The 230686-nt window shown below is 69.4% G+C and carries 220 protein-coding genes and 1 riboswitch (2 of these 221 running past the window's edge); of the genes, 90 read left to right on the top strand and 130 right to left on the bottom strand.

The genetic code is table 11. From position 1 onward, the window contains the following. On the bottom strand, positions 1-374 hold the 5' portion of the coding sequence (locus LCL87_RS12275) for a potassium channel family protein (protein WP_225019876.1). 694 nt of this gene lie to the left of the window's left edge; 374 of the gene's 1068 nt are visible here — the first part of the coding sequence; the start codon lies at positions 372-374; its stop codon lies off the left edge, out of view. A gap of 144 nt (positions 375-518) precedes the next feature. On the opposite strand from LCL87_RS12275, the gene LCL87_RS12270 reads away from it, so the two are divergent. Beyond that, entirely contained in the window at positions 519-914 is a 396-nt protein-coding gene (locus LCL87_RS12270; protein WP_225019874.1) for a DoxX-related protein, read from the top strand. Positions 915-924: 10 nt separating this feature from the next. Here LCL87_RS12270 and LCL87_RS12265 read toward each other — a convergent pair whose 3' ends face one another. Then, positions 925-4302 carry an ATP-dependent helicase gene (locus LCL87_RS12265; RefSeq protein WP_225019872.1) on the bottom strand — a complete coding sequence of 1126 codons (3378 nt, stop codon included), beginning with the start codon at positions 4300-4302 and terminating at the stop codon, positions 925-927. Next, entirely contained in the window at positions 4299-7616 is a 3318-nt protein-coding gene (locus LCL87_RS12260; protein ID WP_225019869.1) for an ATP-dependent DNA helicase, read from the bottom strand. Before LCL87_RS12260 ends, LCL87_RS12265 begins: the two co-directional genes overlap by 4 nt. A gap of 56 nt (positions 7617-7672) precedes the next feature. On the opposite strand from LCL87_RS12260, the gene LCL87_RS12255 reads away from it, so the two are divergent. The 3 genes from LCL87_RS12255 to LCL87_RS12245 are packed head-to-tail and all read left to right on the top strand — an operon-like array spanning position 7673 to position 10545. Then, a complete protein-coding gene (locus tag LCL87_RS12255; RefSeq protein ID WP_225019867.1) occupies positions 7673-8449 on the top strand; it encodes an alpha/beta fold hydrolase in 777 nt (258 codons plus the stop codon). A 9-nt stretch (positions 8450-8458) separates the two neighbouring features. Further along, positions 8459-8755, top strand: a complete 297-nt coding sequence (locus LCL87_RS12250; protein WP_225019865.1) for an MGMT family protein — start codon at positions 8459-8461, stop codon at positions 8753-8755. A 44-nt stretch (positions 8756-8799) separates the two neighbouring features. Further along, positions 8800-10545, top strand: a complete 1746-nt coding sequence (locus LCL87_RS12245; protein ID WP_225019863.1) for an NTP transferase domain-containing protein — start codon at positions 8800-8802, stop codon at positions 10543-10545. 7 nt (positions 10546-10552) lie between these two features. Here the strand turns inward: LCL87_RS12245 and LCL87_RS12240 are convergent, their stop codons facing one another. Next, positions 10553-10903 carry a PLD nuclease N-terminal domain-containing protein gene (locus LCL87_RS12240; protein ID WP_225019861.1) on the bottom strand — a complete coding sequence of 117 codons (351 nt, stop codon included), beginning with the start codon at positions 10901-10903 and terminating at the stop codon, positions 10553-10555. Between the two features lie 138 nt (positions 10904-11041). Next, positions 11042-12091, bottom strand: coding sequence for an alpha/beta hydrolase (locus tag LCL87_RS12235; RefSeq protein ID WP_225019859.1), 1050 nt, complete (start codon positions 12089-12091; stop codon positions 11042-11044). 395 nt (positions 12092-12486) lie between these two features. Here LCL87_RS12235 and rsgA (LCL87_RS12230) point away from each other — a divergent pair, with 395 nt between their 5' ends. Both rsgA (LCL87_RS12230) and LCL87_RS12225 read left to right on the top strand, forming a co-directional pair. After that, on the top strand, positions 12487-13575 hold the full coding sequence (gene rsgA / locus LCL87_RS12230) for a ribosome small subunit-dependent GTPase A (protein ID WP_225019857.1): 1089 nt from the start codon (positions 12487-12489) through the stop codon (positions 13573-13575). A gap of 51 nt (positions 13576-13626) precedes the next feature. Further along, the gene (locus LCL87_RS12225) at positions 13627-14142 is read left to right on the top strand and encodes a GNAT family N-acetyltransferase (protein ID WP_225019855.1); all 516 of its coding nucleotides are present in this window, start codon (positions 13627-13629) and stop codon (positions 14140-14142) included. On the opposite strand, the gene LCL87_RS12220 is transcribed toward LCL87_RS12225, so the two are convergent. Together LCL87_RS12220 and LCL87_RS12215 are read right to left on the bottom strand one after the other, a co-directional pair. Then, positions 14115-15167, bottom strand: coding sequence for a YhgE/Pip domain-containing protein (locus LCL87_RS12220; RefSeq protein ID WP_225019853.1), 1053 nt, complete (start codon positions 15165-15167; stop codon positions 14115-14117). The genes LCL87_RS12225 and LCL87_RS12220 overlap by 28 nt on opposite strands. 55 nt (positions 15168-15222) lie before the next feature. Beyond that, a complete protein-coding gene (locus tag LCL87_RS12215) occupies positions 15223-16194 on the bottom strand; it encodes a R2-like ligand-binding oxidase (RefSeq protein ID WP_225019850.1) in 972 nt (323 codons plus the stop codon). Between the two features lie 248 nt (positions 16195-16442). Between LCL87_RS12215 and LCL87_RS12210 the strand changes: the two genes are divergently transcribed. Continuing rightward, entirely contained in the window at positions 16443-17246 is an 804-nt protein-coding gene (locus LCL87_RS12210) for an acyl-CoA thioesterase domain-containing protein (protein ID WP_225019848.1), read from the top strand. Here LCL87_RS12210 and LCL87_RS12205 read toward each other — a convergent pair. From LCL87_RS12205 to LCL87_RS12170, 8 genes are all read right to left on the bottom strand, one after another. Continuing rightward, the gene (locus tag LCL87_RS12205) at positions 17200-17931 is read right to left on the bottom strand and encodes a sirohydrochlorin chelatase (protein WP_225019846.1); all 732 of its coding nucleotides are present in this window, start codon (positions 17929-17931) and stop codon (positions 17200-17202) included. The two genes, LCL87_RS12210 and LCL87_RS12205, sit on opposite strands and share 47 nt — an antisense overlap. Next, positions 17928-19100, bottom strand: coding sequence for a uroporphyrinogen-III synthase (locus tag LCL87_RS12200; RefSeq protein ID WP_225019844.1), 1173 nt, complete (start codon positions 19098-19100; stop codon positions 17928-17930). The genes LCL87_RS12205 and LCL87_RS12200 overlap by 4 nt, the downstream gene beginning before the upstream one ends. Further along, entirely contained in the window at positions 19097-19534 is a 438-nt protein-coding gene (nirD, locus tag LCL87_RS12195; RefSeq protein ID WP_225019842.1) for a nitrite reductase small subunit NirD, read from the bottom strand. The genes LCL87_RS12200 and nirD overlap by 4 nt, the downstream gene beginning before the upstream one ends. A gap of 63 nt (positions 19535-19597) precedes the next feature. Further along, the gene (gene nirB / locus LCL87_RS12190; RefSeq protein ID WP_225019840.1) at positions 19598-22123 is read right to left on the bottom strand and encodes a nitrite reductase large subunit NirB; all 2526 of its coding nucleotides are present in this window, start codon (positions 22121-22123) and stop codon (positions 19598-19600) included. Continuing rightward, on the bottom strand, positions 22120-23607 hold the full coding sequence (locus LCL87_RS12185) for an FAD-dependent oxidoreductase (protein WP_225019838.1): 1488 nt from the start codon (positions 23605-23607) through the stop codon (positions 22120-22122). The genes nirB and LCL87_RS12185 overlap by 4 nt, the downstream gene beginning before the upstream one ends. Beyond that, on the bottom strand, positions 23604-25724 hold the full coding sequence (locus LCL87_RS12180) for a molybdopterin oxidoreductase family protein (protein ID WP_225019836.1): 2121 nt from the start codon (positions 25722-25724) through the stop codon (positions 23604-23606). Before LCL87_RS12180 ends, LCL87_RS12185 begins: the two co-directional genes overlap by 4 nt. Next, positions 25721-27169 carry a nitrate/nitrite transporter gene (locus LCL87_RS12175; protein WP_510850746.1) on the bottom strand — a complete coding sequence of 483 codons (1449 nt, stop codon included), beginning with the start codon at positions 27167-27169 and terminating at the stop codon, positions 25721-25723. The genes LCL87_RS12180 and LCL87_RS12175 overlap by 4 nt, the downstream gene beginning before the upstream one ends. Before the next feature lie 132 nt (positions 27170-27301). Further along, positions 27302-28468 (bottom strand): CynX/NimT family MFS transporter, encoded by a 1167-nt coding sequence (locus LCL87_RS12170; RefSeq protein ID WP_225020027.1) that lies wholly within the window; start codon positions 28466-28468, stop codon positions 27302-27304. A gap of 259 nt (positions 28469-28727) precedes the next feature. On the opposite strand from LCL87_RS12170, the gene LCL87_RS12165 reads away from it, so the two are divergent. Next, positions 28728-29393: a FadR/GntR family transcriptional regulator gene (locus LCL87_RS12165; protein ID WP_225019834.1), complete on the top strand. Its 666-nt coding sequence runs from the start codon at positions 28728-28730 to the stop codon at positions 29391-29393. A 10-nt stretch (positions 29394-29403) separates the two neighbouring features. Here the strand turns inward: LCL87_RS12165 and LCL87_RS12160 are convergent, their stop codons facing one another. The 4 genes from LCL87_RS12160 to LCL87_RS12145 are packed head-to-tail and all read right to left on the bottom strand — an operon-like array spanning position 29404 to position 33389. Then, positions 29404-30258 (bottom strand): TIGR02569 family protein, encoded by an 855-nt coding sequence (locus LCL87_RS12160; protein ID WP_225019832.1) that lies wholly within the window; start codon positions 30256-30258, stop codon positions 29404-29406. Positions 30259-30315: 57 nt separating this feature from the next. Further along, entirely contained in the window at positions 30316-31494 is a 1179-nt protein-coding gene (gene moeZ / locus LCL87_RS12155; protein WP_225019830.1) for an adenylyltransferase/sulfurtransferase MoeZ, read from the bottom strand. A gap of 41 nt (positions 31495-31535) precedes the next feature. Further along, positions 31536-32291 (bottom strand): beta-phosphoglucomutase family hydrolase, encoded by a 756-nt coding sequence (locus LCL87_RS12150; protein WP_225019828.1) that lies wholly within the window; start codon positions 32289-32291, stop codon positions 31536-31538. 9 nt (positions 32292-32300) lie between these two features. Continuing rightward, positions 32301-33389: a DUF3152 domain-containing protein gene (locus LCL87_RS12145; RefSeq protein ID WP_225019825.1), complete on the bottom strand. Its 1089-nt coding sequence runs from the start codon at positions 33387-33389 to the stop codon at positions 32301-32303. 360 nt (positions 33390-33749) lie between these two features. On the opposite strand from LCL87_RS12145, the gene fasR reads away from it, so the two are divergent. Further along, on the top strand, positions 33750-34421 hold the full coding sequence (gene fasR, locus LCL87_RS12140; RefSeq protein WP_013416717.1) for an HTH-type transcriptional activator FasR: 672 nt from the start codon (positions 33750-33752) through the stop codon (positions 34419-34421). A gap of 95 nt (positions 34422-34516) precedes the next feature. Here the strand turns inward: fasR and LCL87_RS12135 are convergent, their stop codons facing one another. Together LCL87_RS12135 and LCL87_RS12130 are read right to left on the bottom strand one after the other, a co-directional pair. Beyond that, a complete protein-coding gene (locus LCL87_RS12135; protein WP_225020026.1) occupies positions 34517-34747 on the bottom strand; it encodes a DUF3107 domain-containing protein in 231 nt (76 codons plus the stop codon). 106 nt (positions 34748-34853) lie between these two features. Continuing rightward, on the bottom strand, positions 34854-35534 hold the full coding sequence (locus LCL87_RS12130; RefSeq protein ID WP_225019823.1) for a ferritin-like fold-containing protein: 681 nt from the start codon (positions 35532-35534) through the stop codon (positions 34854-34856). A 368-nt stretch (positions 35535-35902) separates the two neighbouring features. Between LCL87_RS12130 and LCL87_RS12125 the strand changes: the two genes are divergently transcribed. Both LCL87_RS12125 and LCL87_RS12120 read left to right on the top strand, forming a co-directional pair. Continuing rightward, the gene (locus tag LCL87_RS12125) at positions 35903-37552 is read left to right on the top strand and encodes a DEAD/DEAH box helicase (protein ID WP_225019821.1); all 1650 of its coding nucleotides are present in this window, start codon (positions 35903-35905) and stop codon (positions 37550-37552) included. Between the two features lie 20 nt (positions 37553-37572). Continuing rightward, positions 37573-38787 (top strand): Rv3212 family protein, encoded by a 1215-nt coding sequence (locus LCL87_RS12120; protein WP_225019819.1) that lies wholly within the window; start codon positions 37573-37575, stop codon positions 38785-38787. Positions 38788-38802: 15 nt separating this feature from the next. Here LCL87_RS12120 and LCL87_RS12115 read toward each other — a convergent pair whose 3' ends face one another. Further along, entirely contained in the window at positions 38803-39606 is an 804-nt protein-coding gene (locus LCL87_RS12115) for an AAA family ATPase (RefSeq protein ID WP_225019817.1), read from the bottom strand. Between the two features lie 55 nt (positions 39607-39661). On the opposite strand from LCL87_RS12115, the gene LCL87_RS12110 reads away from it, so the two are divergent. Further along, positions 39662-40276 (top strand): acid phosphatase, encoded by a 615-nt coding sequence (locus LCL87_RS12110; protein ID WP_225019816.1) that lies wholly within the window; start codon positions 39662-39664, stop codon positions 40274-40276. A 23-nt stretch (positions 40277-40299) separates the two neighbouring features. Continuing rightward, positions 40300-40788, top strand: a complete 489-nt coding sequence (locus LCL87_RS12105) for a GNAT family N-acetyltransferase (RefSeq protein ID WP_225020025.1) — start codon at positions 40300-40302, stop codon at positions 40786-40788. A 13-nt stretch (positions 40789-40801) separates the two neighbouring features. Here the strand turns inward: LCL87_RS12105 and LCL87_RS12100 are convergent, their stop codons facing one another. Next, a complete protein-coding gene (locus LCL87_RS12100; RefSeq protein WP_225019813.1) occupies positions 40802-41224 on the bottom strand; it encodes a hypothetical protein in 423 nt (140 codons plus the stop codon). A 45-nt stretch (positions 41225-41269) separates the two neighbouring features. Here LCL87_RS12100 and LCL87_RS12095 point away from each other — a divergent pair, with 45 nt between their 5' ends. Continuing rightward, positions 41270-42226: a diacylglycerol kinase family protein gene (locus LCL87_RS12095; RefSeq protein ID WP_225019811.1), complete on the top strand. Its 957-nt coding sequence runs from the start codon at positions 41270-41272 to the stop codon at positions 42224-42226. Positions 42227-42555: 329 nt separating this feature from the next. Continuing rightward, positions 42556-42810 carry a WhiB family transcriptional regulator gene (locus LCL87_RS12090; RefSeq protein ID WP_005518766.1) on the top strand — a complete coding sequence of 85 codons (255 nt, stop codon included), beginning with the start codon at positions 42556-42558 and terminating at the stop codon, positions 42808-42810. A 128-nt stretch (positions 42811-42938) separates the two neighbouring features. On the opposite strand, the gene LCL87_RS12085 is transcribed toward LCL87_RS12090, so the two are convergent. Then, the gene (locus tag LCL87_RS12085; RefSeq protein ID WP_225019809.1) at positions 42939-44450 is read right to left on the bottom strand and encodes a histidine kinase N-terminal domain-containing protein; all 1512 of its coding nucleotides are present in this window, start codon (positions 44448-44450) and stop codon (positions 42939-42941) included. Between the two features lie 28 nt (positions 44451-44478). Next, entirely contained in the window at positions 44479-44730 is a 252-nt protein-coding gene (locus tag LCL87_RS12080) for a biotin/lipoyl-binding carrier protein (RefSeq protein WP_139812799.1), read from the bottom strand. A 72-nt stretch (positions 44731-44802) separates the two neighbouring features. Between LCL87_RS12080 and LCL87_RS25860 the strand changes: the two genes are divergently transcribed. After that, entirely contained in the window at positions 44803-44877 is a 75-nt protein-coding gene (locus tag LCL87_RS25860) for a 50S ribosomal protein bL37 (RefSeq protein WP_022597109.1), read from the top strand. Positions 44878-44975: 98 nt separating this feature from the next. Here LCL87_RS25860 and rsrA read toward each other — a convergent pair whose 3' ends face one another. Both rsrA and LCL87_RS12070 read right to left on the bottom strand, forming a co-directional pair. Beyond that, positions 44976-45275 (bottom strand): mycothiol system anti-sigma-R factor, encoded by a 300-nt coding sequence (rsrA, locus tag LCL87_RS12075; RefSeq protein ID WP_225019807.1) that lies wholly within the window; start codon positions 45273-45275, stop codon positions 44976-44978. Continuing rightward, on the bottom strand, positions 45272-46072 hold the full coding sequence (locus tag LCL87_RS12070; protein WP_510850745.1) for a sigma-70 family RNA polymerase sigma factor: 801 nt from the start codon (positions 46070-46072) through the stop codon (positions 45272-45274). The genes rsrA and LCL87_RS12070 overlap by 4 nt, the downstream gene beginning before the upstream one ends. A gap of 91 nt (positions 46073-46163) precedes the next feature. Between LCL87_RS12070 and ybaK the strand changes: the two genes are divergently transcribed. Together ybaK and LCL87_RS12060 are read left to right on the top strand one after the other, a co-directional pair. Further along, complete coding sequence (ybaK, locus tag LCL87_RS12065; RefSeq protein ID WP_225019805.1) at positions 46164-46658, top strand: Cys-tRNA(Pro) deacylase; 495 nt, start codon at positions 46164-46166, stop codon at positions 46656-46658. 82 nt (positions 46659-46740) lie between these two features. Further along, entirely contained in the window at positions 46741-47766 is a 1026-nt protein-coding gene (locus tag LCL87_RS12060) for an LLM class flavin-dependent oxidoreductase (RefSeq protein ID WP_225019803.1), read from the top strand. On the opposite strand, the gene LCL87_RS12055 is transcribed toward LCL87_RS12060, so the two are convergent. Beyond that, positions 47753-48508 carry an SOS response-associated peptidase gene (locus tag LCL87_RS12055; RefSeq protein ID WP_225019801.1) on the bottom strand — a complete coding sequence of 252 codons (756 nt, stop codon included), beginning with the start codon at positions 48506-48508 and terminating at the stop codon, positions 47753-47755. The genes LCL87_RS12060 and LCL87_RS12055 overlap by 14 nt on opposite strands. Positions 48509-48545: 37 nt before the next feature. Between LCL87_RS12055 and aroA the strand changes: the two genes are divergently transcribed. Beyond that, the gene (gene aroA / locus LCL87_RS12050) at positions 48546-49883 is read left to right on the top strand and encodes a 3-phosphoshikimate 1-carboxyvinyltransferase (RefSeq protein ID WP_225019799.1); all 1338 of its coding nucleotides are present in this window, start codon (positions 48546-48548) and stop codon (positions 49881-49883) included. Next, positions 49829-50872, top strand: a complete 1044-nt coding sequence (rsgA, locus tag LCL87_RS12045; protein WP_225019797.1) for a ribosome small subunit-dependent GTPase A — start codon at positions 49829-49831, stop codon at positions 50870-50872. The genes aroA and rsgA (LCL87_RS12045) overlap by 55 nt, the downstream gene beginning before the upstream one ends. A 105-nt stretch (positions 50873-50977) precedes the next feature. Here rsgA (LCL87_RS12045) and LCL87_RS12040 read toward each other — a convergent pair whose 3' ends face one another. The 8 genes from LCL87_RS12040 to LCL87_RS12005 form a co-directional block, all read right to left on the bottom strand. Next, positions 50978-52258: an NADH:flavin oxidoreductase gene (locus LCL87_RS12040; protein WP_225019796.1), complete on the bottom strand. Its 1281-nt coding sequence runs from the start codon at positions 52256-52258 to the stop codon at positions 50978-50980. 112 nt (positions 52259-52370) lie between these two features. Beyond that, complete coding sequence (locus LCL87_RS12035) at positions 52371-52754, bottom strand: PLDc N-terminal domain-containing protein (RefSeq protein ID WP_225019795.1); 384 nt, start codon at positions 52752-52754, stop codon at positions 52371-52373. Positions 52755-52900: 146 nt separating this feature from the next. Beyond that, a complete protein-coding gene (locus tag LCL87_RS12030) occupies positions 52901-54139 on the bottom strand; it encodes a fatty acid desaturase family protein (protein WP_225019794.1) in 1239 nt (412 codons plus the stop codon). 70 nt (positions 54140-54209) lie between these two features. Beyond that, positions 54210-55469 (bottom strand): acyl-CoA desaturase, encoded by a 1260-nt coding sequence (locus LCL87_RS12025; RefSeq protein ID WP_225019793.1) that lies wholly within the window; start codon positions 55467-55469, stop codon positions 54210-54212. Positions 55470-55590: 121 nt separating this feature from the next. Next, entirely contained in the window at positions 55591-56706 is a 1116-nt protein-coding gene (locus LCL87_RS12020) for a ferredoxin reductase (protein WP_225019792.1), read from the bottom strand. Positions 56707-56824: 118 nt separating this feature from the next. Further along, positions 56825-57346 (bottom strand): DUF6912 family protein, encoded by a 522-nt coding sequence (locus tag LCL87_RS12015; protein WP_510850744.1) that lies wholly within the window; start codon positions 57344-57346, stop codon positions 56825-56827. A 21-nt stretch (positions 57347-57367) separates the two neighbouring features. Further along, positions 57368-58804: a WS/DGAT/MGAT family O-acyltransferase gene (locus tag LCL87_RS12010; protein WP_225019791.1), complete on the bottom strand. Its 1437-nt coding sequence runs from the start codon at positions 58802-58804 to the stop codon at positions 57368-57370. Continuing rightward, positions 58804-59244, bottom strand: coding sequence for an HAD-IA family hydrolase (locus tag LCL87_RS12005; protein WP_225019790.1), 441 nt, complete (start codon positions 59242-59244; stop codon positions 58804-58806). The genes LCL87_RS12010 and LCL87_RS12005 overlap by 1 nt, the downstream gene beginning before the upstream one ends. 206 nt (positions 59245-59450) lie before the next feature. Here LCL87_RS12005 and LCL87_RS12000 point away from each other — a divergent pair, with 206 nt between their 5' ends. Beyond that, positions 59451-59963 (top strand): Rv3235 family protein, encoded by a 513-nt coding sequence (locus tag LCL87_RS12000; RefSeq protein ID WP_225019788.1) that lies wholly within the window; start codon positions 59451-59453, stop codon positions 59961-59963. A gap of 10 nt (positions 59964-59973) precedes the next feature. Here LCL87_RS12000 and secA read toward each other — a convergent pair whose 3' ends face one another. From secA to LCL87_RS11910, 18 genes are all read right to left on the bottom strand, one after another. Continuing rightward, positions 59974-62811, bottom strand: coding sequence for a preprotein translocase subunit SecA (secA, locus tag LCL87_RS11995; protein WP_225019786.1), 2838 nt, complete (start codon positions 62809-62811; stop codon positions 59974-59976). A gap of 155 nt (positions 62812-62966) precedes the next feature. Then, entirely contained in the window at positions 62967-63644 is a 678-nt protein-coding gene (hpf, locus tag LCL87_RS11990) for a ribosome hibernation-promoting factor, HPF/YfiA family (RefSeq protein WP_225020019.1), read from the bottom strand. A 241-nt stretch (positions 63645-63885) separates the two neighbouring features. Next, a complete protein-coding gene (locus tag LCL87_RS11985) occupies positions 63886-64560 on the bottom strand; it encodes a ComF family protein (RefSeq protein WP_225019784.1) in 675 nt (224 codons plus the stop codon). Positions 64561-64635: 75 nt separating this feature from the next. Further along, a complete protein-coding gene (lpqB, locus tag LCL87_RS11980; protein WP_225019781.1) occupies positions 64636-66408 on the bottom strand; it encodes an MtrAB system accessory lipoprotein LpqB in 1773 nt (590 codons plus the stop codon). Beyond that, positions 66405-68201, bottom strand: a complete 1797-nt coding sequence (mtrB, locus tag LCL87_RS11975) for an MtrAB system histidine kinase MtrB (protein WP_225019779.1) — start codon at positions 68199-68201, stop codon at positions 66405-66407. Before mtrB ends, lpqB begins: the two co-directional genes overlap by 4 nt. Further along, a complete protein-coding gene (mtrA, locus tag LCL87_RS11970; RefSeq protein WP_005518730.1) occupies positions 68198-68875 on the bottom strand; it encodes an MtrAB system response regulator MtrA in 678 nt (225 codons plus the stop codon). Before mtrA ends, mtrB begins: the two co-directional genes overlap by 4 nt. A gap of 66 nt (positions 68876-68941) precedes the next feature. After that, positions 68942-69610 (bottom strand): dTMP kinase, encoded by a 669-nt coding sequence (locus tag LCL87_RS11965; protein ID WP_225019778.1) that lies wholly within the window; start codon positions 69608-69610, stop codon positions 68942-68944. Between the two features lie 59 nt (positions 69611-69669). Continuing rightward, positions 69670-70947 (bottom strand): metal-dependent hydrolase family protein, encoded by a 1278-nt coding sequence (locus tag LCL87_RS11960; protein WP_225019777.1) that lies wholly within the window; start codon positions 70945-70947, stop codon positions 69670-69672. Positions 70948-71066: 119 nt separating this feature from the next. After that, positions 71067-72545: an adenosylhomocysteinase gene (gene ahcY / locus LCL87_RS11955; protein WP_225019776.1), complete on the bottom strand. Its 1479-nt coding sequence runs from the start codon at positions 72543-72545 to the stop codon at positions 71067-71069. A gap of 75 nt (positions 72546-72620) precedes the next feature. Beyond that, positions 72621-73229, bottom strand: a complete 609-nt coding sequence (locus tag LCL87_RS11950) for a TetR/AcrR family transcriptional regulator (RefSeq protein WP_225019775.1) — start codon at positions 73227-73229, stop codon at positions 72621-72623. A 33-nt stretch (positions 73230-73262) separates the two neighbouring features. Next, positions 73263-73445, bottom strand: coding sequence for a rubredoxin (locus LCL87_RS11945; protein WP_225019774.1), 183 nt, complete (start codon positions 73443-73445; stop codon positions 73263-73265). Positions 73446-73464: 19 nt separating this feature from the next. Further along, the gene (locus LCL87_RS11940) at positions 73465-73626 is read right to left on the bottom strand and encodes a rubredoxin (RefSeq protein WP_225019773.1); all 162 of its coding nucleotides are present in this window, start codon (positions 73624-73626) and stop codon (positions 73465-73467) included. Next, positions 73623-74840, bottom strand: coding sequence for an alkane 1-monooxygenase (locus LCL87_RS11935; RefSeq protein ID WP_225019772.1), 1218 nt, complete (start codon positions 74838-74840; stop codon positions 73623-73625). The genes LCL87_RS11940 and LCL87_RS11935 overlap by 4 nt, the downstream gene beginning before the upstream one ends. A 106-nt stretch (positions 74841-74946) precedes the next feature. Further along, positions 74947-76470 carry an amino acid permease gene (locus LCL87_RS11930; RefSeq protein WP_225019770.1) on the bottom strand — a complete coding sequence of 508 codons (1524 nt, stop codon included), beginning with the start codon at positions 76468-76470 and terminating at the stop codon, positions 74947-74949. 155 nt (positions 76471-76625) lie between these two features. Then, complete coding sequence (manA, locus tag LCL87_RS11925; protein ID WP_225019768.1) at positions 76626-77864, bottom strand: mannose-6-phosphate isomerase, class I; 1239 nt, start codon at positions 77862-77864, stop codon at positions 76626-76628. Beyond that, positions 77864-78988, bottom strand: coding sequence for a tobH protein (locus tag LCL87_RS11920; RefSeq protein WP_225019766.1), 1125 nt, complete (start codon positions 78986-78988; stop codon positions 77864-77866). The genes manA and LCL87_RS11920 overlap by 1 nt, the downstream gene beginning before the upstream one ends. A gap of 84 nt (positions 78989-79072) precedes the next feature. Then, positions 79073-80455: a phosphomannomutase/phosphoglucomutase gene (locus LCL87_RS11915; RefSeq protein WP_225019764.1), complete on the bottom strand. Its 1383-nt coding sequence runs from the start codon at positions 80453-80455 to the stop codon at positions 79073-79075. Between the two features lie 192 nt (positions 80456-80647). Further along, positions 80648-81046, bottom strand: a complete 399-nt coding sequence (locus LCL87_RS11910) for a DUF3499 domain-containing protein (RefSeq protein ID WP_225019762.1) — start codon at positions 81044-81046, stop codon at positions 80648-80650. A 153-nt stretch (positions 81047-81199) separates the two neighbouring features. Between LCL87_RS11910 and LCL87_RS11905 the strand changes: the two genes are divergently transcribed. Then, complete coding sequence (locus tag LCL87_RS11905) at positions 81200-81691, top strand: metallopeptidase family protein (protein ID WP_225019760.1); 492 nt, start codon at positions 81200-81202, stop codon at positions 81689-81691. Positions 81692-81698: 7 nt separating this feature from the next. Here the strand turns inward: LCL87_RS11905 and LCL87_RS11900 are convergent, their stop codons facing one another. Then, the gene (locus LCL87_RS11900) at positions 81699-81932 is read right to left on the bottom strand and encodes a WhiB family transcriptional regulator (protein ID WP_225020017.1); all 234 of its coding nucleotides are present in this window, start codon (positions 81930-81932) and stop codon (positions 81699-81701) included. A 480-nt stretch (positions 81933-82412) separates the two neighbouring features. On the opposite strand from LCL87_RS11900, the gene cofD reads away from it, so the two are divergent. The 3 genes from cofD to LCL87_RS11885 are packed head-to-tail and all read left to right on the top strand — an operon-like array spanning position 82413 to position 85369. Further along, positions 82413-83417 carry a 2-phospho-L-lactate transferase gene (cofD, locus tag LCL87_RS11895; protein WP_225019758.1) on the top strand — a complete coding sequence of 335 codons (1005 nt, stop codon included), beginning with the start codon at positions 82413-82415 and terminating at the stop codon, positions 83415-83417. 56 nt (positions 83418-83473) lie between these two features. Next, positions 83474-84820 (top strand): coenzyme F420-0:L-glutamate ligase, encoded by a 1347-nt coding sequence (locus tag LCL87_RS11890; protein WP_225019756.1) that lies wholly within the window; start codon positions 83474-83476, stop codon positions 84818-84820. Then, positions 84821-85369: an NUDIX domain-containing protein gene (locus LCL87_RS11885; protein WP_225019754.1), complete on the top strand. Its 549-nt coding sequence runs from the start codon at positions 84821-84823 to the stop codon at positions 85367-85369. An 85-nt stretch (positions 85370-85454) separates the two neighbouring features. On the opposite strand, the gene LCL87_RS11880 is transcribed toward LCL87_RS11885, so the two are convergent. The 5 genes from LCL87_RS11880 to rfbD form a co-directional block, all read right to left on the bottom strand. Continuing rightward, the gene (locus LCL87_RS11880) at positions 85455-86372 is read right to left on the bottom strand and encodes an NAD-dependent epimerase/dehydratase family protein (RefSeq protein ID WP_225019753.1); all 918 of its coding nucleotides are present in this window, start codon (positions 86370-86372) and stop codon (positions 85455-85457) included. Positions 86373-86480: 108 nt separating this feature from the next. Then, on the bottom strand, positions 86481-87257 hold the full coding sequence (locus tag LCL87_RS11875) for an SGNH/GDSL hydrolase family protein (protein ID WP_225019751.1): 777 nt from the start codon (positions 87255-87257) through the stop codon (positions 86481-86483). Between the two features lie 49 nt (positions 87258-87306). Continuing rightward, positions 87307-88386: a mannose-1-phosphate guanylyltransferase ManB gene (gene manB / locus LCL87_RS11870; protein ID WP_225019749.1), complete on the bottom strand. Its 1080-nt coding sequence runs from the start codon at positions 88384-88386 to the stop codon at positions 87307-87309. Further along, the gene (locus LCL87_RS11865) at positions 88383-89285 is read right to left on the bottom strand and encodes a glycosyltransferase family 2 protein (protein ID WP_225019747.1); all 903 of its coding nucleotides are present in this window, start codon (positions 89283-89285) and stop codon (positions 88383-88385) included. The genes manB and LCL87_RS11865 overlap by 4 nt, the downstream gene beginning before the upstream one ends. A gap of 34 nt (positions 89286-89319) precedes the next feature. Beyond that, the gene (rfbD, locus tag LCL87_RS11860) at positions 89320-90213 is read right to left on the bottom strand and encodes a dTDP-4-dehydrorhamnose reductase (protein WP_225020015.1); all 894 of its coding nucleotides are present in this window, start codon (positions 90211-90213) and stop codon (positions 89320-89322) included. A gap of 40 nt (positions 90214-90253) precedes the next feature. Between rfbD and LCL87_RS11855 the strand changes: the two genes are divergently transcribed. Beyond that, positions 90254-91795 (top strand): LCP family protein, encoded by a 1542-nt coding sequence (locus LCL87_RS11855; RefSeq protein ID WP_510850743.1) that lies wholly within the window; start codon positions 90254-90256, stop codon positions 91793-91795. 22 nt (positions 91796-91817) lie between these two features. Next, positions 91818-92537, top strand: coding sequence for a TIGR03089 family protein (locus LCL87_RS11850; RefSeq protein ID WP_225019745.1), 720 nt, complete (start codon positions 91818-91820; stop codon positions 92535-92537). Positions 92538-92543: 6 nt separating this feature from the next. On the opposite strand, the gene LCL87_RS11845 is transcribed toward LCL87_RS11850, so the two are convergent. From LCL87_RS11845 to LCL87_RS11820, 6 genes are all read right to left on the bottom strand, one after another. Further along, positions 92544-94985, bottom strand: coding sequence for an ABC transporter permease (locus tag LCL87_RS11845; protein WP_225019743.1), 2442 nt, complete (start codon positions 94983-94985; stop codon positions 92544-92546). Beyond that, a complete protein-coding gene (locus LCL87_RS11840; protein ID WP_225019741.1) occupies positions 94985-95740 on the bottom strand; it encodes an ABC transporter ATP-binding protein in 756 nt (251 codons plus the stop codon). The genes LCL87_RS11845 and LCL87_RS11840 overlap by 1 nt, the downstream gene beginning before the upstream one ends. Positions 95741-95846: 106 nt before the next feature. Beyond that, on the bottom strand, positions 95847-96515 hold the full coding sequence (locus tag LCL87_RS11835; RefSeq protein WP_225019738.1) for a response regulator transcription factor: 669 nt from the start codon (positions 96513-96515) through the stop codon (positions 95847-95849). A 10-nt stretch (positions 96516-96525) separates the two neighbouring features. Then, a complete protein-coding gene (locus LCL87_RS11830) occupies positions 96526-97707 on the bottom strand; it encodes a DUF7134 domain-containing protein (protein ID WP_225019737.1) in 1182 nt (393 codons plus the stop codon). Positions 97708-97737: 30 nt separating this feature from the next. Then, positions 97738-98274, bottom strand: coding sequence for a 5-(carboxyamino)imidazole ribonucleotide mutase (gene purE, locus LCL87_RS11825; RefSeq protein ID WP_225019735.1), 537 nt, complete (start codon positions 98272-98274; stop codon positions 97738-97740). After that, complete coding sequence (locus tag LCL87_RS11820) at positions 98244-99533, bottom strand: 5-(carboxyamino)imidazole ribonucleotide synthase (RefSeq protein ID WP_237692026.1); 1290 nt, start codon at positions 99531-99533, stop codon at positions 98244-98246. Before LCL87_RS11820 ends, purE begins: the two co-directional genes overlap by 31 nt. Before the next feature lie 113 nt (positions 99534-99646). On the opposite strand from LCL87_RS11820, the gene LCL87_RS11815 reads away from it, so the two are divergent. Beyond that, complete coding sequence (locus LCL87_RS11815; protein ID WP_225019731.1) at positions 99647-100195, top strand: GtrA family protein; 549 nt, start codon at positions 99647-99649, stop codon at positions 100193-100195. Here the strand turns inward: LCL87_RS11815 and LCL87_RS11810 are convergent. From LCL87_RS11810 to LCL87_RS11795, 4 genes are read right to left on the bottom strand one after another with little or no spacing between them, the layout of a single operon-like run. Further along, positions 100192-101517 carry a sensor histidine kinase gene (locus tag LCL87_RS11810; RefSeq protein ID WP_225019729.1) on the bottom strand — a complete coding sequence of 442 codons (1326 nt, stop codon included), beginning with the start codon at positions 101515-101517 and terminating at the stop codon, positions 100192-100194. The two genes, LCL87_RS11815 and LCL87_RS11810, sit on opposite strands and share 4 nt — an antisense overlap. Positions 101518-101528: 11 nt before the next feature. Continuing rightward, a complete protein-coding gene (locus LCL87_RS11805; protein ID WP_005518651.1) occupies positions 101529-102209 on the bottom strand; it encodes a response regulator transcription factor in 681 nt (226 codons plus the stop codon). 38 nt (positions 102210-102247) lie between these two features. Continuing rightward, positions 102248-102832 (bottom strand): PH domain-containing protein, encoded by a 585-nt coding sequence (locus LCL87_RS11800; protein WP_225019727.1) that lies wholly within the window; start codon positions 102830-102832, stop codon positions 102248-102250. A 36-nt stretch (positions 102833-102868) separates the two neighbouring features. Further along, positions 102869-103444, bottom strand: coding sequence for a DUF308 domain-containing protein (locus tag LCL87_RS11795; protein WP_225019725.1), 576 nt, complete (start codon positions 103442-103444; stop codon positions 102869-102871). Positions 103445-103661: 217 nt separating this feature from the next. Here LCL87_RS11795 and LCL87_RS11790 point away from each other — a divergent pair, with 217 nt between their 5' ends. Further along, entirely contained in the window at positions 103662-104084 is a 423-nt protein-coding gene (locus LCL87_RS11790) for a DUF7144 family membrane protein (RefSeq protein ID WP_225019723.1), read from the top strand. Between the two features lie 3 nt (positions 104085-104087). Here the strand turns inward: LCL87_RS11790 and LCL87_RS11785 are convergent, their stop codons facing one another. Further along, positions 104088-104921, bottom strand: coding sequence for a biotin--[acetyl-CoA-carboxylase] ligase (locus LCL87_RS11785; RefSeq protein WP_225019721.1), 834 nt, complete (start codon positions 104919-104921; stop codon positions 104088-104090). Between the two features lie 116 nt (positions 104922-105037). Here LCL87_RS11785 and LCL87_RS11780 point away from each other — a divergent pair, with 116 nt between their 5' ends. Genes LCL87_RS11780 through LCL87_RS11770 form a run of 3 tightly spaced genes read left to right on the top strand, consistent with a single transcriptional unit; the run spans position 105038 to position 107692 of the window. After that, a complete protein-coding gene (locus LCL87_RS11780; RefSeq protein ID WP_225019719.1) occupies positions 105038-106678 on the top strand; it encodes an acyl-CoA carboxylase subunit beta in 1641 nt (546 codons plus the stop codon). Next, on the top strand, positions 106675-107019 hold the full coding sequence (locus tag LCL87_RS11775) for an acyl-CoA carboxylase subunit epsilon (protein WP_225019717.1): 345 nt from the start codon (positions 106675-106677) through the stop codon (positions 107017-107019). Before LCL87_RS11780 ends, LCL87_RS11775 begins: the two co-directional genes overlap by 4 nt. A gap of 28 nt (positions 107020-107047) precedes the next feature. After that, positions 107048-107692, top strand: coding sequence for a Maf family protein (locus tag LCL87_RS11770; protein WP_225019715.1), 645 nt, complete (start codon positions 107048-107050; stop codon positions 107690-107692). 9 nt (positions 107693-107701) lie between these two features. On the opposite strand, the gene LCL87_RS11765 is transcribed toward LCL87_RS11770, so the two are convergent. Further along, positions 107702-108088, bottom strand: a complete 387-nt coding sequence (locus LCL87_RS11765; protein WP_225019713.1) for a group III truncated hemoglobin — start codon at positions 108086-108088, stop codon at positions 107702-107704. A gap of 117 nt (positions 108089-108205) precedes the next feature. Here LCL87_RS11765 and LCL87_RS11760 point away from each other — a divergent pair, with 117 nt between their 5' ends. The 7 genes from LCL87_RS11760 to LCL87_RS11730 all read left to right on the top strand — a co-directional run bounded on the left by LCL87_RS11760 (position 108206) and on the right by LCL87_RS11730 (position 114217). After that, positions 108206-109129 carry a sulfurtransferase gene (locus tag LCL87_RS11760; RefSeq protein WP_225019711.1) on the top strand — a complete coding sequence of 308 codons (924 nt, stop codon included), beginning with the start codon at positions 108206-108208 and terminating at the stop codon, positions 109127-109129. Further along, entirely contained in the window at positions 109126-109539 is a 414-nt protein-coding gene (locus LCL87_RS11755) for a SufE family protein (protein WP_225019710.1), read from the top strand. Before LCL87_RS11760 ends, LCL87_RS11755 begins: the two co-directional genes overlap by 4 nt. Positions 109540-109650: 111 nt before the next feature. Next, positions 109651-111078 (top strand): condensation domain-containing protein, encoded by a 1428-nt coding sequence (locus tag LCL87_RS11750; RefSeq protein ID WP_225019709.1) that lies wholly within the window; start codon positions 109651-109653, stop codon positions 111076-111078. A 157-nt stretch (positions 111079-111235) separates the two neighbouring features. Then, positions 111236-113026 carry an acetyl/propionyl/methylcrotonyl-CoA carboxylase subunit alpha gene (locus tag LCL87_RS11745; RefSeq protein WP_225019708.1) on the top strand — a complete coding sequence of 597 codons (1791 nt, stop codon included), beginning with the start codon at positions 111236-111238 and terminating at the stop codon, positions 113024-113026. A gap of 92 nt (positions 113027-113118) precedes the next feature. Further along, the gene (locus LCL87_RS11740) at positions 113119-113517 is read left to right on the top strand and encodes a DUF1707 SHOCT-like domain-containing protein (protein WP_225019707.1); all 399 of its coding nucleotides are present in this window, start codon (positions 113119-113121) and stop codon (positions 113515-113517) included. Then, positions 113517-113858, top strand: a complete 342-nt coding sequence (locus tag LCL87_RS11735; protein ID WP_225019706.1) for a hypothetical protein — start codon at positions 113517-113519, stop codon at positions 113856-113858. The genes LCL87_RS11740 and LCL87_RS11735 overlap by 1 nt, the downstream gene beginning before the upstream one ends. 5 nt (positions 113859-113863) lie before the next feature. Further along, positions 113864-114217 carry a VanZ family protein gene (locus LCL87_RS11730; protein ID WP_225019705.1) on the top strand — a complete coding sequence of 118 codons (354 nt, stop codon included), beginning with the start codon at positions 113864-113866 and terminating at the stop codon, positions 114215-114217. A 24-nt stretch (positions 114218-114241) separates the two neighbouring features. Here LCL87_RS11730 and LCL87_RS11725 read toward each other — a convergent pair whose 3' ends face one another. The 3 genes from LCL87_RS11725 to lat form a co-directional block, all read right to left on the bottom strand. Continuing rightward, the gene (locus LCL87_RS11725) at positions 114242-115045 is read right to left on the bottom strand and encodes a tyrosine-protein phosphatase (RefSeq protein ID WP_225019704.1); all 804 of its coding nucleotides are present in this window, start codon (positions 115043-115045) and stop codon (positions 114242-114244) included. An 80-nt stretch (positions 115046-115125) separates the two neighbouring features. Then, a complete protein-coding gene (locus tag LCL87_RS11720) occupies positions 115126-116676 on the bottom strand; it encodes an MBL fold metallo-hydrolase (protein WP_225019703.1) in 1551 nt (516 codons plus the stop codon). Between the two features lie 109 nt (positions 116677-116785). Continuing rightward, positions 116786-118126 (bottom strand): L-lysine 6-transaminase, encoded by a 1341-nt coding sequence (lat, locus tag LCL87_RS11715; RefSeq protein ID WP_225019702.1) that lies wholly within the window; start codon positions 118124-118126, stop codon positions 116786-116788. Between the two features lie 65 nt (positions 118127-118191). On the opposite strand from lat, the gene hglS reads away from it, so the two are divergent. Together hglS and amaB are read left to right on the top strand one after the other, a co-directional pair. Further along, positions 118192-119442: a 2-oxoadipate dioxygenase/decarboxylase gene (gene hglS, locus LCL87_RS11710; protein WP_225019701.1), complete on the top strand. Its 1251-nt coding sequence runs from the start codon at positions 118192-118194 to the stop codon at positions 119440-119442. Continuing rightward, a complete protein-coding gene (gene amaB / locus LCL87_RS11705) occupies positions 119439-120968 on the top strand; it encodes an L-piperidine-6-carboxylate dehydrogenase (RefSeq protein ID WP_225019700.1) in 1530 nt (509 codons plus the stop codon). Before hglS ends, amaB begins: the two co-directional genes overlap by 4 nt. On the opposite strand, the gene LCL87_RS11700 is transcribed toward amaB, so the two are convergent. From LCL87_RS11700 to LCL87_RS11685, 4 genes are read right to left on the bottom strand one after another with little or no spacing between them, the layout of a single operon-like run. Next, the gene (locus tag LCL87_RS11700; protein WP_225019699.1) at positions 120923-121729 is read right to left on the bottom strand and encodes a 2-phosphosulfolactate phosphatase; all 807 of its coding nucleotides are present in this window, start codon (positions 121727-121729) and stop codon (positions 120923-120925) included. The genes amaB and LCL87_RS11700 overlap by 46 nt on opposite strands. Positions 121730-121750: 21 nt before the next feature. After that, complete coding sequence (locus tag LCL87_RS11695) at positions 121751-122578, bottom strand: SDR family oxidoreductase (RefSeq protein ID WP_225019698.1); 828 nt, start codon at positions 122576-122578, stop codon at positions 121751-121753. Continuing rightward, on the bottom strand, positions 122575-124041 hold the full coding sequence (locus LCL87_RS11690) for a flavin-containing monooxygenase (protein ID WP_225019697.1): 1467 nt from the start codon (positions 124039-124041) through the stop codon (positions 122575-122577). The genes LCL87_RS11695 and LCL87_RS11690 overlap by 4 nt, the downstream gene beginning before the upstream one ends. Next, positions 124038-124985: a patatin-like phospholipase family protein gene (locus LCL87_RS11685; RefSeq protein WP_225019696.1), complete on the bottom strand. Its 948-nt coding sequence runs from the start codon at positions 124983-124985 to the stop codon at positions 124038-124040. The genes LCL87_RS11690 and LCL87_RS11685 overlap by 4 nt, the downstream gene beginning before the upstream one ends. A 61-nt stretch (positions 124986-125046) precedes the next feature. Between LCL87_RS11685 and LCL87_RS11680 the strand changes: the two genes are divergently transcribed. Further along, the gene (locus LCL87_RS11680) at positions 125047-125673 is read left to right on the top strand and encodes a TetR/AcrR family transcriptional regulator (RefSeq protein WP_225019695.1); all 627 of its coding nucleotides are present in this window, start codon (positions 125047-125049) and stop codon (positions 125671-125673) included. 13 nt (positions 125674-125686) lie between these two features. Here LCL87_RS11680 and LCL87_RS11675 read toward each other — a convergent pair whose 3' ends face one another. After that, entirely contained in the window at positions 125687-126286 is a 600-nt protein-coding gene (locus LCL87_RS11675) for a DUF8020 domain-containing protein (RefSeq protein WP_225019694.1), read from the bottom strand. Between the two features lie 231 nt (positions 126287-126517). Between LCL87_RS11675 and LCL87_RS11670 the strand changes: the two genes are divergently transcribed. Further along, positions 126518-127612 carry an N-formylglutamate amidohydrolase gene (locus tag LCL87_RS11670; protein ID WP_225019693.1) on the top strand — a complete coding sequence of 365 codons (1095 nt, stop codon included), beginning with the start codon at positions 126518-126520 and terminating at the stop codon, positions 127610-127612. A 24-nt stretch (positions 127613-127636) separates the two neighbouring features. Here LCL87_RS11670 and LCL87_RS11665 read toward each other — a convergent pair whose 3' ends face one another. Together LCL87_RS11665 and LCL87_RS11660 are read right to left on the bottom strand one after the other, a co-directional pair. Next, entirely contained in the window at positions 127637-128188 is a 552-nt protein-coding gene (locus LCL87_RS11665; RefSeq protein WP_225019692.1) for a hypothetical protein, read from the bottom strand. 14 nt (positions 128189-128202) lie between these two features. Beyond that, on the bottom strand, positions 128203-129540 hold the full coding sequence (locus LCL87_RS11660; RefSeq protein WP_225019691.1) for an anaerobic C4-dicarboxylate transporter family protein: 1338 nt from the start codon (positions 129538-129540) through the stop codon (positions 128203-128205). Positions 129541-129663: 123 nt separating this feature from the next. Between LCL87_RS11660 and LCL87_RS11655 the strand changes: the two genes are divergently transcribed. Together LCL87_RS11655 and LCL87_RS11650 are read left to right on the top strand one after the other, a co-directional pair. After that, entirely contained in the window at positions 129664-134193 is a 4530-nt protein-coding gene (locus LCL87_RS11655; RefSeq protein WP_225020010.1) for an ATP-dependent helicase, read from the top strand. Between the two features lie 4 nt (positions 134194-134197). Continuing rightward, entirely contained in the window at positions 134198-134995 is a 798-nt protein-coding gene (locus tag LCL87_RS11650) for a DNA-formamidopyrimidine glycosylase family protein (RefSeq protein ID WP_225019690.1), read from the top strand. On the opposite strand, the gene LCL87_RS11645 is transcribed toward LCL87_RS11650, so the two are convergent. Continuing rightward, the gene (locus tag LCL87_RS11645; RefSeq protein ID WP_225019689.1) at positions 134968-135585 is read right to left on the bottom strand and encodes a TetR family transcriptional regulator; all 618 of its coding nucleotides are present in this window, start codon (positions 135583-135585) and stop codon (positions 134968-134970) included. The genes LCL87_RS11650 and LCL87_RS11645 overlap by 28 nt on opposite strands. 82 nt (positions 135586-135667) lie before the next feature. Here LCL87_RS11645 and LCL87_RS11640 point away from each other — a divergent pair, with 82 nt between their 5' ends. Next, on the top strand, positions 135668-136606 hold the full coding sequence (locus LCL87_RS11640) for an oxygenase MpaB family protein (RefSeq protein ID WP_225019687.1): 939 nt from the start codon (positions 135668-135670) through the stop codon (positions 136604-136606). Positions 136607-136625: 19 nt separating this feature from the next. Next, positions 136626-137165: a hypothetical protein gene (locus LCL87_RS11635; RefSeq protein WP_225019685.1), complete on the top strand. Its 540-nt coding sequence runs from the start codon at positions 136626-136628 to the stop codon at positions 137163-137165. On the opposite strand, the gene LCL87_RS11630 is transcribed toward LCL87_RS11635, so the two are convergent. Then, positions 137143-138897, bottom strand: coding sequence for a glycerol-3-phosphate dehydrogenase/oxidase (locus tag LCL87_RS11630; RefSeq protein ID WP_225019684.1), 1755 nt, complete (start codon positions 138895-138897; stop codon positions 137143-137145). The genes LCL87_RS11635 and LCL87_RS11630 overlap by 23 nt on opposite strands. Positions 138898-138972: 75 nt before the next feature. On the opposite strand from LCL87_RS11630, the gene glpK reads away from it, so the two are divergent. Beyond that, positions 138973-140487, top strand: coding sequence for a glycerol kinase GlpK (gene glpK, locus LCL87_RS11625; protein ID WP_225019682.1), 1515 nt, complete (start codon positions 138973-138975; stop codon positions 140485-140487). Here glpK and LCL87_RS11620 read toward each other — a convergent pair. From LCL87_RS11620 to LCL87_RS11610, 3 genes are all read right to left on the bottom strand, one after another. Further along, complete coding sequence (locus LCL87_RS11620) at positions 140451-141029, bottom strand: type II toxin-antitoxin system prevent-host-death family antitoxin (RefSeq protein WP_225019680.1); 579 nt, start codon at positions 141027-141029, stop codon at positions 140451-140453. The two genes, glpK and LCL87_RS11620, sit on opposite strands and share 37 nt — an antisense overlap. A 104-nt stretch (positions 141030-141133) precedes the next feature. Further along, positions 141134-142330 (bottom strand): aminotransferase-like domain-containing protein, encoded by a 1197-nt coding sequence (locus LCL87_RS11615; RefSeq protein WP_225019678.1) that lies wholly within the window; start codon positions 142328-142330, stop codon positions 141134-141136. Between the two features lie 167 nt (positions 142331-142497). After that, positions 142498-143904, bottom strand: coding sequence for an NAD(P)H-quinone dehydrogenase (locus LCL87_RS11610; protein ID WP_225019676.1), 1407 nt, complete (start codon positions 143902-143904; stop codon positions 142498-142500). A 178-nt stretch (positions 143905-144082) separates the two neighbouring features. Here LCL87_RS11610 and LCL87_RS11605 point away from each other — a divergent pair, with 178 nt between their 5' ends. Continuing rightward, positions 144083-144553 (top strand): gamma-glutamylcyclotransferase family protein, encoded by a 471-nt coding sequence (locus tag LCL87_RS11605; RefSeq protein WP_225019674.1) that lies wholly within the window; start codon positions 144083-144085, stop codon positions 144551-144553. 22 nt (positions 144554-144575) lie between these two features. On the opposite strand, the gene LCL87_RS11600 is transcribed toward LCL87_RS11605, so the two are convergent. The 3 genes from LCL87_RS11600 to LCL87_RS11590 all read right to left on the bottom strand — a co-directional run bounded on the left by LCL87_RS11600 (position 144576) and on the right by LCL87_RS11590 (position 147629). After that, positions 144576-145727: a M20 family metallopeptidase gene (locus LCL87_RS11600; protein ID WP_225019672.1), complete on the bottom strand. Its 1152-nt coding sequence runs from the start codon at positions 145725-145727 to the stop codon at positions 144576-144578. Beyond that, complete coding sequence (locus tag LCL87_RS11595; RefSeq protein WP_225019670.1) at positions 145724-146860, bottom strand: M20 family metallopeptidase; 1137 nt, start codon at positions 146858-146860, stop codon at positions 145724-145726. Before LCL87_RS11595 ends, LCL87_RS11600 begins: the two co-directional genes overlap by 4 nt. Positions 146861-146930: 70 nt before the next feature. After that, on the bottom strand, positions 146931-147629 hold the full coding sequence (locus LCL87_RS11590) for an enoyl-CoA hydratase/isomerase family protein (protein WP_225019668.1): 699 nt from the start codon (positions 147627-147629) through the stop codon (positions 146931-146933). Between the two features lie 54 nt (positions 147630-147683). On the opposite strand from LCL87_RS11590, the gene LCL87_RS11585 reads away from it, so the two are divergent. The 4 genes from LCL87_RS11585 to LCL87_RS11570 all read left to right on the top strand — a co-directional run bounded on the left by LCL87_RS11585 (position 147684) and on the right by LCL87_RS11570 (position 151414). Continuing rightward, positions 147684-148469, top strand: a complete 786-nt coding sequence (locus tag LCL87_RS11585) for a purine-nucleoside phosphorylase (protein ID WP_225019666.1) — start codon at positions 147684-147686, stop codon at positions 148467-148469. Further along, the gene (locus LCL87_RS11580; RefSeq protein WP_225019665.1) at positions 148466-149962 is read left to right on the top strand and encodes a phospho-sugar mutase; all 1497 of its coding nucleotides are present in this window, start codon (positions 148466-148468) and stop codon (positions 149960-149962) included. The genes LCL87_RS11585 and LCL87_RS11580 overlap by 4 nt, the downstream gene beginning before the upstream one ends. Before the next feature lie 46 nt (positions 149963-150008). Beyond that, the gene (locus tag LCL87_RS11575; RefSeq protein WP_225019664.1) at positions 150009-150653 is read left to right on the top strand and encodes a PepSY domain-containing protein; all 645 of its coding nucleotides are present in this window, start codon (positions 150009-150011) and stop codon (positions 150651-150653) included. 95 nt (positions 150654-150748) lie between these two features. Further along, the gene (locus LCL87_RS11570) at positions 150749-151414 is read left to right on the top strand and encodes a PepSY domain-containing protein (RefSeq protein WP_225019663.1); all 666 of its coding nucleotides are present in this window, start codon (positions 150749-150751) and stop codon (positions 151412-151414) included. On the opposite strand, the gene upp is transcribed toward LCL87_RS11570, so the two are convergent. Then, positions 151415-152038 (bottom strand): uracil phosphoribosyltransferase, encoded by a 624-nt coding sequence (gene upp, locus LCL87_RS11565; RefSeq protein WP_225019662.1) that lies wholly within the window; start codon positions 152036-152038, stop codon positions 151415-151417. 109 nt (positions 152039-152147) lie between these two features. Between upp and LCL87_RS11560 the strand changes: the two genes are divergently transcribed. Genes LCL87_RS11560 through LCL87_RS11540 form a run of 5 tightly spaced genes read left to right on the top strand, consistent with a single transcriptional unit; the run spans position 152148 to position 155599 of the window. Then, on the top strand, positions 152148-152468 hold the full coding sequence (locus LCL87_RS11560; protein WP_225019661.1) for a type VII secretion target: 321 nt from the start codon (positions 152148-152150) through the stop codon (positions 152466-152468). Beyond that, positions 152465-153616: a C40 family peptidase gene (locus LCL87_RS11555; protein WP_225019660.1), complete on the top strand. Its 1152-nt coding sequence runs from the start codon at positions 152465-152467 to the stop codon at positions 153614-153616. The genes LCL87_RS11560 and LCL87_RS11555 overlap by 4 nt, the downstream gene beginning before the upstream one ends. 26 nt (positions 153617-153642) lie before the next feature. Next, a complete protein-coding gene (locus LCL87_RS11550) occupies positions 153643-153987 on the top strand; it encodes a hypothetical protein (RefSeq protein WP_225019659.1) in 345 nt (114 codons plus the stop codon). Positions 153988-153998: 11 nt separating this feature from the next. Then, a complete protein-coding gene (locus LCL87_RS11545) occupies positions 153999-154319 on the top strand; it encodes a YbaB/EbfC family nucleoid-associated protein (protein ID WP_225019656.1) in 321 nt (106 codons plus the stop codon). 47 nt (positions 154320-154366) lie between these two features. Further along, the gene (locus tag LCL87_RS11540; protein WP_225019655.1) at positions 154367-155599 is read left to right on the top strand and encodes a SatS C-terminal domain-containing protein; all 1233 of its coding nucleotides are present in this window, start codon (positions 154367-154369) and stop codon (positions 155597-155599) included. A gap of 27 nt (positions 155600-155626) precedes the next feature. Here the strand turns inward: LCL87_RS11540 and LCL87_RS11535 are convergent, their stop codons facing one another. Continuing rightward, positions 155627-156715: an adenosine deaminase gene (locus tag LCL87_RS11535; protein WP_225019654.1), complete on the bottom strand. Its 1089-nt coding sequence runs from the start codon at positions 156713-156715 to the stop codon at positions 155627-155629. Positions 156716-157304: 589 nt separating this feature from the next. Between LCL87_RS11535 and sdhC the strand changes: the two genes are divergently transcribed. The 5 genes from sdhC to LCL87_RS11510 all read left to right on the top strand — a co-directional run bounded on the left by sdhC (position 157305) and on the right by LCL87_RS11510 (position 162148). After that, complete coding sequence (gene sdhC / locus LCL87_RS11530; RefSeq protein WP_107983715.1) at positions 157305-157709, top strand: succinate dehydrogenase, cytochrome b556 subunit; 405 nt, start codon at positions 157305-157307, stop codon at positions 157707-157709. Between the two features lies 1 nt (position 157710). Further along, positions 157711-158154: a succinate dehydrogenase hydrophobic membrane anchor subunit gene (locus LCL87_RS11525; protein WP_225019653.1), complete on the top strand. Its 444-nt coding sequence runs from the start codon at positions 157711-157713 to the stop codon at positions 158152-158154. Positions 158155-158169: 15 nt separating this feature from the next. After that, positions 158170-159921 (top strand): succinate dehydrogenase flavoprotein subunit, encoded by a 1752-nt coding sequence (gene sdhA / locus LCL87_RS11520; protein WP_225019652.1) that lies wholly within the window; start codon positions 158170-158172, stop codon positions 159919-159921. Continuing rightward, positions 159921-160697, top strand: coding sequence for a succinate dehydrogenase iron-sulfur subunit (locus LCL87_RS11515; RefSeq protein ID WP_225019651.1), 777 nt, complete (start codon positions 159921-159923; stop codon positions 160695-160697). Before sdhA ends, LCL87_RS11515 begins: the two co-directional genes overlap by 1 nt. Positions 160698-160813: 116 nt before the next feature. Then, positions 160814-162148, top strand: a complete 1335-nt coding sequence (locus LCL87_RS11510; RefSeq protein WP_225019650.1) for a D-alanyl-D-alanine carboxypeptidase family protein — start codon at positions 160814-160816, stop codon at positions 162146-162148. A 15-nt stretch (positions 162149-162163) separates the two neighbouring features. Here LCL87_RS11510 and yhjD read toward each other — a convergent pair whose 3' ends face one another. From yhjD to LCL87_RS11475, 7 genes are all read right to left on the bottom strand, one after another. Continuing rightward, the gene (gene yhjD, locus LCL87_RS11505; RefSeq protein WP_225019649.1) at positions 162164-163189 is read right to left on the bottom strand and encodes an inner membrane protein YhjD; all 1026 of its coding nucleotides are present in this window, start codon (positions 163187-163189) and stop codon (positions 162164-162166) included. Positions 163190-163196: 7 nt separating this feature from the next. Further along, positions 163197-164240, bottom strand: coding sequence for a tryptophan--tRNA ligase (gene trpS, locus LCL87_RS11500; protein WP_225019648.1), 1044 nt, complete (start codon positions 164238-164240; stop codon positions 163197-163199). A 14-nt stretch (positions 164241-164254) separates the two neighbouring features. Continuing rightward, entirely contained in the window at positions 164255-164698 is a 444-nt protein-coding gene (locus LCL87_RS11495; protein WP_225019647.1) for a barstar family protein, read from the bottom strand. Continuing rightward, the gene (locus tag LCL87_RS11490; protein WP_225019646.1) at positions 164698-165174 is read right to left on the bottom strand and encodes a ribonuclease domain-containing protein; all 477 of its coding nucleotides are present in this window, start codon (positions 165172-165174) and stop codon (positions 164698-164700) included. Before LCL87_RS11490 ends, LCL87_RS11495 begins: the two co-directional genes overlap by 1 nt. Then, positions 165174-165977, bottom strand: coding sequence for an exodeoxyribonuclease III (locus LCL87_RS11485; RefSeq protein ID WP_225019645.1), 804 nt, complete (start codon positions 165975-165977; stop codon positions 165174-165176). Before LCL87_RS11485 ends, LCL87_RS11490 begins: the two co-directional genes overlap by 1 nt. A gap of 20 nt (positions 165978-165997) precedes the next feature. Then, positions 165998-167197, bottom strand: coding sequence for an MFS transporter (locus LCL87_RS11480; RefSeq protein WP_510850742.1), 1200 nt, complete (start codon positions 167195-167197; stop codon positions 165998-166000). Positions 167198-167308: 111 nt separating this feature from the next. Continuing rightward, positions 167309-168526: an NADP-dependent isocitrate dehydrogenase gene (locus LCL87_RS11475; RefSeq protein WP_225019644.1), complete on the bottom strand. Its 1218-nt coding sequence runs from the start codon at positions 168524-168526 to the stop codon at positions 167309-167311. A gap of 301 nt (positions 168527-168827) precedes the next feature. Then, a riboswitch (SAM riboswitch) is annotated at positions 168828-168943 on the top strand. 142 nt (positions 168944-169085) lie between these two features. Between LCL87_RS11475 and LCL87_RS11470 the strand changes: the two genes are divergently transcribed. After that, positions 169086-170396, top strand: coding sequence for a bifunctional o-acetylhomoserine/o-acetylserine sulfhydrylase (locus tag LCL87_RS11470; protein ID WP_225019643.1), 1311 nt, complete (start codon positions 169086-169088; stop codon positions 170394-170396). Continuing rightward, positions 170393-171538 (top strand): homoserine O-acetyltransferase MetX, encoded by a 1146-nt coding sequence (metX, locus tag LCL87_RS11465; protein ID WP_225019642.1) that lies wholly within the window; start codon positions 170393-170395, stop codon positions 171536-171538. The genes LCL87_RS11470 and metX overlap by 4 nt, the downstream gene beginning before the upstream one ends. Positions 171539-171568: 30 nt before the next feature. Here metX and LCL87_RS11460 read toward each other — a convergent pair whose 3' ends face one another. Together LCL87_RS11460 and LCL87_RS11455 are read right to left on the bottom strand one after the other, a co-directional pair. Further along, positions 171569-171844: a DUF3017 domain-containing protein gene (locus LCL87_RS11460; protein ID WP_225019641.1), complete on the bottom strand. Its 276-nt coding sequence runs from the start codon at positions 171842-171844 to the stop codon at positions 171569-171571. 9 nt (positions 171845-171853) lie between these two features. Further along, positions 171854-172714 carry a bifunctional methylenetetrahydrofolate dehydrogenase/methenyltetrahydrofolate cyclohydrolase gene (locus LCL87_RS11455; RefSeq protein WP_225019640.1) on the bottom strand — a complete coding sequence of 287 codons (861 nt, stop codon included), beginning with the start codon at positions 172712-172714 and terminating at the stop codon, positions 171854-171856. Positions 172715-172745: 31 nt separating this feature from the next. Between LCL87_RS11455 and LCL87_RS11450 the strand changes: the two genes are divergently transcribed. Beyond that, entirely contained in the window at positions 172746-173252 is a 507-nt protein-coding gene (locus tag LCL87_RS11450) for a GNAT family N-acetyltransferase (protein ID WP_225019639.1), read from the top strand. Between the two features lie 9 nt (positions 173253-173261). Here the strand turns inward: LCL87_RS11450 and LCL87_RS11445 are convergent, their stop codons facing one another. Beyond that, positions 173262-173879: a pentapeptide repeat-containing protein gene (locus LCL87_RS11445; RefSeq protein WP_225019638.1), complete on the bottom strand. Its 618-nt coding sequence runs from the start codon at positions 173877-173879 to the stop codon at positions 173262-173264. A gap of 79 nt (positions 173880-173958) precedes the next feature. Between LCL87_RS11445 and LCL87_RS11440 the strand changes: the two genes are divergently transcribed. Continuing rightward, positions 173959-174423, top strand: a complete 465-nt coding sequence (locus tag LCL87_RS11440; protein WP_225020006.1) for a tRNA (cytidine(34)-2'-O)-methyltransferase — start codon at positions 173959-173961, stop codon at positions 174421-174423. 11 nt (positions 174424-174434) lie between these two features. On the opposite strand, the gene LCL87_RS11435 is transcribed toward LCL87_RS11440, so the two are convergent. Beyond that, positions 174435-175337, bottom strand: coding sequence for a LysR family transcriptional regulator (locus tag LCL87_RS11435; protein ID WP_225019636.1), 903 nt, complete (start codon positions 175335-175337; stop codon positions 174435-174437). A 102-nt stretch (positions 175338-175439) separates the two neighbouring features. Between LCL87_RS11435 and LCL87_RS11430 the strand changes: the two genes are divergently transcribed. After that, positions 175440-176477, top strand: coding sequence for a putative sulfate exporter family transporter (locus LCL87_RS11430; protein ID WP_225019634.1), 1038 nt, complete (start codon positions 175440-175442; stop codon positions 176475-176477). Between the two features lie 14 nt (positions 176478-176491). On the opposite strand, the gene LCL87_RS11425 is transcribed toward LCL87_RS11430, so the two are convergent. Then, positions 176492-177382 (bottom strand): LysR family transcriptional regulator, encoded by an 891-nt coding sequence (locus LCL87_RS11425; protein ID WP_225019632.1) that lies wholly within the window; start codon positions 177380-177382, stop codon positions 176492-176494. A gap of 91 nt (positions 177383-177473) precedes the next feature. On the opposite strand from LCL87_RS11425, the gene LCL87_RS11420 reads away from it, so the two are divergent. After that, entirely contained in the window at positions 177474-178538 is a 1065-nt protein-coding gene (locus LCL87_RS11420) for a TDT family transporter (RefSeq protein WP_225019630.1), read from the top strand. A gap of 34 nt (positions 178539-178572) precedes the next feature. Here LCL87_RS11420 and LCL87_RS11415 read toward each other — a convergent pair whose 3' ends face one another. From LCL87_RS11415 to LCL87_RS11390, 6 genes are all read right to left on the bottom strand, one after another. Further along, the gene (locus LCL87_RS11415) at positions 178573-178959 is read right to left on the bottom strand and encodes a DUF302 domain-containing protein (protein ID WP_225019628.1); all 387 of its coding nucleotides are present in this window, start codon (positions 178957-178959) and stop codon (positions 178573-178575) included. Between the two features lie 22 nt (positions 178960-178981). After that, a complete protein-coding gene (locus tag LCL87_RS11410; RefSeq protein ID WP_225019626.1) occupies positions 178982-179248 on the bottom strand; it encodes a metal-sensitive transcriptional regulator in 267 nt (88 codons plus the stop codon). A gap of 94 nt (positions 179249-179342) precedes the next feature. Further along, the gene (locus LCL87_RS11405) at positions 179343-181508 is read right to left on the bottom strand and encodes an MMPL family transporter (protein WP_225019624.1); all 2166 of its coding nucleotides are present in this window, start codon (positions 181506-181508) and stop codon (positions 179343-179345) included. Between the two features lie 204 nt (positions 181509-181712). After that, positions 181713-182021: a rhodanese-like domain-containing protein gene (locus LCL87_RS11400; protein ID WP_225019622.1), complete on the bottom strand. Its 309-nt coding sequence runs from the start codon at positions 182019-182021 to the stop codon at positions 181713-181715. Between the two features lie 28 nt (positions 182022-182049). Continuing rightward, positions 182050-183693: an FAD-dependent oxidoreductase gene (locus LCL87_RS11395; protein ID WP_225020004.1), complete on the bottom strand. Its 1644-nt coding sequence runs from the start codon at positions 183691-183693 to the stop codon at positions 182050-182052. 64 nt (positions 183694-183757) lie between these two features. Then, a complete protein-coding gene (locus LCL87_RS11390; RefSeq protein ID WP_225019620.1) occupies positions 183758-187039 on the bottom strand; it encodes an error-prone DNA polymerase in 3282 nt (1093 codons plus the stop codon). A 528-nt stretch (positions 187040-187567) separates the two neighbouring features. Here LCL87_RS11390 and LCL87_RS11385 point away from each other — a divergent pair. The 3 genes from LCL87_RS11385 (at position 187568) to LCL87_RS11375 (ending at position 190201) form a co-directional block, all read left to right on the top strand. Then, positions 187568-188101, top strand: coding sequence for a MaoC family dehydratase (locus tag LCL87_RS11385; RefSeq protein WP_225019618.1), 534 nt, complete (start codon positions 187568-187570; stop codon positions 188099-188101). Then, positions 188091-189773 carry an alpha/beta fold hydrolase gene (locus LCL87_RS11380; RefSeq protein ID WP_225019616.1) on the top strand — a complete coding sequence of 561 codons (1683 nt, stop codon included), beginning with the start codon at positions 188091-188093 and terminating at the stop codon, positions 189771-189773. The genes LCL87_RS11385 and LCL87_RS11380 overlap by 11 nt, the downstream gene beginning before the upstream one ends. Positions 189774-189853: 80 nt before the next feature. Beyond that, complete coding sequence (locus LCL87_RS11375; RefSeq protein WP_225019614.1) at positions 189854-190201, top strand: hypothetical protein; 348 nt, start codon at positions 189854-189856, stop codon at positions 190199-190201. 41 nt (positions 190202-190242) lie between these two features. Here the strand turns inward: LCL87_RS11375 and LCL87_RS11370 are convergent, their stop codons facing one another. Further along, positions 190243-190617, bottom strand: a complete 375-nt coding sequence (locus tag LCL87_RS11370) for a helix-turn-helix domain-containing protein (protein WP_084846760.1) — start codon at positions 190615-190617, stop codon at positions 190243-190245. A gap of 178 nt (positions 190618-190795) precedes the next feature. Here LCL87_RS11370 and wrbA point away from each other — a divergent pair, with 178 nt between their 5' ends. The 11 genes from wrbA (at position 190796) to LCL87_RS11315 (ending at position 204338) form a co-directional block, all read left to right on the top strand. After that, a complete protein-coding gene (gene wrbA, locus LCL87_RS11365; protein WP_225019612.1) occupies positions 190796-191410 on the top strand; it encodes an NAD(P)H:quinone oxidoreductase in 615 nt (204 codons plus the stop codon). A gap of 37 nt (positions 191411-191447) precedes the next feature. After that, the gene (locus LCL87_RS11360) at positions 191448-192353 is read left to right on the top strand and encodes a MurR/RpiR family transcriptional regulator (protein ID WP_225019611.1); all 906 of its coding nucleotides are present in this window, start codon (positions 191448-191450) and stop codon (positions 192351-192353) included. A 128-nt stretch (positions 192354-192481) separates the two neighbouring features. Beyond that, a complete protein-coding gene (locus LCL87_RS11355; RefSeq protein WP_225019609.1) occupies positions 192482-193615 on the top strand; it encodes an ABC transporter ATP-binding protein in 1134 nt (377 codons plus the stop codon). After that, entirely contained in the window at positions 193608-194966 is a 1359-nt protein-coding gene (locus tag LCL87_RS11350; protein WP_225019607.1) for an ABC transporter substrate-binding protein, read from the top strand. Before LCL87_RS11355 ends, LCL87_RS11350 begins: the two co-directional genes overlap by 8 nt. Positions 194967-194972: 6 nt before the next feature. Continuing rightward, positions 194973-195731, top strand: coding sequence for a tyrosine-protein phosphatase (locus LCL87_RS11345; RefSeq protein ID WP_225019604.1), 759 nt, complete (start codon positions 194973-194975; stop codon positions 195729-195731). Between the two features lie 36 nt (positions 195732-195767). Continuing rightward, positions 195768-196667 carry a phosphodiesterase gene (locus tag LCL87_RS11340; protein WP_225019602.1) on the top strand — a complete coding sequence of 300 codons (900 nt, stop codon included), beginning with the start codon at positions 195768-195770 and terminating at the stop codon, positions 196665-196667. Positions 196668-196697: 30 nt separating this feature from the next. Further along, a complete protein-coding gene (locus LCL87_RS11335; RefSeq protein WP_225019600.1) occupies positions 196698-197663 on the top strand; it encodes a carbohydrate ABC transporter permease in 966 nt (321 codons plus the stop codon). Positions 197664-197672: 9 nt separating this feature from the next. Continuing rightward, a complete protein-coding gene (locus LCL87_RS11330; protein ID WP_084846794.1) occupies positions 197673-198554 on the top strand; it encodes a carbohydrate ABC transporter permease in 882 nt (293 codons plus the stop codon). Between the two features lie 30 nt (positions 198555-198584). Further along, positions 198585-200705 (top strand): MMPL family transporter, encoded by a 2121-nt coding sequence (locus LCL87_RS11325; RefSeq protein ID WP_225019598.1) that lies wholly within the window; start codon positions 198585-198587, stop codon positions 200703-200705. 51 nt (positions 200706-200756) lie between these two features. Next, complete coding sequence (locus tag LCL87_RS11320; RefSeq protein ID WP_225019596.1) at positions 200757-202751, top strand: SDR family oxidoreductase; 1995 nt, start codon at positions 200757-200759, stop codon at positions 202749-202751. Positions 202752-202880: 129 nt separating this feature from the next. Beyond that, on the top strand, positions 202881-204338 hold the full coding sequence (locus LCL87_RS11315) for a trimethylamine monooxygenase (RefSeq protein ID WP_225020002.1): 1458 nt from the start codon (positions 202881-202883) through the stop codon (positions 204336-204338). A gap of 7 nt (positions 204339-204345) precedes the next feature. On the opposite strand, the gene LCL87_RS11310 is transcribed toward LCL87_RS11315, so the two are convergent. The 9 genes from LCL87_RS11310 to imuA' all read right to left on the bottom strand — a co-directional run bounded on the left by LCL87_RS11310 (position 204346) and on the right by imuA' (position 213793). Beyond that, complete coding sequence (locus LCL87_RS11310; RefSeq protein WP_225019594.1) at positions 204346-205263, bottom strand: sucrase ferredoxin; 918 nt, start codon at positions 205261-205263, stop codon at positions 204346-204348. A 4-nt stretch (positions 205264-205267) separates the two neighbouring features. Next, positions 205268-206353: a nitronate monooxygenase gene (locus tag LCL87_RS11305; protein ID WP_225019592.1), complete on the bottom strand. Its 1086-nt coding sequence runs from the start codon at positions 206351-206353 to the stop codon at positions 205268-205270. An 83-nt stretch (positions 206354-206436) separates the two neighbouring features. Continuing rightward, positions 206437-207429 (bottom strand): hypothetical protein, encoded by a 993-nt coding sequence (locus LCL87_RS11300; RefSeq protein WP_225019590.1) that lies wholly within the window; start codon positions 207427-207429, stop codon positions 206437-206439. Beyond that, complete coding sequence (locus tag LCL87_RS11295; RefSeq protein ID WP_225019587.1) at positions 207426-208001, bottom strand: YdeI/OmpD-associated family protein; 576 nt, start codon at positions 207999-208001, stop codon at positions 207426-207428. The genes LCL87_RS11300 and LCL87_RS11295 overlap by 4 nt, the downstream gene beginning before the upstream one ends. Position 208002: 1 nt before the next feature. Further along, on the bottom strand, positions 208003-208524 hold the full coding sequence (locus LCL87_RS11290; protein WP_225019585.1) for a hypothetical protein: 522 nt from the start codon (positions 208522-208524) through the stop codon (positions 208003-208005). 37 nt (positions 208525-208561) lie between these two features. After that, on the bottom strand, positions 208562-209329 hold the full coding sequence (locus tag LCL87_RS11285; protein ID WP_225019583.1) for an alpha/beta hydrolase: 768 nt from the start codon (positions 209327-209329) through the stop codon (positions 208562-208564). Further along, complete coding sequence (locus tag LCL87_RS11280; RefSeq protein WP_225019581.1) at positions 209326-211416, bottom strand: heavy metal translocating P-type ATPase; 2091 nt, start codon at positions 211414-211416, stop codon at positions 209326-209328. Before LCL87_RS11280 ends, LCL87_RS11285 begins: the two co-directional genes overlap by 4 nt. A 41-nt stretch (positions 211417-211457) precedes the next feature. Next, positions 211458-213014: a Y-family DNA polymerase gene (locus LCL87_RS11275; protein ID WP_225019579.1), complete on the bottom strand. Its 1557-nt coding sequence runs from the start codon at positions 213012-213014 to the stop codon at positions 211458-211460. Further along, positions 213011-213793, bottom strand: coding sequence for a DnaE2-dependent mutagenesis accessory factor ImuA' (gene imuA', locus LCL87_RS11270; RefSeq protein ID WP_225019577.1), 783 nt, complete (start codon positions 213791-213793; stop codon positions 213011-213013). Before imuA' ends, LCL87_RS11275 begins: the two co-directional genes overlap by 4 nt. A gap of 166 nt (positions 213794-213959) precedes the next feature. Here imuA' and LCL87_RS11265 point away from each other — a divergent pair, with 166 nt between their 5' ends. After that, on the top strand, positions 213960-215189 hold the full coding sequence (locus tag LCL87_RS11265; RefSeq protein WP_225019575.1) for a serine/threonine-protein kinase: 1230 nt from the start codon (positions 213960-213962) through the stop codon (positions 215187-215189). A gap of 13 nt (positions 215190-215202) precedes the next feature. On the opposite strand, the gene LCL87_RS11260 is transcribed toward LCL87_RS11265, so the two are convergent. Next, positions 215203-215877 (bottom strand): response regulator, encoded by a 675-nt coding sequence (locus LCL87_RS11260; protein ID WP_005518505.1) that lies wholly within the window; start codon positions 215875-215877, stop codon positions 215203-215205. Between the two features lie 9 nt (positions 215878-215886). Then, the gene (locus LCL87_RS11255; protein ID WP_225020000.1) at positions 215887-217137 is read right to left on the bottom strand and encodes a PspC domain-containing protein; all 1251 of its coding nucleotides are present in this window, start codon (positions 217135-217137) and stop codon (positions 215887-215889) included. Between the two features lie 208 nt (positions 217138-217345). Between LCL87_RS11255 and LCL87_RS11250 the strand changes: the two genes are divergently transcribed. Beyond that, positions 217346-218635 carry a PspC domain-containing protein gene (locus tag LCL87_RS11250; protein ID WP_225019573.1) on the top strand — a complete coding sequence of 430 codons (1290 nt, stop codon included), beginning with the start codon at positions 217346-217348 and terminating at the stop codon, positions 218633-218635. A 34-nt stretch (positions 218636-218669) separates the two neighbouring features. After that, on the top strand, positions 218670-218894 hold the full coding sequence (locus tag LCL87_RS11245; protein WP_225019997.1) for a hypothetical protein: 225 nt from the start codon (positions 218670-218672) through the stop codon (positions 218892-218894). Here LCL87_RS11245 and LCL87_RS11240 read toward each other — a convergent pair. From LCL87_RS11240 to guaB, 5 genes are all read right to left on the bottom strand, one after another. Further along, positions 218851-219492 (bottom strand): hypothetical protein, encoded by a 642-nt coding sequence (locus LCL87_RS11240; RefSeq protein WP_225019571.1) that lies wholly within the window; start codon positions 219490-219492, stop codon positions 218851-218853. The genes LCL87_RS11245 and LCL87_RS11240 overlap by 44 nt on opposite strands. 85 nt (positions 219493-219577) lie before the next feature. Beyond that, positions 219578-221149: a glutamine-hydrolyzing GMP synthase gene (gene guaA, locus LCL87_RS11235; protein WP_225019570.1), complete on the bottom strand. Its 1572-nt coding sequence runs from the start codon at positions 221147-221149 to the stop codon at positions 219578-219580. A gap of 41 nt (positions 221150-221190) precedes the next feature. Next, positions 221191-222942, bottom strand: coding sequence for a GMC family oxidoreductase (locus tag LCL87_RS11230; RefSeq protein ID WP_225019569.1), 1752 nt, complete (start codon positions 222940-222942; stop codon positions 221191-221193). A gap of 201 nt (positions 222943-223143) precedes the next feature. Beyond that, positions 223144-224283, bottom strand: coding sequence for a GuaB3 family IMP dehydrogenase-related protein (locus LCL87_RS11225; RefSeq protein ID WP_225019568.1), 1140 nt, complete (start codon positions 224281-224283; stop codon positions 223144-223146). Between the two features lie 30 nt (positions 224284-224313). Then, positions 224314-225837 carry an IMP dehydrogenase gene (guaB, locus tag LCL87_RS11220; RefSeq protein ID WP_225019567.1) on the bottom strand — a complete coding sequence of 508 codons (1524 nt, stop codon included), beginning with the start codon at positions 225835-225837 and terminating at the stop codon, positions 224314-224316. Positions 225838-226029: 192 nt separating this feature from the next. Here guaB and LCL87_RS11215 point away from each other — a divergent pair, with 192 nt between their 5' ends. After that, entirely contained in the window at positions 226030-226434 is a 405-nt protein-coding gene (locus LCL87_RS11215) for a DUF5319 domain-containing protein (RefSeq protein WP_225019566.1), read from the top strand. An 89-nt stretch (positions 226435-226523) separates the two neighbouring features. Here LCL87_RS11215 and LCL87_RS11210 read toward each other — a convergent pair whose 3' ends face one another. The 3 genes from LCL87_RS11210 to LCL87_RS11200 all read right to left on the bottom strand — a co-directional run bounded on the left by LCL87_RS11210 (position 226524) and on the right by LCL87_RS11200 (position 229004). Further along, positions 226524-227501 carry an anti-sigma-D factor RsdA gene (locus LCL87_RS11210; RefSeq protein ID WP_225019565.1) on the bottom strand — a complete coding sequence of 326 codons (978 nt, stop codon included), beginning with the start codon at positions 227499-227501 and terminating at the stop codon, positions 226524-226526. Then, positions 227494-228072, bottom strand: coding sequence for a sigma-70 family RNA polymerase sigma factor (locus LCL87_RS11205; RefSeq protein ID WP_005518491.1), 579 nt, complete (start codon positions 228070-228072; stop codon positions 227494-227496). Before LCL87_RS11205 ends, LCL87_RS11210 begins: the two co-directional genes overlap by 8 nt. Positions 228073-228200: 128 nt before the next feature. Then, complete coding sequence (locus tag LCL87_RS11200; protein WP_225019563.1) at positions 228201-229004, bottom strand: hypothetical protein; 804 nt, start codon at positions 229002-229004, stop codon at positions 228201-228203. A 504-nt stretch (positions 229005-229508) separates the two neighbouring features. Between LCL87_RS11200 and LCL87_RS11195 the strand changes: the two genes are divergently transcribed. The 3 genes from LCL87_RS11195 to LCL87_RS11185 form a co-directional block, all read left to right on the top strand. Further along, positions 229509-229799 (top strand): WhiB family transcriptional regulator, encoded by a 291-nt coding sequence (locus tag LCL87_RS11195; protein ID WP_225019561.1) that lies wholly within the window; start codon positions 229509-229511, stop codon positions 229797-229799. A gap of 162 nt (positions 229800-229961) precedes the next feature. Then, complete coding sequence (locus LCL87_RS11190) at positions 229962-230630, top strand: fasciclin domain-containing protein (protein ID WP_225019559.1); 669 nt, start codon at positions 229962-229964, stop codon at positions 230628-230630. A 50-nt stretch (positions 230631-230680) separates the two neighbouring features. Continuing rightward, positions 230681-230686: the beginning of a sigma-70 family RNA polymerase sigma factor gene (locus tag LCL87_RS11185; protein ID WP_225019556.1), read on the top strand. 660 nt of this gene lie beyond the right edge of the window; 6 of the gene's 666 nt are visible here — the first part of the coding sequence; its start codon is at positions 230681-230683; its stop codon lies off the right edge, out of view.

Below are 230686 nucleotides of genomic sequence, written 5' to 3'. Positions count from 1 at the left end.
AGGGTCGTACCGACCAGGACGATGAGGAAGAAGATCCGGAGCGGCGTGATGACCAGGACGTTGATCAGGCGCGCTTCCGGGGTGATCGGGGTGATGTCGCCGTAGCCCGTGGTCGACAGCGAGACGGTCGCGTAGTAGATGCAGTCCAGCAGCGACAGCTGGTTCTCCTGCGCGTCCTTGTAGCCGTCGCGGTCGATGTAGACGACCAGCACGGCGAGCGCGAGTGCGGCGAGCGCGTACGACACCCGGCGCGCGATGGCGCGCGCGGGGCTGGTCTGCATCTCGGGCACCTTGAGCACGCCGACGAGCGCGAAATCCGGCCGATCCGTCAGCGTGTCCGAGTTCCCGAACCGCGCTCTCAACCTACCGGGCATCCACTGGTCCCCATCTCCTCTGCTCCGACTGGCCGTTCGCACAGCCGGTTCGCAGCCTAACCGCGGATCCGGTAATCACGGAACGGCACAGGAAAACCGGGGTGAACGGTGGCGGAACCACCGGATGTCGGGCAGGGTGGCCGCATGTCGTCGTCTTCGGGCCGCCCGAGCCAGGTCCCCGCCCTCCGCCTCGCCGCGCTGCTGTTCGGTGCCGGAACCCTGCACTTCGTCCGGCCGCGGCCGTTCGACGCGATCGTGCCCCGTTCGCTTCCGGGGACCGCGCGGACCTACACGTACGTGTCCGGCGCCGCCGAACTCGCGACCGCCGCGACGCTCGCCGTGCCCCGCACCCGGCGTCTCGGGGGCACGCTCGCGGCCGCACTGTTCGTCGCGGTGTTCCCGGCCAACGTGCAGATGACGGTCGACTGGTTCCGGTCGAGCCGCACATCGACGCCCGCGAAGGCGCTCGCCGCCGCGCGCCTGCCGTTGCAGGTCCCCCTCGTCACCGAGGCGTTGAAGGCCCGACGGAACGCGGCCTGACGGCGCCGCTTCAGCCGACCGGTTCCTCCTCCGCCCCGGCGGTCGTGATGAGCCGGGCCAGCCGGTCCGCGTCGGGCAGGTTCTCCGGCGCGATGGTCCGTCCGGTGCGCACGTAGTGGAACGCGGCCCGCACCTTGTCGAGTTGCGGCTCCACCGGACGTCCGGTGAGCCGGGACTGACGCGCCGCCATCAGTTCGGCCCACGCGATCCGGTAGGCGGCCAACTGCATCACGACGGCCCGCTCGTTCGCGGCGGACGGCTCGGCGCCGGTCTTCCAGTCGATGACAGTCCAGCCGCCGTCCGGGTCGGCGAACACCGCGTCGATGCGGCCGCGCAGCACGGTCCCGGCGACCGACGTCTCGAACGGCACCTCCACCTCGACGGGGCTGCGGTCGGCCCACGTCGAGCGGAGGAACGCGTCCTGCAGCAGCGCCAACTCGGTCTCGGTGCCCACGCCGGTGTCCGCCGCGCCGGGCAGCTCGTCGAAGTCGAGTAGCCGGGTGGCACCGAACCGCTGCTCCACCCAGGCGTGGAACGCGGTTCCTCGGCGCGCCAGCGGATTCGGCGGGAACGGCAACGGCCGCCGCAGCCGTGCCGCGAGCGCGTCGGGATCAGCGGCCAGGTCGACGAGCTGACTCACCGACAGTTGCGCCGGCATCTCGACGTCGGTGCCTCCGCGTCCACGTTCCCTGCGTTCGGCCAGCAGCGCGTCCACGTCCGCCGCCCAGTTGTCCGGGTCGTCCTCGGAATCCTCGGGACCCGACGTGTCCGTCCCCAGTCCGTCCAGCGCGCCGCGCACCAGTTCAGCGCCGCGCTCGACGTCGGGACGTCTGCGCCCCAAAGGATCCCGCGGCCACCAAGCCGACCGCGGCGTGGCCGTGAGCGGATTCTCCGCGCCTTCGTCGGGGGCGGGAGCCCACACGTCGATCACACCGAGCCGCTCACCCTCCCACGCCGACACCAGTTCCTCGAGTTCCAGCAGGAACGGCGACGGCCCCTTGGGGTCCGACCCCGATTCGGCCCAGTGGTGGCCCGACACGAACAGGGCCCGCTCGGTGCGGGTGAGCGCGACGTAGAACAGCCGCCGGTCCTCGTCGAGCCGACGCGTCGAGAGCGCATCCTTGTGCGACTTGATCGCGTCCTCGAGGTCCTTGCGGTGGTACAGATCCTCGAGGTCGAGAACCGGCACACCGTCGGCGGATTCACCGGGGAACGCCCGGTCGCCGCGCAACGTGGGCGGCAGTTCGGACACCGACCCCAGCCACGTGGCCGACGCCTGGCTGGACGGGAAGACTCCGGCCGTCAGGTGCGGCACGGCCACGACCTCCCACTCCAGGCCCTTCGCGGAGTGCACCGTGAGTATCTGCACGCGATCGGGCGCCACCTCGACCTCGCCGGGGGCGAGCCCGTTCTCGACGTGCTCGGCCGCGGCGAGGAACGCCAGCAATCCGGTCAGGGTCGCCGACGTGCGGTTCGCGTAGCCGGACACGACGTCCGCGAACGCGTCGAGATGCTCACGGCCGGCGCCGCCCACCTCCGACTGCCGGGTCCGCGCCTGCGCCTCGATCCCGATGCCGATCACGCGCTCCACCTCGGCCACCAGTTCGGTGAGCGGCTGCCCCAGCCGCTCGCGCAGCGACGCCAACTCGGCGGCGATCGCGCAGATCCGCACGTAGCCGGCCTCCGAGTACCGATGGGCCGGACCGGGATCGGCGAGAGCATCGGCCAGGCCGGCCTGCTCGGACTGCTCCCCCGGCATCGCGTCGCCGAGCGCGTCGTCCAGCGCGGCCGCGTCGGTGACCGCGCCCGTCGTTCCGTAGCCGGAGCGGATCCCGAGTTCGCCCGCGCGCTTCCACAGAGCTCGGATGTCGGCGGCGCCGATCTGCCACCGGGCGCCGGTCAGCACACGCACGGCGGCGCTGCCCGACATCGGGTCGGCGACCAGGCGCAGCATCGCGACGACGTCGGCCACCTCGGGGGTGTGGAGTAGTCCGCCGAGCCCGACGACCTCCACCGCGAGACCGCGGGCGCGCAGTTCCTCGGCGATCGGGGCGGCGTCGGCGTTGCGTCGTACCAGCACCGCGGCGGTGGGCGGCTTCGCGCCGTCGACGCGGGCCGCCTCGTACTGTTCCGCGATCCGGTCCGCCACCCACGACCGCTCCGTTTCGACGGTGTCGAGCAACGCCAGGCGCACGTCGCCGGGCACCGCGGCCGGCCGAGCCCGCAGCCTGCTGACCTCGACGCCCCTGTCCCGCAACGGCTCCGACACCATGTTGGCGAGCTCGAGCGCCTCCGGCGGATTCCGCCAGCTCGTGAGCAACTCCAGCTTGGGCGCCGGGGTGCCGTCGGCGAGCGGGAAGTCGGTGGCGAAGCGCGGCAGGTTCGCCGCGGACGCCCCGCGCCAGCCGTAGATCGACTGCATGGGGTCGCCGACCGCCGTCAACGCCAGGCCGGCGTCCTCGCCGCCGCCGAACAGCGACGACAGCAGCACCCGCTGTGCGTGCCCGGTGTCCTGGTACTCGTCGAGCAGCACCACCCGGAACCGACCGCGCTCGCTGCGGCCCACCTCCGGGTGCTCGGACGCGACCCGCGCCGCGAGCGACATCTGACTGCCGAAGTCCAGCGCGCCCTCCCGGCGCAGGGTGTCGGCCAGCCGCTGTACGAGCGGCAGCAGTTCGAGCCGCTGGTGCTGCACCTCGAGCAGGTCCAGCAGCGTCTTCGACGGTCCGCCACGCTGTTTCGGTCCGGCCGGGAGCGTGTGGATCAGCTTGTCGAGTTCGGTGTGCGCCTCGCGCAGATCGGCGGGCTCGACGAGATGCTCGGCGAGCTGACCCGACAGCGCGAGCACCGACTCGGTGATCGAGGCCGGGTTGCGGTCGGTGTCGAGGTCGCCGTCCCACGCGCTGACCACGCGGTACGCGAGCTGCCACAACTCGGTCTCGGACAGCAGCGTCGCGGACGGCTCGATCGGCAGCAGCAGCCCGTGCTCGGACAGCAGCCGTCCCGCGTACGCGTGATAGGTGCTGACCTCCGGTTCACTCGCCAGAATCCGCGACCGCAGTGAGCCACTGGGGTCGAGGTCGCGGACCAGCACCGAGCCGGCCAGCTTCGCCAGACGTTTCCGAATGCGTGCGGTGAGCTGCTGCGCCGCCTTGCGGGTGAACGTCAGACCCAGGACCTGTTCGGGATCGACCAGCCCGTTCGCGACGAGCCACACGACGCGCGCCGCCATCGTCTCGGTCTTGCCCGCGCCGGCGCCGGCGACGACGAGGGTGGGCCCGAGCGGCGCCTCGATGACCGCAGCCTGCTCGGGCGTCGGTGGGAACTGCCCCAGCACCTCGGCCAGTTCTGCCGGGCCCACGCGGCGCCCGCTCTGCACGGTGCTCACTCGGAGGTCACCTGCCGTCCTTCGTCGTGTGCCGGGCAGCTCGAGAGCACCGGGCAGTGTCTGCAGCCGTCGTTGATCCGCGCGAGGAAGGTCGGCCCCCGGGTGGCCGCGGCGGCGTCGTGGATCACGTTCTCCCACAGCGCGAGACTCTCGTCGTCGAGTGCCGGCTGGATCCGCTGCGTGGCACCTTCCTTCTTGTGCGGCTTGGCCACGAACACCAGCCGCGCGCCGCCGGGCTGCGACGCCGGTTCCCCCTCGATGAGGCCGCGGGCCGCCGCCACCTGATAGGCCGCCAACTGCGCGTGCTGCTCCGCCTGGTCCTTGGTGACCGCGGCCTTCGCGGTCTTGACGTCGATGACGACGGGGCGCCCGTCCGGGTCGCGTTCGAGCCGGTCGATCCGACCGCGGATCCGGACGGTGGCGCCGCCCTCCACCCGCGGCTCGAGTACGCCGTCGACCGCGACCTCGACGCCCACCTCGGTGAGTTCGGATCGGGTGCCCCGCAGCCAGTCGGCGAAGTTGTCGAGCATGCCCCGGGTGCGCTCGAGTTCCCGCCGCGAGAACCACTCCGATCCCAGATCGACCGAGTCCCAAGCGGTTTCCAGGGCGCGGTCGACCTGTTCCGGCGGAATGTGCCCGGCGAGAGCCTGCACGAGCGTGTGCACGAGCGTGCCGGCGATCGCGTGCGTGTTGTCGCCGTCGCTGCCACCGTGCCGTTCGAGCATCCACCGCAGTGGACAGTTGGCGATCAGTTCGATCGTCGACGGCGACAGCGGAACCGGACCGTCCTGCGGATCCCACAGCCCCACAGCCGAACTCGGCTCCGACGTTCCGTACCACTGGTCGGGGTGCGCGCCGCGGACGCCGGCCTCCGCGAGCCGGGCCAACTGGTGTGCCGCCCGCTGCTGCCGCTCCGGATCGTCGGCGGCGACACCGGGATCGCACACGACGCTGCGCAACTCGGCGACGAGGGCCGGCAGGGCCAGGACGCGGGGGCTGTCGTCGGTGACGGGCGCGACGTCGTCGACGTCCAGGTCGTCGTCGCCGCGCAGCAGGTCGTCCACGAACCGCGACCGCACCAGTTCGGTGTCGCCGCCCGACGAATCGACCGCGGTCACGAGCAGCGAGTCACGGGCGCGGCTGCACGCCACCAGGAACAGTCGCCGCTCCTCCGCGAGCAGCGGCGCGGTCCGCGAGAGCGTCTTGTCGACCTCGCCGATCCCGCTGGTGAGCTCGATCAGTTCCTCGGTGCCGAGCAGCGTGCCGCGCGCGCCGAGGCTGGGCCACAGCCCCTCCTGGACGCCGAGGACGACGACCACCCGCCACTGCCGGCCCGCCGCCGAGTGCGCGCTGAGTACCGTCACGGTCTCCTGCGACGCCACCGCGCGCATCCGGGCGGGACCCGGGATCGCCTGCTCGACGAGGTAGTCGACGAAGCCGGAGAGCTGTGCCCGCGGCAGGCGGTCGACGTAGTTCGCGGCCGCGTCGAACAGCGCGACCACCGCATCGAGATCACGGTCGGCCTGGGCGCCGATCGGACCGCCGAACGCGGACGCCGCCGCCCAGCGCCGCTCGAGCCCGGTCGCCTGCCACGCCGCCCACAGCACCTCCTCGATGCCGCGGCCGCGCTGCAGCGGTACCCGGGCCCGCCGCAACACCTTGAGAACTCTTCGCAGCGAGAGCGATTCGACGTCGGTGAGCCCGGGAAGCAGGTGGGCCACCCCGTCCGCGTCCGGTCCGTCGACGATGAGCGTCCGCAACAGTTCGGCCGAGTCGCGGTCGCCGCCCGATGTCAGCTCCACCCGCCGCAGGCCGCGACGCAACCGCCGCAGGCTCACCGGTTCGGCACCGCCGATGGGACCCGACAGCAGCGCGATCGCGTCCTCACCCGTGAACTCGCCGCCGACGAGGGCACGCATGACGGACAGCAGCCCGGCCACACCGTGCTGCTTCGCGAGCGGCAGCTCGCTCGCGGCGGTGGTAACCGGCACGCCCGCCGCCAGCAGTGCGCGACGCAGCGGCGGCAGCACCCGCGGCACCGACCGCGCGACGATCGCCATCTCCGACCACGGCACGCCGTCGATCAGGTGCGCGCGCCGCAGGGTGTCCGCGACGAGGGCTGCCTCCTTGGCGGGCGTCGACAACACCCGGACCACCGCGCGCCCGTCGGTGTCGTCGTCGGTGACTGGCACCGCCGCACCCCGATGCGGCGGGTTGCCGGGCAGCCGGCCCGCGACCTGCCCCGCCACCCGCGCGACGGCCGGCGCCGACCGGAAGTTGGTGTCGAGGATCACCTGCGCGGGCTCGCCGCGGTCGGCGAGGCCCGTGAGGAACTGCGGATCCGCGCCGCGGAACCCGAAGATCGACTGATCCGGGTCGCCGGCGATCGCGGTGCTCGCGGTCCCGGTTCCGATCAGGCGCACCAACTGCGCGGCCTGCGGATCGAGGTGCTGGGCGTCGTCGACGAGGAGGTGCCGCACCCTGGCCCGCTCGCGGTGCAACAGGTCCCGGTCGGTCGCGAACGCGGTGAGCGCCGCACTGATCAGCTCGGCCGCGTCGAGCGCGGGCGCGGTCGCCTCCGGCGCCTCCATGCCGACCGCTCCACGCAGCAGCATCCCCTGCTCGTAGTGCGCGGCGAAGCGTCCCGCCGCGACCCATTCGGCCTTGTCGTGCGCATGACCGAGATCGATCAGATCCTCGGGCCCCAGGCCTCGTTCGTTGGCGCGCAGCATCAGGTTTCGCAGTTCGACGGCGAATCCGGTCATGCCCAGCGCGGGACGCAACCGCTCCGGCCACATCTCCCCGCCGTCCGCGATGTCGCCGCGCAGCAGCTCACGCAGCACCGCGTCCTGCTCCGAACCGGTGATCAGCCGCGGCGGCGGATTGCCGTGCGCGGCGGCCTGCAACCGGAGCACCGCGAACGCGTACGAGTGAACCGTCCGGACGAGGGGCTCCCGGGTGGCCCGGGGCTGTACCCCGGAGATCTCCGGGTCGTGCTCGGCCTCGAGCAGTCGCTCGGTGATCTGCTCCCGGATCGCGGTGGCCGCGCGCCGCGACTGGGCGAGCACGAGCACTGACTCGGGATCCTCCCCACCGACGATCCGGGCCACCGCGGCGTCGACCAGCAGGGTCGTCTTCCCGGTCCCGGGGCCACCGAGGATCTGCCAGGGATGCCAGCCGCGGCCGGGCGGCGCGCCGGTCAGGACCCGGGCGGGATCGGCCGCCCAGGTGCGCAGCGACGGCGCCGACCCGCGCCGACCGACGAGCCGCGCAGCGGGCGCCGACGGTCTGGTGCGTGCGCCCGTTTCGCTCATACGGGGAATCTCACCAGACGGGTCCGACATCGACCGCATCCGGCATAGTGGACGCCATGCGCGGTCTCCACACGTACCTGTTCGGCACCCCCGGAGCACCCGAGGTGCTCGCCCTGCACGGACTCACCGGGCACGGCCGCAGGTGGGAGTCGCTCGGTGCGGACCAGCTGAGCGACACCCGGATCATCGCGCCCGATCTGCGCGGCCACGGCCGCTCCCCGTGGACGCCGCCGTGGGGCCTCGACACCCACGTCGGCGACCTCGTCCGAGTGCTCGACGAGCACGCCACCGGCCCGGTCGTCGTGGTCGCCCACTCGTACGGCGGTGCGATCGCGCTGCACCTCGCGCAATCCGTGCCGGATCGGATCCGCGGGATCGTCCTGCTCGATCCCGCCCTCGGACTCGACCCGGAGAACATGAGCCGGATCGCCGGACTGGTCGCCGCGTACCCCGACTACACCGACGCCGCCGAGGCCCGCTCGGAGAAGGTGCACGGCGCGTGGGCGGACGTGCCCTCCGACGTCCTCGACGCCGACCTGGCCGAGCACCTGATCGACCTCGACAGCGGCCGCGTCGGCTGGCGCATGTCGGTCCCGGCGGTCGTCGCGTCGTGGGGCGAGATGGCCCGCGACTTCGTCCTTCCACCCAAGGGCATCCCGACGGTGCTGGTGCAGGCGCTGCGCGTGCAACCGCCGTACGTGACGCCCGAGTTCCGCGCCGCGCTCGCCGAGCATCTCGGGGCCGACCTGACGATCGCCGACCTGGACTGCGACCACATGGTCGCGCACGCCAAGCCCGACGACGTCGCAGCCCTCGTCCGCAAGCTCCTGTAGGCACCGAGCGTGGCCGCCACCACCGAGGAACAGATCGAACGCGTCCGCGAACTGGTCGCGTCGATCCCACCCGGCAGCGTCGCCACCTACGGTGACATCGCCTCGGCGGCAGGGCTTTCCAGCCCCCGCACCGTCGGATGGATCATGCGCGCCGACTCCGCCGACCTGCCGTGGCACCGGGTGCTGGGCGCGTCGGGCCGGCCCGCCGCGCATTTGGCACACCGACAGTTGGCGAAGCTGGAAATCGAGGGCGTGCCGATCCGCGACGGGCGGGTGGATCTCGCCGCGGCACGCCACCGGTTCTGACCGGCCGCACCGCACGCGTGCACCCGATGCGGCAGCATTGGGCCATGAACACCGACGCGATCGTGCTCGCCGGCGGACGCGCGACCCGGATGGGCGGCATCGACAAGCCCGCCCTCGTCGTCGCGGGTCGGCGCATGCTCGACACCGCGCTGGACGCCGTCGCCGACTGCGATCGGGTCGTCGTCGTGGGCCCGCACCGCGACGACCTGCCGCCCGCGATCTTGCAGACGCAGGAGTCCCCCGCCGGTACGGGCCCGGTCGCCGCGCTGGCCGCCGGCCTGTCCGCGCTCGACGAATCACCCGGCGACGTCGTGATCCTCCTTGCCGCCGACCTCCCGAGTCTCGACGCCGCGACGGTCTCGGAACTCGTGGCGAGCCTGCGCGCCGACCCCGACGCGGGGGCCGCGTTCGCGGCGGACGAGGCGGGCCGGTTGCAGTTCCTTCTGTCGGCGTGGCGGCGCACCGCCCTGGCCGCACGTCTCGCCGCACTGCCAGGGCTCGAGAACCTGCCCATGAAGGCACTCGTCCCGGACCGGCACGTCACGCTCGTCTGCGCGGGCGTCGCCGACTGCGACACGACGGCCGACGTCGAACGAGCCCGCGCCGCACACGTCCCGGGGCCGATGGACATCGCGGAGGCGAGAGCCGCGATTCGGAACACCCTCGCCCCCTTGCCGATCCGCGAGATCGTCCTCGTCGGCGCGCTGGGTGCCACGCTCGCCGCTCCCCTGGTCGCGACGGAGGCGCTGCCGCGCTTCGACGTCTCCGCGATGGACGGCTATGCCGTCGCGGGTCCGGGACCGTGGCGACTGCACACCGAGATCCGGTACGCCGGCTCGTCCACCGACCTCACGCTCGGCGACGGGGACGCCGTGCGGATCGCGACCGGCGCCCAGGTCCCGAACGGCTCGACGTCGGTGATCCGCGACGAATTCGTGGACGTGGCTCCCGATTCGGTCGGCAGGCTCGTGGTGCGGCGCCCCGACACCCCGGAGCGCGACGACACACGCCGCCGCGGCGAGGACTGGCAGCCCGGACACCACCTCGCCGAGGCGGGAACGGCGGTGACTCCGATGCTCGCGTCGGCGGCCGCCAGCGCGGAGGTGACGACGGCCGCGGTGCGCGGACCGGTGCGTGCGCACGTCGTGGTGACGGGCGACGAGATTCGACGGGACGGCCCGCTACGGGACGGTCAGACGCGCGACTCGCTCGGCCCGGTCCTGCCGGACATGCTGCGACACTGCGGGGTTCGGACCGTGACCGACACCCACCTGCGGGACACCGCGGACGGGTTCGACGCACTGCTCGAGGGTGCGCGGGACACCGATGTGATCGTGGTCGTCGGCGCGACGGGCGGCGGCGCCGCCGATCAACTGCGCAGCGCGCTCCTGCGCGCCGGTGCCCGGATCGTCGTCGGGCGGGTGCGCTGCCGCCCCGGAGGGTCGCAGGTCACCGCGATGCTGCCGGACGGCCGGGTGGTCCTGGGACTGCCCGGGAATCCTGTCGCGGCGGTGGCGACCCTGCTGATGATGCTGCCGACGATCGTCGCCGGACTGACGGCGCGCGCGCCCGCTGTCGCGATGAGCGGCGCGGTGTCGAACGCGTCGGAGGCGGGCGCGTCGGTCGCCCGGATCGTGCCCGTCACACGGCAGGTGGACGGGTACTGGCGCGCCGACACGATGGTTCGCACCGCGCACCTGGCGGGACTGATCGGGCGGGAGGCGCTCGCTCTCCTGCCGCCCGATCCGGTCGACGGTCAGACCGTGGAGCTTCTTTCCCTGCCTGACTGATTCACGATCAGTCGGACTGAGCCCGCCGCTGCTCCCGGCCGATTCGACGCTGCTCCTCGGCGCGTTCCCGGCAACGTCGCAGGAACTCCTCGTCGGTCGCCGAATCCTGCGCGAGCTGGCGTCCCGGACGGTCGTACTCCGGGAACGCCGACGGGGGTCCGGACCGACGCGGCGCGCCGTATCCACCCGCCGGGCGCCCCGCGACCAGCCACAGCACCGAGCCCAACAGCGGCACCAGCACGACGATGACGGCCCAACCGATCTTCGGGATGTTCCGCACGGCGTGCTCGTCGGCGACGATCACGTCGACCAGACAGAACACCCACAGGACCATCACGATCAAACCCAGAAACGGCATGAACGCCGAACCTCCCCAATTCCGCCCCGACCACAGTGATTTCCCCGACCACACGTGCACGTCGATGAAACCAACCCGAAGGTACGTAGCGCAACTACCAATCTCGCCGGATCGGGCGGGGGCGTGCGGCGTGCGCGGTCAGATCCCCATCGACCGCGCGATCATCGGCCAGGAGTTGTGCAGGTCGTCCTGCCAGTAGCCCCACGAGTGGGTGCCGCCCGGCTTGAAGTCGAACGTCGCCGGAATCTGCAACTGGGCCAGACGATTGGCGAGGTTGTGGGTGCAGTAGTTGGTCGCGGCCTCGATGATGCCGCCGACGATCGCCTGGTTGGCGAGCGCGAACGGCCGGCCCTCGATCCCGAGTCCGTCGAGCGTCTCGTGAGGACCCGGCAGACCGGACCCGGTGGTGATGTAGAGCTCGGTGCCGCGGAGACGCTCGGCGTTGGCCACGGGATCGTTCTGCCCCCAGCCGGGTCCGTCGAGCGGCCCCCACATGTTGGTGACGTCCACGCCGCCACGGAGGCCGACGACGGTCTGGATGAAACTCTGGCCGGCCGGAGTCGCGGTCTCGGCACAGCCGCTGAACGAGCCGACGCTCTTGTAGAAGCCGGGCTTGGCGATCGCGTAGTTGAGCACCGAGGTGCCGGTCATCGAGATCGCGGCGATCGACTGCACCTTGTTGGTGCCGAACTCGGCGTCGATCACGGGCGGCAGTTCCTCGAGCATGAAGGTCTGCCACTTCTGGCGGCCCAGCTTCTCGTCGTCCTTCTGCCAATCCGTGTAGTAGCTGAACGCGCCCTGCAGCGGGGTAACGACGTTGACGTTCTTGTCCTGGAAGAACTGGTTGATGTCGGTGTTCCGCTGCCACGTGGCCCGGTCCTCACCGCCGCCGGCACCGTTGAGGAGGTACAGCGTGGGGCGCGGTTGGCTGCGATCCGCGGGGAGGATGACCTCGAGCGGAATGTTGCGGTCCATCGACGGGGAATAGACCGAGATGGTGACCTTGCGGTCGGAGACCTTGGTGGACTTCACAAGGTAGGCGCCGGACGCTTTCGACACTTTCGCCGCCGCACCGCCGGAGGTGTCGCCGCCGGCGGACGCCGTTGCCGGGACGGCGACGAGCGGAACCACCGCTGCGACGGCCGCGGCCACGAGCAGACGCTTCGACGGAATCCTCGAATGCCTCATGTGAAACCCTCTCCCCCAGAACATGAACGAGCCGGACCTCGCCGGACCGCAGAATCACGCCAGACCCTACCCAGCGAATCGCCCCGAGTGTCCCGATCAGAGATTTCGGCCGAAGTTCACCCGCCCATTCGCCCCACGAGCGCCGCGACGATCGGAAATCACATTGCGCGGCGACGACGACGGCCGCTAGGGTCGTCACCGGACATTCGAGTGCGACCAGGAGGTGAGTTGATGATTGCAGTGACGGCCACTGCCGTGGGCACTGCCCGGACCATCCTCACGTCCCGGGCCTCGGTCTGAGTCGAATCCACCACAATTCTCGACGGTTCGCGCTGCGCGCCTGCCGGGGTTGAAGTGATTCTTCGGACGGGGCCCGCACCCCGAAGGGTCTCACCTTGTCTTACTCACAATCCTCCAACTCCCCCGTCGACCACCTCGCCTCACTCGGCTGGGACGGCTCGTTCGCCGAACTGTTCACGGAGTACGTCCCACAAGGGCTGATCCCCGCCCGCGTCACGCGGGTCGATCGCGGTCTCTGCGACGTCGTGACCGCGACGGGCGCAACACGCGCCGACAGCACCCCGGTCACCACACGGGACCCCGAGCACACGGTGTGCGTGGGCGACTGGGCCGCGCTCCGCCCAGGCCCGCACCCCGAACTGGTGGCGCTACTGCCCCGGCGCAGCACGATCGCGCGCGCGTCGGTGGATCGCACATCACGCCGCCAAGTTCTCGCCGCCAACGTCGACACCGTCGGCGTCGTCGCCTCGCTCGCTGCGCCGATCAAGCCCGGCCGGATCGAGCGCTTGCTGGTCCTCGCCTGGGACGCCGGCACCACGCCGGTGATCGTCCTGACGAAAGCCGATGTCGCCGAACGCGATCCGCAAGCGGTGGCCGCAGAAGTGTCCGCCGTGGCACCGGGCGTCGACGTCGTCACCGTCAGCGCCCGCACCGGCACGGGCCTCGACGAACTCGCCCGGCGCCTACCCGGAACCACCGTGTTGCTCGGGCCGTCCGGCGCCGGGAAGTCCTCGCTCACCAATGCGCTGCTCGGCAACGACCGGATGGACACGAACGACGTCCGCGCCACCGACGGCAAGGGACGGCACACCACGGTGCATCGGGAACTGTTCCCACTCCCGGGCGGTGGCGTACTGATCGACACCCCGGGGCTGCGGGGCATCGGCCTGCACGACGTCGGCGACGGCATCGAGCACGTCTTCGGCGACATCGAGGAGCTCGCCCAGACTTGCGGATTCCGGGACTGCGAGCACCGCAGCGAACCGAGATGCGCGGTCCAGGACGCGGTGACCGACGGTCGACTCGACCTCGATCGACTCGACCGTTACCGCAGAATGGTGCGCGAGAGCGAATGGGCGGCGTCCCGCGGCGACGCCCGACAGGCCGGCAAGCGCACCGCGACGGACAAGGCCATCTCCCGCGACATCAAGGCCCTCTATCGGCTCCGCGGCCGCCGCGACTGATACCCGACCGAACCACGTACCCGACCGAACCACAGAGAACGGAAGAACCACGTGAACACCCACACTCACTGGACCACCCGCCCCGAGACCACAACCGACATCGAGTCCGTCCGCCGGATCAACGTCGCGGCCTTCGAGACCGCGGAGGAGGCCGACCTGGTCGACGCCCTGCGGCAGGATCCGGCCTGGATCGACGGATTGTCGATGCTCACTCTCGACGACGACGGCGCACCCGTCGGGCACGCGCTGCTCACCCGCTGCCACATCGGCGACACCCCCGCGCTGTGCCTGGCGCCGTGCGCGGTGTACCCGGAGTATCAGCGGACCGGCGCGGGCTCGGCTGCGATCCGCGCGGTCCTCGACGCCGCGAGGCAGCGCGGGGAGCACTTCGTGACCGTGCTCGGGCACCCGGACTACTACCCGCGGTTCGGGTTCACCCGGGCGTCCGAGCACGGTGTCCGCATGAACGTCGAGGTGCCCGACGACGCCCTGATGGTGCTCGCCCTCGACGGGCGTCCGATCCCGAGTGGCGCGATCCGCTACGCCGCGGCGTTCGGCGACATCTGACGGCGGCCCAGCACGAAGGACCCGTACGCGACCGCCGCCACGACCAGTAGCAGCGCGAGCGCACCGGCGACGTAGACCCACGTCGGAGTCCGGTCCGCGTCGGCGTCCGGGGCGGCCTGCAATGCAGCGTCCGCCCCGGGCGCCGGCGCCTTCGTCTGCGCTGACGGCAGCGCCTTCGACGCGTCCGTCACGTTCGTCGAAAGACCCTGCACCACACCGGTGATCGGTCCGGTGCCGTCGAGGAGCTGGCCGGTCCCGTCGGCGAGCGCCTTGCCGCCGTCGTCGAGGAGCACCAGCCCGTCGCTCAGCTGCCGGGCACCGTCGGCGACCTGGCGGACACCCCCGACGAACTGGGCGGACGGGTCGCTCAGCTCGTACGACAGCTGCCGGGCCCCGTCCTTCAGCATCGTGAGCTGGGCCAGGGTGTCGGGGCCGAGTCCCTCGGTGTCGAGCTGCGCGACCAGGTCGTTCACGCGACCGGCCGCCGCCTGCGCCACCGGATCCGCGGACGCCGACAGGGCCGCCGCCACCTGACGCAGCGATCCGGTGACCTGCCCCTGCATGTCCCCCAGCCCGGTGAGCCGGTCCACCACCTCGTCGACGCCCGCGCTGATCTGCTGCGCACCGTCGCCGAGTTGGCCGACGCCGCCGTCGAGTTCGGTGAGGCCGTCGGACAGTTGACGCGCACCGTCACGCGCCTGGCCGATCCCGGCCGAGAGTTGGTTGGCCCCGTCGTCGAGCTGGCGTCCCCCGTCGACCAGCTGGTTCACCCCGCCGTTCAGCAGCGACAGCGGCAGGCTCGTCTGCTGCAGGCTGCGCCGGGCCTGTGCGAGGGCGTCGGCGTTCGGGTCGGTCGGTGGACCGGCCTCGAGCGACGTGTCGGGATCGGCTCCCGCCCGAGTGTCGTCGGCGAACACGGTGAAGTACGACACCACCCCGACGACGGCGACGACGAGCAGGCCGAAGAGAGCGACGACCTGTCGGGTGGAGAATCTGCGGCGGCGGGGGATCTCGTGTTCGCTCATAGGTCCGCGAACGGTAGCCGCGGCGATTAAGCGATCTCTGAGATGGAGACACCCCTCACATCGACGCCGCCTCCGCCGCGACCTCGGCGATGACCGCCGCGTCCTCCTCGCCGAACGTGTCCTCGAGCGCCTCGGGTGAGTAGTCGAGGTCGATCTCCTCGACCGGACGTCCCCGAGCCGACTCGATCGCGCCGAGCCGCCGCTGCGCGCGGTCCGCGGCGTACTCGAGGAACACCTCCGGTTCGATGCCGAACGGCGGCTCCTCGAACTGGTCGTTGACCCACTGGATCATGTTGAGCGCGTGCGGGAGAAGCTCCCCCATCCGCTGCTGGACGAGATCCCAATTGCTGTCGTCCGCGGCGACGTGCCGACGGCACGTGAAGGTGCCCCACGCCATGTGCCGGCGTTCGTCGTCGCCGATGCGTTTGATCAACTCCTGCATGCCCGGGAAGATCCCGCGCTCGGTGCACACCCGCTGCCACGCGTAGTAGCCGGTGAGCGCGAGGCTGCCCTCGATGACGTGGTTGTAGGTGACGCTCGCGCGAATCTGGTTGGCCGGGCTGGGATCGGTCTCGAGGACTCGCAGCGAGCGCGGCAGCTCCTCGTAGAAGAGGGTGCGGTAGTGCGGGTTCTCGGCAACGTACTCGTGCAGATCGCCGTCGAGGCCCACCGCGTCCATCCACCGCCGGAACACCTGGACGTGCTTGGCTTCCTCGAAACAGAACTGCGTCAGGTACATCTCGTCGTTGAACCGGCCCTCGGCGGCCATCGCCTTCATGAACGGCTGGATGTCCTCGGTGACCGCCTCCTCACCGGCGATGAACTGCGTGCACAGGAACGTGGAGCTGCGCTTCTCCTCACTGGTGAGCGCGGCCCAGTCCTCGGCGTCCTGCGTGAAGTCGATGTCCGCCGGATTCCAGAACTTGGCGTTGCCCTTCACGAACAGCCTGAGCGGGAACGCGTCCCAATTGAGCCCGCCTTTCCGGAGCGAGCTGAAGCCCTGCCTGTCGACTGATGTCGCGGTCATCCGAAGAACCTTCTTCCCGGCCTGCGCCGACGTCCGCCTCGCACGCTCCGGTCCCGGACCTGGACGTATCGATGGGCCGAGCGTGCCCGGTCGCTTCTCACGGTAGTCCGGTTCGGACCCGGTCGGGAGTGTTTCTTGCACACGGATGCGCAAAGAGAGTCCGCCACTCGACGGGTCGCCTGTGCCGCCGGTCACCTTCGATGTCGTATGTTCCGATAACGAATCGCGACGAAGGAGTAGTTGTGGACATGACCGAGATCGGATTCCTGCGCCGGGACGGCGACGGCTTCGCCCCGCTCGACATGGGCATCAGCAAGTGGTCGCCCGACATGATCAACGGTCCGGCGATCACCGGCATCCTCGCGCGAGCCATCGAGAACGAGCACGGTGCAGAGGGATTCGTTCCCGCGCGCCTGACCGTCGATCTGTTCCGCCCGGCGCGCGCCGAGCAGCTCCACGTGGTCACCCGCAGCGTGCGCGACGGCAACCGGATCCGGGTGGCCGACGCCGAAGTGATCCAGCAGGGCGAGGCCGTCGCCCGCGCCTCGGTCGTGTTCCTGCGCCGCTCCACCCAGCCGCCGGGCGAGCTCTGGACCCGCCCGGATGCCCCGCAGCCGCCGCCGCTGAGCCTCCTCGAACCGCTGCAGGCCCCGTCGCATCCCTGGATCGGCAGCGACGGTCACCCGGCGGGATGGTCGCCGTCGCTGCGCGATCACGAGGGTTCGAGCCGAAAGCGCATGTGGCAGTATCAAATCCCGGTGGTTGCCGGGGAGGAGCCGTCACCGTTCGTGCGCGCCGCGATGGTCGGCGAGACCACCAGCCTCATGACCAACTGGGGCACCGCCGGCATCGGGTTCATCAACGCCGACCTGACGCTCGCGCTGTCCCGGCTGCCGGAGGGTCCCGAGATCGGCATCGAAGCCGACAATCACATCAGCGTGGACGGCATCTCCGTCGGCAGCACCACGATGTTCGACCGCCGCGGACCGATCGGCACGTGCATCGTCAGCGCACTGTCGAACGCCGAGCGGCAACTGGGCTTCCGCCGCTGATCCGCGCCACTCGCGGACTCGCCAGGAGGAACCGCTCGGCGACCAGATCCGCGATCGCATCGTGGGTGCCGAGTGGATCCGCGACCCCGTCGGCCCCGGCCTGACCGAGCCGGGTGTGGAACAGACCGGGCGCCAAGAGGTACGACGCGACGAACACCCTGCGCTCCCCCGCCGCCCGGAGCCCTGTGACGACCTCCGGCACCGTGGGCGTCCCGGTCGCGATGTAGGCGACCGGGACGTCGCGCCGCACCCGCGCCGACAGCATGGCGGCGGCGCGGCGGACGTCGTGTCGGGCCCGAGGATCCGACGATCCTGCCGCGGCCAGGACCACGGCATCACCGGGCCGCCAACCGGATTCACGCAGCCGCTGCTCGAGCACCCGGGCCAGGACCGGATGCGGTCCGAGCGCCCGGGTGACGGTCACCCGCGGGTGCCCACTGTCCACGACGGCGCGGGGCACGTCGGTGTGGACGTGATACCCGGACGCCAGGAACGCCGGCACCAGCACCGCCGGGCCCCGGACATCGCGCAGCACCTCGGTCGGCGACGGCCCCAGCACGTCGACGAACGCGGTGCGCACCGTTCCGACCCGCTCGGCCACCGCGTCGGCCAACGCCGCAACGGTTTCGACGCCGACGGCGCTACGCGTGCCGTGTGCGACGAGCACCAACTCCGCGCCGGTCACGATCGGCTCGCCTCGAGCAGACGGTCGTACTCCGCCGGGTCCAGCGCCAGCCGGTAGCCGCGCTTGACGACGGTCTGCACCGCCTTGGGCGCGCCCAGGTGGCTGCGCAGCCGCGCGATCGCGGTTTCGACCGCGTGCGGATCGCCGCTCCCACCCGGCAACGACGCCAGCAGGTCCGCGCGGGAGACGACCATGCCGGGCCGCTCCGCCAGGCGCCGCACGAGCGCCATGCCGGCGGGCGAGAGCGCCTTCACTTCGCCGTCGACGACGACGCACGTGCCGCGCACGCTCAACTCGTGGCCACCTGCCCGCACCTGGGCGTCCCGCCGCGGCAACTCGTCCGCGATGTGCCGGGCCAGCGATCCGAGCCGTGAACGTTCGGGGGCGGTCGTGGGCACCCCGAGCGCGGTCAGCGGCGCCGCGGTGACGGGTCCGACGCACGCCGCGAGGACCCTCCCGTCCAAGGCCCGGAGCAGCGGTTCGAGACCACCGATATCCTTGGCCCGACCCAGGATCGAGGCCACCGCGGGTGCGCTGGTGAAGCTCAGCGCGTCCAGCCCGCCGCACCCGACGGACTCGATCAGCCGGTCCATCGCGCCGCAGTCGTCGGGCGGCGTCCACCGGTACACGGGCACCGCGATCACGTCGGCGCCGGCAGCGCGCAGCGCGGCGCAGAAGTCGGGGATCGGTTCCCATTCCGTGGTCGCGCCGTGCAGTTGCACCGCGATCCGTCGGCCCGCGACGCCCTCGCCCAGCAGGTGTTCGAGTACCTCTGCCGACGACTCCGAATCCGGCGACCACTCCTCGCGCAGACCTGCCGCACGGACCGCCCCGGTCGCCTTGGGGCCGCGGGCCAGGATGCGGCTCGCGCCCAGCGCCGTCAGCAGTTGCTCGCCGACGCCCCACCCCTCGGCCGCGCCCATCCAGCCCCGGAAGCCGATTCCGGTGGTCGCGACGATGACCTCCGGCGGGTCCGCGACGATCGTCTCGGTCACCCGGGACAGTTCGGTGTCGTCGGCGAGCGGGATGATCCGGATGGCCGGCGCGTGCACGACGTCAGCACCCCGCCGGACGAGCAGCGTCGCCAACTCGTCCGCCCGGCGCGACGCCGTGATCCCCACCGTGAACCCCCGCAGTTCGTCGCCGCTCGGCCGCCCCCCAGCCGTCACGTCGACCCGACCCGACTCGACCCGACCGGAATCACGCACACCTGCACGACGTCGCCGCTGCGACCTTCGACGACCCGGACCGGGTACACCGGCAGCCGCACCGACTCGTCGTCGAGGCAGCGACCGTCGACGAGCGAATACACCTGCTTGAGTAGCGGCGAGGCGACCGTCGGTTCGCCGTACCGGTCCCCGACCAGCCCCCGGGACATCACCGCGGCCCGCCCGAGCGGGTCGATGTTGCCGACCGCGCGCAGGCTGCCGTCGGCCAGCCGGAACAGCGCCGCCTGGGCCCCGCCGCGCAGGAGCACGGCCACGCCGCGCCCCGGGATCAGATGGCTCCGCGTGCATGCGGACGTCCAGAGCCGACCCTCCGCCTCGAAGGGCGTCTCATGGGTGCCGACCTCGCCGGACACCCAGCTCTCCATCACCGTCATCGCAGACCTCCCTGTGCTGTGCTCATTCAAAAGTCGGGTTGTTTCGGCGGCGTTACTCCGCGATTACCGGCTCGAGGAGAGTTCCGAACGCTGTTCCGGAACGTCCGGTATGCCCATCAACACGGGCGTCTTGCGGGGTCCGGAGTCGTCGAACACCACCGTCGGGTCGGGCACGTCGGGGGCATTGACGAACGAGACGAACCGCGAGAGCTTCTCCGGATCCTCGAGCACACCGGCCCACTCGTCGCGGTAGCCGGCGACGTGCCGGGCCATCGCCGCCTCCAGGTCGGCGGCGATGCCGAGGCTGTCCTCGCACACGACGGATTTCAGGTGATCGAGCCCGCCGTCCAGCGATTCCACCCACGGCGCGGTGCGCTGCAGCCGGTCGGCGGTGCGCACGTAGAACATGAGGTACCGGTCGATGAACCGGATCAGGGTCTCGTCGTCGAGGCCGCCCGCGAGCAGTTGCGCGTGCCGGGGCGACTGACCGCCGTTACCGCCGACGTACAGGTTCCAGCCGTTCTCGGTGGCGATGACGCCGACGTCCTTGCCGCGCGCCTCGGCGCACTCGCGTGCACACCCCGACACTCCGAACTTGATCTTGTGCGGTGCCCGCAGACCGCGGTACCGGTTCTCGAGCCGCACCGCCATGCCCACCGAGTCCTGCACGCCGTACCGGCACCACGTGGACCCGACGCAGCTCTTCACAGTGCGCAGCGACTTCCCGTACGCCTGACCGGATTCCATGCCGACGTCGACCAGCCGCCGCCAGATCTCCGGCAACTGTTCTACGCGGGCCCCGAACAGGTCGATCCGCTGCCCACCGGTCAGCTTGAGGTAGAGGCCGTAGTCGCGGGCGATCTCGCCGATCGTGATGAGCTGCTCGGGCGTGCACTCGCCGCCGGGCATCCGCGGCACCACCGAGTAGGTTCCGTTGCGCTGGATGTTGGCGAGGAAGTGGTCGTTGGTGTCCTGCAGCGACGCCTGCTCGCCTCCCAGCACGTGGTCCGACGACGTGGAGGCGAGAATCGACGCGACGACGGGCTTGCAGATGTCGCAGCCGGTTCCGGTGCCGTACTGCGCGATCAGGCCCGAGAAGGTGCGGGTGCCGGTGGCCCGCACGATCTCGAACAGCTCGGCGCGGGACTGAGTGAAGTGCTCGCACAGCGCCTTCGACAGCTCCACGCCCGACGACGCGAGCAGCGCCTTGACCGTCGGCAGGCAGCCGCCGCACGTGGTGCCCGCGTTGGTGCACGACTTCACCGAGGCGAGATCGCACGCGCCGTCGGCGATGGCCGCGCAGATCTCGCCCTTGGTGACGGCGTTGCACGAACACACCTGGGCGTCGTCGGGAAGCGTTCCGGCGCCGGGCTTCTCGCCGGCCGGGGAGATCAGTGCCGCCGGATCGCCGGGCAGTTCCCGTCCCACGAGTGGGCGCAGCGACCCGTACGCGGTGGCGTCGCCGACCAGGATGCCGCCGAGCAGTGTCATCGCGTCGTCGGAGACGACGAGCTTGGCGTACGTGCCCTTCGCGGCGTCGCTGAGCACCACCTCCAGGGCGCCCGGCGTGGTGGCGTGCACGTCGCCGAAGCTCGCGACGTCCACCCCGAGCAGCTTGAGCTTGGTCGACAGGTCGGCGCCCGGGAACACCGCGTCCCCGCCGAGGAGCCGGTCCGCGACCACCTCCGCGGTGGTGTATCCGGGCGCGACCAGCCCGTAGCAGCGCCCCTCCACGGCGGCGCACTCGCCGACCGCGAACACCGCGGGATCGGACGTGACACACCCGCTGTCGGTGAGGATGCCGCCGCGCTCGGCCACGTCGAGACCCGCGTCGCGGGCCAACTGGTCCCGTGGGCGGATGCCGGCCGAGAACACCAGCAGGGCCGCGTCGATCACCGCACCGTCGGACAGTTCCACGCGCACCCCGGCCGGGCCGTCGGTGATCGACGCGATGCCGGTACCGGTGTGCAGCGCGAGCCCGAGATCGGTGACCAGCCGGGCCAGCACGGCGCCGCCGCCCTCGTCGACCTGCAGCGGCATCAGGCGGGCGTTGTGCTCGACCACATGCGGCGTCATACCCAACTGCCGCAGCGCGTTCGCCGCCTCGAGTCCCAGCAGTCCGCCGCCGACCACGACACCGGCCGCACCCTGTCCGACCTCCTCGGCCCGCGCCCGGATCCCGTCCAGATCGGACGGCGTGCGGTACACGAAGCACAGGTCGTGCTCGTGTCCCGGCACCGGCGGCACGAACGGATACGACCCGGTCGCGAGGACGAGCGCGTCGTAATGCAGCGTCTCTCCCGTGGACGTCGTCACGGTGCGCGCGACCCGGTCGATCGACTCGGCTCGCACCCCCACCCGCAGGTCGACGGCGCCGTCCCCGCCGAAGTCATTGCCCGCCAGCGCGAGTTCGCGCACATCCCAGGACCCGACGTACGACGACAAGGCGACCCGGTCGTAGGCCGGCACATCCTCCTCGCACAGCACGGTCACCCTCCAGGTGTCGGCGTCGTCGCGCGCCCGCAGCGCCTCGACGAACCGGTGTCCCACCATGCCGTGTCCGATCACGATCGCGGTCCGCTCGCTCATGCCGCACCTTCCTTCCGGGCCGGTTGTGTTGTGTCCTCGCCGTTCTCGCTCTGCGGATCGGTGGTCCGCAGCCACTCGCAGATGCCTTCCACCGCGGAACCGCAGCCGCCGCAACCCGTCGTCGCGCGGGTCGCCGTCGCGAGTGCCGCGACCGATCGCGCGCCCGCGCGCCACGCGCCCGTGAGGTTCGCCTTGGTGACGGAGTTGCAGCGGCAGATCACCGCGCTGCCCGGCATCCCCGCGGGGCTGGCGGACTCCACCGCCGTCCCGGCCCGACCGGTCAGCAGGGCCATCCGGTCTTGCGGGACAGGTAGTTTCGCGTCGAACATCTGAGTGATCGTGCCGACGACGTCGGGCGATCCGAGCAGCACCGCGCCGACGATCAACTCGTCCGCGACTACCAACTTGGCGTAGCGCCCGCGAGCCGGATCAGCGAGAACCAGCACGTCACAGTCCAAGTCGTGCAGGTCCGCACTCACGTCCCCCATCGACGCGAGATCGATGTCGTGGGCCTTGAGCCGGGTCACCGGCGGGGTGCCGTGGTATTCGGCGGCCGGGTCGATGCCGGTGATCCGGTCCGCGACCACCTCCGCCTGCTCCCACCCCGGCTGCACCAGTCCGTACACCTCGCCGCGATGCTGCGCGCACTCCCCGATCGCCCACACGTGCGAGACGTCGGTGCGCAGCGCGTCGTCGACGACGATCCCGTGCTCCACCGTTGCTCCGACAGCGGACGGCAGGTCGGTGGCCGGCCGGATCCCCGCGGCGAGCACCACCAGGTCGGCGGGCAGTTCGGTGCCGTCTCCGAGTACGAGCGTCCGGCCGGTGTCGTTGCGGCGCAGGCCGACCGCCCGACGGTCGAGTAGCACCCGCACCCCGAGACCGACCAGGACGCGGGTGAGGACCCGGCCGCCGCCGTCGTCCAACTGTCGCTCCATCGGCACCGCCTTGGGATGCACGACGGTGACGTCGGCGCCGCGCAGCAGCAGCCCGCGGGCTGCCTCGAGCCCGAGCAGTCCGCCGCCGAGCACCACCGCCCGGCACCCCGGGCCCGCGGCGGCCGCGATGCGTTCGCAGTCCCCCACCGTTCGGAACGCGACGACACCGTCGTCGTCGGCCGTCATTCCGTCGATACGCGGCACGAACGGGACGCTGCCCGTCGCGAGCACCAGTTCGTCGTAACCGAGCACCGTGCCGTCGTCGGCGCACACCGTGCGCGCCGACGGGTCGATGCCGGTCACCCGCACCCCGACGCGGACGTCGACGTGGTTGCGTGCCCACCAGTCGTCCGGCCGCAGCCGGGTGTCGCGGGCGGTGATGCTGCCCGCCAACACGTTCGACAGCAGGATCCGGTTGTAGGCGGCCCGCGGCTCGGCGCCGAACACCACCACCTCCAGCCGGGCCGGGTCACGTTCGCGCCGCCGCAACTCTTCCGCGAGCCGGGCCCCGGCCATGCCGTTGCCGACGATCACCACCCGGGTCACGACGCCGCCTCCGTGCGAGGTTCGAGGCGCACCGCGCACACCTTGAACTCGGGCATCCGGCTGGTCGGATCGAGCGCCGGGTTGGTGAGCAGGTTGGCGCGGGCATCGCCGGCGAAGTGGAACGGCAGGAACACCGTGTCGAGACGCATCGAGTCGTCGCAGCGGACCGCGACGACGACACGGCCGCGGCGGCCGACGACCACCGCGTCGTCCCCGTCCCGCACGCCCGCCCGTGCCGCGGTGTCCGGGTGCACCTGGACGAACATCGACCCGGCCGCGGCCGCCAGCTCGGCAACCCGGCGGGTCTGCGCGCCCGACTGGTAGTGCGCCAGAACACGTCCGGTGGTCGCGACGATCGGGAAGTCGGCGTCGGTGTCCTCGGCGGGGCCGTGATGCTCGACGGGCGTGAACCGGGCGCGCCCGTCGTCGGTCGCGAACCGGTCCAGGAACAGCCGCGGCGTCCCGGGATGGTCGAGGTCGGGGCACGGCCAGTGCAACGTCTCCCCCGCGTCGAGCCTGTCGTACGTGACGCCCGCGTAGTCGGCGGCCCCTCCGGCGGACGCCGCGCGCAGTTCGTCGAACACCTCCCGCGGCGTCACCGGGAACCGGTGCGCGGGCTGCCCGAGCCGAATCGCCAGCTCCCGCAGGACCTCGAGCTCGCTGCGGGCACCGTCCGGCGGCGTCGTGCCGCGGCGACGCCGGAGCACCCGTCCCTCGAGGCTAGTGATGGTGCCCTCCTCCTCGGCCCACTGCAGGACCGGCAGCACCACGTCGGCCATCGCGGCAGTCTCCGACAGCAGGAAGTCGCACACCACCAGTAGGTCCAGGGAACGCAGCCGGTCGACGACGTGCCCGGCCCGCGGCGCGGACACCGCAAGGTTCGCGCCGTGCACCATCAGCGCGCGGGGGCCGTCCAGGCGCCCGAGCGCGTCGAGCAGTTCGTACGCGCTGCGGCCGGGACCGGGCAGCTCCGACGGGTCGATGCCCCACACCCGCGAGACATGTTCACGCGCAGACGGATCGGTGATCTTGCGGTAGCCGGGCAGTTGGTCGGCCTTCTGACCGTGCTCGCGTCCGCCCTGACCGTTGCCCTGGCCGGTGACCGGCCCGCAGCCGCTGCCCCGGCGTCCGGGCAGGCCCAGCGCGAGCGCCAGCCCGATCCACGCGGAGACGGTGTCGGTGCCGGTCGCGTGCTGCTCGGTGCCGCGGGCGGTGAGGACGTAGGCACCGGTGTCGTCCCGGCGGGAGCGCGACAGGATCTCCACGGCCCGGCGCAGCGCCGCGACCGGCACCCCGGTCACGCGTTCGGTGCGCTCGGGCCACCACTGCGCCGCCGCGAGCCACGCGTCGTCGAAGCCGGACGTGCGGGCCTCGATGTATTCGCGGTCGAGATGTCCCTCGGTGACCGCGAGGTGCAGCATCCCCAGCGCGAGCGGCAGATCCGTGCCGGGCGCGAGCTGCAGGTGCAGGCCACCGCCGGCCAGTGCCCGGTCCGCGGTCGCGGTGCGCCGGGGGTCGGCCACGATCAGCCCGCCCGCGTCGGCCGCGGCCGTCAGGTGCCCGACCAGCGGCGGCATCGTCTCGGCGACGTTGCCCCCGACCAGCAGGATCGCCCTCGCCGACGTCAGATCCGAGACCGGGAACGGTAGCCCGCGGTCCAGGCCGAACGCGCGGATCCCGGCCGCGGCGGCCGAGGACATGCAGAACCGCCCGTTGTAGTCGATGTTCGACGTGCCGAGCGCGACTCGGGCGAACTTGCCGAGCATGTACGCCTTCTCGTTGGTGAGCCCGCCGCCGCCGAAGATCCCCACCGCGTCGCGTCCCCCGGCCGCCTGCACGGCGCGGAAGCCGTCGGCGACCCGGTCGAGGGCGTCCTCCCACGACGTCGGCCGCAGTCGACCGCCGACCCGGACCAGCGGGGTGGTGAGCCGGTCCGGGTGCCGCAGCAGTTCCGCGCTGGTCCACCCCTTCTGGCACAGGCCGCCGCGGTTGGTCGGGAACTGCCGGGCCGTCACGGTCACCCCGGACACCCCGCCGGCGGTGAGCGTCATCGCGCACTGCAGGCCGCAGTAGGGGCAGTGTGTGTCGGTCCGGCCGACGACGACAGGCGCCGTCACGACGTCACCGCGATCGGCTGTCCGGCAGTCTCTTTCGCGATCGAGGTGCGTCGCACGAACACGATCCAGGTGACCACCGCGCACACGACGTAGAAGCCGAGGAACACCCAGAACGCCATGGTCGCCGACTTGGCGGGGCTGCTGTACGACGCCCGCAGCACCAGGTTGATCCCGACGCCGCCGAGGCCGCCGATCGCGCCGGCGAACCCGATGAGGGCACCGGTCATGTTGCGCGACCACGCAGCCCGGGCACCGGCGTCCAGTCCGTCGAGCGTACGGGACCGACTCTCGAAGATCGACGGGATCAGCTTGTACACCGAGCCGTTGCCGAGGCCGGAGAGCACGAACAGCGCCACGAAGCCGATCACCAGTGCCGTCATGGTGGCCCCCGTCGCCGCGCCGGGAGTGGCGTCGTCGGCGGTGCCGGCGGCGACGAGGACCGCCGCGGCGAGCACCATGGCCGCGAACGTCCACAGCGTGATCCGTCCGCCACCGATCCGGTCGGCGAGCCTGCCGCCGAGCGGGCGGGCGATCGATCCGAGCAGCGGTCCCAGGAACGCGATCTGCGCGGCGTGCAGCGCGGCCTGCGCCGGGGTGTCACCGCCTGCCAGGAAGTTGATCTGCAGCACCTGTCCGAACGCGAAGCTGAACCCGATGAACGATCCGAACGTGCCGATGTAGAGGAAGCTGACGATCCACGACTCGCGCACCCGCAGCGCCTCACCCATCGAGCGCAGGTCGGCCTTCTGGTTTCCGAGGTTGTCCATGAACAGCGCCGCCCCGACCGCCGCGACCGCGATGAGCACGAGGTAGACCGCGCACACCAGGTACGGCGCGGTGTTGCCGACCGTCGCGATGACCAGCAGGCCCACCAACTGGATGACCGGCACACCGATGTTGCCGCCGCCCGCGTTCAGTCCGAGCGCCCACCCCTTGAGCCGCTGCGGGTAGAAGGCGTTGATGTTCGCCATCGACGACGCGAAGTTGCCGCCGCCGACACCGGCGGTGGCCGCCACCAGCAGAAACGTCGTGTACGACGTGCCCGGGTGCATCACGAACCACAGCGTCAGCAGCGTCGGGACCAGCAGCACCAGGGCGCTGAAGATCGTCCAGTTACGTCCGCCGAACCGGGCCGTCGCCACCGTGTACGGGATGCGGAGGAGCGAACCGACGAGGGTCGGGACGGCCACGAGGAAGAACTTGCCGGCCGCGTCGATGCCGAACACGTCGGTCGGCATGAACAGCACCATCACCGACCAGATCGACCAGATCGAGAAGCCGACATGCTCGGCCACCACCGACCACACGAGATTGCGTCGGGCGATCGCCTTGCCGCCGGCCTCCCAGGCGTCGACGTCCTCGGCGTCCCAGTGCTCGATACGGTGTCCGCGCACCACGGGCGCGCTCGCGGACGGTGCTGTGGGCCGATCGGAGAGAGTGGTCACCTGGGCCTCCTACCTGTGTGGGAAACCCCAAGGTAGGAGGCCGGTGTTGCGTCGGTGCTGCGCCCGATGACCCGTCCGTCAACTCTCGCTCACGATCGCTCGTCCGGGCGGTGAGGTCGGCGGACACCCAGGTCAGACGGTTTTCGCGCCCCAGCTGTCCTCGAGCATGCGGGGCTTGCACGCCGCCCATGCGGAGATCAGCACCACGACGACGGCGACGCCGAGCAGCGCGAACGGCGCACCCCAACCGCCGGTCGACTCGTGCAGCACGCCGAACAGCAGCGGGCCGATGCACGCCACCGTGTAGCCGATGCCCTGCGTGAATCCGGACAGCGCGGCGGACCCGGTGTGGGTGCGGGTGCGCAGGTTGATCAGCGTCAGCGACATCGGGAACGTGCTCGGGCCCAGGCCGATCACGATCACCCACAGGATCGGCGCCGCCATCGGCGCGAGGAACAGTCCGGTGAAGCCGATCGCGTAGCAGATCGCGCAGCCGACCACGATGGGGAACGGATTGCGCATCCGGGCACACACGCTCGGTGCGCCGAACGCGGCGATCAGGCCCATGAACGAGAACAGCGCGACCATGCTGCCACCGAACGATTCGCTCGCCCCGGCCTCGGTGAGGATCTTCGGGATCCACGTGAACATCGAGTACGTGATGAGTGATGTCATGCCGAACATGCCGGCCATCCCCCACCCGACCGGCGAGCGCCACGGACGTCCGGGCGCGTGCGACTCGGCGGGCAGCGCCGCCGCGGCGGTGGTGCCGCCGTTCTGCTTGCGCCCGCGGGCGAGGATCATCAGCCACGGCGCGGCCGCCGCGAAGCCCAGCAGCGACCACACGCCGATCGAGATCCGCCAGTCGAACGCGTCCGCGAGCGGCACCGCGACCGTCGCCGGCAGGATCGTGCCGATCTGCACGCCGGTGATGTAGACCGAGCTCATCAGCGCCAACCGGTCGCCGAAGTACCGCTTGACCAGCGGCGGGATCACGACGTTGCCGATACCCATGCCGCCGAGCGCCAGCGCCGACAACGCCAGCAGCGACCACGTGTCCGACACCATCGCGCGCGTCAGCATTCCGACACCGGCCATCAGCATGCCGAGCAGGGCGGTCCATTCGAGCCCGAGTCGGCGCGCGATGGCCGGGGTGAGCAGACCGAACACCGCGAACATCGCGGTCGGGACCATGCCGAAGACGCCGACGACGGTGGACGAGAAGCCGAGGTCGTCGCTGATCTGTTCCGCGAGGGGCGTGAACGAGGTGACCGCCGTTCGCAGCACCAGTGCCGACATCGCGATCGCGGCGAACACCAGTACCCGGCCTGACAGGAGGGGTTGCGGCCCACGCGGGGCCTGGGCGGTGGAACCCGCGGAGCGGGAACTGCCTGCAGGCGCGGTCATGTACTGCCTCGTTCCGTGATCGATCGTCGAAGAATTTCGGGAGCGCACCCGCCGGGGGGCTTTGGCACTCGACCCGATAAATCATAGGATGACCCGACGAAAGAGGGCAAAGCATAATTCGTGTGACCCACGTCTACCCGCAGGAGCGCCGTTGCAACCCGTCCGCCGCAGCACCCTGATCAACCAGGTGACCGAGCAACTCCGGGACGAGATCCGATCCGGCAACTGGCCGGTCGGCTCCCGCATCCCCACGGAGCCCGAACTCTCGGAACTCACCGGTACCGGACGCAACACCGTCCGCGAGGCGGTGCAGGCCCTCGTGCACACCGGCCTGCTCGAGCGACGGCAGGGATCGGGCACCTATGTGCTCGCGGCGTCCGAGGTGAGCGGCACGCTCGGCAAGTACTTCGCCGGCGCGCACGAACGCGACGTGCTGGAACTACGTCAGTCGCTGGACGTGACCGCCGCGGGACTGGCCGCGCGACGACGCGACGACGCCGACATCGAGAACCTGCGTGCCCTGCTCGCGGCCCGAACCGAGGCCTGGCACGGCAGCGACCTGCGCACCGCGATCGCGGCCGACATCGCGCTGCACCGCGGCATCGTCGCGGCCAGCCACAACCGGGTGTACCTGGAGTTCTACGACTCGCTGCTCCCCGCGATCGAGGAAACGGTCACCAAGCACGCGTCCGCGACGGGAGCGGGTTTCCACGACGAGCACAGCCAACTGGTCGAGGCGGTCATCGACGGTGACAGCGAGCGAGCCGTCGCCGCGGCCCGCTGCTTCTTCGACGAACTGCTGGCGGGCTACGCGTAGATCGGCGCCGCTAGAGGATGAGCCGGATCAGATCCGCGGTGCGGAGCAGCCCGGGCAGCGCGTCGGGCGTCGAGCGCGGGTGCAGAGCGTGGACCGAGAGCCGGAAGAGCAACGCCCGCAACAACATCTGCGGCCACTCCGGCAGGTCTTCCCAACGCCCGATCAGGCCCTCGTCGGCACCGCCCCAGGACAGCGCGTCGACCACGATCACGCCCGCCGCCCAGGATGCCGGACGCCAGTACGGGGTGATGTCGGTGACGCCGGGCGCCGCGCTGCCGTCGAACAGGACGGTGCCGAACAGATCGCCGTGCACCAACTGGTCCGGAGACCGCACCGGCTTGCGCAGGGTCGCGAGCTGGCCGATCACGTCGACGCTGCGCTTGGCATCGGGCGTCAGGTCCTCGAGTGCCCCGGCGGCACGCGCGGTCCGCAGCGGGACGGTCTCCCACGCGGCCCGGTCCGCGGCGACGAACACGTCGACGTCGGCCCACGGCGCCACCGGCGGCTGCGCGAGGAATCGCGGGCGCTCGAGCTGCGCGGTCGCGGCGTGCAGACGCAGCGACAGCGAGACGACCTCGTCGTGCCGCGGCTCCGAGGAGCCCTCCAGGAATGTGTCGGCGCGCCAACCGGAGACGACGTACCGGCCGTCGGTCGCGCGCACCGGACGGGCCAACCGCACCGCGTCCACTGCGAGCGTCTCGCGCACCTTCGCGGACCACGCCGCACGCGCATGATCGGCGACGGCCGACAGCACGACGTCGCCGCAGCGCCAGCCACCGTCCCAGTCGGCACCCAACGCGACCGGCTCGACCTCACGGAGACCGAACGTCGAACAGACGTGCTGGGGCGGTTGCGTAGAGCTCACGGGCGTCAGGCTACCGCCGCAGACCGTCCGTTTCGGTGAGGCGCTCCGTGCGAATGCTCAGTAGACCGGAAGCGACGGATCGACCTGGTGCGCCCAGGCGATGACGCCGCCCTGCAGGTGCACCGCGTCGGCGAATCCGGCCTTGCGGACCGCTGCCAGCGCCTCCGCCGAGCGGACACCGGTCTTGCAGTGCAGCACGATGCGCTTGTCCTGCGGCAGCTCGGAAAGAGCCTCCCCCGACAGGATCCGATCCTTCGGGATCAGCGTCGCCCCGGGCAGGTGGACGATGTCCCACTCCACCGGTTCCCGGACGTCGACGATCGCGATGTCGGCACCCGCGTCGAGCAGCGCACGCAACTCCAGCGGGGTGATCGTGGCGTCCCGCTCGGTTTCGGTCACCGGTGTCACTCCGCAGAACGCGTCGTAATCGACGAGTTCGGTGACGGCCACCCGGTCGGGGTCACGACTGAGCCGCACGGTCCGGTAGTTCATCGCGAGAGCGTCGTAGATCATCAGCCGGCCCAGCAGCGACTCCCCGATGCCGGTGATCAGCTTGATCGCCTCGGTCGCCATGATCGACCCGATCGACGCGCACAGCACGCCCAGCACGCCGCCCTCCGCGCACGACGGCACCGTGCCCGGCGGCGGAGCCTCCGGGTACAGGTCGCGCAGCGTGATGCCGCGCCCGTCCGGGGCGGCCTCCCAGAACACCGACACCTGCCCCTCGAACCGATAGATCGAACCCCACACGTACGGGCGCCCCGCCAGCACGGCGGCATCGTTGACGAGGTAGCGGGTGGCGAAGTTGTCGGCGCCGTCGAGGATCAGGTCGTACTCGCCGAACAGCGCGACGGCGTTGGACGCGTCGAGCCGGAACTCGTGCAGCCGGACGTCGACGTGCGGGTTGATCTCGTGGATGGAATCCCGCGCGCTCTGAGCCTTGGAACGTCCGACGTCGGCGGTGCCGTGGATGACCTGGCGCTGCAGATTCGACTCGTCGACGACGTCGAAGTCGACGATGCCGATCGTGCCGACACCCGCGGCCGCCAGGTACATCAGCGTCGGCGAGCCCAGCCCGCCCGCGCCGATCACCAGGACGCGCGCGTTCCTCAGTCGCTTCTGCCCCGTCGTACCCACGTTCGGGATGATCAGGTGCCGGCTGTACCGGGCCACCTCGTCACGGCTCAACTCCGCCGCAGGCTCCACCAGAGGGGGAAGCGGACTCTTCGCGGACACCACACGCTCCTGAACTCGACCGGTCAACGCTCGCGTCCAGCCTAGGCGGTCGGCAATCCCACCTCGAGGTCGCTCAGGTCGGACACCACGACGTCCGCGCCGGCGTCACGCAACGCCTCCGCGTGATGGGTCCGATCCACACCGACGACCACCCCGAAGGCGCCGCGCCGGCCCGCCTCGACGCCCGCGAGCGCGTCCTCGAGCACCACGCACTCCGACGCCGCCAGCCCCAGCCGCCGGGCCCCCTCGAGATACGTGTCGGGTTCGGGCTTGCCGGCGAGCGAGAGCCGGTCGACGTCCATGCCGTCGACGCGGGCGTCGAACAGGTCGATCACGCCCGCCGCGTCGAGCACGCGCACCGCGTTGCGGCTCGCGGTCACCAACGCGACCGAGACGTGCGCCGCGCGCAGCCTGCGGATGAGCGCGACGGTGCCGGGGAACGCTTCGACCCCGTGCTCGTCGAGTTCGTGGCCGAACATCGCGTCCTTGCGGGCCGCGAGTCCGCACACCGTGTGTTCGGTTGGCGGATCCGACGGCTGCCCGTGCGGAATGTCGATCGACCGGGACGCCAGGAACGACGCGACGCCGTCGACGCGCGGCCGGCCGTCCACGTACTGCAGGTAGTCGTCGGACGTGAACGGCGACTCGCCCCGGCCGCGCTCGGCGAGAAACCCGTCGAACAGGCGCTTCCACGCCCGCTCGTGCACGCGCGCGGTGTCGGTGACGACGCCGTCCATGTCGAACAGGAATCCTGCGCACACGGTGTCCCCGATGCGGGCGGTTCCGGCGGCGGTCATCGTCGGTCCTCAGCCTCGGGGGTAGGGCCAGGGATTGAAGCGGCACACCTTGCCGTCCATCGGGACCACGCCCTCCGGATCGAGCTTGGCGATGTCGTTGTTCGCGGTGCCGAACGACTGCTGCATCATCACCGGGGCCAGCCCGCCGTCGGCCTCGCACGGCTGATGCGCCTGGTACCCGATCGCGTGCCCCACCTCGTGGTTGATCTGGTACTGCCGGTACGAACCGATGTCGCCCTGGAAGGCCGTCGCGCCGCGCACCCAGCGGGGCTCGTTCAGCACCACCCGGTCGATCCCGGGGTTGAAGCACGACACCTCGAGCTGGATGTCGTACCCACACACCTCGCGGATCGTCTCCTGCGAGGTCAGCGAGATCCGGAAGTCGGGCCCGTTCCCGTCCTTCAGCAGCGGGTCGGTCGCATCCACCCGGCGGAACGCGAATCGCGGATCGCGGGTCCAGCTCTTCGGATTCCCGAGCGTCTGGTCGACCATCCGGCCGAACGACTCGTCGCCGCCGAAGCCGGCCGTATCGATCCCGTCCTCGACCTCGATGCTGTACGTGAACACCCGCTCGGTGCCCTGACCGACCTGACCGGTCGCGCCCGGCACGACGTGCCAGGTGCGCGCGGCCGACGCGGTGAACGGTCCACCGTCCGGCAGCGCTCCCGCGGGCACGGTGTCGGCGAAATTGCCGTCCGCGAGCGGCGGGACTCCGACGATGTCGGTGCCGTCCTCGTGGCTGAGCACACCGAACCCGGGGTCTGCGGAGGCCGCGGAGTCCGAATCGCCGATCCCGCGGACGGCGTCGACGAGGACCAGGACCGTGACGATCAACAGCACCGGGATCGCGTACGCGCGCCACCCGTACATCGAGACGAACCGGCCGAGCCTGCTCTGCTTGCGCGCATCCCGCTCGGGGCGCGGCACCCGGGGACGGCCGATGTTGCGGCGGGTCGGATCCCACAGCGCGCGCAGCGGCTCGTGTGGATCGGGCACGCGGCCGGGATCGACGCCCGAGGGCCGAGAATCACCCGATCTCGGGTCGTCGGACACCTCGGGAACTGTGCCCCCCAGGCGCGGTCCTCCTCGGTCAGTCACCCCGCCAGAATCTCACAGACCGCCCGGCGGTTCACCCGGCGCGCCGGAAATCCGGAGGGCACCGCACCCGCGTGTGAGGTGGCCCACCGCCCCCTGAAGTGGCCGCGCACCGCCCCGCACTGCCACCGCCGACCGGTGATTGCTCACCGCGCGGGCGTGTCCCGAGTGTGGAATCCTGGAATACTCGCAGACAGGGGACGTGACGATGCCGGGCACACGGCACGTCGACGACAAGTTCAGGACAGCGAAATCGGCCGAGAAGCGTCCGGGTATCGTGCAAATGATTTATCTTGCCCCGAGGCGTTCGTGAGAGGTCGGACACCGAACGAAGCGGGGCTCTTTGTGCAGATTGGGAGCGACATGACTGAACTCGCGGATCGGACACACTCCGATCGCGCCGCCACGACCGCAAACGGTCAGGGCACCCGCCGCAATACCCGGCTACCCCGGGACGCGCGGCGTCTTCAGTTGCTCGCGGCCGCCAGCGAGGTCTTCGTCAGCCGCGGCTACCACGCCGCCGGCATGGACGAGATCGCCGAGTGCGCCGGCGTGAGCAAGCCGGTCCTGTACCAGCACTTCCCCGGCAAGCTGGAGCTGTACGTCGCGGTTCTGCAGAGCTACGTCGACACCCTCATCTCGGGTGTGCGCCAGGCGCTGCGGTCGACGACCGACAACCGCCAGCGTGTCCGGGCGGCCGTGCAGGCATTCTTCGACTTCGTCGACACCGACACGCAGGGTTTCCGTCTGGTGTTCGAGTCCGACCTGATGGGCGAGCCTCAGGTGGCGCGCCGCGTCGAGCAGGCCACCGAGGCATGCGTCGACGCGGTCTTCGACCTGGTCGCGCACGATTCGGGACTCGATCCGTACCGGGCCCGCATCCTCGCCGTCGGCCTCGTCGGCGCGAGCCAGTTCACCGCACGGTACTGGCTCGAGGCCGCTCGGCCGATCCCCAAGGAGGAAGCGGTCGACACGACCGTCGCCCTCGCGTGGGGTGGCCTCTCGCACGTGCCGCTGCACGCCGAGACCAAGTAGTCCGTGTAGTCCATGTAGTTCGCGCACTTTCGCGAAGGGCATACGCCAAGGGCGCGGAGTCGTCACGACTCCGCGCCCTTGGCGTATTTCCGGCTCTAGCTGGTCGGCGCGAACCCGACCTTGCGGCTGTCCGACGGGCCGATCTCCACGTAGGTGATCCGCGCGGCCTGGACGAGGAACTTGCGCCCCTTCTCGTCGACGAGCGAGAGCACACCGCCCGCCTCCGCGAGCGACTTCGTCACGAGCGCCTCCACCTCGTCGGGCGTGAGGACGCTGTTGACGACCAGCTCACGCGGGCTGTCAGTTACACCGATCTTGACCTCCACGGTCAACCTCCGAACTCTCCGAGCGCTTGAAGCTGTCCCGGCCAGATTAATGCAGCCCCGCCCACCCGAGCCTGCTGCGCCGCTGTGCTGAGAGCGAACAGTGTGCTCAGACCAGGCCGAGTACGGCCATCCGTTCGGCGTGCTTCGCCTGCATGTTGTCGAACAGGGCGGCGACGCCGTTGAGGCTGCCGGTCGCCGTCATGACGAGGTCGGTGAGGTCCTCACGGCGGGCGAGGACGAACTGGGCCTGCGTGATCGCTTCGCCGAGCAGCCGGCGACCCCACAGCATCAGCCGGTCCTTCTCGCTCGTGCTCGCGGCAACCGCGCTCCGAACCTCCTGCACGACGAACTCGGAGTGACCGACCTCGGCCAGCACCTCGCGGACGATCCCGCCCACCGCGGGGTCGAGCGAATGTGCGATCTCGAGGTAGAAATCGGCCGCGATACCGTCACCGACGTACGCCTTCACCAGCGACTCGAGCCACGTCGACGGGTCCGTCGACGCGTGGTAGGCATCCAGGGCCCGGACGAACGGATCCATCGCCGCGTAGACCTCGAGGCCCCGGTCGGTGAGCGCCTCGTGCAGCGTCTCGAAGTGCCCCATCTCGGCGGCGGCCATGCTGGCGAGCGCGACCCGCCCCCGCAGCGTGGGTGCCATCTGGGCATCCTCCGCCAGACGGTAGAACGCGGAGATCTCGCCGTACGCGAGAACGGCGAACAACTCGGCCACACCGGGGTGGTCCGCGGCGATGGCGGGCACGGACGACGTCTGTGAATCGGCTCCCATGACGCCACAGCCTAATCCGTGTCGTGACGTGCTCCCGGCAACGACGGGACCTGCCCGGAATGGTGATCTACGCCATGCAGGTGTCGGCCGCGAAGCGCCGGACCGCTACAATTGCGACGGGAGACCGTTATTTCCGCGCTGGTCCCGGTCCCGGAGCATGACTCCGGAGCGACGAATTCGAGTTGAATTCGAACGATTCGGGCGCGAAACGGATTCGGACTCCCGAAGATAATGTGCGCGCACCTGATCGACGGCGCCCGCCGCGTCTCGCCGAGATCCACTCGATTTCCGCGCTGAGACGGAGGCAGGGCCACCGCACAAGAGGGCACCGACTCGGCCGACTTACGGCCTGGCCCCTTACCTCGTGCGTGCGTGCCGATACGAGGAAGGCCAGTTCCCTGAGCAAGATCACGATCGACCACGAAGACAGTAACCACGCAGCAACCGAGACCACGCTGTCCGCGCAGCTGGACGAGACGCACACCCCGCCCACTTTCGGTGAGCTCGGTGTCCGCGACGAGATCGTCAAGGCGCTCGCCGAGATCGGCATCGAGCGCACGTTCGCCATCCAGGAGCTCACGCTCCCCCTCGCGCTCGCCGGCGACGACCTCATCGGTCAGGCCCGCACCGGCATGGGCAAGACCTTCGGCTTCGGCGTTCCGCTGCTCCATCGCGTTGCCACCGCTGATTCCGGCACCACCGCGCTCGACGGCACGCCCCGCGCGCTGGTGATCGTGCCGACGCGCGAGCTGTGCATCCAGGTGACGGAGGACCTCGAGAACGCGTCGAAGTACCTCGAGGCCGGCAAGAAGCCGCTGCAGGTCTTCTCGATCTACGGCGGCCGTCCCTACGAGCAGCAGATCGACGCGCTCCGCAAGGGCGTCGACGTCATCGTCGGCACGCCGGGCCGCCTGCTCGACCTCGCCAACCAGGGTCACCTGATCCTGGGCAAGGTCGGCGTCCTCGTCCTCGACGAGGCCGACGAGATGCTCGACCTCGGCTTCCTGCCCGACATCGAGCGCATCCTCGGCATGGTTCCGGACAAGCGCCAGACGATGCTGTTCTCGGCCACCATGCCGGGCCCGATCATCACGCTGGCCCGCACGTTCCTGACGCAGCCGACGCACATCCGCGCCGAGGAAGCGGACTCGTCCGCCGTCCACGAGCGCACCACGCAGCACATCTACCGCGCGCACGCGCTCGACAAGGCCGAGATGGTGGCCCGCGTCCTGCAGGCCGACGGCCGCGGCGCGACGATGATCTTCACCCGCACCAAGCGCACCGCGCAGAAGGTCGCGGACGACCTGAACGAGCGCGGCTTCAACGTCGGCGCCGTGCACGGTGACCTCGGCCAGGTCGCGCGCGAGAAGGCCCTCGCCGGATTCCGCACCGGCAAGGTCGACGTGCTCGTCGCCACCGACGTCGCGGCCCGCGGCATCGACATCGACGACGTCACGCACGTCATCAACTACCAGTGCCCCGAAGACGAGAAGACCTACGTGCACCGCATCGGCCGCACCGGTCGCGCCGGCCGCACCGGAACCGCGATCACGTTGGTCGACTGGGACGACATCCCCCGCTGGCAGCTGATCGACAAGGCCCTCGATCTCGGTGTCGCCGAGCCCGTCGAGACCTACTCGAGCTCGCCGCACCTGTACGAGGATCTCGGTATCCCCACGGACGCAAAGGGTTCGATCCGCAAGCCCCGCTCCGAGCGTCCGGCAAAGGACACCAAGGCCGCGGGCGAGTCCCGCGACCGCGGCGAGAAGTCCGAGAAGTCGGACGCCCCCAAGCGTTCGCGTCGTCGCACCCGCGGCGGCAAGGCCACCGACGGATCGGCCCCGGCGGACGCCACCGCGACGTCCGGCGAGAAGGCTCCCGAGGTCGCGTCGGCCGCGGCCGACGAGGGCACCTCCGCACCGCGCCGCCGTCGTCGCCGTCGTCGTCCCGCGTCCGCCGACGGCGCGCCTGCGCAGACTGACTCCCAGCCCGTGAGCGCCACGGCGGCCGCCGAGTAGTTCGGGGTAACCTGCCACCTGTGCTGGCACCCGAGCGTCGTACCCGTCTGGACGTCGCCGTCGCCGCGACCATCGCGATTCTCGTCGCGGTCGCCGCGGCGGCGATCTGGATCCGGAGCGACGCTCGGGGAACCACCTCGGTGACCGCGGATACTCCCGCGGCCGCGGTGGACACCCCCCTCTCTCCACCCTCTTCACTGAACGAAATCTGGCAGGCCGCCAGCCCCGGATCGGCCGCCCCGATCGTCGCCGACGGCACGGTTGCGACCGCCGACGGCGGAACGGTCCTCGGCCGCGACCCCGTCACCGGAGACGAGCGGTGGCGTTACCAGCGGGACATGCCGCTGTGCGGCGCCATCGGAGCCTGGAACACCGTCGTCGCGGTCTACCGCGATCAGCGTGGCTGCAGCCAGGTCACCCAACTCGACGGCGCGACCGGCGCACGCAAGGCGCAGCGGTCCAGCGACGCCGACGACGCGGTCACCCTCTCCTACGACGGCACCTACGTGGTATCCCGCGGTTCGGAGCGGATGGAACTGTGGCGGTCCGATCTGGTCCGAACCCTCGAGTTCGGCCGGGTCGACGCGCCGATCAACCCCGGCAAGCAACCGCGACCGGACTGCGACCTGAAATCGGCGGCGGCCGGCGGTACCCGGGTGACCGTGCTGATGCACTGCCCCGGTGAGGCCGGCGACCGGATCAGCGTCCTCGACGCCGCCCCGAAGGACAATCAGGAACCGCAGGAGTTCGGCTCGACACTGTTGACCGGTCCCGGCGCGGACACATCCGGCGCCCGGCTCATCGCGGCGTCCGGCGACCGCACCGCGGTGTTCCTGCCCGCGGGCCCGATCTCCGAGGCCCGGATCGCTGTCGTCGACGGCGCCGGCGCCGAGATCGCCTCCCACCCAGTCACCACCGCGGTCGGCGCCGACGCGACCGCCGCCCGCAACGGTTCCGTCTTCACGTGGTGGACCGGCACCGAGCTGATCGCCCTCTCCACCAGCGAACTGGCGCCGAAATGGACCATGACCGGCGCCCTCGGCCCCGGCGCGATCATGGCCGGCTCGCTGCTGGTCCCGGTGCCCGGCGCGATCGCCGTCCTCGACCCCGCGACGGGCGTCGAGCAGGAACGAATCCCCGTTACCCGCGACAGCGACGCCGCCCCGATCGCGACGGCGATCCTCGGCGACATCGTGCTCGAGCAGCGCGGCGACGAGGTCGTCGCGCTGCGCTGAGTCACTCGGGCGCGATCAGGCCGTCCCCTCGTACGGCGAGAAGGTCACCAGCTCGGCCTTGCCGGTCCAGTGCGTCGAAAGATGATGCGCCAGTTGGCGATACGCCTCTCCGCCCTTGTTCTTGCGGCCCGCCAGCACGGTCGCGCCGGACGCCGACGCCTCCGCGAACCGCACCGTGCGCGGGATCGGCGGGGCCAGCACCGGCAGGTCGTAGCGGTCCGAGACGTCGGACAGGACGTCGCGGCTGTGCGTGGTGCGCGCGTCGTACAGCGTCGGCAGCGCACCGAGCAGCACCAGATCGGGGTTGGTGATCTGCTGGACCTCGGAGACGGTCCGCAGCAACTGCCCCACACCGCGGTGCGCGAGCGTCTCGCACTGCAGCGGCACCAGCACCTGCTGCGCCGCGGTCAGTCCATTGAGGGTGAGCACGCCCAGCGACGGCGGGCAGTCGATGATGATCACGTCGAAGTCGTCGAGGACCGGCGCCAGCGCCCGCTTGAGCGCGAACTCGCGCCCCGGGCGCATCAACAGCAGCGCCTCCGCGCCCGCCAGGTCGATGGTCGCGGGTAGCAACTTGACGCCGTCGTCGGTGTCGAGCAGCACGTCCGCGACCGGCACGTCCCCCGTGAGCACGTCGTGCACCGACGCCTCGAGCCGATCGGGGTTGTGCCCCAACGAGAATGTCAGACATCCCTGTGGGTCCAGATCCACCACCAGCACCCGCCGGTCGAGGTCCACGAGTGCCGCCCCCAGAGACGCGACCGTCGTGGTCTTGGCTACCCCACCCTTTTGATTCGCTACAGCCAGTACCGTCGTCACGGCCTAGATCCTTGCGTACTCGAGGCCCGAAGGCGAGGGTTCGGCCGCACCCGGCATGATTGATCCCATGACCGCACCCGAGCGCCGACTGGTTCTGCTGCGACACGGGGAGACCGAGTGGGCGCGCCTCGGCCGGCACACGAGCACCACCGAGGTGCCCCTCACCGAGCGCGGCGCGGTCCAGGCCCGGGAGGCCGGCGTACAGCTGTCGGAACTCGCGCTGAACAACCCGCTGGTCGTCACCAGCCCGCGACGACGGGCACACGTCACCGCGACCCTCGCGGGGCTGACCCACGACCGGCGCTGGGACGCGTTGACCGAATGGGATTACGGCGAGTTCGAGGGTCTCACCACCCCCGAGATCCGCGAGCAGGTCCCGCACTGGACGGTGTGGACCCACCCGTGCCCGGGCGGCGAGACCCACGAAATGGTCACCTCGCGGGCCGACATGGTGGTCCACACCGCCGAGGCCGCTCTCGCGGACCGGGACGTGGTGCTGGTGGGGCACGGCCACTTCATGCGGGCCGTGATCGCGCGCTGGGTGGAGCTCCCGGTCGCCGAGGGCCGGCGCTTCCTGCTCGAGCCCGCCGCACACACCGTCCTGAGCTACGAGCACGGGTTCCGCACGATCCAGACCCACAACGTCACCCCGAGAGAGGGCCGTCAGTGAGCGAATCAACGAGCACCACCGCGGTGATCCGGCGCGCGACGCCCGACGACGTCGACGCCATCACCGGGCTGATCTACGAACTCGCCGAGTACGAGAAGGCCCGGCACGAGTGCACTGTGGTCCCCGAGCAGATCACCGCCGCACTGTTCGGCCCGGAGCCGGCGACCTTCGCCCACGTCGTCGAGGTCCAGGCGGCGGACGGGCCGACGGTCGTGGGCACGGCGATCTGGTTCCGCAACTTCTCCACGTGGGACGGCGTGCACGGCATCTACCTCGAGGATCTGTACGTCACGCCCGAGCACCGCGGCGCCGGCTACGGCACGGCGCTGTTGGCGACGCTCGCCGAGGAGTGCGTCACGAAGGGGTACACGCGTCTGGCGTGGTCGGTGTTGAACTGGAACACGCCGTCGATCGGGTTCTACGAATCACTCGACGCGGTCGCGCAGGACGAATGGACCACCTATCGACTCAGCGGGGACGCGCTGGCAGCCCTCGCCACCCGGGTGCCGTGACCGGCCCCGGAGCTCACTCCTCGTCGGCGTCCGGGGCCCCGTAGGCCTCGGCCATCCAGCGAGAGGTGCTGCCTGCGAACAGCATCGCGAGCGCCGTGAGCACCACGGCGCCGAGCAGAACACCCCAGAACCAGCGGTGCGAGGTCAGCACGTACCACGTGACGGGCAGCAGCAGCAGCTGCGCCATGAGCGCGATCGTGCGTCCCCAGCGCTGCCCGCGCAGCAGCGCGATGCCGGCCGCCAGCACGGCACCGCCGAGGATGATGAACCAGACGGCGGTACCGTAGCCGCTCGTGACGCTCTGATCGGCGCCGAGCAGACCCCGCACCACCAGGAAGATCGCGAAACCGACAGCGGCCGCACCCTCGAGAGCGACGATCGCGCCGGCCCGGAGGACCGTGCTGGGAGTAGGGGCGGACGCAGACTGATTCGACACGCAGCCAGCCTATACATCGACCGGACCCGGCTAGGCTGATGCCCCGTGCGCGCGCTGCTGATCGTCAACCCCAACGCCACCTCGACCACACCTGCGGGCCGAGACCTGCTCGCACACGCGCTGTCGAGCCGGGTCCGCCTCGACGTCGCGCACACGACGCACCGCGGACACGCCGGCGAACTGGCCGCGAAGGCCCGCACCGACGGCGTCGCGCTGATCATTGTCCACGGCGGCGACGGCACGGTGAACGAAGTGGTCAACGGCCTGCTCGGCGAGCCGCATCCCAAGTCGATGCGCTCGGTTCCGATCGGCCCGATCCCACTGGTGGCGGTCGTCCCCGGCGGATCGGCGAACGTGTTCGCGCGCTCGCTGGGCATCGAACCCGATCCGGTCGACGCCACGAATCAGTTGATCGATCTCCTCGCGTTGCGCCGACGCCGGACGATCGGCCTCGGCCACTGCGACAACCGCTGGTTCACGTTCAATGCGGGCATGGGCCTCGACGCACAGGTCTGTGAGGCCGTCGACAGGGGCCGCAACAATGGACAGGCGGTCACGCCGGGGCGCTACGTGCGTCATGCCGTCCGCGCATTCTTCCGCGCGAAGCGCGAGGAGCCGACATTGACGGTGACCGTGCCCGACCGCGAACCGATCGAGGGCATCCACTACGCCTTCGTCTCGAACTCGACTCCGTGGACGTATCTGAACAGGCGTGAGGTGCACACGAATCCGGGGACGGGCTTCGACACCGGCCTCGGACTGTTCGCGATGCGGACCATGCGCGTCTTTGCCAGTCTTCGCGTAGTTCGTCAACTACTTTCCGCCGGATTATCGCCTAAATCACATTCATTGATTCGATTCGACGACGTTCCACAAATCCACATCCGTTCGAGTTCCCCGATCGGCCTGCAAATGGACGGCGACTATATCGGCCTGCGAACCGATGTGACATTCGTCGCGGTGCCGGACGCACTCGAGGTCGTCGCACCCGCACCGCGCTGATCCCCGGATCGGCCCCGATCGCGGCCTTCTGCGCCCCGTTCCACTCAATCGGACGCCCGATCGAGGCCTCCCAACCGGCCGATCGGTCACTCGTCCGCACCCAAATGCCCAGATGGGGTGCGCAAATCCCCAGGTGGGTGTAGAAAGGACGAGGGACCACATAGGGGAGCCTAACCGAGTGAGCTTGCCCACGGTGCAGTCGTTTTCTATTGACTTCCCCTCGGTTCGTGAAAGCATTCACAAGTAACAGCGCTGAAACTTCCAAGTAAGCGCCCATGAACTTGCGAATACATAACGGTGCACATTGCACCCAACTAAGGAGTAGAAAGATGGACTGGCGTCACACCGCAATCTGTCGCGACGAGGATCCCGAACTGTTCTTCCCGGTGGGAAACAGCGGCCCGGCTCTCGCGCAGATTGCTGATGCCAAGGTTGTCTGCAACCGTTGCCCCGTCACCGCCGAGTGCCTGTCCTGGGCCCTCGAGTCCGGCCAGGACGCCGGCGTCTGGGGCGGCATGAGCGAGGACGAGCGTCGCGCCCTCAAGCGCCGCAACGCTCGGACCCGCGCACGCACCGCGGTCTGATACGGCTTTCGCGGAGGGCTCGGCACCACGAGGTGCCGGGCCCTCCGTCGTTTCACGCTTTTCGTGACGCGAACGTAAGAACCGCGAATGTAAGAACCATCGACCGCGCCCGGCGGGCGCGACGTCGCCTAGCTTCGCGGTGACCGCCGACCCAGCGGCACGCGGAGCACAGCGTCGGTTCCACCGTTCGGCGACGGATGCAGCCCGAGGGAACCACCCAACTCCGCGCCCACCAGGGTCCGCACGATCTGAAGTCCCAACCGGTCCGACTTCTCGAGACTGAACCCGGCCGGAAGTCCGCGCCCGTCGTCGTGGATGACGACGTCGAGCCAACGCGCGGATCGATCCGAGCGCAGGTACACCGTCCCCGATTCTCCCGGCTCGAAGGCGTGCTCGATCGCGTTCTGCACGAGTTCCGTCAGCACCATCACAAGCGGAGTCGCCCGCTCGGCGGAGAACACGCCGAGACTGCCCTCACGCTTGATCTTGATCGGCATGTTGACCGACGCGACGTCCGCGAGGATCGGCACGAGACTGTCCACGACCTCGTCGAGATCGACTTCCTCGTCCACCGACATCGACAGCGCATCATGAACGAGCGCAATGGAAGTCACCCGCCGGACCGACTCGCTCAGCGCCAGCCGCGCCTCCTCGTTCTCGGTGCGGCGGGCCTGCAGGCGCAGCAGCGCCGCGACCGTCTGGAGATTGTTCTTGACCCGGTGGTGAATCTCCCGGATCGTCGCGTCCTTGCTCAGCAGCGCGCGATCACGGCGCTTCACCTCGGTGACGTCACGGATCACCACGGCGGCGCCGACCACCGTGCCGCGCGGCTTGAGCACGAGGGCCCGGAGCAGAACGGTCGCCCCACGGGCCTCGATCTCCATCCGGTGTCCGAGCCGACCGCCGAGCGTGCCGCTGATGTAGTCGGCCACTTCCTGCGATTCGAACGGATCGGTGATGAGCGAGCGCGTCGTGGACGCCAGGTCCTTGCCCACCAGATCGGTGTTCAGACCCATCCGGTGGTAGGCCGACAACGCGTTCGGGCTCGAGTACACCACCCGCCCCTCGGGATCGAGACGGATGAAACCGTCGCCGGCGCGGGGGCTCGAATTGGTGTCGGAGCGGGTCTCCGGGTTGGGGAACGTCCCCTCGCTGATCATCTGGCACAGGTCGGCGGCGCAATCGAGGTACGCGACTTCGAGGGGGCTCTGGGCACGCTGCTGCGCCAGGTTGGTGTCCCGGCTCAGGACGGCGATCACCTCACCGTCGCAGCGGACCGGGACCGCTTCCCTGCGTAGGGGCGCTCCCCCACGCCACGAATGATCGACCTCGCTGACGATCTCGCCCTCGACAAGCGCCCGGAGCACCTGCGGATGCTCGGACTCCGAGACCACCGAGCCGACGGCGTCGTCGGGAAATGCGGTGGAGGCCGTTGTCGGCCGGCACTGCGCGACGCACACGACGGTCCCCGGCACCGCACCGTCGGCCCCCTCCGGCCGCTCGGTGGCCACCCACAGCAGGACATCGGCGAAAGACAGGTCCGCGAGTAGCTGCCATTCGCCCACCACCTGCTGCAGGTGGTCTACCGCGTTACCGGGAAGGTCGGTGTGCTCGGCGAGCAGGTCGCTCAGGGTCGACATGTGCCAGGCTCCGAATCGCTTCTCTGGTTCAGCTGATGGTGGCGATCAGATCGCCCTGCTGGATGACATCGCCGACCTTCACGTCGACGGACGTCACCTTGCCGGTGACCTCGGCCAGAACGGGGATTTCCATCTTCATGGACTCGAGGATCACCAGGGTGTCGCCCTCGTTGACCTCTTCGCCTGCACTGACAACGACCTGGTAAACGGTCGAAACCATCTCGGCGCGCACATCTTCTGCCACCTGGCACCTCACTGTTCGTGGACGGTCGCGGACCAGCCAATGGAACCACAGCCAACCACACGTGAAACACTAGGACGAACCCGAGTTCGAACAGAGAAGGAGCTACTCATGGGTAAGCGTGGTCGTAAGAAGCGCAGCCGCAAGGGCAACGCCGCCAACCACGGCAAGCGTCCCAACGCCTGAGTAAGGCTGTAGACGAGAATCGGGGGGCGGCAAGCGACAGCTTGCCGGCCCCCCCCCCCCCCCCCCCCCCCCCCCCCCGATCGTCGTATCTGCGCAGGTCAGCGATCGGTGTCGAGATCCCCGACCAGCCCGGTCTCGGTGACGACCACCGTCCGACGGATCTCGATCGACAGGCGTTCGCGCAGGCCGGCGGGTGCATGATCCCCACCACACTTACGCCCGATCAGCCTCTTGACCTTCTCCTCGATGCCGTACGCCGCGAAGCACGCTCCACAGTTCTCGAGGTGCCGCTCGATCCGCGCGCGGGAATGCTCGTCGCACTCGCTGTCGAGCAGCAACCACACGTCCGCGATCACCGCCGAGCAGTCCAACTGCTCGAATTCGTTCTCCCCGGTCACCGAGTAACCTCCCGCTCCGCCTCGACGGCACTGCTGCGCTCGGCGGCGTCGACGGCGCCCCCGCGGTTGAATCCACGTTCCCGGGCGACATCCGCGAGCAGACCCCGCAACTGCTTGCGCCCGCGGTGCAGTCGGGACATCACGGTGCCGATCGGCGTGCCCATGATCTCCGCGATCTCCTTGTAGGGGAATCCCTCGACGTCGGCGTAGTACACCGCCATCCGGAACTCCTCCGGGAGTTCCTGCAGGGCCGCCTTGATGTCGTCGTCCGGGAGCGCGTCGAGCGCCTCGACCTCGGCGGAGCGCAGACCGGTCGAGGTGTGCTCGGCCGTCGCGGCCAGCTGCCAGTCGGTGATCTCGTCCGTCGGGTACTGCGCAGGCTGACGCTGCTTCTTGCGGTAGGAGTTGATGTAGGTGTTGGTGAGGATGCGGTACAGCCAGGCCTTGAGGTTCGTCCCCTCCTTGAAGGAACGGAACGCCGAGTACGCCTTGACGTACGTCTCCTGCACCAGGTCCTCGGCGTCCGCCGGGTTGCGCGTCATGCGCAGCGCGGCACCGTACAGCTGATCGAGCAGCGGTAGCGCGTCACGCTCGAACCGCTCGATCAGTTGGTCCTGGGACTCCGGGCCGTCACCCGCGGCCTCGTTCGCGGGTTCGTGATCGTCCAGCACGCTGATCCCTTCGCTTGCCGTAGGGGTCAAGGCTACCGCCAACCCCGGGGCTATCGAGGGATGCGTCTCGGTCACGAAATCCGCCGCGGCCTCCGGACGAACCCGTTCTGCGCACAACACCGGCACGAACCACTCCCTTCGCTGATGCAGCGTCTCGCGAGATATCAACAGCGCGGAACGAGAGTCTGTTCCCGTGCGCGCTCTAGAGTGACTGCTCATGGCCGGAACATCGACTCCCGCAACGAAGCTGCTCGACAAGGAGAAGGTGACGCACCGGGTCCACGAGTACGACCACGACGCCCGCGCGTCGTCCTACGGGGACGAGGCCGTCCACTCCCTGGCCGGCCACCTCGGTGTCGAACCGGCACAGATCTTCAAGACGCTCGTCGTCAAGACCGACACCGGCAAGCTCGCGGTGGCGGTGCTGCCGGTGCCGTCGAAGCTGTCGCTCAAGGCGGCCGCGGCGGCGTTGGGCGCGAGCAAGGCCGTCATGGCCGACCAGTCCGACGCGGAACGGTCCACCGGGTACGTCCTGGGCGGCATCTCGCCGCTCGGCCAGCGCAAGCGCCTTCCGACGGTGATCGACGCCTCCGCCCTGACGTGGGACCGCGTGCTGTGCAGCGCGGGGCGAAGGGGCCTCGAGATCGAGGTGGCACCGCAGGATCTGGTGCGGCTCGCGGGCGCGGTGGTCGCGGAGATCACCGCCGGCTGAGTGCGCAACGCGGCACCGCCGCGGAATCTATGGGCAGCGGCCGCTGTTGCCCCTGAGAAGAATCTTCGACGAACGAAAGACGGTGTCCGGCGTGACTGGTCTCTCCCTGCCCATCTCCATCCTCGACCTCGCACAGATCGGTGCGGGCGAGACGGCCGGCGACAGCTTCCTGGCCAGCGTGGAGATGGCCCGGAACGCGGAACGGTGGGGCTACGAGCGGATCTGGTACGCGGAGCACCACAACATGCCGGCGATCGCGTCGTCGGCGACGAGCGTGCTGATCGCGCACGTCGCCGCGCACACCGAGCGCATCCGCCTCGGCGCCGGCGGCATCATGCTGCCCAACCATGCCCCGCTGACGATCGCCGAACAGTTCGGCACCCTCGCCGAGTTGCATCCCGGCCGGATCGACCTGGGCCTGGGCCGCGCTCCCGGCAGCGACCAGCAGACGATGCGGGCGCTGCGCCGCGACCCCAGCTCCGCGGAGTCGTTTCCGCAGGACGTGCTCGAACTGCAGGGGTACCTGACGGGTCCGTCGCGCATCCCGGGGATCGAGGCGACCCCGGGCCGGGGCACGAACGTGCCGCTGTACATCCTGGGTTCGTCGCTGTTCGGCGCGCAGCTGGCGGCGGCGCTGGGTCTGCCGTACGCGTTCGCGTCGCACTTCGCCCCGGCCGCCCTGGACGACGCGATCGCGATCTACCGTCGCGACTTCCGGCCGTCGGCGCAGCTCGCCGAGCCGTACCTGATCGCCGCCGTGAACGTGATCGCCGCCGACACCGACGACGAGGCGCAGCGCCTGTTCCTGGAGGCCAAGCGCAAGCGGGTCGGGCTGTTCGTCCAGCGCGGCCGCACGCTCACGCCCGAGGAGGCCGACATGGCCCTCGAGTCGCCGGCGGGTCGGCACGTACTGGCGATGGTGCAGAACACCGCCGTCGGCACCCCGACCGTGGTGGGCGACTATCTGGACCGGTTCGCCGCGCGGACCGGCGCCGACGAATTGATCGTCGCGTCGTCGGCCACCGAGCGGGACGCGTGGATGCGCTCGCTCGAACTGGTCGCCGACGTCACCGGCCTCGCGGCGCGGCAGCCGCTCACAGCAGGCTGATCTGCTCGCCCGACCGTTCCCCGTCGTCCGGCACGAGGAGGTCGGGGCCGTTGTTGCGGACGCTGTTCACCTTCGGTGACACGCGCCGGATCTCGACGGCCGCGACCGACTCGAGGCTCGGCCGGATCAGGTCGGGGTGGCCGAGGCTGTCCGGGTCGAGCCAGGCCTCCCACCGGTCCGGCGGCAGGATCAGCGGCATCCGGTCGTGCACGTTGGCCAGTTGGTCCACCGAGTCGGTGGTGAGGATCGTGGTGGACAGCAGCGGCGCCTCCCGGGGCGCCTTCGGGTCGTGCCACACCGACCACAGCCCGGCCATGAACATGCGCTCCCCGTCACCGCGGGACATGTAGTACGGCACCTTCGCGGCCTTGCCGTCCGCCGTGGGCTCGGTCTGCCACTCGTACCAGCCGTCCATCGGGACCAGGCAGCGCTTGAACCGCAGCGACGTCTTGAACGCGGCCTTGGTGGCGACGGTCTCGGAGCGGGCGTTGAACAGCGGCGCACCCTTGCCCGGCTCGGTCGCGTACGACGGCACCAGTCCCCAGCGCATGCGCCGGATCCGGCGCCGCACCGGGCTGTCGTCGTCGCCGCGGTCGTGCCGCGCGACGACGGTGAGGACCTGGGTCGTGGGGGCGACGTTGTAGTCCGCCGCCTCCGAACCGGACTCCCCCGTCTCGTTCACCGCATCGAGTTCCACCGCGAGCGTCGCGGGGTCGGCCGTCGTCGCATACCTGCCGCACATACCTCCATGCTGGCACGGCTCACCGACAGAGAGCGTCATGAGAGAAGATGGACCGGTGAGTCGTGAGAGCCTGTGGAGAGCGCCCCGAGCCGAAGCCCCCGTGGATGCGTCCGTGACGCTGCCCGGATCGAAGTCGATCACCAACCGGGCGCTGATCCTCGCGGCGCTCGCGTCGGGTCCGTCCACGATCACCGGCGCGCTGCGCAGCCGCGACACCGACCTCATGATCCAGGGCCTGCGGGCGCTCGGCGTCGCGATCACCGCGACCCCCGACGCCGCGACCGGCACCACCCTGCATGTGGTCCCCGGCCCGATGACCGGCGGCGCCGTCGACTGCGGCCTCGCCGGCACGGTGATGCGCTTCCTGCCACCTGCCGCCGCCCTCGCCGACGGCACCGTCGCCGTCGACGGTGACGAGCAGGCCCGCACCCGGCCGCTCGGCACGATCCTCGACGCACTGCGTGGGCTGGGCGCCGACATCGACGGCACCGCGCTCCCCTTCACCGTGCACGGCCGCGGCGGCCTGCGCGGCGGCACCGTGACGATCGACGCGTCCGGCTCGTCGCAGTTCGTGTCCGGACTGCTGTTGTCGGCGGCCCGCTTCGACGAGGGCGTCACCGTCCGGCACCAGGGCGGCTCGCTGCCGTCGATGCCGCACATCGACATGACCGTCGAGATGCTGCGCGAGGCCGGCGTCACCGTCCACACGCCCGGCGAGAGCGGCGACGCCGACACCTGGAAGGTGTTGCCGGGCAAGATCGATCCCGTGGACTGGATCGTCGAGCCCGATCTGTCGAACGCGACGCCGTTCCTGGCCGCGGCCGCCGTCACCGGCGGCACCGTGCGAGTGCCGCTGTGGCCGTCCCGCACGACGCAGCCGGGAGACGCGATCCGCGGGATCCTCGCCGACATGGGCGCCGACGTCCGCCTCGACGACGACGTTCTCACGGTGACCGGCCCGAAGACGTTGCGCGGCATCGACATCGACCTGCGCGACATCGGCGAGCTCACCCCCACCGTCGCGGCACTGGCGGCGCTCGCGGACGGCCCGTCGGTGCTGCGCGGCATCGCGCACCTGCGCGGCCACGAGACCGACCGGTTGGCGGCGCTCGCCACCGAGATCAACAAGCTGGGCGGCGCGGTCACCGAGACCGACGACGGCCTGCGCATCGAACCGCGCCCGCTGCACGGCGCGCAGTGGCACTCGTACGCCGACCACCGGATGGCGACGGCCGGCGCGATCCTCGGACTGGTCGTCGACGGCGTCGACATCGAAGACGTCGGCACCACCGCCAAGACGTTGCCCGGGTTCGAGAACCTGTGGGCGGCAATGCTGGACGAATCCGCATCCGCCGAGCAGGGGGCGTTGTCCTGAGCCGCCGGCAGTACGACGAGTCCGACGTCCGGATTCGCCCGGGCAAGGGGACGCGGCCGCGGACCAAGAACCGGCCCGAGCACGCCGACGCCGCCGAGGCGATGGTCGTCTCCAAGGACCGGGGTCGCTGGGGCGTCGTGCTGGGCGGCGACCCGGATCGTCCCGTGGTGACGATGCGGGCCCGTGAACTCGGCCGCACCCCGATCGTGGTGGGCGACCAGGTGAGTGTCGTGGGCGACCTGTCGGGCAAGCCCGACACCCTCGCTCGGATCGTGCGGGTCGCGGACCGGTCGACCGTGCTCCGTCGCACCGCCGACGACACCGACCCGTTCGAGCGGATCGTCGTCGCCAACGCCGAGCAGCTGCTGATCGTCGTCGCGCTGGCCGACCCGCCGCCGCGCACCGGGTTCGTCGAGCGTGCCCTCGTCGCCGCCTACGTCGGTGGGCTGAAACCGATTCTGTGCCTCACGAAGAGCGATCTCGCGACGCCCGACGAGTTCGCCGCAACGTTCGCCGGCCTCGACATCCCCGTCGTGGTCGCCGGCCGGGACGATCCGATCGAACCGGTGACCGAGATCCTCGAGGGCCGGCTGACCGCGCTGATCGGGCACTCGGGCGTCGGCAAGTCGACGATGGTCAACCGCCTGGTGCCCGATGCGGATCGGGCCACGGGTGTGGTGTCCGGCGTCGGCAAGGGCCGGCACACCTCGACACAGTCGGTGGCGCTGCCGCTGCCCGGCGGCGGCTGGGTGGTCGACACCCCCGGCATCCGCTCGTTCGGGCTGGCCCACATCTCGCCCGAGAACGTCGTCGACGCGTTCACCGACCTGGCCGCGGCCGCCGAGGACTGCCCGCGGGGCTGCACGCATCTGGGCCCGCCCGCGGACCCGGAATGTGCGCTGGACAAGCTCGAAGGCGACTCCGCCGCCCGCGTCGAGGCGGTGCGTCGACTGCTGGTCGCGCTGATGTCCAACGAGTCGTGGACGTAGGACCGTAGCTGATTCCTGCGGCACCCCCGTCGAACCGGTTTTCCGACCGGGATACGCCCGCCCCGGCTCCCGGGGCGGGCGTTCCAGCGTGTGCCGGGCGTCGCGTCAGGCGGGCGTGATCGGCAGTTCCCTCGACCGGTCGGCCGTGAACGAGGTGGCCGTGGCCGGCCCCGCCGCGCCGTGAGTGCTGTCCGGGTCGAGGACGCAGTGAGTGCGTCCGTAGACGGTGTACATGCACTTGTTGTTGTGATTGCAGCGTCCGGAGACGGTGCGGTCGGCCTGGATCCGGCTCACCAGATCCGGCTCGCGCAGCAGCGCCCGACCCATCGCCACGAATCCGAAGCCCTCGCGCATGCCGGTGGCGATGTGGTCGTGGTTGTTGATGCCGCCCAACAGGATCAGTTGGGTCTCCGACGCGACCGGGACGAACTGGCGAGCCGATTCGAGCATGTACAGGTCCTCGTACGGGTAGGTGCCGAGCGCGCGCTTCCCGAAGAGCCGGACACCGGTCTTGAAGGGCTCCTTCATCACCGCCGCGAACTCGTCCACGGGGACGTCACCGCGGAACAGGTACATCTGTTTGAAGAAGGACGAGCCCTGCGTCAGTTCGATCGCATCGAGGTTGCGGTCCTGATCGAGAAGCTGGACGGTACGCAGCGACTCGGACAGCCAGATGCTGCCCCGGATGCCGTCGTCCATACTGATTTTCGCGGTCACCGCGATCCGATCACCGACGACCTCGCGCACCCGCTGCGCGATTTCCCGCACGAGCCGCGACCTGTTGTCGATGGTGCCGCCGTACTCGTCCTTGCGGCGGTTGAGCAGCGGGCTCAGGAACGAGCTCGGCAGATACAGGTGTCCGAAGTGCAGCTCGACGGCGTCGAAGCCCGCCTCCACGGCGATCGACGCAGCGTCCCCGAACTGGTCGATCACGCGACGGATCTCCGACGCTGTGATCTCCCGGCAGTACTCGAGCGATGACGGATTGATCACACGACTCGGCGACATCGCCGTGACTCCGGTGATCTTCTTCGACGCGACGACGCCGGCGTGGCCGAGCTGGGCGGCGATGGCACCACCCGCTCCGTGGACGGCTTCGGTCAGCCGCTGCAGACCCGGGAGCGCCTTGCGGCTCATCAGGATCTGGCCCGGTGCGCTGGCGCCTTCCGGGGCGACACAGCAGTAGGCCACCGTCGTCATCCCCACCCCGCCACGGACGAAACCGAGATGGAAGTCGATGAGATCGTCGGTGACGAGGCCTTCCGGCGACCGTCCCTCCGAGGTGGCGGCTTTGATGATGCGGTTGCGCAGCCGGACGGGCCCCAGGGTGGCTGGGGCGAAAGGGTCCGGGGTCACCGTCTCGGTGGGTAGGCCTGCGATGGTCATGAGTCGCCCTTCTCTCGATCCACTGTGACGGGCACCACGATTCGTGGAGGTCGCCGCGGCGTCAATACCGCGTCCCTCCCACCGGACAACCCGTCGAGATCGAGAGCCGGGATCAGGCGACGCCGCGCGCACGCGCCTCGAGGACGCGGTACTCGTCGTCGGTGATCGTCCCCGAGTCGAGCAGCGACTTCGCCGTCGCGAGGTCGTCCACGGATGGCGTACCCGCAACCCCCCGGATGTAGGCGTCCTCGGCCGCCCGGTACCGCCGGTCGGCGCGGGCCGACCGCTCGATCATGCCGCGACCGCGGACGATCAGGTAGACGGCCTCACCGATGATCGGCAGGACGAACAGGAAGAGGACCCACAACGCCTTGCCCCACCCGGACGTCCGATGGTCACGGAACAGGTCGGTGAGGATCGAGAAGAGAACCATCACGTACGCCGCGAAGGCGAAGCACGCGAAGACCAGCCAGAAGTACTCCCAGAACGAGTCCATCGCTTGCTCCGTTCACCAGAGGACACCGAACGAGATGTGCCTTCCACTTTCCCACCGCCCGCCCGCCCGGGCACAGCGAATCGGGAAGCACGAATCCCCGGGGGCCGCACCGAATCGGTGAGCCCCCGGGGATCCGGGTGAACTGTCTAGCGCGACACCAGCGCGCGCAGCCCGCGGCGCTTCTTCGACGCCTTGATCGCCGAGACCAGTCCACGGCGCTTGCCGGTGACCGGGTCGAAGGTCGCGGTCGCGTTGCCACCGAACTTGCGCTCGGACGCCGTCTCGGGCGCGTCGTCCGAGGTGTCCTTGAGGTACTTGTTCGGCAGCGACAGCTTGGCGATGGTGCGCCACGCCTTGGCGTACTGCACCGGCAGCGGACCGGTGGTGTACGGCAGGTCGTACTTCTCGCACAGCGCCCGCACCTTGACCGCGATCTCGGAGTACCGGTTGGACGGCAGGTCCGGGTAGATGTGGTGCTCGATCTGGTAGCTCAGGTTGCCGGTCATGAAGTCCATGACGGGGCCGCCGGAGATGTTGGCGCTGCCCAGCATCTGCCGCAGGTACCACTCGGCGTGCGTCTCGTTGTCGACGTCCGCCTTCGTGAACTTCTCGGCGCCGTCGGGAAAGTGACCACAGAAGATGACCGCGTTGGTCCACAGATTGCGGATCACTCCGGCGGTCATGTTCGCCGTGAGGGTGCTCTTCCATGCCTTGCCGGTGAGCGCCGGGTAGACGACGTAGTCCTTGAGCGTCTGCTTGGCGATCTTGCGGCCCACCTCTTTGGCGTTCCGCTTGGTGTACTCGCGGTCATCGCGGCCCGCGGCCACCCGGCCCAGCTCGAGCAGCTGGATCGCGATGCCGTACTCGAACAGCAGCGCCAGCACCGCGTTGTAGCCGAGGTTGCCGTAGTTGAACGGCCGCCACTTCTGGTCGCGGGTGACGCGCAGCAGGCCGTAGCCCACGTCGTCGTCCATGCCCAGAATGTTCGTGTACTTGTGGTGCAGGTAGTTGTGGGTCTGCTTCCAGTGCGCCGACGGGTCGACGTTGTCCCACTCCCAGCTGGACGAATGGACCTCGGGGTCGTTCATCCAGTCCCACTGCCCGTGCATCACGTTGTGCCCGAGTTCCATGTTCTCGATGATCTTCGCAACGCCGAGCATGCCGGCGCCCAGCAGCCACAGGGGCCGCTTCCGGCTGCCGAACAGCATCGCGCGTCCACCGATCTCGAGCGACCGCTGCAGACGGATGGTGTTGCGGATGTAGCGCGCGTCGCGCTCTCCGCGGGAGTCCTCGACGTCACGGCGGATGGCGTCGAGTTCGCGTCCAAGCGCCTCGACGTCGGCATCCGTCAGATGCGCGTACTCCTTGATGTCGGTAATCGCCACGGGCCTACCGTACCGTAAGTTACGGCACCGTAGGTTAACTCCGGATGACTGTGTGACACGTCACAGTAGCCTATGCCCGGCGAACTCCCCGACGCCGACTCACCGTCGCCTCGGCGTGCGCGCGCAGCGCCGACAGCAGGCCGCGACGCTGTCCCGTCGCGGCGTCGACCCGCAGCGCCTCCGCGATCCGCGAACCGGTCGAGGCGAACTTGCGCTCCGACGACGTCTCGGGGGCGTCGTCCGAGGTCCGCTTGAGGAACCGGTCCGGCAGCGCCAGCTTGTGGATCGTCCGCAGCGCCAGCAGGTACTGCCTGCTGAGCGGCCCGGTGGTGTACGGCAGGTCGTACTTGACGCACAGCGCCTTCACCCGCACCGCGATCTCGGAGTACCGGTTCGACGGCAGGTCCGGGAACAGGTGGTGCTCGATCTGGTAGCTGAGGTTGCCGGTCAGGAACGCCATCACCGGCCCCGCGTCGATGTTCGCGCTGCCGAGCATCTGTCGCAGGTACCACTGCGCCCGGGTCTCGTTCTCGAACTGCTCGACCGTGAACTTCTCGGCCCCATCCGGGAAATGACCGCAGAAGATGACGGCGTAGGCCCACAGGTTGCGCACCAGGTTGGCCGTCGCGTTCGCGGCCAGCGTGTGCTTCCACGCCGGGCCGGACAGCGCCGGGAACAGCACGAAGTCCTTGCCGACCTGGCGAACGATCTTGACGGCGAACTGCTTGTTGGGCGCGGTGTTCCACTTCTTGTGGTCGACGCCCTCGAGGTTCTTCTGCGCCGAGAGGTCGTGCAGCGCGATGCCCCACTCGAACGTGGCCGCCAGGATCACGTTCGCGATCGGCTGCAGCAGGTTGATCGGCTGCCACTTCTCGTCACGCGTCATCCGCAGGATGCCGAATCCCACGTCGTCGTCCATGCCGACGATGTTGGTGTAGGTGTGGTGCGTGTAGTTGTGGGCGCGTTTCCAGTGCTCGGACGGGCCCGTCATGTCCCACTCCCACGTGGTGGAGTGGATCTCCGGATCGTTCATCCAGTCCCACTGGCCGTGGGTGACGTTGTGACCGAGCTCCATGTTCTCGATGATCTTCGCGAGGGAGAGCATCGCGGTGCCCGCGACCCAGGCAGGCTTGCGCCGACCGGCCAGGAGCAGCGCCCGTGCTCCGAGCTCGAGGGAGCGTTGCAGCTTGATCGTGCGCCGGATGTAGCGGGCATCGCGTAGGCCCCGAGACTCCTCGACGTCGCGACGGATCGCGTCCAACTCGCGCCCGAGGGCGTCGATATCGGCGTCGGTGAGGTGGGCGAACTCTTTGATGTCCGTAATGGCCACCGAGGTCCTCCGTTGGATAGATCAGTTCACCGGCGTCGAGACTCGACGCGAGGCACAGGAGTCAACGATACGGGAATTCGGACACCTGCAGATCTCGCAGATACCGAGATCACAGGTGTGATCAGGCGTCGAGCGTGCAGTCGCCGGCTGCGGCCGAGATGCACGTCTGGATGCGCTCGCCCTCGGCGTGTTCCTTGCCGTTGCGCAGATCGACCGCATGACCGGACTCCAGCGGCACCACACACGTCTGACAGATGCCCATGCGGCAGCCGAACGGCATCAGCACGCCCGCCTTCTCGCCGGCCTCGAGCAGCGTCGTGGCGCCGTCCACCTGCACCTGCTTGCCGGAACGGGAGAACGTCACCGTGCCGCCCTCGCCCGACAGATCCGCGCGGGACACCGCGAAGCGCTCGAGATGCAGGTTCGGGCCGATGCCCTCCTGCTCCCAGGTCTTCTCGATCTCGTCGAGCATGCCCTGCGGACCGCACGCCCACACCTGACGCTCACGCCAGTCGGGGCAGACCTCGTCCAGCGACGCCAGTTCGAACTTGCCCTGCGCCCGAGTGTGCCGGACGTGGCAGTGGAACGTGGGGTGCGACTTTTCCAGCTCGACGAGTTCGTCGCCGAACATCACCGCTTCCTCGGTGGGCGCCGAGTGGACGTGCACGACGTCGGGCAACGCCCCACGACGACTCATCGTCCGCAGCATCGACATGATCGGGGTGATGCCACTGCCGGCTGTGAGGAACAGAATCTTGCCCGGCGGCGGCTCGGGCAGCGCGAAGTTGCCGGTGGGCGCGGCCAGTCGCACGATCGCACCCGACGGCACACCGGTGACGAGATGGCTCGACAGGAAGCCCTCGGGCATCGCCTTGACCGTGATGGAGATCAGCTTGTTGTCGACGTTGGGCGCCGACGTGAGCGAGTACGAGCGCCAGTGCCAGCGCCCGTCGACGTGGATACCGATGCCGACGTACTGGCCCGGCTGGTAGTCGAAGTCGAAGCCCCAACCCGGCTTGATCACCAGCGTCGCCGAGTCTGACGTCTCCGGCCGAACCTCGACGATCCGACCGCGCAGCTCGCGGGCCGACCACAGCGGGTTCACCAGGTGGAGGTAGTCGTCGGGGAGCAGCGGCGTCGTCAACCTGGTCACGGCACCGCGCACCAGGCTCGCCACGGACCGGTTCGAGCCGGCAACTCCCGTTGCAGGCCCCTCGATCCAGCTCTTCAGTCCCATCCGACCTCCATCTCGCTTTTCGGGCGTACGGCCAGCGTAGGGCATGCGCCTACGGTGGCGTAACTTACGCCCGAGTAATGAGCAAAGGTAACGATACTCGCGGGACGTCCGACCCGGATCAGAGCAGTTCGAGCAGGAACGGCAGCTCCTGCGTCGCGTACCACGCCAGCTCGTGGTCCTCGGCGTCCCCGAGGACGAACTCGGCGTCGGCGTCACCCAGATCGGCGTCGTCGATGATCGCGACCGCCTTCTCGATGTCCGGCTCCGCCTCGGCCAGGTCGACGTGCACCGACGCCACCTGCTTCAGCGTGATCACCTGATCGAGCCGGACGACGGCGTCGTCGAGATCGGGACGGTGCTTGGCGTCCGCGTCCTCGACGTCCGCCGCGATCACCGCGCGCCGGAACCGCGGCGCCGGGGCGTCGCTGCCGGGCTCCGGGACGGCGGCCGCGATGAGCCGCAGCGACGCGCGCGCCGCCTCCGCCATCGCCACCTCGGACAGCTCGTCCTCGTCACCGGAGTGGTACGCCTCCCGCAGCGCGGGAGTCACCGCGAAGGCGGTCCGGCTCACCGGCACCAGCTCGCGCTCGGCGACCAACTGCTCCAACATCGCGATGGTCGCGGGAACGTAGACCCTCACGCTCGACCTCCGGTCACCGACTCAGCCACTGGCATCCAACAACTCCTCGAGAGACTCGTGCAGCGACGCGGCCACGACGTCCACATCGGCCATCGCGTCGCGATCCGCATTCAAACCGTAGTAGACGTTGCCGTCGTAGGACGTCAACGCAATGCTCAGGCCCTGATTCTCCAGCAGCGGCGACACCGGATACATCGCGACCATTCGCATGCCGGCCAGGTAGAGCGGGATCTGGGGTCCGGGCGCATTGGTGACCATGACGTTGAACATCCGGTGCGACAGACTGCTCGCGGCACGGGCCCCGCGAGCGTGCAGCGACGCCGGCGCGAACCCCGACAGCCGGATCATCGTCCGGGCGGTCACCTGCCGGCTCTGTCGCCCGAACGCCTCGGTCGCGTGCGCCACGTGGGACAGCCGCATCACCGGATTCGGTTCTCCCACCGGAAGATCCACCAGGAACGACGACGTCCGCCCGTGCGGGCGCCCGTCGTCGCCACCCACGTCGACGACACTCGCACCGTTCGTTCCCGGATGTGCTTCGCAGATCGACATCGGCGCCAGGGCGCGCAGGGTCGTGGCCTCGGACACCGGTTCGCCGCGGGACAGGAGCCAGTTCCGCAGCGCGCCGGCGACCACCGTCAGCACGACGTCGTTGATCGAGCACCCGTAACGGGCCCGGATCTTGCGATACCGCTCGAGGTCGGTGGTGGCTGTCGCGAACCGGCGGTTGCGCGAGATCGGCGCGTTGAGCGGACTAGAGGGCGCCGGCTGCGCGGCCGTGCGTGCCAGTGCGGCGAGTTTGCCGAGGGCGCTCACCGTCTCGTCGACCACGCCGGACATGTCGCCGAGCGTCATGCGAAGCGTCTGGATGCCCTCGCGCGGCTGCGAGACCAGTTGCGCGAGCGCGCCCGCCACGAGCGCGGGCTCACTCGGCGCCGGCTCCGGCATCCACAGGTCCACCGACGTCTCGTCCGGAACCGCCGTGTCGTCGAGCAGCACCTGGCCGATGTCGAGAGCCTTCTCGCCGTCCACGAGGGCCGAGTGCGACTTCACGAACACCGCGCACCGATTCCCCGTCAGCCCCTCGACCACGTACATCTCCCACAGCGGCCGGGTCGTGTCCAGCGGTCGCGACAGGAGCCGTGCCACCAGGTCGTGCAACTGCTCGTCGGTGCCCGGGGACGGCAGCGCCGACCGCCGCACGTGGTAGGTGATGTCGAAGTCTTGGTCGTCGACCCACACCGGCCGCGCGAGCCCGTGCGCCACCTCGCGCACCTTCTGCCGATACCGCGGAACCAGGTGCAGGCGCGCGTCGACGAGCCGCAGCACCGCCTCGAAATCGAAGCCGTCCGACGGAACTTCCAGCACCGCAACCGAGCCCATGTGCATGGGCGCGGTACCCCCGTCGAGGAAGTAGAACGACGCGTCCTGCGTCGTGAGCCTCGTCGCCTTCGCCATCAATGCCCCCTGTCCCAGGCCGCCCTCGCGTCGAATCCCCTACCGTCCGAATCGAGAAGAATCGCAATCTCTTCCGCGGCCGTTGCCGCGTCCACGTGATGCACCCCCACCATGCCCGCGGCCACGGCGCCGCGCACGTTTCCGATCAGATCGTCGACGAAGACGCACTCGCCCGGCGGCAACCCCAGCCTGTCGGCCGTCAACTCGTAGATCTCCCGACCGGGCTTGGCCATCCCGACGTCTCCCGAGATCACCACGACGTCGACGAACGGCCCCTCGAGGTCCCGCAACTGCTGCGCGCCCGGGCCGCCGGGGTCGTTGCTGAGGATCGCGGTGCGCACCCCGTCGCGCCGGGCCGCGGCGACGACGCCCGCCAGGAGACGACCGTCCGCGCCCGGCCCCGCGAGCACTCCACCGAAGTCCAGCACCAGCCCTTGCACTCCCCCACCCTAGGTGGGCCGGGAAGTCTCCGCGACACCAACCGACCCCGGCACCGCCGGGACCTCTCGCTTTCCGCGGCCGAACATGTCATGCTGTCGCGCAGATTCCGCCTCTCCACGGAGTCGACCACCCGCGTCCGTCCGGAACCCGATCCGGTCGGCGCAGTCGACGAGCGTGCCGCATCACGGCACCGGAGAGGGCGATCATGCAGGTGCCACACCGGTTCATCTCCCCCGCACCACAATTCGAGCCGCCCACACGAATCGCGGCCCGTCCGCCGGGCCATCGGTCGACGCCCGAGCCACGAGTCGGCACCGCGCGCAGGTCACCGCACGACGGGCGCTCACCCCGCACCCACTTACCCCGGACCGGTGCGGAATCCACCACGCCCCCGGAGCTGCGCCGGTTCACCGAACACGCGCTCCGGCTCACCCTCGAAGTTCTCGACGGACGCCGGCCACCGGCTCATCTGCGCCCGTTGCTGACACCGTCCGTGAACGACCTGGTGCCGGCACTGATCCGGTCCGCGGCCGCGAGTCGCCGCCTGGGAGGCGCGACCCTGACGCGCATCCATGTCCGCGTCGTCCGCGCCGACGCCGCCGAGGTGTTCGGCACCTACAACCGCGGCGGCCGGGTGTTCGCCGTCGCCGCGCGTATCGAACGCGGCAAGGGCGCACACCCGGCCGGATGGGCGATCACGTCGTTGCGGATCGCCTGACGAGCACGGTCTAGCGCTTGCGCTTGGACCTGGGCGCCTTCTTCGACTTCGAGTCGGCACGGGCCGCCTCGCGACGCTCACGCCGCGTGCCGGTCTCACCGTCGATGTCGCCGGCCGCGCGGCTCACCTGGGCGTTGCCGTCCTCGGCCGGGCCCGACAGCGTCAGCCCGCGAGGCTGCTCGTCGTCGAGGCCCTTCGCCCGCAGCGCCACCGGTGCGGCAGGTGCGCTCTCGGACGCCGGAGCGGACTGCTGGCCCAGTGCCGGACCACTCGCGGCGGCGGCAGCGGCCGAGGCCGCCGTGACGCTCACCGCAGAACCGCCGCCCTGCGGCGTCCCGGCCTCGACCTGGAGGTTGAAGAGGAATCCGACCGACTCCTCCTTGAGCCCCTCGAGCATCCCGGTGAACATGTCGAAGCCCTCGCGCTGGTACTCGACCAGCGGGTCGCGCTGCGCCATCGCGCGCAGCCCGATGCCCTCCTTGAGGTAGTCCATCTCGTAGAGGTGCTCACGCCACTTGCGGTCCAGGACCGACAGCATCACGCGACGCTCGAGCTCGCGCATGCCGCCCTCACCGGCGATCTCGTTGATCTCCTGCTCCCGCTTTTCGTACGCCGCGTGCGCGTCCTTCAGCAGGGCGTCGAGCAGACCCTCACGGTCGAGGTCGGACTCGCCCGCCTCCGCCGCGCCGACCAGTTCCTTGTAGTCGATGCCCACCGGGTAGAGCGTCTTGAGCGCCGACCACAACTGCTCGAGATCCCAGTCCTCGACGTAGCCCTCGGCCGCGGCGCCGTTGACGTAGGCGGTCACCACATCGGTGATCATCGAATCGATCTGGCCCTCGAGGTTCTCGCCTTCGAGGATGCGGCGACGCTCGTCGTAGATGACGGTGCGCTGCTGGTTCATCACCTCGTCGTACTTGAGGACGTTCTTGCGGATCTCGTAGTTCTGCTGCTCGACCTGCGTCTGCGCACTCTTGATCGCCTTCGAGACCATCTTGGCCTCGATCGGGACGTCGTCGGGCAGGTTCAGGCGGGTCATGATCGACTCGAGCGCCGCACCGTTGAAGCGCCGCATCAACTCGTCACCGAGCGACAGGTAGAAGCGGGACTCGCCGGGATCGCCCTGACGTCCCGAACGACCACGCAGCTGGTTGTCGATACGACGAGACTCGTGGCGTTCGGTGCCCAGCACGTAGAGGCCACCCGCGGCGCGGACCTTCTCCGCGTCCGCCTTGACCTCGGCATTGACCTTGTCGAGGACGCCGTCCCACGCCGCCTCGTAGTCCTCCGGGTTGTGCACGGGGTCGAGGCCCTGCTTGCGGAGCGCGATGTCGGCGATGATGTCGGGGTTGCCGCCGAGCACGACGTCGGTGCCGCGGCCGGCCATGTTGGTCGCGACCGTCACGGCGCCCGAGCGGCCGGCCTCGGCGACGATGGTCGCCTCCTGCTCGTGGAACTTCGCGTTGAGCACGCTGTGCGCCACCCCGCGCTTGGTGAACTGCTTCGAGAGGTACTCGGAGCGCTCGACGCTGGTGGTGCCGATCAGGACCGGCTGGCCCTTCTGGTGCCGCTCGACGACGTCGTCGACGACCGCGTCGAACTTCGCCTCTTCGGTCTTGTAGATCAGGTCGCCGTTGTCGACGCGGATCAGCGGCCGGTTCGTCGGGATCGGAATGACGCCGAGGCCGTACGTCTGATGGAGCTCGGCGGCCTCGGTCTCGGCGGTACCGGTCATGCCCGAGAGCCGGTCGTAGAGACGGAAGTAGTTCTGCAGCGTGATCGTGGCGAGAGTCTGGTTCTCGGCCTTGATCTCGACCTTCTCCTTGGCCTCGATCGCCTGGTGCATGCCCTCGTTGTAGCGGCGGCCGACGAGGATGCGTCCGGTGAACTCGTCGACGATGATGACCTCGCCGTCGCGGACGATGTAGTCCTTGTCGCGCTGGTACAGCTCCTTGGCCTTGATGGCGTTGTTGAGGTAGCTGACCAGCGGAGAGTTCGCGGCTTCGTACAGGTTGTCGATACCGAGCTGGTCCTCGACGAACTCGACGCCGGCCTCGTGCACGCCGATCGTGCGCTTCTTGATGTCGACCTCGTAGTGGACGTCACGCTTGAGTAGCGGCGCGATGCGCGCGAACTCGCCGTACCACTTGCTGGACGCGTCGGCCGGGCCCGAGATGATCAGCGGGGTGCGGGCCTCGTCGATGAGGATCGAGTCGACCTCGTCGACGACGGCGAAGTTGTGGCCGCGCTGCACCAGGTCGTCGAGCGTGTGCGTCATGTTGTCGCGCAGGTAGTCGAAGCCGAACTCGTTGTTCGTGCCGTACGTGATGTCGGCCGCGTACGCCTGGCGCCGCTGCGCGGGCGTCATGCCCGACAGGATCACGTCGACCTCGAGCCCCAGGAAGCGGTGGACACGGCCCATCCACTCCGAGTCGCGCTTGGCGAGGTAGTCGTTGACGGTGACGACGTGGACGCCGTCACCGGAGATTGCGTTGAGATACGCCGGAAGGACGCAGGTCAGGGTCTTGCCCTCACCGGTCTTCATCTCGGCGACATTGCCGAAGTGCAGGGCGGCACCGCCCATGACCTGCACGTCGAAGTGACGCTGGCTGAGCACGCGGCTCGCTGCCTCGCGCGCGACGGCGAAAGCCTCGGGCAGCATCTCGTCGAGCGTCTCGCCGTCGGCGTAACGCTTCTTGAACTCTTCGGTCTTGGCCCGCAGCTGCTCGTCGGAGAGCGCCTCGACCTCGGGAGAGAGGGAGGAGACATGATCGGCGATCTGCTTGAGCCGCTTGACCATGCGACCCTCACCTACACGGAGCAGCTTCGATAGCGACAGTGACGGCACGGTCCTCTTCGTCCTCAATCCAGGTGTCGGGTTCCAGGTGTCGGTATCGATGGCAGATACATGACAAACGGGATCCGGCCGAGGTCGGGTGACCCCAGCCGGATCCCATGTTATGCGTATTCACGGTCGGACGAGTAGACCGACCGGCCGCAATGTCAGGCCAGGCGAATCAATCCGTAGTCGAACGCATGGCGGCGGTACACGACGGAGGGCCGATCGGTCTCCTTGTCGTGGAACAGGTAGAAGTCGTGGCCGACCAGTTCCATCTCGTACAGCGCGTCGTCGACGGTCATCGGCGCGGCGGAGTGGACCTTGGTGCGCACGATCTGACCCGGGCCGGGCGGCGCCTCGCCGTCCAGCGAGAGATCGCGGTCGATTGCCAGCGAATCATCTTGCGCGAGTGCGGCAGTGGCTTGCGCGACCGATACCGGCGTCTTCTCCCCGTAGTGCACCTTTCGACGATCCTTGGTGCGGCGCAACCGACTTTCCAGCTTGGCAGTCACGGATTCGAATGCCGCGTAGAAACTGTCCGCGCTCGCTTCGGCGCGGGCGACGGGCCCCTTGCCGCGAGCCGTGATCTCGACTCGCTGGCAACTCTTGGCCTGCCGGCGGTTGCGTTCGTGTTGGAGTTCCACGTCGAAGTGGAAGATGGTGGGATCGAAGCGCTCGAGTCGTGCGAGCTTCTCGGAAACGTAGACCCGGAAGTGTTCCGGCACTTCTACGTTACGTCCTTTGACGACGATTTCGGCGTTGTTCACGCCCGTGGTACTCGGAGCCTCCGTCGTAGCGGTGTCTTCGTCAACGAAAACCGAGGCTTGCATAGGGGTCGTCACTCGTACCTCCCGATTTTTCGGCCGGCCCACTGAGGTGAGACCGGCGAGTTCGATCTCGACCGGGCGGGGAACCACCCGGTATCAGAACGTGAAATATCACCTCCCACCTGTGACTTCGGGTGTGATGGCGACGCTAGTACGTAACTGCGCCGTGTGCCACTGTTCAGCGGGATTTCACCGGTGTGTCGTCGACGACATTCGCCCGGATCGACCGTTTTCGCAGTTCGCCGGGTTTGCCGGATCACGCGGCGGCCACGACGATCACCGCCGCAACCGCCACCCCCGCCGTCCCCAGCGCCCGCACCGACTCCGCAGACGTGGCGCCCGTCGTCACGACGTCGTCGATCAGGACCACCTCACGACTCCGGCACCCGGTATCCGGCGATCGGTCCCACGGCGACCGATCGACCACGATCCGGCCCCCGATGTTGTCCTGCCGCTCGCCCGCCGACAGACCGACCGAATCGCGCACGCCCCGGCGCATCGACAGGACGGGCCGCACCCGGCAGTCCGCCTCCAGGCAGGTCGCGGCGGACTGCACGGCCCGGAGCACCGGGTCGCCCCCACGGACCCGCGCCGCACGTGCGCGCGTCGGCGCGGGCACCAGACAGAGCCGGGACGAGTCCGCCGGCCCCAGCTCGCCCCACAGTCGCAGGACCCCGATCGCGCCCGCCAGCGCGGCGCCCAGCGGCCCTGCGAGGTCACGGCGTCCACGCTCCTTCGCGGCGATCACCGCGCGCCGACGTGGACCCGAGTAGGGCCCCAGCGCCCACACCGGCACACCCGGGTCCACCCGCGGCGTCACCGCGATGGGCACGTCCGCCAGCGACCGGCGGCACCGCTCGCACCACTGGGTTCCCGGGACACCGCAGCCCCCGCACGCGGCGGGCAGGATCAGGTCGAGGAGTGTGCGCACACCGGGCAGTGTGCCGCCCACCACCGACAACCGGCAGCGCGCGACAACCGGCAGCGCCGACGGCGACCGACCGGGTCAGCCCGGCAGGACCGGAATCGCCCTCGTCCCGGCCAGCCCGGGGACCTCGCGCCAGTACCGATCGCCGGCCGGATCGTTGTTGTTGAGCTGGAACACCGCGCGCGCATCCGCGACATACTCGGTGGTCGACGTCGCGTCGACGGCTGTCACCGGCGACGTCAGGTTCCGGCTCGGCAGCGAGTCCATCCGCGAACCGTCGACCGCGAGCTGGACGACCGGGACCTCGGAACCCCCTCGAGCCACGACCACCGTGTCGCCGGTACTCCAGTCCAGCGAGAGTGCCGGACCGCCCAACCCGTGCGCGATGGCGCGCGGGCTGGTGAGCGAGTACGCGCCGTCCGGCAACTGCACCACCGTGGCGACGTAGACCTTGCCGTCGACGATCAGGGCGGCCCGCACACCGTCGCGCGACAGTCGCAGCTCCGTGATCGGCCCGCCGATCGCGCTGATGGCCCCGCTCTCGACGTTCATCGTGGTCAGCTTGCCGGTGCCGGTCTCTCGGACCACCCGAACCACGCTCGAGCCGTTCACGACCGCCCACACGCTGGTGCCGTCGTACCCCCAGGACGGTCGGGTCACCGACTGCGCCTCGAGTGCCGTGGCGACGTTGCCGTCGTACGTCCCCACCACCAGCGCGGTCTGCGGCTCGGGTGCCGGGCGCCGCGTCTCCGCCACCGCCGCCACGAGGGAACCGTCACGCGAGATGGCGACGGAACGGAGGTTGTCCGACGCGCCGAAATACCCCGGGACCGGCGTCACGACGGCGTCGTCCACGTCCACCAGACCGCCGCCGCGCAGCGCGTGCAGACCCACCGTGGCACTCGCGGTCGCGAGCGGATTCAACGACGCCACGTCCGCGGTCGTCCAGCCGTCGGGATAGCGGGGATCGAGCGGCTGGCCGTCCGCCAGGAGTACGTAGGGTCCCGAGATGTCGGCGTTGGCCAACGTCCAGACCACCTGCGCTGCAAGAAGTTCACGCGACTGCGCATTCATCTTGCTGAGCCCCTGGAAGTCCACCCTGATGCCGCCCAGGCCGACCCCGACCTGAGACGAGCGCCCGTCCGCCTTCGTGATGGTGCCCAACACCGACACCCCGGAGCCCAGCTCGTTGCGCACCGCGCCGGCGAGCGAGGGCTTGGGACCGTCGATGAGCAGCGCGATCAATTGCGTCGCCATCTGGTCCTGACTGGCGGCGACCCATCGGGGATCGGGCACCACCGTGGTGGCGGTCGGATCCAGGAAGTACAGCGACTTGCGCTGGTACGAATTCAGGAACTGGGGGCGATCCATGATGACGCCGGACGGCAGGTCGTCGATGCGCCACTCGCCGTCGACCTTGACCCAGCTGATCTTGGCCTCGAACGTGCCCTCCTGGGCCTGGTAGAGGCCACCCGGCTCGAGCTGTCCCACCCGATTGGCCCGGATCGTGTACACGGCGCGGTCCGCGGTGCGCGATTCGAGGATGAGGTCGATCTTGTCGACGATCGTCGCGCTCGCGGCATCGTCCCACCGCGCCGAGGCGTCCTTGGTGAGGAACTGCCGGGCGGCCAGGTGCCGGTTGGCAGGATCGGTACTCGCCTTGACGAAGTCGCGAAGCAGTAGGTCGGGTTCCCGCCCGGGCGCGGGCGCCTCCACACTCGTGGTCGGCATGGAGCGTGCGATCGTTCCGATCGCCTGCGGCGCAGACGAATCCGGCAGGTTGGCGCAGCCCGTCGCACCGACGAGCACGGCCCCGAGCACGGCGCACAGCACCGCCCGCGACCGGCTCACGATTCCTTCTCCCGAACTCTCGGCACGGTCGGACTCTCGTCCGGATCGGGCTGCGGAGCGGCCGTCGGCTGATCCGCGTCGGTCACGGTGGGAACCGCCGGCTCCGCCGCAACCGGTGCCGGGGCCTCGCCGGCCTCGGTCGTATCGGGCACGGCCGACGGCGGCCGGCCCTGGACGTACTTGGCGACCCCGGGCTTGAGCGGCAGCGGACTCCGCGTCACCTTGCGCCCCCGAACCCGCGGCAGCGTCAGTCGGAAGCACGCACCCTCACCGGGCTCACCCCAGGCCTCGAGCGTGCCGTTGTGCAGGTTCGCGTCCTCGACACTGATCGCCAGCCCCAATCCGGTGCCTCCGGATCTACGAACACGCGACGGGTCCGACCGCCAGAACCGGTTGAACACCAGCTTCTCCTCCCCCGGGCGCAGACCGACACCCTGGTCCCGCACGATGAACGCGGCGGCATCGTCGTCGGCGCGCAAGCGCAGGAGTATGGGCTTGCCTTCACTGTGGTCGATCGCGTTCGCGAGCAGGTTGCGAAGGATCCGCTCGACGCGGCGCGGATCGACCTCCGCTACCACCGGCTCCTCGGGCAGGTCGACGATCAGTTCGGTCGACGTCTCCTTCGCGAGATGCCGCACCGTCGAGATGGCGGCACGCGCACACATGCGCAGATCCAGCTGTTCGGACGCCAACTCCGCGACACCGGCGTCATGTCGCGAGATCTCGAGCAGGTCGCCGAGCAGGCTCTCGAAACGGTCCAGCTCGGCCACCAGGAGCTCCGACGACCGCTTGAGGATCGGATCGAGCTCGTCGCTGCTGTCGTGGATGAGGTCGGCTGCCATCCGCACGGTGGTCAGCGGCGTGCGCAACTCGTGGCTCACATCCGAGGTGAACCGCTTCTGCAGGTTGCCGAACTCCTCGAGCTGCGTGATCTGCTTCGACAGGCTCTCCGCCATCTCGTTGAACGACATCGCCAGCCGCGCCATGTCGTCCTCGCCGCGCACCGGCATGCGTTCCTTGAGCCGGCCGTCCGCGAAACGCACCGCGATGCGGGACGCCGAGCGGATCGGCAGCACGACCTGCCGCGCCACGAGCATCGAGATCGCCGCCAGCAGCACCGCCAGCACCGCACCACCGATCAGCAGCGTGCCACGCATGAGCGACAGGCTGCTGTCCTCGCTCGCGAGCGGGAACACCAGGTACAGCTCGAGCGCGGCGATGTCCGACGCGGTCGGACTGCCGATGATGAGCGCAGGCCCGGAGTAGCCGTCGGGATCGTTGACGGTCGCGAACTGGTAGCTGATCTGGTTCGCGCGCACGAACTCGCTCAGGCTCTCCGGGATCTGCTCGGCCGGCCCGCTCGACGTCGGTTCGCGTGGACCGTCGCCGGGAACGATGAGCACCGGGTCGAAGGTGCCCGCGGACCCGGACGTCTGACCGCCGTCGGATTCCCGGTTCGTCAGCGCCAGCCGGGCCGCATCCAGGCGGACCTGCAGGGATCCGCTGTCGTCGGCACCCGACAGCTGCGCCTCCACGGTGCCCCGAGCACGGTCGAGCTCCTCGCTCGCCGCGGTGATCTTGGCGTCGAGGAGACGATCGGTGAGCTGGCTGGTGAGCACCACACCGAGAATCGTGATGACGATCAGCGACAGCGACAGCGCCGAGACCACGACGCGCAGCTGCAGCGATCTGCGCCACGAATGAGCGAGCCAGTTGCCGGAAGCCCGACACCAGCGGATCAGCGGTGAGAACGCCCTCTTGACTCGCCGCCGGTTCCGTCCGGCACCGATCACGGCGGTCCGGCCTTGTAGCCGACCCCCCTGACGGTGAGAACGACCTCGGGGTTCTCAGGATCCTTCTCGACCTTCGCGCGCAGCCGCTGCACGTGCACGTTCACCAGACGGGTGTCGGCGGCATGGCGATAGCCCCAGACCTGCTCGAGCAGCACCTCGCGGGTGAACACCTGACGCGGCTTGCGCGCGAGCGCCACCAGCAGATCGAACTCGAGGGGGGTCAGCGAGATCAGCGCGTTGTCGCGTGTGACCTTGTGCGCCGGGACATCGATCATGATGTCGCCGATGCTGAGCACCTCTGCGGGCTCCTCCTCGGTGCGACGCAGCCGAGCCCGGACCCGAGCGACCAGCTCCTTGGGCTTGAACGGCTTCATGATGTAGTCGTCGGCGCCGGACTCGAGTCCCAGAACCACGTCGACGGTGTCCGTCTTGGCCGTGAGCATCACGATCGGCACGCCGGACTCCGCCCGCAGGACGCGGCACACATCGATGCCGTTCATGCCGGGAAGCATGAGGTCGAGCAGCACCAGGTCCGGCCGCGTCTCACGGACGGCCGTCAGTGCCTGGCTGCCGTCGCCCACCACGTAGGGTTCGAACCCCTCACCGCGAAGCACGATGGTGAGCATCTCGGCGAGCGCCGTGTCATCGTCGACAACCAGAATCCTTGGCTTCATATCCCTATCGTTACATCTTCGAGGCTGCTTGATGTGGAAAGGCGCGTACACGCCCCGGCGTGCCGCTCAATGTTGCGGCGGCAGGCCTCTCCGCTGATGCAAGACTGCCAGTTTATCGGCCAGAATGCCCGGATCGGTGTCGGGCGTGAGCGTCCACCACGGCGAGTTCCAGTCCGCTGCCGCCAACTCGCGGTACACCTCACCGGTCCGTGTCTGCAGGCCGCTGTCCTTCTCGTACGCGTCCAGGGCGCGGGAACTGTCCACCGCCTCGCGTGCCCGGGCACGCTCCTCGGCGAGCGCGACGGGCACGTCCAGATACAGCTGGAGGTCGGGGCGCGGCAGCCCGAGCCGGTCGAACTCGAGGTTCTCGATCCAGCCGACGAACTCGCCGGCGCCGCCCTCGTGCATCCGCGCGGCGCCGTACGCGGCGTTGGACGCGACGTAGCGGTCGAGGATCACGACGTCGTGAGCGGCGACGAGTTCGCGCAACCGGTCGGCCGCGCCGGCCCGGTCGAGGGCGAACATCACCGCCATCGCGTGCACCGACGCACTGAGGTCGCCGTGCGCCCCCTTGAGCGCCTCGGACGCGAGGTCGGCGTGGATGGACGCCCCGTAGCGCGGGAAGTCGAGAGTGGCGACGTCGAGGCCGTCCGATTCGAGTCGAGCGACGACCTTGCCGACGAGCGTGCGCTTACCGGCACCGTCGAGCCCTTCCAGAGCGATCAGCATTCCCACGACCGCCGAGCCTATCGGTGCGCACCGCCGGACGCCCGGACCCCGAGACGGGACGGCGGTCACAACACGTTCTTGTGGACCACGCCGTTCTTGACGATCACCGCGAGTCGCTTGTCCGGATCGGCGAGAAGCGAGAGGTCGTCGAGCGGATTCCCGTCGACCAGCAGCACGTCGGCCCACGCGCCGGGGGCGATCACCCCGAACGGGGCGTCCCGGTACGGGTCCCGCTCCCCCGCCATCCGGAACAGACGGGCGTTGCCGGACGTCAGCATCCGGAGCGCGTCGACGTTGCCGAAGTAGTCGGCCAGCCGGGCCGCCATCGCGCTCTGCCGCGGCGCGGACTCGGGTTCGAGGAGCAGGTCGGTGCCGAACGCGACCCGCACCTCGTGCTTGCGTGCCCAGCCGTACACCTGTTCCACGCCCCCGCAGATCTCGCGGTTCTTCTCGGCGCGGTCCGGATCCGGGAAGTGGTGGTCGTCCTCGGCGAACGGTTGCATCGACAGCCACACGTCACGCTCGGCCATGAGGGCGACGGTGTCCTCGTCCGCGAGGTGGCCGTGCTCGATCGACTTCACTCCGGCGTCGATCGCCCGGCGGATACCGGTGACGTTGTACACGTGGGTGGCGACGTAGGTCCCGTAGTCGGTGGCCGCGTCCACCGCCGCCCGCAACTCGCCCGCCGTGAACTGCACCGTGTACAGCGGGTCGTACATCGACGCCGCACCACCACCGACCATCAGCTTGATCTGCGAGGCACCCCGCTTGAGCTGTTCGCGCACCGCCGCCAGCACCTGCGATTCGCCGTTCGCGATGCGCATGAACCCGATTGCCTCGGACCGGTTCTCGACGCCACCGAGTTCGGTCGGTGTGTCGTAGACGAAGCCGAAATCGCCGTGCCCGCTGGTCTGCGAGATCGCCGCCTGGCACGGATAGATCCGCGGACCCGGGAACAGGCCCCGGTCGATCGCGGACTTGATGCTCGCGGTGTCGCCGGCCATGTCCCGCACGGCGGTGAAGCCGCGCAACAGCATGCTCCGGGCCTCCGCGACACCGTTGAGCGCGATGTGCGCCTGCGACCCAGTGAGCAGATCGAGGTACGAGTTGGCGTTGCCCACCAGGTGCACGTGCGCGTCGCTCATCCCGGGCATCAGCACGCGGCCTCCGCCGTCGACGACGACCGTCTCCCGCCCCGGCGCCTCCCCGATCGGCGATCCCGAGACCGCCTCGATCCGGTCGCCGTCGATCAGCACGTCCCCGTGCACGAGATCCGCGGATTCACCGTCGAACACCCGCACGTCGCGAAACAACAGACGCTCGCCACTCCCCGTCACCGCCATACCCTCGGACCCTAGCGAGCGCACGCGGCCGGGACGGCCGGATAACGGCATCGGCCGGGGATCGTGACCACGATCTCCGGCCGATGCCGTGACTGACTGCGACGAACGCCGCGTGTGACTCAGTAGCGGTAGTGCTCCGGCTTGTACGGGCCCTCGACGTCGACGCCGATGTACTCGGCCTGATCCTTCGTCAGCTTGGTGATCGAGCCACCCAGCGCCTCGACGTGGATCTTCGCGACCTTCTCGTCGAGGTGCTTCGGCAGGCGGTAGACCTCGTTGTCGTACTCGTCCGGCTTGGTCCACAGCTCGATCTGCGCGATCGTCTGGTTCGCGAACGAGTTCGACATGACGAACGACGGATGACCGGTCGCGTTGCCGAGGTTGAGCAGACGCCCCTCGGACAGCACGATGATCGAGTGACCGTCGGCGAACGTGAACTCGTCGACCTGCGGCTTGATGTTGATTCGCGTGACCTCGGGCGAACGCTCGAGCGTCGCCATCTCGATCTCGTTGTCGAAGTGGCCGATGTTGCCCAGGATCGCCTGGTGCTTCATCTGCTTCATGTGCTCGAAGGAGATGATGTCCTTGTTGCCGGTGGCCGTGATGACGATGTCGGCCTGACCGATGAACTCCTCGACGGTCTTGACGTCGAAGCCGTCCATCATCGCCTGCAGCGCGTTGATCGGGTCGATCTCGGTGACCGTGACGCGGGCGCCCTGGCCGCGGAGCGCCTCGGCGCAGCCCTTGCCGACGTCGCCGTAGCCGCACACCAGCGCAGCCTTGCCGCCGATCAGGACGTCGGTGCCGCGGTTGATGCCGTCGAGCAGCGAGTGGCGGGTGCCGTACTTGTTGTCGAACTTGCTCTTGGTGACCGAGTCGTTGACGTTGATCGCCGGGAACACCAGCTCACCGGCCGCCGCGAACTGGTACAGGCGCAGCACGCCGGTGGTGGTCTCCTCGGTGACACCCTTGACCGACTCGGCGATCGCGGACCACTTGCCGCCGTCGGCCTCGAGCGACTTGCGCAGCAGCGCCAGGAACACCTTGTACTCGTCCGAGTCGTGCTCGTCGTCGGTGGGCGGGACGACGCCGGCCTTCTCGTACTGCGCGCCGCGCAGCACCAGCATCGTGGCGTCGCCGCCGTCGTCGAGGATCATGTTCGCGGTGCTGCCCGGCCAGGTGAGCATCTGCTCGGCCGCCCACCAGTACTCCTCGAGGGTCTCGCCCTTCCACGCGAAGACCGGGACGCCCTTGGGCTCGTCGACGGTGCCGTGCGGGCCGACGACGACCGCTGCGGCCGCATGGTCCTGCGTCGAGAAGATGTTGCACGACGCCCAGCGCACCTCGGCACCGAGCGCGACCAGGGTCTCGATCAGGACCGCGGTCTGGATCGTCATGTGCAGCGAACCGGAGATGCGAGCGCCCTTGAGCGGCAACACGTCTGCGTACTCACGGCGAAGCGCCATGAGACCGGGCATCTCGTGCTCGGCGAGACGGATCTCCTTGCGACCGAACTCGGCGAGCGAGAGATCCGCCACCTTGAAGTCGATGCCGCCGCGGTGCTCTGCCACCGGGTCCGATGAAACTGAGGTCGTCATGTGCCTCTCCTGTTTGCCGTCTGGGTTGGCTCCCAGGCTATCGGGTACCGATCCGCCCCGGGGACGGGCCGTACCTCACGCCCGGGTCACGACGTCGACGAAGGGAGCCAGCAGGGCCGCCAACTCCTGCGCGTCGTCGCGGTCGGACGTCGGCGGCATCGACACGTAGCTGAGTGCAATGCGCACTATGCCGTGTCCCAGCACCGTCGCGTCGGCGTCGGACGCACCAATCCAGCTCAGCCGGAAGGTCTCTGCCAGCCGTCCCGTCGCCCGCTCGATGAGCGGCGCACTGTCGGTGGTGACGATGCGCAACAGGTCCGGCTTCGCCGCGCCCGTCCGCAACGACCGAACCAACGGGTCCGCACCACTGGCCTGGAAGAAGCCGGTGAACCCGTCCACCAGCGCCGCGCGCGCATCACCCTCGTGTCGGTAGACGGCGTCCGTGACGGCGTCGACGAACCGATCCACCAACCGCAGCGCATAGCCGTTCGCGAGCCCCTGCCGCGACCCGAACTCGTTGTACAGCGTCTGCCGGCTCACGCCGACCACCGCCGCGACGTCGGTCATGGTGACGCCCGACCAGTCACGTTCGAGTAGGAAGTCGTGGACCGCGTCCAGGATCGACTCGCGCAGGAGCAGTCGCGACGCCTCCTGATACGGCACGCGTGGATGTGACTCGGTCATGTTCTCGACCCTAGTGGCGGCACGCCCGTCGCCTCAGCTGCGCTCGACCTCGACCATGAAGAAGTCCTCCTTCGCGGCACCGCAATCGGGACACCGCCAATCGTCGGGGATGTCCTCCCACCGGGTTCCGGGCGCGATGCCCTCGTCCGGCCAGCCCTGCTCCTCGTCGTACTCGAATCCGCACTGCGCACACTGATAGAGCTTGTAGTCCTTCATGTTCCTGTCCTGTTCCCCGTCAGACGGGTTCGAAATCGATCTTCTCCCTGACCCCGCAGTCGGGGCAGCACCAGTCGTCGGGCACCGTCGCCCACAGCGTGCCCGCCGGGAATCCCTCGCGGGGCGCCCCGACGGCCTCGTCGAACACGAACTCGCACACCGGACAGCGATAGGCGCTCATGCCGCTCCCCCGTGCGCCGCGAGCAGCTTCTCCCGCTTACTCGGCTGCAGATTGACCTTGGTGATGTCGCCGTCGTAGTGGGCGAGGACCTTCCGATCCATCACCGCACGCCACAGCGGCGGCACGTACGCGAGCATGATCATGCTGGCGTACCCGCTCGGCAGGTTCGGCGCGGCGTCCATGCTCCGCAGCGTCTGGTAGCGCCGCGTCGGATTGGCGTGATGATCACTGTGCCGCTGCAGGTGGTACAGGAAGATGTTGGTGCAGATGTGATCGCTGTTCCAACTGTGCGCGGGCGTGCACCGCTCGTAACGCCCGCTCTCGGTACGCTGCCGCAGCAACCCGTAGTGCTCGAGGTAATTGACCGTCTCGAGCAGGGAGAATCCGAACACTGCCTGCAGCACCAGGAACGGCGCCACCTCCCAGCCGAAGATCGCGATCATGGCGCCGAACAGCACCACCGACATCAGCCACGCGTTCAGCACGTCGTTGCGAATCGTCCACGGCCCCTTACCGAGCCGTTCGAGACGTGCCTTCTCCAGGTGCCACGACGACCGCAGGCTGCCCCACACGCTACGCGGCAGGAACGTCCAGAAGCTTTCCCCGAAGCGCGAACTCGCGGGATCCTCCGGGGTCGCGACGCGCACGTGGTGACCACGGTTGTGCTCGATGTAGAAGTGCCCGTAGAACGACTGCGCCAGCGTGATCTTCGACAGCCAACGCTCCAGATCGTCCTTCTTGTGGCCGAGTTCGTGGGCGGTGTTGATGCCGATGCCGGCGACACAGCCGACGCTGATCGCGAGACCGATCTTCGAGATCAGCCCGAGGCCGCCGTCGATCCCGAGCCAACTCAGGTCGTCCGCCGACCACAGGTAGCAGGCGACCACCACCGTCACGATCTGCAGCGGGATGTAGGCGTACGTGCACCAGCGGTAGTAGCGATCGTTCTCGAGGTGTTCCATCACCTCGTCCGGCGGATTCTGACCGTCGGCGCCGAACGCCAGGTCGAGGATCGGCAGCAGCACGTACACGAGCAGCGGACCGATCCACCACCACACCGGCGACACCGCATCCAGTCCGACCCGATTGAACAGCCAGACGAGCCCCAGCGCCAGGAAGATCGCCGTCGGCGGGATCAGCCCCAGCAACCACAGGTAGCGCTTCTTGTCCCGCCAGACCGGCACTTCCGTTTCGACAGCTCCGTCCGCCGCCATCGTCGTCCCCTTCCATGCGGCCGCCCGAACGTGAGCGGCATCACCCTGAAGTTGACGATACGCGCCCTCCTGTATGACGTCTAGACAATCGAGTTGATTTGTAAACCTAGGGCTTCTCCTGCGCCTGCGCCGCGGCCGCGGCCCGTTCGCGAACCCCGATCATCGAGTGCCGCCGGCTGTAGGCGAAGTAGACGACCACGCCGACCGCCATCCAGATCACGAACCGCAACCAGGTCTCGACGGAGAGGTTGAACATCAGCCACAGACACGCGAGCACCGCGAGGATCGGCACGAGCGGTACCAGCGGCACCCGGAAGCCGCGGGGCAGATCCGGCCGGGTCCGGCGCAGCACCACCACGCCGATCGACACCAGCACGAACGCGAACAGCGTTCCGATGTTGACCATTTCCTCGAGGGTGCCGATCGGGAAGAACGCGGCGAGGACCGCGACGACGCCGCCGACCAGCACGGTGATCCGGACGGGCGTGCCGTGCTTGCCGGTGGGCGCCAGGCTCCTCGGCATGAGGCCGTCACGCGCCATCGCGAACAGCACGCGCGTCTGCCCCAACATCAGCACCATGACGACGGTGGTCAGTCCGGCGAGGGCGCCGAACGAGATGAGGTTCTTGGCCCAGTCCATGCCGTTGATCGCAAAGGCCGTGGCCAGCGTGGAATCGTCGCCGGCGAGGTCGGTGTACTTCACCATTCCGGTGAGCACGAGGGAGACGGCCACGTAGAGCACCGTGACGATCGCGAGCGAACCGAGAATGCCTCGCGGCAGCGCCTTCTGCGGATCCTTGGTCTCCTCGGCCGTGGTCGCCACGACGTCGAAACCGATGAACGCGAAGAACACCAGGCTGGCCGCGGCGAGGAGTCCGTACCAGCCGAACGTGCTGCCGCCGGCGCCGGTGACGAACGAGAACAGCGACTGATGGATACCCTCGCCGGTCGATCCGGCCTCGGACGGCGGGATGTACGGAGAGTAGTTCTCGCCCTTGATGTAGAAGGCGCCGACCACGACGACGAAGAGCACGACGGCAACCTTGATCGCGGTGATCACCGCCGAGACCCGGGACGACAGTTTCGTGCCGGTCGCCAGGAGCACCGTGATGATCGCGATGATGAGGACTGCGCCCCAGTCGATCTCACGTGAACCGATGTGCAGCACCGGAGTCGAACTGCCCAGCACCTCACCGAGATACAGCGACCAGCCCTTGGCCACGACGGACGCGGCGAGTGCGAACTCCAGGATGAGGTCCCACCCGATGATCCAGGCAACGAACTCACCGAACGTGGCATACGAAAACGTGTACGCACTGCCCGCGACCGGGACCGTCGACGCGAACTCCGCGTAACACAGTGCCGCGAGTGCGCATGCGACCGCCGCGAACACGAACGCCAGCGACACGGACGGCCCGGCGACGTTCCCCGCCGTCCGGGCCGTGAGTGTGAAGATGCCCGCGCCGATCACGACCGCGACCCCGAAGACCGTCAGGTCCCACGAGGTGAGGTCCTTGCGGAGCTTGGTCTCCGGTTCGTCGGTTTCCAGAATCGACTGCTCGACCGACTTCGTGCGGAACAGGCCTGATCGGCGCCGGATGCGGCCGGCGTTCGGGTCGGATGTCGCCATCGCGGCCTCCTCGGAGGTGGGGATGGTGAAAGCCTATGCCGGTGAGACGTGGCCGGCACGGTTTCGTGACACGCCGCCTGACCTGGGACGAAACACCCGAACGGTACTGGCGCGGTATAAGTCCGGCTCGACCCGAATCGGGCGGGCGACCGGCGTCAGACGCCCACGCGCGCCCGGAAGATCTGGGTGTCGTCGGCACACGCCTGGATGTGAACCTCGTTGTCCGCCGAGGAGATCCACGCCGCACCGCCCCGCTCGAGGACGAGCGAGTGCGGTCCGCACCCGAGCTTGGCCGCCCCCGACGTACACAGCAGGATCTGCGGGCCGTCGGGTTCGATCGTCGCGGACACCCCGGAACCGGCGTCCGACGCGTCCAGGTCGATGCGGGTCAGCACGAACTCGGGCGCCGGAGTCGCGTACGCGACCTCGCCGACCTTCCCGGTCGGAGCGGGCACCAGCAACGGGACGTCGACGGAGTCGAAATCGAGCACCCGCAACAACTCCGGAACGTCCACGTGTTTGGGGGTGAGCCCGCCGCGCAGCACATTGTCGGAGTTCGCCATGATCTCGACCGCGGTTCCGTTCAGGTAGGCGTGCAGGTTGCCCGCCGCCAGGAACAAGCCCTGTCCGGGCTCGAGGGTGATTCGGTTGAGCAGCAGCGCCGCCAGCACCCCGGCGTCGCCCGGGTAGCCCTCGCTCAGTTCGAGCGCGGTTCGCGCCTCGGGCACGAACTCGGTCTCGGTGGCGTCGGGGCGCGAGAGATACCGGACGCAGCCGTCGAGCACGGGCGGCAACAGCGCCGACAGCGCCGGCGACGGCAGCGTGATCCACGTCGTGAACAGCGCCCGAAGACCGTCCGGGTCCGGCTGACCGGCCAGCAGCCCGACGTACGGCTCGAGCTGGGCGACGTCGAGGGCCTGCAGGAACCGCACGGTGCGGTGCGGATCCCGGAACCCGGCCAGCGCCTCGAATCTGGTGAGCGCGACGACGAGTTCGGGTTTGTGGCTGGCGTCGCGGTAGTTGCGTTCCGCCGAGTCCACGGGGATACCCGCCGCGTCCTCCCGCGCGAACCCCTCCCGGGCCTGCTCCGCGCTGGGATGGGCCTGCAGCGACAACGGCTCCTCCGCGGCCAGCACCTTCAGCAGGAAGGGCAGGCGCTCACCGAACTCCGCGACGCTTCGCTCACCGAGCTCGTGCAGCGGCGCGGCGTCGATGACGTCCCGCAGCGAACGGCTGCCGCCGTCCTCGATCACGTGCGCGGGATCGCCCGGATGCGCTCCCAGCCACAGCTCCGCTTCCGGGTGTGCGCTCGGGCTCGGACGACCGCTCAATTCCGCGAGCGCGGTCCGCGACCCCCATGCGTACGACCGGAGCGCCCCTTCGAGTTGGCGCACTAGTTACCACCGATCAGACGTAGATAGGCCGCGCTCATCTCGAGTCGGCCGACGAGAATTGCTAGCTGCTCCAGGTCGGTCCGTGTGTCCCCGGGCCCCGCCGACCGAGGTACCGCAGGACCCGACACGGCCAGATCCGGCGCGGCTTCGGTGCTGTCGGCGACGACGACGTCCGCGTCGGGAAGAGCCGCGACCCGACGCTCGACCAGTGGCCGATTCGCTTCGAGCGCGAGGACCACGACCCGCACGGCCGGAGCCGGGGCCGGCCCGTCGAGTTCCTCGTCGTGGAAGAACGGGTCGTAGTCGGCTGAAGCGGCGGCCGGGAACCGGCGCACCCCGCTCAGTGCGTCCGACAGGTCGGTGGCCGCAGCCACCCCCGCGCCGACCCTCAGTAGCGTCTCGATGCCGTGCCGGGCCACGAGCGCGGTCGTCCGGGAGTCCCCGGTCAGTACGACGCGACGCCCCTGCATCCGCGCGGCCAGCGACTTCGCCGGATTGTGGAAGACCTCGTTCGACGGGTGGTCGCGCACGGCCTCGGCGTCGACCGCGTCGGCGAGTCGATCGAGATCCGGGATCGCCTTCGCCGACCGTTCCGCGTCGACGGCGACGAGGACGGCCAGGAATGCCGCAAGGTACCGCAGCAGGCCGTGATGATCGGGAACCGCGACGCGAGGCGGCAGGATCATCGCCCGACCGGCACCAGCGGCACGCATCGGACCCTCGTCCGGTGCGACGACGACGACCTCGGCACCACGCCGCAGGGCACTGTCCACCGACTCGACGAGCCGCGGGTCGCCGGCGTCGTCGCCGGCGACGACCACCACGTCGAGCGGCCCCACCCACGGCGGGGTGCCGACGGACCCGAGCACCGGGACGCTGATCCGGCTGCCGAGCGCAGCCTGGATCAGATCCGCGGCCCGGGACGCACAGCCGTCACCACTGACGAGGACGACGCTGCGCGGCTGCATCCCGTGCAGCCGGAACAGGGCGTTCTCGTGCACCGCGGCCGCGGTCGCCCGAATCTGCGCACCGCCGAGTGCCGAGAATCTGAGTGTGCCGTCGACATCGGCAGCGAGCAGGGCGTCGACATCGTCGAGATCGAGCAGAGACGACGGAGCTGTCATCGCGAACACACCTCCCTTTCACTCCCACTCAACCCTGTCCCCCCGACGAGTCCAGGTGCCTCGAGTATCCCAGCAATCGACGTTCTAGGCGCGGACCGTTCCGAGGATCTCGGTGACGAGCGCATCGACGTCGGCGGATGTGCGGGCCTCTACGTTCAGGCGCAGCAGCGGCTCGGTGTTGGACGCGCGCAGGTTGAACCATGCGCCGTCACCCAGGTCGACCGTGACGCCGTCGAGGCGGTCCACGGAAACCGTGCGGTCCGCGAACTGCGCGATGACGGCCTCGGTCCGTTCGGATGCATCCGCGACGGTGGAGTTGATCTCGCCGGACGCGGCGTACCCCTCGTAGGACGCCATCAGCTCCGACAGCGGACGATCCTGTTCGCCGAGCGCGGCAAGGACGTGAAGCGCGGCGAGCATGCCGGAATCGGCGCCCCAGAACTCGCGGAAGTAGTAGTGCGCGGAGTGCTCGCCGCCGAACACCGCACCGGTCTCGGCCATCTGCTGCTTGATGAACGAGTGGCCGACACGGGTCCGGACGGCCGTGCCGCCGAGCTTCTCGACGAGTTCCGGCACGAAACGCGACGTGATGAGGTTGTGGATGATCGTGGCGCCGGGCTCCTTCGCGAGTTCGCGATCGGCGACGAGCGCCGTGACCGCCGACGGCGAGACCGGGTTGCCCTTCTCGTCGACCACGAAGCACCGGTCGGCGTCGCCGTCGAAGGCGAGTCCGATGTCGGCGCCGGTCTCCCGCACGAACTTCTGCAGGTCGACCAGGTTGGCCGGATCCAGCGGGTTGGCCTCGTGGTTGGGGAACGTACCGTCGAGCTCGAAGAACAGCGGCAGCACCGTGACGGGCATCGGCTCGAACACCGCGGGAACCGTGTGACCGCCCATGCCGTTGCCGGCGTCGACGGCGATCTTCAGCGGCCGCAGCTCGGCCAGGTCCACCAGGCCGCGCACGAAACTCGCGTACTCGCCCAGCAGCTCCTGCTCGGACACCGTCCCGGCATCCCCGTCGTACGCGGGAACACCCTCGGCGACCTCCCGAGCGATGTCGGCGAGACCGGTGTCCTGGCCCACCGGCTTGGCACCCGCACGGCACAGCTTGATGCCGTTGTACTTGGCGGGATTGTGGCTCGCGGTGAACATCGCGCCCGGGCAGTCCAGAACACCCGAAGCGAAATACAACTGGTCGGTAGACGCGAGTCCGATGTGCACGACGTCGAGGCCCTGCCCGACGACGCCCTCCGCGAACGCCCGCGACAGTTCGGGAGACGACGCGCGCATGTCGTGACCGATCGCGACGCGGGTCACCGGTGCGGCGCCGGTCGCCTCGTCGCGCACCAGCCGGGCGAACGAGGCGCCCACGTCGCGGACGAAGTCGGCATCGATCTGCTCACCGACGACACCACGCACGTCGTAGGCCTTGATCACGGCATTCACGGATTCGACAGATCGAGCCACTGCTGGTTACTCCTGCTGTTCGTAGATGCGACAGACGGTGCTCGTCAGGCCGAGTCGTCCTCCGGGTCGATCACCGAGCCTAGTGGGGACTGTGCCGGGTCCGCTTCCCGAGCAGCAGCGCCGGGCCTGTGGTAAGCGTGCGAGCGCAGATACGGCGATGGGGCGAGGGGCAGAACTGCGCGCTCGGACCGATCAGTTGGCGGGGTCGGGTAACACGCGCAGGTGACCGCGCCGACCGGTACGCACCGTCGGCGGCACCGACGGCGCGGAAGCGCCGGAACGGGACTCCTGCGAGCCGTCGTCGCCGCGGGGACGCTCTCCCAGGCCCGCCTCGCGGACCGCCTCGGCCAGCGCGGTGAGATCGTCCTCGTCCGGAGTGCTGGACGAGAAACCGCCCTCGTAGCGAACGAGTTCCCAGCCCTTGGGTGCCGTGATGCGCGACGCATGCGTCTCGCACAGGTCCCACGAATGCGGCTCGGCCACAGTGGCCAGCGGCCCCACCACGGCGGTGGAATCCGAGTACACGTACGTCAAGGTGGCGACAGCAGGGTTCTTGCACCCAGGTCGGCAGCATCGACGCAGTGATCTCACAAGCAAGGAGACTAACCCCATGTGTCCGGTTGGCCTACTCGGACACACCGACGGACCGATTCCCGAGCTACCGGCCCGCTCGTGCCGTCCGACTTCAGTGGTGTCCGGCGGCACGGTTCAGGGGTCTTCGGGGGCCGCTGTAATCTCCACGTCATGGCCAGATCTCGTCGTCCCCGCCCTTTGACGTCGCGTTCTGTCGCGCGCCGGGGCCGCGGCATCCGGGGACCGCTGTTCCCGCCGGATCTGCCGGCCGCACGGACCCGCGCGGAGAAGTTCGATCAGCTGGTGCTGGGCGCTTTCGAGCCGATCGACGCCCGTTGGCACGATCGGCTCACCAAGCTGGACATCGCGGTCGACGACGTACCGCGGATTCGGGCCATCGACCCGGATTCGGTGAATTGGCCACCGGAAGTGGTCGCCGACGGACCGGTGCCGCTGTCCCGACTCATTCCGGCAGGCATCGATCGGCGCGGGACGGCGACGCGAGCACGCATCGTCCTGTTCCGGCGCCCGATCGAATTGCGCGCCAAGGATCCTCGGGATCTCGAGGACCTTGTGCACGACGTCCTGGTGGAGCAGGTGTCCACCTATCTGGGCGTGGACCCTGAAGTGATCGACCCCGATCTACCCGGGGCCGACGAGTAGCGATCTCTCAGACGATGCCGCGCTTGAGGCGCCGGCGCTCACGCTCGGAGAGTCCGCCCCAGATACCGAAGCGCTCGTCGTTGGCGAGTGCGTACTCGAGGCACTCGCCGCGAACCTCGCACCCCAAGCAGATGCGCTTGGCCTCGCGGGTGGATCCACCCTTCTCCGGGAAGAAGGCCTCCGGGTCGGTCTGCGCGCAGAGCGCGCGGTCCTGCCACTGTTCCTCGGCCGGGTCGACCATCGCGTCGAGCCCCGGGATCAGACTGAGCTGCGGGACGGTCACGCCGAGTTCGAAGTCGGCGCCGTCGCCCAGCGACACATGTGCGTCCGAATCGGTCCGCGGCTCGTCGTCGACAACGCTCAGAGGAGTGTCGAACTCATACTGCCGGTACTCGTACTGCTGGTACTGCATCGCTCCGCCTCCCCACCTGTGTTCTAGCGCAGAATAAGTCGATCGATCTCGAAAAACGTCGTGTCGTTCTCGCCTCGAGGGCTACCCGCGCAACGGCCCGAAAAATGGTTCGGACCAACTGCCGCTCCAAGTGCACTCGCCCCTCGAACCTGGAATGACATACATGTGATTAGACATGCCCTGGCGTGTCGGGTCAAGCCGAACGGGAAAAGTCGTTTACTATCCGCGCCCCACCGCACAGCGTGGTACAACCCGGTTCGATGAGACAGCCTCGATCAGCACTGAGCGACAACGCATAGGCTTCGGGTTGTGAAGGTGACTGTATTGGTTGGCGGCGTCGGAGGGGCCCGTTTCCTCCAAGGTGTTCGAAATCTGCTCGGCGACGGGGCATCGGGGGCCGGCGCGTCCCCCGATCACGACATCACGGCGATCGTCAACGTGGGCGACGACGTCTGGATGCACGGACTGCGGATCTGCCCAGATCTCGACACGTGCATGTACACCCTCGGCGGCGGCATCGACCCGGAACGTGGTTGGGGTCATATCGGCGAAACCTGGAATGCCAAAGAGGAACTCGCGGCGTACGGTGCTCAGCCGGACTGGTTCGGTCTCGGCGATCGCGACATCGCCACGCACCTGATCCGCAGCCAGATGCTGCGGGCCGGTTACCCGCTCTCGGCCGTCACCGAAGCCCTCTGCAAGCGCTGGCAGCCCGGTGTCTCGCTGTTGCCGGTCAGCGACGACCGCAGCGAGACCCACGTCGTCATCACGGATCCCGACAGCGACGCGGATCCGACCGGGCAGCCGCAGAAGGCAATCCACTTCCAGGAGTGGTGGGTCCGGTACCGCGCGCAGGTTCCCACGCACAGCTTCGCGTACATCGGTGCGGAGCAGGCGAAGCCGGCGCCCGGAGTGCTCGAGGCGATCGAGTCGGCGGACATCGTCCTGCTGGCTCCGTCGAATCCGGTGGTCAGCATCGGCGCCATCCTGGCCGTCCCGGGAATTCGCGGCGCCCTACGCACCACCAAGGCCAAGATCGTGGGACTGTCCCCCATCATCGGCGGAAAGCCGTTGCGCGGCATGGCCGACGAGTGCCTGGACGTGATCGGGGTGGAGACCTCCGCCGAGGCGATCGGCCGTCACTACGGTGCACGTTCCGGTACCGGCATCCTCGACGGCTGGCTCATCCATTCCACCGACGAGGCCGACGTCCCGGGCGTCGAGGTCCGCAGCGTGCCCTTGATCATGAGCGACCCCGAGACGACCGCGGAGATGGTCCGCGCCGCCTTCGACGTGGCCGGAGTGAGCCTGTGAACGACCCAGTCGACCGGAGTGAGCCTGTGAACGACCCAGTCGACCGGAGTGAGCCTGTGAGCGTGCGCGATCACGGTGCGGGACGGGCGATCGAGATCCTGCCGGTCCCCGGCCTTCCCGAGTTCCGCCCGGGCGACGACCTGGCCCACGCGATCGTCGAGGCAGCGCCGTGGCTCGCCGACGGCGACGTGCTCGTCGTGACCAGCAAGGTGTTCTCGAAGGTCGAGGGACGGATCGTGGCCTCCCCCACCGATCCCGACGAGCGCGACGCCGCCCGCCGCCGCCTCGTCGACCAGGAGGCGGTCCGGGTGGTGGCCCGCAAGGGTCGCACCCTCATCACCGAGAACAGGCTCGGCATCGTGCAGGCGGCGTCGGGCATCGACGGCTCCAACGTCGACGGCGCCGAACTGGCCCTGCTGCCCGAGGATCCGGACGGCAGCGCCCGAAAGCTGCGCGGCGACATCGAGTCCCGGCTCGGCGTCGACGTCGCCGTCGTCGTCACGGACACGATGGGGCGCGCGTGGCGCGTCGGCCAGATCGATGCTGCGATCGGAGCCTCGGGCGTGCCGGTCCTGCACGCGTACGCCGGTGCGGTCGACAGCCAGGGCAACGAACTGTTCGTGACGGAGGTCGCGGTCGCCGACGAGATCGCCGCGGCAGGCGATCTCGTCAAGGGCAAGCTCGGCGGCGTTCCGGTCGCAGTCGTCCGGGGGCTGGGCCTGGACGACGACGGCTCGGCCGCCGAGAAGCTGATCCGCCGCGGTCCGGAGGACCTGTTCTGGCTCGGCACCGCGGAGTCGATGGAACTGGGGCGGCGCGAGGCGCTGCTGCTGCGTCGGTCCGTGCGTGAGTTCTCCGACGAACTCGTCGATCCCGACGCGCTTCGGGACTCGATCGCGGAGGCGCTGACCGCACCTGCACCGCATCACACCCGGCCGGTGCGGTTCGTGTGGCTACGCAGTCCGGACGTCCGCAAGCGCCTGCTCGATGCGATGCAGCAGCGGTGGCGCGACGACCTCGCCGCGGACGGCCTGAGCCCCGAGCGGATCGAACGACGAGTGAACCGCGGCGACATCCTCTTCCGTGCCCCCGAGGTCGTGATCCCGTTCTGCGTGCCCGACGGCGCGCACGACTACCCCGACGAGAGCCGCACCCGGGCCGAGTCGACGATGTTCACGGTCGCGGTCGGTGCCGCGGTGCAGGGCCTGCTGGTGTCACTCGCGACGCGCGGCATCGGCAGTTGCTGGATCGGGTCGACGATCTTCGCGGCCGACACCGTCCGGGCCGAGCTGGATCTGCCCGTCGACTGGCAGCCGCTGGGCGCGATCGCCGTCGGGCACCCGGTCGAACCTTTGACCCCACGCGAGCCGGTCACGCCGGGCGACGCCCTCGTGGAGCTGTAGATGTCCGCACAGTCGTTGCACGCGTCCGCTCGCGAGGCGCTGCAGAACTGGGACACCGACTCCGACGCCGCGGAATCGTTGCGGCACACGATGCTCGCGTTCCTCGACTCCGCACCCGACGGCTGCCTGCGCGCGCACGCACCGGGACACATCACGGCGTCGTCGCTCGTGCTGGACGAGGGTGGCTGTCATGTGCTGCTGACGCTGCACCCCCGGGTGGGCCGGTGGATCCAGCTCGGCGGGCACTGCGAGCCCGGCGACGAGACGGTCGTCGACGCGGCGCTGCGGGAGGCGCGGGAGGAGTCGGGCATCGACGGTCTGCGGATCGATCCGCGGCTGCTGTCGGCGCACACGCACCCCATCACGTGCTCGCTGGGGGTGCCGACTCGCCACCTGGATCTGCGCTTCCTCGTCCGGGCACCGGAGGGGGCGGCGATCACGATCAGCGACGAGTCGCAGGACCTGCGCTGGTGGCCCGTCGACGATCTGCCCGAGGGGGCCGAGAAGGACACGATCGACCACCTGGTCCGGCTGGCGAACGCGCGCTGAGCACGGCCCCCGCCGGACGATCACACCGAACACGAAAGGGCCGGTCCCGCGGATCACTCTGCGGAACCGGCCCTTCGTCGTCGGGTCAGTTCGCGACTGCCGCCTGCACGATCTCGTACATCTCGGCGATCGCCCGCGCGCAGTCGTTGCGCGTGAAGCCGAGCAACTCGACGTCGGCCGGGTCCGGCTCGTACGCGATGACGTTTCCGCGGCCCTGGACGATGAAGCTGTCCGGGAGCAGCGGGTGTTCCTCGTTGCGCTCCTCGATGGTGCGGTTGCCGCCGGCGGCGTCGACCAGCAGCTGGAAGTACTCGGTGAAGGTCAGGTTCTGATCGCCGATCAGGTACGCCTTGCCCGACTCGGCACGCTGCAGCGCACCCCCGATCGCCTCGGCGAGCGAGTGCGCAGACAGGTAGTTGGTGCCGCCGGCGGGGGCGAAGTCGGGGATCTCCGGCTCGTTGCCCGCGGCCCACGAGAACAGCTTGCGGTAGCGCTTGGCGGACACGCCCGAGATGGCGCCGAGGATCGACGGCGGGTTCAGCGTCGAGACGTTGAAGTTCTCGTCGGCGAGGGCGCGGGCCCCCTCGTCGGCAGCCTTGCGGGCCGCGACGTACGGCATCGTCTCGGCATACTCCGGGCGCAGGTGGTGGTAGTAGCTACCGACCTGGACGAAGCGGGAGACACCGGCCTCCTTGGCGAGCGCGGCGAAGCGCGGCACGCCGCCGGTCTGCGTCTTCTCCCAGAACTCGGCCTCGTCGACACCGCGCCCCATGTGACGGATGTCCTGCCCCGCAGCGAACACGATGCCCTCGTACGGGGCCAGCTGCGCCGCGGTGAAGGTCTGCTCCGTGTAGTCGCCCAGCAGCACCGGGAAGTCGCGCACCGGCGAGTCGTCGGCCAGCGGGTTGCGCGCCGCGACCGTGACGTCGTTGCCCTGCTCACGCAGGTGCAGCGCCGTGTGGGCGCCGATCATGCCGGTGCCGCCGACGATCAGGATCTTCATGGAATGCCTCTTCCGTAGGAGTGGAGCTGTACTGCGGCCCTGAACCTACGGAAGGGTGACACGGCGACGGATGCCGTTTCTCGGAGAGCGGGAGATCGGACCCGACGGCTATCGGATCGGCGCGAGCGTGGGCCGCTTGGCGGTGATGCCGTCACCCGACGACGTGCCGCGGAGCCGGCGCCCGATCCACGGGAGGAGGAACTCCCGCCTCCACCGACGGTCGGCCTCGCGCCGCGAGGCCTTGTCCGTGGGCAGCTCCGGACCCAGCGAATCCATCACGATGTGGTGCTCGACCCCCAGGGTCTGCAGCACCCGGATCGCCATGTTCTGGTGTCCGGGGGTCGACATGTGCAGTCGATCCCAGTCCCACATCCGCAGGTCCCGGTATTCGTCGAAGCGCCAGAAGTCGACGATCGTCGCCCCGTGCCGGTCCGCCACCTCGCGCACCAGTTCGTTGTAGACCGCGGAACGGCCGCGCAGCTTGCCGAACACCGCGGCCCAGCCGGCGTCGTAGGCGGTCCACACCAGCACCTTCGCACCGGTCGCGGCGAGCTTGCCGATGGCCTCGTCGTACCGCGCGACCAGCGCGTCGATGTCCACCTTGGGCCGCATGAAGTCGTTGCCGCCCGCGTAGATCGTCACCAGATCCGGCTCGAGCGCGACGGCCGCCTCGACCTGCTCGTCGACGATGGGGCCCAGCAACCGACCCCGGACCGCGAGATTCGCGTATCCGAAGTCGGCGCTGCGCGTGGCAAGTTCCTCGGCTACCCGGTCGGCCCAGCCCCGCAACCCGTTGGGCCGGGTGGCATCGGGGTCGCCGACGCCCTCCGTGAACGAGTCACCGAGGGCGACGTACCTGTGGAAGACCGGTTCCTGCGACAACATAACCCCAGTATTTCAGTAGCAACGCTAAAGAAGACGGCTCCGTGCGGAATCACACGTCGGTGCTGAACCGCACTCCGCCGTCGGGCAGCTTCACGCCGGGCCAGATCCGCGCCCCGCCGACCAGCTCACAACGGGCACCGACGTCGGCGCCGTCACCGATCACCGCGTCCCGGATCAGTGCACGCGGACCGATGCGGGCACCGAAACCGATGATCGATCGCTCGACCACCGCCCCGGCCTCGACCTGCGCGCCGTCGAACAGCACCGCACCGTCCAGGCGGGCGCCGGCGCCGACCTCGGCACCGCGGCCGACGACGGTACCGCCGATCAGCAGCGCACCCGGCGCCACCCCGGCACCCGGATGCACGAGCGACTCACCGCGCGGGCCCTCGAGCGCCGGCGACGGCGCGATGCCACGCACGAGATCCGCGGATCCGCGGACGAAGTCGTCCGGGGTGCCCATGTCGCGCCAGTACGACATGTCGACGTGACCGAACACGCGGGCACCGTCGGCCAGCAGAGCCGGGAACACCTCACGCTCGACCGACACCGGACGATCCGACGGGATCTTCTCGATGATCTCGCGGCGGAAGACGTAGCAGCCCGCGTTGATCTGATCCGTCGGCGGATCCTGCGTCTTCTCGAGGAACGCCTTGACCCGGCCGTCCTCGTCGGTGGGAACGCAACCGAACGCGCGCGGATCACCGACCCGCACGAGGTGCAGCGTGACGTCGGCGTTGGTGCGCTCGTGCGTGTCGAGAACCGCGGCCAGGTCGGTGCCGCCCAGGACGTCACCGTTGAAGACCATGATGTTGTCGGCGCGCAGGCTCGGCAGCACGTTGCGGATGCCACCGCCGGTGCCCATCGGCTCCACCTCGGTGACGTACTCGATCTCGAGCCCGAGATCGCTGCCGTCGCCGAAATGCTCCTCGAACACCTCGGCCTTGAACGACGTACCCAGGACCACGTGCGTGATGCCGGCCTGCTTGATCCGCGCCAGCAGGTGGGTCAGGAACGGAACTCCCGCCGTGGGGAGCATCGGCTTGGGCGCCGACAGCGTCAGGGGGCGCAGCCTGGTCCCCTGGCCTCCCACCAGAATTACGGCATCGGTCTCCGCAGCGAGTGTCATGCTTTCCCCTCTGTCTCGATCTCTTCGTCCTCGCGTCCTGTCCGCCGGCGGACGGCTGCCGCAACCGCCAGCTTCGAACGCAGTGCCAGTCCGCCGCGCAGTGCCCACCGCAGTGGCGCCTGCCACCACAGCGGATGCCGGTCGGCCTGGAAGCGATAGGCGCTCGCATGGTGAGCGGGCAACATCAGCTCGGGATGCTTCCCGGCCGCGTGTCCCTTGGCGTGAGTGACCTCCGCCGAGGGGACGAACACGTTGAGCCAGCCCGCCCGTCCCAGCCGGTCCCCGAGGTCGACGTCCTCCATGTACATGAAGTAGCGCGAGTCGAACCCGTCCACCGAATCGAACGCGGACCGGCGCATCAGCAGGCACGAGCCCGACAACCATCCCGCCGGACGCTCGGTGATCGTCTCGTTCTCCTGCCGGTACCGCAGCGTCCACGGATTCGACGGCCACACCGACCCCAGGACTGCGTGTCCCGCACCCGAGATCAGATCCGGGACCTGACGGGCCGACGGGTACACGCTCCCGTCGGGCTCCCGCACCATCGGGCCCAGAGCACCGGCTCGTGGCCACCGCTCGGCGGCCGCGAGCAACTCGTCGATCGACCCCGGCGACCACCGCACGTCGGGGTTGACGACCATGACGAACTCGATGTCGGGGTCGATCTCGGCGACAGCGCGATTGATCGCGCCGCCGTAGCCGATATTGCCGCCGGTACGAAGCAGCCGGACATGATCGTGAGCCGCTGCCGCTGCCTCGGGGGCGCCATCCGTCGAACCGTTGTCGGCGAGGATGACCTGCGGGTTCTCGACCGTCGCTGCGGCCAGCGTGCTCAGAAAATGCTCCAGATGCTCGCCAGGCGAGTAGGTCACCGTCACGACGGCCAGCTTCGAACTCACGCGGGCAAGCCTAGCCCGCGTGCCCGTATCGTCCTCATCGACGTTGCGCCAGCGCGTCGGCGAGCGCGTCCTGCCACGGGCGCAGCGGCGTCAGGCCGGCCGCTTCCCAGGCGCGCGGAGACAACACGGAGTATGCCGGTCGTGGTGCCGGGCGGACGAACTCGGCGCTGGTGCACGGCCGGACCCGGTCGGGGTCCGCGCCCACACCGGCGAACACCGCGCGCGCCAGGTCGAACCACGTAGCGCTGCGGGCGTTGGTGGCGTGCAGCGTCGCGCCCCGCGGCCCGCCGACGCGCGCCAGCTCGAGCAGACCGGCGGCCAGGTCCACGGAATACGTCGGCGAACCCACCTGGTCGTCGACGACGGAAACCGTGTCCTGCTCACGCTCGAGCCGCAGCATCGTCGCGACGAAGTCGGTGCCGGTTCCGGTGTACACCCACGCCGTCCGGACGATCTGCGCGTCGGGGAGTGCCGCGCGGATCGCGAGCTCACCGGCGAGCTTGGTCCGCCCGTAAGCGGTCCGCGGGCCGGTCGGATCCCCCGGCTCGTACGGTGCGGCATCGCCGCCCGCACGGTCACCGGAGAACACGTAGTCGGTGGAGACGTGGATCAGGTCCGCACCAGCCTTCGCGCACGCCGCCGCGAGATTCCGGGCCCCGGTCTCGTTGACCGCGGTGGCCGCCGCCTCGTCCGACTCCGCGGCGTCGACCGCCGTGTAGGCCGCACAGTTCACGACGACCGCACCGGGCGTCACCCACGAATCGACGGCGCCGGCGTCGGTGATGTCCAGCTCAGCGGAACCGACACCCGCCACCGGCAGTCCCGCGGCCTCGGCGCACTGCACCAATCGGCCACCGAGTTGCCCCCGCGCACCCGTCACCAGAATCCTTCGCACAGGGAGCGAGTCTGGCACGCCGAGCGCCGCCATGCCCTGTCGAAGCGGAATCACCAGTAGCCTTGTCGCCAGTATGAGTACCGACCGTCATGGAGGCCGACGCGTGCCACAGGAGCCCACCGCACGGACGGTGCCGCGAGCGCAGAACCCGCTCTCGCGCATCCAGATCGCTGTCGCGATCGCCGCGGTGCTGGTCCTCGTGATCACCGGATTCGCTTGGCGCAGTGTCGACTCCCTGCGCTCGAGCCTCGCCACGATCGGCGGCCTCGGCCTCGGCGGCACCAAGGACGGTGCCGTCGACATCCTGCTCGTCGGCACCGACAGCCGCACCGACGCACACGGCAATCCGTTGAGTCAGGCGGAACTCGACTCGCTGCGCGCAGGCGAGGAGGTCGCGTCCAACACCGACACGATCATTCTGGTCCGCGTCCCCAACGACGGCAGTTCCGCGACGGCGATCTCGATTCCGCGCGACGCGTACGTCGACGTGCCCGGCATCGGGAAGTCGAAGATCAACGCCGCGTACGGCGCCACCAAGGAAACCGAACGCCAGAAGCTGATCGAGGACGGCGAATCGGAGAAGACCGCAGAGAAGGAGGCCACCCAGGCCGGCCGTGAGGCGCTCATCGAATCGGTGGCGAACCTCACAGGCGTCACGGTCGACCACTACGCGGAGATCGGCCTGCTCGGCTTCGTTCTCCTCACCGACGCCGTGGGTGGCGTCGACGTGTGCCTCAACGCGGCTGTGGACGAACCGCTCTCGGGTGCGAAGTTCCCCGCGGGCGAGCAGACGCTGTCGGGTGCGAACGCGCTGAGCTTCGTCCGGCAGCGGCACAACCTGCCGCGCGGCGACCTCGACCGCATCGTCCGCCAGCAGGTGTTCATGGCATCCCTCGTCCGTGAGGTGCTCAGCGCGAAGACCCTCACCAGCCCGGGCAAGATCAACCAGCTGACCGCGGCCGTCAAGCGCTCGGTGGTGCTCGACTCCGACTGGGACATCATCGAATTCGCGACGCAGCTACAGGATCTCGCGGGCGGCAAGGTGCGCTTCGAGACCATCCCCGTGGTCGACATCAACGGGATGACCGACTACGGCGAGTCGATCGTCCAGGTCGACCCGAAGGCCGTGCGCAAGTACGTGGCCGGGCTCGCCGGTGAGCAGCCGGCCGAGGACGACACCACCACCTCGACGACACCGACGACCATGCCCGACATCGACGTCTCCTCGGTGACCGTCGACGTCGCCAACGACAGCAGCATCAGCGGTCTCGCCACGAGCGTCGCCGCGACGCTCGAGAACGAGGGCTTCGGCCTCGGTGACGTCGGCAACAACACCGGCAAGTCGGTGAGTCGCAGCACGGTGTTCGCGAACAAGTCCGACAGCAAGGCCGGCCAGGCCGTCTCCGTCACGCTCGGCGGGCTGCCGATCGAGGCGGATTCGTCGCTGTCGTCGGGCGAGGTCCGGGTCGTGCTCGCGGGCGATTACAAGAGCCCGTCGGGTTCGTCGTCGTCGAATGGGTCCGGTGGCGTCTCGGACGCGGGCACCTCCCCCACCCCGGTCGAGCCGGGGCCCGCGATCGACGCCGGCAACAAGGGCCCGCACTGCGTGAACTGACCGCACCGGATGAACTGACAGAATGGGCGCCGTGACCGATCTGACCACCGCACTGCTCGACCCGATCCTCGCCGCCGATCCGGCGGGCCCGAGGATCACCTACTACGACGACGCCACCGGCGAGCGCATCGAGCTGTCGGCGGTCACGCTCGCCAACTGGGCGGCGAAGACCGCGAACCTGCTGTCCGACGAGTTCGCACTGATGCCCGGTGCCCGGGTGTCGGTCCTGCTGCCCGCACATTGGCAGACCGCCGCCGTGCTGCTCGGCGCGTGGTGGGCGGGGCTCGAGGTCACGCTCGACGCCGACCCCGACGCGGACGCCGCGCTCGTGACGGTCGACCGACTGGACGACGTTGCCGACGCCCCCGAGGTCGCGGTCCTGTCGCTCGACGCGTTCGGCCGCCCGGTGCCCGACCTGCCCGTCGGCATCACCGACTATGCGACGGCCGTCCGCGTGCACGGTGACCAGTTCCGGCCCACCGGGTCCGGCGCTGCGGCCCTCGACGGACGCAGCATCGACGACGTCCTGTCCGCCGCCCGCGCCGCGGCCGCCGCCGACGGTGTCGCCTCGACCGACCGGGTGCTCTCCACCCGCTCCTGGTCGACGCCCGACGAACTGATCGCCGGCCTGATCTCGGTGCTCGCGGTCGGGGCCTCGCTGGTGCAGGTGAACAATCCCGACGCCGACGCGATCGAACGTCGCGTCGGCGCCGAGAAGATCACCGCACAGATCGGCCGGTAGCCGCCCTCACGCCAGCGCGGCCACCGGCGCCGTGCGGGCCGCCCGTCGCGCCGGCAGGATCGCGGCGATCACTCCGGCCACGCCGCCGCCCAGCACGATCAGCAGCAGCGTCAGCCACGGCAGGGTGCCGAGTTCGAGGTCGTCGAACCCGAACACCGACGCCGATCCGGTGATGCCGAATGCGAGACCCAGCGCGACGCCGAGCGCAGATGCGACACCCGCGATCAGCACCGCCTCCCACAGCAGCAGCGACCGCAGGCCCGCACGGGTCAGGCCGACGGCCCGGAGCAGGCCGGACTCGCGTCGGCGCTCGAGTACCGACAGCGCCATCGTGTTCCCCACGCCGATCAGCGCGATCACCACCGCCACCGACAGCAGGCCGGCGACGATCATCAGCAGGGTGTCGAGGACCGTGTCGAGTGTCGCGCGCATCACGAGCGAGCCGCCGACTTCGCTGCCCGGAGCCAACTGCTCTGCGAGCGAGGAGATCTCGTCCTGGACGGCGCGCTGCTCGTCGTCCGAAAGCCCGTCGGCGAGCCGGATCCACAGCTGTTCGGTGCTCGCCTGGGGCGACAGCGACCCCAGGGCTCGCTGATCCATCATCGCGGGCAGGTCGCCCGACCCGCCGACGGTGAACTCGCCGCGTCCCGTGGCACCCGCGAGCATCACCTGTACGCCGGACTCCAGTCCGAGACCGGTCCGGTCGTCGACCGGCAACAGCAGTTGCCGATTGCCCGGCAGGTCGACATCGGTGCGCAGGGTGGCGCGCACTGCCGCCACGTCGGCGCCGTACACCGTGAGCGTGCGGCCGTCGGGCAGCGTGAGGTCCGCGACAGTGAGCGGTGCCACCGCGTCCACCCCGTCCAGCGCCCGCACCCGGTCGGTGAGACCGGTCGGCAGGCCCCCGTCCTGCCACGTGCCGACGCTCACGTCCACCGGGAACTGGTCGTCGACCGCGCCGGGGGCGCTGGCCTTGGTGACGGCGATACCGACGACGAGGGTGCTCGTGAGCGTCACACCGATCAACAGTGCCGTCGCGGTCGCGGCGGTGCGCCGGGGATTGCGTCCGGCGTTGCCCGCCGCGAGCATCCCGACGGGGCCACCGAAACGGCCCAGCACTGCACCGACACGGGAGATCACGGCCGGGACGATCCGCTGACTCAGCAGCACCACCGCGACGAACGTGAGCAGACCACCGAGGCACGCGGCGAGGACCTGCGCCGTGGCCACACCGATCGCGAGGATGCCGACACCCACTGCCAGCCCGAGCATTCCGAGGAACCTGCGGGCCCGCGACACCACCACCGGTTCGGGCTTCGACTCGAGCGGCTGCAGCGCCGCCAGCGGCGACACCCGTGTCGCGGCCCGTCCGGGCGCCGACGCCGCGATCATCGTCATCGCGATGCCGACGACCAGTCCGGCGATCACTGTGACCGGCGTGACGGTCAAGCCGCGCAACGGGATCGGGGCGTCGGTGGCAGCCACGATCCGGCCCACCACCCAGGCCGTCGCGACGCCGAACGCCACGCCCAACACCGACGCGACCACACCCACCCCGGCGGCCTCGGCTCGCACACTGCGCCGCACCTGCGCGGCCGTCGCGCCGACGCAGCGCAACAGTGCCAGCTCCTGGGTGCGGGCCGCGAGGAGCACCGCGAACGTGTTCGCGATGACCAGTCCCGCGACGACGACCGCGATGGCGCCGAACGCGAGCAGCACACTCGCGAGGAGATCGGAGTCACCGAGGAACTGCTGCGACGCCAGTTCCGTCTGCCGGGCCGCGGTCTCCACCGTCGCGTCCGCGGGCAGCGCCGCGCGGACCCGGTCGGCCAGCTGCTGCTGTGTCACTATGCCGTCACCGGCGACGCGGATCTCCCGCGCCCCGCCACCGGACGTCCACGCCTCCAACTGTCCGGGTGTCGCGAACACCGTGGTGCCGTCCATGCCCTGCGCGGTGCCGGACAGGTCGACGTGGCCGACCACCGTCGCGGTCTCGGTGACCTGCTTCTCACCGCCGAGTGTCGTGACCGTGATGTTGCCGCCGAGCGGGACACCCGAATCCTTCTCCACCGCAATCTCGCCCGGCGCGGCGGGGAAACGCCCGTCGGCGAGCGACTGCCAGCGCAGCGCGGCGTCGTCCGCCACGGACTGCGCCGACCCCCACGCCGCGGACTCACCGTCGCGTCGGACCTTGACGCTCACCGAGACGTCCTCGCTCACCGCACGCACGCCGGGCACCGCCGCGATCGCGGCCACGTCGGCGCTGCCGGTCACGACGACGTCCGACGACGCGTACTGACCGGCCAGCGAATCCGTCACGCCCGACTTGAGCGTCGAGTTCAGGGTGAGGGTCGCGACGATGAAGGCCACCGAGATCACGACCGCGAGCGCCGAGGCGACATACCGTCCCGCATGGGCGCGCATCTGCGCCCACGCCAGCCCGCGCATCAGTGCGTCCTGCTGACGTCGTCGGCGCCGAGCGAACGCATCGTCTCGATCACCGAATCGGTGGTGGGACGGTCGATCTCGCCGGCGATGCGGCCGTCGGCGATCAACACCACCCGGTCGGCGTACGACGCGGCGACCGGGTCGTGGGTCACCATCACGACGGTCTGTCCGGTCTCGCGGACACTCGAGCGCAGCAGGTCGAGCACCTCCGCACCCGTGCGGGAATCCAGATTGCCGGTGGGCTCGTCCGCGAAGATCACGTCCGGCTGCGGCAGCAGCGCCCGCGCCACCGCGACCCGCTGCTGCTGACCGCCCGACAACTCGTGCGGGCGGTGTCCGAGCCGGTCGGTCAGACCCAGACGGCGCACCACCTCGTCGCGCCACCCCGGCTCGGGCAGGCGTCCCGCCAACCGCATGGGCAGCAGCATGTTCTCCTCGGCCGAGAGCACCGGCAGCAGGTTGAACGCCTGGAACACGAAGCCGATCCGGTCGCGTCGCAGTTCCGTGAGCGCCCGGTCACCCAACCGCGTTATCTCGGTGCCGCCCACCTCGACGGTCCCCGCGGTCGCGGTGTCGAGGCCGGCGAGGCAGTGCATCAGCGTCGACTTGCCCGAGCCCGACGGGCCCATGATCGCGGTGAACGCACCCGCGCCGAAGTCGACGTCCACTCCACGCAGTGCATGGACGGCGGTCTCGCCGTTCCCGTAGGTCTTCGTCAGGCCGCGAGCCCGCACCTTCTGGTCGTCAATTCTCATGGAATCGACGTTATGGCTGGTCAGGGATCCGGCACATCGGAGCGCGGGGCGATCTCCGCGACGCTCGCAGTCATACCCCGGTAGGACCGCGCGTCATCCTGACGGCTCAGTCGGAGCCGAGGAGATCCTGCGGCCGCACGAGACCGACCTGGAACGCGTACACCACGGCCTGGACGCGGTCGCGGGATCCGGTCTTCGAGAGAACCCGTCCCACATGGGTTTTCACTGTCGCCTCGGACACCACGAACTTCTGCGCGATCTCGGAGTTCGACAGTCCGTGGGCCATCGCCTCGAGCACCTCGACCTCGCGCGGTGTCAGATCCTCCGGCAGCGACGGCTGCGCCGAGTCGCTCAGCATCGGGCCCACGTGCTGCAGCAGCTTCCGGGTGGAGCGGGCCTCGATGACGGCGTCGCCGCGGTGGACCGTGCGGATCGCGTCGAGCAGTTCCTCGGGCGGCACGTCCTTGAGCAGGAAGCCGCTGGCGCCCGCGCTGATCGCGGACATCACGTACTCGTCGTTCTCGAACGTGGTGAGCACCACTACCTTCGGCGAGTCGTCACGGGCGGTGAGCCGACGAGTGGCCTCGATGCCGTCCATGTTCGGCATCTGGACGTCCATGAGCACGACGTCGGCCGGTGTGCGGGACAGTTCGTCGACAGCGCGCGCCCCGTCGGACGCCTCGAGCACCACCGTGAGGTCGGGCTGCGAATCGATCACCATGCGGAAGCCGGCCCGCACGAGCTGTTGGTCGTCGACGAGGGCCACGCGGATCATGCCGTCCAGCCTAGGGCGCGACGTACGGCAGCAGTCCCTGCACCCGGTAACCGCCACCGGACACGGGACCGGCCGAGAGTCGCCCGCCGTGCAGTTTGGCGCGCTCGGTCATTCCGATCACGCCCTGCCCGCCGGGAGACGGCTCGATCAGTGCCGCCGCACCGCCCCGGCCGTCGTCGCTGACGACGAGTTCGAGTTCGCGCTCGCCCCAGTTCACGTCGACCCGCGCCTCTGCGCCGGGTCCGGCGTGCTTGAGCACGTTGGTGAGCGACTCCTGCACGATGCGGTACGCGGTCAGGCCTGCGCCGGTGGACAGGTCCCGCGGCTCGCCGGTGACGTTCAGCGCGACGTCGAGCCCGCCGCGCTGCAATTCGGCGACGAGCCCTTCGATGTCGCCGACGCCCGGCATCGCGGAGAACTCGCGCGGCCGGTCCTCGCGCAGCACCGACAGCAGCGCCCGCATGTCCGTCAGGGCCTGCCTGCCCGTCGATGCGATCGTCTCGAGCGCGGTGATGGCGGCCTGCGGATCCTGCGCCGCGCCGTAGCGGCCGCCGTCGGCCTGCGCGATGACGACCGTGAGCGAGTGCGCGACGATGTCGTGCATCTCCCGTGCGATGCGCGTGCGCTCGCCGAGGGCTGCGAGCTCGGCCTCCTGGGCGCGCTCGAGTTCGAGCAGCCGAGCCCGTTCGGTCAGTCCCTCGATCTCCTTGAGACGGACCCGTCGCAGATCGCCGAACGCCCACACCGCCAGCACGAACACGACGAGGAACGTCGAGGTGATCACGGCCTCCTGCCAGCCGCGTCCGTCGTACGCGAAATACTCGAGGCCACCGACGGACGCGCCCCCGATCGCGATCAGCAGCGCCGTGTAGCTGCTCCACCGCGGGGTGTACGCGGCGAAGGCGTACAGCGCGATCGGCACCGCGATCACGCTCGGCAGCAGCATGTTCGGGATCAGCACCAGATGGGCTACCGCGAATCCCGCGATGGTGAACCCGGAGACGATGGTGTGCGAGCGTCGCCACGCCAGCGGCACCGTCATACCGAGCGACACCACCAACGCCTTGTCGCCGCCGCCGGCGGCAGCCAAGAGACAGGCGAACGACAGAAACGCCGCCACGACGCGGTCGATTCCGACCGCGTGGGCGGCGCTCCAGCGATACCAGCGCTCACTCAGGGGGAACCGGGCCATGCCGTCAGCCTAGAGCCCGATTCGCGACGCTCAGCCGAGCAGCTTGGCGCGCAGCGCCGCGTCCTTCTCCAGAACCATCTGCTCGAGGCCGGCCTGGAAGTCGGCCATCCGCTGCTGCAGGGCCGGATCCGACGCACCGAGGATGCGCGCCGCCAGCAGGCCCGCGTTGCGCGCACCGCCGATCGACACCGTCGCGACCGGCACACCGGCCGGCATCTGCACGATCGACAGCAGCGAGTCCATGCCGTCGAGGTACTTGAGCGGGACCGGCACACCGATCACCGGCAGCGGCGTCGCCGACGCCACCATGCCCGGCAGGTGCGCGGCGCCGCCGGCGCCCGCGATGATGATCTTGATGCCGCGGCCGGCGGCATCGCGCGCGTAGTCGAGCATCCGCTGCGGCGTCCGATGCGCCGACACGACACCGACCTCGAACCGGATACCGAACTCGGCGAGCGCCTCCGCGGCGGCCTCCATCGTCGGCCAGTCCGAGTCGCTGCCCATGATCAGCCCGACGAGGGGCCCGTTCGATTCAGTCACTTCGCGTCGCTCCCGTGTTCGTTCCATCCGTCAATCCATTCGGCGTGCGACAGCCAGTGCGCCGCCCGCTCCGCGCGCTCGCGCACGGCCGCCACGTACGCCGGATCGTCGATCGAACCGGACGCCGCACCGACGACGTTCACGTGCCCGATCTTGCGGTCCTTGCGCTCGCCCTTGCCGTACATGTGCACCTTCGCGTCGGGCATCCGCGCGAACAGGTGGTGGAGCCGCTCGTCCATGCTCATGAGGGGCGCCTCCGGCGCACCCAGCACGTTCGCCATCACCGTGACCGGGGCGATGGGCGACGGATCACCGAGCGGGTAGTCGAGGACCGCCCGCAGGTGCTGCTCGAACTGCGACGTCCGCGCGCCGTCCTGCGTCCAGTGACCGGAGTTGTGCGGGCGCATCGCGAGCTCGTTCACGATCAGCGTGCCGTCGGTCGTCTCGAACAGCTCGACGGCCATCGATCCGACGACGCCCAGCTCGGACGCGATGCGCAGCGCCAGCTGCTCGGCCTCCGCGGACAGTGCCGCCGACAGCTGCGGAGCCGGTGCCAGCACGACGGCGCACTGACCGTTCAACTGGACCGTCTCGACGACCGGCCACGACGCGCCCTGCCCGAACGGCGACCGCGCGACCATCGCGGACAGCTCCCGCGTGAAGTCGATGGCCTGCTCGACCATCAACTGAACGCCCTTGTCGAGCTGCTCGGTGACGATCGCCTCGGCCTCGTCGGAGTCGTCGGTGATCCAGACGCCGCGTCCGTCGTAGCCGCCGCGAACCGCCTTGATGACCACGGGCCAGCCGTGCTCGGCGCCGAACCGGACGACGTCCTCGGCCCACGTGACCTCGGCGAACGCCGGGATCGGGGCGCCCATCTCGCTGAGCTTGCGGCGCATCGCCAGCTTGTCCTGCGCGTACACCAGCGCCTGCGGCGGCGGCTGGACGTTGACGCCCTCGGACACCAGCACGTCGAGGTGCTCGGTCGGGACGTGTTCGTGGTCGAACGTCAGGGCGTTCGATCCCAGTGCGGCCTTCCGCAGAGCGGCGAGGTCCTCGTGGCTGCCGAGCACGACATCGGGGCTGACCTGGGCGGCGGGCTCGTCGATGCTGCCCGCGAGGACACGCACGGTCTGGCCCAGCTCGATCGCGGCCTGATGCGTCATGCGGGCGAGCTGACCGCCGCCGATCATCGTCACCACGGGCATCCCGCTCGGGAGATCACGCGGAGGGGTGGGGCGAGGTTCGGATTCAGATTTGCCGGTCACGACACACCATGGTGTCATGTTCGCCCGCGAATGGTTCTGCCGAGGTCATCCCCCGTCGCAACCTGTGAAGAAGCTGATAAACCTCCATCCGCTGCCCCCGTCGAGATCGCGGCTTCGTAGAATACTTCGTTGTGTCATTCGTCGACGCGGCGATGAGCCGAGTACCGCAGCCCTTCCGGGCCATCGTTCTTCGCCACCACGAGTTGATCAAGTTCGCAATCGTCGGCGGCACGACGATGGTGGTCGACCTCGCCATCTTCTACTCCCTGAGCCTGACGATCCTGGAACAGAAGCCCGTGGTCGCCAAGGTCTTCTCCGGCATCGTCGCGACGATCCTGAGCTACATCCTCAACCGGGAGTGGTCCTTCAAGCACCGTGGCGGCCGCGAACGGCACCACGAGGCCCTGCTCTTCTTCACGATCAGCGGCATCGGCGTCATCATCGCGGCGGCGCCGCTATGGATCGCCAACAACGTCTTCGACATCCGCGCATCGGCGAGTTTCACGACGATCTTGATCGTCGACTTCATCCTGAACTACATCATCGGCAACCTGCTGCAGATGATCTTCCGGTTCTGGTCGTTCCGACGGTGGGTGTTCCCGGAGGAGACCGGCGAGCACGAGCGCATCGAGCAGCCCGAGACCGTCGAACTGACCGGCGAGGATCCCAACCGCAGCTAACGCGGTTCGTGGATGCCGGCCACTCGTGTCGGCGCATCGTCCTCGACCCGGGCCAGGAACAGCGCGAACAGGGCCGGCCGACGCCGCTGCAGTTCCAGTCGGCCGCCGTCCGCCTCGACGAGGGCGCGGGCGAGCGCCAAGCCCACACCGGTCGATCCCGCCCCGGAGAAGCCCCGATCGAAGATGTGCGGCGCCAATTCGTCGCTCACCCCCTCCCCCTCGTCGGAGACCTCCACGCACACCCGCGAGTCGTTCGCCGACCCGCGGCCGGCCGGACCCGACGCGAGCCGCACCGATACCGTGCATGTGCCCTCGCCGTGCTGCAACGAGTTGTCGATCAGCACCGACACCGCCTCCCGCAGCCGGGACCCTGTCGCCGACGACGTCAGCCTCGGCTCGCCCCGCAACCGGAGGACGCGGCCGGCTTCCTTGTACGGCCCCTGCCAGTCCGCGACGACACTCGCGAGTTCCCCCACCACCGACACCCGTTCACGGCCGGCCGAGCCACTGTTGCGCGACGACCGCACCAGGTCGTCGACCGCAACCGTGAGGCGGTCCACCTGTGCCATCGCCTCCTCCGCCTCGTGCACGACGTCCGGGTCGGGATGTCCGGACAGCTCGTCGAGGCGCAGCCGCACCGCTGTGAGCCGGCTGCGCAACTGGTGCGAGACGTCGGCGACCAACGCGTGCTCGCGCTGCAGCCGCTGCGAGATCTCCACCGTCGCGGAGTCGAGGACGTCGGAGACACGGTCGAGTTCCGGGATCCCGTGGCGCCGCGAGTCGGGCCGGAAGTCGCCCTCGGCCAGCCGGGCGGCCCGCTCGGCCACATCCTTGAGCGGGTCCGCGAGCCGTTTCGCGGTCACCACGGCGACCGCGGCACCGGCTCCGATCGAGGCGAGCACGAGCAGCGTCACCGCGCCGACGGCCTGCCGCTGCAGCGTGCGCATGCGGTCGGACGGCACCTCCAGGCGCAGTGACCCCGAGGTGCCCATCGACAGTGACTCGACGAGCGGCGACGGCACCGACTCGGCACCGAGGTCCAGCCGGGCGGCCCCCTCCTGCGGCGTCGGATAGACCACGACCAGCTTGCCGCCCTCGGGAACGACCAGGCGCAACGACGTCGTGTCGAGCCCGTCCTCGACGACGCCGGACGCGCCCTCCTGGACGATGATCTCGGCGGCCATCCGGTCGAGCCGGGCCTGCAGATCGCTCCGGGTGAAGTCCTCCACCCACAACCAGGCGGTGTAGATCAACGGAACGCCGAGCAGCAGACCGGTGAAGAGAACGACGGCGAGGATCGACTGCAGTATTCGGCGACGCACGGTGGAGGGACCTAGTCGGTGTTGATTCGGAAGCCGACGCCGCGCACTGTCGCGATCTTGCGATCGGCGCCCGCGCCCTCGTCGCCGATCTTCCGGCGCAGCCACGACATGTGCATGTCGAGCGTCTTCGAGCCGCGTAGTTCCACGTCGCCCCACACCTCACGCAGGATGGTGTCGCGCGAGACGACCTGGCCGGCGTGCTCGAGCAGAACGCGGAGCAGCTCGTACTCCTTGTTCGCCAACGCGATCTCGGAGCCGTTGACGAGCACGCGTCGCGCGGCCGGTTCGAGACGGATCCCGGCGACCTCGACGACGACGTCCTCGCCGCCGCCGCTGCGCCGCAGCAGAGCCCGCACGCGGGCCATCAGTTCCGCGAGCCGGAACGGCTTGCCGACGTAGTCGTCGGCGCCGGCGTCGAGGCCGACGACGAAGTCCACCTCGTCCGTCCGCGCGGTGAGCATGAGCACGGCGAGGTCGAGGCTGTGCGCGCGGAGCTGTCGGCACACCTCGAGTCCGTCCATTCCGGGCAGCCCCAGATCGAGGATCAGTAGTTCGAACTCGCCCGTGAGCGCCCGCTCGAGCGCGGAAGGCCCGGTCTGTTCGATGGTGACGGTGTAGCCCTCACGGCCGAGTGCACGCGAGAGCGGCGCAGCGATGGCTTCGTCATCTTCGGCAAGCAGTACGGCGGTCACGACGACAGCCTACGGTCGGTTTCGTCGGCGCGGTCCCATTACCAGCCATTCCGGAAATCGCGGCGATCGTCGGGGGCATCACCACGACCGTCGTACCCGGTGTTCGGATACCCGCCACCGTGCGGATCGTTCGTCGCGTCGAACACCTGCCGGTACAGCAGCGAATGCACTTTCTGCACCTCGGGGATGTCGTCGAACTCCAGCGGGTCGTCGGACGACGCGACGATCATCAGCGTGCCGGTTCGCAGCATCCGGTCCACGAGGCCGTGCCGGAACTGGACGTTGCTGATCCGGTTCATCGGAATGTCGATCCCGGTGTGCGTCATGACGCCGTGCCGGATCATCACGCGCCGGTCGGTGACGATGAAATGCGTGGACTTCCAACGCAGTACCGGCACGAGGGTCTTCCACACCACCAGCGCGAGCCAGGCCGCGACGAGCACTGCCGACGCCACGAGGCTCGCGCCGCCGCTCAGTTGCCGCTGCGCGAGCCCCAGCAGGTAGCCGGCGATCGCGGCGGACAGCACGAAGATCGTGACCGGGACGACGAGCATCTTCCAGTGCGGGTGCCGATGCAGCACCAGCTCTTCGTCCGCTGCCAGTGCGTCTTCCGGGTATCCCATGCGACGAGTCTGACAGGTCCGACTCCGTCCGCCGGTTCAGCTCGCGCGGCGCCCGAGGAACGCTGCAGCCAGGACGATGATGCCGTACAGGATCATCCAGACGCCGACCACGATCACGAAGACGCCGAGCGACAACTCCGGCTGCAGCAGCACGATCGCGCCGGCGACGACGCTGATGATTCCGAGCACGATGCCCACGGCCCGGTTGCCCGGCACCTCGGACGCGCCCGCGACGATGTCGAGCACGCCGCGGAACACCCACCACGCGCCGATGACGAGCGCGATGACGACGAGCGTCTGCAGCGGGCTGCGCAGCACCAGGAATCCCAGGAGGATCGCCAGCGCGCCCGAGAGTCCCGTGAGGGTGCGAGCCGCGGTGGGCGCGTTCACCTCCGCGAACGAGCGCACGATCTGGATGATTCCGAATGCGAAGACCTGAATCGCGATCAGGACCGCCACCACGACCAGGGTTGCGTTCGGCCACACCAGGATCGCGATGCCGAGGCCGAGGGTCAGCAGACCGAAGACCGCGGTCAGTCCGGTCAGGAAGCGGCGCGCGGTCTCCAATTGACCGGTATCTCCCGCCACCCACATGTCGTTCGGTGCGCTCATCGCTGTTCCCCTCCGCCTCACGAGAATTCGTGGATCAAGGTCAAAGTAGCAGCAACTCGCACGTGTGCGGGGCACTCCGCAACTCATTCCCCATGCGGTGTCTCCTGCGGTTTCACCCTCGAGGGGTGAGGATCTGCGGGACGATCGGGGACACGATCCTGCAGAAGGCAGTCGACTCTCCAGCGAGCATGCACGACCGATCGAAAGGGGAACTGAGATGAGCGATCGCACACCGACGACCCACAGTTCGGGCGGCGGCGCCAAACAGGGATTCGCGGCGGGCACGTCGATCGCCGCCGCGATCATCCTGATGACCGTCGGCATCCTGGAGATCTTCCAGGGAATCTCGGCACTCGCCGACGACAACTTCTTCGTCGTCGGACCCGAGTACGTCTACCAGTTCGACCTCACGACATGGGGCTGGATCCACCTGGTGCTCGGCATCGTCGTCGTCCTCATCGGCCTCGGCCTGCTGACCGGCGCGACGTGGGCGAGGGTGTGCGCGATCGTCATCGCCGCGCTGTCGATCATCGCGAACTTCCTGTGGATCCCGTGGTACCCGCTGTGGTCGATCCTCATCATCGCGCTCAGCGTCGTGGTGATCTGGGCCGTCTCCACGTGGGACACCGACAGGGTCTGAGCCTCACACGGCACGCAGATGGGTGATGTCGCCGGCCGAGACCGCGACCGGCGACTCACCGTCCGCCTTGATCACGATGCGCCCCTCGACGTCGACGTCGACGGCCGTCCCGATCAGTTCCCGGTCCCCGGGAAGCTCGGCCCGCACCCGGCGGCCGAGCGTTCCGCATCTCTCCCGGTAGGCGGCGGCCAGTGCGTCGACCTTCCATCCCGCGGCCTCCCACTCGCGGTGGCGCCGCGCCAGTTCCCGCAGCAGCGCCCGCACCAGGACGGTGCGGTCGGTGACCTCCGCGTTCTCGAGTTGCAGCGACGTAGCGGTGGGCACCGGTAGTTCGTCCTCGGTGAGCGTCACGTTGAGGCCGATTCCCACGACGACCGTCGGGACCGGCGCCGTCGACGCCACCTCGGCGAGGATTCCCGCCACCTTGCGCCCGCCGATCAGCACGTCGTTGGGCCACTTGAGTTCGGCGTCGACGCCGGCGGTCTCGCGCAGCGCATCGATCACGGCGATACCCGACAGCAGCGGTAGCCAGCCGATGTCCGACAGATCCATCTCCGGCATGTCGAGCACGACGGAGACGGTGATGAGGGCGCGGGGCGCGCTCACCCACGGCCGGGCGTGCCTGCCGCGTCCACCGGTCTGATGCTCCGCGATCAGCACGCTGCGCGCGTAGTCCGCGTCGCGTGGCGCGGCGAGCAGATCGGCATTCGTGGAACCGGTCTCGGGTACGACGTCGACCCGCGACCAGAACGCGTCCGGATCGCCACCCGCGTCACGGACGAGGGCGCGCCGGAGAACTGCGGCGTCGAGCGGGGGGCGGTTCAGATCGGTCCACATCCGTCCAGCCTAGGATGCGCTTGGAATGTGACTCGCCAGTAGCTTAGGTTGAATAATTCAACGCAACCAGACCTCACTCGACGCGGGCCCCGCGGACCTGGTTAAGCTCACTTCCCATGACCAGTGTGCAGGAGCCAGCCGCGGCGGAGGCGGCGAACACCCCCGATATCCACACCACGGCGGGAAAGCTCGCTGACCTGCGTAGCCGCCAGGCGCAGGCAATGCAGCCGATGGGCGAAGCAGCCGTCGAGAAGGTCCACGCCAAGGGCAAGCTGACGGCGCGCGAGCGCATCCAGGCACTCCTGGACGAGGGCTCGTTCGTCGAGCTCGACGCCCTGGCCCGGCACCGCAGCACCAACTTCGGCCTCGCCGACAACCGCCCCGTCGGCGACGGCGTCGTCACGGGCTACGGCACCATCGACGGCCGTGACGTCTGCGTCTTCAGCCAGGACGCCACCGTCTTCGGTGGCTCGCTCGGCGAGATCTACGGCGAGAAGATCGTCAAGGTCATGGACCTGGCGCTCAAGACCGGCCGTCCGCTGATCGGCATCAACGAGGGCGCTGGCGCGCGTATCCAGGAGGGCGTCGTCTCGCTCGGCCTGTACGGCGAGATCTTCCACCGCAACGTCCAGGCCTCGGGTGTCATCCCGCAGATCTCCCTGATCATGGGCCCGGCCGCCGGTGGCCACGTGTACTCCCCCGCGCTGACCGACTTCGTGGTCATGGTCGACGAGGCCAGCCAGATGTTCGTCACCGGCCCCGACGTCATCAAGACCGTCACGGGCGAGGACGTCACCATGGAGGACCTGGGCGGCGCCCGGACCCACATGGCCAAGTCGGGTGTCGCGCACTACGTCGCCTCCGGCGAGCAGGACGCGCTCGACTACGTCAAGGACCTGCTGTCCTACCTGCCGAGCAACAACCAGGCCGCGACCCCGCGCCTGGCTCCGACCGATCCGATCGTCGGCTCGATCGAGGACTCGCTCACCGACGAGGACCGCGAGCTCGACACCCTGATCCCGGACTCGGCGAACCAGCCGTACGACATGCACGAGGTCATCCGTCGCATCCTCGATGACGACGAGTTCCTCGAGGTGCAGGCCGGCCGCGCCATGAACGTCATCGTCGGCTACGGCCGCGTCGACGGCCGCAGCGTCGGCATCGTCGCGAACCAGCCCACCCAGTTCGCGGGCTGCCTGGACATCGACGCGTCCGAGAAGGCCGCGCGCTTCGTCCGCACGTGCGACGCGTTCAACGTCCCGATCATCACCCTGGTCGACGTCCCGGGCTTCCTGCCCGGCACCGAGCAGGAGTACAACGGCATCATCCGCCGCGGCGCGAAGCTGCTGTACGCGTACGGTGAGGCCACGGTCGGCAAGATCACCGTCATCACCCGCAAGGCGTACGGCGGCGCGTACGACGTCATGGGCTCCAAGCACATGGGCGCCGACGTCAACCTGGCGTGGCCGACCGCTCAGATCGCGGTCATGGGTGCCTCCGGCGCCGTCGGCTTCGTCTACCGCAAGCAACTGCTCGAGGCCGCCAAGAACGGTGAGGACGTCGACGCTCTGCGCCTGAAGCTGCAGCAGGAGTACGAGGACACCCTGGTGAACCCGTACGTTGCGGCCGAGCGCGGTTACATCGACGCGGTCATCCCGCCGTCGCACACCCGCGGACAGATCGTCTCCGCTCTGCGTCTGCTCGAGCGCAAGATGGTTTCGCTTCCGCCCAAGAAGCATGGGAACATCCCCCTATGACAGCGACCACCCGGGAAGATGCACTCACCGACGCCGAGCTGCTGGATGCGTCCTCGCTCGAAGGAGCCGCGTTGGCCGAAGCTGTCGCAGGTTTGGAGGCCGACGCCGCAGTGTCGTCCGAGAGCCCGCAGTCTCCGATGATCACCGTCGTCAAGGGCAACCCCACCGACGAGGACGTCGCCGTGCTCGTCGCGGTGCTGTCCGCGGCGGCGGCCTCGGGTGAGCCTGCCGGTGACGACCTGCCGCCCGAGACCTGGGGCGCGCCCACCCGCATGCACCGCGGACACGCGCCGTTCTCGCCGTACTCGTTCGGCAACCCGGTCGCTCCGCGTCCGTTCTGATGCCTGTTTCGATCGAACGGTTCCACGAGTGACCCACCTGGTTCTCGCCTCGGCGTCCCCGGCACGGCTTACCGTGCTGAGGGGCGCCGGGGTCGAGCCCACCGTCCGCGTCTCAGGCGTGGACGAAGATGCAATCATCGACCGTCTGGGGCCGTCCGCCGCCCCCGAAACGGTCGTCACCACGCTCGCCGAGGCCAAGGCCCGCGACGTGGTCCCCTCGCTCGTCGCGGAGGGAATCACCGATGCCGTCGTGATCGGCTGCGACTCGATGCTGCTGATCGACGGCGAACTCCAGGGCAAACCCCACACCGTCGACGTCGCCCGTCGCCGCTGGCGCTCGATGGCCGGCCGCAGCGCGACCCTCCTGACCGGGCACAGCGTCCTTCGTCTCGCGGACGGCGCCGTCGTCTCCGACGCGTCCGATCACAGCGGCACCGTCGTGCACTTCGCGTCGCCGTCGGACCAGGATCTCGAGGCCTACCTCGCGTCCGGTGAGCCGTTGCAGGTCGCCGGCGCCTTCACCCTCGACAGCCTCGGCGGCTGGTTCGTGGAGCGACTCGAGGGCGATCCGTCGAGCGTCATCGGAATCGGTCTGCCGTTGGTGCGACGCCTGCTGTCCGACGTCGGCGTCTCGATCGCCGAACTGTGGGCGGCCAACTCCCTGGTCCGCTAGCCCGATCCGCTAGTTCCGGGCGCGCTGTAGCGCCGCCGCCATCGCGCGCGCCTTCGTCTTGGCCCGTTCCGCGTTCGTGCCCGCGAACGACTCGTCCACGGTGCCGCACCACAGCGCCAGCCACCGCTCGAACCGGTCGTCGGTGAGATCGTGCTGCCGGTGCAGCGCCTCGTGCACGGGTCCGAAGTGTCCCTGATACCTGACGGTCCGGAACAGGATCTGTTCCCAGAAGTCGCCGACGACGGGCAGGTGCTCGTCGAGGCCGACGACGGCGAGGGTCTCGAAGACCGGCGCGAGCAGCGGATCGACCAGGGCGCGCTCGTAGAAGGTCCGCAGCAGACGATCGACGTCGGCACGGCCGGCCAGTTCGGCACGGCGGTCGTCGGGGCTCGTCACGGTGCCCGACAGTACTCGCCGGTAGCCGTCGCGATATCGGTCACGCTCCCGAACGAGCGACCACTTAGAATCGTGAGTGGACCACCCTCCACCCACGCATGCCTCAGGAGCCCACCCGTGCCCGTCGCGCCCGATCCCAATCCCGCATTCGCTGCGTACACCCACCCGGAGCGACTCGTGTCGACCGAGTGGCTGTCGGTCAATCTGGGAGCCCCCGGCGTGAAGGTCGTGGAGTCGGACGAGGACGTCCTGCTGTACGACATCGGCCACATCCCGGGCGCGGTGAAGGTCGACTGGCACCTGGACCTCAACGATCCGGTCACGCGCGACTACATCGACGGCGCGGCGTTCGCCGATCTGATGAGCCGCAAGGGCATCTCCCGCGACGACACCGTGATCATCTACGGCGACAAGAGCAACTGGTGGGCGGCGTACGCGCTGTGGGTGTTCACGCTGTTCGGTCACGAGGACGTCCGACTGCTCGACGGTGGCCGCGACGCATGGCTGTCGGAGAACCGCGACACCACGTTCGACGTCCCGATGCCCGCCCCCACCGACTACCCGGTGATCGAGCGCGACGACAGTTCGATCCGTGCGTTCAAGGACGACGTCCTCGCGCACCTGGGTGCCGGACCGCTGGTCGACGTCCGCTCGCCGCAGGAGTACACGGGCGAGCGCACCCACATGCCCGACTACCCGGAGGAGGGTGCGCTGCGCGGCGGCCACATCCCGACCGCGGTGTCGATCCCGTGGGCGCGCGCCGCGGCGCCGGACGGCCGTTTCCGCAGCCGGCCCGAGCTCGAGGAGATCTACGCGGACTTCTCGCACGACGACGACGTCGTCGCGTACTGCCGGATCGGTGAGCGCTCGAGCCACACCTGGTTCGTGCTGACGCACCTGCTCGGGTACCCGAACGTGCGGAACTACGACGGTTCGTGGACGGAGTGGGGCAACGTCGTGCGGGTTCCGATCGTCAAGGGCGATCAGCCCGGGGCGGCTCCCGGTTCCTCGCCCAGCGACGCCCAGGAAGCCGCGTCGTGAGCCTGCCGGAGAGCCTCGCCGAGATCGTCGACGACTTCGCCGCCGTCGACGGTCAGGACAAGCTGCAGTTGCTGCTCGAGTTCAGTCGCGAGCTCGCACCGTTGCCGGCCGAGCTCGAGCAGGACGCGATGGAGCCGGTGCCCGAGTGCCAGTCGCCGCTGTTCCTGTTCGTCGACGGCTCGGACCCGGAGAAGGTGCGCCTGCACTTCAGCGCTCCGGCCGAGGCGCCGACCACCCGCGGATTCGCGTCGATTCTGCATCAGGGCCTCGACGGGCACAGTGCCGCAACCATCCTCGCGGTTCCGGACGACTTCTACTCGGATCTCGGGTTGGCCGACGCGGTCAGCCCCCTACGACTGCGGGGCATGAGCGCGATGCTCGCCCGCATCAAGCGCCACCTGCGCAACTGAGCGGCACCCTTCCGCTGCACCACCCACCGGGGAGCGACCCTCCCCGACAACTTCACTGTGACGATCTTCACCGCCGCCACCGCGACGGGACAAGAGACTGGATTCTCCACGATGGAATTCACCGAGCTCGCGGATTACGCGATCTCCCCCGGCATGCTCACCGAGTGGTTACCCGAAGCCACGACGGGGTGGGTGGACGACGGCCGTCCGGCGTCGTACATCCACGAGGCGCACCTGCGCCGCACCGCCGACGGCACCCACGACGACGGCCGGGAGTCGTGGCTCGGTGCCGCATTCCGCATCCCGGGCGAGTTCGACCACGACGCGTTCCGGACCGCGGTCGGTATGTGGATCGAGCGCCACGAGCCGCTCCGCACGCATGCCGCGCTCGGCCACGACGGACGCATCACGCGCCGCACGATCGACCCCACCGGCATCGAACTCAACGAGGTCCGGCACGAGTACGAGTTCGATGCGGACACCGTGTACGAGCGGGTCCACGACCTGTTCGACGAGCTCACCTCGCCGCACCGCTGGCCCGCCTATCTGTTCGTCACGCTCGAGCACTCCGATCCGGTGCCCGAATGCACGGTGTTCTTCGCGGCCGACCACTCGATCATCGACGGGCTGTCGGTGGTGCTGGTGGCGCACGAGATCACCAGCCTCTACACGGAGGCGCTGACGGGACGGCCGTCGCTGCTGGTCCCGGCGGGCAGCTACATCGACTTCGGCTCCGAGGAACGCGCCGCGGCGTCGGCGATCGATCACACCCACCCCGCCGTCGAGTGCTGGCGCTCGGCCTTCGCGCGCAGCAAGGGGCGGCTGTCGGACTTCCCCCTCGATCTCGGGCCGCGCCCGGACAGCCGCGTCGCGCAGCGCGCGGTGTCCGAGTGGGTGTTCGACGCCGGTCAGGCCGCCGCCTTCAACACGGCGTGCCACCGCGTCGGGCAGAACTTCTTCGCCGGGGTCCTGGCGTGCCTGGCGCAGGCCGGGGCCGAACTGAGCGGCGACACGGTGTTCCGGACCGTCACCCCCGTGCACACCCGGAACGATCCGAACTGGGCCACCTCGCTGGGCTGGTTCGTGGGCCTCTCCCCGATCGAGTTCGACATCGCCGGCGCCGCGGACTTCACGGAGGCCGCCGCGCGGGCGTCGGCTGCGATCTCCCTCACCAAGCCGGCGGCGAAGGTTCCGTTCGCGCGCGTCGAGGAGATCCTCCGGACACCGATCCGGCCACGTTTCGTCGTCTCGTTCATGGACGTCCGCTTCGTCCCGATGGCTCAGCAGTGGCCGGAGATCCACGCGCGGGCGCTGCGCAGCCGCCACTACACACACGACGTGTACGTCTGGGTGAACCGAACCCCGCACGGCCTCAACATCTCCGCACGATTCCCGGGAACCGACACGGCAACCGAGGGCGTGATGTTGTTCCTGCACCGCGCGCGCCGGGCGATGCTCGACGTCGTCTCGGCCACCGAGCCCGTCCCGGCGAACCTGCCGACCGCCGTCGCGAGCACAGGTGCCACTACTGATCAGTAGGGTTGCGATGCCGAGCCGAGCCCTTAATGTGTAAGCGCTATCCGGTTACATCGTCTATCGGATTGATGCATACACTCCGATGAGATGCCAACAGATACCCGCCGGTGACCCCATAGGTGATCCACGGGGACAGACCATGCGAAACACAGGAGGCTCAGTGCCCACTCAAGCCAGCGCGCAGATCACGAAGGTGCTCGTCGCCAACCGCGGCGAAATCGCTGTGCGGGTCATCCGAGCTGCGAAGGACGCCGGCTACGGCAGCGTCGCCGTCTACGCCGAGCCGGATGCGGACGCACAGTTCGTGAAGCTCGCTGACGAGGCCTTCGCCCTCGGTGGTCAGACGTCGGCCGAGTCCTACCTGGTGTTCGACAAGATCCTCGACGCCGCGAAGAAGTCCGGCGCCGACGCGATCCACCCCGGCTACGGCTTCCTGTCCGAGAACGCCGACTTCGCGCAGGCCGTCATCGACGCGGGCCTGATCTGGATCGGTCCCTCGCCGCAGTCGATCCGCGACCTGGGTGACAAGGTCACCGCACGCCACATCGCCGAGCGCGCGAAGGCTCCGATGGCGGCCGGCACCAAGGATCCGGTCAAGAACGCCGACGAGGTCGTCGAGTTCGCCAAGCAGTACGGCGTCCCGGTCGCGATCAAGGCTGCCTTCGGTGGCGGCGGTCGCGGCATGAAGGTCGCGCAGACCATCGAGGAGATCCCCGAGCTGTTCGAGTCGGCCACCCGTGAGGCCATCGCGGCCTTCGGTCGCGGCGAGTGCTTCGTGGAGCAGTACCTGGACAAGGCCCGCCACGTCGAGGCTCAGGTCATCGCCGACAAGCACGGCAACGTCGTCGTCGCCGGCACCCGCGACTGCTCGCTGCAGCGCCGCTTCCAGAAGCTCGTCGAGGAGGCCCCCGCGCCGTTCCTGACCGACGACCAGCGCGCCCGCATCCACGCGTCCGCCAAGGCCATCTGCAAGGAGGCCGGCTACTACGGCGCCGGCACCGTCGAGTACCTGGTCCAGGGCGACACGGTCTCGTTCCTCGAGGTCAACACCCGCCTGCAGGTCGAGCACCCGGTCACCGAGGAGACCGCCGGCATCGACCTGGTTCGCCAGCAGTTCCTGATCGCCAACGGCGAGGAGCTGACCATCAAGGAGGATCCGACCCCGCGCGGCCACTCCTTCGAGTTCCGCATCAACGGCGAGGACGCCGGCCGTGGCTTCATGCCCGCCCCCGGCCCCATCACCGTCTACAAGGAGCCGACTGGCCCCGGCGTCCGCGTCGACTCGGGTGTCGTCCAGGGCGACGTCATCGGCGGCCAGTTCGACTCGATGCTCGCCAAGCTGATCGTCACCGGTGAGAACCGTGAGCAGGCGCTGCAGCGTGCCGCTCGTGCGCTCGCCGAGTTCGAGGTCGACGGCCTCGCCACGGTCATCCCGTTCCACCGCCACATCGTCGAGAACCCGGCGTTCATCGGCGACGGCGAGGGCTTCGAGGTCTACACCAAGTGGATCGAGACCGAGTGGGACAACACCATCGAGCCGTTCGCCGGTTCGGGTGCTGCCGCGGACGACGAGGAGAACCTGCCCCGTCAGTCGGTCGTCGTCGAGGTCGGTGGCCGTCGCGTCGAGGTCTCGCTGCCCGGTTCGTTCTCGGTCGGCACGGGCGGCGCTCCGGCCGGTGCCATCCGCAAGAAGCCGAAGGCGCGCAAGCGTGGCGGCGCGGGTGCCGGCGCTGCGTCGGGTGACGCCGTGACCGCTCCGATGCAGGGCACCGTCGTCAAGGTCGCCGTCGAGGAGGGCCAGGAGGTCGCCGAGGGCGATCTGATCGTCGTCCTCGAGGCCATGAAGATGGAGAACCCGGTCACCGCTCACAAGGCCGGTGTCGTCACGGGTCTGTCGGTCGAGGCCGGCGCCGCCATCACGCAGGGCACGGTCCTCGCCGAGCTGAAGTGACATCTCGGTAGGTAACCCACCGCTTCACACTGTGCGCGCCTCGCGGATTCGCGAGGCGCGCACAGTGCTGTCCGGGCAGTAGTCTCGACGACATGTCCGACCTTCCGGAGATCCGCATCGGCACGGCCGAACGTGAGCAGGCGCTCGCGGCGTTGTCTCAACACTTCTCCGACGGCCGGCTCACGGTCACCGAGTTCGACGAACGCAGCGGGCAGATCGCGTCGGCCACCACGCGTGGCCAACTCGATCAGGTGTTCACGGATCTGCCGGCGCTCACCGCGCCGGCACCCGCACCCGCGGAAACCTCCCCGGCGGTGGACGATTCCGACGACGAGAAGACCTGGCGCAACACCGTCATGGCGGTGATCCCGTTCGTGGCGCTCGCGCTGTTCTTCCTCGTCCCGGTCGACCACAGTTGGTTGTTCTTCCTCCTCATTCCGGCAACGGCCGCGATTCTCTTCGGCGGCAAGAAAGGGCGCGGCAGCTGCTGATGGAACCGATCGAGATCAATGCCGGCTCCTGGTACCTGCGCGCGCTCCGCGCCGACGAGCGCGTCGACGACCGTCCCGCGCTGCGCGACGGCGGCATCACCGATCCCGATTACGTCGCGCGACGGCGTGATCAATGGGCCACCGAGGAGCACTGTTCCTGGGCGGTGTGCGAGCCCACGACGGGTGAACTGCTCGCCGAGGTGGGGCTGACCCCGGACGGCGCCGACGGCCTGTTGAGTGGCTGGGCGCGTCCCGGCCACGACGACGCGCTCGCGGCCGCCACCGACGCCGTCCGCCGGTTCGCCGAGGGCGCGCTCGGCCTCGCCGTCAGTGGGCGCTGACGCCGATGCTCGACCGATTCGACAGTCGCTACGTGCCGCTCGTGATCGCCACGGTGATCGTGCTCGTGATGCTCTTCTCCCCCGGTTCCACCGTGCCCAGCGGACCGGAGAACAGCGACAAGGTCACCCACGCGCTGATGTTCGCCGCGCTCGCGCTGACGTCGCGCTATGCCCGCATCGGCGTCGCGTGGACCGCGGCGTGGCTGCTGGCCTTCGCCGCGGTCTCCGAAGTCCTGCAGGGCGCCCTGCCGATCCAGCGCAGCGGATCGATCTGGGATGCGGCGGCCGACGCCGTCGGCATCGTGATCGGACTCGTGCTCGCACGCGTGCTCGCGCGGCCGCTGCGCATCCCCGTCTGAACCGTATCCCCGCCTGAACCGCCGTCAGCCCTCGAGCAGGTGCGCGCGGATCGCGTCCTGTCCGGCGACGTCGATGCCGAGTCCGTCCGCGAAGTAGCCCTCGATCGAGCCGAACTTCTCGCGCATCTGGGCCAGGGCCGCCTCGAGGTACTCCGGCCGCACGCCGAGAACCTGCTTCAGCAGTTCCGGATCCCCACCGGCGGCGGTGAACTTGTCGAAGATCGACGCGAACGCCGGCAGCAACTGCTCGTTGGTGAGCAGGTATTCGTGGAAGACGTCGTCCTCGTCCACGCCGAGCAGGAGCAGCAGCGACGCCGTCGCCCAGCCGGTGCGGTCCTTGCCCGTGGTGCAGTGCACGAGGGCGGGCAGGTTGTCGCGGGCCGCCAGATCCGTGAACAGGGTGCGGTACGACGCCAGCGCGCTCGGCAGGGTCACGAAGTCGCGGTAACTGCCGAGGAAGTAGTCGAGCGCCTTGTTCTCGCCGAGCATCGACACGGCGATCGACGGATCCGACATCACGGCCTGCATCTGCGCGGGCACCGAACGCAGCGCCTTGTCGGCGAGGACGTCGAGCGGCACCTCGCGCGCCGACGGCGGCAACCGGTCCGGTGCGGCCTCCCGCTCGGAGTGGGTGCGCAGGTCGAACACCGTCACCAGGCCCAGGTCCGCGAGCCGCGGAGAGTCGTCGACGGTGACCTTGCTGAGGTCGGTCGAGCGGTAGTAGCGACCGAACCGGATGGTGGCCCCGTCATGCGTGCGGTAGCCGCCGACGTCGCGCAGGTTGGGGACGGACAGGATCGGGATGCTCGCACCGGGGCTCGACGTCATGCGCCCGAATCTAGACGAACCCGGCGGCCGAGGCTCGTGAGAGTCTCGGCCGCCGGGTTCGTGTCGTGTGGGAGAAGCTGTCAGCCCAGCTTCTTGGTCCGCAGTTCGTGACCCTTGGAGGTCTTGCAGCGTCCGGTCTCGAGGTCCCACTGCCAGCCGTGCAGGTTGCACGTCAGGTTGGAGCCCTCCACGACGCCGAACTTGCTGAGGTCCGCCTTGAGGTGCGGGCAGCGGCGCTGGATCTCGTAGCCGCCCACCTCGATCGAGGCGGTGTCGTCGTGCGCCTCGGCGAACCAGCCGTCGGCGTACGCGATGCGCTCGTCGGTCAAACACTTGAAGAACGTGTAGAGGAACTCGTTGTAGCCGCCGACGCGCCACGCCTCGAAACGGGTGGACAGGAAGATCGTGTTGACCCAGTCCGGCTCGTCGTCACGCAGCACGGTGCGCACCAGTTCGGGCGCGATGCGGAAGCCGTAGCGGTACTTACCATCGCCGTCCTGCGGCTCGCGCACGGTGCGGTTCGGGAAGTCGAGGACGACGGTCTCGTCACCCATCACGAGGCCGACGGGGTAACCGATGCCGTCGCAGATGACGTCGGACTGCGCCATGATCGGCTCGAACTTGGCCTTGAGCGGCCCGAGCAGCGGCTCGCCCTCGGCGGGCGCCCACGCGGCCTTCTCGGCAGCGATGACCGGCGCCATCCGCTGCGCCATGTCCTCGATGTAGGCGGCCTTGTCGGTGAAGATCTTCTCCACGTCGGCGTCCGGGATCGGGTGCGCGAGGGTGGCCTTCTCGCCGTGGACGTCGACGGTGGAGCCGGGGATCATCAGCAGGCCGCCGTCGTTGCCGTGGATCCTCATCTGCTCGAGGAACACGATCTGGTCGGGGAAGATGTTGCCCTCGTCGCCGTGGTCGTCGTTCAGGTCGCGCAGCGCGTCGTCGAGGAACACCGGCGGGCCGGCGGACGGCACGACCCACGTGGCGCCGACCTGCTCGATGTAACTGCGGCAGCGGTCCATGCCGCGCTGGCGCTTCTGCTTGCCGAAGTTGCGCTTGGTGCCGGCCGGGATGTCGTAGACCATCGGGTACCAGATCGCGCCCGAGTACTGCAGCAGGTGGATGTCGATCTTGCCGAACGCCTCGAGCATCGGATCCATGTCGACCGGGCGGGCGTCGTTCATGTTGAAACACACGGTCTCGCCGTCGGAGACGACCAGGCCGGAGTCGCCGATCGGGCCGTCCGCGGGGGCGCGCAGCGCAATGATCATGACGTCCAGGTCGCCCTTGGGACCGCTCACCGTGTGCTTGACGGAGTCCTGCGTCTCGAAGAACTTGGTGAAGCCCAGCTTGCGGAGTTCACGCTCGAGGTCCGGCACCGGGTAGTCCGGCAGCAGCACGGTCGCGTCCTTGTTGACGTGCTTCGCGAGCGTCTCGGGATCGAAGTGGTCCTTGTGCAGGTGCGAGACGTACAGGTAGTCGACGTCGCCGAGGGCGTCCCAGTCGAGACCGGTGTTGTCGGGGAACGGGAACCACGACGCGAAGTACGCGGGATTCACCCACGGGTCGCAGAGAATCGACCCCGCCTCGGTCTGGATGTGGAATCCGGCGTGTCCGACGCTGGTGATCTGCACTCGTCTGCCTCCTCGATAGACCTCGACAATCGTAACGAGACGAGGCCCCGGACCCACCCGGCGCACCACGGTTGTGGGACGAAACACCTGGTATTCGGGACTTGATGCCCTAAACGCCCACCCGCGCGAGCACCCGATCGAGCGCCTCGACGGCCGCGTCGAGTTCGGCGATGGTCACCGTGAGCGGCGGCCGAAAGCGGATGCCCCGCTCCCCCGTCGCCAGGAACAGCACGTGCTCGTGCTCCCGCAGTTGCGCCACCACCCGGTCCCGGTACGCGGCCGTGGGCAGCGTGATCGCGCACATCAGCCCGCGGCCCCGTGGCTCGGTGACGGCGTCGTGCGCGGCGGCCAGATCCTCGAGCCGGCGCAGCAGGTGCGTGCCGCACAACCGGGCGCGGTCGATCAGCCGGTCCTCCTCGATCACCTCGAGGATCCGGCGGGCCCGCACCATGTCGGTGAGGTTGCCGCCCCACGTCGAGTTGATCCGTGAGCTCACCTCGAAAACGTTGTCGTGCACCTCGTCGACGCGGCCGCCGGCCATGATCCCGCACACCTGTGTCTTCTTGCCGAACGCGACGACGTCGGGGGTGACGCCCAGCTGCTGGTACGCCCACGCGGTTCCGGTGAGCCCGCAGCCGGTCTGGACCTCGTCGAAGATCAGCAGCGCGTCGTGTTCGAGGCACAGCTCCCGCATGCGGTCGAAGAACTCGGGCCGGAAGTGGTGGTCGCCGCCCTCCCCCTGGATCGGCTCGGCGACGAAGCATGCGATGTCGTGCGGGTGCTCGGCGAACGCCCGGCGCGCCTGGTCGAGTGCGCGGTCCTCGGCCCGTTCCACGTCCCGTCCGTCGGCCAGGTACGGCGCGTCGATCCGTGGCCAGTCGAACTTGGGGAACCGCGCGATCTTGGTGGGGTCGGTGTTGGTGAGCGAGAGGGTGTAGCCGCTGCGGCCGTGGAACGCCTCGGTCAGGTGCAGCACCCGGGTGCCGAGCGCGGGATCGCGTCCGGCCGCCTCGTTGCGGCGGCTCTTCCAGTCGAACGCGACCTTGAGCGCGTTCTCCACCGCGAGGGTGCCGCCGTCGACGAAGAACAGGTGCGGCAGCGCGGGATCACCGAGGACCCGCGCGAACGTGTCGACGAACCGTGCCATCGGGACGGTGTAGACGTCGGAGTTGCTGGGCTTGTTGATCGCCGCGGTCGCGAGTTCGTGGCGGAACTGGCCGTCGTCGGCGAGCGCCGGATGGTTCATGCCGAGCGCCGACGACGCGAAGAACCCGAACATGTCCAGGTACGCGGTGCCGTCCCGCTGATCGACGACGCTCACTCCGCGCGAGGCCTCGAGATCGAGGACGAGGTCGAACCCGTCCGCGAGCATGTGCGCTCGCAGGACGTCGTGCACTCGCCCGGCCGGCAGGTCCGAGTCACCGGCCGCGGGGCGGACCGCGGTGCTCATGCCCAAAGGCTACGTCAGCATTCCGGCCCACGTCCGGGCATCGAGGCTCGTACGATCGAGGAGCGATGGCCGAAATCCACGAACTGCGGTCGAGATTCGCTGCGGCGCTGTCTCGCATGTACGGCCGCGAGGTTCCGGAATACACGACGCTGGTGGATGTCACCGAACAGGTCAATGCGGACTTCCTGGCCGCGCACCCGGACACCGCGGAGCGCCTCGGCAGCATCGGACGGGTGACGGCGGAACGGCACGGCGCGATCCGGGTGGGGACGCCGTCGGAGATGCACGACGTCGCGGTGCTGTTCGCCGGCTTCGGCATGTACCCGGTGGGCTTCTACGACCTGCGCGAGGCGACGCCGCCGGTGCCGGTGGTGTCGACGGCCTTCCGCCCGATCGACCCCGACGAACTGGCCCGCAACCCGTTCCGGGTGTTCACGTCGATGCTGACAACGTCGGATCGACGCTTCTTCGACGCCGACCTGCAGCGGCAACTCGACGGTTTCCTGTCGCGGCGTCGCCTGTTCCCCGACGTGCTGCTGTCGCTGGCCCGGCGTGCCGCGGACGACGGCGGCCTCGACGCGCCACAGGCCCAGCGGTTCGTGACGCTGGCGACGTCGGTGTTCGAGTTGTCGCACGAACCGGTGGACCTGGGGTGGTACCGCGAACTCGAGCAGGTGTCCGCGGTTGCCGCGGACATCGGCGGCGTCGGCAGCACCCACATCAACCACCTCACCCCGCGGGTGCTCGACATCGACGACCTGTACGCGCGGATGTCGGCGCGCGGCATCGCGATGATCGACCGAATCCAGGGGCCGCCGCGGTGGGACGGCCCGGCGGTGCTGCTGCGGCAGACGTCGTTCCGGGCGCTGGCCGAACCGCGCCGCTTCGCGCTGCCCGACGGTTCGGTTACCGACGGCGAACTGCGGGTGCGGTTCGGGGAGGTCGAGGCCCGCGGGATCGCGCTCACCCCCAGCGGGCGGGAACTGTACGACGAATTGATGGACGCGGATCCGTCGAACACGAAGGGGCTGTGGGACAAGCGCTTCCCCGCATCGGAGGACGAACTCGAGAAGCACGAGGCCGCCTACTTCACGTATCACGGCGGGGTGCGCGAACCGATCGTCTACGAGGATTTCCTCCCGAAGTCCGCGGCCGGGATCTTCCGCTCGAACCTGGACACGGACACACCCACGTTCGACGCGTCCGGCACCGAGTTCTCCCGGTCCTCGCTGGCGGCGGCGATCGGCCGGGACGTCCACGATCCGTACGAGTTGTACCGACGTCAGCAGGAGCAGTCGAGAGGACCCGAGCGATGACATTTCCCGGCACCGGCCTGCTGGAGGACCGCGCGATCGCAGCACTCGGTCGTTGCGGTGCAACGCTTCCCGAGATCGGCGGCGACGCCGGCCCGGTCCCGATCTCGGCGCGCACTCCCATCGACGGTTCGGTCCTCGCGTTTCTGCACCCCAGCACGTCGGCGGACGTCGATGCGGCGGTGGGACGCGCGGCCGAGGTGTTCCCGACATGGCGGACGGTGCCCGCCCCGCAGCGGGCCGCGGTGGTGCGCCGACTGGGCGAACTGCTCGTCGAGCACAAGACCGACCTGGCCGATCTGGTCACCCTGGAGGCAGGCAAGATCCGCTCCGAAGCGCTCGGCGAGGTGCAGGAGATGATCGACATCTGCGAGTTCGCCGTCGGCCTGTCCCGGCAGCTGTACGGGCGCACGATCGCGTCGGAGCGGCCGGGCCACCGCCTGTCCGAGACGTGGCATCCGCTCGGCGTGGTCGCGGTGATCTCGGCGTTCAACTTCCCGGTCGCGGTGTGGTCGTGGAACACCGCGCTGGCGCTGGTGTGCGGTGATCCGGTGGTGTGGAAGCCGTCCGAGTCCACCCCGCTCACGGCGATCGCGTGCGACGCGCTGCTGCGCCGGGCCGCCGCCGAGACCGGTGCCCCCGACGGCCTGCACCACGTGGTGCTCGGGTCCGCGGTGGTCGGCGAGCAGTTGGTCGACGACCCCCGGGTCGCGCTCGTGAGCGCGACCGGTTCGGTGCGGATGGGGCGCGCGGTGGCGCCGCGGGTGGCGGCCCGCTTCGGTCGCTGCCTGCTGGAGTTGGGCGGCAACAACGGCGCGGTGGTGACGCCGTCCGCCGATCTGGATCTGGCGGTGCGCGGCATCGTCTTCGCCGCAGCAGGCACCGCCGGTCAGCGCTGCACCACGCTGCGCCGACTCATCGTGCACCGGTCGATCGTGAACGACGTGACCAACCAAATCGCCGACGCGTACCGGCAACTGACCGTGGGCAACCCGTTCGACGACGGTGTCCTGGTGGGGCCGCTGATCTCCGGGGCCGCCTTCCATGCGATGCACGCCGCGCTCGACACCGCGCGCGCCGACGGTGGTGTGGTGGTGACCGGCGGCGAGCGGGTCGGCGGCGGGGGCTCGTTCTACGTCACCCCGGCCATCGTCCGGATGCCGTCGCAGACTTCGATCGTGCGCGCCGAGACGTTCGCGCCGATCCTGTACGTCCTCGCGTACGACACCTTCGACGAGGCGATCGAACTGCACAACGGTGTCCCGCAGGGCTTGTCGTCGGCGATCTTCACCACCGACCAGCGCGAGGCCGAGCGCTTCCTCGCTGCCGACGGCTCCGACTGCGGCATCGCGAACGTCAACATCGGGACGTCCGGCGCGGAGATCGGTGGCGCGTTCGGCGGCGAGAAGGACACCGGTGGCGGACGCGAATCGGGCTCGGACGCCTGGAAGTCGTACATGCGCCGCGCCACCAACACCGTCAACTACTCCGACGAACTCCCGCTCGCGCAAGGGGTGGAGTTCGGTTGACCGGCGGACCACCGGATATCGACGTAACTTTCACCCTGCAACACCGGGACTGCAGCGCTCCGATCGATCTCGGCGGCCACGTCGACATCGCATTCGTAACCGGCTGCGGCCAACTCGCGCCCGGACCCGCATCGCCTCAACGCAGCTGCGACATCACTCTGAACCGCGTGCCACCCGGCCGCAGCAACCTCCGCCTCGACAGACGCCTCGCACCCCTCCTCGATCAGCGTCGAGATCACCGCCCCTGCTCCCCACAGGTCCTCGACTGCGGGACGCAGAGTCCCGCCCGGCCACCGCTCACCCGCCCCGATCACCGCGACGACGGAGTCGGAACCGACCTCGGCGAGAATCCAGGCTGCGACGGCCTGCGCGTTCCGCAACGACGCTCCCACACAGACCCTCGACGCCGCGCCAAGTGCGTGCGAGATAGTCGATCCGTTCGGTGACGGGAGCACGAGACGACGCAGCGTCGCGCCAGTCGACCGGATCGACGCCGGCGAGAGGCTGACGTCTCCGGGCATGGCCCGGCTACGCCGCACCGCCACAGCCGCATCGCGCCGCGTGGCGTACTCGGCGGCGGAGTCCGCGACGGGGTACGGGAACACCTCGATTCCGGCGTCGACCGCAACCGAGAGCGTGGTGGTGAACGAGAGCACGTCCACGATCACCGCGACGTCCGCGTCCTTCGCCACCGCTGTGGCACCGTCGAGTCCCCAGTCGAACCTGACCTGGTAGTTGGATTGGCGATGCTCGGGGTTCACCCCGTCAACTTAGCGGTGCGGTCACTGCGCCCGGTCGCGCCGCAACCGCGCGTCGTAGTCGGCCCGTGCTGTGGGGTCGACGCGGGTCAGTGCCCGCTCACCGCCGACGGCGCGGCGGATCCACCGCACCAACCGTTCCGGTGCCACGGCGAGCCCGAGGTCGAGGGCCGCGAGATAGCCGGGGACGGGTGTCTCGGCGCGGCGAGTGCGGACGGTGCGGACGATCGCGTCGGCGATGTCCTCGGGGTCGACGGTCGGCAGTCCCTTGCCGAGTGGGATGCCCGAGGTGAGGGTGGTCCGCACCGCGCTCGGTAGCACGGTCGAGACACTCACCCCGTGGTCGGCGAACTCGAGCCGGGCCGCGGACGAGAGGCCCACGGCCGCATACTTGCTCGCGTTGTACACCGCGAGTCCGGGGATCGCGATCTTCCCGGCCAGCGAGGCGACGTTCACGACGTGGCCGCGTCCGCGTTCGATCATGCCGGGCACCACCGCCCGCATGCCGTGGATCGGCCCCCACACATTGACGTCGATCGTCATCTCGCCGGTCGCGTCGGGTTCGTCGAGGAAACCGCCGACCGGCATGACGCCGGCGTTGTTGACCAGGATGTCGATGGGGCCCACCTCGGCGACACACGCGTCCCACGACGCGCGCGATCGGACGTCGAGCACGTGCGCGGTGCCGAGACCTTCGGCGGCGGATTCGACCGCGGTCCGGTCGACGTCGGCGAGGGCAACGGTCGCGCCGCGGGCCGCGAACGCCCGCGCGGTGGCCCTGCCGATGCCGCGTCCGGCACCGGTCACGAGGACGCGGGCACCGCTCGGGTCGATCTCGGGATACCGGGTCATGACGTGACCTCCGTGGATGTCAGGTAGGCAGATTCGTCGAAGTCCCGCAGTCGCTCCCGCATCCGCCCGGTCGACCACGGCCAGTTGAAACTGTTGCGGCCGTTGACGTCGAGGAAGTAGCTCTGGCATCCGCCGGCGTTGTAGACGGTGGTCGCGAGCGCCTCCTGCACCTCGGCGTTGAACGCGGCCTGCACCTCGGGCCGGGTCTCCATCCGGGTCCACCCGGCCGCGCGCGCGGCGCGGATCGCGGCCGTCAGGTAGTCCAGTTGCGCCTCGAGGATCATGAACGCCGACGTGTGCCCGGTGCCGAGCGCCGGTCCCAGCAGCACGAACGCGTTCGGGAATCCGGCGACGGTGGTGCCGAGGTAGGCCTGCGGGCTGCCCTTCCAGTGGTCGCCCAGGCTGCGGCCCTCACCGTCGAACACCCGCCCTGCGATGGGCATGTCGAGGATGTGGAAGCCGGTGCCGAAAATGATGGCATCCACTTCCCTCTCGATGCCGTCCGCGCCCACCACGACGTTCCCACGCACCTGTTGCACCGCGTTCGCGTGCACCTCGACGTTCGGGCGGTTCAGCGCCGGGTAGTACGTGTTGGACATCAGCAGGCGCTTGCAGCCGAGCGTGTAGTCGGGCGTGAGCGTCCGGCGCAGCCGCGGATCACGGATCTGTGCCCGCAACTGCACCCGGCCGATCTGCTGGATCACCCGCAGGATCCACGGGTTGCGGAAGCCGACCCCGAGCGCCTCCATGATCCCGTACTGGATGCGGCGCAGCGCATTCAGCGATCCGGGGATCGCGCCGATCGCCGCGCGGACCGGCCCGGGCAGCGCGGTGTCGGGCTTGGGCAGCACCCACTGCGCGGTGCGCTGATACAGGTGCAGCTCCCGCACCGTCGGCGCGATCTCCGGCACGAACTGCACCGCCGAGGCGCCGGTCCCGACGACGGCCACCCGCTTGCCGGACAGGTCGTAGTCGTGGTTCCAGCGCGACGAGTGGAACACCTCGCCGGGGAACCCGTCGAGCCCCGGGATGTCCGGCACGAGCGGCTGGTTCCACGGGCCCGCGGCCGCGATCACCGCGTTCGCCGTGAACGTTCCCGCGTTGGTCTCCAGCACCCACCGACGCGTCGTCTCGTCCCACTGGGCGCGCACCAGTTCGGTGCCGAACTCGACCCGCTCGCGCACTCCGTGCTCGGCGGCGGTCCGCTCGATGTACTCGCGGATCTCGTTCTGCCCCGCGAACAGTCGACTCCACCCGGGGTTGGGTGCGAACGAGTACGAGTACAGGGCGGACGGCACGTCGCACGCGCACCCGGGATACGTGTTGTCGCGCCACGTTCCGCCGAGCGCGTCACCCTTCTCTAGGATGACGACGTCGTCGATCCCCATGCGCTGCAGCCGGATCACGGCGCCGATGCCCGAGATCCCGGCGCCGACGACGATCACCTCGTGGTGGCGGGTCATCCGCGAACTCCTGTCGTGAGAGCGCGCTGCACCGCGGTGCGGGTGCTGCGCAGCGAGTGTTCGAGGGTCGCGAGCCTGCGGCGATCGTCCATGAAGTTGGCGCCCATCACCGCGAGATCGTCGGCGGTCGCGTCGATCCGGATCACCCGGGTGCCCGACGCCTCCAGCGCCGCGCACTCCGCGTCGAGTCCGGCGCTCATCCAGTTCCGCAGCACCGCTCGCTCGAGGGCGGCCGGGCCGCGGCCGGGCATTCGGCCGCGGGAGGCCATGGGCGCCAGCACGATCACCTCGTCGAGTCCGCGTCCGGCCAGCAGGTCGGCCGACGCGGTGGACGCCGCCCCGCCGTCGACGTAGCGCCGGCCGCCGATCGTGACGGGCGACATCCAGCCCGGGATGGCCCACGACGCGCGCAGCGCCTCCGACAGCGTCGCCTTCGGAGCCCCCTGCGCGCCGAAGGCCACTCGATCGCCGGTCGCCGCATCCATCGCGACCAGCCAGGTCTGCGGGTGGGCGACCCAATCACCGGAGTCCGTAACGCCTGTGGCCAGCCGGTCCAGCCACCCTGCGTCACCACGACCCTCGGGGAGCAGTCCACTCAACCGGGTCATGGTGGGCACGGCGCGGCGCAGCAGCCCGGGCGCGCCCGGTCGCGGTCGTGGCACGGGCGGGAACCGGCCCGGGGCGCCGTCGAGGTGCCGCGACAGCACCGGATGCGTCGACTCCCCCAGTTGCATCGCGAGGATCTCGTCGACGCCGATGCCGCTCCCGAGCATCGTGACGAGTTCGGCTCCCGCCGATGTGCCGACCAGGACGTCCGCGTCGCGCGGATCCCAGCCGAGTGCGTCCCGGACCGCGACCAGTGCCGCGACCGTCCAGGCCGCCCCCAGCGTCCCCCCGCATCCGATGACCAACCCTCGACCGAGATATGTGTCACTCGAAGTCATATCCAGAAACTAGCAGCATTCAAATACTCGCGGTAGCCCAATCGTCGGGGAGAATGACCGCATGGCACGTTTGACCAGATCGGAAAGCCAGGCCCGCACCCGTTCGGACCTGCTCGCCACCGCCCGCGACCTGTTCCTCACCGACGGCTACGCGGTGACATCCCTCGAGAAGGTCGCCGAGACGGCCGGCTACTCGAAGGGCGCGGTCTACTCGAACTTCCGCGGCAAGAAGGAGTTGTGCCTCGAGGTACTGGACCTCATCCATACGACGAAGTTCGAGGAGGTCGCGGCACTCGTGGCGGCCGACGGCGACCTCGACGCACTCCTCGAACGCATCCAGGACTGGGCCGAACGCACCCTCGGCGACGTGGGCTGGACGATGCTCGAGTTCGAGTTCATCGCCGCCTGCCGGCACGACCCCGAGGTGCAGGCCGCGCTCGCGTCGGCGCTCGGGATGGCACACGGAATGGTTCTGGCCCTGGTGAATTCGCTGACCGAGGCCACCGGCATCGCCCTGCCGCTACCGGCCGACGACGCGGCGCGCAGCATCCTCAGCCTCGGCGTGGGCCTCGGGATCCAGCGCGCCATCGACCCCGACATCTCGGCACGCATCGTCACCGACAACCTGCGCGCCCTCCTGCGCCAAGGCTCGCCCCTCCCCGACTCAGGGGCGAGCGTCGGATCCTGACCGTCCAGCTCTGTCAGTAGAGGGTGCCGATGAAATCGAAGATCGCGGGCTGAACCGCGGGGTTGGCGTTGCTGATTCCGGTGGCAGCGCCGATGGCACCGCCGATTGCCGCACCCGGGATGCAGCCGACGAACAGGAACAACACGCACCCGACGACCGCTCCCACACCGGCGCCGATCTGCGCGTTCATCTGGCCACCGTTAAGCCAGCCCTTCTCGATCTCACTGACCATGTTCGAGTACGCGTCCTGGCGGGCGTCCACGTTGTTCAACGCACTCACGCCCTGTGCCGGGATCGCCGGTGTGAGAGTGAGTTTGCCGCCGTCGACGGACGGCACCAGCGGTACGTCGACCCCGGCCACGCGATAGGTGAGCGGGACGGTGCCGACGGTCGTGCCCGCCGGGTCGACGACGTCGACGACGTTGCCGGCGACCCGAAAGGTGCCGGCGTCGAGCACGGTGTCGAGCGACGTGCCGTTCGCGCCGATCTGCGTCTGGTAGTGGATCGCGCCTGGAGTCGGCGGCGGTCCGGGCTCGGCGTAGGCGGTACCGGTCGCCACGCCGAGCGCAGCGATCGCGAGTACGGACACAGCCGCAGTCTTGTGGAGTTTCACGGGGAGCTCCCTCCTTGCAGGAAGACGGCCCCGACCTGGTCAAAGACCGTCCGGAACATCCATTAGACTAGTGAGTGGAGGCCGGTCTGTACGGCCTAACCGAGATTCCTGACCGATTCTCGACCAACTTCGACGACGGACCCCGTCGCCGGTCGGGCAGCGTCCGACGATGTCCGGTTCGACCGCATTTCCCTACCGCGCCACAGCCTTACGCGGGGCTATCGTCGTCGCATGACGGGCACACCGCTGTTCCTCGCCGCCGGAACGGAATTCACCGCCGACGACCTCGTGTTCTACGCAGACCGCGACAATCGAACGCTCGACAGGGCGCTGGCCGACGCCGATCTCCTGGTCAGCTGCCCGCATTCGGGATCCGCGATCCCCGAGGAGTTGGCACCGTTCCTCGCGCCCGAGTTCACCCGCCGTCTGCAGTGCGATTTCACCGATATGTCGACGGGTCCGATCGTCCGGCGCTGGGCCGAGATCGACCACCGCATCGTGTATGTCGAGAATCCGCATCCGCGGATGATCCGTGACCCCAACCGGGCCCGCCCTGCCGATCTCGAGGCTTCGCTGCGAGAGGCGTTCGCACGTGTCCGAAAGGCCGGTCCCGGCAACAGGGTCGACCTCACCGGTGTCGACGCTGTCCGACCTGTCACGTTCTCGTTCTTCCCACTGCTGCGAGAACCCACCGACGACGCCGGGTGGAAGCTCTTGGCCGGCACGTTCACCGAGGTCGCCGAGCGCGGTCTCGGTGTCTACGAACGCACCCGCGACGAGCTGATCGCCCGAATGACCGAGCTCGCCCTGACCCGCGGCAGCGACTTCACGACCCTGTCGTTCCACGACACCATGAACCACACGACGCGGCGTGACGGCTCCGTGAACGTGCCGCGCCCCGATACAGACCTGTTGCCCGACGTCGTCGCGCTGTCGAATCGCGGAGACCACGAGGGCAATCCGAGAGGCGGCAATCCGGTCACGATGGACCCGAACCGGATTCGGATGCTCGCGCAGGGGCATCACAAGGGCTTTGCGGACTTCACGACCGATCCGGACGCGGTGCTGCTCAACCAGCCGTACCTCGGCAGCCAGGAGATCATCGCGGCGGGCGCCCGCTTCGACGCCGTGCGCCCGGCCGCGGCGGCAGCCGGCGTCGTACTCAGCGCGGTACAGGCCGAGTTCCGCCGCGAGTTCCTGCTCGGCGCTCGGGCCACCGCGGAACTGATGGAACCGGGCGTCGACTGGCCTGCCGCCGATTCCGACCGAATCGACCGCCTCGCCCACGCGTGCAGGGCGAGCTGGGATCTCTACCGCGCGAGGTAGCGGATCAACCAGTGCCTGCGCGCCTCACCAAGGACGAGTGCGGACGAGCCGCCACCGCAACGAGATCAGCAGCCCGAACAACAGCGATCCAGCCAGGGCGACGCCGGGAATCGTCAACCAGATCGGGTCGGCGTCGATGATCAGCGGCTGCACGGTGTCGGACGTGAAAACCCGGCGAGGGGAATTGACCGCAAGATTCGCGTACGACGCAAACCCCACGAGCAGCCCCAGGACGCCGAACAGGACCAGAACGCTCCGCACCGGGCCTCTGGCACCGCGCTTCAGGAAGAAGCCGAGCGACTTCAACGACTGGGCGCCGAAGTAGCCGGCGAGGACGCCCAGAAGCGACCCGATCAAGAACGCGGGAAGCTGGGGCGGCGCTGATTCGGCGCCGACGATCGTCCAGGTCCACACTCCCGGCACCGCAGAGGGGTCGACGGTCGGACGCGGACCGCGCACGTACAGCCAGCAGGCGGCACCGAACAATCCCGCGATCAGTCCGTACACGATCAGCAGCGGCGTCAGTCGATCGGTCTGTGCGGCATCGCCACTCGGCTCGTCCCCGGATTGCGCCATGCGCCTATCGTGCACTACCCCAGCAGCACACCCAGCCCGGCGCCTGCCGCAACAGTGGTGACCGCGAGCACGATGGTGGGCAGGAAGAACGAGTGGTCGACGAGCTTGGTCCCGAGCTTGGTGGTTCCCGAGAGGTCGAAGTTCGCGGCCGCGATCTGGGAGCCGTTGGTGGGCAACAGGTACACGCCGGCGAACGCGCCCGCCCACATGCCGCTGAGCACACCCGGGGCGATCCCTGCCGCCAGTCCGATCGGCACGATGGTCCTGGTCGCGGTCGATTGGCTGGTGGTCAGCACACACACGAAGAACACACCGAGCGCGAAGATCCACGGCGCTGCGTGCACCCAGTCGCCGACTGTGTTCGTGATCGTCTCGCTGTGCGCAGTGATGAACGTGTCGGTGAGCCATGCGAGCCCGAACAGCGCGATCGCCGACACCATGCCGGCGCGGAACACGGACGCGGCCGGCACCGCACTCACGTCCGGCCGCGACACCAGGAGGATGAGGGTGCCGACCAGGAACATGATCATCTCGATGATCGGGGTCATACCCAGCGGTGAGCCGTCGGCCGCGTCCGGTCGAATCCCCTTGAACAGACCGAACACGACGATCGCGGCGACTCCGGCGAGGAAGATCAGCGCGGCATTGCGGCCGCTGGTTGTCGATTCGAGCTTCAGCGCGCCCGGCCCACCGACCCCGGCCGCCTCGAGTTGACCGGACCGGATCCGTTCCTGCACCTCCGGGTCGTCACGCAACTCCTTGCCGAGCTTGTTGACGACGAACGACGAGAGCACGATGCCGATGATCGCGGCCGGCAGCGTGATCTTGATGATGTCGATCAGTTCGAAGTCGTACGGCGAGACGTCGGTGAGCGTCACCATCGCCGCCATCGCTGCCGACACCGGGCTGCACGCGAGCGCCACACCGGTCGCCACGACGGACAGCGACAGCGGCCGAGACGGCCGCACACCGTTGCGATACGACAGGTCGTAGATCACCGGCAGCAGCGGGTACAGGATGTTCGACGTCCCGGCACCCACCGAGAACAGGAACGCCACCAGCGGCGCAATCAGCGTGATCTGCTTCGGCCGCCGCGAGATGAGTCGTGCCGCGATCGTCACCATCCAGTCGATGCCACCCGCGACCTGCATCATCGACGACGCCAGCACCACCGACAGGATGATGAGCAGGGCATCGACCGGTGGCGTACCGACGTCCTCCCCGAAGACGAACACGAGCACGGCCACGCCCGCGCCGCCCCACAGCCCCAGCGCCACACCACTCGACCGGGTGCCCATCACGATCGCGCCGAGCACCACCGCGAGTTCGAGCACGAACATCAACGTCTCCATGCCACCCCGCCCGTCGTTCGTGAAGACCGATCGTTCTTTCGTTTGTTCCGGAAGCTACTACGCCGCGGGCGCCCGGGACCGCTTGTCGGCGACGTGTCGGTACCGGCAGGCAAGATGGACCGCATGGACGCCGTCCTCGACCGTTTCTCCGCGCCCACCCGGGAGTGGTTCGACGGTGCCTTCGACGCCCCCACCGCGGCACAGCTGGGCGCGTGGGAGTCGATCGCGAGCGGGGCGCACACGCTCGTCGTCGCGCCCACCGGATCCGGCAAGACGCTGTCGGCGTTCCTGTGGGCGCTGGATCGGCTGGCGTCGGCCGGGGAAGCCGACGAGAAACGCACGACGAAGGTTCTCTACATCTCGCCGCTCAAGGCCCTGGGCGTGGATGTCGAGCGCAACCTGCGCGCCCCGCTGGTCGGGATCACCCAGACCGCCAAGCGCCTGGGGTTCGAACCGCCCGAGATCCGGGTCGGCGTCCGCTCCGGCGACACCCCCACCGGCGAACGACGCAAGCTGATCAAGACGCCACCCGACATCCTCATCACCACCCCCGAGTCGCTGTTCCTGATGCTGACGTCGTCGGCCCGGGAGACCCTCGCCGGGGTGGAGACGGTGATCGTCGACGAAGTGCACGCGGTCGCCGGCACCAAGCGCGGCGCGCACCTGGCGCTGTCACTCGAACGCCTCGACATGCTGCGCGAGCGGCCGGTCCAGCGGATCGGACTGTCGGCGACGGTGCGCCCGCACGAGGAGGTGGGCCGGTTCCTCGCTGGTTCCGCGCCGATCCGCATCGTGGCGCCGCCCGCGGCCAAGACGTTCGATCTCACGGTGCGGGTGCCGGTCGAGGACATGACCGAACTCGGTGTCTCCGAGCCGGATCCGGAATCGATGTCGCCGACCCCGCAGGCGGGGTCTATCTGGCCGCACGTCGAGGAGCAGATCGTGGATCTGATCCTCGAGCACCGCTCGTCGATCGTGTTCGCGAACTCGCGTCGGCTCGCCGAGAAGCTCACCGCCCGGCTCAACGAGATCTACGCCGAACGTCTCGGCGGCACCGTCGACAAACAGGGCAAGCCGCCCGCACAGATCGGCGCCCCCACCGAGGTCAACTACGGCGCCGATCCGCTGCTGGCGCGGGCCCACCACGGCTCGGTCAGCAAGGATCAGCGGGCGATCATCGAGGACGACCTCAAGTCGGGGCGCCTGCGCTGCGTCGTCGCCACGAGCAGCCTCGAGCTCGGAATCGACATGGGTGCAGTCGATCTCGTCGTGCAGGTGGAGGCGCCTCCGTCGGTCGCCAGCGGTCTGCAGCGCGTCGGCCGCGCCGGACACCAGGTGGGCGAGATCTCCCGCGGCGTGCTGTTCCCCAAACACCGCACCGACCTGATCCACTGCGCCGTCACCGTCGAACGAATGACCAACGGCAAGATCGAGGCGCTGGAGATTCCCGCCAACCCGCTCGACATCCTGGCGCAGCAGACCGTCGCCGCCACCGCTCTCGAACCGCTCGACGTGGAGCAGTGGTTCGACGTCGTCCGGCGCAGCGGATCGTTTGCGACGCTGCCCCGCTCGGCGTACGAGTCGACCCTCGACCTGCTGGCCGGCCGCTACCCGTCCGACGAGTTCGCCGAACTGCGCCCCCGCGTGGTGTGGGACCGCGACGGCGGCACCCTCACCGGCCGGCCCGGGTCGCAACGCCTGGCCGTGACCTCGGGTGGCGCGATCCCCGACCGCGGCCTGTTCGCCGTATACATGGTCGGCGAGCGCCAGTCGCGGGTCGGCGAACTCGACGAGGAAATGGTCTACGAGTCCCGGGTCGGTGACGTGTTCGCGCTCGGCGCCACCAGTTGGCGGATCGAGGAGATCACCTTCGACCGGGTCCTCGTCAGTCCCGCGTACGGCCTGCCCGGACGGCTGCCGTTCTGGCACGGTGACGGTCTGGGCCGCCCCGCCGAACTCGGCGAGGCACTCGGCGGATTCCTGCGCGAACTGTCGTCCAGCACCCCGGACGAGGTGACGGCCCGCTGCGTCGCCGCGGGACTCGACACCAACGCCACCACCAACCTGGCGGCGCTGATCACGGACCAACAGCAGGCCACCGGACGGGTGCCCACCGACCGCACGCTCGTCGTGGAACGCTTCCGCGACGAACTCGGCGACTGGCGCCTGGTACTGCACTCGCCGTACGGACTGCGCGTGCACGCGCCGTGGGCGCTCGCGATCGGGGCGCGCCTGCGGGAACGGTTCGGCGTGGACGCCGCCCCCACCGCATCCGACGACGGCATCATCGTGCGTCTGCCCGACACCGAGGACACCCCGCCCGGCGCGGAACTGTTCGCGTTCGAGCGGGACGAGATCGAGGACATCGTTACCGATGAGGTGGGCGGCTCGGCGCTGTTCGCGTCCCGGTTCCGTGAATGTGCCGCGCGCGCACTGCTGTTGCCCCGCCGCACCCCCGGCAAGCGCGCGCCGCTGTGGCAGCAGCGGCAGCGGTCCGCTCAGTTGCTCGACGTCGCCCGCAAGTTCCCGACGTTCCCGATCCTGCTCGAGACGGTGCGCGAATGCCTGCAGGACGTCTACGACCTGCCCGCGCTGCGGGACCTGTTCGGCCGCATCGCCCGCCGCCAGATCCGGATGGTCGAGGTCGAGACCGCGACCCCGTCACCGTTCGCGAACGCGCTGCTCTTCGATTACGTGGGCGCGTTCATGTACGAGGGCGACAGCCCGCTCGCCGAACGCCGCGCAGCCGCGCTCTCGCTCGACTCGACGCTCCTCGCGGAACTGCTCGGCCGGGTGGAGTTGCGCGAACTGCTCGACGCCGACGTCATCGCGAAGGCCGAACGGGAACTGCAGCGGCTGGAACCGGACCGCAAGGTCAGGGACATGGAAGGCATGGCCGACCTGCTCCGCCTGCTCGGCCCGCTCACCACCGAGGAGGCGACGGAGCGTGCCACCGCCGACCCGGTGCCGTGGCTCGACGAACTCGTCGCGCACCGCCGCGCGCTGCACGTCTCGTTCGCCGGACGCCAGTGGTGGACGGCGATCGAGGACGCCGCCCGCCTGCGCGACGGTCTCGGCGTGCCGCTGCCGATCGGCACCCCGGCCGCATTCATCGAACCCGTCGACGATCCGCTCGGCGACCTGCTCGGCCGGTACGCCCGCACGCACGGACCGTTCACGGTGTCGGAGGCTGCGGAGCGCTTCGGGATCGGATCCGCCGTCGCCCGCGACGTGCTGGCGCGACTGGCAAACGAGAAACGCATCGTCGAGGGCGAGTTCCGGCCCGGCGCGTCCGGCAGCGAGTGGTGCGACGCCGAGGTGCTGCGTCGCCTGCGACGACGGTCGCTGGCGGCGGCACGCGAGGAGGTCGAACCGGTCAGCACCGCGACGCTGGGGCGCTTCCTGCCGAGCTGGCAGCACGTCGGCGGCTCGCTGCGTGGGCTCGACGGCGTCGTGACGGTCGTGGAACAGCTTGCGGGCGTGCCGATTCCCGCGTCCGCGCTCGAGTCGCTGATCCTCGGCTCACGGGTGCGCGACTACTCCCCCGCAATGCTCGACGAGCTCACCACCACCGGCGAGGTGCTGTGGTCGGGTGCCGGGCAGATCTCCGGCAAGGACGGGTGGGTGAGCCTGCACCTGGCCGATTCGTCTCCGCTGACACTCGCGCCCCCGGTCGAGATCGACCTCACGGACGTACATCGCAGCATCCTCGACACCCTCGCGGGCGGCGGCGCGTACTTCTTCCGGCAGCTGTCGGACACCCTGGGCGCGACAGATGACACGGCACTCACCGCCGCCCTGTGGGACCTGGTGTGGGCCGGGTACGTCGGGAACGACACCCTTGCCCCGCTGCGGGCGCTGCTGTCCGACACCTCGCGCGCCACCCCGAGTCACCGCACCCCGCGCCGCGCACCCCGCGCGCACGCCTACCGCCGACTCGGGCGTCCCACGATGCCCACCCGCAGCGGTCCGCCCACCGCGGGTGGGCGCTGGTCGCTGCTGCCCGAACCGGAGGTCGACCCCACGCTGCGCGCCCACGCCACCGCGGACCTGCTGCTCGAGCGGTACGGCGTCGTCACCCGCGGTGCCGTGGTCGCCGAGGAGGTGCCCGGCGGGTTCGCGTCGATGTACAAGGTACTCACCGCCTTCGAGGACGGCGGACGCTGCCGCCGCGGCTACTTCGTCGACACCCTCGGCGGTGCGCAGTTCTCCACACCGGACGTGGTCGACCGCCTGCGGACCTACAGCGACTCGATCGAGGGCCGGCACGCGGCGTCGCCCGCCGTGACGCTCGCGGCGTCCGATCCCGCCAACCCGTACGGCGCGGCACTGCCGTGGCCGCCGTCGATGGCCGGCGACGATGCACCGAAGCATCGCCCCGGACGCAAGGCCGGCGGCCTGGTGGTCCTCGTCGACGGCGACCTGGTGCTGTTCGTCGAGCGTGGCGGCCGCACCGTGCTGACGTTCACCGACGACATCGGCGCCCTGCGCACCGCCGCCGAATCCCTTGCCACCACCGTCAAACGCGGCGGCATCGACAAGGTCGTCGTCGAGAAGGTGAACGGGACGACGATCCACGGCAACGACTTCGCGCCGCTACTCACCGAGGTGGGCTTCTCGGCGACGCCGCGCGGCTTCCGATTGCGGGCGTGACGCGATGCCCGAAGGCGACACCGTGTGGCAGGCCGCGCGCCGGCTCGACTCCGCGCTCACCGGCCGCGTCCTCACCGAGTGCGACATCCGGGTGCCGCGCTATGCGACCGTCGACCTGTCGGGCGAGACGGTCGATGCCGTCGTCGCGCGCGGCAAGCATCTGCTGACGCGTATCGGCGAGCACACGATCCACACCCATCTGAAGATGGAGGGTTCCTGGCAGGTGTATCCACGGGGCGCCCGGTGGAGGCGCCCGGCACACCAGGCCCGCATCATCCTCGGTACCGAAGACACTGTCTCCGTCGGATTCTCGCTCGGCATCACCGAGGTGCTCGACCTCGCCGACGAGGACTCCGCCGTCGGACATCTCGGCCCGGATCTACTCGGCCCGGACTGGGACCCGGCGATCGCGACCGCGAATCTGGTTGCAGCGGGCAATCGTCCGATCGGCGAGGCACTGCTGGATCAGCGCATTCTCGCGGGCATCGGCAATGTGTACCGCAACGAGATCTGCTTCCTGCGCGGGGTCGATCCGCGCACCCTCACCGACCAGGTGGCAGACCTGCCCAAGATGGTGGACCTGGCCCACCGATTGCTGAACGCCAACCGGGACCGTCCGGTCCGCGTCACGACGGGCGACCGGAGGCCCGGACGACGGGACTGGGTGTACGGGCGCGGCGGCAAACCGTGCCTACGCTGCGGCACGCTGATCGTCGCCGGCGAGTTCGGTGAGGAGCCCGGGCGGGAGCGGTCGATCTTCTGGTGTCCGAGCTGTCAGCCGCCGGTCCGTCCGAACGGCTGACCCGCCGACTGCAGCAGCGCGACACAGTGCCCGACGAACCGCTCACGCGGCGCGGTGATCGTGCCGTCGAGGTAGCCGATGAACAGGCTCGTGAGTGCGCCGACCAGACCGACCGCGGTCATCTGCCGCTCGTCGGCGTCGGGCACCTCCGAGAGCTGCTCGTGCACCAGCAGCACGAACGCCGGGGCCAGTTCGAGTCCCCGTCCCCCCAACGCCGGTTCCGTGAGCGGTGCGAGCAGCAGCACGCGTCCTCGGGCGGGGTCGTCGACCATCAATTCGACGAACGCCGACACCGCTGCGGATGCCCGATCCCGCGGCGACGTGGACGCTGCGACCGCCTCGACGAGCGCGTCGCGCGCCTGCCGGCCCACGTCCTCGTACACGGCGCGTACGAATTCGTCCCGGTCGGTGAAGCTCTCGTAGAAGTAGCGCTCGGTGAGTGCCGCGGCCCGGCAGACCGCCCGGACGCTGACGGCTGCGCCGCCCTCCGCGCCGAGCAGATCGATGCCGGCCGCCAGCAGGGCGTCGCGGCGCGCGGCGCGGCGCTCCGCTATCCCGGTGCCTGCCCAGGTCCGCCGTTGCCCGTCCAACAATCCTCCAGTCCTTGACCGACTTCCGCCCCGATCCTAATCTGACAACAGACGTAGTCAATTGATCGGGAAGGCGGCTCGCATGACTCGTTCGGACACCCCGGCACCGGTCCCCCTCGGCCCCGACTCGCTCACGTGGCGATACTTCGGAGACTGGCGGGGCATGCTGCAGGGGCTGTGGGCCGGGTCCATGCAGAACATGCACCCGGGGCTCGGCGCAGGCGTCGAGCAGCATTCCCGGTTCTTCGAGGAACGCTGGGAGCGCCTGCTCCGCTCGCTGTATCCCATCGGCGGGGTCGTCTTCGACGGTGATCGAGCGCAGGCGACGGCCGAAGAGGTCCGCGACTACCACCGCAACATCAAGGGCGTAGACGCCGCCGGCCGGCGCTACCATGCACTCGATCCAGAGACGTTCTACTGGGCGCACGCCACGTTCTTCATGGGCACGATCGTCACCGCCGAGAACTTCATGGGTGGCATCACCGAGGACCAGAAGCGTCAACTGTTCACCGAACACATCCAGTGGTACCGGCTGTACGGGATGAGCATGCGGCCGGTCCCGCAGACGTGGGAGGACTTCCAGAAGTACTGGGATCACATGTGCCGCAACGTCCTCGAAGACAACAAGGCGACGCGTGACGTCCTCGACCTGTCCGACCTCGGCCGGCCTCCCTTCATGATGTGGATGCCCGAACCGCTGTGGCGGGTCGCCCGCATCGCGGTGTCGAAAGGCTTCGTGTGGCTCACCGTCGGCATGTACGACCAGCCCGTGCGAGATCTTCTGGGCTATCGGTGGACTTCCGTCGACGCGTGGGTCCACCGTCGGGTGGGACGCCTCGTGAATGCGGTGTTCACGCTCGTCCCCGAGCGTCGCCGCAAGCACCCGCGGGCGCGTGGCGGTCTCGACCGGGTGAGCGGGCGCAGCCCCGTCGACGCCCCACTGGTCCACACCCCGGCCCGTAACCTACCGCCGCTCGCGCACCGCAACGATCCGAGCCACTACGCGCCACCTGTGGGCTGACTGTGCGACGCTCTGTCGCATGGAACCGGATCTCCGCTCACTGCTGCACCGACCGCTCCTCAGCCGGTCGGTGCCGCTGGACAAGGACAATGCCGCCAGCCGCATCAGCGCCTACGTCTACGGCAACATCCTGATCCTGGCCGCGCTGATCCCGGAGACGATCTCGCGCAGCGATTCCCGCACGATCGCCGTCGTCGCCGGCACCGCGATCTCCACGTTCATCGCCCACGCCTTCGCCGAGGGCGTCGGCAAATCGGTGCGCTCCGGCCGCCAGCTCACCACCGCGGAACGCTTCGCGGAGCTGCGCGACTCCGTACCGGTCCTCAGCTCGGCGGTCGTGCCCATCGTCGTGCTGGGCACCGCCTACTTCGGCTGGCTCGAACCGTTCACCGCCCAGGTCATCGCCGAGGTCGCGATCCTGGTCCGCATCGCGTCGATGGTCTTCGTCATCACCCGCCTGCGCGGCGAACGACCGTCCGGCTACACGCTGATCGCGGCGGCAGCGCTTGCCGTCGTCGCCACCGCGATCGTCATCCTCAAGGTCGTACTGACCCACTAGGAACGGCTCCCGGAACCGGCTCGAGAATCTCCGCCCGCGCCTCGGGCGCCGCTGCGCGCAACGCGTCGGCGGACAGGTCGTCGGGCTGCGCCTGCGACAGCACCTCGGCCTCGACGCGCGCCCGGTACGTCTCGACCTCGCGGTCGATCGTGGCGTCGTCCCAGCCCAGGATCGGCGCGACCAGGCGGGCCACCTGCTCGGCACAGTTCACCCCGCGGTGGGAGTACTCGATCGAGATGCGAGTGCGGCGGGCGAGAATGTCCTCGAGATGCAGGGCTCCCTCCGCCGCGACGGCGTACACCGCCTCCGCCTGCAGGTAGTCGGGCGCATCGGTGATCGGCTGCAGCAGCTCCGGCGACTCCTTGCCCGGCGCGAGAACCTCGTCGATCAGCGATCCGTAGCGGCCGAGCAGGTGCTTGATCCGGTACGGGTGCAACCCGTAGAGCTGCCCGAGGTGCACGGCCTGGTTCACCAGCGCGAAGTAGCCGTCGGCCCCGACCAGCGGCACCTTCTCGGTGATGGACGACGCCACCGCGGCCGGAAGGTCCTCGGCCGCCAGGTCGACGGCGTCCTTCCCCATCACCCGATAGGTCGTGTACTTGCCGCCGGCGATCGCGACCAGGCCCGGCGCCACCCGCGCCACCGCGTGCTCGCGCGACAGCTTCGACGTCTCGTCGCTCTCCCCCGCCAGCAACGGACGCAGCCCGGCGTAGACGCCGTCGATGTCGTCGTGCGTGAGCGGGGTGACCAGCGCCTTGTTGACGTGGCCGAGGATGTAGTCGATGTCGGCCTCGGTCGCCGCTGGGTGGGCGAGGTCGAGGTTCCAGTCGGTGTCGGTGGTGCCGATGATCCAGTGGTTGCCCCACGGGATGACGAACAGGACGGACTTCTCGGTGCGCAGGATGATCGCCGAGTCGCTCACGATCCGGTCCCGCGGGACCACGATGTGCACGCCCTTCGACGCCCGCACCCGGAACCGGCCGCGCTGGCGGGAGAGCGCCTGGATCTCGTCGGTCCAGACTCCTGTCGCGTTGATGACGACGTGCCCCTTGACCTCGGTCGTCGCCCCGGTCTCCGAATCCCGCACGCGCACACCGGACACCCGGTCCGCCTCCCGCAGGAAGCCGACCACCTGGGTGGACGTGCGGACCACCGCACCGTAGTGCGCCGCGGTGCGCGCGACCGTCATCGTGTGCCGGGCGTCGTCGACGACGGTGTCGAAGTAGCGGATACCGCCGATCAACGCATTGCGCTTGAGCCCCGGCGCCATCCGCAGCGCACCGGCCCGCGTCAGATGCTTCTGCGCCGGAACGGACTTCGCGCCACCCATTCGGTCGTACAGCAGGAACCCGGCCGCCATGTACGGCCGCTCCCAGCCACGGTGGGTCAGGGGGAAGAGGAACTTCAGCGGCTTCACGAGATGCGGGGCGAGCGTCGACATGGACAGCTCCCGCTCGTGCAGCGCCTCGGCGACGAGCCCGAACTCGAGCTGTTCCAGGTAGCGCAGGCCGCCGTGGAACATCTTCGACGACCGGGACGACGTGCCCGACGCGAAATCCCGGGCCTCGACGAGCGCGACCTTCAGCCCACGCGTCGCCGCATCGAGTGCCGTGCCCACACCGACGACGCCGCCACCGATCACCACCACGTCGAACTGCTCGGTCCCCAACTGCTCCCAGGCCTGTTCCCGCTGCTGCGGACCCAGGAACTGCACACCAGCCTGCTTGTCCAACTCGGTCTCCCGTGGTTGTCGGCGAATCTGGTCTCAGGCTAGTAGCTTCGTGGCCAGACTGCCCGAGAGACGAGGATGACCGTGACCCAGTACATCGCCGCGATCGACCAGGGAACGACGTCGAGTCGGTGCATGATCTTCGATCACGACGGTCGCGTCGTCGGCGTCGCGCAGAAGGAACACGACCAGATCTTTCCGGAGCCGGGCTGGGTGGAACACGATCCCGACGAGATCTGGAACAACACGCGCGAAATGGTCGGCTCGGTCCTGGCCAAGACCGACCTCACCGCCAAGGACATCGCCGCGGTCGGCATCACCAACCAGCGCGAAACCACGGTCGTGTGGGATAGCGAGACCGGAAAGCCCGTCTACAACGCCATCGTCTGGCAGGACACCCGCACCGACAAACTGTGCGACGAACTCGCGGGTGACGAAGGTCGGGGACGCTTCCGCGAGACCACCGGGCTGCCGCTGTCGACGTACTTCTCGGGCCCGAAGGTGCGCTGGATCCTGGACAACGTGGACGGGGCACGCGAACGCGCCGAGGCCGGCGAACTCGCGTTCGGCACGATGGACACCTGGATCATCTGGAAGCTCACCGGTGGCCTGCATGTCACCGACGTCACCAACGCGTCCCGCACCCTGCTGATGGATCTCGAGACCCTGGACTGGGACCACGACATCTGCGCGGCGATGGGCATCCCGGTGTCGATGCTGCCCGAGATCCGCAGTTCGTCCGAGGTGTACGGGGATCTGGCGCTGCCCGGGATCTCGGCCGGCATCCCGATCGCCGGCATCCTCGGCGACCAGCAGGCCGCGACATTCGGTCAGGCCTGCCTGTCGGAGGGCGAGGCCAAGAACACGTACGGCACCGGAAATTTCCTGCTGCTCAACACCGGCACCGAGAAGGTGCACAGCGAGCACGGACTCCTCACCACGGTCTGCTACAAACTCGGCGACAAGCCCGCCGTGTACGCGCTCGAGGGTTCGGTGGCCGTCACCGGATCGCTCGTCCAGTGGTTGCGCGACAACCTGGGAATCATCCAGTCCGCCAAGGACATCGAACCGCTCGCACGGACGGTCGAGGACAACGGCGGCGCGTACTTCGTGCCGGCATTCTCGGGTCTGTTCGCGCCGCGATGGCGTCCCGACGCGCGCGGCGTCATCGCCGGCCTCACCCGGTTCGTGAACAAGGGGCACCTGGCCCGCGCCGCCCTCGAGGCCACCGCGTATCAGACCCGCGAGGTCATCGAGGCCATGCGCGCCGACTCCGGGGTGGAACTGACGACGCTGAAGGTCGACGGCGGCATGGTGGTCAACGAGACGCTCATGCAGTTCCAGTCGGACATCCTCGACGTCCCCGTGACCCGTCCGGTGGTGAACGAGACCACCGCACTCGGCGCGGCGTACGCGGCCGGTCTGGCCGTCGGCTTCTGGAAGAGCGAGGACGACATCCGCAACAACTGGGCCGAGGACAAGACCTGGGAGCCGCGGATGGACGCCGACGAGCGCGCACGCCTCTACGCGGGCTGGAACAAGGCCGTCGAGCGCACCTACGGCTGGACCGACGAGGACAGCGCCTCCACGTAGGCCTTCCACGCCTCGAGCCGATCGCGCCAGTAGTCCGCAGCCGGACCGGGCCCTGTCTGCTTCACGCGAACCGCGACCTCGGCATCGTCCACCACGAAGTCGATCCGCACTTCGGTCACCGAATGCACCGATTCGGCCTCGGACCCCCACCTCATCGTGACGGTCTCGCCGTCGACGCAGTCCACGACCCTGCCCCTGCGCTCGTCCCAGGAGACGAGAGCATCGCCACCGACTTCCGCATCGACGACGAGATCCACCCACCATCCGGCGCGTTCGCGGTACCGTGCGAACGCGTTCCACACCTCGCGTAGCGAACCGGCGACCCTGACGGTTTCGTCCACCTCCTGACAATCGGGCCCCACCGGGTCGCCCCCGAGGGGTGCGAGCGTCTCGAGGCTTCTCAGGTCGTCGAGCGAAACGAGCGCCGCGGCCGGCGCACCGTGCCGGGTGATCGTGATCCGCTCGCCGCGGTATCCCACCCGGCACACCAGCTCCCGCAGCTGCGCCCGCGCCTCCCCGAACGGAACCTCCGATGTCGTCATGGCGCGGATGCTAGGCGCGCGGTCCGACAGCCGGATCGAACGGCCGAAGACCGATCACCGCAAAAGCCATTCGGTACGGATCACGAGGTTTTGTACAAAACTCGTCAGGCGCCGATTGCAGTTCCCGAGCGATGCGCTGAGTGCGCGGCCCTCAGCCGGTCGACACCCTCGGCCAGCACGGCGCCGTCGTAGGTGGCGAAGCACAGCCTCGCTGCGTGCGGGTGGGCGCTCGCGACCCCGAACGCCCCACCGGGCACGAACGCGACGTCGTGCCCGACAGCGGTGTCGAGGAGCCGCGCGGTGTCGGTACCGTCGGCGAACTCGATCCAGCAGAACATGCCGCCGTGCACCGTGGCGTGCGAGATGCGTTCCCCGAAGGCCGCTTCCAGTGACGAGACGAGCGCACGTGCCCGCTCCGCGTACGCCGAGCGGACGGTGGCGAGATGCCCGTCGAACCACTCATCGTCGCCGAGGAGTTCGGTGGCGATCTGCTGGGTCAACGACGAGCCACACAGATCAGCGCCCTGCTTGAGCAGTTCGACGGCCTCGCACACCCGGCGGTCGCCGTGCAGCCAACCGATCCGTAGAGCCGGGGCGAGCGTCTTCGACCCGCTCGACAACCGCAGCACCCGGTCGGAGTGCGCCGCGACCGGGGCCGGTGCGGGCGCGTCGAACCACAGTTCGCCGTACGGGTCGTCCTCGATGATCCAGAAGCCGTACCGGTCGGCGAGCGCGGCCAGACGGACCCGACGCTCCGCGGCCAGCACCACACCGCGAGGATTGTGGAAGTTGCTCACGGTATGGACCAGCTTGGGCCGCAGCCCTTCCCGCAGCGCCCGCTCGAGGGCCGCGGTGTCCATGCCGTCCGCGTCGAGCGCGACGGGCACCAGCGCCGCCTGCGCGGTGCGGAACACCTGCAGCGCACCGGTGTAGCCGGGCTCCTCGACGACCACGGTGTCACCCGGATCGAGCAGCACCTGCGCGAGCAAGCTCAGCGCCTGCTGGGAACCGTGGGTGACGACGACCTCGGCCGGGTCGATCGGACGCCCCACCTTCGCGCTTTCCCGCGTCGCGACGGTCTCGCGCAGCGGCGCCCAGCCGGACGTCTCTCCGTACTGGACCGAACGCGAATCGGCGAGCGCACGCTGCGCGGCCTCGGCGATCCGTTCCCGCGGAACGAGTTCGGTGGCGGGCAGCCCGCCGGCGAGGCTGATCACTTCGGGGCGGGCGGTGAGGGTCAGCAGGTCCCGGATGGCAGAACTGCGCAATCCGGCCATGCGCGAAGAAAGTTCGAGTGACATACGACGACTCCGTGGTCGATGAGGGACGAAGGCAGGAACACCCAGGTCGTCCCGGATCCACGGGGCGGAGAGCGATGCGAGGGGCCGATGGTTCTCGGCCCCTCGCATCATTTCACAATCGATCCACGATATGGAAATCGCTTCCCAGATGTCGGGATGCTTCGCGATCAGTCCAGGTCGTCGTGGCGCATCAGCTGACGCGACGCTTCGGTGATGGAACCCGACAGCGACGGGTACACCGAGAAGGTCTGCGCCAGGTCGTTGACGGTGAGGTTGTTCTGGACCGCGATCGCGATCGGCAGGATCAGCTCCGACGCGGTCGCCGCCACCACGACGCCGCCGATGACGACACCGGTGGCCGGGCGGCAGAAGATCTTCACGAAACCGCGACGCAGACCGGACATCTTGGCGCGCGGGTTGGTGTTGAGCGGCAGCATGACCGTGCGCGCCGGCACCTCGCCGTTGTCGATCGCGGCCTGACTGACGCCGACGTTGGCGATCTCGGGACGCGTGAACACCGCCGAGGCGACGGTCTTGAGCTTGATCGGGCTGACACCCTCACCGAGCGCGTGGTACATCGCGATCCGGCCCTGCATCGCGGCCACCGAGGCCAGCGGCAGCAGCCCCGTGCAGTCACCCGCGGCGTAGACGCCCGAGACGGCGGTGCGCGAGACGCGGTCGACCCGCAGGTGGCCGCCCTGGTCGAGTTCGATACCGACCTTCTCGAGCCCGAGGCCCTCGGTGTTTGGAGTCGAACCGACCGCCATCAGCGCGTGGCTGCCGTACACAGTGCGCCCGTCCGAGAGTTTGACGACGACGCCGCCGTCCTCGGTGCGCTCGACGGCGTCGGCGCGCGCGTGCTTGACCAGCGTCACGCCACGCTCGGCGAGCACGTCCTCGAGGACCAGGGCCGCGTCGGCGTCCTCGTGCGGCATGACGCGGTCACGGCTCGACACGAGGGTGACCTTGACGCCCATCTCGGTGTACGCGGACACGAACTCGGCGCCAGTGACGCCGGAACCGACGACCACCAGGTGCGACGGCAGTTCCTCGAGGTCGTACAGGTGGCGCCACGTGAGGATGCGCTCGCCGTCCGGCACGGCACCCGGCAGCACGCGTGGGCTCGCGCCGGTCGCGATGAGGACGACATCGGCGTCGAGGACCTTCTCTTCGCCGGTGGTGAGCGTCGCGCGGACCTGGTGCGCCGCCATGCCGACCTGCCGATCGATCAGCTCGGCCTTGCCGGAGAGCAACTGCACGCCGACGCTCTGGAGGCGGGCGCGGATGTCGGAGGACTGGACCTGCGCAAGGTTCTTGACGCGGGAGTTGATCTCGGGCAGCGAGATCGTCGCGCTCGAGGGATCGAGGGAAATTCCCAGGTCGGTGGCGCGGCGCATGTCGGTGCGGATGCCGGTGGATGCGATGAAGGTCTTCGACGGAACACAGTCGAACAGAACGCACGCGCCACCGATGCCGTCCGAATCGATCAAGGAAACCGCGGCGCCGTGCTGGGCAGCCACCAGTGCCGCCTCGTATCCAGCGGGTCCGCCACCGATGATCACGATCCGGGTCATTCGTCCTCCAAGCTTGCCTCGACGGCCGGGATCTCCAGCCAGGCCCGCCTACAACGCTATTCCAGTGACCGGGAACACGCAGGCAACGGCCCCCTCTCGAGCGCCGAGTACATCGGATCGTGCGCCGGACGGTTCTCCCGCTTCCCGAGTTCCGAGCGGACGGATTAGGCTTGCCGCCGTGCCGATCTATGCCGCCTACGGGTCCAACATGCACCCGGAACAAATGCTCGAGCGCTGCCCGCATTCGCCGATGTCGGGCACCGGGTGGCTCCGAGGCTGGCGACTGACGTTCAGCGGCGGCGACATCGGCTGGGAGGGCGCCCTCGCGACCGTCGTCGAGGATCAGGACGATCCGGACGCCGGCGTCTTCGTCGTCCTGTACGACGTGCCGACCGAGGACGAGGAGCGCCTGGATCGCTGGGAGGGTTCCGAACTCGGCATCCACCGCAAGATCCGGCTCCGCGTCGACACCGGCGACGGACCCGTCCTGGCCTGGCTGTACGTGCTCGACGCCTACGAGGGCGGCCTGCCCTCGGCCCGCTACCTCGGTGTGATGGCCGACGCCGCGGAGATCGCCGGCGCCCCGTCCGACTACGTCCGGAGCCTGCGCACCCGCAACAGCCGCAACGTGGGCCCCGGCACCTCGTAGCTCGCGGTCAGGACTCGCGCGGTCAGGACTGCAGCACCAGGTTGGTCAGCACCCGGACGCCGGTGACCAGCGCCCGCTCGTCCAGGTCAAACGTGGGCTGGTGGATGTCCAGTTGCGGTCCGTGCCCGGACCACACCCCGAGCCTCGCCATCGCACCCGGCGCCTCCTCGAGGTACCAGGAGAAGTCCTCACCGCCGCCCGACTGCGGGGTGTCGGCGAGAGCATCCGGCCCGATCGCGCGGACGGCGTCCTCGAGCATCCGCGCCGACACCTCGTCGTTGACGACCGGTGGCACCCCGCGCCGGTAGTTGAGTTCGTAGCGCACCCCGGTGGGCGCGAGCAGTCCGTGCACGATCTCGCGGACCGTCGGCTCGAGCAACGCCCACGTGTCGTGGTCGCCGGTGCGCACGGTTCCGGTGAGGATGCCGCTGCGGGGGATCGCGTTGGGCGCCTGCCCTGCGCTGACGGCACCCCACACCATCACCGTCCCGCTGCGCGGATCGATACGGCGGCTGAGCATGCCCGGCAGTCCCGTGATGACGGTGCCGATCGCGTACACCAGATCGGTCGTCAGGTGCGGGCGTGAGGTGTGCCCTCCCGGCGAGTCGAGGACGAGTTCGACGGTGTCGGCCGCCGAGGTGATCGCCCCGACGCGCACCCCCACCTTGCCCGCCTCGAGCCGAGGGTCGCAGTGCAGCGCGAAGATCCGTGACACGCCCTGCATCCCACCGGCGGACACCACGTCGATCGCACCGCCCGGCATGACCTCCTCGGCCGGCTGGAAGATGAACCGCACCCCGATCGGCAACTGCGGCAGCGAGTTCAACGCCAGCGCCGTCCCGAGCAGGATCGAGGTGTGCGCGTCGTGACCGCACGCGTGTGCCACCCCGGGCACCGTCGACGAGTACGGCGCTCCCGTCGCCTCCTGCATCGGTAGCGCGTCCATGTCGCCGCGCAACCCGATCCGCATGCCGCCGGGACCGATGTCACAGATCACGCCCGTCCCACCGGGCAGCAGCAACGGCGACATCCCGGCCGCCGACAACTGACTCGCGACGAACGCGGTGGTCGCGAACTCGTGCCGCGCCAACTCCGGATTCGCGTGGAAGTGTCGGCGCCACCGCGACAGGTCCATCGTGTGCTCGGCGAGCCACTTCTCGACATCCTCGTTCACCGGCGTTCCACCCCCTCCAGCAGTCGCGCCCGCTGCTCCTCGTCGAGCGCGGCGCGAATCGTCGTGCGTGCCAGAGCGATCGCACCGTCGAGCACCGCCCGGTCGGCCGACTCGCTGACGGCGGCAGCCGCGAACTCGGGCTGATGCGTCACCGCCCCGCCGGAGTCGAGTCCGACGACCGGGTGGATCCCGGGCACCACGTGCGTCACGTTGCCCATGTCCGTACTGCCCAGCGGCCGAGACGATTCCAGCTCGGCGGACAACGGGGTCCGACCGAGGTCGACGATCTCGTCGCGGTACACGTCGGACAGCCAGGGGTCGGGCCGCAGTTCGGTGTACGGCGGCGAGACCGTACGGATCTCGTGGGTACACCCGGTCGCGAGCGCCCCGGCCGCGAAACATGCCTCGGCGCGGGTGGTCAACTCGTCGAGCGAGTCCGCAGTCCTTGCACGTAGGTAGTACAGCATCTCCGCGTGCGCGGGCACGATGTTGGGCGCCGCGCCTCCGTCACTGACGATGCCGTGCAGTTGCTGACCGGGCGCGAGGTGCTGCCGCAGTAGCGCCAACCCGACCTGGGCGACGGTGACGGCGTCGGCGGCATTACGCCCGAATTCCGGTGCGGCGGATGCGTGCGCCTCCCGGCCGGTGAAGGTGATCGCGAGGTCGGCGAGCGCGAGCGACGTGGCCCCGACGATGTCGAACGGTCCGGGATGCACCATCAGCGCCGCGGCGACGTCGGCGAAGACGCCACGCTCGAGCATGAGCACCTTGCCGCCACCGGTCTCCTCGGCCGGTGTGCCGATCACCCGGACGGTGATGCCCAGCGCGTCCGCGATCGGCGCGAGGGCGAGGGCGGCGCCGACCGAGGACGCCGCAATGATGTTGTGCCCGCAGGCATGACCGATCTCGGGCAGCGCGTCGTACTCGGCGAGGAGGCCGACCACCAGATCGCCGCTGCCGAAGCTCGCCTCGAACGCGGTGGGCAGGTCCGCGACCCCGGTGCGCACGTCGAAGCCCCGGCCACGCAGGAAGTCGACGAGCTTGGCGGCGCTGCGAAACTCCTCGAACGCCAACTCCGGTTCGGCATGGATGGAGTGCGACAGCGCGATCAGATCCGATCGCGCGGCCGACACCGCCTCCGATACTGCAGGGGATCCTGACCTCACAGTCCCCAGTCTCTCACTCCGGTGGGCCGGGCCCCGGCTAACCGAACTTGAAGTTGCTCTCGTCGGTCTTCGTGTCGAGGGCCTCGAGCGTCTCGCGATGGATGCCCCGCTTGATCCCGGAGAGGTTCGCACCGCGCGTGGAGACCAGCGCGGACGCCCTTGCCACGGCGGTGTCGAGCAGCAGATCGCCCTCGACCGCGTCGTCGACGATGCCCGCCGCGAGCGCGTCGGTTCCGCCGTAGCGACGGCCCGTCGTCATCGCCTCGACGGCCGTCTGCCGCGCCAGCCGAGAGGTGAGCAGCGACGACATCCCCACCGTGAACGGCATGTTCAGGTTGACCTCGGGCAGGCAGTAGTAGCCGCGATCGCTGCGCATGACCCGGAAGTCCTGCGACACCGCCAGCATCGCGCCGGCCCCGAACGCGTGTCCCTGCACCGCGGCGATCGTCGCCATCGGGAAGGTCAGCAGACGCGAGAAGACAGTGTGCACCCGATCCAGGTAGCCGGGCAGCTTGTCCAGATTGCCGAAGATCCAGTCGGTGTCGAGGCCGTTCGTGTAGAACTTGCCGGTTGCCGTGGTGACCAGCGCGGCGGGGCCCTCGTGCGCCTCCACCTCGTCGAGCAACGCGTGCGTGGCGTCGATCCAGTCGGGATGGAACCGGTTCTCGTTGTCCGTCTCCCCCTCGTTGCCGAGGTACAGGACGAAGACGTCGCCTTGGCGATTCAGGTATGGCATGGCCGCGATACTACCCGCGAGTAACATCGCGTGCCGCCACTACTGTGTCCGTTCATGGGCACACTCGAGCAGCAGGCCGCCGACGTCCTCGCCGACCGCACCGGGATCGCGAAGCATCGCGCCGCGGTCGTCCTCGGCTCGGGGTGGCGGGCCGCGGCCGACGCGCTGGGCGAACCGGTCGCCGCGGTGCCGATGGCAGACCTACCCGGGTTCGCCACACCGTCCGCCTCCGGACACGCCGGGACAGTGTTGTCGGTCCGCGTCGGCGACACCCCCGTCCTGGTCCTGCTCGGCCGCGCGCACGCCTACGAGGGGCACGAGCTCGCGCGCGTCGTGCATCCCGTGCGCACCGCGATCGCGGCCGGCGCCGAGACCGTCGTCCTGACCAATGCCGCGGGCGGCATCCGTGAAGGCATGAGCGTCGGGCAGCCCGTCCTCATCAGCGACCACCTCAACCTCACCGCGCGGTCCCCGCTGGTCGGGGCGCAGTTCGTGAACCTGGTCGACGCCTACAGTCCCCGACTGCGGGCCCTGGCCCGCGAGATCGACCCGACGCTCACCGAGGGGGTGTACGCGGGACTGCCGGGGCCGCACTACGAGACGCCCGCGGAGATCCGGATGCTCCGCACTCTGGGCGCGGACCTGGTCGGGATGTCGACCGTGCACGAGACCATCGCGGCCCGCGAGCGCGATGCGGAGGTCCTCGGCGTCTCGCTCGTGACGAACCTCGCCGCCGGCATCACCGGCGATCCTCTCGACCACGCCGAGGTGCTCGCCGCAGGACAGGCGTCCGCCGGCCGTATGGGCGCGTTGCTCCACGACCTGCTGGCCCGGTTGTGACCCTCCGCTTCGGCACCGCCGGCCTGCGCGGACCGGTCGGCGACGGGCCGGACTGCATGAACGTCGGCGTCGTCGAGCGCACGACGGCCGGCCTGGCGCAGTGGCTGCGCGACAAGTGCCTCGGCGGCGGTGTCGCGGTCGTCGGCCGAGACGCCCGGCACGGGTCGGAGGAGTTCGCGACCGCCGCGGCCGAGGTCCTCGCCGCCGAGGGCTTCGACGTCGTGCTGCTGCCGCGTCCACTACCCACTCCCCTGGTCGCGTTCGCGGTACGCCGCCTGGGCGCGGTAGCCGGCGTGCAGATCACCGCGTCTCACAACCCACCCGCCGACAACGGCTACAAGGTGTACATGCACGGCGGGTCCCCGCTCGCGGCCCCGGCCGACCGGGAGATCGAGGACGTGATCGCCCGCGTCTCGCAGATCCGGCGCACTCCGGTCACCCCGGCCGACGACACGCTCGTCTCGGCGTACCTGGACCGGGTCGCGTCACTGCCGTTCGGCGACCGCCGCGACGTCCGGATCGCGCTCACCCCCCTGCACGGTGTCGGCGGCGAGATCGCGGTGGCCGCCCTGCGCGCCGCAGGATTCACCGACGTCCATACCGTGACAACACAATTCGACCCCGATCCCGACTTCCCCACGGTCGCGTTCCCGAACCCCGAGGAACCCGGAGCGCCGGACGAACTGCTCGCCCTCGCCGCGGCGGTCGGCGCCGACGTCGCGATCGCGCTCGACCCGGATGCCGACCGCTGCGCTGTCGGCGTCCCCGGCCCGGACGGCTGGCGGATGCTCACCGGCGACGAGACCGGGGCGCTGCTCGGCGAGCGGATCCTCGCGCACACGACCGGGGACGCATTGGTCGCGACAACCATTGTGTCGTCGACGCTGCTCGGGAAGATCGCCGACGCCCACGGCGCCCGCTCCGCGCGCACCCTCACCGGGTTCAAGTGGCTGGTGCGCGCCGGCGAGGGCCTGGTGTACGCGTACGAGGAGGCCGTCGGGCACTGCGTCGACCCGGATGTCGTGCGGGACAAGGACGGCATCTCGGCGGCCGTGCTGATCGCCGACCTCGTGGCCGATCTGAAGTCCGGCGGGCGGACACCGCTCGATGCGCTCGACGACCTCGCCGCACGGTTCGGGGTCCACGTCACCGGCCAGGTGTCGCGCCGGTTCGACGACCTGGACGAGATCGGTCGCGCGATGGCCGGGCTGCGCGCCCACCCGCCGACGGAGATCGCCGGAATCACCGTCGCGGCAACGGACCTCGCCGCGTTGCGTGGTCCGCTCCGCACCGACGCGGTCACCCTGTCCGGCCCCGGACTCCACGTCACGGTCCGGCCGTCGGGCACCGAACCGAAACTCAAGGCCTACTTCGAAGTGGTCGAGCCCGCGCCGGCGGCCCCGGACCTCGCCGCTGCCCGTCGCGCGGCACAGGACCGGGCCGCGGCCGTCCGGGCGCAACTTGCGACGGAGGATCGACTCGGCACATCCTGAAGGTCGAGAACTCCCACCCGAAGGCGACAACGGAACGGAGAACAGGATGCTTCACTCGCGCGGTTCCGCATCGAGGACCCGGGGAACAGCACTCGCGATCGCGGGGGCCGCACTCGTCGCTCTCGCCGGTTGCGGCGGAAACGACGACGGCGGGCAGAATGCCACGACGACCACCGGCATGACCACCGGCATGACCACCGGCATGACCACCGGTACGACCGGCGCCACGACCACCGGTCCGGCCCAGGCCACTGCCCCGAGTACGCAGGCGCTCGAGCGGGCCGGAGCGACCGCCGTCGCGGCAGTGCCCGGAAGCGTCCTCGTCTCGATCGAATCGGAGCACGACCAGACCTGGGAGGCCCAGGTCGTCACGCCCGACGGGGTCGAACACCATGTCGACGTCACCTCCGACGGCTCATCGGTCCTCGGGACGCCCAGGATCGACGACCAGGACGATGCCGACCGCGCGAAGCACCGCGATCGCGTGCAGGCGGCGACCCTCGACTACACCGCGGCCACTGCCGCCCTGCTCACCGAGGTACCCGGCGGGTCGGTGACCGAACTCAACCTCGACTCCGACAACGGCACCACGGTATGGGAGGCCGACGTGATCGACGGATCCGGCACGAAACACGAAGTCACGATCGACGCCGCCACCGGCACGGTTCTGTCGAACACCACCGGACGCTGACCCCGGCAATCGACGCATCTTCACGCTCAGGCGCATCAATCTCTGATACAACCGTCTGCGTAGCGAAGAATGGCGATTTGAGAGGTTTCAGCGATATGAGGATTTTCCGAGACAGTGCCGCATCCCGAGTGGGAGCGGCCGCCGTCGCCGGCGTCGCGCTCTTCGCTCTGGCCGGCTGCAGCAGCGACGACGGAAGCAGCGCCTCCACCACGAGCGCCGCAGCGACCAGCACCTCCGCGAAGGCATCGGCGACAACCTCTTCCGCATCCTCCGCGAACTCGGCAACGTCCGCCCAATCGGCACCCGCCGCCACCCCGGGGCAGTCGACGGCTTCGCTGGCGCCCGGCTGGAACGCCAAGGTCTTCGAACACGCCGGCCGCACCGCGATCGCGGCGGTTCCCGGCAGCACGCTGGTCTCCATCGAGGAGAACAGCGACGGCAGCTGGGTGGTCGACCTCATCAACGCCGACGGCGTCGCCGTCGAGGTCGGCATCTCGCCCGACGGCGACCGCGTCATCGCAGGACCTTCGGCAACCGGTGGGCAGAACCCGGGTACCGCAGAAGCGAAACTCGACTACACCGCCGCCACCGGCGTCGTCCTCACAGAGGTCCCGGGCGGCCGGATCACCGACCTGAACCTCGTGGTGGAGAAGGGCGGCACGTACGTGTGGGAGGCCGACGTGGTCGATGCCTCCGGAGCGCAGCGTGCAGTGGACGTCGACGCGGTGACCGGCCGCGTCCTGCAGAACGCTCCGCGCTAGCTAGCGGGGGCCGAACTGCCGGTCACCCGCGTCGCCGAGTCCCGGCACGATGAAGGCGTTCTCGTCGAGTCCCTCGTCGACGGTCGCCGTGACCAGGCGCACCGGGTGACCGGAGTTCGCGAGAGCTTCGACGCCCTGCGGGGCCGCGACCACGCACACCGCGGTGATGTCGGTGGCGCCACGCGCGACGAGCAGGTCGATCGTGTGCACCATCGAGCCGCCCGTCGCGAGCATCGGATCGAGCACGTAGACGGGGATGCCGGACAGGTCGGCAGGCAGCGATTCGAGGTACGGCACCGGCTGGTGCGTCTCCTCGTCCCGGGCCATGCCGACGAACCCGACCCGTGACTGCGGAATGGCCAGGCTGGCCTGATCGACCATGCCGAGCCCCGCGCGCAGAACGGGAACCAGCAGCGGCGGGTGCGCCAGGCGGTAGCCCGTCGTCACGGCCACCGGCGTCTTGACGTCGAACTCCTCGACCGGGGCATTGCGGGTGGCCTCGTAGATCAACATCTGGGTCAGCTCGCGCAGTGCGGAACGGAACGTCGGGCTGTCGCTCCGCTCGTCCCTCATCGTCGTCATAAGAGCAGCTGCCAGCGGATGGTCGACCACGTGCGTTTCCATGACTTCACAGGATAGTGCGCCGGTCACCGCTCCCGAATCCGATGGGAACCGAACGGCTCCTCACCGCGTCCAACCCTTCGACGGAATTCTTTTCGACGGGGGGAACCACATGGGTGAGTTCTCGGCACAGACTGCAGGCATCGCGGCGTTCGGCGCCACGGCCGCGGCTCTCGCCGTACAGACCGAGGCCGCGGGTGTGGCCGCCGGCGCAGCGGGTCCGGCGCTGCTCGGTCCGGTTTTCGGGGTCGTCGGCGGCGACTTCGTGGCCGCGTTCACAGCCGCCCAGTCCGCTCACGTCGCCGAGGTGGGGCGCCTCTCCTCGGCCTGGTCGGCCATCAGCGCGGCCGCCGCGAGCACCGCCGCCGCGTACGACGCGACGGACGCCGCGGGCGCGGACGCCGTCGCCGGCACGGGTGCGGGGCTGTCGTGATCGACGTCCTGGCGCGCCCCGTCGTCGACCTGCTCGCCGCGTTCGGCTCCGGCGCCCTGCCCGGTGGCTCCCCCGCCGCATCGCTGCGGGCGGCCTCGGACGCGATCGACACCGCCCATGCGCTCGGCCGGACCGGCATCAGCGAACTCGGCGGCGTCTGGACCGGAGTCGCCGCCGACGCCGCGAACGCCAAGGCCGAGTCCACACAGTCCGCGTCGGTGCAGCTGTCGGACCGCGGCCGGGAGATCGCGACCGTCGTCGAGGCGGCGTCCGAATGCGTCCGGGCCGGCAACGCCGAACTCGCGGCGATCCTGCAGTCCTTCCTGTCGCTCGCGTCGTCCGCGCTCCCCGCGCTGGCGACACCGGCCGGACAGATGATGCTGATCGGTGCCGCCGTCGAACACCTCGGGCGCGCGCTGACCGTCGTCGAGCGGGTGCGCGGCGAGCTGGCCGTGCACACCGCGAAGATCGTCGAACTCACCGCGCCGGACCCGGTGCCCGCCGACGCGCGCACGGTCGTCGCGTCCGCGGGCATGCCCGTCGCGGCTCCCGGGGCGCCCCAGGCCGACGTCGCGGGCCGGGTGCTGTCGGCGTTCACCAGTTCCCCCTCCGGATCGTTCGGATCATCGGTCGGAGACGCCGCGAGTCCCCTTGCGTACGGATCCGGCTCGTCCGGATCCGGTTCGTCCGTGGCCGCCGCGGACAACGGCAGCGCCGGCGGCTCGAGTTCGTACGACCCGCGCTTCGGCGGGAGCGGTGTCGAGATCGTGCTGCCCGACGGCAGCACCGTCGTCGCCCCCAACGAGGAGGCCGCCGACGCGGTGCGCAACGCCCTCACCCAGCAGGGCGTTCCGTACCAGTGGGGCGGCACGACGCCCGGGCAGGGACTGGACTGCAGCGGCCTCACCCAGTGGGCGTACGGCGAGGCCGGGGTGGAGTTGCCCAGGCTGGCCCAGGAGCAGAGCGTGGGAGTCCCGGTCGCGCAGGAGAACCTCATGCCCGGCGACCTCGCGGTGTGGGACGGCCATGTCGCGATGGTGATCGGCAACGGGCAGATGGTCGAGGCCGGCGATCCAGTGTCCGTCAGTGCGATCCGAACCAGCAACAGCGGCATGGGCTTCCATGGCTTCTTCCGCCCCACCGAATGAGTGCCTCGTCCCACGATCGGAGTGACATGACAGAACCGTTCCCGCCCCCGGCGCCCTGCTCGGCTACCGCCGTCAACCGTGCGCGCACCGTCGCGGTCCGCGCCACGGAGACGGGGCTTCCCCTCGACATCCGGATCGACCGGGGCGAGCTGCGCTACGGCGGCGCACGCCTGGCCACCGAGATCCTGCGCCTGTGCCGGGAGGCCGGCCGGGAGGCCGGGACTCGGCGACGCGAGGAACTGAGCCGCGACGGTGTGCCCGCCGACGTACTCGATCGGCTCGGACTGCCCACCCGCGAGCAGGTCGCGGCGATCCAGCGCGTCGAGGACGAGAGCCAGGCCGGCCCGGCCAGTTGGATGCGGCCCGCATGAATGGAGGCGACATGGATGGACGCGACATGGATGGACGCGACATGGATGCCATCGTCGAGCAGGCGGCGGCGCAGCTGGATCTTCTCGACGACGCGCTGTCGGCACTGCAGGCCGTCCGGGTGGAGGCCGCGAGCGACGACGGACGCGTGCGGGTCGAGGTCGACGGCAACGGCAGCCCGACCGGGTTGTGGCTCAGCGATTCCGTCCAGGATCTCGACGCCGCGGTGCTCGCGCGAACCATCACGCACACCGCGCACCTCGCTGCGGCCACGGCGAACGAGGCACGCAACCGGATCACGGCCGAACTGTTCGACACGTTCGAAACGCGGTGACGGCGTCCAGCTATATCTTTGCGCCTCGGCTGGATAGGCTTCCGGCCATGGCTGGAGACATCGTCCCGATCGAACTCGGTCTCACCCGAGGCGACCTCGTCACTCTGTGGGCCCCGAGCTGGCGTGAGGGCGACGACGAGTGGGAGGCCTTCCTCGGCCACGAGGAGGACCTGTACGGATTCCCCACCGTCGCCGAGCTCGCAGCGTTCATCCGGACGAACAGCGACAACGACCTCGTCGATCACCCGGCGTGGGCGACCGTCTCCCGGCTCGCGGCGCCCGAACTCGAGCCCGACGACGCCAATGGCTTCGATCTGATCGGTGTCCCCGAACTCGCGGCCGGTGACCCCGAACCGCTGACCGTCGCCGAACTCCGCAGCACCCTCGACATGGTGCGCAACCTGGGCGAGGTCTGCGAACTCGAACCGGTCCTGAAGTTCTTCGCCAACCACCCCGAGCTGAACTACCTGCGCGGCGGCGAGGACGTGTTCGCCGGGCGCGAGGGCGAGGAGCTGTGGGACCGGATCGGCACCGCGGTCGCCCAGGGCTGGGACGCGGTGATCGATGCCGTGGACGCGATCGTCTCCACCCCCGCTGTCGACGCGGAGGCTCTGTCCGTCGCCGAGGCCGAGGTCCTCGCGGCAGAGGAGAACGTGGTCGACGCGGACGACGAGGCCGAGTCCGACGAGGACCTGGACGAGTACGACGCCGAATCCGAGGAGGAAGAGGAGGAGACGTTCTGGACCGAGGTGGGCATCGACCCGATCCAGATCATCACCTCCGAGACCACCTACTACTCGTTGCGCTGCTACCTCGACGAGCACGCGGTGTTCCTGGGCCGCGGCGGAAAGATCTCGGTCTTCGGTTCGGAGCGCGCCCTCGCCCGCTACCTCGCCGACAACCACGACCACGCGCTCGCTCAGGTCAGCACCTACGAGCAGGTCCAGAACGCCGCAGTGGACGGCTCGCTCGACATCGAGGTCACCGACCAGAACGTCTACGTCCTTCCGGGACTGGCAGACGACCTGGCCGACGGCCCGGACAGCGTCGACGCCGACCAGCTCGAGCTGGCCGTCGAGCTGTTCACCGACGCTGCGGACTTCGCGAAGGACGACGCCACCGATGCCGCGCTGGCCGCGTCGACGCCGCTCGGCTGGTACGTCTCGTACATCCTCGAACCCGACCCCGGACGCATGACGCCGAGCCCGCCGTTCCAGGCCGAGGCCGAGTCGTGGCGGGCGCTGGAGAACGAGTTCGAGACGCGCCTTCGCCCCGAGTAGCCGGGGGGCCGGGCGAGCGGTGGCGGGTCAGCCGATCAGCACCGCGTAGCCTGGCTTGATGACCCCGTCGATCAGCGCCAGCCGCTGGTCGAACGGGATGAACGCCGACTTCATCGCGTTGATGGTGAACCGTTCGAGATCGCTCCAGCCGTACCCGAAGGTGTTGACCAGCGCCAGCATCTCGCGGCTCATCGAGGTGTCACTCATCAGCCGGTTGTCGGTGTTGACGGTCACCCGGAACCGCAGCCGCGCGAGCAGATCGAACGGGTGCTCCTCGAGATTCGCGACCGCGCCGGTCTGCACGTTCGAGCTCGGGCACAGCTCGAGAGGGATCCGCTTGTCGCGCACGTAGTTCGCGAGCAGTCCGAGGGACATCTCGCCGTCGGGCCCGACTGTGATGTCGTCGGTGATGCGCACGCCGTGCCCCAGCCGGTCCGTACCGCAGAACGCGATGGCCTCGTGGATCGACGGCAGCCCGAACGCCTCTCCCGCATGGATCGTGAAATGCGCGTTGCACGTGCGCATGTATTCGAAGGCGTCGAGGTGCCGGCTCGGCGGGTATCCGGCCTCGGCGCCGGCGATGTCGAAGCCGACGACGCCGCGGTCGCGGAAACGGACCGCGAGTTCGGCGATCTCGCGGGAGCGGGCCGCGTGCCGCATCGCGGTGAGCAGGCAGCCGATCCGGATCTCGCGCCCCTCGGCCCGGGCGTTCTCCTCCCCCTCCCGAAAACCTTCGAGGACGTGCTCGACGACGTCGTCGAGACTCAGCCCGCTCTCGAGGTGCTGTTCGGGCGCGAACCGCACCTCGGCGTAGACCACGCCGTCGTCGGCGAGATCCTCGGCGCACTCCCGCGCGACGCGGCGCAGACCGGCCGGTGTCTGCATGACGGCGACGGTGTGCGCGAACGTCTCGAGGTAGCGCTCGAGCGAACCGCTGTCGGCGGCGTCCCGGAACCACACGGCGAGTTCGTCGGGCGTCTCGGCGGGCAACCCGGTGTAGCCGCATGCGTCGGCCAGTTCGACGACGGTGGCGGGCCGCAGGCCACCGTCGAGGTGGTCGTGCAGCAGCACCTTGGGCGCGCTGCGGAGGTAGCTCAGATCCAACGGCGCTGTCATGGCTAGACGGTAGCCGCGGGACCTGTCGATCGCGTGGCTTCCGGATGCCGAGTGTCGGAACCGGCGATGGCCGGTAGGTGGGATCCCGAATTGCCGTCGACCACTCGCGTCACACAAGATGACGGCCGTAACCACGCAGAATGATGTTACCGACGAGTAGACATTCGCGGCCCCAGCACAGACCGTGTGAGACATTTTCCACATTGCATCCGCAGGCCACAGGCCCATCGCCCCACGGCGCGCCCCTGCGGCAAACGCGCGACCGCCAGACTCGAGATCGGCCGCCGCGAGGCGATGCCCATTGTCGCGCAACAACTTCCACGAAACCAGGGCACTAGGTCCCCTCTCGGGACCGGCTACTGAATGCATGCAGATAATGGACGGACGCCACTCCGGTCGCTATGGGAAGGCAAACCTAACAACCATTTTCGACGCCGTACGAACCGCGAAGGGAATTAGTTCCCGGATTCTGTTGGGTTTAGAGTTCACAGAAGTCGGTTTAGGTTCTCGTCGAGCCCGAGCTGCGGGATACCCGAAAAGTTGTGCAGGCTCGACGCGCCCACCAAAGACGTTGGAGGCACAGCAGTCGATGAGCAGCACGACAGAAGCCGCTCCCGCTAAGGAGCGCACCCGGTCGCTTTACCGGGGCGACCCGGGCATGTGGTCCTGGGTTCTGCACCGGATCACAGGCGTAGCGACATTCTTCTTCCTTTTCGTCCACGTCCTGGACACCGCCCTCGTGCGGGTCAACCCGGACACGTACGACCGAGTCATCGAGACCTACAAGAACCCCCTTGTCGGCCTCATGGAGCTCGCCCTCGTCGCCATGGTGCTGTACCACGCACTCAACGGCGTTCGCGTGATGCTCGTCGACTTCTGGTCGAAGGGACCCCAGTACCAGCGCGTCATGCTCTGGGTGATCATCGCGATCTGGTTCGTGGTGATGATCCCGGGTGCCGGTCGCATCTTCTACAACATGTTTGCGGGGCACTGACATGACGACAGAAGCCAAGTCGCTCGGCAAGGCGTTCGATCGCCCCGCCAGCCTCGACAACCCCCGCTCGCCGCGCAAGCCGGCGAAGAACAACTTCGAGCTCTACGCGTGGCTGTTCATGCGTTTCTCGGGCCTGGCGCTCATCATCCTGGTCCTGGGTCACCTGTTCATCATGCTGATGCTCGACGACGGCGTGCACCGCATCAACTTCGCGTTCGTCGCGGGTCGCTGGTCCAGCCCGTTCTGGCAGATGTGGGACCTCACCATGCTCTGGCTCGCCCAGCTGCACGGCGGTAACGGCCTGCGCACGGTCATCGCGGACTACTCGCGCAAGGACTCCACCCGGTTCTGGCTCAACACGATCCTGGTCGTGTCGATGATCCTGATCATGGGCCTGGGCACCTACGTCATCTTCACCTTCGACCCCAACATCTCGGCGAGCTAGGGGAGCAGAGACTTCATGCAGGAACATCGTTATGACGTCGTCATCGTCGGCGCCGGTGGCGCTGGCATGCGCGCAGCCATCGAGGCCGGGCCCCGCGCTCGCACCGCGGTCCTGACCAAGCTGTACCCCACTCGTAGCCACACCGGTGCCGCTCAGGGCGGCATGTGCGCCGCTCTGGCGAACGTCGAGGAAGACAACTGGGAGTGGCACACCTTCGACACCGTCAAGGGCGGCGACTACCTCGCCGACCAGGACGCCGTCGAGATCATGGCCAAGGAAGCCATCGACGCGGTGCTGGACCTCGAGAAGATGGGTCTTCCGTTCAACCGCACCCCCGAGGGCAAGATCGACCAGCGTCGTTTCGGTGGTCACACCCGCGATCACGGTAAGGCCCCGGTTCGCCGCGCGTGCTACGCCGCCGACCGCACCGGCCACATGATCCTGCAGACGCTTTACCAGAACTGCGTCAAGCACGACGTCGAGTTCTTCAACGAGTTCTACGCGCTCGACATCGCGCTGACCGAGACCCCCGAGGGTCCGGTCGCGACCGGTGTCATCGCCTACGAGCTCTCCACCGGCGAGATCCACGTCTTCCACGCGAAGTCGATCGTCTTCGCCACGGGTGGCTCGGGTCGCATGTACAAGACGACGTCCAACGCGCACACCCTCACCGGTGACGGCATGGGCATCATCTTCCGCAAGGGCCTGCCGCTCGAGGACATGGAATTCCACCAGTTCCATCCGACAGGCCTCGCCGGCCTGGGCATCCTCATCTCGGAGGCTGTCCGAGGCGAGGGCGGCATCCTCCGCAACGCCGACGGCGAGCGCTTCATGGAGCGCTACGCCCCCACCATCAAGGACCTCGCGCCGCGCGACATCGTCGCCCGCTCGATGGTGCTCGAGGTGCTCGAGGGTCGCGGTGCCGGTCCGAACAAGGACTACGTCTACATCGACGTCACGCACCTCGGCGAGGACGTGCTCGAGGAGAAGCTCCCCGACATCACCGAGTTCGCGCGCACCTATCTGGGCGTCGACCCGGTCACCGAGCTCGTGCCGGTCTACCCGACCTGCCACTACGTGATGGGCGGCATCCCCACCAAGATCAACGGTGAGGTGCTGCGCAACAACGAGGACCACGTTCCCGGCCTGTACGCAGCCGGCGAGTGCGCGTGTGTCTCGGTGCACGGTGCGAACCGCCTCGGCACCAACTCGCTGCTCGACATCAACGTCTTCGGTCGCCGTGCCGGTATCGCTGCGGCGGCACACGCCGAGACGTCCGACTTCGTCGAGCTGCCCGAGAACCCGGCCGCGAACGTGGAGAAGTGGCTCGAGGTCATCCTCTCGGACCACGGCCACGAGCGCGTCGCGGACATCCGCACCGAGCTGCAGCAGTCGATGGACAACAACGCGTCGGTGTTCCGCACCGAGGCGACGCTGTCGCAGGCGCTGAAGGACATCAAGGCGCTCAAGGAGCGCTACAACCACATCACGGTCCAGGACAAGGGCAAGCGCTACAACAGCGACCTGCTCGAGGCCGTCGAGCTGGGCTTCCTGCTCGAAATGGCCGAGGTCACGGTCGTCGGTGCGCTCAACCGCAAGGAATCGCGTGGCGGCCACGCCCGCGAGGACTACCCGGATCGCAACGATGCCGAGTACATGCAGCACACGATGGCGTACAAGGAGGGATCGGACCTCATCTCGCCGATCCGTCTGGACTACAAGCCGGTTGTCCAGACCCGCTACGAGCCGATGGAGCGTAAGTACTGATGTCCGCACCTGTCATGGACAAGGACGCACCCGCGCTGCCGCCCGTCCCCGAGGGCGCGGTCATGGTCACCCTCAAGATCGCCCGGTTCAACCCGGAGGACGGCGAGGGCCAGCGCTGGGAGAGCTTCCAGGTTCCCACCCTGCCGACCGACCGTCTGCTGAACCTGCTGCTGTACGTGAAGGGCTACCTGGACGGAACCCTGACGTTCCGTCGGTCCTGCGCGCACGGCGTGTGCGGTTCGGACGCGATGCGGATCAACGGCGTCAACCGTCTGGCCTGCAAGGTCCTGATGCGCGACATGCTGCCCAAGGACGGCAAGCCGATCACCATCACCGTCGAGCCCATCAAGGGTCTGCCGGTCGAGAAGGATCTGCTGGTCGACATGGAGCCCTTCTTCGACGCGTTCCGCGCCGTGAAGCCGTTCCTCATGACCACGGGCAACGAGCCGACCCGCGAGCGCATCCAGTCGCAGGCGGACCGTGCCCGGTTCGACGACACCACCAAGTGCATCCTGTGTGCTTGCTGCACCACGTCGTGCCCGGTGTACTGGAGCGACGGCACCTACTTCGGCCCGGCCGCGATCGTGAACGCGCACCGCTTCATCTTCGACAGCCGTGACGAGGGCGCGTCCGAGCGTCTCGACATCCTGAACGACAAGGACGGCGTGTGGCGCTGCCGCACGACCTTCAACTGCACCGACGCGTGCCCCCGTGGCATCCAGGTGACGAAGGCTATCCAGGAAGTCAAGCGCGCGCTGCTGTTCGCCCGCAAGTGATGCCTTCGTAGGCACCCACAGCACCACCGTTTTGCGCACTTGGCGCTGATCCCGACCAGTTCGGGGCAGCGTCAAGTGCGCATTACGCGTTTGAGGGCCTACCCTGGAATTTCGTTATGGCTGCTCACCCGAAGTCCGCGCGGCGGCGAATCCTCCTGACCGCCACTGCCTCCGCACTCGTCCTGTGTGCCGGGGGCGCTCCCGCCGTGGCTCTGCCCCTCGCCGGGCAGGCTCCCCTCGTGGCGGACCCGGCCGTCGCGCCTACCACCACTCCCCCGTTCAGCACGCCGAACACCGACGCGTGCCCGCACCGCCTGTCGCCACCGCCCGCGATCGACCTGTCGGAGGTGCCGCGTCCCGGTGAGACGGCGCCGGCGCCCGTTCCGGTGCCGGACGAGCCCGTCGGCGGCGAGGCCCTCGGCAACTGCGGCATCGTCGCCGCGCCCGGGACCCCGCCGCTACCCGCCGAGATCTCCGCGACCGGGTGGGTGCTGTCCGACCTCGACACCGGTCAGGTGCTCGCCGCGAAGGACCCGCACGGCCGCTACCGGCCCGCCAGCACCATCAAGGTGCTGCTCTCGCTCGTGGCGCTCGACGAACTCGACCTGGACACGACGATCGTGGCGAACGCCGAGGCCGCGTCCATGGAGGGCAGCTCGGTGGGCCTCGGCGCCGGCGGCACATACAGCAACCTGCAACTGATGCAGGGGCTTGTCATGCGGTCCGGCAACGACGCCGCCCAGGCCCTCGCACAGCAACTCGGCGGCGAGCAGGCCACCGTCGCCAAGATGAACGCCAAGGCCGCGTCCCTGGGTGCGCTGGACACCCGGACGGCGTCCGTCTCCGGCCTCGACGGCCCGGGCATGTCGACGTCGCCGTACGACCTCGCGCTGTTCTTCCGCGCGGCGATGCAGAACCCGACGTTCGCGCAGCTGATCACGACGGACACCGTCATGTTCCCGGGACATCCAGCCGACCCGGCGAAGCCCGACGACAAGCCCGTCGAGCCGTACCCGATCTTCAACGACAACCAGTTGCTCGCGAACTACCCGGGCGCCCTGGGCGGCAAGACCGGGTACACCGACGACGCCCGTCAGACGTTCGTCGGCGGCGCCGAACGTGACGGCCGACGCCTCGCGGTCACGCTGATGGCGGCGGACGTGCTGCCGATCCGTCCGTGGGAGCAGGTCGCGCGTCTGCTCGAGTACGGATGGGCGCTCGACCCCGCCGTCTCGGTGGGTGTTCTCGTGGATCCGCAGTCCTCGGACGAGCCCGCGGTGCAGGTGGCGGGATCCGACACGCACGGTCCCGGGGGCATGGATCTGGCGTCGGGTTCGGACCTGCCGAACAAAGACGTCGCCGGCCGGGTGGCAGTGGGCATCGTCGGGTCCGGAATCGTTGTCGGACTGCTGGGTTGGGCCCGGGCGATCACGCGCCGCCGGCGACGCTGATCAGCGTCGCCAGGCTCAGTCGCCGCGGCGCCGCCACAGGCCGGCCAACCCGATCGCCGCGAGCGCGCCGGCGCCGGTGAGCGCCAGCGCCTCCTTCACCGTCGCGCCCTCACGGACCTGGACGCGGGGCTCGATGACGGCGGCCTCGGGCGGCGGCACGAACGCGTTCGCGAGGTTCTCCCGGGCAGTGGCCGCCCACGCGGTGGCGAACAGGATGAGCCGCGCGGTGAGGTTGCTGAACACCAGCAGACCGAGGATGGGGCCGAACGCGACGCCGGCCGGGCCCTGGCTGATCGCGGTCAGGTAGATCGCGCCCACCTGCCGGAAGATCTCGAACACGATCGCCGCGGCGAACGCGGCTCGTCCGGCGCTGCGCAGCGTCACCGGTTCCCGCGGCATGCGCGCGATCACCCAGGTCAGCAGCGCCCACGTGGCGAGCAGTCCGATCGCGAACGACGCGATGCGCAGCACCACCCCGACCCCGGTGACGTTCTCGGCGCCGAGCCATTCGACAACCTGGCGCGCGACGGGTCCGTTGCTGAGCGCGGACAGACCGAACGTGACGAGCATCGCCGCGCCCAGGCCGAGGAGCGCCGCGAAGTCCTTGAGCTTCGTGATCACGAAGTTGCCGGCCTCGTGGGTGTGCTCCCACATCACCGTCAGCGCGTCCCGCAGGTTCGTGATCCAGCCGATGCCGGCGTACGCGGCGCCGAGCAGGCCCAGCACACCGACGCCGGTGCGTGCGGAAATCGCCGAATCGATCAGCCCGTTGACGGTCTCACCGAGGCCGCCCGGCATGTTCTTGCTGACCTGGTCCTGGATCTCGGTGAGCCATTCGGGATGCCCCGCAAGCACGAAACCGGCGATCGCGAACGCGACCATGAGGATCGGGACGATCGCGAGGATCGTGAAGTACGTGATCCCGGCGGCGTAGTAGTCGCCCTTCTGCTGCTGGTAGCGACCGCCCGCGCGGACCAGGTGATCGAGCCACGGCCGCGCCGCACGCTGCCTGTCGAGAAAGCTGGGCGCGGCGTCGGCCATGTACGGATTACCTCCTGGTCGTCAGGAATCCCACCTTCTCATAGACCTGGCCGAGTGTCCGGGCAGCGACCTCACGGGCCCGATCGGCACCGGACGCGAGGATGCGGTCCAGCTCGGCGCGGTCGGAGAGGTAGCCGTCGACCTTCGCGCGCAGCGGCGTGACGAACTCGCCGAGCACCTCGGCGGTGTCGGCCTTGAGATCGCCGTAGCCCTTGCCCTCGTATCCCGCGACGAGGTCGTCGATGCTCTTGCCGGACAGCGCCGACTGGATCGTCAGCAGGTTGCTCACACCGGGCTTGTTCTGCGGGTCGAACCGGATCTCGCGCTCGTTGTCGGTGACGGCGGACTTGATCTTCTTGGCCGAGACCTTGGGGTCGTCGAGCAGGTTGATGAGGCCGGCGGGCGTGGGGCCGGACTTGCTCATCTTCGACGTCGGGTCCTGCAGGTCGTAGATCTTGGCGGTGCCCTTGATGATCTGCGGCTCGGGGATCACGAACGTCTTGCCGAAGCGGGTGTTGAACCGGCCGGCGAGGTCGCGTGCGAGCTCGAGGTGCTGGCGCTGGTCCTCGCCCACCGGCACGCGCTGCGGGCGGTAGAGCAGGATGTCGGCTGCCATCAGCACCGGGTAGGTGAACAGGCCGACGCTGGCATGGTCGCTGCCCTGCTTGGCCGACTTGTCCTTGAACTGGGTCATGCGGCTGGCCTCACCGAAACCGGTGATGCAGTTGAGAACCCACGCCAGCTCGGCGTGCTCGGGCACCTGGCTCTGCACGAACAGCGTCGACCGCTCCGGATCGATGCCGAGCGCGAGCAGCTGCGCGACGGCCCGCAGGGTGCGCTGGCGCAGCTCCTTCGGGTCCTGCGGCACGGTGATCGCGTGCAGGTCGGGGATGAAGTAGAAGGCGTCGAAGTCGTCCTGCAGGGGCACCCACTGCTGCAGCGCACCGAGGAAGTTGCCGAGGTGGAACGAGTCGGCGGTGGGCTGGATACCGGACAGGACGCGGGGCTTCGCTGTCGGTGCGGTCGTGGGGTTCTCTGCGGTGCTCGACATAATCCCCGATACTTTCACGCGCCGGGATCGGCGCTGCGAGGGAGGTGCACGCCGACGGCGGCAAACCGGTGGGAGACGGTATCCGCGTGTCCGGGCCGTGCCTGCAGCACGATCGACGCGTCGGTGTGGCCTGTGGCCTCCGCGAACCACGACAGTTCGGTCGGCTGTTCGTTCAGCAGCGTGTCGGCGTCGAGCACGAGCACCACCGGGCCGGCGCCGACGGTGTCGGCGATCTCGCCGAAGCACTCGTCGAACGCGTCCTTGTTGCGGCCGAAGTAGTACGGGAACTGCAGGGCTGCGGCGAATTCGTCGAACAGCGCCGCGACGGTCGGCATCCGCCGGGCCCGCACGTGTCGCACCGGACGGGCGCCGCGCAGGTCCTCCTCGATGCCCGCGGTGCGGCGCGGGTCGGCGACCAGCAGCGACAGCCCGGGCGGGAATGTCGGCGTGGGTGTCATCAGCGCATCCTCGCGAACGTCTCGTAGTGGTCGTCGGTGTACCACGCGGACCCGTCGCTGCCGGTCACGATGCGCTCGGCGTCCCGGCCCCGCCCGTTCTGCTTCCGGTTCACGTCCCACTCCTGGTAGCGGACCTTCTGCCCACCGGCGGTCGCGGGCAACCGGCCCTCGTGGTTGCCGAACGTCCGGCCGCCCTGCGTGCCCGGGGCGTCGTCCGGCGGCCAGCGCCCGGCGTCGATCGCCGCCAGCGTGGCCCACGCGGCCTGGGGTACGCCGTTCGGCTGCTGGGTGGCCGTGGTGGAAGTGGTGGTCGTGGCCTTCGCAGGCGCGGCGGCACTGCTCGTGACCGTCACCGACGACGTGACGGGAGTCTTCTCGTCGCCGCTGTTCTGGGTGCCGACGAACACCGCGACCGCGAGCCCGACGAGCGCGACCAGCAGCGCGACGATCGGGCTCTTTCGGCGTGGTGCCGCCATCAGCGGAACTGCACGGTGACGGGCGCATGGTCGGACCAGCGCTCGGCGTACGTCGCGGCCCGCTCGACGCGGGCCTCCTTGGCCCGCTCGGCGAGGCCTGGGGTGGTGAGGTGGTAGTCGATGCGCCAGCCGGCGTCGGTGTCGAACGCCTTGCCGCGGTACGACCACCACGAGTACGGACCGTCGACGTCCGGGTGCAGGTCGCGCACGACGTCGACCCAGGCACCGTCGGCGAGCAGGGCGCCCACCCAGGCACGCTCACCGGGCAGGAAGCCCGACTTCTTGACGTTGCCCTTCCAGTTCTTGATGTCCCGTTCGGTGTGAGCGATGTTCCAGTCGCCGCACACCAGCACGTCGCGTCCGGCCGCTGCGGCCGCCGCGGCGCTGCTCGCCAGGTGCGCCGCGAACGACGCCATGAAGCGTTCCTTCTGCTCCTGCTTGGGCGTCTCCGCCTCTCCGGTCGGGAGGTACAGGCTGCCGACGGTGAGCGCGTCGAAGTCGGCCTCGATGTAGCGTCCGGCGTCCGCGAACTCGTCGTCGCCGAACCCGATCCGGACGGCATCGGCGGGCCGGCGCGAGAGCACCGCGACACCATTGCGTCCCTTCGCCGACGGTTCCGCGGAGGCGACGTGCCAGCCCTGGTCCAGAGCCGGTGCCAGCGTCTCGTGCAGTTGCTTGTCGGTCGCGCGCGTCTCCTGCAGGCACACGACGTCGGCCTGGGATCCGGCGAGCCATTCGAGCAGGCCCTTGCGTGCGGCGGCGCGGACGCCGTTGACGTTGACGGTGGTGATGATGTGCGGCACGCGAAGAACCGTATCGGACATCACCGACGCGCCGTCACCACCGCGACCGCGAGCACCGCCGCCCCCGTGAGCGCGAGCGCCGATCCGACGAGCGCGGGCGCGGTGTAGCCGAGGCCGGCGGCGATCACGACGCCGCCGATCCACGCACCGAACGCGTTCGCGACGTTGAGCGCCGAGTGGTTGAGGGCGGCCGCGAGGGTCTGCGCGTCGGCGGCGACGTCCATCAGCCGGGTCTGCAGTCCCGGCACGAGCGCCGATCCGGCCGCCGCGACGAGGAACAGCACGATCATCGCGGTGTACGGGTTGTGCGCGGCGACCGCGAACAGCGCCAGGACCACCACGAGCGCACCGAGCATCGCGAACAATCCGCGGGTGAGCGCGCGGTCCGCGAGCCGGCCACCGAAGATGTTGCCGGCCACCATGCCGAGCCCGTAGACCATGAGCGCCACCGGCACCAGCGACACCGGGAGCCCGGCGACGTCCGTCATGGTCCAGCCGACGTAGGTGTACACCGCGAACATGCCCCCGAAGCCGACGGTCGCGACGACGAGCGTGAGCCACACCTGCCCACGGCGCAGTGCCGCGAGTTCGGTCCGCGGGTCGGTGGTGCGGACGTCGTGCAGGGCCGGCACCCATGCGGCGATGGCCGCGACCGTCGCCGCACCGATGATCGCGACGAGACCGAACGCGCTGCGCCAGCCCAGCCCCTGCCCGATCCAGGTCGCGGCGGGGACGCCGACGACGTTGGCGACCGCGAGCCCGCTCATCACCATCGCGACGGCCTTCGCGCGGTGCCCGGGTCCGGCGAGGTATGCGGCGACCAGCGACGCGACCCCGAAGTACGCGCCGTGCGGGAGCCCCGCGACGAAGCGCGCGACGAGCAGTCCGCCGTAGTTCGGTGCGACGATCGTCGCGGCGTTGCCGACGGTGAACGCGACCATGAGCGCGATCAGCAGCGTCTTGCGCGGCACCCGCGCGGTCAGGGCCGCGATGACCGGAGCGCCCACCACGACGCCGAGCGCGTACGCGGTGATGACGTGTCCGGCGGTGGGCTCGGAGATCCCCAGACCGCCGGCGATCTGCGGCAGCAGGCCCATCGCGACGAACTCGGTGGTGCCGATGCCGAACCCGCCCATCGCGAGGGCGAGCATCGCACGGCGACGCCCGGCGGTCTCGAGTCGGTGGCCGGCGGGCGCGGGAACGGTGGCCGAGACGGTCAAGAAGTGGAGCCTTCCGGGGACGGTGCGAACGAGACGTCCGACGGTAGTGGGGAAATGGAAACGGGACGTTCCCATGAAGGGAACGTCCCGTTTCGGTGAAGGGTTACGCGATTACGCGCGTGCCTTCTGCAGGTTCTCGTCGAGGGTCGCGAGGAACTCCTCGGTAGTCTGCCATGCCTGGTCCGGGCCGACCAGCAGTGCGAGGTCCTTGGTCATCTGGCCGTTCTCGACGGTCTTGATGACGACGTCCTCGAGCTGCTGAGCGAAGTCGATCAGCTCCGGGTTGTTGTCCAGCTTGCCGCGGTGCTCGAGGCCCCGGGTCCAGGCGAAGATCGACGCGATCGGGTTGGTCGACGTCGGCTTGCCCTGCTGGTGCTGGCGGTAGTGGCGCGTGACGGTGCCGTGTGCGGCCTCCGCCTCGACCGTGCGTCCGTCCGGCGTCATCAGCACGGAGGTCATCAGACCCAGCGAGCCGTAGCCCTGCGCAACGGTGTCGGACTGGACGTCACCGTCGTAGTTCTTGCAGGCCCAGACGTAGCCACCCTCCCACTTGAGCGAGGAGGCGACCATGTCGTCGATGAGGCGGTGCTCGTAGTGCAGACCCGCGGCGTCGAACTCGGCCTTGAACTCGGTCTCGTAGATGTTCTGGAACTCGTCCTTGAACATGCCGTCGTAGGCCTTGAGGATGGTGTTCTTCGTGGAGAGGTACACCGGGTAGTTCTGCTGCAGGCCGTACGCGAGCGAGGCGCGGGCGAAGTCCTGGATGGACTTCTTGTAGTTGTACATACCCATGACCACGCCGCCGTCCTCGGGCAGGCGGCACACCTCGTGCTGGATCGGCTCGGAGCCGTCGTCCGGGGTGTAGGTGATGGTGACGGTGCCGGCGCCGGGAGCCTTGAAGTCGGTGGCGCGGTACTGGTCACCGAAGGCGTGACGGCCGACGATCACCGGCTTGGTCCAACCGGGGACCAGGCGCGGGACGTTCGAGATCAGGATGGGCGCGCGGAAGATCGTGCCGCCCAGGATGTTACGGATGGTGCCGTTCGGCGAACGCCACATCTTCTTCAGGCCGAATTCCTCGACCCGAGCCTCGTCCGGGGTGATCGTGGCGCACTTGACGCCGACGCCGTGCTTCTTGATCGCTTCCGCGGCGTCGATGGTGACCTGGTCGTCGGTGGCATCGCGATGCTCGATCCCCAGGTCGTAGTACTCGAGATCGACATCCAGGTAGGGATGGATCAGCTTGTCTTTGATGAACTGCCAGATGATGCGCGTCATCTCGTCGCCGTCGAGTTCGACGACCTTGCCTTCGACCTTGATCTTGGACATGGGGGCTTCGCGTCCTCCTAGGAAGTGTCCCTGGTTCCGTTCCCTGGGTACTGGGGGTGCACGGGCCACTTTGTGAGTGGACCCGCCAACGGTTCAATTATCAAACGTAGACGGTTCGGATCCCCCTCGGCAGGGACGACCCAAACATGACGAGCGTACTGCTATTGCTTCGGAGCGCAACCATGCCCCCTGACTCGAGACACCTACTTACCGGTAACTTTGCAGAGTTCGCCACCCCTCGGGCTGAAAGTTCTGCCCCCTCCTTTCCGTGTGCCCGTTTCTGCCGCTAAGATCACGGCCAGGTCATGAGTGTCAGCGTCAAGCCCCGGCTCGCTGGCCGGCAACCCTCCAACCGCGGTGGGGTGCCCCGGGTGATGACCAGGTCTTCCGACTCGAGCCGGGAGACAAGCGCGGGTCCGCTGGGACGGACCCACTGACCGGGCCATGCCCCACCGGAGGTTCTTCATGTGTAGTTGTCGCGAGTAGCCGGTCCCCAGGCGCGCAGACTCTGCTGCGCCAACCTCATCTGCAGACTTGACACCCTGGAGTAGAACGACTCATGACCGAAATCACGGACGCAGTCGACCCGACGGCGAACTGGAGCTTCGAGACCAAGCAGGTCCACGCCGGACAGTCGCCCGACGGAGCCACCAACGCCCGCGCACTGCCGATCTACCAGACCACGTCGTACACGTTCGACAGCACCGATCACGCCGCGGCGCTGTTCGGTCTGGCCGAGCCCGGCAACATCTACACCCGCATCATGAACCCGACGCAGGACGCCGTCGAGCAGCGCATCGCCGCACTCGAGGGTGGCGTCGCCGCTCTGCTGCTCGCCTCCGGCCAGGCCGCCGAGACGTTCGCGATCCTCAACCTCGCCGAGGCCGGCGACCACATCGTGTCGAGCCCGCGCCTGTACGGCGGCACGTACAACCTGTTCCACTACTCGCTGCGCAAGCTGGGCATCGAGGTCTCGTTCGTCGAGGATCCCGACGACATCGAGCAGTGGCGCGCCGCGATCCGCCCGAACACCAAGGCGTTCTACGGCGAGTCGATCTCCAACCCGCGCAACGACATCCTCGACATCCCGGGGATCTCGAAGGTCGCGCACGAGAACGGCATCCCGCTGATCGTCGACAACACCGTGGCGAGCCCGTACCTGATCCGTCCGTTCGAGCACGGCGCCGACATCGTCGTCCACTCGGCCACCAAGTACCTCGGCGGCCACGGCACCGCGGTCGCCGGCGTGATCGTCGACAGCGGCAAGTTCGACTGGACGCAGGGCCGGCACACCAACTTCACGACCGCCGACCCCAGCTACCACGGCGTCGTCTACGCGGACCTGGGCGCACCGGCGTTCGCGCTCAAGGCTCGCGTGCAGCTACTGCGCGACCTGGGTTCGGCCGTCTCGCCGTTCAACGCGTTCCTCATCTCGCAGGGCATCGAGACGCTGAGCCTGCGCATGGAGCGGCACGTGGCCAACGCCAAGGCCGTCGCCGAGTACCTCGAGGCCCGCCCGGAGGTCTCGTCGGTGAACTACGCCGGTCTGCCCTCGTCGCCGTGGCACGAGCGCGCCAAGACGATCGCCCCGCGCGGCACCGGCGCGATCGTCGCGTTCGAGCTGGCCGGTGGCGTCGAAGCCGGCAAGAAGTTCGTCAACGCGCTGACCCTGCACAGCCACGTCGCCAACATCGGTGACGTGCGCTCGCTGGTGATCCACCCGGCGTCGACCACCCACTCGCAGCTCACCCCCGAGGAGCAGCTCGCGTCGGGCGTCACCCCGGGACTGGTCCGACTCGCAGTCGGCATCGAAGGCATCGACGACATCCTCGCCGACCTCGACGCCGGCTTCGCGGCGGCCGCATCTTGACCGTCAGCTCCGTTCGCAACGCCCGTCCGGCGGGGTTCCCCCCGCCGGACGGGCAGTTGTGCTTTGTCCACATCGGCTCGCTCGAGCTCGAGAGCGGTGTGGTTCTCCCCGACGTCACGCTCGCCGTCCAGCGGTGGGGTGAGCTGGCGACCGACCGGGACAACGTGATCCTCGTCGAGCACGCCCTGACCGGCGACTCGCACGTCACGGGACCGGCGGACGCCGAGCACCCCTCCCCAGGCTGGTGGGACGGTATGGTCGGCCCGGGCGCCCCGATCGACACGAACGAGTGGTGCGTGATCGCCACCAACGTGCTCGGTGGCTGCCGCGGCACGACGGGCCCCGGTTCCATCGCCGCCGACGGCACGGTGTGGGGTTCGCGCTTCCCCGAGATCTCCATCCGCGACCAGGTGGCCGCCGAGGTGGCCCTCGCCGACGTGCTCGGCATCGATCGCTTCTCGTCTGTCGTGGGCGGGTCGATGGGCGGCATGCGGACGCTCGAGTGGATCGTCGGTCACCCCGATCGGGTCGACTCGGCTCTGGTCCTCGCCGTCGGCGCGCGCGCCACCGCCGATCAGATCGGCACCCAGACCACCCAGATCGCCGCCGTCACGAGCGACCCCGAATGGCAGGGTGGCGACTACCACGGCACCGGACGGATCCCGCGGAACGGTCTGGGACTGGCCCGCCGGATCGCGCACCTGACCTACCGCACCGAAGCCGAACTCGATTCCCGCTTCTCCAACGACGCGCAGAACGACGAGAACCCCTGGGACGGTGGCCGTTACGCGGTCCAGAGCTACCTCGACCATCAGGCCGAGAAACTGGTCGCCCGCTTCGATCCCGCCACGTACGTACTGCTGACCGAGGCCATGAACCGGCACGATGTCGGCCGTGGCCGCGGCGGCGTCGCTGCGGCGCTGGCGTCGACGAACGTGCCGGTGATCGTGGGCGGCGTCGACTCCGACCGGCTGTATCCGCTGCGCCTGCAGCAGGAACTCGCGGACGGGCTCGCCGGCAGCGACCGGTTGCGGGTCCTGGTTTCGAAGGACGGCCACGACGGCTTCCTCACCGAGGCGGACGCGGTCGCCGAACTCCTGAAGGAGACGATGGAACTGGCGCGCGCTGCCCGCCGGGGCTGAGCACGAACTCCCGGAAGTCCGGTCAGCGCGTCAGTCGGTCCCGAGCGGGTCGATCGACGCCGCCAGCGCGATGATCGTGGCGCCGACGAGCGCCATCGCCGCCACGTCGAATCCCTTGCCACGCACGGCGAGCAGCCCGACCCGGTCGGACGACAGCGCTGCACGCAGCAATGCCGCCAGCACCATGGCGCCCCCGAGAACGAGGGCGCCACGTCGCCAGCGGTCGGCGAGAACCAGCACGAAGGCCGCCGCCACCACGAGGAGGACGGCGAGCAACGGCCAATTCCTGCGCACGAACTGCGTCACGGACAATGCCTAGTCGGACTGACCGGCGAGCTGCTCGGCCCGCTCCACGACGTTGCTGAGCAGGAAGGCACGCGTGAGCGGTCCGACGCCACCGGGGTTCGGCGAGATGAAGCCGGCGACCTCGCGGACGTCGTCGGCGACGTCACCGCGCAGTCCGTCGGCGGTGCGGCTGACGCCCACGTCGAGAACCGCGGCACCCGGCTTGACCATGTCGGCGGTGATCAGCCCGGCGACGCCGGCTGCGGCGACGACGATGTCGGCGCGGCGCACCTCGGCGGCGAGATCCTTGGTGCCGGTGTGGCACAGCGTGACCGTCGCGTTCTCCGAGCGGCGCGTGAGCAGCAGCCCGATGGGGCGGCCGATCGTGACGCCGCGGCCGACGACCGTGACGTGGGCGCCGTCGATCGGCACCTCGTAGCGGCGCAGCAGGTGCACGACGCCGCGCGGGGTGCACGGCAGCGTCGCCTCCTTGCCGAGGACCAGGCGGCCCAGGTTCACCGGGTGCAGGCCGTCGGCGTCCTTTTCGGGGTCGATGCGCTCGAGGGCGGCGTTCTCGTCGAGATGCTTGGGCAGCGGAAGCTGCACGATGTAGCCGGTGCACTCGGGGTTGGCGTTGAGCTCGTCGATCGTGGCCTCGAGCTCTTCCTGCGTGATGTCGGCCGGCAGGTCGCGGCGGATCGAGGTGATGCCCACCTTCGCGCAGTCGTTGTGCTTGCCGCGCACATAGGATGCGGAACCGGGATCCTCGCCGACGAGGATCGTGCCCAGTCCGGGCGTGATGCCCTTCTCCTTCAGGGCTGCCACCCTGGCCTCGAGGTCGGTGAAAATCTCGTCGCGGGTTGCTTTGCCATCCAGGATCGTTGCAGTCACGGCGACCATTGTTCCAGGCTAGGGTCGCTGGATGTCACCGGCTCCGGATCTTCGCGGTCCACGTGTCCTGTTGACCCCCGTCCAGCCATCCCACCACGAGCGACTGCGCGAGATCCATCGGCTCCCCGAGGTGAGCCGATGGTGGAAGGAACCGGACGCGGACTGGCCGACCACCGAGCCCGGCACCGTCGCGTACACGGTGTTCCTCGGCGACCGTGTCGTGGGCTTCGCGCAGTGGTACCAGGAGTCCGACCCCGAGTTCCGGCACGCCGGTCTGGACCTGTTCCTCGACGGCGCCGTGCACGGGCAGGGTCTGGGAACCGAAGCGGTCCGGACGCTGTGCACGCACCTCGTCGACGACCTCGGCTTCCACCGGATCGTCATCGACCCCGAGTCCGCGAACGCGGCGGCGATCGCGTGCTACCGCAAGGTGGGGTTCCGTGAGGTCGGCGTCATGCGCGAGTACTGCCGGGGCGCCGACGGTGTGTGGCGCGACGGGCTCCTGATGGACCTGCTGGCGCACGAACTCGTGCGCTGACCGGCAGCTTCACCACGGTTCGACGGTCAGCCCGTGCGCGACCGCGTAGGCGACCGCCTGCGTCAGCTCGACCTGCGTCTTGTCGAGTTTCGCGGCGGTCCACAGCCCGGGATCGACGTGTGCACCGCGCAGATCGGCGCCCTCGAGCCGGATGGCCTCGACCCGCGCTCCCGACAGGTTCACCGAGCGCAGCACGGCGCCGCGCAGATCGGCCTGCACCAGGTTGGCCTCCCGGAAGCGGCAGTCCGTGAAGTCCAGCCCCCGCAGGTCCGCACCGCCCATCGATACCAGCGTGAAATCGACCTCCTCGAGCACCAGGGGCCGCATCTGACAGTCGACGAAGATCGATCCGAGCATGCTGCAGCTACGGAAGCTGCTGTGCCACATCGTGGTCCGCGCGAACATGCACGACCGGAACGCACTGCCGTGGTGGTGCGAGTCGGTGAGATCGGCACCGGTGAAGTCGCATTCGGTGAAGACCACGTACTCGGTGTTCAACTCGGACAGGTCGGCATCGCGGAACGAGCACGCGGTGTAGTGCTGCCGACTCCACTTCTCCCCGGTCAAGCGGGCATCGGAGAAGTCCTCCCCCACGATCTCGACGATTTCTCCGGTCATGTGTCCCATGCTGCCCTCGCCCACCGACAATTTCGACCGGTGCGATCCGCCCGGCGGCGCGCCGTCCGCGCCTGGCAAGCTGAACGTCGTGTTCCGAGTGATGTTCCACGAGCCCCGCATCCCACCCAACACGGGAAACGCGATCCGCATGGTCGCCGGCACGGGCTGCGAACTGCACCTCGTCGGCCCGCTCGGGTTCGACCTGTCCGAGCCCAAGCTGCGGCGCGCAGGCCTCGACTACCACGACCTCGCGTCGGTCACGGTGCACGAGAACCTCGAGGCCGCGTGGGCCGCGCTGCGACCCGACCGGGTCTTCGCGTTCACCGCGCACGCGTCGACGTCGTACGCGGACCTCGCCTACCGGCCGGGTGACGTCCTGTTGTTCGGCCCCGAGCCGACCGGGCTGTCGCAGGAGGTCCTCGACGACCCGCATGTCACCGAACAGGTGCGCATCCCGATGGTGCCGGGCCGGCGGTCGCTGAACCTGTCCAATGCGGCGGCCGTCGTCACGTACGAGGCCTGGCGCCAGCACGGCTTCAGCGGAGGCGTCTAGCCGGGAGGCATCTAGCCGACGGCGGTGCGGCGCACCATGCGCACCAGGTCGCCGGCCGGACCGGACAGCTGACGCCCTCCGCGCCACACCGCGCGCAGGCTGCGTTCGAGGACGAGCCCGTCGACGTCGACGACCTTCAGCTCGCCCGCGGCCACCTGATCGGCGATCGCGAGGGTGCTCATCACCGCGGGACCGACGCCCGCGATGATGCTGGTGCGGATGGCCGCGGCACTGCCGAGTTCGAGCAGCGGCGGCGTGCACGGCAGATCCTGCAGGGCGACGTCGAGGGTGGTCCGGGTGCCCGAGCCGGGTTCGCGGACCACGAGGGGCGTCTGCGCCAGCTCGGCCACGGTGATCGGCTTGCGGCGCCGCGTCCACGGATGTGCCGGATGCACGACCACGACGAGCTTGTCCCGCGCGACGGTGACGCTGTTCAGGCCGCGCGGCAGCGTCGGTGATTCGACGAATCCGACGTCGCACGCACCCGACTCGAGCCGCTCGAACACCTGGGTGGAGTTGAGCACCTGGAGGTGGATGGTGACGTCGGTGTCGAGGCTCCGGAAGCGGCCGAGCCAGCCGGGGAGCAGGTGTTCGGCGACGGTCATGCTGGCGCCGATGGTCAGCTCCGCGGAGCGTTCGGCGCGGAGCCCGTCTGCGACGTCGAGCAGTCGGTGCGCCTCACCGAGCAGGCGTCGCGCCCAGTGCACGATCACGGTGCCCTGCGGGGTGAGCGTGGATCCGGTGGTGCGCCGATCCAATAGCGGCATGCCGAGGTGCCGCTCGAGCTGCTTGATCGCGCGGCTGCCGTTGGGCTGCGCTATTCCCGCGTTTCTGCTTGCGGCACTGAGACTTCCGTGGTCGTCGACACCCACGAGCAGTTCCAGGACATCGAGGTCGGGCCAGCGTCGACGCATTCGCAGATTGTATGCGCCGAACTATTGACATATCCGATCGATATGCCGTCATGCCGTTTTGCCGTCTACCGAACGACCGTTCAGTGCCGGAATCTGGAAGTCATGAGCAGTAGCGTCGACCAGCAGCCCGTCGTCCCCGCCGCACCCGACCGCGCGCGGACCGCCGCGGCCTCGCTGATGCCGGGTGTCGCGGTCGCCGCCGTGGCCACCGCCGTCGCGATGGGCATCGGACGCCTGCTCCCGACCGTCAGCCCACTGCTGATCGCGATCGTGCTCGGCGCCGTCGCCGCCAACACCGTGCACCTTCCCGCGACGATCCGGCCCGGGCTCACGTTCTCGTCGAAGAAGCTCCTGAGGGTCGGCATCGCCCTGCTGGGGCTGCAGCTGATGCTCAGCGACATCGTGGGGCTCGGGTGGGGCATGATCGCCGTCGTCGTCGCGATCGTCACCCTCGGCATCACCGGAACCATGGCGATGGGCAGCATGCTCGGGCTGTCGTGGACGCAGCGTCTGCTGATCGCGTGCGGGTTCTCGATCTGCGGTGCGGCCGCGACCGCCGCGGTGGACGGTGTCGTCGACGCCAAGGAGGAGGAAGTCCTCACCGCGGTGGCGCTCGTCGTGCTCTTCGGCACCCTGATGATCCCCACGATCCCGCTGCTCTCGCAGGCCATGGGGATGGACGAGACGGAGGCCGGAATGTGGGCGGGCGGATCGATCCACGAGGTCGCCCAGGTCATCGCGGCCGGCGGCGCGCTCGGCGGCGGCGCCCTCGCCGTCGCGGCAGTCGTGAAGCTCGCCCGCGTGGTGATGCTCGCTCCGGTCATGGCCGTGATCGGCCTCCAGCAGCGTCGCCGGTCCGACGGGGCGACCACCGGCACCCGGCCGCCGCTGGTGCCGCTGTTCGTGGTCGCGTTCCTCGCGTGCGCGGCGCTGCGCTCGACCGGCGTGCTCCCCGACGGTTTCCTTTCCGCCGCCAAGGTCGCGCAGACCGCGCTGTTGACGGCCGCGATGTTCGCACTCGGCACCGGCGTCCACATCGCCACCATCAGGAAGGTCGGCCCACGCCCCCTCGCGCTGGCCGCGATGTCGACGGTGTGGGTCGCCACGATCGCCTTGGTCGGCGTGCTGATCGTGAATTGATCACGCGCGGAACATCATCCACCGCACGCAATGTCGAGGAAGTCACGCGCCGCGCCGCGCAGCCCACGGGACCCGTCCCACACGGCGAGCAGTCGTCGCGGCATGCGCAGGCCCTGCACCGGAACGGATGCGAGTCGCCCGTCGTGCAGGTCGGCTTCGACCGCGAGTGACGAGACCACCGCCGGCGCGTTACCGGCGACGACCGCGGCCTTGACCGCGGTGCACGACGTGAGTTCGAGCAGTGGGTCGACGCAGCCGGGCACGGCGTGTTCGAGGGTCGTGCGGGTGCCGGATCCGGGCTCGCGCTGGATCAGCGGGGTGGCCGCGAGTTCGCTGGGGTCGATCGGGGCCCGTGCGATCCACTTGTGGTCGGGCGGGACGATCACCACCAGTTCGTCGTGCGCGACCTCGACCGCGCGCAGACCGTCCGGGGCGACCGGGCCCTCGACGAACCCGAGATCGGCCTCGCCCGCCCGTACCTGGGCGGCGACGTCGGTGGAGTTGAGCAGTCGCACCGAGGTGACGACATTGGGGTACTTGCGCCGCATCGCGACGGTCCAGCCCGGGACCAGGTATTCGGCGATCGTCATGCTGGCGGCCACGGTCAGGTTCGCGTCCCGCTCGCCGCGCAGCGCGGCGACGCCGGAGGCCATCTCCTCGGCGGAGTCGAGGATCGCCGACGCCCATTCCAGGATCAGCGCGCCCTCGGCGGTGGGCTGGACACCGCCGGCGCCGCGATCGAACACCCGCAGCCCGAGCTGACGCTCCGCGGAGCGCACGCGGGCGCTCACGGCCTGCTGACTGAGTCCGTGTTCGCGTCCGGCCGCGCCCATGCTCCCGAGCCTGCCCACCGCGACCAGCACGTCCAGCGCGGCGAGTTCGGGAACACGGTTCGAAAGCGGCATAGCACTAAGGCTAGACCCACAAACCGCGTTTGTATCCCGTCCACTCCGAGGCTTCTACCGGGAACAACGCCGGAACGGCAGTGTTGGTTTCATGCTTACCGCTCCACGTCTGGCCCACCTGACACCCAACTGGTTCGCCGTGGTGATGGGCACCGGCATCATCGCCATCGCCACGTCGTCGCTCCCGGTCAACCTGCCGGGCCGACGCGGAATCGCCCTGACGTTCTGGATCCTCGCGGTGGCCCTGCTGGCGGTGCTGGTGACGGCGTTCGCCGTGCACTGGATCCGGCACACCGAGCACGCCCGCGAGTATGCGCGCAGTGCCACGATGTTCCCGTTCTACGGCGCACTGCCGATGGCCGTGCTCACCGTCGGTGCCGGCACCGCGGCGGTCGGTTCGACCGTGATCCCGGCCGGTCTCGCGTTCGGAATCGCGGGCACCCTGTGGGCGATCGGCACCATCGGGGGCCTCGTGACAAGTGCGGTGATGGCGGCGCGGCTGCGGGCCGTCGCCGACCGCGGCACCGCGGTTCCCGCGTGGCTGATGCCGGTGGTGCCGCCGATGGTCTCGGCCGCGACCGGTGCCGCGCTGGTGACCCACCTGCCCGAGGGCCTGCCGCGGGTCGCGATGCTGGCGGGCTGCTACGCGTTGTTCACGCTGGCGCTGGTCTTCGCGCTGTTCATCGTCTCGCTGGTCGCGAGCGAGTTCCGCGACGGTGGGCTGCCGCCGCTGCAGGCGCTGCCGACGATGTGGATTCCGCTCGGCATCGTCGGGCAGTCGATCGCGGCCGCCAACAATCTGGGCACCGCGGCCGGACACGCCGTCGGGCACGACACCGCGAATGCGCTGCACCTGTTCGGCCTCGGCTACGGGCTGCTGATGGGGACGGTCATGATCGTCGTGATCGCCGCGGTCTGCGTCCTGACGGCCCGCGCCTTCCGTCAGGGTCTGACGTTCACCATGAGCTGGTGGAGCTTCATCTTCCCGGTCGGCGCGTGCGCCGTGGGAATGGGAGCGTTCGGTGTCGCGGGCGACTTCGAGATTCCGCGACTGCTCTCGGCCGGACTGCTGGGCGCCCTGGTCGTCGCCTGGTGCGTGGTGGCAGTGCACACCGCACACAAGGTTCGGACCAGGGCGCTCCCGGCTCCGGCCTGAGCCGGGCCGGACAGCCGTCAGCCGAGGACGCCGGTCAGGCCAGCGCGTCGATCGCGGCCTGCAGGCGGGTCGTCGCCTCGGCGGCGACCGCCTCGAGTCCGGGCTCCTCGGTCACCGCGACCATGAGCGCCGGGTTCATCGCCTCGACGATGACGCCGTCACCGTCGGAGCGGACGACGACGTTGCACGGCAGCAGCAGACCGATCTGCCGGTCCACGCCGACCGCGCGATGCGCGAGCTGGGGATTGCAGGCACCGAGGATGACGTACTGCTCCATCTCGGCGCCGATCTTCGCCTTCAGCGTCGCCTGCATGTCGATCTCGGTGAGGACACCGAAACCCTGCTCCTGCAACGCCGCCCGTGTCTTGGCGATGGCGTCGTCGAACTCGGTGTCAAGTCGGGTCGAGATTCCCAATTCCATCACGGACTCCTCAGGGTCGATTTCAGGCCAGGGCCAGGAACAGCTTCTCGAGCTCGGCCTCGGTGAGCGGCTCGGACGCCGTGCCGTCGCCGGCCAGGCATTCGCGCAGCCCGGTGGCAACGATCTTGAATCCGGCCCGGTCGAGCGCTCGGGACACGGCCGCCAACTGTGTGACGACGTCCTTGCAGTCACGGCCGTTCTCGATCATCGAAATGACGCCCGCCAGCTGTCCCTGCGCGCGGCGCAGGCGGTTGAGCACCTTGGCGATGCTCTCTTCGTCTCCGGTCATGTGAGACCTCCTAGTTCTACGTCCAGATTACCCACAGGGGTATCCGGCCGGATCCGGCTGTGACCACTGTCATTCGCCGGATCCGGCGCCGGGATCACCCGTGTGAGAACGTGATGTTCGGCAGCGCCTTGCGCAGCCAGTTCGGCGACCACCAGGCCGCGTTCCCGGTCAGCCGCAGCAGGGCCGGCAACAGCACCAGGCGGATCAGGACGGCGTCGAGCAGGACGGCGATGCCCAGCAGGATGCCCATCTCCTTCGGCGGCAGCGGTTCGGCCAGCGCGAAGCTGAAGAACACGCCCACCATGACGGCCGCGGCCGCGAAGATGACCCGTCCGGAGTGCGCCATGCCCGAGATCTGGGCGCCGCGCGCGCTGCCGGTCTTCTCGTACTGCTCCTTGACAGTCGACAGCAGGAACACCGTGTAGTCCATCGCGATCGCGAAGATCATCGCGAAGAAGAACACCGGACCCCAGCCGTCGAGGAAGCCCTGCGGCGTGAAGCCGAGCAGGTCGGACAGGTGCCCGTCCTGGAAGATCAGCTTCGACGCACCGAACGCCGCGGCGGTCGAGAGCAGGCTCACGACGGTGCCGATCAGCGAGACCAGCGGGGCCTGTAGCGCCACCAGCAGCAGCAGGAAGCCCAGCACCAGGATCACGGCGATGACGATCGGCAGGTAGTCGTTCAACGCCGTCTGCAGGTCCAGGTTCTCCGCCGGAGCACCGCCCACGAGGGCACTGTCGGGCAGCTCGCCGCGCAGGGTGTCGAGCGTGCCGCCGAGCGCCGGGTCCGACGGGTCGACCGTCGGCAGCGCCTGCATCATCACCAGGCCGGAACCGTCCGATGCCGGCATCGCGGGGGTCACCGCGGCCACGCCGTCGACGGCTACCGCAGCCTCGGCCGCAGCGGGTGCGTCGGCCTCGGGGACCACGATCTGCAGTGCGCCCGGTGCGCCGATACCCATCTGCTCCTGCACCAGTTCGTAGCCCTGACGCACGGCGGCGTCCTCGGGCACGACCTGGATCGACGGCATCGCGACCTTGAGGCCCAGCACCGGGATGGCGAGTCCGATCAGGATCGCGACGGCACCGACCGCGAACGGCCACGGGTGCCGGTCGAGCAGCTTGCCCCACTTGGTGAACAGCGGTGAACCGTCGGTCTCGTTCTGCTGCTTCTTGGCATACGGCAGCGAACCGGCGTTGACCTTGCGGCCCAGCTTCGCGAGGACCGCGGGCAGCAGCGTCAAAGTCGCGGCGAGCACGAACACGACCGCGAGCATGATGCCGACCGCCATCGTCCGGACCGCGGGTGCGGGGACCAGCAGCACGGCCGACAGGCTCACCAGGACCGTCAGGCCCGACAGCAGCACGGCCTTGCCCGCGGTGTCCATCGTCTCGGCGACCGCCAGGCGTGCGTTCGCAGTCTTGCGCAGCGCGTCCCGGAAGCGGACGACGAGGAACAGCGCGTAGTCGATGCCGAGCGCGAGCGCGAACATCATCGCGAAGTTCATGGCCCACACCGAGATCGGCGTGATCTCGTTGAGCAGCACCAGCGCACCCGCGGACGCGACCAGACCGGCCATCGTCAACAGCAGCGGCAGTCCCGCGGCGACGAGCGAGCCGAACGCGAGGACCATGATGCCGAGCGTGACGGGCCACGACATCATCTCCGCCTTGATCATGGCGTCGTGGTTGGCCTTGTTGAAGTCGCTCCACAGCGCCGACGCACCGGTCGGGTAGACGTCGATGCCGTCGCCCGAGAGCGCCTTCAGGTCACCGCCGAGGTCGTCGACCGCGCGCACCATGTCGTCGGTGTTCGCGTTCGCGCCGGCGACCAGGATGCCGGTGTGCCCGTCGGGGCTGATCGTCATGCCGGGCTGCGGCGGGATCACCTCGCCGATGCGGGCGTCGGCGGTCAGCACCGACGTCGCCTCGCCGAGCACCTGCTGCACGGCCGGATCGTCGAGCGGCTTGTCGTCGGAGTGGACGACGACCTGGATCGCCGACGACGCGTTGCCGCCGAAGTGCTCCTGCGCGAGTTCGCGCACCTGCACCGACTCGGAGCCGTTGGCCTGCCAGCCGGCGCCGGCCAGCGAGCTGAACACCGACGGCGCTGCGGCACCGAGGGCGACGACCAGCACGAGCCACGCGGTGATCACCCATTTGAAGTTGTCGGCCATCGCGGCACCGAGCCGGGCGAGTGGGCCGCCGACGGACTCGGTGGATGGCGGCGGGGAGTCCTGCCGCTGTCCGGTGGTGGTCATGGGGATGCCTTTCGTAGTCGTGGTTCTTCTGATCCGGTGTCCTCGCGTTTTGCGCACTTATCGCGCGTCTGGAGGTGGATTTCGCGCGATAAGTGCGCAAAACGCGAAGGGGGCGGGGGACCCGAAAATACGGGTGGGGGTATATCGGAGGGCTAAAGAGAACCCGGTCGAGAACCACTCGGTTTCGACCGGGTTCGGGTAGTGCTAGCTGCCGGACTCGACGGCGCGGCCGGACTGCAGCCACGCCATGGTGCCGCCGGCGACGTTGACGGCGTCGACGCCCCGGGCCTCGAGGTACTGCGCGGCCTGGGCGCTGCGGCCACCGGCCGCGCAGATGACGTACACGGTGCCGTCGGCCGGAACCTCGTCGACGCGCGCGACGAACTCGCTGAGCGGGATCAGGACCGCGCCGGGCACCCGAGCCTCGGCGAACTCGTCCGCCTCACGGACGTCGACGAGCGGGGCGCCGGTGGCGAGCACCGCTTCGAGTTCGGTCACGTCAATTTCGCGCATAGGGGGGTTCCTTCCGAGTGTTCGGGATTCACGAGACGCCGGCCGGCGCCTTGGCGCGCTGCCCTGCATCCCACGTCTTGTAGCCGCCGTCGAGGTTGGCCGCGGGTCGGCCCAGCCCGGCGAGCAGGCGCACCGCGGTGTGGCCGCGCTGGCCCACCTGGCAGTGCACGATCAGCTCCCCGGCCGGCAGTTCGCCGACCCGGTCCCTGAGCTCGTCGAGCGGGACGTTGACGGCGCCCGGAATGGCGCCGGCCGCGAACTCGTCGGCGGTGCGGACGTCGACGAGCGACGCGCCACCGGCGACCAGGGTATCGAGTTCGTGCCACTGGACCGTGCGGGTGGCGTCGGTGCGCAGGTTGTCGGCGATGTAGCCGAGCATGTTCACCGGGTCCTTGGCCGAGCCGAACTGCGGCGCGTACGCCAGTTCCAGATCGGCCAGGTCCGACGCGGTCAGCCCTCCGGCCATCGCGGTGGCGATGATGTCGATGCGCTTGTCCACGCCCTCGCCGCCCACGGCCTGGGCGCCGAGGATGGCGTCCGTCTCCGGGTCGACGAGCAGCTTGATCGCCATCTGCTGCGCACCCGGGTAGTAGCCCGCGTGCGACTGCGGATGGGTGTGAATGGCCCGGTAGGGACGGCCCGCCGCGCGCAGTCGCTTCTCGTTCCAGCCGGTCGCGGTGACGATCAGCCCGAACACGCCGACGACGGCGGTGCCCGACGACGACTTGGCCCGCACCGGGCGGCCCGCGATGACGTCGGCCACCAGCCGACCCTGCCGGTTGGCCGGGTTGGCGAGCGGGATCATCGCGACACCACCGCCGACCGCGTCACGCTTCTCGACGGCGTCACCGACGGCGAAGATATGCGGGACCGAGGTGCGCATCTGGTCGTCGACCACGACGCCGCCCCGCTCCCCCAGGTCGGCACCGACCATCTTCGCGAGCGAATTCTCGGGCCGGACACCGATCGCCATGACGACGACGTCGGCCGGGAGCGTGCGCCCGTCCGCCAGTTCGGCGGTGGTGGCGCCGATCGAGGTCAGCTGGGTGCCGAGTTCGAGGCGCACGCCGTTCTCCCGCATCCGGTCGGCGACCGGGGCCGCCATCTCGGGGTCGAGTGGGGCGAGCACCTGGTCGGCGAGTTCGACGACGGTGACGTCGAGGTCGCGGTGACGCAGGTTCTCGGCCAGTTCGACGCCGATGAACCCGGCGCCGACGATGACGGCGCTGCGGGCGGACGACATCTGCGACACGAGCCGGTCGACGTCCTCGACGTCGCGCAGGATCAGTGCACGTTCGACACCGGGCAGCGGCGGCACGATGGGGCTCGCGCCGGTGCTCAGCACCAGTTCGTCGTAGCTCTCGACGTAGGTGTCACCCGACGCGAGGTCGTGGACGGTGACGGTGCGGGCGTCGGGGTCGATCGCGGCGACCTCGCTGCGGACGCGGACGTCGAGTCGGAAGCGGGCCCCGAGGCTCTCGGGCGTCTGCAGCAGCAGTTCGTCGCGGTCCTCGGTGACGCCACCGGCGTAGTACGGCAGGCCGCAGTTCGCGAACGACACGTGGGCGCCACGCTCGAACACGATGATCTCCGCCGACTCGTCCAGACGACGCATGCGGGTGGCCGCGGACATGCCGCCGGCGACACCTCCGACGATGACAACCTTCACGATCTACCTCCTCGATGTTGCTGCCGACTATACCCCAGGGGGTATGTGACGGGGTGTGAAGCCGCTCTCAGCGGAAGTCCCGCGACCTGCTCGACATCCGCAGGTCCATGAGCTGGAGATGGTCCGCGACCACGGTCACCGCACCCTCCGCGTTCTGCACCTTCCCCCGCACCAGCAACGCCGGGGCGCTGGTGGCGAGCTTGCGATACTTCGCCCACAGTCCAACCGAGCACACGACGTTGACCATTCCGGTCTCGTCCTCGAGATTGACGAAGGTCACCCCGGCCGCGGTCGCGGGCCGCTGCCGGTGCGTCACCGCTCCCCCGACCAGCACCCGGTCCCCGTCCGGCACGTCCAGCAGTCGCGACGCCGGGAGCACGCCCAGCGCGTCGAGTTGCGGGCGCAGGAACTCCGTCGGGTAGCTGTCCGGGGAGATGCCGGTGGCCCACACGTCGGCGGCGGCGAGTTCGAGGTCGCTCATGCCGGGCAGGGCGGGCGCGCGGGTGGACGCCCCGGTGCCCGGCAGCCGGTCCGGGCGCTCCCCCGATGCCGCGCCGGCCGCCCACAGCGCCTCGCGCCGGGACAACCCGAAGCAGCCGAGGGCTCCGGCCGTCGCGAGGGACTCGACCTGCGCGGTGGTCAGTTCGATCCGGCCGGTCAGGTCCAGGATCGAGCGGAACGGCCCGTCGTCTTCACGCGCCCGAGCGATGCGTTCGGCGAGGTCGGCTCCGATGCCGCGCACCTCCCCCAGCCCCAGCCGTATCTCGGTGCCGCGCGCCTCGAGCGTCGCGTGCGCGAGGCTCGCGTTGACGTCGGATCCGTGCACTCGCACCCCGTGCCGGCGGGCGTCGGCGACGAGGGACTGCGGCGAGTAGAAGCCCATCGGCTGCGCGCGCAGCAGGCCCGCGCAGAACGCCGCCGGGTGGTGCAGCTTGAACCACGACGAGTAGAAGACCAACGACGCGAAACTCTGCGAATGGCTTTCGGGGAAGCCGAAGTTCGCGAACGCGTACAGCTTCTCGTAGATCCGGTCGGCGACGTCGCCGGTGATGCCGTGCAACTCCCGCATGCCGTCGTAGAGCCGTCCGCGCAGTCGTTCCATCTTCTCGGGCGACCGCTTGGAACCCATCGCGCGCCGCAACTGGTCGGCCTCGGCGGCGCTGAATCCGGCGACGTCGACGGCCATCTGCATGAGCTGTTCCTGGAACAGCGGCACCCCGAGCGTGCGTTTCAGCGCCTTCTCGAGACAGGGATGGTCGTAGGTGACGGGTTCGCGGCCGTTGCGGCGGCGGATGTAGGGGTGCACCGAGCCGCCCTGGATCGGGCCGGGCCGGATGAGCGCGACCTCGACGACGAGGTCGTAGAAGTTGCGGGGCTTCAGGCGCGGCAGCGTCGCCATCTGGGCCCGCGACTCCACCTGGAACACGCCCACCGAGTCGGCCCGCTGCAGCATCTCGTAGACCGCCTGCTCGGACAGATCGAGCCGCGCCAGGTCCACCTCGATGCTCTTGTGCTCGGCCACCAGGTCGATCATGTAGTGCAGTGCCGAGAGCATGCCGAGGCCCAGCAGGTCGAACTTCACCAATCCCACTGCGGCGCAGTCGTCCTTGTCCCACTGCAGGACGCTGCGGTTCTCCATGCGCGCCCACTCGACCGGGCACACGTCGGCGATGGGCCGGTCGCAGATCACCATGCCGCCGGAGTGGATGCCGAGGTGCCGCGGGAAGCCCTCGATCTGCGCGGCCAGTTCCAGCACGGCCGGCGGGATATCGGTGTCGGTCTCCTTACCGATGCCGCTCCACCTGCTGACCTGCTTGCTCCACGCATCCTGTTGCCCCTGCGAGAATCCGAGCGCCCGCGCCATGTCCCGCACCGACGACTTGCCGCGGTAGGTGATGACGTTGGCGACCTGCGCGGCGTACTCGCGGCCGTACTTCGTGTAGACGTGCTGGATGGCCTCCTCGCGGCGGTCGGATTCGATGTCGACGTCGATGTCGGGCGGGCCGTCGCGCTCGGGTGAGAGGAACCGCTCGAACAGCAACTGGTTGCGCACCGGGTCGACGTTGGTGATCCCGATCGCGTAGCAGACCGCCGAGTTGGCGGCCGATCCCCTTCCCTGACAGAGGATGTCGTTGTCCTTGCAGAACGAGACGATGTCGTGGACCACGAGGAAGTAGCCGGGAAAGGTCAGCCGTTCGATGATCCCGAGTTCGTGTTCGATCTGCGCGTACGCGGCCGGGTTCGACGACGGCGGCCCGTACCGCCGCCGGGCGCCCTGCATGGTCAGCTCGCGCAGCCAGCTCGCCTCGGTGTGCCCGTCCGGGACGTCGAACGGCGGCAGTTTCGGCGCGATGAGCCGCAGATCGAACGCGCACTCGAGCCCCAGCGCGGCGGCGCCGGCGACCGCCTCCGGGCAGTGCGCGAACAGCCGCGCCATCTCCGCGCCGGATCGCAGGTGCGCGCCGCCGGTGGGCGCGAGCCAGCCCGCGGCCTCGTCGAGGCTCTGCCGGGCGCGCACCGCGGCCATCGCCATCGCGAGCTGCCGCCGGGACGGCCCGGCGAAGTGCGCCGCGGTGGACGCGATCACGGAAAGACCCTGCCGCGCGGCGATTTCCGCGAGTGCCGCATTGACCTCGTCGTCCTCGGGCAGCCCGCGACGGGTCAGTTCGACGGTGACCCGGTCCGTCCCGAACCGGTCGACGAGGTCGCACAGCGCCGCCTCGGCGGCGTCGGGCCCGCCCGCGGTGAGCGCGCTGCGCACGTGCCCCTTGCGGCACCCGGTGAGGATCTGCCAGTGCCCGCCCGCCGCCTCGGTGAGCGCGTCGTAGTCGTAGCGGGGCTTGCCCTTCTCGCCGCCGGCGAGGTGCGCGGCCGCGATCTGCCGGGACAGCCGCCGATACCCCTCCTGCCCGCGGGCCAGCACCAGCAGATGGGTGCCGTCGGGGTCCGGGGTGCCGGTGCGCGGGGTGGCATCGAGGGACAACTCCGCCCCGAACACCGTCCGCATGCCCAGCTCCTTCGCGGCCTCGGCGAAGCGGACCACGCCGTACATGCCGTCGTGGTCGGTGAGCGCGATCGCGTCCAGCCCCAGGCGCACCGCCTCCTCGACGAGTTCCTCGGGCGGGCTGGCGCCGTCGAGGAAGCTGAAGGCCGAGTGGGTGTGCAACTCCGCATACGGCACGGTGGCACCGACCGGGCGAACCGCACCGTCGGCCAGGTACGCACCGCGCTTGCGGGACCACGCCGGGCTGTCGCTGCCGTCGCCCGGAAACTGCGACTCGTGACGCGGGCGCCCCGACAGCACCCGCTCCATCTCCGCCCACGTCGGCGGACCGTTGCCCCAGCCCATCCGCACCCTTCCCTACCTACCACGCATCTGCCGCCGAACCACTCGGCGACAGCGCCCGAGCGGGGAAGTCGCTTCGAACACGTGTTCTATCGTCGCATCGCGCCGGTCGCGCGTCAATCCCGGCCGTTTACATATTTTCGATACGCGGAAAACCGAATTGATGTGACGCCAATTCTTACCTTTCAGTAGGCGACCAATTCGGTCGCGCGACCGAATATCCCTACCCGAAAGTAGAGAATCAGAATTGCGCACGAATTTCCCGACGGGGGAATTGGACATAACACCCAGGCCGCAGAGTCCGACGTGCAACAACACGCGAAACTCCGACAATTCACGCCCCCTACCTGGACAAACGTCAAGCAGGACGCTCCGGGTGAACGCGCTGCGCGAAAGGGATCGCCGATATAGGCTGCGCCCGATCGCACCCCAATTCATGAATTCATTCGAATTGGGTCGAGCGCGATCGGCGCACCAATGGAAGATGCTCAACAATTCGGGCACCCGACCGAATCGGACCACAGGGACGAGATGACCACCAATACGACCAGCAGCCAGTCTGCGCGCAGCATCACCATGGCCCAACTCCCCGCCCTCGCCGGCACGAGCCTCGGCACGTCGCATCGAGTCCTGATCACGCAGGAACAGATCGCGCTGTTCGCCGATGCCACCAACGACCACCAGTGGATCCACGTCGATCCGGAGCGGGCCGCGACCGGCCCGTTCGGCTCGACGATCGCGCACGGCTACCTGACCCTGTCCCTCGCCGTCGAACTCTTCTTCCATCTGCTCGACGTGACCGACTGTGCCCAGGTCATCAACTACGGGCTCGACAAGGTCCGATTCCCCGCCCCGGTTCCGGTCGACTCGTCGGTGGGCGCGGTCGCCGACGTGACCGCGGTCGAGCCGTGCCCGGGCGGCTATCAGCTCGCCGTGACCCTCACCTTCGATGCGGTGGGCGTCGACCGCCCGGTGTGCGTCGCGCAGATGATCCTGCGCTACCTGGGGCCCGTGAACTCCACCGATTCCACTTCGAATGATCTGGGAGGCAACGGTGCTCGATAGCGCGATCCGTCAGATCTCCGCCAGGGTCGACCCCACCGGCTGGTTCGCTGCAAGCGCATCGGTCGCCCGGAACGCGGTCTGCAATCCGACGGCCGTCGCCGCGGCCACCGGCCGACTGGCCGTCGGGTTGGCCCAGATCCCGCCCGACGCGATCCGGGTGGCCGTCGGCGCGAGCACCCCGCCGCCGGCCCCCGGGGACGCCAGGTTCCGGGACCGCGCCTGGCAGGACAACCCCGCGTACTTCGCGGTGCTGCGCTCCTACCTCTGCGCGCGCTCGTACGTCGACAGCCTGGTGGACGCGGGCACCGCGGACGCCTTCACGGCCGCCAAGGCACGCCAGTTGGCGCATCTGCTGCTCGACGTCGCCGCGCCCACCAACAACCCCGTCACCAACCCGGAGGTGCTCACTCGCGCGATCGCGACGGGCGGCAAGAGCCTGGCCCGCGGCACGTCGTACCTGGTCGAGGACGTGGTCAAGCGCGGTGGACGGCCGAAGCGCACCGACGACAGCGCGTTCACGGTCGGCGAGAACATGGCCGCGACACCCGGCCGGGTGGTCTTCCGAAACGATCTGATCGAGCTCATCCAGTACGCACCGCAGACCGAAAAGGTACATGCGACACCGCTTCTGGCGTGCCCGCCCTGGATCAACAAGTTCTACATCATGGACATCGGCCCGGGACGCAGCTTCGTCGAGTGGGCGATCCGGCACGGCCGCACGGTCTTCCTGATGTCGTACCGCAACCCGGACGAGTCGATGAGCGGCGTGGGTTTCGACGACTACCTCACCGACGGTGTCGCGGCGGCGATGGACGTCGTCGAGGAGATCACCGGGGCGACGAAGATCGACCTGGTCGGGCTGTGCCTCGGCGGTGCGATGGCGTCGATCGCGGCCGGCCACCTGACCGCGGCCGGTGACCCCCGTCTGGGCACGCTCACGCTGGCGAACACCCTGCTCGACTACAGCAATCCGGGTGACCTCGGACTACTGACCGACCCCGAGACCCTCGCGAAGATCGACATCGTGATGCGACGGGCCGGGTACCTGGCCGGCACGGACATGGCCCAGACCTTCGACCTGCTGCGGGCGAACGATCTGATCTTCCGGTACTGGGTGAGCCGCTGGATGCTGGGCGAGGAGCCGCAGTCGTTCGACCTGCTCGCATGGAACGAGGACTCGACCCGCATGCCGGCGTCCATGCACAGCACCTACCTGCACTCGCTCTACGGCGAGAACCAGTTGGCCCAGGGTCGTTTCACGATCGCCGGACGGACGATCTCGCTGCGGGACGTCGACAGCGACGTCTACATCGTGGGCGCGCTGGACGATCACATCGTGCCGTGGCAGTCGTCGTACGCGGGCGCCGTGTTGTTCGGCGGCGACGTGCGATTCGTCCTGTCGAACGGCGGACACATCGCCGGCATCGTCAATCCGCCGGGCAAGAAGACCTGGGTCGAGTCCTGCGGCGAACCCGGCGACCCGGCGCCCGGCGGACTGCCGGCGGATCCGACGGCGTGGAGGGAGTCGGCGCAGCGCCGATCCGCCTCGTGGTGGGAGGACTGGGCGACCTGGTCGCAGCAGCGCGCCGGCGACCTGCAGGCCCCGCCGCCGATGGGCAGCAAGCAGCACCCGGCGATCGGAACAGCTCCCGGCACATACGTTTTCACCTGACAGATGCGCTCCGCCTAGCGTGTTAGCAGTCATAATGCTAACTTGCTAACACCCAGTCCGTCACCCATCGAGGAGCCACCATGGCCACGCAATCGACCACCACCGCGAACGCGAACACCACCGGTGCCGCGCGCACCACCGCCAAGACCACGCTCACGGACGGCATCGAGTCCGTCACCAAGTCCTTCGACGAGAACCTCGGCCGCGTGCAGAGCTTCAACGAGACGTTCCTCGATGCCGCCAAGCTGAGCGGCAACCTCACGCTCGACACCTACGAGAAGGCGCTGTCCTCGGTCCTCGACTTCAACCGGTCGATCGCGACGGCCGCCAAGTTCGACTGGGTGGCCACCGTCGTGGACGCCCAGACCACCCTCGTGCAGGGCCTCAGCGCGGCCGCCACCACGGCCGCGCGTGAGGTCCTGCAGTAGGCCTCACCCCCGACGAGGCCTCCGACGGGCCCCCGCCCGGATCACTGTGCCGGTCGGGGGCCCCGTCGCCGCTTCGCGATCGTGACGTCGCGGAACGTCTCGTACATTTCCTCGAGCGCGGCCCGCTGAGCCTTGGTCAGGTCGGAGTCGCGACGGATCGCGGCCACCACCTCCGGAACCTCACCGGCGTCGGCCCGGCCGGCCTGCGCAGTCAGCAGGTCTGCCGACGTGTGCAGGTGCTCGGCGATCGCCGCCAGCACCTGCTCACTCGGCGCCCGCAGGTCCCGCTCGATCTGTGACAGATAGGGATTCGAGATCCCGACCATCTCGGCGAACTTCCGCATGGGCACCGCGGCGAGCTCGCGCTGCTGCCGGATGATCTCGCCCAGAGTCGGGGGCCGGACGTCGTCCACCATGCCGGTCAGCCTACTTAACCGCCGGTACGGTCCGGATTCGGTCCCGCACGACGGACTCCCGGGAGGCTCCATCCGGACATCGCTCCCACAGCGGACCGGATGCGATCGAACCGGTGCGCGCGGACGCCGCTGCGCGGTCTCATGGGGTGGGGGCCGAACGCACCGAAGGGACGTCCCGATGACCAACCTGTCTGTCATCTACTACTCGGCGACCGGCCACGGCACGACGATGGCCGAACGCCTCTCCCGGGCCGCGGAGTCCGCGGGCGCCGAGGTCCGGGTGCGGCACATCGCCGAGACCCGTGATCCCGAGTCGTTCGCGACCAATCCGGCATGGACCGCGAACTACCTGGCCACCAAGGATCTCCCGGCCGCCACCGGCGACGACATCGTGTGGGCCGACGCGGTGATCTTCGGCTCCCCCACCCGCTTCGGCAGCACCGCGAGCCCGTTCCAGGCCTTCATGGATTCGCTCGGCGGTCTGTGGGCGCAGGGAATGCTCGCGAACAAGGTGTACGCCGCGTTCACGTCGAGCCAGACCCGGCACGGCGGCCAGGAGACGACCCTGATGGCGCTGTACACGTCGCTCATGCACTTCGGCGGGATCCTCGTGCCGCCCGGATACACCGATCCGGTGAAGTTCGCCGACGGCAACCCGTACGGCGTGAGCCACGTGACGGGCCCGGAGAACCGTGATCCGCTGGACGACACCACGAATGCCGCGTTGGACCATCTGGCGACACGGGTCGTGACGATCGCCGCGAAGCTCACCGGGGCTCCGTCGCCCGCATGACGCCCAGCCGTTCACCGGCGTGTGTTATCCAGACCCCATGAGCGCTGACTCCCCCGGCACCCAACCGCCGATCGGTACGACGACCGCGACCATCCGCGCCCTGTCCGCGGGCCTGGCGCCGAGCGAACGCCGGGTGGCCGACGTGTGCGCCGAACGCCCCCGGGAGGTGGCGTGGTGGTCGGCGGCCGACCTGGCGGCCGCGGCGTCGACGTCGACCGCAACGGTGGTGCGGGCGTGCCAGAACCTCGGCTTCTCGGGATTCCAACACCTGCGCATGCTGCTGCTGCGCGATCTGGGCGCGGAGTCCTCGACGGCCGCCGAGGCGGCCTCGCCACCCGGCAGTGTGGGCGTACTGCGCACGATCGTCACCGAGGTGGGCTCGGACCTCGCCGGCGGTCTGGCGCCACTGTCGGAGGCGTCCTTCGACGACGCCGTCCGGGTGCTGACGAACGCGCGGCGCATCCTCGTCGTGGCCAACGGCGGATCGTCGACGGCCGCAACCGCGTTCGCCGTCCGCTTCCTGCTGTCCGGACGGGCCGCGGAGGCCCCCACGGACACCGTCGTGCAGGCCCTCACCGCGCGCACCCTCGGCGCCGACGACGTGTGCGTCGCGGTGAGCGACTCGGGCATGAACGCCTACACGATCGACGCCATGAGGGCCGCGCTGGACACCGGGGCCCACGTCGTCGGCGTCACCGCGCACGCCCGCTCGTCACTCGCCGAACTGGCGGACACCACCCTGATCGTCGGCAGTGGGTCCGGGCCGTACGCGGCGCACGGGGTGTCGGCGACGATCATCCAGCTGACCTTCCTCCTCGGCCTCCAGGTCGCAGTGTCCGAGGTGGACGGCACAAGCCGGGTTTCCACCGAGCGGGACGTGGAACATCTTGTCGCTCTGATGAATCCGAAGCACGAACCCCTCGATCCCACGGACCTCGACTAGCCCCGAAACGCTCACGACCAGTTGGACGGACATTCAGTGCTCGTTCACCTTCGGCTGGCTGACTACTCCATGTAATGAGAATTCCGAATCGATCCGATTCGGGTAATCACGTTTCATCGGAGAGGGTCATGGGCAGTATTCGAATCGAGAGCCTGGGCAGGACCTTCGGCGGCGTGACCGCCGTCGACGACATCTCGATGGAGATCCGCAACGGCGACTTCCTGGTCCTGCTGGGCCCCTCGGGCTGCGGTAAGACGACGCTCCTGCGGATGATCGCCGGGCTCCTCGAACCGACCAGTGGCCGCATCGTCCTGGACGGCGAGGACATCACCAGCGCGCCCGCACGCAAGCGCGACGTCGCGATGGTCTTCCAGAACTACGCGCTGTACCCGCACCTGTCGGTGGCGCGGAATCTCGGTTTCCCCCTTCGGGTCCGGAAGGTTCCGAAGGAGGAGGCCGCGGCGCGGGTCGACGAGGTGGCACAGCAGCTCGAGATCGCGCACCTACTGGACCGCAAGCCCAAGGAACTGTCGGGCGGCCAGCGTCAGCGTGTCGCGGTCGGGCGCGCGATCGTGCGCAACCCCAAGGCGTTCCTGATGGACGAGCCGCTGTCGAACCTCGACGCGAAGCTGCGGACGGCCACCCGTCGCGAGCTCACCGATCTGCACCGGCGCCTCGGCGCCACGTTCGTCTACGTCACCCACGACCAGGTGGAGGCGATGACGATGGCGACCCGGATCGCGCTGCTCAACCGCGGCGCCGTCGAACAGATCGGCACGCCCGAGGAGGTGTACGACCGGCCGGCGTCGGTGTTCGTCGCCGGCTTCCTCGGCAGTCCCGCGATGAACCTCCTCGACGCGGCGGTCCTGAGTATCCGCGGTACGGTCCGCGCCGAGGCTCCAGGTCTGCGTGCCGACCTGTGGGCCGGCACCACCGAGGACCTCGACGTCGTGCTCGGCATCCGGCCGGAACACCTCCGCGCAGGCAGCGGGTCGGAGTCCGTGTCCCTCACCGCCACGGTCGATTCCGTCGAGAACCTCGGCAGCGAGGAGATCGCGTACTGCACCGTCGGCGACGCCACCGTGTGCGTCCGCTCACCGCGGCCGATCGCGATGCGCGTCGGCCAGTCCCTCACCCTCACCACCGATCCCGAACACGTGCACCTGTTCGACCGCGCGAGCGGTCGCCGGCTCGAGTGGATCGACACCTCGCAGCCCTACGACTACCCCGCCTCTTCCGCTAGGAGCCTGACCAATGCGTAGACGCACCACCGGCCTGGCGCTGCTGTCGCTCGCCACCGCCCTCACCGTGGCCGGATGTGCCACCGGCGCCATCGCGTCGAGTTCGTCCTCGGACGGCCTCGCCCCCGAACTCGATCCGAACCAGGATGTCGAGATCGTCTTCGAGTCCTACAACCTCACCCAGGCGGGCCCGTGGACGGACACCGTCACCGGGCTGATCGCCGACTTCGAGGCCGAACACCCGAACATCACCGTCAAAGCCCAACCGCCGCAGGGCACGTCGGCCGCCGGAAGCGGCACGGCGAGCAGTGTGCAGACCCAGTTGCTGGCGGGCAACCCGCCGGACGTCGCGCAGCTGACGTTCGACACCCTCGACTTCGCCGTCAACCAGCTGGGCGCGCACTCGCTCGACTCACTGGTCGGGACCGACGCCGTCCAGGAACACCTGGCCGGCGCTCACCCGTACCACCCGCGGGCGGCGACGCTCGGCGACTGGGAGGGACAGACCTACGGCATGCCGTACGTGTTCTCCACCCCGGTGCTGTTCTACAACGCCAACGTGTTCCAGAAGGCCGGTGTGCCCGCCGACACCGACCTGTCGACGTGGCCCAAGGTCGCCGAGGCCGCCAAGAAGATCACCGCGTCTACCGGCAAGCCGTCGCTGACGATCTCGTGCGCGGTCAAGGGCGGCAACTGGTGCATGCAGGGACTGTTCCGGTCGGCCGGCGGCAACGTGCTGTCCGAGGACCGCGAGAGCGTCGAATTCGCGACCGACGAGTCGCTGGCGGCGGTCGAGATGCTGCGCGACCTGTACGACCAGGGCGTGCTGGCCAACCAGGACTCCGCCGGCCAGATGGAAAGCTTCATGAAGGGCGACACCGCGATCCAGCTGCAGTCGTCCGCGATCCAGGGCATGCTGCTGGGCGCGTCGAAGGCCGCCGGCTGGGAACTGCGGGCCGCGGCCATGCCCGCCTTCGACGGCCGCGCGGCGGTGCCGACCAACTCCGGTTCGGCACTGTTCGTCTTCGCGCAGGACCCGGCGAAGCAGCGCGCCGCGTGGGAGCTCATCAAGTTCATGACGAGCGACCACGCCTACACCGAGATCTCGTCGAAGATCGGATACCTGCCGCTGCGGACGTCGCTCACGACCGACCCGGCGGCGTTGAAGTCCTGGGCCGACGGCAACCCACTGTTGACACCCAACCTGAAGCAGCTCGACCGGCTCGAGCCGTGGCAGTCGTACCCCGGCAACAGCTACGTGCAGATCGACGACATCCTCGCCACCGCGGTCGAGGAGTCGGTCTTCTACGGCAAGGACCCCGCAACCACCATGGCCGCCGCCCAGAAGCGCGCCCAGGACCTGATCGGCTGACACGACATGACGACTCCCCTCCGCACCCCGTCCCGCCGCCTGCCCGCGGACGGCGTACACAACCTCCGCGATGTCGGCGGGTACCCCGCCGGCGGCCTGACCACCAAGTGGGGCAAGCTCTTCCGCTCGGATGCGCTGCACGGCATCGACCCGGCCGGCCGCGCCGGACTTTCGGATCTCGGGCTGGCCCTCGTCATCGACCTGCGAGAGAGCGACGAACGGGCGAGCGCCCCGAACGCCCTCGACGGCATCGGCCACCGCGAGGTCCACCTGCCCGTCTACCGGGACGGGCTCGGCAGCCGCGGCGCGACGCACACCGCGGAAGCCCTCGATCTCGGTGGGATCTACGCCTGGATGCTGGGCGAGCACGGCGTCGCGCTCACCGACGCGGTGCGCCTCATCGCCGACTCCGGAGACGACCCGGTCCTGGTGCACTGCACCGCCGGCAAGGACCGCACCGGCCTGGTGATCGCCCTGGCCCTGGCCGCCGTCGGCGTCGACGACCGCGACATCGCCGCCGACTACTCACTGTCCGAACTGATGCTCGCCGGCGAGTGGGTGGACACGATGACGGCAGCGATGGCAGCGCGTGGCCTGCCCGCCGGGATCGACATCGCCCAGATCGTCGCCGCCAGTCCGGCCCCGCTGATGCTCGCCACCCTCGCGTCGTTGCGCGCGAGCCACGGCGACGCCGTCGGCTACCTGCGTGCACACGGCATGACCGACACCGAACTCGACGACCTCCGCGCCTGCCTCCTCGGCTGACGCCCACCCTCACACGAATCCCACAAGGAGACAGACATGTCCGAATCCGGACAGTACGGCGCCCCCGAACACTTCGTCCTGCACATCAGCGACACCCACTTCGTCGGGGACGGCGAGTTCCTCCACGGCAGCGTCGACAGCGACAGCAAGCTCGCCCGCGTCTTCGACCGCCTCGACCGCGCGGGCCAGCGTCCCGAGGCGATCGTGTTCACCGGCGACCTCGCCGACGCCGGCAATCCGCAGGCATACGCCCGACTGCGGGACTTGGTCGAACCGGCTGCGCAGAAGCTGGGCGCCCGGGTGATCTGGGTGATGGGCAACCACGACAGCCGGCCCGAGTTCCGCGCGGGGCTGCTCGGCGCCGAGCCCACACAGGAGTCGGTGGACATCGTCCACGACATCGACGGCCTGCGGATCGTCGCGCTCGACAGCACCGTTCCCGGCCACCACCACGGTGAGATCACAGACGCGCAGCTCGATTGGCTCCGCGACGTTCTCGCGACTCCGGCGCCGCACGGCACGCTGCTGGCGCTGCACCACCCGCCGGTGCCGAGCACGCTGGAACTGATCGAGGCCGTCGAACTGCGCGACCAGCGCCGACTCGAGGACGTGCTGCGCGGCACCGACGTCCGCGGAATCCTCGGTGGCCACCTGCACTACTCGACCACGTGCACCTTCGGCGACATCCCGGTGTCCGTCGCCTCCGCCACCTGCTACACCCAGGACCTGTTCCCGACCGGCGGCGGCATGCGCGGCCAGGACAGCGGGCAGTCGTTCAACCTGGTCCACGTGTACGCCGACCGGATCCTGCACACCGTCGTCCCGGTCGAGGAAGGTCCGACGCTGTACGAGGTGACGCTCGAGCAGATGCGCTACTTCCAGTCGCTGTCTCCGGAGGAGCAGCTCGCGGCCATGGCTCAGACCACGAGCCACTGACAAACTCCCGAAAACGATTGCGAGAAATCAATGTTCGTCGAAGTTCCGGCGATCGTCGAACCGCAGACCGCCTCCTCGCCCCAGCCCGTGCGGGCCGGGGCGGGGTGGCGGTCGCAGGTGCCACGCCGCGCCGTTCCCTACCTGTTCCTGCTCCCCGCCACGGTCCTGCTGGTCCTGTGGACCTACAAGCCGCTCGCCGAGACCGTCGGGCTCTCGTTCTACAAATGGAACATGATTCCGACCAGCCCGAAGAAGCCGGTCGGGCTCGACAACTACACCGCGGTGCTGTCGCTGCCGGAACTGCATCAGGCCCTGTGGAACACGGTGGCGTACATCGCCGCGTTCATGGTGTTCTCGCTGGTTCTGCCGCTCGTCATCGCGCTGCTGTGCACTCGGGTGAGCGGACGGGCCCGCACCTTCTACCAGGCCCTCATCTTCGTCCCGTTCCTCGTGACGCCCGTTGCGAGCAGCGCGATCTGGCGCTGGCTGTTCAACCCGGACAACGGCATGATCCCGCGCATCTCCGCGGCAATGGGTCACGACCTGGGCAACGTGTTCCGTGACCCGAAGCTCGCGCTGATCGGCGTCGTCGTGATCGTCGGCTGGCAGATGCTCGGGTTCGGCGTGCTGGTGATCTCCGCCGGCATGGCCGGGATCAGCCCCGACTACGGTCACGCCGCCGCGCTCGACGGCGCCACCCCGTCCACGATCACCCGGCGCATCACACTGCCGCTGCTCTCCCCCACGCTGGTCTTCCTGGCGCTCATGACGATCCTGCTGAGCGCGCAGTGGACCTACCCGGTGATCGACGTCCTCACGCAGGGCGGCCCCAGCGGGTCGTCGACCAACATCTACTACCTGTTGTACGAGTTCGGTTTCCGCAACTTCGACGCCGGTCTCTCGGCGGCCGCGGGCACCCTCTTCTTCCTCGGCTTCGGTCTGATCGCATTCGTGTTCGTGCGGTTGTCCGAGCGACTGAGCTTCTACGACAACTAGGAATCACCGATGGCCTTCGTCCTTCTCGATCCCGCCCCGCCCAGCACGCAGGCCGCCCCGTCGGCCGACACCCCCGAGCCGCGACGGAACAAGCGCCGCGTCGCTCTCGGTCACGTCGTGCTGGCCGCCCTCGCGGTGTTCAGCGTCTTCCCGGTCTACTGGATGTTCGCGACCGCACTGCGCCGGCCGGAGGATTCCCTGTCCGGCAGCCCCGTTCCGTGGCCGCTGAACCTCGACAACTTCCGGTACGTCTTCGACACCATCCCGATGCTGTCGATGCTCACCAACACGTTCGCGATGGCGTTCGTCGTCGCGATCAGCCAGCTGTTCGTCGCGCTGCTCGCGTCGTACGCGTTCGCGCGGTGGGACTTCGTCGGCAAACGACTGCTGTTCCTGTTGTTCGTCGGGTCGTGGCTGGTGCCGTTCCAGGTCACGATGATTCCCAACTACCTGCTGATCTCGCAGATGGGTCTGCTCGACACCGTCGCCGGCGTGGTGATCCCGAATCTGTGCTCGGCGTTCGGGGTGATGCTGCTGCGTCAGCACATGGAGGCGTTCCCGCGCGAGTTGCTCGACGCGAGCGAGATGGACGGGCAGGGCGCGTGGGCGTCACTGTGGAAGGTGATCGTGCCCAACATGCGTCCGGCGCTCGCGGCGCTCGGGATCATGCTGTTCATCTCGGCGTGGAACGAGTACCTGTGGCCGTCGCTGGTGCTGCGGAACTCGGATGCGCTGGTGCAGATCGGCATCCGCAGTTTCCTCGGCGCCGAGGGCAACAACTGGGGTGCGGTGATGGCGGCCGCCGGTATCGCGTGCCTGCCGATCTTCCTCATCTACATCTTCCTGCAGCGGCACGTCGTCGACGCCTTCGTCCGGTCCGGACTGAAATGACGCACCGAGGGAGTCGCTAGAGTCGCGGGAATGACACGCTGGTCCTCGATCGTCGTTGCACGCAAATGGTGGGTACTGGCGGTCGTTCTGATCGCCGCCCTCGCGGCCGGAATCTGGGGCACCGGCGTGTTCTCCAAACTCAGTCAGGGCGGATACACCGATCCGGGAAGCGAATCGGCAGAGGTGTCGCGGATCGTCGACGACAACTTCGGCCGGCAGGACCCCGACATCGTCGCGATCTACACGGTGCCGGGCGGCAAGACCCTCGCCGATCTGGAGCCGGTCGTCACCGAAACCCTCGACCGGTTCGCGGCCGAGGTGCCGACGCAGTCGGTGACGTCGTACTGGACGGCGGTGCCGCCCGCGAAACAGTTGTTGCTCTCGAACGACGAGACGAAGGTGGCCGCGTCGATCGTGCTCTCGCCCGACGCGGAGGTGACCGTCGCCAATTTCGGCGACCTGCTGCCGAAGCTCGAGATCGACGGGGTGGAATCCGAATTCGCGGGTGGCGCCGTGGTCGGGGTCTCGCTCAGCAATCGGCTGCAGGCCGACCTGGTCCGCGCCGAGGCGATCGCGATCCCGATCACGTTGGTGCTGTTGGTGTTCGTCTTCGGCGGCCTGGTCGCAGCGGCGGTCCCGGTGTTCGTCGGTCTGCTCTCGGTGCTCAGTTCACTGGGCATCCTGCGTCTGCTCACCCAGGTCACCGAGGTCAGTTCGTTCGCGCTCAACGTTGCGTCGCTGATCGGTCTGGGCCTGGCGATCGACTACGGCCTGTTCATCGTGAGTCGGTTCCGTGAGGAACTCAGGAGTGGCGCCGCGCCCGCCGACGCCGCCCGCCGGACCGTGCTGACGGCCGGCCGCACCGTGATGTTCTCGGGCCTGCTGCTGGTGTGCGCGTTCGCGGGCATGCTCGTGTTCCCGCAGGCGGTGATCCGCTCCCTCGGCTTCGGCGCGATCGCGGCCGTGACGGGTGCGGCGGTGCTGTCGCTGACGGTCGTGCCCGCGCTGCTCGCGATCCTCGGACACCGCATCGACGCGCTGTCGTGGCGCAAGGGTGCGGCGCAGCGCGGCGAGGAACGCGCCCAGCGCTTCTGGGGTGGTGTCGTCACGAAGGTGATGAAGCGACCCGCAGTCGTCGCGGTCGGCATCACCGCCGGTCTGCTCGTGCTCGCCGCGCCGCTGACGAAGGCGACGCTCGGCGAGATCACCTACACCGCACTGCCGGCCGACGATCCGGCCCGCATCGCCACCGAGACGCTCGCGACCGAGTTCCCGTCGACCGGCGAGGGCGCGACGATGGTCCTGCGCGGACCCGACGGGGCGCCCGCGTCGCCCGGCGACCTGGCGAAGGTCGTCGCCGCGGCCAAGCAGGTGGACGGCATCTCGCAGGCCGTGGTCCTCGCGACGAAGAACGACGTGACCGCGATCCAGGCGCTCTACGCGGAGGGAGTCGAGGGCGCCGCGGCCGGCGACGCCGTGCAGGGCCTGCGGGCGATCGGCGCCCCGCCGGGCACCGAACTGCTCGTCGGCGGCGGGCAGGCGTCCGTCGACGACGGCAACGCCGCGATCGTGCGCTGGCTGCCCGCGATGATCGCGATCATGGTGGTCTCGACGCTGGTGCTGATGTTCCTGGCGTTCGGATCGGTGGTGCTGCCGATCAAGGCCGTCGCGATGGCGGGACTGAGCCTGGCGGCGACGTTCGGCATCCTCACGTGGGTGTTCCAGGAGGGGCACGGCGCCGACCTGCTCGGGGTCACCCCGGCCCCGCTGGAGGCCACGTTCGTGGTGCTCATCCTCGCGGTGGTGTTCGGACTGTCGACCGACTACGAGGTGTTCCTGATGTCGCGGATGGTCGAGGCCCGGGCCGCCGGCGCCACCACCGAGGAGGCCGTGCGGATCGGCGCCGAGCGCACCGGCCGGGTCGTCACCGCGGCCGCGATGCTGCTCATCGTCGTCACCGGCGCGTTCACGGTGTCGGGCCTGTCGATCATGCGGTTCCTCGGGGTCGGCATGATCCTCGCGCTGATCATCGACGCCACCGTCGTGCGGATGCTGCTGGTGCCGTCGCTGGTCAAGCTCATGGGCGAGGCCAACTGGTGGGCCCCGGCCTGGATGCGGCGGGTGCACGAACGCGTCGGCCTCGGGCACTGAGTTTCCCGCACCCCTGGTGACACTCCTTACTTCGGAGTAAGTTCCGGGGGTATGGCCACGTACATCGTCACGGGCGGCACGGGGTTCCTCGGCAGACACACGATCGAGCGGCTGCTCGAACGGGACCCGTCGGCGCAGGTACACGTCCTCGTCCGGCCCGGATCTCTGTCGAAGTTCGAGCGCCTGGCCGAGCGCTGGCCGGACCGCGGCCGGGTGCACGCGCTCGTCGGCGATCTCACCGAGCCGGGCCTGGGGTTCGAGGCCGCGCCGCCGGCCGCCGACCACGTGCTGCACCTCGGCGCGATCTACAACCTCACCGCGGGCGAGGAGCAGGCGTCGACCAACATCGACGGCACCCGCGCGGTTATCGACCTCGCCGACCAGCTCGGCGCGACCCTGCACCATGTCTCGTCCATCGCGGTGGCCGGCGATCACCGCGGCCGGTTCACCGAGGAGGACTTCGACCTCGGCCAGCATTTCCCGACGCCGTACCACCGCACCAAGTTCGAGGCCGAGCGCCTGGTGCGGACGTCGAACGTGCCGTGGCGGATCTACCGTCCGGCGGCCGTGGTGGGCAGTTCGGTCACCGGCGAGATGGACAAGGTGGACGGCCCCTACTACTTCTTCCCCGCGCTCGCCGCGCTCGCGAAGTTGCCGTCCGCGCTGCCGGTCGCCGTCCCGAAACTGGGCTACACCAACGTGGTTCCGGTGGACTTCGTCGCGGCTGCGATCGTGGAGTTGATGCTGCGGCCGGGTCTCGACCGCCGGGCCTTCCATCTCGTCTCCCCCGACGCCCAGCCGGTCCGGCAGATCTATGCGGCGCTCGCGAAGGCCGCGCACGCTCCGACTCCGGTCGCCGATCTGCCCGGCGCCCTGGCCCGCCCCCTGCTGGATCCGCCGGCACGGGTGCGTGGGGTTCGCGACGTCGCGCTGCGCCGGATGGGTGTCCCGCCGGTGATGCTCGACCATCTCACCCTGCCGACCCGATTCACGACGGAGTGGACCCGAGAGGCCCTGCAGGACAGTGGCATAGCGGTGCCGCCGTTCCCGTCGTACGCGGGAAGACTGTGGGAGTACTGGCGCGAGCACCTCGACCCGGACCGCGCCCGACGCGACGACCCTGCCGGCCCCCTCGTGAACCGACACGTCGTCATCACCGGGGCGTCGTCCGGCATCGGCCGCGCGGCCGCGGTAGCCACCGCCGCCAAGGGCGCGACAGTGCTGCTGCTCGCCCGCCGCGCGGACGAACTCGACGCCGTGGTGTCCCAGATCCGTGAGGCCGGCGGATCCGCGCACGCCTACCAGTGCGACATCACCGACAGCGAGGCCGTCGAGCGGACGGTGAAGTCGATTCTGGCCGAACACGACCACGTCGACATGCTCGTCAACAACGCGGGCCGGTCCATCCGGCGCGGACTGTACCGCTCCACCGACCGTCTGCACGATTTCGAGCGCACCATGGCGGTCAACTACTTCGGCGCGGTGCGCATGGTGCTCGCGTTGCTGCCGCACATGCGCGAGCGCCGCTTCGGTCACATCGTCGACATCAGCACCGCCGGCGTGCAGGCCCGGACCCCGCGGTTCGCGGCGTACGTCGCGAGCAAGTCCGCCCTCGACGCCTTCGCGGACGTGGCCGCCGCCGAGACCCTCTCCGACGGCATCACGTTCACCACGATCCACATGCCGCTGGTACGCACGCCGATGATCGCGCCCACCGGCCAGTACAACGCGGGCCCGGCCGCGAGTCCCGAGAAGGCCGCGGCCATGGTGGTCCGCGCGCTCGTCGAGAGGCCCAAGCGCATCGACGTCCCGGTCGGCACCCTCGCCGAATTCGGCGGCATCTTCGCACCGCGCCTCAAGGACCGCGCGCTGTCGCAGATGTACCACGCATTCCCGGATTCGCCGGCCGCACGCGGGGAGGCCGACAGCCCTGCGCCACTCGAGCCCCAGGCGTCGACTCCCGCCCCTCGACCGACCGGTCCGACCGCCACCGCGGCGCGGTTCGGGCGCCGTCTGGCCCGACTGATTCCGGGCACGCACTGGTGACGCGTTTGCACTGGTGAACGGGTGTATTTCGCCCGACGAATCGCACAGAATTTCGATTCGCGAGTTGGCCAAACCGTCTTTCGCTGTGCTAAGCAAGAAGAAGGGATCAACGAAAATAGGGAGAAAACTTTGACGCCAAGGATCGCGATTTTGGGAGCCGGTCCGAGTGGCCTCGCACAGTTGAGGGCATTCGAGTCAGCGCGGAAATCAGGTCTTGGGTCGATGCCCGAAATTGTTTGTTACGAAAAGCAGAGCGATCTGGGCGGCATGTGGAACTACACGTGGCGCACGGGTCTCGACCAACACGGCGAACCGGTACACGGGAGCATGTATCGCTTCCTCTGGTCCAACGGGCCGAAGGAGTGCCTGGAGTTCGCCGACTATTCTTTCGAGGAACATTTCGGCCGACCGATTCCGTCGTATCCGCCACGGGCCGTGCTGCACGACTACATCATGGGACGCGTCGATCAGGACGACGTCCGCAAGTACATCCGCTTCGACACCGCCGTCCGGTGGGTGGAGTACGTGCCGGCGGAGACGCCGGGGAACGGCCCGGGTAAGTTCGCGGTGACCGTCGCCGATCACGACAAGGATGTACTCGAGACCGAACTGTTCGACCACGTCGTGGTCGCAACCGGACATTTCTCCACACCCAATGTTCCGCATTTCGACGGCATCGAGGACTTCCCGGGACGGGTGCTGCACGCCCACGACTTCCGTGACGCGCGGGAATTCACAGGTAAGCGCCTCCTACTGATCGGCAGCAGCTATTCCGCTGAGGACATCGGCACCCAGTGCTTCAAGTACGGCGCCGCCGAGGTCACGTTCAGCTACCGCTCCAACCCGATGGGGCACGACTGGCCGGAGGGCCTGTCCGAGGTGCCGCTGCTCACCGAGATCGACGGCAACACCGTGCACTTCCAGGACGGCAGCACCCGTGAGGTGGACGCGATCGTCCTGTGCACCGGGTACCGGCACCACTTCCCGTTCCTACCCGACGACCTGGCCCTCAAGACGAACAACCGCCTGTACCCGCGCGACATCTACAAGGGCGTCGTCTCGCAGGCGAATCCGCAGTTGTTCTTCCTCGGCATGCAGGACCAGTACTTCACGTTCAATATGTTCGACGCCCAGGCATGGTATGTGCGCGACGTAATTCTCGATCGCATCGAATTGCCGGATCACGAGGCCCGCGAGCGGGATATCGACCTGTGGCGTGAACGCGAGGAAAACCTGGACGCCGCGGTCGACGAGATCGATTTCCAGGCGGCCTACATTCGCGATCTTGTCGATCGAACCGACTACCCCGAATTCCACGTCGAAAAACAGGGCGAGCTGTTCAAGAAGTGGAAGAAGGACAAGAAGAACGACATCATGGGCTACCGGAACTGCAGCTACACGTCGACACTGACCGGCTCCGTGGCCCCGCCGCTGCACGACGAGTGGATGAATATTCTCGACGATTCCGCGGAATCATTTCTCGCCAACGATTTCGGAATCGTGGAGCGGACGCACGCGCCGCGGAAGGTGACTCCGATCGGGTCGCCGCACGCCCGCCCGGCCGCTCGCGTCGCCGAATCGGGCTGACGGACAGCTATATCGAACTCCCCGCCGGAACCTCGGCGGGGAGTTCGTGCACGTTCGCGGCGACGACCGGACGGACCGGCTTGGCATCCGCGCCGCAGCTGGCCGGCCGGGCCGACAGTTCGCGCTGCTCGAGCGTCACCCTCCAGCGCCGACCGTCGCGGTGCGTCACCACGGGGTCCGGCGCGCTCTCGTCCACCGTCAGATCGTCGGTTCGGGCCGGCACATCCTCACGGACCGCGACCTCCGCGACCTGGCCGCGCTGACCCCAGACGCTGCGTCCCCGCAATCCGGGCAGGTAGACCTCGTGATCGCGCGCGGCATGCACCGCGATCCTGCTCTCGGCGGGGGTGAGCCGGCCGTACGTGTTGCCGCTCGGCAGCAGGATCATCGACGGCGCGAACCGGTGTCCGCCGGTGTGCGAGCACTCCCACACGTCGCCGGGGAACTCCGCGCCGAGCGTCGCCGCGACCGGCCGGCCCAGGACCGCGCAGCACTGGTCGCGCTTGCCGTGCGCGCACACCAGCACGACCGGACCGTCGACGCGCTCCCCCAGTCCCGGTGCAGGACCGGCGATCTGCGTCAGGTCGATGTCGAGCAGGTCTGCGACCGCTCCGATCTCGAGTCGCTCGCACCACGCGTGGTCGGGGTGCGAGTTCGCCAGCAGCACCGTCCGAGTGCCGCGGTCCTCGGTGCGCCCCGGACGCCGGATGAACATGATGCGGACCCCGGCCGCGTCGGCCCGCTCCGACAACGCGCCCGCCAGTTCGACGCCCAGCGCGGTCCCGTCGAGCACGTCGCGGCCCCACGCGCCGGGGTACTCGACGCACACCCATCCCGCGACCTGCGCCGCGCTGCCGGGCAGCGGTTCGTCCGCGGACAGTACCGAACACGTGAAGGGGCCAGCCTGGGGTACCGATTCGCTCACCCCGTCATTGTGTACCGGAGCTCGGTCGCGGCACCTGTCGGGACGAAACCACCCGGAGTTCGTCGAGCCTGTGCTCGGCCTCGAGAACGATTCGTTCGACGAGTTCGGCCACGCTGGGCAGGTCGTCGATCATGCCGACCACCTGGCCCGACGCCAGCACACCCGCCTGCGTGTTTCCTTGGACGAGCCCGGCCCGCAACAACATCGGGCTGTTGGACGCCATCATCACCTGGGTGAGCGTGCGATCGCCGCTGCGCACCAGTGCGAATCCCTCGCCCATCAGCGCCCGCCAGCCGATCCCGGTCAACTTGCGGAATCGGAAGGCGTTGACGGCCGCGTGTGCGAGCGTGCGAACACCACGGGTGCGCTCGAGCGAGTCCACCAGCTCGGTGCGCAGGACCCGGTGCGGGATGCCGTCGACCTTGGTGGTGACCACGGTGCCGTCGAGTCCGCGACCGAGGTAGTCCCGCTTCACCGATTCGGGGACCGTGCTGTCGCTGGTGAGCAGAAACCGCGTTCCCATCGCGATGCCCGACGCACCGTAGACGAGCGCGGCCGCGAGACCACTGCCGTCGAAGAATCCCCCGGAGGCGACGACCGGGATGTCCACGGCCCGGACCACCGACGGCAGCAGCAGCGTGGTGGCCACGCCGCCGGTGTGCCCACCGCCCTCGCCGCCCTGCACGATGACCGCGTCGGCGCCCCAGGCCGCGACCTTCTCGGCATGGCGCGCGGCGCCCACGGTCGGGATCACCAGGACGCCGGCGTCCTTGAACCTGGCAATCATGTCCTTGCGCGGTGCCAGCGCGAACGACGCGACGCGCACCCCTTCGCGGATCAGCAACTCCACGCGAGCCTGGGCGTCCTCGGCGTCGGCGCGCAGGTTCACCCCGAACGGAGCGTCCGTGCGTTCCTTGACCTCCCGGATCGCCGTTTCGAGCTCTGGATACGTCATCGTCGCCGACGCGATGATGCCCAAGCCACCCGCACGCGCGGTCGCCGTGACCAACCGCGAACCGGAGACCCAACCCATTCCCGTCTGCACGATCGGGTGTTCGATCCCGACCAGCTCCGTCAACCTCGTCCGCATATCGCCCCCTCAGCTCGATAACAAGCAAGCACTTGCTTGGTATTGATATCACGACGAGAACCCGACGATGCGCCGTGCGGCGTTTACCCCTGCGGTCCGTCGAGCACCGCGAGCACGGAGGCCGGCGCGACGACAGCACCCAGGCCCCAGGACGACGCCCGTGTGCAGCCGTCGAGCTCGATCTCGATCCCCGCGCCGCCGGACCTGTCGGCGCGGTACAGCGGAATCACGGCGGTGCGGGTCGCGACGAGCGAACACGCCGGAGCTGCGGGGGCAGCCAAAAGAGCGCGGACGACATCGACGCTCTGCGCGGCCGTCAACCGCGAGCGGGACTCCTCAATCGACTCGTCGCCCTTGTCCACATACCGGCACACCTGCAGCCGTCCGACGTCGTCGATCGGGAAAATGAGCGCAACGCTCTCCGAGATCCGCGCGCGCCGCTCCGACTCGGTCTCCGGCCGCACGTCCTCGTCGGTCGTCGTCGCGAGCCACGCCCCGAACTTGGTGTCGCAGACGCCCGGATCGTCTGCCCGCAGTGCGGTGACATGCTGTTGCCGATCCACTTCGTGCAGGTTCGCGAGGGCCGTGAGCGGACCGGGCTTGACACCGCACGGCCGAGCCGGCCACGCCGGTCGCACCGCGCGGCCCTCGTCGTCGACGAACCACACGCCGGACGAGGGGGTTTCGAGAAATGCACAGCTGGCCATGGTGCCTTCGGGGAACCGCTCGGATTCTTCACGGAAGGCATCCCACGCTGCCTCGACGTCACCCTCGAGCCGGACACTGTCGATCGTCAGCGCACCCGACGAGTTCTCGCCACGCTCGCAGCGGACGACGGCGACCGGAGTGAATTCTGCGGGCGGGTAGCCGATCCCCACGGCAGGGGGACCGATGTAGATGTCGTCGGAGAGTGCCGTCAGACGACGTTGAATATCGGGAGCCAGACAATCGGCGCGGTCGAACGTCGTGGCGACCGGCGGCCGGTAGAGGACGTTGCCGCCGCTGCATGCAGTGAGGAAGCCGCACGTGAGCGCACCGATCACGAGTCCGAAGGCGACATTCCGGATGCGCGTCACCCGTAGAACTTCCGGCCCTCGGCGAACTGCTCGACGAACGACGCGATCCGCCGGGCCCGGGTCTCCGGACGCTTGGCGTCCTGGATGCGGTACAGCGCCGCGAACCGGTTACGGCTGTCGAGGGTCGCGAAGAACGCCGCCGCCGTCGGGTTCGCGGCGAGCGCGTCGGCGAAGTCCGGCGGCACCTGGGCGTCCTTCGGTCCCTCGTAGGCGCGCTCCCAGCGTCCGTCGGACTTGGCCGCCTCCACCACGGCCAGGCCCGACGGCTCCATCAGCCCGCGCTCGATCAGCGCCTCGACGGCCTCCCGGTTGCGTTTCGACCACGGACTGCGGGCGCGGCGCGGCGTGAATCGTTGCAGCCGGAAGTCGTCGTCCAGCCCGCGGGCCTGGCTGTCGATCCAGCCGAAGCACAGCGCCACCTCCACCGCCTCCGCATACGTGACGGTCGTGTGCGCCGACCCCTTCTTCGCGAGCTTCAGCCATGCGCCCGGCGAGGTGGAGATGTTGGCGCGCAACCACTCCCGGAACTCCGACTGATCCGCGAACTGCTCGATCGATAGTTCGTCGGCCATGTCAGCGTCCCCGCCACACCCGGGCGAAGCCACGGGTCAGGTAGCCCAACGACCCCAACGCGAGCACCCACTTGGTGGTGCTCACCGCGGTCGTCGCGTGGATGGTGCGGTCGGTGATCAGGTACCGGTGATCGAGCAGGTACAGCCCGGCGACGTTCTCGATGTAGTCGCCCGCGGCCGCGACGACGGGCGCGGTGAGGAGCACCCGCCTGGCCGTCGGTGACAGCGGCGCCAGTTCGTCGAGACGCCGGACTCCGGCCCGCAACGCCGCCGCGTAGACGATCGGATGCACGAAGTCCGGGTAGAAGTGGCTGCGGTAGCGCTCGGTTTCGGCGGCGTCCATGGCGTCGAGGACCGTCCGGTACGCCTGCGCCGAGGGAGCCGTCTGCGTCTTCAGCAGCTTCGGCCCCACAGGACCGAGCAGCCGCAGGATGTTCGCCTGCGACACCACGAAGGCGGCCGACCAGGCGATCAGTTTGCCGTTCGAACCACGTGCTCCACCCCGGAATCCCATGTCCCGCATACTGCCACGCGGGACGGGGTTTCGGCGCTATCAGGTTTCAGGGCGCCATCAGGAAGGGCAGCACCGCGTTCTCGAAGTCACGGAACCGGTCGCGGTGGATGCTGTGCCCGCACGCGAACGACACCACCTCGCAGTCCCGGATGGCGTCGACCGCGGCGTCGAGCAGCAGCGGGTCGACCATGCCGGTGGGGCCGCCGCGCAGGATCAGTGTCCGCGCCTCGATGTCCGTGAGACGTTGCCACCACAGCGGATTGGGCTCGTGGAACTGGGTGAGCGCCGACGCCGTCATCGACCGGTCGAACGCCCACACCGCGCGCGGGCTGCGCAGCATGCTGGTGGTGGCGTGCCACAACTCGACGAGCGACGGCAGCCGGCCACCGAAGTTCGGCACGGGATCACCCGGGCGCAGCGGCAACGGCGCTTCCTCGAGCACCAGACGACGCACCAGGCCGGGACGCTGCTGCGCGACCAGCGACACCGCGTGCCCGCCCAGCGAGTGCCCCACCAGGTCGACCCGGTCGAAGTCGAGGTCCTCGCACAGCCCGAGGACGTCGTCGCCGAACTCACCGAACAGGTACGACTCGGCGCGCGCACTGCGCCCGTGACCGCGCAGGTCCACCGCCAGGACCCGACGTCCCCGCGCCGTCACCGACCGCGCGAACCGGTCCCACGTGCGGTTGTCACCGCCCATGCCGTGCACCAGGATCACCGGAACCTGATGCGCCCCAGGCGAACCGCCACTGTCTCGGTACGCGATCGTGTGACCGCTGCGGGTGACTGTCGTCTCGGTGAGCTGCACGGTCATCGAGCGTAGTCGCGCTCTCGTTCGGGGGCGGATCGGGTCACCCGCTGCGGTGTGAGGTTCAGCCGGCGCAGCAACTGGGCGTTGGCCGCGACCACCACCGTCGACGCCGACATCAGGATCGCGCCGATCTCCATCGGCAGCACGAACCCGATCGGGGCGAGCACGCCGGCCGCGAGCGGCACCGAGATCACGTTGTAGCCCGCGGCCCACGCGAGGTTCTGCACCATCTTCCGGTAGGTCGCGTGCGACAGCTCGATCACCGAGACCACCCCGCGCGGGTCGTCGCTCACCAGCACCACCCCGGCCGACGCGATCGCGACGTCGGTGCCGGCGCCGATCGCGATGCCGACGTCGGCCTGTGCGAGCGCGGGTGCGTCGTTGACGCCGTCGCCGACCATCGCGACCTTGCGTCCGGCGGCCTGCAGTTCCTTGACCTTCGCACCCTTGTCCTGCGGCAGCACCCCGGCGATCACGTCGTCGATGCCGAGGTCGTCGCCGACCGCACGGGCGACGGCGTACGCGTCGCCGGTCAGCATCACCACGCGCACGCCGCGGGCGTGCAGCGCCTCGATCGCGTCGCGGGACTCGGGGCGGATCTCGTCGGCCAGACCCAGCGCGCCGATGACCCGGCCGTCGCGCAGCACGTGCAGGACGGTCGACCCCTGCGCCGCCCATTCCTCGGACACCGGCAGCGCGGACGCGCCGTGGCTGTCGAGCATGCCGGGACCGCCGACGCTCACCTCGGCGCCGTCCACGGTCGCGGTCACCCCGACACCATTGCGGGCCTGGAACGCGGCGGCCTGCGGGATCCGCAGCTCGCGGCGCTCGGCGGCCGCGACGATCGCGCGTCCCAGCGGGTGCTCGCTGTCGCGTTCGACGGCCGCCGCGAGCGCGATCAGAGTGTCCTCGTCCCCGCCCGGCACCGCACCGGCGGCGACCAGCGCGGGCTCGCCCTTGGTGAGGGTGCCGGTCTTGTCGAACAGGACGGTGTCGACGGTGCGCATCGCCTCGAGGGCCCGCCGGTCGGTGATCAGCACGCCGGCGCGGGCGGCCCGTTCGGTGGCAATCGACACGACGAGCGGGATCGCCAGGCCCAGCGCGTGCGGGCACGCGATGACCAGGACCGTGATGGTGCGGGTGATCGCCTCGTCGGGAGTCCCGAAGATCGACCACACCAGCAGCGTGATCACCGCGGCGCCCAGCGCGAACCAGAACAGCAGCGCGGCCGCCCGATCGGCGAGCACCTGGGCCCGCGACGACGAGTTCTGCGCCTCCGCGACCAGCCGCTGGATACCGGCCAGCGCGGTGTCCTCACCGACCGCGGTGATCTCGACCCGCAGCGCCGAATCCGTCGACACGGTGCCGGCCACGACGGGGTCGCCGAGTTCGCGGCGTACCGTGACCGATTCCCCGGTGATCATCGATTCGTCCAGGTCACCGGCGCCCTCGACGATCCGCCCGTCGGCCGGGATCCGCCCGCCCGGACGCACCCGGACGATGTCTCCGGTGGCCAGGTCGGTGGTGCGGACGGTGGTGACGGTCCCGTCGGCGTCGATCCGCTCCGCCTCGTCCGGCAGCAGCGCCGCGAGGGAATCGAGCGCGCTCGACGCCTGCCCCAGCGACCGCATCTCGATCCAGTGCCCGAGCAGCATGATCACGATCAGGAGCGCCAGCTCCCACCAGAAGTCGAGGTCGTGCCCGAGAATCCCCAGGCTCGAGCCCCACGACGACACGAACGCGACGGTGATCGCGAGCGCGATGAGCAGCATCATGCCGGGTTGGCGGGCCCGGATCTCGCTCACCGCACCTGTGAGGAACGGCCGCCCGCCCCACACGAACATGACCGTGCCGAGCAGCGGCGAGATCCATTCCACCGCAGGGTTGTCCGGCAGCGTGTAGCCGACGAGGTCGGCGAACATCATGTTCGCGCCGACGACCGGGATCGCGAGGACCAGCATGACCCAGAACAGCTTGCGGAACTGCGCGACGTGATCGCCGTGCCCGGCGTGGCCCGAATGCCCGGCGTGTTCCGAATGCCCGGCATGTTCGGCGTGACCCTGGTGAACTTCTTCTCCGTGTGGGTTCATACTCACAGAACCTATACCCCCTATGGGTACTGTGCACAGCATTACTCGTAGATGCCTTCCACCCCCCACCTTCCTCCCTCGTAGATCAGAAGCAAGGCCCGCGAATCGGCGAGCAGAACCTGCACCCGCGACGCCGCCCGCGACGCCGAGACGTCCCACCACCGTTCGTCGACCGACCACGGGCCCGCCCAGCCCTGCACGTCCCAGTCCCGGCTCCCCCAGCGCAGCCGCGCGGGCGCCGCACCGAATTCGCCCCGATCGGTCACGTGCACCGGACCTCCCGAGCGGTCCGCGAGCGACACCTCGGGGACGTTCGGCAGCACCGTCGACGGCGCCGGTTCCGGCAGACGCCCGGGCCACGGCGCCGACGGATCGGCCGCAGGCACCAGCTCGTCCCCCAACGGCACCAACGTGATTCGGTCCATCGGCCCTCGCCCGCCGCTGAGCACTCCCACCTGCACCGCCTCGCCACCGAGCAGGCCCTGCACCCGGACCAGGGCCCGACGCGCCCGCTCGTCCTCCTCGCCGACACCGCCCCACAATCCGAGTTGCAGGGCACCGGCCGCGACCACCTCGACCGGTTCGAGGCTCAGCACCGTGATTCCGGCGGTGGGCCGTGAGTCGCTGCGCCCGGTGAGCCAGCCGTCCAGTTGCCAGCGCACCCGGTCCGCGGTGCCCTCCGGGGTCAACGGTTCGGCACACCGCCACGTCCGGCTCAGGTGCTCACCGTTGCCGGTGCTCGCCGACACCTGCAATCGGGTGCACGCCACCGACGCGGCGGAGAGCTTGGCGTGCAACCGTTCCGCCAGCGCCCGCCCCGCGAACGCCGCGGCATCGACCCGCTCGATCGGGGGATCACACTGCTGCTCCACCTCGAGATCCGGCGGCAGTGTCCGCGCCGACGGCGGCCGTTCCGGTTCACCGCGCGCGGTCCGGTGCGCGCGGACGGCATCGGTGCCGAACCGTGATGCCACGTCCACCGGAGAAAGCGCGGCGAAGGCCCCGATGGTACGCAGCCCGAGCCGGCGCAGCAGGTCGACCAGGTCGGTACGGTCGGGCGCGGAGAGGCTGGGCTCGGCGGCGATCTCCGCGATCGGCAGCGGCGCGAGGAACCGGGCGCCGCCTTCAGCCGGCACCAGCACGGCGCGGCGCGCCGCGATCACCGCGGTGGACAGTTCGTCGGCGATCCCGATCTGGCATTCGGCGCCCGCCGCCGCGACCGCATCCACGAGGCGTTCGGCGGCAGCCTCCTCGGATCCGAAGTACCGGATCGCGCCGCGGGCCGCCAGGACCAGCAGGCCGGGGCGCAGCACCTCCACGCCCGGCGCCGCCTCGTCGACGGCCGCCGCCACGGATTCGAAGAGTCGCGCATCACGCTCCGGATCGGCTTGCGCCACATGCAGTTCCGGACACCTGGCCTGAGCCTCCCGGCGCCGCAGTCCACGACGCACCCCGTCCGCCCGGGCCGGCGCCGAGCACGCGATCACCCGGTTGGCCAGGAACACCGCCACCGGCCTGGTGGCCGGGAGATCTGCGGCGGCGGCCGCGGCCACGGCGGGCCAGTCCGGGCACCACACCGCCAATACCCGAGCACTCATCGCGCGACCGTCTCCGGCGCGAACGCGACCGTCTCCGGCACCCACTCGACCCGCCCCTGCGTGGACCGCACGTCGAGGCACGCGGTCCGCGACTGGAACGAGCGCCCCTGCGCGCGCACCGCCAACCGGACCGAGCGCAGCCTCCCGCGTCCGGCGTCGGCCCCGCACCCGACCCCGTCGTAGCCGCGCACCCGCGCCTCCAACCGGACCTCGGCCCCGCCCCAGTCCCCACCGGTCACGATCAGCGTGCACTGTTTGCTGCGCGCCCGGGCCACCACAGCCCGCGCCCGCGACGGCGGCACCGAGACGCCGCCCAGCCCGAGCACCACCAGGTCCATGCCGTCGAGCAGCACCGCCGCCACCTCCACCGGGTCCGGACCGGGGTTCGGCACGAACGCCAGCCGGCGCAACTCGGCGCCCATCTCGGCCGCCGCGAGCAGGCCCAGTCGCGGAAACCCGATCACGGCCGCATGCCCGCCGTCCGCAGTAACCGAGGCCAGCAGACCCAGCAGCAACGACGTCGCGCCGGAAAGCGCGACCACCGATCCGCGCGTGAGCCCGCCGCGCGGCAGGAGCGCGGCCAGTGGCCCGGGAACGGGAAGAACCCGCTCGCCGCCCCCACCCTCGCGACCGTCCGCCGCCTCCCCACGCGCCGGCACCGCCGCCATCCGGCGGCGCAGATACTCCAGGCGCTGCTGCCGCGTCAGCCCCGCCAACGGGGCGGACTCGTCGGGATGGGGTCCGGGTGGAGATACGGACAGTCGGGCGGGTTCGGTCATGGGCTGCTCCCCTGCTGCACACACTGGTTCTTCAGGTTCTCGACACGCACGGGGAAGACGCGAGCACTCGAATTCTCATTCGAACACATTTTCGAATCCCTTCAAGTAAAGCGCCCCCGCGCCGGGACGTCAAGGGAACCCCCGCGAATCCACTAACCTCGGGTACGTGACTCAGCAGGAACGTTCCGGACAGCCCCGACGAAGCCGGGCGGTCGTCGGACCGGACTACCTGATGGCAGGTAGGTACCGGCTGCGTTCCAAGCTCGGCGGCGGCGGCATGGGCGCGGTGTGGCTCGCCCACGACACCCTGCTCGACCGCGAGGTGGCCGTGAAACAGGTCACCACCACCGCCGGCATGGACGACGCCGCGGCCCGCGAGGTCCGGCAGCGCGCGCTGCGCGAAGGCCGCAACGCCGCACAGCTGTCCCACGAGCACGCCATCGCGATGTACGACGTCGCGGTCGAGTCCGACGAGCCCTGGCTCGTCATGGAGTACCTGCCGTCCCGCAGCCTCGCCGAGGCCATGAGCTACGTCGACACCCTGCCGCCGCTGCAGGTCGCGCAGATCGGCGCGCAGATCGCCGCGGCGCTCACCGACGCCCACGCGGCCGGCATCCTGCACCGCGACATCAAGCCCGGAAACATCCTCGTCGCCGATCGCGGCGACGCGCTCGGCATCGTCAAGATCAGCGACTTCGGGATCGCGCGCGCGAAGGGTGACGCCCCCAGCGGCAAGGCCGGCGTCATCACCGGAACCCCCGCGTACTTCGCCCCCGAAGTGGCCCGCGGCGACGACCCCACCGAGGCCAGCGACGTCTTCTCGCTCGGCGCCACGTTGTACACGGTCGTCGAGGGACAGCCGCCGTTCGGCCTCGACAGCGACCCGATCGCGCTGCTGCACCGGGTGGCGAAGGCCGAGATCTACCGCCCGAGCCTCAGCGGCCCGCTCACCGACACGCTCCTGCACATGCTCGAGCCCGACCCCGCCCGCCGTCCCACGATGGCGCAGGCGCGCGACGCTCTCGCGGCGGTGGCGCTCGGCTCGGATGCGGTCGGCCGGACCGGCGACCTGATCGGCGAACCCGTCAAGACCTCCGACGGCGCCATCCCGAACTGGGCGTACCGTTCGGCTCCGGCGGCGATCCCCCGGCGACGCCTGACCCCCACCACCGCCACCGATCTTCCTGCGGTGCAGTCGAACACGCCGCTGGGTTCGGTCCCCCGCCCCGCCGGGCGGGCCTGGTTGCGTCAGCTCACGGAGGGACTGACCGGCACGCAGGCCCCGACCGATCTACGCGGGCGGGTCGTCGCGGCGGCGCCGCTCGCGATGGCCGTCATGGTCGGCATCATCGTGCTGGCGCTCGTCATCGTGCTGATCGTCGCGCTGCTGGCCTGACGCGCCCCTGCGCTCAGTCGATACGGCGGCGGTGCGCCCAGCGGGTGAGCGCATTCCGGTTGGACTGCTGCGTCTTCCGCAGCACGTTCGACGCGTGCGTCTCGACGGTCTTCACCGAGATCACCAGTTCCTCCGCGATCTCCCGGTACGTGTAGCCGCGCGCCAGCAGGCGCAGCACCTCGAGTTCCCGCGGAGTGAGCGAGTCCAGTTCCGGATCCAGTGGCGGCTCGGGCGCGTTCGACCGTCCGGTGAACGAGTCCAGCACGAACCCCGCGAGACGCGGGCTGAACACGGCGTCACCGCCGGCGACGCGACGAACTCCGTCGGCCAGTTCCGCACCCGAGATCGTCTTCGTGACGTAGCCGCGAGCACCGGCCCGGATCACCGCGATGACGTCCTCGGCGGCGTCGGACACGCTGAGCGCCAGGCACACCGGGCCCGAGTCGATCCCGTTCAGCACCGCGACACCACCACCGTCGGGCATGTGCACGTCGAGCAGGACCACCTGCGGGCGCAGCGCGTTGATCCCGGCGATGGCCTCGGCGACGCCGCCGGCCTCGCCCACCACTTCCATGTCCGCCTCGCGCCCGAGTTCGGCACGCACCCCTGCCCGGAACACCGCGTGATCGTCGACGAGGAACACCCGGAACTTGTCGGGACCGGTCTGGGGCGAGGCCGTGAAAGTCACGGCCCCACCCTAGGACATCGGTTCGGCCTCGTTCGCGACGTCCTCCGCGTCATCGTCCGACACCGGCCGCGGCATGTGGATCCGCACCTCGGTCCCCTTACCCACCGTCGATCGAACCTCCACCCGGCCGCCGCGGCGTTCGATCCGGGCTCGGATCGACTTCGCCAGCCCCTGCCGGTCCTCGGGCACCGTCTCCTGATCGAAGCCGACGCCGCGGTCGCGTACGAACACGCTCACCTGGTCGCGTTCGGTCTCGGCGTAGAGGTCGATGCTCGACACCCCGGAATGCTTGGCGGCGTTGACGAGCGACTCGCGGGTGGCACCGAGCAGCGCCGTGAAGCACTCCCGCGACAACCCGGTCCCGTCACCGCCGTCGGCCTCGAGTTCCACGTCGCCGACGGTCACCGGTCGCACCGTGACGCCGTGCTGGTCCTCGACCTCGCCGGCGATGGTCTGCAACGCCTCCGACAGGCTCCTGTGGGCCGTCTCCCCACCCCCGAACAGCCACCGCCGCAACTCCCGCTCCTGCCCGCGCGCGAGCCGGGTCACCTCCTGCGGCGAATCGGCCTGCTTCTGGATCAGCGCGAGTGTCTGCAGGACCGAATCGTGCAGGTGCGACGCGATCTCCTCGCGTTCGTCGTTGCGGATGCGGGCGGCCCGCTCCTCACCGAGGGCCCGCCACAGCCGCAGCCACAGCGGCACCGTCAGCAGACCCGCGCCGACGAGCGTCACGACGACGGCCAGCAGCGACGAGCGCAGCGCGTCGAGGTCGATCTGGGCGAGGACGACGACGCCGAGGCCGGTGACGATGAGCGTCACGCCGCCGAGGATCCGGGCCCACGTGAGTACCGTCGGACGCCGCGGCAGCCCCAGGACCGACCGCGAGCCGTCCACGTCGAACTCGCGCCACACCAGCGCGGCGCCGACCGCGACGACGATGAACGGGGTGACCACCGACGCCGCGGTGCCGCTGACCAGCCAGCTCAGGCTCGCCGCGCACGCGAGTCCGATGACGGCCAGGCCGATCGCCCGGCGCCGCTCCGACGCGGCCGGCCGTTCGGTGTCCGTGCCCTGCGGGGTGAAGATCCACAGCAACCCGTACGCCATGATGCCCGCGCCGGCGAGCGACGCCAGCAGCGCGAACGCCACCCGCACCTTGAACACGTCGACGTCGAGGTGATCGGCGATACCCCCGGCGACACCGCCCACGATGCGCCCGCCCGCCCGACGCTCGAGCTTCGGGTAGAGCGCTTCGTCCACGGCGGGAACCGCCGGGGCAGCGGGCGCGGGCGGGTTCGTCGTCTCGTTCGGATCGACCAGGGGTTGCACACCTCGATCCTGGCACGGTCGCGGGTATCCGACATCAGGGCCCGACCCTGAGATTCACGGCATCCGGGTGGTGGGGTCAGGGAAAGATCAGGGTAGTTCCCGATGGTGCGAACCACCGACCGACCGGAACGATGGATGCATGACCACAGGGAGCTTCTCGGATCAGCTTCACGACCTCTGGCGGACGCGCCCGCTGCGCTTGCCGCGACAGGGACACGTCGCGGGTGTCGCGGCCGGCATCGGCCAGCGCTACCGCGTCGATCCCGTCCTGGTGCGCGTCGCGTTCGTCGTGTCGACGATCTTCGGCGGCGCAGGCATCATCCTCTACATCGCGTGCTGGCTGCTGCTGAGCAAGCCGGGCGACCAGGTGTCCCCCGCCGAATCGCTGATCGGGCGCGGCCGCAGCTCGCAGTCCGGCACCAAGACCGTGGTGCTGGTCGTCGCGCTCGCGATCGCCCTGAGCACGATCGGACCGATCGGGTTCGGCATGGGCGGCTCGGTCGTGCTGAGTTTCGCGCTCATGCTCGGCGGCCTGTGGCTGCTCTACCAGCGCCAGCCGGTTCCGCCGCCGCTCCCGGCGAGTATTGCGCAGGCGGTCCCGAGTTACCCGGTCACGCCGTTCCAGACCGCGCAGGCGGGCGCCTACCCGCCTCCCGCGTACAGCCCGTACACGCGGCTGCCCGACCACTACGAACCATCCTCTCCTGCACCGCAATCCGGCTCCACCGATGACGCACGGACCGAGCCCACCCCACCCGCGTGGGATCCACTCGGTGTCGCCCCGTTCGCGTGGGATCTGCCCGAGCCCGCCCGTGCACCCGAGCCGCCGGCCGCGATTCCACGTAAGCCGCGCAGCCGGTACACGTCGGTCGTCCTGGGCCTCGCGGTCCTCGCCGCGGCCGCCGCCACCGCGGTGTGGGCCGTGACCGGTGCGGAGTGGTTGTCCCCCGCCCGGATCGGCGCGATCTCCCTCGCGGTGATCGGCGTCGGACTGCTGCTCGGCGCGTTCCTGCGACGCGGCTACGGACTGCTCGTCGTGGGCTTCCCGCTCGCGGGGTTCGTGGTCCTCGCCTCCATCGTCGGACCGCTGAACTGGGACGAGTCGAGGGTCGGCGAACGCACGTGGACGCCCCGATCGATGGCCGAACTGGCTCCCTTGTACGAGGGCACCGCCGGCGACTTCACCGTCGATCTGCGCCAGCTCGAGCTGACCGAGAACAAGGACGTGCATCTCGAGGGCAAGCTCGGCAATTACACCGTGATCGTGCCGCAGAACATGGACGTCCGCACCGACTGCTCCGTCGTGCTCGGCACGACCGATTGCATCGGAGACACCGCCGTCAACGGTGGCGCCGATGGCGTCGGCGGACCGGTTCTGAACCTGAAAGTCGACAACAAGGCCGGAGAAGTGAGGGTCTACCGTGGCTGAATTCGCTGACAACTCGGACATCCCCAACTCGGGCATCCCCGCCGACGACACCGACGAGCAGACCGTTCCGACGCCGTCCCGACGTCCCTCGATCGGCCTGTTCCTCGCCGGCCTCGCCGCAGTGCTGGTCAGTGTGTGGGCCCTGGTCGGACCGTTCTCCCTCGAGCCCCTCGCGAACGTCGAGTTCCGTTGGCTGTTCGTGGTCGGGGCCGTGGTCATCGGCGCGGTGCTGGTGTTCTCTCCGGGACGTCGCCGCTAGCGGACCGTCCCGCCGACCACCGTTCGGCCGCGACGGCCGCCCACGCCGTGACCACTGCGGGAACGACGAAGATCACCCAACCGCGCGAGGCGAAGTCGATCGTCGCGCCCAGCGCGGCGGAGTCTGTGAGACGAAACGTCACGACGCTGAGGACCACAGCAAGCGGAAGCACCGACAGGCTCGCCGGTGCCCGGCCGCGCGCGACCACCCATCCGGCGGTCGCGAGCATCACCCCGACAGCGGTCGCGCCCCAGATGAGGATGCGCGACACGTCGAAGTCGAGAGACTCCACCAGACCGCCGCCCTCGAACAAGACGAAGTACGCCAGCGTTCTGAAAAGCAGAGCCGACGCCGCGAGCGCCACACCGGCAACCGCTCGGGTTCTACTGCGCGCGACCAGGACTGTCGCGAGCGCCAGCGCGACCGACATCGTCAGGATCTGCTTCGAGACGAACATCGTCCCGAGGACGAACACCGAATAGGTGGGCAGCAGCGCCGCGATCACCACGCCGGCCCACAGCACCGCGTGCCCGGCCAGGAGTCGGGTTGTCGCCGTCCGTCCGTTCGACCAGAAGCTCGCATCCGTCACACCGGTCATCCTGGGCGATCTTGATCACCACTGGCAAGACCTACGAGAGCGCCCCTCCGGATAATCAGGAGGGGCGCTCTCGTTCAGCCTGGGATCACTCCCACTCGATCGTTCCCGGCGGCTTGCTGGTGACGTCGAGCACGACGCGGTTGACGTCCGCGACCTCGTTGGTGATGCGGGTGGAGATGCGCTCGAGCACCTCGTAGGGCAGGCGCGTCCAGTCGGCGGTCATCGCGTCCTCGCTGGAGACCGGGCGCAGCACGATCGGGTGACCGTACGTGCGGCCGTCGCCCTGGACGCCGACGCTACGGACGTCCGCGAGCAGCACGACGGGGCACTGCCAGATCTGGCCGTCGAGGCCGGCGGCGGTGAGCTCTTCGCGCGCAATGGAATCCGCGTGGCGCAGGATTTCGAGGCGCTCCTGCGTGACCTCGCCGATGATGCGGATGCCGAGGCCCGGACCGGGGAACGGCTGGCGTCCGACGATCTCCTCGGGCAGACCCAGTTCGCGACCGACGGCGCGCACCTCGTCCTTGAACAGCAGGCGCAGCGGCTCGACGAGCTTGAACTGCAGGTCCTCGGGCAGGCCGCCGACGTTGTGGTGGCTCTTGATGTTCGCGGTGCCGGTGCCGCCGCCGGACTCGACGACGTCCGGGTACAGCGTGCCCTGGACGAGGAAGTCGACGGTCTCGCCCTGTGCGGCGCTCTCGCCGAGCACCTCGGACACCGCGCCCTCGAAGGAGCGGATGAACTCGCGGCCGATGATCTTGCGCTTGGTCTCCGGGTCGGACACCCCGGCCAGCTCGCGCAGGAACGTGTCGGCCGCGTCGACCGTGATGAGGCGGGCGCCGGTCGCGGCGACGAAGTCCTTCTCGACCTGCTGGCGCTCACCGGCGCGCATCAGGCCGTGGTCGACGAAGACGCAGGTGAGGCGGTCACCGATCGCGCGCTGCACCAGGGCGGCCGCGACGGCGGAGTCGACGCCACCGGACAGGCCGCAGATGGCCTTGCCGTCGCCGACCTGCTCACGGACCTGCTCGATGAGCGAGTCGGCGATGTTCGCGGCGGTCCAGGAGCCCGGGATCTCGGCGATCTCGTGCAGGAACCGGCTGAGCACCTGCTGGCCGTGCGGCGAGTGCAGGACCTCGGGGTGGTACTGGACGCCGGCGAGCTTGCGGGCGCGGTCCTCGAACGCGGCGACCGGCGCACCGGCGCTGGACGCGGTGACCTCGAAGCCCTCGGGCGCGACCGTGACGCCGTCGCCGTGGCTCATCCACACCGGCTGCATCTCGGGCAGGCCGTCGTGCAGGACGCCGCCCGTGACGGTCATCTCGGTGCGGCCGTACTCACGACCGCCGGTGTGCGCGACGGTGCCGCCGAGTGCGTTCGCCATGGCCTGGAAGCCGTAGCAGATGCCGAAGACCGGGATACCCAGGTCGAACAGGGCGGCGTCGAGCTGCGGCGCACCCTCTTCGTAGACGCTGGACGGGCCACCCGACAGGACGACCGCGAGCGGCTTCTTCGCCGCGATCTCCTCGACGGTCGTGGTGTGCGGCACCACTTCCGAATACACCTTCGCCTCACGTACGCGGCGCGCGATCAGCTGCGCGTACTGGGCTCCGAAGTCGACTACGAGAACCGGCCTGTCCTGCTGGGTTTCTGACACCTCCACAGTCTAATATGCGCAGCTCCGACGCCTTCCCCGGCCTAGGCGACCCCGCTGCCCGCCTCGGTGTCCTCCTTCTGACCTCCACGGATCTCGACGATCGGCAGGGTCAGCGCGGCCGGCGCCCCGACAGGCACCACCGGCATGTTCGGTGCGACGGCGGGAACCCGCTGGTAGGGCGCACCCTGCGCGGGCCGGGTGTCCTGCTCGCCCTTGTTCGGCCACAGCGACGCCGCCCGCTCGGCCTGCGCACTGATCGTCAGCGACGGATTGACGCCCAGGTTGGCCGACACCGCGGCACCGTCGACGACGCTGAGCGTCGGGTAGCCGTACACACGGTGGTACGGGTCGATCACACCGTGGTCGGCGTCGGCGCCGATCGTGCAGCCGCCGAGGAAGTGCGCGGTGAGCGGGATGTTGAAAACCTCACCCCACGTGCCGCCGGCGACACCGTCGATCTTGTCGGCGATGCGTCGGGTCGCCTCGTTGCCGGCCGGAATCCACGTCGGGTTCGGCTCGCCGTGCCCCTGCTTACTGGTCACCTTGCGGCGGCCGAGGATCCCGCGCTTGGTGTAAGTGGTGATCGAGTTGTCGAGGTTCTGCATGACGAGCGCGATGATCGTCCGCTCGCTCCAGTCCTTGACCGAGAGCATCCGGAGCATCTGCACCGGATTGCGGGCGATCGTGCCGAGCAGCTTCACCCAGCGCGGGGTGGAGCCGCCGCCGTCCGTCATGAGCGTCTGCAGCAGGCCCATCGCGTTGGAGCCCTTGCCGTAGCGGACCGGCTCGATGTGGGTGTCCGACGTCGGATGGAACGACGACGTGATGGCGACGCCGTGGGTGAGGTCCATCGCCGGATCGACCTTCATCTTCCCGGCGCCGACGATCGACTCGGAGTTGGTGCGGGTCAGATCGCCCAGCCGCCCCGACAGCTTGGGCAGCGTGCCGGTGTCCTTCATCTTGTGCAGCAGGTGCTGGGTGCCCCATGTGCCGGCCGCGACGACGACGTACTTCGCGGTGTACGTCCGGTGGTTCTTGCGGACCTTGGCGCCGGTGCGGCGGGTCACGACGTCCCACGTCCCGTCCGACGCCTCGTGCAGCGACTCGACGGTGGTCATCGGGACGATCGTGGCGCCGGCCTTCTCGGCGAGGCCGAGGTAGTTCTTGATCAGCGTGTTCTTGGCGCCGTGCCGGCAGCCGGTCATGCACTCGCCGCACTCGATGCAACCGGTGCGGGCGGGACCGGCGCCGCCGAAGTACGGGTCCGGGACGGTCTCGCCGGGCTCGCCGAAGAACACGCCGACCGGCGTCTGGATGAACGTCTCACCCACGCCCATGTCCTCGGCCACCGACTTGATGACCTCGTCGGCGGGGGTCATGTGCGGGTTCTGCACGACACCGAGCATCTTGCGGGCCTGCTCGTAGTGCGGCGTGAGTTCGGAGTCCCAGTCGGTGATGTCGCGCCACTGCGGGTCCTGGAAGAACGACGCCGGCGGCTTGTAGAGGGTGTTGGCGTAGTTGAGCGAGCCGCCGCCGACGCCCGCGCCGGCGAGGATCAGGACGTCGCGCAGCAGGTGGACGCGCTGGATGCCGTAGCAGCCGAGGGCCGGCGCCCACAGGAACCGCTTGAGATCCCACGAGGTCTTGGCGAAGTCGGCGTCGGCGTAGCGACGGCCTGCCTCGAGCACCCCGACCTTGTAGCCCTTCTCGACCAACCGGAGTGCGGTGACGCTGCCACCGAATCCGGAGCCGACGACGAGCACGTCGTAGTCGGTTGCACGCTGCTTGCCCATTTGCACACCTCCACCGAAGAAACCGGGTTTGCTACTCGCCAGTATGCACCGCATTCCTGTGACTCGAGCCACAAGGGTGCCCTAACTGTAACCAGAGGTTCCACACATGGTGGTGGTTCCCCCAAACGTCTGTGGCCGAATGTCACACCCGTTCGGTTCAGCTGAACGGATGTGACATTCGGCCACAGAGGAAGGGGCGAATCAGGCGCGAACGCTCAGGCCGACCTTCTGGAACTCCTTGAGGTCGGAGTAGCCCGACTTCGCCATCGACCGGCGCAGACCGCCGACGAAGTTGAGCGAGCCGTACGGGTCGTCCGACGGACCGTTCAGCACCTGGTCCAGGTTCGGGCGCTCGCCGTACGACACCGGCAGCAGCGAGCCGCGCGGCATCGACGGATGCGCCGCCGCGGACGGCCAGAACCAGCCGCCGCCCGGAGCCTCCTGCGCGACCGCGAGGGGCGCACCGATGACGGCCGCGTCGGCACCGCACGCGATGGCCTTCGCGAAGTCGCCCGACGTGGTGATGTCGCCGTCGGCGATGACGTGCACGTAGCGGCCACCGGTCTCGTCGAGGTAGTCGCGACGCGCTGCGGCGGCGTCGGCGATCGCCGTCGCCATCGGCACGCCGATGCCGAGGACCTCGCGGGTGGTGGTGGCGCCCTCGGTGGAGCCGTAGCCCACGATGACGCCGGCCGCGCCGGTACGCATCAGGTGCAGCGCGGTGCGGTGATCGCTCACACCACCGGCGATGACCGGGACGTCGAGCTCGGAGATGAAGGTCTTCAGGTTCAGCGGCTCGCTGTCCCCGTGCGCGACGTGCTCGGCCGAGATGATCGTGCCGTGGATGACCAGCAGATCGATGCCGGCCTTCACGAGCGCCGGGGTGAGCGCGCGGGCGTTCTGCGGGCTGACCCGGACGGCGGTGGTGACCCCGGCGTCACGGACCCGTGCGACGGCGGCGGCCAGCAGCTCGGGCTGGATCGGCGCGGCGTGCAGTTCCTGCAGGCGTGCGACGGCAATGTCCGGATCGACTTCCTTCTCCGCCATCTCCGCCAGTTCGGCGAGCTTCTGCTCGACGTCGGCGTGCCGACCCCACAGGCCCTCACCGTTGATGACACCGAGACCGCCGGCCTTGCCGAGCTCGATCGCGAACGACGGCGACACCAGTGCATCGGTCGGATGCGCCAGCACCGGGATGTCGAAGCGGTACGCATCGATCTGCCACGCCGTCGACACCTCCTTGGAGGAGCGGGTCCGACGAGACGGAACGATATTGACGTCGTCCAGCTCGTAGGTACGTCGGGCAGTCCGGCCCATGCCGATTTCGACGAGGTCGCGCACGCGCGCCCCTTTCTCGATTGTTAGGTGTGCTTAGCGGGCAGCGTAGTTGGGCGCTTCGACCGTCATGGTGATGTCGTGCGGATGGCTCTCCTTGAGACCGGCCGCAGTGATCTGGACGAACTGCGCTTCCTGCAGGTGCTCGATCGTGCCCGACCCCGTGTAGCCCATGGCGGCGCGCAGGCCGCCGACGAGCTGGTGGATGACCTGCGCGAGCGGTCCACGGAACGGCACCCGGCCCTCGATGCCCTCGGGAACCAGCTTGTCCTCGGCGAGCACGTCGTCCTGGAAGTAGCGGTCCTTGGAGTACGACTTGCCCTGGCCGCGGCTCTGCATCGCGCCGAGCGAGCCCATGCCGCGGTAGCTCTTGAACTGCTTGCCGCCCACCAGGATCAGCTCACCCGGGGACTCGGCCGTGCCGGCGAGCAGCGAACCGAGCATCGCGGCGGACGCACCGGCCGCGAGGGCCTTGGCGACGTCGCCCGAGAACTGCAGGCCACCGTCGGCGATGACCGGGACACCGAGCGGCTTGCATGCCGCAGTGGCCTCGAGGATCGCGGTGATCTGCGGGGCACCGACGCCGGCGATGACGCGGGTGGTGCAGATGGAGCCGGGACCGACACCGACCTTGACGGCGTCCGCGCCGGCCTCGACCAGCGCGAGCGCGCCGGCACGGGTCGCGACGTTGCCGCCGATGAGCTGGACGCGGTCGCCGATCTCGGCCTTGAGCTTGGTGATCATCTCGAGCACGCCGCGGGAGTGACCGTGGGCGCTGTCCACGACGAGCACGTCGACACCCGCGTCGGTCAGCGTCATCGCGCGGGTCCACGCGTCGTCGCCGACGCCGACCGCGGCGCCGACCAGGAGACGGCCGTCGCGGTCCTTGGTGGCGTTGGGGTACTGCTCGGTCTTGACGAAGTCCTTGACCGTGATGAGGCCGGTCAGCTTGCCCTGGCCGTCGACGATCGGCAGCTTCTCGATCTTGTGGCGGCGCAGCAGGCCGAGCGCGACCTCGGCGGTGACGCCCTCACGCGCGGTGATCAGCGGCGCCTTGGTCATCACCTCGGCGACCTGGCGGTTCTGGTCGACCTCGAACTGCATGTCGCGGTTGGTGATGATGCCGACGAGCTCGCCGGCGTCGTTCGCAACCGGAAGTCCGGAAATGCGGAACCGCGCGCACATGGCCTCGACGTCGGCGATGGTGTCGGTCGGACGGCAGGTGACCGGATCGGTGACCATGCCGGCCTCGGACCGCTTGACGGTCTCGACCCATCCGGCCTGCGCCTCGACGGACGAGTTGCGGTGCAGCACGCCCATGCCGCCGGCGCGCGCCATCGAGATCGCCATGCGCGCCTCGGTGACGGTGTCCATCGCGGAACTCACGAGCGGCACGTTGAGCCGGATCTCGCGCGTCAGCTGTGTCGCGGTGTCGACCTGGTTCGGGACGACGTCCGATGCCGCGGGCAGCAGCAGCACGTCGTCGAAGGTGAGACCCAGCATCGCAACCTTGTTCGGGTCGTCTCCCCCGGTGTGCACGTGCCCTGCGGAACTACTCATGCGGCTCGGGCCCTCCATCAAGCGTCGATCGGTAAAGGAAGAAGGTGTGGACGCCGGAAACTATTCCTTCGCCCGCTGTCCATGGTATCGGCTCGCGGATATCGGCTCGCTCCGGGCGGCTCAGGGACGCTCCGCGACGCACCGGGCGTGATCAGCTAGCGCAGACCGGGCTGACCTGCGTACCGTGGTGTTGTGCGCGATCAACTGCCTCCCGGCCTTCCCCCGGACCCCTTCGCTGGTGACCCCGCCGACCCGTCCGCTGCGCTCGACGCGATCGAGCCGGGTCAGCCGCTCGACCCCCACGAGCGTCTCGCCGTGGAAGAAGATCTCGCGGATCTCGCGGTGTACGAGGCACTCCTGAGCCATCGCGGTATCCGCGGACTGGTGGTGTGCTGCGACGACTGCCAGGCGGACCACTACCACGACTGGGACATGCTGCGCGCGAATCTTCTCCAGCTACTCGTCGACGGCACGGTTCGTCCGCACGAGCCGGCCTACGACCCGTCGCCCGACGCGTACGTGACGTGGGACTACTGCCGCGGCTACGCGGACGCGTCGATGAACGACGCACTGCACGGCGACAGCTTCGATCTCTGAGGCCCGCCGACAGCTTCACGAACGACGACAACGGCCCGGCAAGGAAACTTGCCGGGCCGTTGCGTCGTTGCTGCGTCGGAGCCGCTGGATCAGGGCGAGGGCGTGAGCGGCGGCTGCCCGCCCAGTGAACCGCTGCTGGCCTTGCTGGTCGACGTCGCCGGAGACGTCGTAGTGGGCGTCGTCGGCGAGGGCGTTCCGGTGGCCGAGGTCTCCGAGCCAGGTGTAGGCGTGCTCGACGGCGTACCCGACGGTGACGCAACTGTCGACGTACTGGGGTTCACGCCCTGCAGGCCCGGGTTCGGCACGGACGTCGGCCACTGCGAGATCATCGGCGACGTCTGCTGTCCCGAACCCGCGGACGACGGATCACCCGAGACCGGGGGCTGCTCCGGTGCCGACGGCGCGGGAGGCGGCGGCGTGGGTACCGCCTTGTCCAACTCGGTGAGCAACCGCTGACGCCACACGTTGAGCTCGTCCCGAGTCCCCGCCTCGTTGACCGCGCTCGCGCGGGCTCCGGCGGACTCGAGCTTGGCCTTCGCTCCGGCGGCGTCACCGGACGCGATGAGCCGCTCGGCTTCCTCGAGGTTGGTGGTGGTGTCGATCTTGGCGACGGTCGATGCGGCCCGCTCGGTGAAGACGACCTGCTTGACGCCCCACAGCGGATCACCGGGTTCGGCGTTGTAGGAGAAGATCGTCATGCCGCCCATCGCGATCGCCACGACAGCCGCTGCGGCGGCGATCGGGCGGAGCAGCCGCAGATGGTTGCGACCGGAGCGGGTGCGGGTGACGAGATCGTCCCGGGCGCCGAGTTCGGCCTGGACTCGGGCGACGATGTCGTCGAGGTCCGGTTCGGCCGGCATCGGCTGCGCGAGGATCTCGGCACGCCAGTTCGAGAGCAGAGCCGCGACCTGGTACTCCTCGGGGCTGTCCGTGGCAACGGGCCCGTCGGTGGAGATCGCGTCGATCAGGGCGTCGTCGCGGCGGACCGCGGCGACATCGATCGGCATGCCGTTTCCGGCGAGATCGGCGTGGGGGTCGCCCGGCTCGCCACTGTTGCCCCTAGCCATGTCTCTCACCTGCTTTCGTCACTTCCTTCTTCAACTTCGCGAGAGCCCGGTGTTGAGCCACGCGCACCGCCCCGGCAGTACTACCGACTGCCGCTGCCGTCTCCTCGGCCGACAACCCGACGACGAGCCGGAGGACGAGGATCTCGCGATGCTTCTCGGGAAGCGTCTGCAGCAAAGCGTTCACCTGTCGGCTCGTCTCCGAGTTGAGAGCCCGTTCCTCCGGGCTGTCGTCCGCGGATACGACATCTGGTACTTCAGCAACAGGATCGGATTTGTTACGCGCCGCGTTTCGGTGCGCGTCGGCGACCTTGTGCGCGGCGATTCCGTAGACGAACGCCATGAACGGCCGACCCTGGTCCTGGTACCTGGGAAGCGCCGTCATCACCGCGAGGCACACTTCCTGCGCCACGTCGTCCGCAGACAGCTGGCCGCGTTCGGCAGCACCGACCCGGGCCCTGCAATACCGCACGACCAATGGGCGGATACTGGCGAGAACCTGGGACAGAGCGTTCCGGTCGCCTTGCGCGGCAGCAGCGACTGCGGAGTTCAACTCCTCACCCGTGTTAGACATCGTCAGAGTGGATCCTGGCGTTACAGTGGCACGTCCCCCCAGCCGGGTGTGCTTCCACCTCGCAGCGGAACCCTGTCACTCTAACTACAGAGTCCGACCGGACATCGCATCGTTCGAATATCCGACGGTCATTTCGCGAACCGCCCGCCCCGACGCGCGATCTCGGCGGCGCACTCGTCCCGCACCACTCGCACGGCCGGATCCGGCCTGACGCCGTCGAGCAGCATCGCCGCCGCCCAGCGCAGTGGCAGCAGGCCGTGCGCGCCGCTGTCTGCGAGCACTCCCTCGGCCGTCTCGATCGCGCGGTCGAGGGTCGGAAGCCCGGTTGCGGCGGCCGCGGAGAGCAGGGCCGACTTGATGCGATGGCGTACCGACGGATGGTCCGCCGACCGGGCGACGGCGCTGTCCGTGTGGATCGTCGCGGTCGCGAAGTCGCCGGACGCCAAGGCGATCTCGGCGGTCACCCAGTCCAACCGCACGTGCTGACGCCACAACGCGTCCTCGTCGCCCACGTCCGCGAGGTGTGCGGCACACCGCTCGAGCAACCGCCGGCCGAGCGCGAGCCTGCCGCATCCCAGGGCGTCGGCGGCGAGACCGGTCAGCGCGTCGCAGCGCGCCTCGTGCCGGCGACGCTCGTCCGGACCGTCGCGGCCGATCAGGGCCAGAGCCGTGCCGTCGTACCCGGACGCGGCCGCGTGACCGCCGAGCTGACGCAGCAACGATGCGCGCGTGCTCGACGCCAGCGACGCCAGCGCCGGATCGATTCCCGGCGTGCGCTGCAGGTCGTCGAGCGTCGCCCGGGCCTGCGCGTACCGGCCCTGCCCGCCGAGGGCGACCGCGCGCAACCAGCGCTCCGCCGGATCGGCAGGATCGGCGGGGGCGGGCAACGGGTTCCGGCCGGGCGTGGAGCCGAACGCAGCGTCGAGCAGCATCCGGTGATCATCGCACTGCGCAAATCGCCGTCCGTGCCCGCCCGGGCGCGAGGAGTCCGACAAATCCCGGAAAGTTGACAATTCTCCAACTGGACGACCGTCAAACAATATTCGCGCACCAAGATCCATGTCCGCCGAGGTGACGTCCTTCAAGTTTGAAGAATATGTGGCGGCAGGGTTAACGAGAATGGCCGAAGAATACTCGGGAGTAACCCGAGGAGCGAGAACATTCAGGACGACCGTTCAGGAGACACGCGCGACCACGTGCAGGAACACGTTCGCGGCCCCTACCGGCACGTAATCACACGGCGGACCGCATGTAAATGTCCAGGGCGTTAATTCTTCGCTCCGAAGATATGCAAATCGCCACTAGCTGAAAGTGTTGACGCGATTTCGTATGCACCTTTACGGTTGCGGGGCATGACCGATTCATTGGTCTCGTCCACCCGGGGGGTGGCGGGCCGCTCGCAGTACCACCGCGAGCCTGCTGACAGAGGAGTACTGATGCCTGTTCCGAACCACCTACCCGGCCCCAACGCCGACATCTGGGATTGGCAGATGCGCGGGCTGTGTCGTGGCGTCGAGTCCTCGGTGTTCTTTCACCCGGACGGAGAGCGTGGACGGGCACGGGCTCAGAGGGAGAGCCGCGCGAAGGAGATGTGCCGTAGCTGCCCGGTCCTGACGCAGTGCCGGAACCATGCGCTGACCGTGTGCGAGCCGTACGGCATCTGGGGAGGAATGTCGGAGTCCGAGCGCGAGATCCTCACCCGCCAGTCACGACGCCGCATCGCCTGATCGACGCAACGAAGCCCGGGGCACCACCCACCACGTACAGGTGCCCCGGGCTTCGTCGTGTGTGCCGACGCAACCACATCGAGTCTCGACCCGTCCTCCTGCCGAGCGGCTCCGAAGCACTTACCGACAGTGCACGGAACACCCCTTCAGGAAGGCAATCCCATGAACTCCAAGACGCCGCGCGTCATCGCCGTCGCCGCCGCTGCCTCCATCGCCTTGTTCGGAGTGGCCGCCTGTTCGTCGGACGACTCGTCCGACAACGCGACGTCGACCACTCCGTCCATGTCCTCGTCGATGCCGAGCGAGTCCGGCATGATGACCTCCGGAACCGCCGCCCCGGCCGCCGATCTGGTGGGACCCGGCTGCGCCGAGTACGCCGCCACGGTTCCCTCGGGACCCGGCTCGGTCTCGGGCATGGCGCAGGATCCGGTCGCGGTCGCCGCGTCGAACAATCCGATGCTCACGACGCTCACCGCCGCGGTGTCGGGTCAGCTGAACCCGGATGTGAATCTCGTCGACACCCTCAACGGCGGACAGTTCACCGTCTTCGCACCGACCGATGCGGCCTTCGCGAAGCTCGATCCCGCGACGGTCGAGCAGTTGAAGACCGACGACGCCCTGCTCACCAAGATCCTCACCTACCACGTCGTGCCCGGACAGTTGCCGCCCAGCGAGGTCGACGGCACGCACACGACGGTCGAGGGCGGCGAAGTGACGGTGACCGGCTCGGGCGACGACCTGAAGGTGCAGGAGGCAGGCGTCGTGTGCGGCGGCGTGAAGACCTCGAACGCCACCGTCTACCTGATCGACTCGGTCCTCATGCCCCAGTAGATCCCGGGTAGAACGCACCACAGTCACCACACTCCGGGAGGATCCGGCCGATGGAC

The sequence above is a fragment of the Prescottella equi genome, from assembly GCF_020171745.1.
In the GTDB taxonomy this organism is placed as follows: Bacteria; Actinomycetota; Actinomycetes; order Mycobacteriales; family Mycobacteriaceae; genus Prescottella; species Prescottella equi_A.
This window is presented reverse-complemented; position numbering and strand designations above follow the sequence as displayed.

Bases quoted from the DNA above. Each gene is read 5' to 3' on its own strand.
- LCL87_RS12270 (WP_225019874.1), top strand. From the start codon at position 519: ATGTCGTCGTCTTCGGGCCGCCCGAGCCAGGTCCCCGCCCTCCGCCTC.
- LCL87_RS12260 (WP_225019869.1), bottom strand. From the start codon at position 7,616: ATGAGCGAAACGGGCGCACGCACCAGACCGTCGGCGCCCGCTGCGCGG.
- LCL87_RS12255 (WP_225019867.1), top strand. From the start codon at position 7,673: ATGCGCGGTCTCCACACGTACCTGTTCGGCACCCCCGGAGCACCCGAG.
- LCL87_RS12245 (WP_225019863.1), top strand. From the start codon at position 8,800: ATGAACACCGACGCGATCGTGCTCGCCGGCGGACGCGCGACCCGGATG.
- LCL87_RS12240 (WP_225019861.1), bottom strand. From the start codon at position 10,903: ATGCCGTTTCTGGGTTTGATCGTGATGGTCCTGTGGGTGTTCTGTCTG.
- LCL87_RS12235 (WP_225019859.1), bottom strand. From the start codon at position 12,091: ATGAGGCATTCGAGGATTCCGTCGAAGCGTCTGCTCGTGGCCGCGGCC.
- LCL87_RS12220 (WP_225019853.1), bottom strand. From the start codon at position 15,167: ATGAGCGAACACGAGATCCCCCGCCGCCGCAGATTCTCCACCCGACAG.
- LCL87_RS12215 (WP_225019850.1), bottom strand. From the start codon at position 16,194: ATGACCGCGACATCAGTCGACAGGCAGGGCTTCAGCTCGCTCCGGAAA.
- LCL87_RS12210 (WP_225019848.1), top strand. From the start codon at position 16,443: ATGACCGAGATCGGATTCCTGCGCCGGGACGGCGACGGCTTCGCCCCG.
- nirD (WP_225019842.1), bottom strand. From the start codon at position 19,534: ATGACGGTGATGGAGAGCTGGGTGTCCGGCGAGGTCGGCACCCATGAG.
- nirB (WP_225019840.1), bottom strand. From the start codon at position 22,123: ATGAGCGAGCGGACCGCGATCGTGATCGGACACGGCATGGTGGGACAC.
- LCL87_RS12170 (WP_225020027.1), bottom strand. From the start codon at position 28,468: ATGTCGGCACTGGTGCTGCGAACGGCGGTCACCTCGTTCACGCCCCTC.
- LCL87_RS12150 (WP_225019828.1), bottom strand. From the start codon at position 32,291: ATGACCGCCGCCGGAACCGCCCGCATCGGGGACACCGTGTGCGCAGGA.
- fasR (WP_013416717.1), top strand. From the start codon at position 33,750: ATGACTGAACTCGCGGATCGGACACACTCCGATCGCGCCGCCACGACC.
- LCL87_RS12130 (WP_225019823.1), bottom strand. From the start codon at position 35,534: ATGGGAGCCGATTCACAGACGTCGTCCGTGCCCGCCATCGCCGCGGAC.
- LCL87_RS12110 (WP_225019816.1), top strand. From the start codon at position 39,662: ATGATTGATCCCATGACCGCACCCGAGCGCCGACTGGTTCTGCTGCGA.
- LCL87_RS12090 (WP_005518766.1), top strand. From the start codon at position 42,556: ATGGACTGGCGTCACACCGCAATCTGTCGCGACGAGGATCCCGAACTG.
- LCL87_RS12085 (WP_225019809.1), bottom strand. From the start codon at position 44,450: ATGTCGACCCTGAGCGACCTGCTCGCCGAGCACACCGACCTTCCCGGT.
- ybaK (WP_225019805.1), top strand. From the start codon at position 46,164: ATGGCCGGAACATCGACTCCCGCAACGAAGCTGCTCGACAAGGAGAAG.
- LCL87_RS12055 (WP_225019801.1), bottom strand. From the start codon at position 48,508: ATGTGCGGCAGGTATGCGACGACGGCCGACCCCGCGACGCTCGCGGTG.
- aroA (WP_225019799.1), top strand. From the start codon at position 48,546: ATGAGAGAAGATGGACCGGTGAGTCGTGAGAGCCTGTGGAGAGCGCCC.
- LCL87_RS12040 (WP_225019796.1), bottom strand. From the start codon at position 52,258: ATGACCATCGCAGGCCTACCCACCGAGACGGTGACCCCGGACCCTTTC.
- LCL87_RS12035 (WP_225019795.1), bottom strand. From the start codon at position 52,754: ATGGACTCGTTCTGGGAGTACTTCTGGCTGGTCTTCGCGTGCTTCGCC.
- LCL87_RS12020 (WP_225019792.1), bottom strand. From the start codon at position 56,706: ATGGGACTGAAGAGCTGGATCGAGGGGCCTGCAACGGGAGTTGCCGGC.
- LCL87_RS12010 (WP_225019791.1), bottom strand. From the start codon at position 58,804: ATGGCGAAGGCGACGAGGCTCACGACGCAGGACGCGTCGTTCTACTTC.
- LCL87_RS12000 (WP_225019788.1), top strand. From the start codon at position 59,451: ATGCAGGTGCCACACCGGTTCATCTCCCCCGCACCACAATTCGAGCCG.
- mtrA (WP_005518730.1), bottom strand. From the start codon at position 68,875: ATGAAGCCAAGGATTCTGGTTGTCGACGATGACACGGCGCTCGCCGAG.
- LCL87_RS11960 (WP_225019777.1), bottom strand. From the start codon at position 70,947: ATGGCGGTGACGGGGAGTGGCGAGCGTCTGTTGTTTCGCGACGTGCGG.
- ahcY (WP_225019776.1), bottom strand. From the start codon at position 72,545: ATGACGACCTCAGTTTCATCGGACCCGGTGGCAGAGCACCGCGGCGGC.
- LCL87_RS11950 (WP_225019775.1), bottom strand. From the start codon at position 73,229: ATGACCGAGTCACATCCACGCGTGCCGTATCAGGAGGCGTCGCGACTG.
- LCL87_RS11945 (WP_225019774.1), bottom strand. From the start codon at position 73,445: ATGAAGGACTACAAGCTCTATCAGTGTGCGCAGTGCGGATTCGAGTAC.
- LCL87_RS11940 (WP_225019773.1), bottom strand. From the start codon at position 73,626: ATGAGCGCCTATCGCTGTCCGGTGTGCGAGTTCGTGTTCGACGAGGCC.
- LCL87_RS11935 (WP_225019772.1), bottom strand. From the start codon at position 74,840: ATGGCGGCGGACGGAGCTGTCGAAACGGAAGTGCCGGTCTGGCGGGAC.
- LCL87_RS11930 (WP_225019770.1), bottom strand. From the start codon at position 76,470: ATGGCGACATCCGACCCGAACGCCGGCCGCATCCGGCGCCGATCAGGC.
- LCL87_RS11920 (WP_225019766.1), bottom strand. From the start codon at position 78,988: ATGACAGCTCCGTCGTCTCTGCTCGATCTCGACGATGTCGACGCCCTG.
- LCL87_RS11905 (WP_225019760.1), top strand. From the start codon at position 81,200: ATGGCCAGATCTCGTCGTCCCCGCCCTTTGACGTCGCGTTCTGTCGCG.
- LCL87_RS11900 (WP_225020017.1), bottom strand. From the start codon at position 81,932: ATGGTCGACCCGGCCGAGGAACAGTGGCAGGACCGCGCGCTCTGCGCG.
- LCL87_RS11885 (WP_225019754.1), top strand. From the start codon at position 84,821: ATGTCCGCACAGTCGTTGCACGCGTCCGCTCGCGAGGCGCTGCAGAAC.
- LCL87_RS11880 (WP_225019753.1), bottom strand. From the start codon at position 86,372: ATGAAGATCCTGATCGTCGGCGGCACCGGCATGATCGGCGCCCACACG.
- LCL87_RS11875 (WP_225019751.1), bottom strand. From the start codon at position 87,257: ATGTTGTCGCAGGAACCGGTCTTCCACAGGTACGTCGCCCTCGGTGAC.
- manB (WP_225019749.1), bottom strand. From the start codon at position 88,386: ATGACACTCGCTGCGGAGACCGATGCCGTAATTCTGGTGGGAGGCCAG.
- rfbD (WP_225020015.1), bottom strand. From the start codon at position 90,213: ATGGCGGCGCTCGGCGTGCCAGACTCGCTCCCTGTGCGAAGGATTCTG.
- LCL87_RS11855 (WP_510850743.1), top strand. From the start codon at position 90,254: ATGAGTACCGACCGTCATGGAGGCCGACGCGTGCCACAGGAGCCCACC.
- LCL87_RS11850 (WP_225019745.1), top strand. From the start codon at position 91,818: ATGGGCGCCGTGACCGATCTGACCACCGCACTGCTCGACCCGATCCTC.
- LCL87_RS11845 (WP_225019743.1), bottom strand. From the start codon at position 94,985: ATGCGCGGGCTGGCGTGGGCGCAGATGCGCGCCCATGCGGGACGGTAT.
- LCL87_RS11840 (WP_225019741.1), bottom strand. From the start codon at position 95,740: ATGAGAATTGACGACCAGAAGGTGCGGGCTCGCGGCCTGACGAAGACC.
- LCL87_RS11835 (WP_225019738.1), bottom strand. From the start codon at position 96,515: ATGATCCGCGTGGCCCTCGTCGACGACCAACAGCTCGTGCGGGCCGGC.
- LCL87_RS11830 (WP_225019737.1), bottom strand. From the start codon at position 97,707: ATGGCCCGGTTCCCCCTGAGTGAGCGCTGGTATCGCTGGAGCGCCGCC.
- purE (WP_225019735.1), bottom strand. From the start codon at position 98,274: ATGGAACGAACACGGGAGCGACGCGAAGTGACTGAATCGAACGGGCCC.
- LCL87_RS11820 (WP_237692026.1), bottom strand. From the start codon at position 99,533: ATGACACCATGGTGTGTCGTGACCGGCAAATCTGAATCCGAACCTCGC.
- LCL87_RS11800 (WP_225019727.1), bottom strand. From the start codon at position 102,832: ATGGGATACCCGGAAGACGCACTGGCAGCGGACGAAGAGCTGGTGCTG.
- LCL87_RS11795 (WP_225019725.1), bottom strand. From the start codon at position 103,444: ATGAGCGCACCGAACGACATGTGGGTGGCGGGAGATACCGGTCAATTG.
- LCL87_RS11790 (WP_225019723.1), top strand. From the start codon at position 103,662: ATGAGCGATCGCACACCGACGACCCACAGTTCGGGCGGCGGCGCCAAA.
- LCL87_RS11785 (WP_225019721.1), bottom strand. From the start codon at position 104,921: ATGTGGACCGATCTGAACCGCCCCCCGCTCGACGCCGCAGTTCTCCGG.
- LCL87_RS11780 (WP_225019719.1), top strand. From the start codon at position 105,038: ATGACCAGTGTGCAGGAGCCAGCCGCGGCGGAGGCGGCGAACACCCCC.
- LCL87_RS11775 (WP_225019717.1), top strand. From the start codon at position 106,675: ATGACAGCGACCACCCGGGAAGATGCACTCACCGACGCCGAGCTGCTG.
- LCL87_RS11750 (WP_225019709.1), top strand. From the start codon at position 109,651: ATGGAATTCACCGAGCTCGCGGATTACGCGATCTCCCCCGGCATGCTC.
- LCL87_RS11740 (WP_225019707.1), top strand. From the start codon at position 113,119: ATGTCCGACCTTCCGGAGATCCGCATCGGCACGGCCGAACGTGAGCAG.
- LCL87_RS11735 (WP_225019706.1), top strand. From the start codon at position 113,517: ATGGAACCGATCGAGATCAATGCCGGCTCCTGGTACCTGCGCGCGCTC.
- LCL87_RS11730 (WP_225019705.1), top strand. From the start codon at position 113,864: ATGCTCGACCGATTCGACAGTCGCTACGTGCCGCTCGTGATCGCCACG.
- LCL87_RS11725 (WP_225019704.1), bottom strand. From the start codon at position 115,045: ATGACGTCGAGCCCCGGTGCGAGCATCCCGATCCTGTCCGTCCCCAAC.
- lat (WP_225019702.1), bottom strand. From the start codon at position 118,126: ATGAGCACCGCGGTCCGCCCCGCGGCCGGTGACTCGGACCTGCCGGCC.
- hglS (WP_225019701.1), top strand. From the start codon at position 118,192: ATGGCCGAAATCCACGAACTGCGGTCGAGATTCGCTGCGGCGCTGTCT.
- amaB (WP_225019700.1), top strand. From the start codon at position 119,439: ATGACATTTCCCGGCACCGGCCTGCTGGAGGACCGCGCGATCGCAGCA.
- LCL87_RS11695 (WP_225019698.1), bottom strand. From the start codon at position 122,578: ATGACCCGGTATCCCGAGATCGACCCGAGCGGTGCCCGCGTCCTCGTG.
- LCL87_RS11690 (WP_225019697.1), bottom strand. From the start codon at position 124,041: ATGACCCGCCACCACGAGGTGATCGTCGTCGGCGCCGGGATCTCGGGC.
- LCL87_RS11685 (WP_225019696.1), bottom strand. From the start codon at position 124,985: ATGACTTCGAGTGACACATATCTCGGTCGAGGGTTGGTCATCGGATGC.
- LCL87_RS11680 (WP_225019695.1), top strand. From the start codon at position 125,047: ATGGCACGTTTGACCAGATCGGAAAGCCAGGCCCGCACCCGTTCGGAC.
- LCL87_RS11670 (WP_225019693.1), top strand. From the start codon at position 126,518: ATGACGGGCACACCGCTGTTCCTCGCCGCCGGAACGGAATTCACCGCC.
- LCL87_RS11665 (WP_225019692.1), bottom strand. From the start codon at position 128,188: ATGGCGCAATCCGGGGACGAGCCGAGTGGCGATGCCGCACAGACCGAT.
- LCL87_RS11660 (WP_225019691.1), bottom strand. From the start codon at position 129,540: ATGGAGACGTTGATGTTCGTGCTCGAACTCGCGGTGGTGCTCGGCGCG.
- LCL87_RS11655 (WP_225020010.1), top strand. From the start codon at position 129,664: ATGGACGCCGTCCTCGACCGTTTCTCCGCGCCCACCCGGGAGTGGTTC.
- LCL87_RS11650 (WP_225019690.1), top strand. From the start codon at position 134,198: ATGCCCGAAGGCGACACCGTGTGGCAGGCCGCGCGCCGGCTCGACTCC.
- LCL87_RS11640 (WP_225019687.1), top strand. From the start codon at position 135,668: ATGACTCGTTCGGACACCCCGGCACCGGTCCCCCTCGGCCCCGACTCG.
- LCL87_RS11635 (WP_225019685.1), top strand. From the start codon at position 136,626: ATGGAACCGGATCTCCGCTCACTGCTGCACCGACCGCTCCTCAGCCGG.
- glpK (WP_225019682.1), top strand. From the start codon at position 138,973: ATGACCGTGACCCAGTACATCGCCGCGATCGACCAGGGAACGACGTCG.
- LCL87_RS11620 (WP_225019680.1), bottom strand. From the start codon at position 141,029: ATGACGACATCGGAGGTTCCGTTCGGGGAGGCGCGGGCGCAGCTGCGG.
- LCL87_RS11615 (WP_225019678.1), bottom strand. From the start codon at position 142,330: ATGTCACTCGAACTTTCTTCGCGCATGGCCGGATTGCGCAGTTCTGCC.
- LCL87_RS11610 (WP_225019676.1), bottom strand. From the start codon at position 143,904: ATGACCCGGATCGTGATCATCGGTGGCGGACCCGCTGGATACGAGGCG.
- LCL87_RS11590 (WP_225019668.1), bottom strand. From the start codon at position 147,629: ATGCCATACCTGAATCGCCAAGGCGACGTCTTCGTCCTGTACCTCGGC.
- LCL87_RS11585 (WP_225019666.1), top strand. From the start codon at position 147,684: ATGGGCACACTCGAGCAGCAGGCCGCCGACGTCCTCGCCGACCGCACC.
- LCL87_RS11575 (WP_225019664.1), top strand. From the start codon at position 150,009: ATGCTTCACTCGCGCGGTTCCGCATCGAGGACCCGGGGAACAGCACTC.
- LCL87_RS11570 (WP_225019663.1), top strand. From the start codon at position 150,749: ATGAGGATTTTCCGAGACAGTGCCGCATCCCGAGTGGGAGCGGCCGCC.
- upp (WP_225019662.1), bottom strand. From the start codon at position 152,038: ATGGAAACGCACGTGGTCGACCATCCGCTGGCAGCTGCTCTTATGACG.
- LCL87_RS11560 (WP_225019661.1), top strand. From the start codon at position 152,148: ATGGGTGAGTTCTCGGCACAGACTGCAGGCATCGCGGCGTTCGGCGCC.
- LCL87_RS11550 (WP_225019659.1), top strand. From the start codon at position 153,643: ATGACAGAACCGTTCCCGCCCCCGGCGCCCTGCTCGGCTACCGCCGTC.
- LCL87_RS11545 (WP_225019656.1), top strand. From the start codon at position 153,999: ATGGATGGACGCGACATGGATGGACGCGACATGGATGCCATCGTCGAG.
- LCL87_RS11540 (WP_225019655.1), top strand. From the start codon at position 154,367: ATGGCTGGAGACATCGTCCCGATCGAACTCGGTCTCACCCGAGGCGAC.
- LCL87_RS11535 (WP_225019654.1), bottom strand. From the start codon at position 156,715: ATGACAGCGCCGTTGGATCTGAGCTACCTCCGCAGCGCGCCCAAGGTG.
- sdhC (WP_107983715.1), top strand. From the start codon at position 157,305: ATGAGCAGCACGACAGAAGCCGCTCCCGCTAAGGAGCGCACCCGGTCG.
- LCL87_RS11525 (WP_225019653.1), top strand. From the start codon at position 157,711: ATGACGACAGAAGCCAAGTCGCTCGGCAAGGCGTTCGATCGCCCCGCC.
- sdhA (WP_225019652.1), top strand. From the start codon at position 158,170: ATGCAGGAACATCGTTATGACGTCGTCATCGTCGGCGCCGGTGGCGCT.
- LCL87_RS11515 (WP_225019651.1), top strand. From the start codon at position 159,921: ATGTCCGCACCTGTCATGGACAAGGACGCACCCGCGCTGCCGCCCGTC.
- LCL87_RS11510 (WP_225019650.1), top strand. From the start codon at position 160,814: ATGGCTGCTCACCCGAAGTCCGCGCGGCGGCGAATCCTCCTGACCGCC.
- yhjD (WP_225019649.1), bottom strand. From the start codon at position 163,189: ATGGCCGACGCCGCGCCCAGCTTTCTCGACAGGCAGCGTGCGGCGCGG.
- trpS (WP_225019648.1), bottom strand. From the start codon at position 164,240: ATGTCGAGCACCGCAGAGAACCCCACGACCGCACCGACAGCGAAGCCC.
- LCL87_RS11495 (WP_225019647.1), bottom strand. From the start codon at position 164,698: ATGACACCCACGCCGACATTCCCGCCCGGGCTGTCGCTGCTGGTCGCC.
- LCL87_RS11490 (WP_225019646.1), bottom strand. From the start codon at position 165,174: ATGGCGGCACCACGCCGAAAGAGCCCGATCGTCGCGCTGCTGGTCGCG.
- LCL87_RS11475 (WP_225019644.1), bottom strand. From the start codon at position 168,526: ATGTCCAAGATCAAGGTCGAAGGCAAGGTCGTCGAACTCGACGGCGAC.
- LCL87_RS11470 (WP_225019643.1), top strand. From the start codon at position 169,086: ATGACCGAAATCACGGACGCAGTCGACCCGACGGCGAACTGGAGCTTC.
- LCL87_RS11450 (WP_225019639.1), top strand. From the start codon at position 172,746: ATGTCACCGGCTCCGGATCTTCGCGGTCCACGTGTCCTGTTGACCCCC.
- LCL87_RS11445 (WP_225019638.1), bottom strand. From the start codon at position 173,879: ATGGGACACATGACCGGAGAAATCGTCGAGATCGTGGGGGAGGACTTC.
- LCL87_RS11435 (WP_225019636.1), bottom strand. From the start codon at position 175,337: ATGCGTCGACGCTGGCCCGACCTCGATGTCCTGGAACTGCTCGTGGGT.
- LCL87_RS11430 (WP_225019634.1), top strand. From the start codon at position 175,440: ATGAGCAGTAGCGTCGACCAGCAGCCCGTCGTCCCCGCCGCACCCGAC.
- LCL87_RS11425 (WP_225019632.1), bottom strand. From the start codon at position 177,382: ATGCCGCTTTCGAACCGTGTTCCCGAACTCGCCGCGCTGGACGTGCTG.
- LCL87_RS11420 (WP_225019630.1), top strand. From the start codon at position 177,474: ATGCTTACCGCTCCACGTCTGGCCCACCTGACACCCAACTGGTTCGCC.
- LCL87_RS11415 (WP_225019628.1), bottom strand. From the start codon at position 178,959: ATGGAATTGGGAATCTCGACCCGACTTGACACCGAGTTCGACGACGCC.
- LCL87_RS11410 (WP_225019626.1), bottom strand. From the start codon at position 179,248: ATGACCGGAGACGAAGAGAGCATCGCCAAGGTGCTCAACCGCCTGCGC.
- LCL87_RS11405 (WP_225019624.1), bottom strand. From the start codon at position 181,508: ATGACCACCACCGGACAGCGGCAGGACTCCCCGCCGCCATCCACCGAG.
- LCL87_RS11400 (WP_225019622.1), bottom strand. From the start codon at position 182,021: ATGCGCGAAATTGACGTGACCGAACTCGAAGCGGTGCTCGCCACCGGC.
- LCL87_RS11390 (WP_225019620.1), bottom strand. From the start codon at position 187,039: ATGGGCTGGGGCAACGGTCCGCCGACGTGGGCGGAGATGGAGCGGGTG.
- LCL87_RS11385 (WP_225019618.1), top strand. From the start codon at position 187,568: ATGACCACCAATACGACCAGCAGCCAGTCTGCGCGCAGCATCACCATG.
- LCL87_RS11375 (WP_225019614.1), top strand. From the start codon at position 189,854: ATGGCCACGCAATCGACCACCACCGCGAACGCGAACACCACCGGTGCC.
- LCL87_RS11370 (WP_084846760.1), bottom strand. From the start codon at position 190,617: ATGGTGGACGACGTCCGGCCCCCGACTCTGGGCGAGATCATCCGGCAG.
- wrbA (WP_225019612.1), top strand. From the start codon at position 190,796: ATGACCAACCTGTCTGTCATCTACTACTCGGCGACCGGCCACGGCACG.
- LCL87_RS11360 (WP_225019611.1), top strand. From the start codon at position 191,448: ATGAGCGCTGACTCCCCCGGCACCCAACCGCCGATCGGTACGACGACC.
- LCL87_RS11355 (WP_225019609.1), top strand. From the start codon at position 192,482: ATGGGCAGTATTCGAATCGAGAGCCTGGGCAGGACCTTCGGCGGCGTG.
- LCL87_RS11350 (WP_225019607.1), top strand. From the start codon at position 193,608: ATGCGTAGACGCACCACCGGCCTGGCGCTGCTGTCGCTCGCCACCGCC.
- LCL87_RS11345 (WP_225019604.1), top strand. From the start codon at position 194,973: ATGACGACTCCCCTCCGCACCCCGTCCCGCCGCCTGCCCGCGGACGGC.
- LCL87_RS11340 (WP_225019602.1), top strand. From the start codon at position 195,768: ATGTCCGAATCCGGACAGTACGGCGCCCCCGAACACTTCGTCCTGCAC.
- LCL87_RS11335 (WP_225019600.1), top strand. From the start codon at position 196,698: ATGTTCGTCGAAGTTCCGGCGATCGTCGAACCGCAGACCGCCTCCTCG.
- LCL87_RS11330 (WP_084846794.1), top strand. From the start codon at position 197,673: ATGGCCTTCGTCCTTCTCGATCCCGCCCCGCCCAGCACGCAGGCCGCC.
- LCL87_RS11325 (WP_225019598.1), top strand. From the start codon at position 198,585: ATGACACGCTGGTCCTCGATCGTCGTTGCACGCAAATGGTGGGTACTG.
- LCL87_RS11320 (WP_225019596.1), top strand. From the start codon at position 200,757: ATGGCCACGTACATCGTCACGGGCGGCACGGGGTTCCTCGGCAGACAC.
- LCL87_RS11305 (WP_225019592.1), bottom strand. From the start codon at position 206,353: ATGCGGACGAGGTTGACGGAGCTGGTCGGGATCGAACACCCGATCGTG.
- LCL87_RS11295 (WP_225019587.1), bottom strand. From the start codon at position 208,001: ATGGCCGACGAACTATCGATCGAGCAGTTCGCGGATCAGTCGGAGTTC.
- LCL87_RS11290 (WP_225019585.1), bottom strand. From the start codon at position 208,524: ATGCGGGACATGGGATTCCGGGGTGGAGCACGTGGTTCGAACGGCAAA.
- LCL87_RS11285 (WP_225019583.1), bottom strand. From the start codon at position 209,329: ATGACCGTGCAGCTCACCGAGACGACAGTCACCCGCAGCGGTCACACG.
- LCL87_RS11280 (WP_225019581.1), bottom strand. From the start codon at position 211,416: ATGAACCCACACGGAGAAGAAGTTCACCAGGGTCACGCCGAACATGCC.
- LCL87_RS11275 (WP_225019579.1), bottom strand. From the start codon at position 213,014: ATGAGTGCTCGGGTATTGGCGGTGTGGTGCCCGGACTGGCCCGCCGTG.
- imuA' (WP_225019577.1), bottom strand. From the start codon at position 213,793: ATGACCGAACCCGCCCGACTGTCCGTATCTCCACCCGGACCCCATCCC.
- LCL87_RS11250 (WP_225019573.1), top strand. From the start codon at position 217,346: ATGACCACAGGGAGCTTCTCGGATCAGCTTCACGACCTCTGGCGGACG.
- LCL87_RS11240 (WP_225019571.1), bottom strand. From the start codon at position 219,492: ATGACCGGTGTGACGGATGCGAGCTTCTGGTCGAACGGACGGACGGCG.
- LCL87_RS11230 (WP_225019569.1), bottom strand. From the start codon at position 222,942: ATGGGCAAGCAGCGTGCAACCGACTACGACGTGCTCGTCGTCGGCTCC.
- guaB (WP_225019567.1), bottom strand. From the start codon at position 225,837: ATGAGTAGTTCCGCAGGGCACGTGCACACCGGGGGAGACGACCCGAAC.
- LCL87_RS11210 (WP_225019565.1), bottom strand. From the start codon at position 227,501: ATGGCTAGGGGCAACAGTGGCGAGCCGGGCGACCCCCACGCCGATCTC.
- LCL87_RS11205 (WP_005518491.1), bottom strand. From the start codon at position 228,072: ATGTCTAACACGGGTGAGGAGTTGAACTCCGCAGTCGCTGCTGCCGCG.
- LCL87_RS11200 (WP_225019563.1), bottom strand. From the start codon at position 229,004: ATGCTGCTCGACGCTGCGTTCGGCTCCACGCCCGGCCGGAACCCGTTG.
- LCL87_RS11195 (WP_225019561.1), top strand. From the start codon at position 229,509: ATGCCTGTTCCGAACCACCTACCCGGCCCCAACGCCGACATCTGGGAT.
- LCL87_RS11190 (WP_225019559.1), top strand. From the start codon at position 229,962: ATGAACTCCAAGACGCCGCGCGTCATCGCCGTCGCCGCCGCTGCCTCC.